The sequence below is a fragment of the Sphingomonas sp. P2_B6 genome (genome assembly GCF_056404755.1).
This window is the reverse complement of sequence record NZ_JBFUDK010000002.1, coordinates 168,635-399,320: the sequence shown is the minus strand read 5'-3', so window position 1 is coordinate 399,320 and position 230,686 is coordinate 168,635. Positions and strand designations below refer to the sequence as shown.

198 protein-coding genes and 3 tRNA genes (2 of these 201 cut by a window edge) are annotated in these 230,686 nt (G+C 65.9%); 102 read left to right on the top strand and 99 right to left on the bottom strand.

What is annotated here, in order from left to right; genetic code table 11:
• The 5 genes in view from AC1DX5_RS04355 to AC1DX5_RS04335 are tightly spaced (at most 1 nt apart) and all read left to right on the top strand, a layout consistent with a single transcriptional unit that may run on beyond the window.
• Positions 1 to 618: the 3' end of an aromatic ring-hydroxylating oxygenase subunit alpha gene (locus AC1DX5_RS04355; RefSeq protein ID WP_478014326.1), read on the top strand. The gene continues 630 nt to the left of window position 1, outside the view; the window shows 618 of its 1,248 coding nt (coding positions 631-1,248); the start codon falls outside the window, past its left edge; its stop codon occupies positions 616 to 618.
• Positions 615 to 1,868 (top strand): sarcosine oxidase subunit beta family protein, encoded by a 1,254-nt coding sequence (locus tag AC1DX5_RS04350; RefSeq protein WP_465176785.1) that lies wholly within the window; start codon positions 615 to 617, stop codon positions 1,866 to 1,868. The genes AC1DX5_RS04355 and AC1DX5_RS04350 overlap by 4 nt, the downstream gene beginning before the upstream one ends.
• 1 nt (position 1,869) lies before the next feature.
• Positions 1,870 to 2,184 (top strand): sarcosine oxidase subunit delta, encoded by a 315-nt coding sequence (locus AC1DX5_RS04345; protein WP_478014325.1) that lies wholly within the window; start codon positions 1,870 to 1,872, stop codon positions 2,182 to 2,184.
• Positions 2,181 to 5,042 (top strand): 2Fe-2S iron-sulfur cluster-binding protein, encoded by a 2,862-nt coding sequence (locus AC1DX5_RS04340; RefSeq protein ID WP_478014324.1) that lies wholly within the window; start codon positions 2,181 to 2,183, stop codon positions 5,040 to 5,042. Before AC1DX5_RS04345 ends, AC1DX5_RS04340 begins: the two co-directional genes overlap by 4 nt.
• Positions 5,035 to 5,538, top strand: coding sequence for a sarcosine oxidase subunit gamma (locus AC1DX5_RS04335; protein WP_465173458.1), 504 nt, complete (start codon positions 5,035 to 5,037; stop codon positions 5,536 to 5,538). Before AC1DX5_RS04340 ends, AC1DX5_RS04335 begins: the two co-directional genes overlap by 8 nt.
• Before the next feature lie 184 nt (positions 5,539 to 5,722).
• Here AC1DX5_RS04335 and eutC read toward each other — a convergent pair whose 3' ends face one another.
• The 3 genes from eutC to AC1DX5_RS04320 are packed head-to-tail and all read right to left on the bottom strand — an operon-like array spanning position 5,723 to position 10,296.
• On the bottom strand, positions 5,723 to 6,469 hold the full coding sequence (eutC, locus tag AC1DX5_RS04330) for an ethanolamine ammonia-lyase subunit EutC (protein WP_478014323.1): 747 nt from the start codon (positions 6,467 to 6,469) through the stop codon (positions 5,723 to 5,725).
• Positions 6,462 to 7,862 (bottom strand): ethanolamine ammonia-lyase subunit EutB, encoded by a 1,401-nt coding sequence (locus tag AC1DX5_RS04325; RefSeq protein ID WP_478014322.1) that lies wholly within the window; start codon positions 7,860 to 7,862, stop codon positions 6,462 to 6,464. The genes eutC and AC1DX5_RS04325 overlap by 8 nt, the downstream gene beginning before the upstream one ends.
• A gap of 58 nt (positions 7,863 to 7,920) precedes the next feature.
• Positions 7,921 to 10,296: a TonB-dependent receptor gene (locus AC1DX5_RS04320; protein ID WP_478014321.1), complete on the bottom strand. Its 2,376-nt coding sequence runs from the start codon at positions 10,294 to 10,296 to the stop codon at positions 7,921 to 7,923.
• 306 nt (positions 10,297 to 10,602) lie between these two features.
• Here AC1DX5_RS04320 and AC1DX5_RS04315 point away from each other — a divergent pair, with 306 nt between their 5' ends.
• Genes AC1DX5_RS04315 through AC1DX5_RS04305 form a run of 3 tightly spaced genes read left to right on the top strand, consistent with a single transcriptional unit; the run spans position 10,603 to position 14,203 of the window.
• Complete coding sequence (locus tag AC1DX5_RS04315) at positions 10,603 to 12,663, top strand: phosphocholine-specific phospholipase C (RefSeq protein ID WP_478014320.1); 2,061 nt, start codon at positions 10,603 to 10,605, stop codon at positions 12,661 to 12,663.
• On the top strand, positions 12,660 to 13,712 hold the full coding sequence (locus tag AC1DX5_RS04310; protein WP_478014319.1) for an HAD family hydrolase: 1,053 nt from the start codon (positions 12,660 to 12,662) through the stop codon (positions 13,710 to 13,712). The genes AC1DX5_RS04315 and AC1DX5_RS04310 overlap by 4 nt, the downstream gene beginning before the upstream one ends.
• Positions 13,709 to 14,203 carry a prolyl-tRNA synthetase associated domain-containing protein gene (locus AC1DX5_RS04305; protein WP_465176780.1) on the top strand — a complete coding sequence of 165 codons (495 nt, stop codon included), beginning with the start codon at positions 13,709 to 13,711 and terminating at the stop codon, positions 14,201 to 14,203. The genes AC1DX5_RS04310 and AC1DX5_RS04305 overlap by 4 nt, the downstream gene beginning before the upstream one ends.
• Positions 14,204 to 14,209: 6 nt before the next feature.
• On the opposite strand, the gene betA is transcribed toward AC1DX5_RS04305, so the two are convergent.
• A complete protein-coding gene (betA, locus tag AC1DX5_RS04300) occupies positions 14,210 to 15,862 on the bottom strand; it encodes a choline dehydrogenase (protein ID WP_478014318.1) in 1,653 nt (550 codons plus the stop codon).
• 18 nt (positions 15,863 to 15,880) lie between these two features.
• Positions 15,881 to 17,917 carry a betaine-aldehyde dehydrogenase gene (gene betB, locus AC1DX5_RS04295; protein WP_478014317.1) on the bottom strand — a complete coding sequence of 679 codons (2,037 nt, stop codon included), beginning with the start codon at positions 17,915 to 17,917 and terminating at the stop codon, positions 15,881 to 15,883.
• 189 nt (positions 17,918 to 18,106) lie between these two features.
• Here betB and choW point away from each other — a divergent pair, with 189 nt between their 5' ends.
• Together choW and choV are read left to right on the top strand one after the other, a co-directional pair.
• Positions 18,107 to 19,867, top strand: coding sequence for a choline ABC transporter permease subunit (choW, locus tag AC1DX5_RS04290; protein ID WP_478014316.1), 1,761 nt, complete (start codon positions 18,107 to 18,109; stop codon positions 19,865 to 19,867).
• Positions 19,864 to 21,066, top strand: a complete 1,203-nt coding sequence (gene choV, locus AC1DX5_RS04285; RefSeq protein WP_478014315.1) for a choline ABC transporter ATP-binding protein — start codon at positions 19,864 to 19,866, stop codon at positions 21,064 to 21,066. The genes choW and choV overlap by 4 nt, the downstream gene beginning before the upstream one ends.
• A 118-nt stretch (positions 21,067 to 21,184) precedes the next feature.
• Here the strand turns inward: choV and betC are convergent, their stop codons facing one another.
• Complete coding sequence (betC, locus tag AC1DX5_RS04280; RefSeq protein WP_478014314.1) at positions 21,185 to 22,705, bottom strand: choline-sulfatase; 1,521 nt, start codon at positions 22,703 to 22,705, stop codon at positions 21,185 to 21,187.
• A 216-nt stretch (positions 22,706 to 22,921) separates the two neighbouring features.
• Between betC and eat the strand changes: the two genes are divergently transcribed.
• Both eat and AC1DX5_RS04270 read left to right on the top strand, forming a co-directional pair.
• On the top strand, positions 22,922 to 24,289 hold the full coding sequence (gene eat, locus AC1DX5_RS04275) for an ethanolamine permease (RefSeq protein WP_478014313.1): 1,368 nt from the start codon (positions 22,922 to 22,924) through the stop codon (positions 24,287 to 24,289).
• A gap of 94 nt (positions 24,290 to 24,383) precedes the next feature.
• Positions 24,384 to 26,711 (top strand): TonB-dependent receptor, encoded by a 2,328-nt coding sequence (locus AC1DX5_RS04270; RefSeq protein WP_478014312.1) that lies wholly within the window; start codon positions 24,384 to 24,386, stop codon positions 26,709 to 26,711.
• 49 nt (positions 26,712 to 26,760) lie between these two features.
• Here AC1DX5_RS04270 and AC1DX5_RS04265 read toward each other — a convergent pair.
• The 3 genes from AC1DX5_RS04265 to moaA form a co-directional block, all read right to left on the bottom strand.
• Positions 26,761 to 26,835, bottom strand: a tRNA-Asn gene (locus tag AC1DX5_RS04265).
• A 52-nt stretch (positions 26,836 to 26,887) separates the two neighbouring features.
• Positions 26,888 to 27,661, bottom strand: coding sequence for an NAD kinase (locus AC1DX5_RS04260; RefSeq protein WP_465173444.1), 774 nt, complete (start codon positions 27,659 to 27,661; stop codon positions 26,888 to 26,890).
• A 10-nt stretch (positions 27,662 to 27,671) separates the two neighbouring features.
• Positions 27,672 to 28,667: a GTP 3',8-cyclase MoaA gene (gene moaA, locus AC1DX5_RS04255; protein ID WP_478014311.1), complete on the bottom strand. Its 996-nt coding sequence runs from the start codon at positions 28,665 to 28,667 to the stop codon at positions 27,672 to 27,674.
• Between the two features lie 204 nt (positions 28,668 to 28,871).
• Between moaA and AC1DX5_RS04250 the strand changes: the two genes are divergently transcribed.
• Genes AC1DX5_RS04250 through AC1DX5_RS04240 form a run of 3 tightly spaced genes read left to right on the top strand, consistent with a single transcriptional unit; the run spans position 28,872 to position 31,138 of the window.
• Positions 28,872 to 30,521: an EAL domain-containing protein gene (locus tag AC1DX5_RS04250; protein ID WP_478014310.1), complete on the top strand. Its 1,650-nt coding sequence runs from the start codon at positions 28,872 to 28,874 to the stop codon at positions 30,519 to 30,521.
• Positions 30,518 to 30,952: a YybH family protein gene (locus AC1DX5_RS04245; protein WP_465176770.1), complete on the top strand. Its 435-nt coding sequence runs from the start codon at positions 30,518 to 30,520 to the stop codon at positions 30,950 to 30,952. Before AC1DX5_RS04250 ends, AC1DX5_RS04245 begins: the two co-directional genes overlap by 4 nt.
• 21 nt (positions 30,953 to 30,973) lie before the next feature.
• Positions 30,974 to 31,138, top strand: a complete 165-nt coding sequence (locus tag AC1DX5_RS04240) for a hypothetical protein (protein ID WP_465176769.1) — start codon at positions 30,974 to 30,976, stop codon at positions 31,136 to 31,138.
• Between the two features lie 302 nt (positions 31,139 to 31,440).
• Here the strand turns inward: AC1DX5_RS04240 and AC1DX5_RS04235 are convergent, their stop codons facing one another.
• A complete protein-coding gene (locus tag AC1DX5_RS04235) occupies positions 31,441 to 31,869 on the bottom strand; it encodes an acyl-CoA thioesterase (RefSeq protein ID WP_465173439.1) in 429 nt (142 codons plus the stop codon).
• Positions 31,870 to 31,883: 14 nt separating this feature from the next.
• Entirely contained in the window at positions 31,884 to 33,575 is a 1,692-nt protein-coding gene (locus tag AC1DX5_RS04230) for an AMP-binding protein (RefSeq protein ID WP_478014309.1), read from the bottom strand.
• A 151-nt stretch (positions 33,576 to 33,726) separates the two neighbouring features.
• On the opposite strand from AC1DX5_RS04230, the gene AC1DX5_RS04225 reads away from it, so the two are divergent.
• Positions 33,727 to 34,290, top strand: coding sequence for a TetR/AcrR family transcriptional regulator (locus AC1DX5_RS04225; protein ID WP_478014308.1), 564 nt, complete (start codon positions 33,727 to 33,729; stop codon positions 34,288 to 34,290).
• A 30-nt stretch (positions 34,291 to 34,320) separates the two neighbouring features.
• Here the strand turns inward: AC1DX5_RS04225 and mfd are convergent, their stop codons facing one another.
• Together mfd and AC1DX5_RS04215 are read right to left on the bottom strand one after the other, a co-directional pair.
• On the bottom strand, positions 34,321 to 37,776 hold the full coding sequence (mfd, locus tag AC1DX5_RS04220) for a transcription-repair coupling factor (protein WP_478014307.1): 3,456 nt from the start codon (positions 37,774 to 37,776) through the stop codon (positions 34,321 to 34,323).
• 158 nt (positions 37,777 to 37,934) lie between these two features.
• Entirely contained in the window at positions 37,935 to 38,201 is a 267-nt protein-coding gene (locus AC1DX5_RS04215) for an FAD assembly factor SdhE (RefSeq protein ID WP_465173435.1), read from the bottom strand.
• Between the two features lie 73 nt (positions 38,202 to 38,274).
• On the opposite strand from AC1DX5_RS04215, the gene recG reads away from it, so the two are divergent.
• Positions 38,275 to 40,335 (top strand): ATP-dependent DNA helicase RecG, encoded by a 2,061-nt coding sequence (recG, locus tag AC1DX5_RS04210; protein ID WP_478014306.1) that lies wholly within the window; start codon positions 38,275 to 38,277, stop codon positions 40,333 to 40,335.
• A 4-nt stretch (positions 40,336 to 40,339) separates the two neighbouring features.
• On the opposite strand, the gene AC1DX5_RS04205 is transcribed toward recG, so the two are convergent.
• The 5 genes from AC1DX5_RS04205 to serS all read right to left on the bottom strand — a co-directional run bounded on the left by AC1DX5_RS04205 (position 40,340) and on the right by serS (position 45,236).
• Positions 40,340 to 40,660, bottom strand: coding sequence for a PilZ domain-containing protein (locus AC1DX5_RS04205; protein WP_478014305.1), 321 nt, complete (start codon positions 40,658 to 40,660; stop codon positions 40,340 to 40,342).
• A 127-nt stretch (positions 40,661 to 40,787) separates the two neighbouring features.
• Complete coding sequence (gene tyrS / locus AC1DX5_RS04200; RefSeq protein ID WP_478014304.1) at positions 40,788 to 42,023, bottom strand: tyrosine--tRNA ligase; 1,236 nt, start codon at positions 42,021 to 42,023, stop codon at positions 40,788 to 40,790.
• A gap of 36 nt (positions 42,024 to 42,059) precedes the next feature.
• Positions 42,060 to 43,187, bottom strand: coding sequence for a peptidoglycan DD-metalloendopeptidase family protein (locus AC1DX5_RS04195; RefSeq protein ID WP_478014303.1), 1,128 nt, complete (start codon positions 43,185 to 43,187; stop codon positions 42,060 to 42,062).
• Positions 43,188 to 43,194: 7 nt separating this feature from the next.
• Positions 43,195 to 43,959 (bottom strand): 5'/3'-nucleotidase SurE, encoded by a 765-nt coding sequence (gene surE / locus AC1DX5_RS04190; protein ID WP_465173430.1) that lies wholly within the window; start codon positions 43,957 to 43,959, stop codon positions 43,195 to 43,197.
• Positions 43,959 to 45,236, bottom strand: a complete 1,278-nt coding sequence (gene serS / locus AC1DX5_RS04185; RefSeq protein ID WP_478014302.1) for a serine--tRNA ligase — start codon at positions 45,234 to 45,236, stop codon at positions 43,959 to 43,961. Before serS ends, surE begins: the two co-directional genes overlap by 1 nt.
• A 90-nt stretch (positions 45,237 to 45,326) precedes the next feature.
• Between serS and AC1DX5_RS04180 the strand changes: the two genes are divergently transcribed.
• Positions 45,327 to 45,767 (top strand): host attachment family protein, encoded by a 441-nt coding sequence (locus tag AC1DX5_RS04180; RefSeq protein ID WP_478014301.1) that lies wholly within the window; start codon positions 45,327 to 45,329, stop codon positions 45,765 to 45,767.
• On the opposite strand, the gene AC1DX5_RS04175 is transcribed toward AC1DX5_RS04180, so the two are convergent.
• A complete protein-coding gene (locus tag AC1DX5_RS04175) occupies positions 45,754 to 45,897 on the bottom strand; it encodes a hypothetical protein (RefSeq protein ID WP_478014299.1) in 144 nt (47 codons plus the stop codon). The genes AC1DX5_RS04180 and AC1DX5_RS04175 overlap by 14 nt on opposite strands.
• A 74-nt stretch (positions 45,898 to 45,971) precedes the next feature.
• On the opposite strand from AC1DX5_RS04175, the gene dksA reads away from it, so the two are divergent.
• Complete coding sequence (gene dksA / locus AC1DX5_RS04170; protein ID WP_465173426.1) at positions 45,972 to 46,436, top strand: RNA polymerase-binding protein DksA; 465 nt, start codon at positions 45,972 to 45,974, stop codon at positions 46,434 to 46,436.
• A gap of 96 nt (positions 46,437 to 46,532) precedes the next feature.
• On the opposite strand, the gene AC1DX5_RS04165 is transcribed toward dksA, so the two are convergent.
• Positions 46,533 to 46,688 carry a YdcH family protein gene (locus tag AC1DX5_RS04165; RefSeq protein ID WP_465173425.1) on the bottom strand — a complete coding sequence of 52 codons (156 nt, stop codon included), beginning with the start codon at positions 46,686 to 46,688 and terminating at the stop codon, positions 46,533 to 46,535.
• A gap of 176 nt (positions 46,689 to 46,864) precedes the next feature.
• Between AC1DX5_RS04165 and AC1DX5_RS04160 the strand changes: the two genes are divergently transcribed.
• Together AC1DX5_RS04160 and AC1DX5_RS04155 are read left to right on the top strand one after the other, a co-directional pair.
• Entirely contained in the window at positions 46,865 to 47,062 is a 198-nt protein-coding gene (locus AC1DX5_RS04160; protein ID WP_465173935.1) for a YdcH family protein, read from the top strand.
• 87 nt (positions 47,063 to 47,149) lie between these two features.
• A complete protein-coding gene (locus tag AC1DX5_RS04155; RefSeq protein ID WP_465173424.1) occupies positions 47,150 to 47,599 on the top strand; it encodes a DUF1465 family protein in 450 nt (149 codons plus the stop codon).
• Between the two features lie 10 nt (positions 47,600 to 47,609).
• Here the strand turns inward: AC1DX5_RS04155 and AC1DX5_RS04150 are convergent, their stop codons facing one another.
• Positions 47,610 to 48,128: a DUF2141 domain-containing protein gene (locus AC1DX5_RS04150; protein ID WP_478014297.1), complete on the bottom strand. Its 519-nt coding sequence runs from the start codon at positions 48,126 to 48,128 to the stop codon at positions 47,610 to 47,612.
• A gap of 79 nt (positions 48,129 to 48,207) precedes the next feature.
• Entirely contained in the window at positions 48,208 to 49,710 is a 1,503-nt protein-coding gene (locus AC1DX5_RS04145) for a hypothetical protein (RefSeq protein ID WP_478014296.1), read from the bottom strand.
• Positions 49,711 to 50,007: 297 nt separating this feature from the next.
• Here AC1DX5_RS04145 and AC1DX5_RS04140 point away from each other — a divergent pair, with 297 nt between their 5' ends.
• From AC1DX5_RS04140 to AC1DX5_RS04120, 5 genes are read left to right on the top strand one after another with little or no spacing between them, the layout of a single operon-like run.
• The gene (locus AC1DX5_RS04140; protein WP_465176760.1) at positions 50,008 to 50,880 is read left to right on the top strand and encodes a glycosyltransferase family 2 protein; all 873 of its coding nucleotides are present in this window, start codon (positions 50,008 to 50,010) and stop codon (positions 50,878 to 50,880) included.
• Complete coding sequence (locus AC1DX5_RS04135; protein WP_478014294.1) at positions 50,855 to 51,658, top strand: ChbG/HpnK family deacetylase; 804 nt, start codon at positions 50,855 to 50,857, stop codon at positions 51,656 to 51,658. The genes AC1DX5_RS04140 and AC1DX5_RS04135 overlap by 26 nt, the downstream gene beginning before the upstream one ends.
• 18 nt (positions 51,659 to 51,676) lie before the next feature.
• On the top strand, positions 51,677 to 52,234 hold the full coding sequence (locus tag AC1DX5_RS04130) for an RNA polymerase sigma factor (RefSeq protein WP_465173419.1): 558 nt from the start codon (positions 51,677 to 51,679) through the stop codon (positions 52,232 to 52,234).
• A complete protein-coding gene (locus AC1DX5_RS04125; RefSeq protein ID WP_465176758.1) occupies positions 52,224 to 53,162 on the top strand; it encodes a FecR family protein in 939 nt (312 codons plus the stop codon). The genes AC1DX5_RS04130 and AC1DX5_RS04125 overlap by 11 nt, the downstream gene beginning before the upstream one ends.
• Before the next feature lie 13 nt (positions 53,163 to 53,175).
• Positions 53,176 to 55,491: a TonB-dependent receptor gene (locus AC1DX5_RS04120; RefSeq protein ID WP_478014293.1), complete on the top strand. Its 2,316-nt coding sequence runs from the start codon at positions 53,176 to 53,178 to the stop codon at positions 55,489 to 55,491.
• Positions 55,492 to 55,530: 39 nt separating this feature from the next.
• On the opposite strand, the gene AC1DX5_RS04115 is transcribed toward AC1DX5_RS04120, so the two are convergent.
• Positions 55,531 to 56,493 (bottom strand): NAD(P)H-dependent flavin oxidoreductase, encoded by a 963-nt coding sequence (locus tag AC1DX5_RS04115; protein WP_465173416.1) that lies wholly within the window; start codon positions 56,491 to 56,493, stop codon positions 55,531 to 55,533.
• Positions 56,494 to 56,614: 121 nt separating this feature from the next.
• On the opposite strand from AC1DX5_RS04115, the gene AC1DX5_RS04110 reads away from it, so the two are divergent.
• The 3 genes from AC1DX5_RS04110 to AC1DX5_RS04100 all read left to right on the top strand — a co-directional run bounded on the left by AC1DX5_RS04110 (position 56,615) and on the right by AC1DX5_RS04100 (position 60,992).
• Positions 56,615 to 59,203, top strand: coding sequence for a M1 family metallopeptidase (locus AC1DX5_RS04110; RefSeq protein WP_478014291.1), 2,589 nt, complete (start codon positions 56,615 to 56,617; stop codon positions 59,201 to 59,203).
• A 71-nt stretch (positions 59,204 to 59,274) separates the two neighbouring features.
• Positions 59,275 to 60,450: an RsmB/NOP family class I SAM-dependent RNA methyltransferase gene (locus tag AC1DX5_RS04105; protein ID WP_478014290.1), complete on the top strand. Its 1,176-nt coding sequence runs from the start codon at positions 59,275 to 59,277 to the stop codon at positions 60,448 to 60,450.
• Positions 60,451 to 60,482: 32 nt separating this feature from the next.
• A complete protein-coding gene (locus AC1DX5_RS04100) occupies positions 60,483 to 60,992 on the top strand; it encodes a tetratricopeptide repeat protein (RefSeq protein WP_465173413.1) in 510 nt (169 codons plus the stop codon).
• Positions 60,993 to 61,031: 39 nt separating this feature from the next.
• On the opposite strand, the gene rsmA is transcribed toward AC1DX5_RS04100, so the two are convergent.
• The 4 genes from rsmA to AC1DX5_RS04080 all read right to left on the bottom strand — a co-directional run bounded on the left by rsmA (position 61,032) and on the right by AC1DX5_RS04080 (position 66,598).
• The gene (gene rsmA / locus AC1DX5_RS04095; protein WP_465176754.1) at positions 61,032 to 61,859 is read right to left on the bottom strand and encodes a 16S rRNA (adenine(1518)-N(6)/adenine(1519)-N(6))-dimethyltransferase RsmA; all 828 of its coding nucleotides are present in this window, start codon (positions 61,857 to 61,859) and stop codon (positions 61,032 to 61,034) included.
• Positions 61,856 to 62,851 (bottom strand): 4-hydroxythreonine-4-phosphate dehydrogenase PdxA, encoded by a 996-nt coding sequence (pdxA, locus tag AC1DX5_RS04090; protein ID WP_465176753.1) that lies wholly within the window; start codon positions 62,849 to 62,851, stop codon positions 61,856 to 61,858. The genes rsmA and pdxA overlap by 4 nt, the downstream gene beginning before the upstream one ends.
• Positions 62,852 to 62,863: 12 nt before the next feature.
• A complete protein-coding gene (locus tag AC1DX5_RS04085) occupies positions 62,864 to 64,228 on the bottom strand; it encodes a peptidylprolyl isomerase (protein ID WP_465173410.1) in 1,365 nt (454 codons plus the stop codon).
• Positions 64,229 to 64,360: 132 nt separating this feature from the next.
• Complete coding sequence (locus tag AC1DX5_RS04080; protein WP_465173409.1) at positions 64,361 to 66,598, bottom strand: LPS-assembly protein LptD; 2,238 nt, start codon at positions 66,596 to 66,598, stop codon at positions 64,361 to 64,363.
• Between the two features lie 160 nt (positions 66,599 to 66,758).
• Between AC1DX5_RS04080 and AC1DX5_RS04075 the strand changes: the two genes are divergently transcribed.
• From AC1DX5_RS04075 to AC1DX5_RS04060, 4 genes are all read left to right on the top strand, one after another.
• Positions 66,759 to 68,225 (top strand): leucyl aminopeptidase, encoded by a 1,467-nt coding sequence (locus tag AC1DX5_RS04075; protein WP_478014289.1) that lies wholly within the window; start codon positions 66,759 to 66,761, stop codon positions 68,223 to 68,225.
• Between the two features lie 41 nt (positions 68,226 to 68,266).
• The gene (locus AC1DX5_RS04070; RefSeq protein WP_478014288.1) at positions 68,267 to 68,707 is read left to right on the top strand and encodes a DNA polymerase III subunit chi; all 441 of its coding nucleotides are present in this window, start codon (positions 68,267 to 68,269) and stop codon (positions 68,705 to 68,707) included.
• Positions 68,708 to 68,797: 90 nt separating this feature from the next.
• On the top strand, positions 68,798 to 69,220 hold the full coding sequence (gene ndk, locus AC1DX5_RS04065; protein ID WP_478014287.1) for a nucleoside-diphosphate kinase: 423 nt from the start codon (positions 68,798 to 68,800) through the stop codon (positions 69,218 to 69,220).
• A gap of 1 nt (position 69,221) precedes the next feature.
• Positions 69,222 to 69,740, top strand: coding sequence for a GNAT family N-acetyltransferase (locus tag AC1DX5_RS04060; protein ID WP_478014286.1), 519 nt, complete (start codon positions 69,222 to 69,224; stop codon positions 69,738 to 69,740).
• An 83-nt stretch (positions 69,741 to 69,823) separates the two neighbouring features.
• On the opposite strand, the gene AC1DX5_RS04055 is transcribed toward AC1DX5_RS04060, so the two are convergent.
• The 4 genes from AC1DX5_RS04055 to purM are packed head-to-tail and all read right to left on the bottom strand — an operon-like array spanning position 69,824 to position 72,578.
• On the bottom strand, positions 69,824 to 70,510 hold the full coding sequence (locus AC1DX5_RS04055) for a hypothetical protein (protein ID WP_465176749.1): 687 nt from the start codon (positions 70,508 to 70,510) through the stop codon (positions 69,824 to 69,826).
• Positions 70,507 to 70,884 (bottom strand): MmcQ/YjbR family DNA-binding protein, encoded by a 378-nt coding sequence (locus AC1DX5_RS04050; protein ID WP_478014285.1) that lies wholly within the window; start codon positions 70,882 to 70,884, stop codon positions 70,507 to 70,509. The genes AC1DX5_RS04055 and AC1DX5_RS04050 overlap by 4 nt, the downstream gene beginning before the upstream one ends.
• Positions 70,881 to 71,456, bottom strand: coding sequence for a phosphoribosylglycinamide formyltransferase (gene purN / locus AC1DX5_RS04045; RefSeq protein WP_465176747.1), 576 nt, complete (start codon positions 71,454 to 71,456; stop codon positions 70,881 to 70,883). The genes AC1DX5_RS04050 and purN overlap by 4 nt, the downstream gene beginning before the upstream one ends.
• Positions 71,457 to 71,483: 27 nt before the next feature.
• The gene (gene purM / locus AC1DX5_RS04040; RefSeq protein WP_465173402.1) at positions 71,484 to 72,578 is read right to left on the bottom strand and encodes a phosphoribosylformylglycinamidine cyclo-ligase; all 1,095 of its coding nucleotides are present in this window, start codon (positions 72,576 to 72,578) and stop codon (positions 71,484 to 71,486) included.
• Positions 72,579 to 72,911: 333 nt separating this feature from the next.
• Here purM and AC1DX5_RS04035 point away from each other — a divergent pair, with 333 nt between their 5' ends.
• The 4 genes from AC1DX5_RS04035 to AC1DX5_RS04020 are packed head-to-tail and all read left to right on the top strand — an operon-like array spanning position 72,912 to position 78,479.
• The gene (locus AC1DX5_RS04035) at positions 72,912 to 74,171 is read left to right on the top strand and encodes a heavy-metal-associated domain-containing protein (protein ID WP_465173401.1); all 1,260 of its coding nucleotides are present in this window, start codon (positions 72,912 to 72,914) and stop codon (positions 74,169 to 74,171) included.
• A complete protein-coding gene (locus AC1DX5_RS04030; RefSeq protein WP_465173400.1) occupies positions 74,168 to 74,803 on the top strand; it encodes an HdaA/DnaA family protein in 636 nt (211 codons plus the stop codon). The genes AC1DX5_RS04035 and AC1DX5_RS04030 overlap by 4 nt, the downstream gene beginning before the upstream one ends.
• Entirely contained in the window at positions 74,800 to 76,977 is a 2,178-nt protein-coding gene (locus tag AC1DX5_RS04025; RefSeq protein ID WP_465173399.1) for an RNA degradosome polyphosphate kinase, read from the top strand. Before AC1DX5_RS04030 ends, AC1DX5_RS04025 begins: the two co-directional genes overlap by 4 nt.
• A 5-nt stretch (positions 76,978 to 76,982) precedes the next feature.
• Entirely contained in the window at positions 76,983 to 78,479 is a 1,497-nt protein-coding gene (locus AC1DX5_RS04020; protein WP_478014284.1) for a Ppx/GppA phosphatase family protein, read from the top strand.
• 17 nt (positions 78,480 to 78,496) lie between these two features.
• On the opposite strand, the gene AC1DX5_RS04015 is transcribed toward AC1DX5_RS04020, so the two are convergent.
• Positions 78,497 to 78,784 (bottom strand): I78 family peptidase inhibitor, encoded by a 288-nt coding sequence (locus tag AC1DX5_RS04015; protein WP_478014283.1) that lies wholly within the window; start codon positions 78,782 to 78,784, stop codon positions 78,497 to 78,499.
• A complete protein-coding gene (rnd, locus tag AC1DX5_RS04010; RefSeq protein WP_465173934.1) occupies positions 78,781 to 79,959 on the bottom strand; it encodes a ribonuclease D in 1,179 nt (392 codons plus the stop codon). Before rnd ends, AC1DX5_RS04015 begins: the two co-directional genes overlap by 4 nt.
• A gap of 103 nt (positions 79,960 to 80,062) precedes the next feature.
• Here rnd and aspS point away from each other — a divergent pair, with 103 nt between their 5' ends.
• Both aspS and AC1DX5_RS04000 read left to right on the top strand, forming a co-directional pair.
• Positions 80,063 to 81,883 carry an aspartate--tRNA ligase gene (gene aspS / locus AC1DX5_RS04005; RefSeq protein WP_478014282.1) on the top strand — a complete coding sequence of 607 codons (1,821 nt, stop codon included), beginning with the start codon at positions 80,063 to 80,065 and terminating at the stop codon, positions 81,881 to 81,883.
• An 87-nt stretch (positions 81,884 to 81,970) separates the two neighbouring features.
• Complete coding sequence (locus tag AC1DX5_RS04000; RefSeq protein WP_478014280.1) at positions 81,971 to 82,747, top strand: polyphosphate kinase 2 family protein; 777 nt, start codon at positions 81,971 to 81,973, stop codon at positions 82,745 to 82,747.
• A 13-nt stretch (positions 82,748 to 82,760) separates the two neighbouring features.
• On the opposite strand, the gene AC1DX5_RS03995 is transcribed toward AC1DX5_RS04000, so the two are convergent.
• Complete coding sequence (locus tag AC1DX5_RS03995) at positions 82,761 to 83,390, bottom strand: carbonic anhydrase (protein WP_465176741.1); 630 nt, start codon at positions 83,388 to 83,390, stop codon at positions 82,761 to 82,763.
• 65 nt (positions 83,391 to 83,455) lie between these two features.
• On the opposite strand from AC1DX5_RS03995, the gene lipA reads away from it, so the two are divergent.
• On the top strand, positions 83,456 to 84,391 hold the full coding sequence (gene lipA, locus AC1DX5_RS03990; RefSeq protein WP_465173393.1) for a lipoyl synthase: 936 nt from the start codon (positions 83,456 to 83,458) through the stop codon (positions 84,389 to 84,391).
• Positions 84,391 to 84,864, top strand: a complete 474-nt coding sequence (locus tag AC1DX5_RS03985; protein WP_478014279.1) for a type II toxin-antitoxin system RatA family toxin — start codon at positions 84,391 to 84,393, stop codon at positions 84,862 to 84,864. The genes lipA and AC1DX5_RS03985 overlap by 1 nt, the downstream gene beginning before the upstream one ends.
• Here AC1DX5_RS03985 and AC1DX5_RS03980 read toward each other — a convergent pair.
• Positions 84,810 to 85,325, bottom strand: coding sequence for a CinA family protein (locus AC1DX5_RS03980; protein ID WP_465177137.1), 516 nt, complete (start codon positions 85,323 to 85,325; stop codon positions 84,810 to 84,812). The two genes, AC1DX5_RS03985 and AC1DX5_RS03980, sit on opposite strands and share 55 nt — an antisense overlap.
• A 2-nt stretch (positions 85,326 to 85,327) precedes the next feature.
• A complete protein-coding gene (locus AC1DX5_RS03975) occupies positions 85,328 to 86,482 on the bottom strand; it encodes a bifunctional 2-C-methyl-D-erythritol 4-phosphate cytidylyltransferase/2-C-methyl-D-erythritol 2,4-cyclodiphosphate synthase (RefSeq protein ID WP_478014278.1) in 1,155 nt (384 codons plus the stop codon).
• A gap of 86 nt (positions 86,483 to 86,568) precedes the next feature.
• On the opposite strand from AC1DX5_RS03975, the gene dusB reads away from it, so the two are divergent.
• The 7 genes from dusB to hflX all read left to right on the top strand — a co-directional run bounded on the left by dusB (position 86,569) and on the right by hflX (position 95,649).
• Entirely contained in the window at positions 86,569 to 87,570 is a 1,002-nt protein-coding gene (gene dusB / locus AC1DX5_RS03970; RefSeq protein ID WP_478014276.1) for a tRNA dihydrouridine synthase DusB, read from the top strand.
• A 4-nt stretch (positions 87,571 to 87,574) separates the two neighbouring features.
• Entirely contained in the window at positions 87,575 to 88,639 is a 1,065-nt protein-coding gene (locus tag AC1DX5_RS03965; protein ID WP_465173387.1) for a two-component system sensor histidine kinase NtrB, read from the top strand.
• A gap of 10 nt (positions 88,640 to 88,649) precedes the next feature.
• Positions 88,650 to 90,104, top strand: a complete 1,455-nt coding sequence (gene ntrC / locus AC1DX5_RS03960; RefSeq protein ID WP_465176736.1) for a nitrogen regulation protein NR(I) — start codon at positions 88,650 to 88,652, stop codon at positions 90,102 to 90,104.
• 52 nt (positions 90,105 to 90,156) lie between these two features.
• Positions 90,157 to 92,373 (top strand): sensor histidine kinase, encoded by a 2,217-nt coding sequence (locus AC1DX5_RS03955; RefSeq protein ID WP_465177136.1) that lies wholly within the window; start codon positions 90,157 to 90,159, stop codon positions 92,371 to 92,373.
• A 3-nt stretch (positions 92,374 to 92,376) separates the two neighbouring features.
• Positions 92,377 to 93,750, top strand: a complete 1,374-nt coding sequence (gene ntrX, locus AC1DX5_RS03950) for a nitrogen assimilation response regulator NtrX (RefSeq protein WP_465173384.1) — start codon at positions 92,377 to 92,379, stop codon at positions 93,748 to 93,750.
• Between the two features lie 118 nt (positions 93,751 to 93,868).
• Positions 93,869 to 94,360: an RNA chaperone Hfq gene (hfq, locus tag AC1DX5_RS03945; RefSeq protein WP_443025211.1), complete on the top strand. Its 492-nt coding sequence runs from the start codon at positions 93,869 to 93,871 to the stop codon at positions 94,358 to 94,360.
• Positions 94,357 to 95,649, top strand: coding sequence for a GTPase HflX (gene hflX / locus AC1DX5_RS03940; protein ID WP_478014275.1), 1,293 nt, complete (start codon positions 94,357 to 94,359; stop codon positions 95,647 to 95,649). Before hfq ends, hflX begins: the two co-directional genes overlap by 4 nt.
• Before the next feature lie 3 nt (positions 95,650 to 95,652).
• On the opposite strand, the gene mazG is transcribed toward hflX, so the two are convergent.
• The 5 genes from mazG to metG all read right to left on the bottom strand — a co-directional run bounded on the left by mazG (position 95,653) and on the right by metG (position 99,795).
• Positions 95,653 to 96,411: a nucleoside triphosphate pyrophosphohydrolase gene (gene mazG, locus AC1DX5_RS03935; RefSeq protein WP_478014274.1), complete on the bottom strand. Its 759-nt coding sequence runs from the start codon at positions 96,409 to 96,411 to the stop codon at positions 95,653 to 95,655.
• Between the two features lie 97 nt (positions 96,412 to 96,508).
• Positions 96,509 to 96,715: a hypothetical protein gene (locus AC1DX5_RS03930; protein ID WP_465173380.1), complete on the bottom strand. Its 207-nt coding sequence runs from the start codon at positions 96,713 to 96,715 to the stop codon at positions 96,509 to 96,511.
• Positions 96,712 to 97,476 (bottom strand): MBL fold metallo-hydrolase, encoded by a 765-nt coding sequence (locus AC1DX5_RS03925; RefSeq protein ID WP_465173379.1) that lies wholly within the window; start codon positions 97,474 to 97,476, stop codon positions 96,712 to 96,714. Before AC1DX5_RS03925 ends, AC1DX5_RS03930 begins: the two co-directional genes overlap by 4 nt.
• A 10-nt stretch (positions 97,477 to 97,486) precedes the next feature.
• A complete protein-coding gene (locus AC1DX5_RS03920) occupies positions 97,487 to 98,263 on the bottom strand; it encodes a TatD family hydrolase (RefSeq protein ID WP_465173378.1) in 777 nt (258 codons plus the stop codon).
• Positions 98,263 to 99,795, bottom strand: a complete 1,533-nt coding sequence (metG, locus tag AC1DX5_RS03915; protein WP_465176733.1) for a methionine--tRNA ligase — start codon at positions 99,793 to 99,795, stop codon at positions 98,263 to 98,265. Before metG ends, AC1DX5_RS03920 begins: the two co-directional genes overlap by 1 nt.
• Before the next feature lie 348 nt (positions 99,796 to 100,143).
• On the opposite strand from metG, the gene AC1DX5_RS03910 reads away from it, so the two are divergent.
• Positions 100,144 to 102,597, top strand: a complete 2,454-nt coding sequence (locus tag AC1DX5_RS03910) for a TonB-dependent receptor (RefSeq protein WP_465176732.1) — start codon at positions 100,144 to 100,146, stop codon at positions 102,595 to 102,597.
• Positions 102,598 to 102,743: 146 nt separating this feature from the next.
• Here AC1DX5_RS03910 and AC1DX5_RS03905 read toward each other — a convergent pair whose 3' ends face one another.
• The 4 genes from AC1DX5_RS03905 to AC1DX5_RS03890 all read right to left on the bottom strand — a co-directional run bounded on the left by AC1DX5_RS03905 (position 102,744) and on the right by AC1DX5_RS03890 (position 105,685).
• Complete coding sequence (locus AC1DX5_RS03905; protein ID WP_478014272.1) at positions 102,744 to 104,075, bottom strand: HAMP domain-containing sensor histidine kinase; 1,332 nt, start codon at positions 104,073 to 104,075, stop codon at positions 102,744 to 102,746.
• Positions 104,075 to 104,752: a response regulator transcription factor gene (locus tag AC1DX5_RS03900; protein ID WP_478014271.1), complete on the bottom strand. Its 678-nt coding sequence runs from the start codon at positions 104,750 to 104,752 to the stop codon at positions 104,075 to 104,077. The genes AC1DX5_RS03905 and AC1DX5_RS03900 overlap by 1 nt, the downstream gene beginning before the upstream one ends.
• Positions 104,753 to 104,975: 223 nt before the next feature.
• The gene (locus tag AC1DX5_RS03895) at positions 104,976 to 105,359 is read right to left on the bottom strand and encodes an antibiotic biosynthesis monooxygenase family protein (RefSeq protein ID WP_478014270.1); all 384 of its coding nucleotides are present in this window, start codon (positions 105,357 to 105,359) and stop codon (positions 104,976 to 104,978) included.
• Positions 105,356 to 105,685 (bottom strand): NIPSNAP family protein, encoded by a 330-nt coding sequence (locus AC1DX5_RS03890; RefSeq protein WP_465173372.1) that lies wholly within the window; start codon positions 105,683 to 105,685, stop codon positions 105,356 to 105,358. The genes AC1DX5_RS03895 and AC1DX5_RS03890 overlap by 4 nt, the downstream gene beginning before the upstream one ends.
• A gap of 137 nt (positions 105,686 to 105,822) precedes the next feature.
• Here AC1DX5_RS03890 and AC1DX5_RS03885 point away from each other — a divergent pair, with 137 nt between their 5' ends.
• Entirely contained in the window at positions 105,823 to 106,542 is a 720-nt protein-coding gene (locus tag AC1DX5_RS03885) for an ArsR/SmtB family transcription factor (RefSeq protein WP_478014269.1), read from the top strand.
• Positions 106,543 to 106,651: 109 nt separating this feature from the next.
• Here AC1DX5_RS03885 and AC1DX5_RS03880 read toward each other — a convergent pair whose 3' ends face one another.
• The 4 genes from AC1DX5_RS03880 to AC1DX5_RS03865 form a co-directional block, all read right to left on the bottom strand.
• Positions 106,652 to 107,632: an AAA family ATPase gene (locus AC1DX5_RS03880; RefSeq protein ID WP_478014268.1), complete on the bottom strand. Its 981-nt coding sequence runs from the start codon at positions 107,630 to 107,632 to the stop codon at positions 106,652 to 106,654.
• The gene (tmk, locus tag AC1DX5_RS03875) at positions 107,629 to 108,252 is read right to left on the bottom strand and encodes a dTMP kinase (RefSeq protein WP_478014267.1); all 624 of its coding nucleotides are present in this window, start codon (positions 108,250 to 108,252) and stop codon (positions 107,629 to 107,631) included. Before tmk ends, AC1DX5_RS03880 begins: the two co-directional genes overlap by 4 nt.
• Positions 108,253 to 108,254: 2 nt before the next feature.
• Positions 108,255 to 109,424 carry a D-alanyl-D-alanine carboxypeptidase family protein gene (locus tag AC1DX5_RS03870; RefSeq protein WP_465176724.1) on the bottom strand — a complete coding sequence of 390 codons (1,170 nt, stop codon included), beginning with the start codon at positions 109,422 to 109,424 and terminating at the stop codon, positions 108,255 to 108,257.
• Positions 109,425 to 109,551: 127 nt separating this feature from the next.
• Positions 109,552 to 110,598, bottom strand: coding sequence for a lytic murein transglycosylase (locus AC1DX5_RS03865; RefSeq protein WP_478014265.1), 1,047 nt, complete (start codon positions 110,596 to 110,598; stop codon positions 109,552 to 109,554).
• A gap of 93 nt (positions 110,599 to 110,691) precedes the next feature.
• Here AC1DX5_RS03865 and AC1DX5_RS03860 point away from each other — a divergent pair.
• Positions 110,692 to 110,781: transfer RNA gene (locus AC1DX5_RS03860), tRNA-Ser, on the top strand.
• Positions 110,782 to 110,920: 139 nt separating this feature from the next.
• Here the strand turns inward: AC1DX5_RS03860 and rpmE are convergent.
• The 14 genes from rpmE to AC1DX5_RS03790 form a co-directional block, all read right to left on the bottom strand.
• A complete protein-coding gene (gene rpmE, locus AC1DX5_RS03855) occupies positions 110,921 to 111,151 on the bottom strand; it encodes a 50S ribosomal protein L31 (protein ID WP_465173366.1) in 231 nt (76 codons plus the stop codon).
• 92 nt (positions 111,152 to 111,243) lie between these two features.
• Positions 111,244 to 111,720 carry a 3-hydroxyacyl-ACP dehydratase FabZ gene (gene fabZ / locus AC1DX5_RS03850; RefSeq protein WP_465173365.1) on the bottom strand — a complete coding sequence of 159 codons (477 nt, stop codon included), beginning with the start codon at positions 111,718 to 111,720 and terminating at the stop codon, positions 111,244 to 111,246.
• Positions 111,717 to 112,421 (bottom strand): OmpH/Skp family outer membrane protein, encoded by a 705-nt coding sequence (locus tag AC1DX5_RS03845; protein WP_478014264.1) that lies wholly within the window; start codon positions 112,419 to 112,421, stop codon positions 111,717 to 111,719. Before AC1DX5_RS03845 ends, fabZ begins: the two co-directional genes overlap by 4 nt.
• A complete protein-coding gene (gene bamA / locus AC1DX5_RS03840; protein ID WP_465176721.1) occupies positions 112,421 to 115,171 on the bottom strand; it encodes an outer membrane protein assembly factor BamA in 2,751 nt (916 codons plus the stop codon). The genes AC1DX5_RS03845 and bamA overlap by 1 nt, the downstream gene beginning before the upstream one ends.
• Before the next feature lie 64 nt (positions 115,172 to 115,235).
• Positions 115,236 to 116,369, bottom strand: coding sequence for an RIP metalloprotease RseP (gene rseP, locus AC1DX5_RS03835; RefSeq protein WP_478014263.1), 1,134 nt, complete (start codon positions 116,367 to 116,369; stop codon positions 115,236 to 115,238).
• Positions 116,366 to 117,523, bottom strand: a complete 1,158-nt coding sequence (locus AC1DX5_RS03830; RefSeq protein WP_478014261.1) for a 1-deoxy-D-xylulose-5-phosphate reductoisomerase — start codon at positions 117,521 to 117,523, stop codon at positions 116,366 to 116,368. Before AC1DX5_RS03830 ends, rseP begins: the two co-directional genes overlap by 4 nt.
• On the bottom strand, positions 117,520 to 118,314 hold the full coding sequence (locus AC1DX5_RS03825; RefSeq protein ID WP_465176718.1) for a phosphatidate cytidylyltransferase: 795 nt from the start codon (positions 118,312 to 118,314) through the stop codon (positions 117,520 to 117,522). The genes AC1DX5_RS03830 and AC1DX5_RS03825 overlap by 4 nt, the downstream gene beginning before the upstream one ends.
• Positions 118,311 to 119,036 (bottom strand): isoprenyl transferase, encoded by a 726-nt coding sequence (locus tag AC1DX5_RS03820; RefSeq protein ID WP_465177135.1) that lies wholly within the window; start codon positions 119,034 to 119,036, stop codon positions 118,311 to 118,313. The genes AC1DX5_RS03825 and AC1DX5_RS03820 overlap by 4 nt, the downstream gene beginning before the upstream one ends.
• A gap of 14 nt (positions 119,037 to 119,050) precedes the next feature.
• On the bottom strand, positions 119,051 to 119,608 hold the full coding sequence (gene frr / locus AC1DX5_RS03815) for a ribosome recycling factor (protein WP_372854200.1): 558 nt from the start codon (positions 119,606 to 119,608) through the stop codon (positions 119,051 to 119,053).
• A complete protein-coding gene (pyrH, locus tag AC1DX5_RS03810; RefSeq protein WP_465176717.1) occupies positions 119,595 to 120,338 on the bottom strand; it encodes a UMP kinase in 744 nt (247 codons plus the stop codon). Before pyrH ends, frr begins: the two co-directional genes overlap by 14 nt.
• Positions 120,339 to 120,544: 206 nt before the next feature.
• A complete protein-coding gene (tsf, locus tag AC1DX5_RS03805) occupies positions 120,545 to 121,465 on the bottom strand; it encodes a translation elongation factor Ts (protein WP_478014259.1) in 921 nt (306 codons plus the stop codon).
• A gap of 86 nt (positions 121,466 to 121,551) precedes the next feature.
• Positions 121,552 to 122,433 carry a 30S ribosomal protein S2 gene (gene rpsB / locus AC1DX5_RS03800; RefSeq protein ID WP_478014257.1) on the bottom strand — a complete coding sequence of 294 codons (882 nt, stop codon included), beginning with the start codon at positions 122,431 to 122,433 and terminating at the stop codon, positions 121,552 to 121,554.
• Positions 122,434 to 122,833: 400 nt separating this feature from the next.
• Positions 122,834 to 123,688 carry a CDP-alcohol phosphatidyltransferase family protein gene (locus AC1DX5_RS03795; protein WP_478014256.1) on the bottom strand — a complete coding sequence of 285 codons (855 nt, stop codon included), beginning with the start codon at positions 123,686 to 123,688 and terminating at the stop codon, positions 122,834 to 122,836.
• Between the two features lie 10 nt (positions 123,689 to 123,698).
• Positions 123,699 to 124,430 (bottom strand): phosphatidylserine decarboxylase, encoded by a 732-nt coding sequence (locus tag AC1DX5_RS03790; RefSeq protein WP_478014254.1) that lies wholly within the window; start codon positions 124,428 to 124,430, stop codon positions 123,699 to 123,701.
• A 157-nt stretch (positions 124,431 to 124,587) separates the two neighbouring features.
• Between AC1DX5_RS03790 and AC1DX5_RS03785 the strand changes: the two genes are divergently transcribed.
• Positions 124,588 to 125,808 carry an NADP-dependent isocitrate dehydrogenase gene (locus AC1DX5_RS03785; protein WP_465173354.1) on the top strand — a complete coding sequence of 407 codons (1,221 nt, stop codon included), beginning with the start codon at positions 124,588 to 124,590 and terminating at the stop codon, positions 125,806 to 125,808.
• Between the two features lie 145 nt (positions 125,809 to 125,953).
• On the top strand, positions 125,954 to 127,729 hold the full coding sequence (locus AC1DX5_RS03780) for a cation:proton antiporter domain-containing protein (protein WP_465173353.1): 1,776 nt from the start codon (positions 125,954 to 125,956) through the stop codon (positions 127,727 to 127,729).
• On the opposite strand, the gene AC1DX5_RS03775 is transcribed toward AC1DX5_RS03780, so the two are convergent.
• Positions 127,730 to 129,469, bottom strand: a complete 1,740-nt coding sequence (locus AC1DX5_RS03775; RefSeq protein ID WP_478014253.1) for an alpha/beta hydrolase family protein — start codon at positions 129,467 to 129,469, stop codon at positions 127,730 to 127,732.
• Between the two features lie 122 nt (positions 129,470 to 129,591).
• Between AC1DX5_RS03775 and AC1DX5_RS03770 the strand changes: the two genes are divergently transcribed.
• A complete protein-coding gene (locus AC1DX5_RS03770; protein WP_478014348.1) occupies positions 129,592 to 130,353 on the top strand; it encodes an NRDE family protein in 762 nt (253 codons plus the stop codon).
• 9 nt (positions 130,354 to 130,362) lie between these two features.
• Here the strand turns inward: AC1DX5_RS03770 and alaS are convergent, their stop codons facing one another.
• Positions 130,363 to 133,098, bottom strand: coding sequence for an alanine--tRNA ligase (gene alaS, locus AC1DX5_RS03765; protein WP_478014252.1), 2,736 nt, complete (start codon positions 133,096 to 133,098; stop codon positions 130,363 to 130,365).
• 258 nt (positions 133,099 to 133,356) lie between these two features.
• A complete protein-coding gene (locus tag AC1DX5_RS03760) occupies positions 133,357 to 134,577 on the bottom strand; it encodes a M24 family metallopeptidase (RefSeq protein WP_478014347.1) in 1,221 nt (406 codons plus the stop codon).
• 133 nt (positions 134,578 to 134,710) lie between these two features.
• Between AC1DX5_RS03760 and AC1DX5_RS03755 the strand changes: the two genes are divergently transcribed.
• Positions 134,711 to 136,003, top strand: coding sequence for a dicarboxylate/amino acid:cation symporter (locus AC1DX5_RS03755; protein WP_478014251.1), 1,293 nt, complete (start codon positions 134,711 to 134,713; stop codon positions 136,001 to 136,003).
• Positions 136,004 to 136,064: 61 nt separating this feature from the next.
• On the opposite strand, the gene AC1DX5_RS03750 is transcribed toward AC1DX5_RS03755, so the two are convergent.
• From AC1DX5_RS03750 to recA, 3 genes are all read right to left on the bottom strand, one after another.
• Positions 136,065 to 136,697 carry a glutathione S-transferase family protein gene (locus AC1DX5_RS03750; RefSeq protein WP_465176711.1) on the bottom strand — a complete coding sequence of 211 codons (633 nt, stop codon included), beginning with the start codon at positions 136,695 to 136,697 and terminating at the stop codon, positions 136,065 to 136,067.
• A gap of 13 nt (positions 136,698 to 136,710) precedes the next feature.
• Positions 136,711 to 137,544 carry a class I SAM-dependent methyltransferase gene (locus tag AC1DX5_RS03745; protein ID WP_478014249.1) on the bottom strand — a complete coding sequence of 278 codons (834 nt, stop codon included), beginning with the start codon at positions 137,542 to 137,544 and terminating at the stop codon, positions 136,711 to 136,713.
• 215 nt (positions 137,545 to 137,759) lie between these two features.
• The gene (gene recA, locus AC1DX5_RS03740; RefSeq protein WP_465176709.1) at positions 137,760 to 138,854 is read right to left on the bottom strand and encodes a recombinase RecA; all 1,095 of its coding nucleotides are present in this window, start codon (positions 138,852 to 138,854) and stop codon (positions 137,760 to 137,762) included.
• A gap of 173 nt (positions 138,855 to 139,027) precedes the next feature.
• Here recA and AC1DX5_RS03735 point away from each other — a divergent pair, with 173 nt between their 5' ends.
• Both AC1DX5_RS03735 and AC1DX5_RS03730 read left to right on the top strand, forming a co-directional pair.
• Positions 139,028 to 140,038: an adenosine deaminase gene (locus tag AC1DX5_RS03735; protein WP_478014247.1), complete on the top strand. Its 1,011-nt coding sequence runs from the start codon at positions 139,028 to 139,030 to the stop codon at positions 140,036 to 140,038.
• The gene (locus tag AC1DX5_RS03730) at positions 140,035 to 140,550 is read left to right on the top strand and encodes a phosphoribosyltransferase (protein ID WP_478014246.1); all 516 of its coding nucleotides are present in this window, start codon (positions 140,035 to 140,037) and stop codon (positions 140,548 to 140,550) included. Before AC1DX5_RS03735 ends, AC1DX5_RS03730 begins: the two co-directional genes overlap by 4 nt.
• Positions 140,551 to 140,678: 128 nt before the next feature.
• Here the strand turns inward: AC1DX5_RS03730 and AC1DX5_RS03725 are convergent, their stop codons facing one another.
• From AC1DX5_RS03725 to mutL, 6 genes are all read right to left on the bottom strand, one after another.
• Entirely contained in the window at positions 140,679 to 141,032 is a 354-nt protein-coding gene (locus AC1DX5_RS03725) for a response regulator (protein ID WP_478014245.1), read from the bottom strand.
• 37 nt (positions 141,033 to 141,069) lie between these two features.
• Positions 141,070 to 143,466 carry a hybrid sensor histidine kinase/response regulator gene (locus AC1DX5_RS03720; RefSeq protein WP_478014243.1) on the bottom strand — a complete coding sequence of 799 codons (2,397 nt, stop codon included), beginning with the start codon at positions 143,464 to 143,466 and terminating at the stop codon, positions 141,070 to 141,072.
• A gap of 41 nt (positions 143,467 to 143,507) precedes the next feature.
• Positions 143,508 to 145,559: a M13 family metallopeptidase gene (locus tag AC1DX5_RS03715; protein WP_478014242.1), complete on the bottom strand. Its 2,052-nt coding sequence runs from the start codon at positions 145,557 to 145,559 to the stop codon at positions 143,508 to 143,510.
• An 84-nt stretch (positions 145,560 to 145,643) separates the two neighbouring features.
• Positions 145,644 to 146,153, bottom strand: coding sequence for a DUF2062 domain-containing protein (locus AC1DX5_RS03710; RefSeq protein WP_465173930.1), 510 nt, complete (start codon positions 146,151 to 146,153; stop codon positions 145,644 to 145,646).
• Between the two features lie 46 nt (positions 146,154 to 146,199).
• A complete protein-coding gene (smpB, locus tag AC1DX5_RS03705; RefSeq protein ID WP_372854156.1) occupies positions 146,200 to 146,682 on the bottom strand; it encodes an SsrA-binding protein SmpB in 483 nt (160 codons plus the stop codon).
• Positions 146,683 to 147,289: 607 nt separating this feature from the next.
• Positions 147,290 to 149,062 (bottom strand): DNA mismatch repair endonuclease MutL, encoded by a 1,773-nt coding sequence (gene mutL / locus AC1DX5_RS03700; protein WP_478014241.1) that lies wholly within the window; start codon positions 149,060 to 149,062, stop codon positions 147,290 to 147,292.
• A gap of 158 nt (positions 149,063 to 149,220) precedes the next feature.
• Between mutL and AC1DX5_RS03695 the strand changes: the two genes are divergently transcribed.
• The 6 genes from AC1DX5_RS03695 (at position 149,221) to AC1DX5_RS03670 (ending at position 155,074) form a co-directional block, all read left to right on the top strand.
• Positions 149,221 to 150,267: a rod shape-determining protein gene (locus tag AC1DX5_RS03695; RefSeq protein ID WP_465173339.1), complete on the top strand. Its 1,047-nt coding sequence runs from the start codon at positions 149,221 to 149,223 to the stop codon at positions 150,265 to 150,267.
• 56 nt (positions 150,268 to 150,323) lie between these two features.
• Positions 150,324 to 151,193: a rod shape-determining protein MreC gene (mreC, locus tag AC1DX5_RS03690; RefSeq protein ID WP_478014239.1), complete on the top strand. Its 870-nt coding sequence runs from the start codon at positions 150,324 to 150,326 to the stop codon at positions 151,191 to 151,193.
• Entirely contained in the window at positions 151,190 to 151,702 is a 513-nt protein-coding gene (gene mreD, locus AC1DX5_RS03685) for a rod shape-determining protein MreD (protein ID WP_465173337.1), read from the top strand. The genes mreC and mreD overlap by 4 nt, the downstream gene beginning before the upstream one ends.
• Positions 151,699 to 153,786 (top strand): penicillin-binding protein 2, encoded by a 2,088-nt coding sequence (mrdA, locus tag AC1DX5_RS03680; RefSeq protein WP_478014238.1) that lies wholly within the window; start codon positions 151,699 to 151,701, stop codon positions 153,784 to 153,786. The genes mreD and mrdA overlap by 4 nt, the downstream gene beginning before the upstream one ends.
• Positions 153,783 to 154,895 (top strand): rod shape-determining protein RodA, encoded by a 1,113-nt coding sequence (gene rodA / locus AC1DX5_RS03675; protein WP_465173335.1) that lies wholly within the window; start codon positions 153,783 to 153,785, stop codon positions 154,893 to 154,895. The genes mrdA and rodA overlap by 4 nt, the downstream gene beginning before the upstream one ends.
• Positions 154,896 to 154,998: 103 nt before the next feature.
• Positions 154,999 to 155,074 (top strand) — tRNA-Lys (locus AC1DX5_RS03670).
• A 213-nt stretch (positions 155,075 to 155,287) separates the two neighbouring features.
• Here AC1DX5_RS03670 and AC1DX5_RS03665 read toward each other — a convergent pair.
• The 6 genes from AC1DX5_RS03665 to AC1DX5_RS03640 form a co-directional block, all read right to left on the bottom strand.
• On the bottom strand, positions 155,288 to 155,554 hold the full coding sequence (locus tag AC1DX5_RS03665; RefSeq protein WP_478014237.1) for a hypothetical protein: 267 nt from the start codon (positions 155,552 to 155,554) through the stop codon (positions 155,288 to 155,290).
• 302 nt (positions 155,555 to 155,856) lie between these two features.
• Entirely contained in the window at positions 155,857 to 156,399 is a 543-nt protein-coding gene (locus tag AC1DX5_RS03660; protein ID WP_478014236.1) for a type II toxin-antitoxin system VapC family toxin, read from the bottom strand.
• Entirely contained in the window at positions 156,392 to 157,219 is an 828-nt protein-coding gene (locus AC1DX5_RS03655; protein ID WP_478014234.1) for a hypothetical protein, read from the bottom strand. The genes AC1DX5_RS03660 and AC1DX5_RS03655 overlap by 8 nt, the downstream gene beginning before the upstream one ends.
• A gap of 332 nt (positions 157,220 to 157,551) precedes the next feature.
• The gene (locus AC1DX5_RS03650) at positions 157,552 to 157,962 is read right to left on the bottom strand and encodes a hypothetical protein (RefSeq protein ID WP_478014233.1); all 411 of its coding nucleotides are present in this window, start codon (positions 157,960 to 157,962) and stop codon (positions 157,552 to 157,554) included.
• 295 nt (positions 157,963 to 158,257) lie between these two features.
• A complete protein-coding gene (locus AC1DX5_RS03645; protein ID WP_478014231.1) occupies positions 158,258 to 158,665 on the bottom strand; it encodes a hypothetical protein in 408 nt (135 codons plus the stop codon).
• A 38-nt stretch (positions 158,666 to 158,703) separates the two neighbouring features.
• A complete protein-coding gene (locus AC1DX5_RS03640; protein WP_478014229.1) occupies positions 158,704 to 158,883 on the bottom strand; it encodes a helix-turn-helix domain-containing protein in 180 nt (59 codons plus the stop codon).
• Between the two features lie 735 nt (positions 158,884 to 159,618).
• Between AC1DX5_RS03640 and AC1DX5_RS03635 the strand changes: the two genes are divergently transcribed.
• Positions 159,619 to 159,987, top strand: coding sequence for a hypothetical protein (locus tag AC1DX5_RS03635; protein WP_478014228.1), 369 nt, complete (start codon positions 159,619 to 159,621; stop codon positions 159,985 to 159,987).
• A gap of 46 nt (positions 159,988 to 160,033) precedes the next feature.
• Here the strand turns inward: AC1DX5_RS03635 and AC1DX5_RS03630 are convergent, their stop codons facing one another.
• Together AC1DX5_RS03630 and AC1DX5_RS03625 are read right to left on the bottom strand one after the other, a co-directional pair.
• The gene (locus AC1DX5_RS03630; protein WP_478014226.1) at positions 160,034 to 161,203 is read right to left on the bottom strand and encodes a tyrosine-type recombinase/integrase; all 1,170 of its coding nucleotides are present in this window, start codon (positions 161,201 to 161,203) and stop codon (positions 160,034 to 160,036) included.
• A gap of 243 nt (positions 161,204 to 161,446) precedes the next feature.
• Complete coding sequence (locus AC1DX5_RS03625) at positions 161,447 to 161,899, bottom strand: Lrp/AsnC family transcriptional regulator (protein WP_478014346.1); 453 nt, start codon at positions 161,897 to 161,899, stop codon at positions 161,447 to 161,449.
• Between the two features lie 112 nt (positions 161,900 to 162,011).
• Here AC1DX5_RS03625 and phhA point away from each other — a divergent pair, with 112 nt between their 5' ends.
• The 5 genes from phhA to AC1DX5_RS03600 all read left to right on the top strand — a co-directional run bounded on the left by phhA (position 162,012) and on the right by AC1DX5_RS03600 (position 166,088).
• On the top strand, positions 162,012 to 162,878 hold the full coding sequence (phhA, locus tag AC1DX5_RS03620; protein ID WP_465173334.1) for a phenylalanine 4-monooxygenase: 867 nt from the start codon (positions 162,012 to 162,014) through the stop codon (positions 162,876 to 162,878).
• Positions 162,875 to 164,092 (top strand): amino acid aminotransferase, encoded by a 1,218-nt coding sequence (locus AC1DX5_RS03615; protein ID WP_465173333.1) that lies wholly within the window; start codon positions 162,875 to 162,877, stop codon positions 164,090 to 164,092. The genes phhA and AC1DX5_RS03615 overlap by 4 nt, the downstream gene beginning before the upstream one ends.
• 7 nt (positions 164,093 to 164,099) lie before the next feature.
• Positions 164,100 to 165,416 (top strand): fumarylacetoacetase, encoded by a 1,317-nt coding sequence (gene fahA / locus AC1DX5_RS03610; RefSeq protein WP_478014225.1) that lies wholly within the window; start codon positions 164,100 to 164,102, stop codon positions 165,414 to 165,416.
• 86 nt (positions 165,417 to 165,502) lie between these two features.
• Positions 165,503 to 165,817, top strand: coding sequence for a Rieske (2Fe-2S) protein (locus AC1DX5_RS03605; protein ID WP_465181472.1), 315 nt, complete (start codon positions 165,503 to 165,505; stop codon positions 165,815 to 165,817).
• Complete coding sequence (locus AC1DX5_RS03600; RefSeq protein WP_465176698.1) at positions 165,795 to 166,088, top strand: 4a-hydroxytetrahydrobiopterin dehydratase; 294 nt, start codon at positions 165,795 to 165,797, stop codon at positions 166,086 to 166,088. The genes AC1DX5_RS03605 and AC1DX5_RS03600 overlap by 23 nt, the downstream gene beginning before the upstream one ends.
• 5 nt (positions 166,089 to 166,093) lie before the next feature.
• Here the strand turns inward: AC1DX5_RS03600 and AC1DX5_RS03595 are convergent, their stop codons facing one another.
• From AC1DX5_RS03595 to AC1DX5_RS03545, 11 genes are all read right to left on the bottom strand, one after another.
• On the bottom strand, positions 166,094 to 166,549 hold the full coding sequence (locus AC1DX5_RS03595; RefSeq protein WP_478014223.1) for an acyl-CoA thioesterase: 456 nt from the start codon (positions 166,547 to 166,549) through the stop codon (positions 166,094 to 166,096).
• Positions 166,542 to 167,126: a carboxymuconolactone decarboxylase family protein gene (locus tag AC1DX5_RS03590; protein ID WP_478014221.1), complete on the bottom strand. Its 585-nt coding sequence runs from the start codon at positions 167,124 to 167,126 to the stop codon at positions 166,542 to 166,544. The genes AC1DX5_RS03595 and AC1DX5_RS03590 overlap by 8 nt, the downstream gene beginning before the upstream one ends.
• A 1-nt stretch (position 167,127) precedes the next feature.
• Positions 167,128 to 167,880: an SDR family oxidoreductase gene (locus AC1DX5_RS03585; RefSeq protein WP_465173327.1), complete on the bottom strand. Its 753-nt coding sequence runs from the start codon at positions 167,878 to 167,880 to the stop codon at positions 167,128 to 167,130.
• Positions 167,877 to 169,655, bottom strand: a complete 1,779-nt coding sequence (locus tag AC1DX5_RS03580; protein WP_478014219.1) for a hydantoinase B/oxoprolinase family protein — start codon at positions 169,653 to 169,655, stop codon at positions 167,877 to 167,879. Before AC1DX5_RS03580 ends, AC1DX5_RS03585 begins: the two co-directional genes overlap by 4 nt.
• A 3-nt stretch (positions 169,656 to 169,658) precedes the next feature.
• The gene (locus tag AC1DX5_RS03575) at positions 169,659 to 171,713 is read right to left on the bottom strand and encodes a hydantoinase/oxoprolinase family protein (protein ID WP_478014217.1); all 2,055 of its coding nucleotides are present in this window, start codon (positions 171,711 to 171,713) and stop codon (positions 169,659 to 169,661) included.
• Between the two features lies 1 nt (position 171,714).
• Positions 171,715 to 172,647 (bottom strand): 3,5-dioxohexanoate:acetyl-CoA acetone transferase, encoded by a 933-nt coding sequence (gene kce / locus AC1DX5_RS03570; RefSeq protein WP_465173324.1) that lies wholly within the window; start codon positions 172,645 to 172,647, stop codon positions 171,715 to 171,717.
• 19 nt (positions 172,648 to 172,666) lie between these two features.
• Complete coding sequence (locus tag AC1DX5_RS03565; RefSeq protein WP_478014215.1) at positions 172,667 to 173,992, bottom strand: MFS transporter; 1,326 nt, start codon at positions 173,990 to 173,992, stop codon at positions 172,667 to 172,669.
• Positions 173,992 to 174,759 (bottom strand): SDR family NAD(P)-dependent oxidoreductase, encoded by a 768-nt coding sequence (locus AC1DX5_RS03560; RefSeq protein ID WP_478014214.1) that lies wholly within the window; start codon positions 174,757 to 174,759, stop codon positions 173,992 to 173,994. The genes AC1DX5_RS03565 and AC1DX5_RS03560 overlap by 1 nt, the downstream gene beginning before the upstream one ends.
• Positions 174,756 to 175,874: a serine hydrolase domain-containing protein gene (locus AC1DX5_RS03555; protein WP_478014213.1), complete on the bottom strand. Its 1,119-nt coding sequence runs from the start codon at positions 175,872 to 175,874 to the stop codon at positions 174,756 to 174,758. Before AC1DX5_RS03555 ends, AC1DX5_RS03560 begins: the two co-directional genes overlap by 4 nt.
• 23 nt (positions 175,875 to 175,897) lie before the next feature.
• Positions 175,898 to 178,036 carry a TonB-dependent receptor gene (locus tag AC1DX5_RS03550; protein ID WP_478014211.1) on the bottom strand — a complete coding sequence of 713 codons (2,139 nt, stop codon included), beginning with the start codon at positions 178,034 to 178,036 and terminating at the stop codon, positions 175,898 to 175,900.
• Between the two features lie 163 nt (positions 178,037 to 178,199).
• Positions 178,200 to 178,949, bottom strand: coding sequence for a GntR family transcriptional regulator (locus tag AC1DX5_RS03545; protein WP_478014209.1), 750 nt, complete (start codon positions 178,947 to 178,949; stop codon positions 178,200 to 178,202).
• A gap of 88 nt (positions 178,950 to 179,037) precedes the next feature.
• Here AC1DX5_RS03545 and AC1DX5_RS03540 point away from each other — a divergent pair, with 88 nt between their 5' ends.
• Both AC1DX5_RS03540 and AC1DX5_RS03535 read left to right on the top strand, forming a co-directional pair.
• Positions 179,038 to 180,525: an AMP-binding protein gene (locus AC1DX5_RS03540; RefSeq protein ID WP_478014208.1), complete on the top strand. Its 1,488-nt coding sequence runs from the start codon at positions 179,038 to 179,040 to the stop codon at positions 180,523 to 180,525.
• A 3-nt stretch (positions 180,526 to 180,528) separates the two neighbouring features.
• The gene (locus AC1DX5_RS03535) at positions 180,529 to 181,740 is read left to right on the top strand and encodes a malonyl-CoA decarboxylase (RefSeq protein WP_478014206.1); all 1,212 of its coding nucleotides are present in this window, start codon (positions 180,529 to 180,531) and stop codon (positions 181,738 to 181,740) included.
• 67 nt (positions 181,741 to 181,807) lie between these two features.
• On the opposite strand, the gene AC1DX5_RS03530 is transcribed toward AC1DX5_RS03535, so the two are convergent.
• Positions 181,808 to 182,506: a response regulator transcription factor gene (locus AC1DX5_RS03530; protein ID WP_478014204.1), complete on the bottom strand. Its 699-nt coding sequence runs from the start codon at positions 182,504 to 182,506 to the stop codon at positions 181,808 to 181,810.
• Between the two features lie 482 nt (positions 182,507 to 182,988).
• Between AC1DX5_RS03530 and AC1DX5_RS03525 the strand changes: the two genes are divergently transcribed.
• From AC1DX5_RS03525 to AC1DX5_RS03415, 23 genes are read left to right on the top strand one after another with little or no spacing between them, the layout of a single operon-like run.
• Positions 182,989 to 183,333, top strand: a complete 345-nt coding sequence (locus AC1DX5_RS03525; RefSeq protein ID WP_478014203.1) for a hypothetical protein — start codon at positions 182,989 to 182,991, stop codon at positions 183,331 to 183,333.
• Entirely contained in the window at positions 183,333 to 183,926 is a 594-nt protein-coding gene (locus AC1DX5_RS03520) for a Pvc16 family protein (RefSeq protein ID WP_465173314.1), read from the top strand. Before AC1DX5_RS03525 ends, AC1DX5_RS03520 begins: the two co-directional genes overlap by 1 nt.
• Positions 183,923 to 184,816 (top strand): hypothetical protein, encoded by an 894-nt coding sequence (locus tag AC1DX5_RS03515; protein ID WP_465176690.1) that lies wholly within the window; start codon positions 183,923 to 183,925, stop codon positions 184,814 to 184,816. The genes AC1DX5_RS03520 and AC1DX5_RS03515 overlap by 4 nt, the downstream gene beginning before the upstream one ends.
• Positions 184,817 to 184,831: 15 nt before the next feature.
• Positions 184,832 to 187,117, top strand: coding sequence for a phage tail sheath family protein (locus tag AC1DX5_RS03510; RefSeq protein ID WP_478014201.1), 2,286 nt, complete (start codon positions 184,832 to 184,834; stop codon positions 187,115 to 187,117).
• Between the two features lie 12 nt (positions 187,118 to 187,129).
• A complete protein-coding gene (locus AC1DX5_RS03505) occupies positions 187,130 to 187,585 on the top strand; it encodes a phage tail protein (protein WP_465173311.1) in 456 nt (151 codons plus the stop codon).
• A 3-nt stretch (positions 187,586 to 187,588) separates the two neighbouring features.
• Complete coding sequence (locus tag AC1DX5_RS03500) at positions 187,589 to 190,420, top strand: phage tail sheath C-terminal domain-containing protein (RefSeq protein WP_478014199.1); 2,832 nt, start codon at positions 187,589 to 187,591, stop codon at positions 190,418 to 190,420.
• The gene (locus AC1DX5_RS03495) at positions 190,420 to 190,896 is read left to right on the top strand and encodes a phage tail protein (RefSeq protein WP_465173309.1); all 477 of its coding nucleotides are present in this window, start codon (positions 190,420 to 190,422) and stop codon (positions 190,894 to 190,896) included. The genes AC1DX5_RS03500 and AC1DX5_RS03495 overlap by 1 nt, the downstream gene beginning before the upstream one ends.
• Positions 190,893 to 191,720: a CIS tube protein gene (locus AC1DX5_RS03490; RefSeq protein WP_478014198.1), complete on the top strand. Its 828-nt coding sequence runs from the start codon at positions 190,893 to 190,895 to the stop codon at positions 191,718 to 191,720. The genes AC1DX5_RS03495 and AC1DX5_RS03490 overlap by 4 nt, the downstream gene beginning before the upstream one ends.
• Positions 191,721 to 191,730: 10 nt before the next feature.
• Positions 191,731 to 191,883, top strand: coding sequence for a hypothetical protein (locus tag AC1DX5_RS03485; protein ID WP_465173307.1), 153 nt, complete (start codon positions 191,731 to 191,733; stop codon positions 191,881 to 191,883).
• Positions 191,884 to 191,886: 3 nt separating this feature from the next.
• Positions 191,887 to 192,954, top strand: coding sequence for a phage late control D family protein (locus tag AC1DX5_RS03480; RefSeq protein ID WP_478014197.1), 1,068 nt, complete (start codon positions 191,887 to 191,889; stop codon positions 192,952 to 192,954).
• Positions 192,951 to 193,676: a phage baseplate assembly protein V gene (locus tag AC1DX5_RS03475; RefSeq protein WP_478014196.1), complete on the top strand. Its 726-nt coding sequence runs from the start codon at positions 192,951 to 192,953 to the stop codon at positions 193,674 to 193,676. Before AC1DX5_RS03480 ends, AC1DX5_RS03475 begins: the two co-directional genes overlap by 4 nt.
• Entirely contained in the window at positions 193,673 to 195,757 is a 2,085-nt protein-coding gene (locus AC1DX5_RS03470) for a hypothetical protein (RefSeq protein ID WP_478014194.1), read from the top strand. The genes AC1DX5_RS03475 and AC1DX5_RS03470 overlap by 4 nt, the downstream gene beginning before the upstream one ends.
• Positions 195,754 to 196,143, top strand: a complete 390-nt coding sequence (locus AC1DX5_RS03465) for a GPW/gp25 family protein (protein ID WP_478014193.1) — start codon at positions 195,754 to 195,756, stop codon at positions 196,141 to 196,143. The genes AC1DX5_RS03470 and AC1DX5_RS03465 overlap by 4 nt, the downstream gene beginning before the upstream one ends.
• Before the next feature lie 10 nt (positions 196,144 to 196,153).
• The gene (locus AC1DX5_RS03460) at positions 196,154 to 198,421 is read left to right on the top strand and encodes a baseplate J/gp47 family protein (protein WP_478014191.1); all 2,268 of its coding nucleotides are present in this window, start codon (positions 196,154 to 196,156) and stop codon (positions 198,419 to 198,421) included.
• Positions 198,421 to 201,183: a phage tail protein gene (locus tag AC1DX5_RS03455; RefSeq protein ID WP_478014189.1), complete on the top strand. Its 2,763-nt coding sequence runs from the start codon at positions 198,421 to 198,423 to the stop codon at positions 201,181 to 201,183. Before AC1DX5_RS03460 ends, AC1DX5_RS03455 begins: the two co-directional genes overlap by 1 nt.
• Positions 201,184 to 201,243: 60 nt before the next feature.
• Complete coding sequence (locus AC1DX5_RS03450) at positions 201,244 to 202,509, top strand: hypothetical protein (protein ID WP_478014188.1); 1,266 nt, start codon at positions 201,244 to 201,246, stop codon at positions 202,507 to 202,509.
• On the top strand, positions 202,506 to 203,780 hold the full coding sequence (locus AC1DX5_RS03445; protein WP_478014187.1) for a hypothetical protein: 1,275 nt from the start codon (positions 202,506 to 202,508) through the stop codon (positions 203,778 to 203,780). Before AC1DX5_RS03450 ends, AC1DX5_RS03445 begins: the two co-directional genes overlap by 4 nt.
• A gap of 18 nt (positions 203,781 to 203,798) precedes the next feature.
• The gene (locus AC1DX5_RS03440) at positions 203,799 to 205,085 is read left to right on the top strand and encodes a hypothetical protein (RefSeq protein WP_465173298.1); all 1,287 of its coding nucleotides are present in this window, start codon (positions 203,799 to 203,801) and stop codon (positions 205,083 to 205,085) included.
• 46 nt (positions 205,086 to 205,131) lie between these two features.
• On the top strand, positions 205,132 to 207,276 hold the full coding sequence (locus tag AC1DX5_RS03435) for a hypothetical protein (protein WP_478014185.1): 2,145 nt from the start codon (positions 205,132 to 205,134) through the stop codon (positions 207,274 to 207,276).
• Positions 207,277 to 207,284: 8 nt separating this feature from the next.
• Entirely contained in the window at positions 207,285 to 209,066 is a 1,782-nt protein-coding gene (locus AC1DX5_RS03430; RefSeq protein WP_478014183.1) for a hypothetical protein, read from the top strand.
• Positions 209,063 to 211,015 carry an ATP-binding protein gene (locus AC1DX5_RS03425; protein ID WP_478014181.1) on the top strand — a complete coding sequence of 651 codons (1,953 nt, stop codon included), beginning with the start codon at positions 209,063 to 209,065 and terminating at the stop codon, positions 211,013 to 211,015. The genes AC1DX5_RS03430 and AC1DX5_RS03425 overlap by 4 nt, the downstream gene beginning before the upstream one ends.
• A 1-nt stretch (position 211,016) precedes the next feature.
• Complete coding sequence (locus AC1DX5_RS03420) at positions 211,017 to 214,400, top strand: eCIS core domain-containing protein (protein ID WP_478014179.1); 3,384 nt, start codon at positions 211,017 to 211,019, stop codon at positions 214,398 to 214,400.
• Positions 214,316 to 214,990 carry a GAD-like domain-containing protein gene (locus AC1DX5_RS03415; RefSeq protein WP_465173293.1) on the top strand — a complete coding sequence of 225 codons (675 nt, stop codon included), beginning with the start codon at positions 214,316 to 214,318 and terminating at the stop codon, positions 214,988 to 214,990. The genes AC1DX5_RS03420 and AC1DX5_RS03415 overlap by 85 nt, the downstream gene beginning before the upstream one ends.
• 18 nt (positions 214,991 to 215,008) lie before the next feature.
• On the opposite strand, the gene AC1DX5_RS03410 is transcribed toward AC1DX5_RS03415, so the two are convergent.
• Positions 215,009 to 216,106, bottom strand: a complete 1,098-nt coding sequence (locus tag AC1DX5_RS03410) for a ComEC/Rec2 family competence protein (RefSeq protein ID WP_478014177.1) — start codon at positions 216,104 to 216,106, stop codon at positions 215,009 to 215,011.
• Between the two features lie 306 nt (positions 216,107 to 216,412).
• Between AC1DX5_RS03410 and AC1DX5_RS03405 the strand changes: the two genes are divergently transcribed.
• Entirely contained in the window at positions 216,413 to 216,766 is a 354-nt protein-coding gene (locus AC1DX5_RS03405) for a c-type cytochrome (RefSeq protein WP_478014345.1), read from the top strand.
• 50 nt (positions 216,767 to 216,816) lie between these two features.
• Here the strand turns inward: AC1DX5_RS03405 and AC1DX5_RS03400 are convergent, their stop codons facing one another.
• Entirely contained in the window at positions 216,817 to 218,547 is a 1,731-nt protein-coding gene (locus AC1DX5_RS03400) for an outer membrane protein assembly factor BamB family protein (RefSeq protein WP_478014175.1), read from the bottom strand.
• A 435-nt stretch (positions 218,548 to 218,982) separates the two neighbouring features.
• On the opposite strand from AC1DX5_RS03400, the gene AC1DX5_RS03395 reads away from it, so the two are divergent.
• From AC1DX5_RS03395 to AC1DX5_RS03380, 4 genes are all read left to right on the top strand, one after another.
• On the top strand, positions 218,983 to 221,904 hold the full coding sequence (locus tag AC1DX5_RS03395; RefSeq protein ID WP_478014173.1) for a TonB-dependent receptor domain-containing protein: 2,922 nt from the start codon (positions 218,983 to 218,985) through the stop codon (positions 221,902 to 221,904).
• Positions 221,905 to 222,065: 161 nt separating this feature from the next.
• Entirely contained in the window at positions 222,066 to 223,991 is a 1,926-nt protein-coding gene (locus tag AC1DX5_RS03390; protein WP_478014172.1) for a pyrroloquinoline quinone-dependent dehydrogenase, read from the top strand.
• Positions 223,992 to 224,453: 462 nt separating this feature from the next.
• Positions 224,454 to 224,819, top strand: a complete 366-nt coding sequence (locus tag AC1DX5_RS03385; RefSeq protein ID WP_465173287.1) for a hypothetical protein — start codon at positions 224,454 to 224,456, stop codon at positions 224,817 to 224,819.
• 69 nt (positions 224,820 to 224,888) lie between these two features.
• The gene (locus AC1DX5_RS03380; RefSeq protein WP_465176671.1) at positions 224,889 to 225,623 is read left to right on the top strand and encodes a GDSL-type esterase/lipase family protein; all 735 of its coding nucleotides are present in this window, start codon (positions 224,889 to 224,891) and stop codon (positions 225,621 to 225,623) included.
• Between the two features lie 110 nt (positions 225,624 to 225,733).
• On the opposite strand, the gene AC1DX5_RS03375 is transcribed toward AC1DX5_RS03380, so the two are convergent.
• Positions 225,734 to 227,275 (bottom strand): glucuronyl esterase domain-containing protein, encoded by a 1,542-nt coding sequence (locus AC1DX5_RS03375; RefSeq protein ID WP_478014171.1) that lies wholly within the window; start codon positions 227,273 to 227,275, stop codon positions 225,734 to 225,736.
• A gap of 163 nt (positions 227,276 to 227,438) precedes the next feature.
• Between AC1DX5_RS03375 and AC1DX5_RS03370 the strand changes: the two genes are divergently transcribed.
• The gene (locus tag AC1DX5_RS03370; protein ID WP_465176669.1) at positions 227,439 to 227,963 is read left to right on the top strand and encodes a gamma carbonic anhydrase family protein; all 525 of its coding nucleotides are present in this window, start codon (positions 227,439 to 227,441) and stop codon (positions 227,961 to 227,963) included.
• Positions 227,964 to 227,972: 9 nt separating this feature from the next.
• Here AC1DX5_RS03370 and guaB read toward each other — a convergent pair whose 3' ends face one another.
• Entirely contained in the window at positions 227,973 to 229,430 is a 1,458-nt protein-coding gene (guaB, locus tag AC1DX5_RS03365; protein WP_478014169.1) for an IMP dehydrogenase, read from the bottom strand.
• 172 nt (positions 229,431 to 229,602) lie between these two features.
• On the opposite strand from guaB, the gene AC1DX5_RS03360 reads away from it, so the two are divergent.
• Complete coding sequence (locus AC1DX5_RS03360) at positions 229,603 to 230,577, top strand: SPFH domain-containing protein (RefSeq protein ID WP_478014167.1); 975 nt, start codon at positions 229,603 to 229,605, stop codon at positions 230,575 to 230,577.
• Positions 230,574 to 230,686, top strand: partial view of an NfeD family protein gene (locus AC1DX5_RS03355; protein WP_465173281.1) — the beginning only. Its footprint extends 337 nt past the window's final position; the window shows 113 of its 450 coding nt (coding positions 1-113); it begins with the start codon at positions 230,574 to 230,576; the stop codon falls past the right edge of the window. The genes AC1DX5_RS03360 and AC1DX5_RS03355 overlap by 4 nt, the downstream gene beginning before the upstream one ends.

Here is a 230,686-nt window from a genome sequence, read left to right as displayed (position 1 = left end):
CTGACCTCGTGCCTTGGATCGAGCGGTTTCGGAAAGGGCCTGCCGGAAGACGCGGTTCTGGACGCCGACGACCTTGCCTCGCAGGCGCGGATCGCGGCCGAGCGCGAGGAGTGGCGGCAACTCGGCATCTATCACGACCTGATCGAGTTTCCCGGCGACTGGTGGCACCGCGTCGCCCGGTTGCCGCTCGCCAATGGGGCAGTGAGCCAGACGGTCGACGGGAAGATCGCCAGCACGAAGCTGCTCGGCCCGTTCACGGAGCCGAATACCTCGAGCCTTTCGGTCTGGACTCAGCCCAATAGCTGGCACCATTTCTGCTGCGATCATGTCGTCACCTTCTCGTTGACGCCGCTTGCGCCCGACAAGACGCTGCTGCGGACCAGCTGGCTGGTGCGGGAGGATGCGGAGGAAGGCGTGGATTACGACCCGGCCAATCTGACCGCGGTCTGGCGCGCGACCAATCGCCAGGACAGCCATCTCTGTGCGATCAACCATCTCGGGATCATGACCGATGGCTATCGCCAGGGCCCTTATTCGCGCGAAGAGAAGCTGGTGGGCAATTTCAAGAGCTTTTATCTCGATCGCGCGCGCGCCGCGCTGGAGGCAAGGGGCGCGTGATCCGGTATAATGTCGCGACGCTGGTCGCCAAGGCGATCGGCCATCACAAGAGCTGGCCGGTGCAGTTTCCGGACGCCGCGCCGAAACCCGCTTATGATGCCGTGATCGTAGGCGCCGGCGGGCATGGCCTGGGCGCTGCCTATTATCTGGCGAAGAAGCACGGCATCACCAATGTCGCGGTGATCGAGAAGGGCTGGCTGGGTGGCGGCAATACCGGCCGGAACACCACGATCATCCGCTCCAATTACCTCTATGACGAGAGCGCGCATCTCTACGACCATGCGGTCAAGCTGTGGGACGGGCTGTCCGCCGAGCTCAATTACAACGTCATGTATTCGAAGCGTGGCGTGATGATGCTCGCCCACAACGTCCATGACGTGCAGAGTTTCAAGCGGCACATTCATTCGAACCGGCTGAACGGCGTCGACAATGAATGGCTCACGCCGGAACAGGCGCAAGCCTATTGCCCGCCGCTGTCGATCGATCCGGGCGCGCGGCACCCGGTGCTCGGCGCGGCCCTGCAGCGGCGCGGCGGCACCGCCCGGCACGATTCCGTTGCCTGGGGCTATGCCCGGGCGGCCTCGGCGCTCGGGGTCGATATCATCCAGAATTGCGCCGTCACCGGCATCCGGCGCGGCGCCGACGGGGCGGTCGAGGGCGTGGAGACCGAGCGCGGTTTCATTGCCACGAAAAAGATCGGCGTGTCGGCCGCCGGCAACAGCTCGGTGGTGATGGAGATGGCGGGGTTGCGCTTCCCGCTCGAGAGCTTCCCGCTCCAGGCGCTGGTATCCGAACCGGTTAAGCCCTTTTTCCCCTGCGTCGTCATGTCCAACACGGTGCACGCCTATATGAGCCAGTCGGACAAGGGCGAGCTGGTGATCGGTGCCGGCACGGATGCCTATGTCAGCTATTCGCAGCGCGGCGCGATGCACATCGTCGAGCACACGCTGGCGGCGATCTGCGAGATATTCCCGGTCGTCCGGCGCATGCAGATGCTGCGCAACTGGGGCGGGATCGTCGATGTGACGCCCGATCGATCGCCGATCCTAGGCAAGACTCCGGTGAAGGGTCTGTACGTCAATTGCGGCTGGGGCACGGGCGGCTTCAAGGCGACTCCGGGCGCGGCGGACCTGCTCGCCTGGACGATCGCGAAGGATGAACCGCACCCGATCAATGCGCCTTTCAACCTCGAGCGCTTCCGGTCCGGGCAGCTGATCGACGAAGCGGCCGCCGCCGCGGTGGCGCACTGAGATGCTGCTGATCCACTGCCCCTATTGCGACGAACGCCGGCCCGAGATCGAGTTCGGCTATGCCGGAGAGGCGCATATTGCCCGGCCGGCCCAGCCCGACACGCTGAACGATGCCGAATGGGAGGGTTACCTGTTCCAGCGCACCAACGCGCGCGGCCGGCATTTCGAGCGCTGGCGCCATATCCATGGCTGCGGCCGCTTCTTCAACGCGGTGCGCGACACGGTGAACGACCATTTCGAGCAGACCTATAAGGCCGGCCTGCCGCGCCTTGGCGAGGCCGATGCCTGGACCGGCGAGACCGGGGGAATCACGTGAGCGGGTTCCGCGTCGAGGATCGCGGCCGGATCGACCCCGCCCGGACGCTGACCTTCCAGTTCGACGGCAAGCCGATGACCGGGCTGGCGGGCGACACGCTCGCCTCCGCGCTGSTCGCCAATGGCGTGCATCTSGTCGGCCGSTCGTTCAAATATCATCGCCCCCGCGGCATTCTCGGGGCGGGGGTCGAGGAGCCGAACGCCCTGGTCGGGATCGATCGCGGGGCGGGGCGCTACACGCCCAATCTGCGCGCGACGACGGTCGAGCTGCATGACGGCCTGGTCGCGGAAAGCCAGAATCGCTGGCCGTCGCTGGGCTTCGATCTGGGCGCGATCAACAATGTCTTCTCGCCGCTGTTCCCGGCCGGCTTCTACAACAAGACCTTCATGTGGCCGCGCTCCTTCTGGGAGAAGCTCTACGAGCCGGCGATCCGGCGCATGGCGGGGCTGGGCGCGGCGCCGACCACAGTCGATGCGGATCGTTATGCCGCCACCAATGATTTCGTCGACCTGCTGATCGTCGGCGCTGGGCGGGCCGGGCTGGAAGCCGCGCTCGATGCGATCGGCAATGGTGAGCGCGTGATGATCCTGGACGAGCAGGCCGAGTTGGGCGGCAAGCTGCTGGCCGAACCGGGTCGCGCGGCCTGGCTCGCCGACGCACTTGCCCGTCTCGGCGCGGCGCCCAACCTGACCTGCCTGTCGCGCACCACCGCGATCGGCCTCTATCATGACGGTTTCGTCGGCGCGGTCGAGCGGCTGGCCGACCATCTGCCGGCGGGCGCGGCGAAGGGCCCACGCGAGCGGTTGCACCGCATCCGCGCCGGGCGGATCCTGTTAGCGACCGGCGCGATCGAGCGGCCGCTCGTCTTTGCCGACAATGATCGCCCCGGCATCATGCTGGCGAGCGCGGCGCGGACCTATCTCAACCGCTATGGCGTCGCGGTCGGGCGGCGGGTCGCGCTGATGGCGACGCATGACAGCGGCTACCAGGCGGCGTTCGATCTGGCAGAGGCCGGGGTGGGCATTGCCGCGATCGTCGATATTCGCCCCGAGATCGATCCGGCGCTCAAGGAGCGCGCAATCGACCTCGGTATCAAGATGATCCCGGGCTGTGCCGTGATCGGCACGCAAGGGGCGAAGCGGATCACCGGCGTGACGATTGCGCCGGTGGGCGGCCGGCAGACGCGAACAATCGCCTGTGACGCACTGCTGATGGCAGGCGGCTGGACGCCGACGGTGCATCTCTGGTCGCATGGCAAGGGCGCGCTGGCCTGGCGCGAGGAACTCGGCGCCTTCGTGCCCGACGGCGCGGTGGACCTGGTGACCTGTATCGGCAGCTGCTCGGGCGCGATCTCCGGCAGCGGCGTGAGCGTCGAGGCCTTGCCCGGTCCGCACGATCCGACCCACTTCAAGGCGTTCGTCGATTTCCAGAACGACGTCACAGCGCGCGATATCCGGCTAGCCGTGCGCGAGGGGTTCCGGTCGGTCGAGCATATCAAGCGCTACACCACCAACGGCATGGCGACCGACCAGGGCAAGACCAGCAACCTCAACGGGCTGCAGGTCGCGGCAGGCGCGCTCGACCGTACCGCGCCGCAGGTCGGCCTGACCACCTTTCGTCCGCCTTACACGCCGACCACCTTCGGGGCGCTGGCCGGCATGGCCAAGGACGCGCTGTTCCAGCCGGTCCGCAAGACCGCGATCGATGGCTGGGCGGAAGGGCAGGGCGCGGTGTTCGAGAATGTCGCCCAGTGGCGCCGCGCACGCTACTTTCCGCAGGCCGGCGAGGACATGCGCGCCGCGGTCGCGCGCGAGTGCCGCGCGGTGCGGGCGGGGGTGGGCATGTTCGATGCCTCCACGCTCGGCAAGATCGAGGTGGTCGGCCCCGATGCCGCCGAGTTCCTCAACCGCCTGTACACCAATCCGTGGAAGTCGCTGGCGCCGGGGCGCTGCCGCTACGGGCTGCTGCTGCGGGAAGACGGCTTCATCATGGACGATGGCGTTGCCGCGCGCCTGGCCGATGACCGCTTCCACGTCACCACCACCACGGGCGGTGCCGCCCGCGTGCTCAACATGATGGAGGATTATCTCCAGACTGAATGGCCCGACCTCGATGTCTGGCTCACCTCGACCACCGAGCACTATGCCGTGATCGCCCTGCAAGGGCCCCGTGCCCGCGACGTGATCGCGCCGTTCGTCGGCGGGATCGACCTGTCGCCCGAAGCGCTGCCGCATATGAGTGTTGCGGAGGGCACGATCTGCGGCGTGCTGACGCGCCTGTTCCGGGTGAGCTTCACGGGCGAACTCGGCTTCGAGGTGAATGTGCCTGCCGGCTTTGGCCGCGCCGTGTGGGACGCGTTGTACGAGGAAGGACAGAAGCACGGGATCGTGCCTTACGGCACCGAGACGATGCACGTGCTGCGCGCCGAAAAGGGCTATATCATCGTCGGCCAGGACACCGACGGCACGCTGACCCCGGACGATGCCGGGCTCGGCTGGGCCGTGGGCAGGAAAAAGCCCGATTTCGTCGGCCGCCGCTCGCTCGCGCGGCCCGATATCGTGGCGCCGGGGCGCAAGCAGTTCGTCGGCCTGCTGACGGAGGATCCGGCGCTGGTGCTGGAGGAAGGCGCGCAGATCGTGCCCGATCCCGCCGCGCCGATGCCGGTGCCGATGATCGGCCATGTCACCTCCTCCTACTGGAGCGAGGCGCTCGGCCGGTCGATCGCCTTGGCGGTAGTGGCCGACGGGCGCGCCCGGATCGGCGAGACCCTGTTCGTGCCGATGCCGGAGGGCGTGCACCGGGTGACGGTCGCGGACAGCGTCTTCTACGACCGCGAGGGAGTACGGCTGCGTGATTGAGGGGCTGGAACTCGCTTATCCCGTGCCGGTGGAGCCGGCGCGCCACCTGGGCGTGACGCTGTCGCTCGCGGCGCCGCTGGCGCGGTACAGTGTGCGGACGCGCGCGCCGGCCGGGCTGCCGGGCAAGGTAACGGCAAGTTCCGCGTTCGGCGGCGGGACTGCCCTGTGCCTTGGTCCGGACGAATGGCTGCTGCTCCTGCCCATGGGCGCGGCCGCGCCTGCGATCGAGGGCGTGCACGCGCTGACCGATATCGGCCATCGCAACCTCGGCCTCACCGTCGAAGGACCCATGGCGGAGGTGCTGCTCCTCACCGGCTGCGCGCTCGATCTTCAGCGGGCCTTTCCGACCGGCAAGGCCACCCGTACCTTGTTCGACGGCGTGGAAATCATTCTCTGGCGGACCGGCGAACAGTCCTTCCATCTCGAGGTGTGGCGCTCCTTCGCCGCCTATCTCTGGGAGGCGCTGGATCTCGCGGCGAGCGATTTCGCGCTTTAGCCCGACAGCGTTACGCCAGGGCTATCGGACACGCTCACTTCCCCGGCGAAGGCCGGGGTCCAGTTGGAAAGGTCATTATAAAGGAAACTCAACGCCTTATCACGATCGTCTCCCAACTGGACCCCGGCCTTCGCCGGGGAAGATCGCCCCCTCACGAACGCTCCGTGAGATTAATGCGCGTGGCTTAACCGGCGGGCGGCAGCGCGGTCGGCGCGCCGGTCTTCAGCAACACGCCGGTCAGTCCCGCGGCGCGGGCGGCGTGCAGGATCGCAGCGATCTGGTCGGCCGCATCGTCGTAAGCGAGGCCGTACGGCGGGCGGATGTTCGAGATGCAGTTGCGCGCGCTGTCGCGCAGCCCCGGTTGCGGCGCCCAGGTGATATAGGCGCCGACGCTGTCCGCCGCGCTCAGCCCGGGCCGCTCGCCGATCAATATCACCAGCATTTTCGCGCCGAGCGCGGCGCCGATCTCGTCGCCGAGCGCAACCCGGCCATGATGAGCGATCACGATTGGTGCGATGCGCCAGCCCGGCAGGCGCTCGATCAGCGTCTCCACGAGCGGGGCGGCATGTGTGAGCACGGCCGTGGCCGACAGGCCGTCCGCAATCACCACGGCAAGATCATGCTCGCCCGCGAGAAGCGCGTCGCGGTCTTCCGCATGGAGGCGGCGGCCGAGATCCGGTCGCCGCAGATAATCCGCGCGCGTCCCGGCCTGGCTGCGGACTTCAATCACCGGCCGTCCGGCGATGCTTTCGCCGAAGCTGCCCGGCGCCAGTTCCGCCTGCACCGCGTCGCGGGCACGGGCATGGGCGAGCTGGAAATCGAGCGATGCGCGCGTCGGCAGCGCCGTGCCGATCCGTCCGAGCCCGACACGCGCGGTGGTCGCGGCGCGCAGTCGCGACGGGAGATCGGCGGGGACGGGCGGCTCAGCCACGCAATCCCGCCAGGGCCGCGACGGATCGGCCGGGCAATAACGGCCGGCCGGTCTCGATCAGGCGGCCACGGTCGTCGGCCAGGCCGACCCGGCTCAGCCAGGTTTCGAATTCGGGCGCCGGCCTCAGGCCGAGTACATCGCGCGCATAGAGCACATCGTGGAAGCTGGTCGATTGATAGCCGAGCATGATGTCGTCCGCCCCCGGCACGCCCATCACGAAATTCACCCCCGCGACGCCGAGCATCGTCAGGATGGTATCCATGTCGTCCTGATCGGCCTCCGCATGGTTGGTGTAGCAGATGTCCAGTCCCATCGGCAGGCCCATGAGCTTGCCGCAGAAATGATCCTCCAGCGCGGCGCGCAGGATCTGCTTGCCGTCATAGAGATATTCCGGGCCGATAAAGCCGACGACCGAATTGACCAGCAGCGGCCGGAACGCGCGGGCGACGGCATAGGCGCGGCATTCCAGCGTCTGCTGGTCGACGCCGTGATGCGCATCGGACGACAGGCAGGAGCCCTGGCCGGTCTCGAAATACATCACGTCGCTGCCGATCGTGCCGCGCCCCAGGCCCAGGGTCGCGTCCTGCGCCTCGCGCAGCAGGGCCAGATCGATCCCGAAACCGCGATTGGCTTCCGCGGTCCCGGCAATCGACTGGAAGCAGAGATCGACCGGCGCCCCTCGGCGGACGAGCTCGATCGTGTTGGTCACATGAGTCAGCACGCAGCTTTGCGTCGGGATATCGAAACCCTCGCGGATTTCGTCGATCATCGCGAGCAACGTGCCCACCCGCTCGACATCGTCCCCGGCGGGGTTGATGCCGATCACGGCATCCCCCGCGCCGAGCAGTAGCCCGTCGAGGATCGAGGCGGCGATGCCGGTCGGGTCATCGGTCGGATGATTGGGCTGCAGGCGAACCGAAAGGCGACCGGGCAGGCCGATCGTATCGCGAAAGGCGGTGATGACCCGGATCCGGCGCGCCGCCGCGACCAGATCCTGGTTGCGCATCAGCTTCGAGACGGCGGCGGCCATTTCCGGCGTGACGCCGCGCGACACGGTCGAGATCGCCGCGTCGTCGGTGCCTTCGGCCAGCAGCCATTCGCGAAAGCCGCCGACCGTCAGATGCGCGATCGGCGCGAACGCCGTGCGATCGTGCGAGTCGATGATGAGGCGCGAGACCTCGTCGTCCTCATAGGGGATCGGCAGGTCGTCGAGAAAGACAGCGAGCGGCAGGTCCGCGAGCAGCCAGCGCGCGGCGACCCGTTGTTCCGCGCTTTCCGCGGCGATCCCGGCGAGCTGGTCGCCCGAGCGTGGCGGCGTCGCCGCGGCAAGGACCTGGGCGAGGCTCTGGAAATGGTAGCGGGTGCCGGCCAGATCGACTTCATAGGCTGGCATTAGAGGCCTCCGGACGATCGACGGTGGGATGACCGCGGGTCATCCCACCGCAACCGTATCAGAAGCCCTTCTTCACCGTAACGAAGAACTGGCGCGGTGCGCCGGCCAGCAGCGTCTGGTTGTCGCCGAGCGCGGTGAAGCCGTTCGACCCGATCGTCGCGATATATTTCTTGTCGGTCAGGTTGGTCACGTTGCCGGTGATCGAAACGCCGTGCAGCGCGCCATCGCCGCCGAAGCGATAGCCGATGCTGGCGTCCATCGTCAGCCGCGCCGGGACGAACTGGTCGTTGAGATAGGTGAAGTAGCGCTTGCTCATATAATCGGCGCCGACGCGGGCGGTGAAGCCATATTGATCATAGACGATCTCGCCCTTGAGCATGTGCTTCGGGCTGTCGACGACCGTCTTGCCGGCCGTCGCGGAGAGGACGACACCCTTCGAGTCCTTCACATCATCCTGATATTTTGAATCATTGTAGGAATAGCTGGCGAACAGGGACAGCGCCTGCATGAAGCGGTAATTCGCGGAAATTTCGCCGCCATAGGTATGGACGCTGCCGGCATTGTTCAGCGTGGGCGGATTACCGACGATGCCCGAACCGATGGAGAACGCCAGCAGGCGATCACTGAAGTTGACATAATAGCCGACGGCCGAAGCCTGCAGGCCGCCGGAGCGGAAGCGGATGCCTCCTTCGATCGTCTTGGAGGTTTCCGGCTTTAGCGTGTTCTTGATCGCGTCGAAGGTGACCTGCGTGCCGGAATAAGGCGCCGCGCCGCCCGAGGCGACGAAGGCGCGCATATTCTCGGTATAGCTGACGAAGAGCTCGGTGCTGGGCGTGGCATGATACAGGATGCTGGCCTGTGGCTGGAACCAGTCCTTCGCCTCGAGACGACCCGAGGCGAGCGTGCCGACGCGCAGGACGCCTTTGTTGACGACACGAACGCCCTTCCAGCCGCCATTCAGGACGAGGTCGTCCTCGAGTAGCTTGATCGTGTCCTCGACATGATATTGCACCGTCTCGGTGTCGTATTTGCCGTCCCATTGAATGAAGAAGGGGTTGCTCTGGTAATCGATCGCCGGGCGATTGGAGGTGGTGCCTGCGGTCATGCCGTAGAACCGGCGTGATGCGTTGAAGGTATTGCTCTCGTACCAGCCGCCAATTTCTAAGGTGTTGATGCCACTCTCATAGCTGACCGAGGTGAGCGCCCCGCCACGATGCATGCCGTATTCCGTGGTGCGGAACGAGATTGCGGCGGGGTTGGTGATCGGCGTGCCGTCCACATTTGGGGCGCCCAGAGGAGTCGCCGTATAAGGCGTGATCCAGGAGCCTTGGCCCTTGTTGACATGATAATAGCCGGTGGTCTTCATGGTTAGACCAGGGGCGAGATTCGCGTTGACCGTGACCCCGCCGAGATAGTCGCGGCGTAGGCCAGCTGCGTCATAATAAGCGTCGTCGACGGTGCCGAAACCGGCGGGAAAGGTGAAGCCGATGCCCGCATAGGGCGCCGTAAAGCCCACGGAAGAACCGTTATGGGCTGCCTGATAGGCGGCGAGCGCAGCTTGATTCTGATAGACCTGAGCCAGTTTCAGCGCAGTGCCATAATCATCGCTGATATTGTCGTCGTTGAGGCCGCGCCGCTTGATGATGTCCAGGCTGAGATCCTGATAGTCGTTTTCATGCCGGTCGGAAAAAGCGAAATAGGCCGAGATGTCGCCCAACGGCCCGAGATCGGCCATTAGCTTGGCGTTTACCTGCTGCTGGCGCTGTTCGCCGAACCCTTTCCACTTGTCGGTCTTGTAATAGGCATAGCTGACATAACCCTTGAACCGCTCGCCGATCAGCCCGGAATCGAGCCGGGCATAACCACGCCAGGTGTCGTCCGACCCATAGGTGCCCGAACCGGTTACGTTGGGTGTGTCCCTTGGGTTGTCGCTGTAGAACTGGATGGTGCCGCCGAGATTGCTGGTCGACGCGGTGCCCAGCGCGCCCGCGCCCTGAGCCACTTCGGTTCGGCTGATATTCTCCGAGATGATGGCGCGGCTGATGTGCAGCCCGTTGACGTTGCCATAGCTCATGTCGCCGAGCGGGATGTTGTCGAGCGTGAAGCCGAGCTGGTTCTGGTTGAAGCCGCGCAGCGAGATGCGCACCGCCCATTCGTAATTGCCGAAGGCGTCGGCCGACTGGAAGTTCACGCCGGGCAGCTTCTCGATGGCCTTGAGCGGGCTGGCGCCGGGCACGATCCGCTCGATATCGATGGCGCTGACGCTCTGCACCTGACGGCTCTGGCCGAAGCCGAGCACGACGATGTCGGGAGTGTCCTCGCTGGGCGCGGCCTGTGCCGCCGGCTCGGTCGCCTCCTGGGCGAAAGCTGCCTGGGGCAGGATGATCGCGCTCAGCATGGAGCCTGTAAGCAGCACAGTCTTCGAAAGGCGCATGTCACTTATCCCCTTATGGCCCGGATTGAAGTGCGAGGTCCGGCGATGGCGCGAAGTCTGTTGCTGCGTCGCAACAGAATCAAGCGAATTCGCCGCGCGCCGTCGCTTGATTGAAGCTGGTTTCAAGCTGTGGCGCGAAAGCAACAGATTTGGCCTATTACTAGGAGAATTATGCCATTTTGATGACAGCCCCGGGTCGTTCGATGCGCCGCCGCCGCAGCGCAACATCGAATCGCTTGCCAACATTGATAGGTGGTTCAATGTGTCCGGGACGGTTCGTCACGATCGAGGATCAAGGGAGTCGCCATGCCGCTGCGTGACCGCCGACAGATATTGAAGACCATAGCGGGATTGAGCGCGGCGGGCGCCGTGCCCGCCTCGATCGGCCGGGCGCTGGCCTTGCCCGCCAACCGCCGGACCGGGTCGATCGCCGATGTCGAGAATGTGGTGATCCTGATGCAGGAGAACCGCTCGTTCGATCATTATTTCGGCACGTTGAACGGCGTGCGCGGCTATGGCGATCCACGCCCGGTGAGATTGCCCTCGGGCGACAGCGTCTTCCGCCAGCCCAGGCCTGACGGCGCGGGCCATGTCCTGCCGTTCCTGATGGACAGCCGGACGACGAGCGGCCCGTTGATCAAGAGCCTGGACCATAGCTGGAAGGGCGATTGGGCGGAATGGGCGCGCTACGATTGCTGGATCAAGCACAAGACTCCGCTGACGATGGGCTATTTCCGGCGCGCGGACATCCCCTTCTACCACGCGCTCGCCGATGCCTTCACCGTGGGCGACGGCTATTATGCCTCGATCCACGGACCGACCAATCCCAACCGCATGTACCTGTTCACCGGGACCAGCGGATTGACGGTCGGGGACGCGGGCCGGCAGGCGGTCGACAATGCCGATGACGGCAACTGGACCGGCGATGCCGCACGCGACAGACCGGGCTTCAAGGCGGCCGGCTGGACGACCTATGCGGAGCGGCTGCAACAGGCCGGCATCAGCTGGCGCGTCTATCAGGAATTCGACAATTTCGGTGACAATTCGCTCGCTTATTTCAAGGCCTTTCGCGGCCTGAAGACCGACGACGATCTCTATGTGCGGGGCAGGGCGATCGTCCCGGGATCGACCGCGGCGAACGCGAAGGAGAGCGAAGCGCAGCATCTGGTATCGGCCTTCGCGGCCGATGTCGCGGCGAACCGGCTGCCCCAGGTCTCCTGGATCGTCGCCTCAGCCAAATATTCCGAACATCCCGAAGCGCCGCCCGCCTGCGGGGAATCGCTGACCGACCGCCTGCTCGCCGCGCTCACCGCCAATCCCGAAGTGTGGGCCAAGACCGCATTCATCATCAACTATGACGAGAATGACGGATTCTTCGATCATATGCCGGCGCCGCTGCCGGCGACCGACCGCAGCATGGGGCTGAGCACGGTCGACACGGCCGGGGAGAGCTACAAGGGGCAGGCCGTGGGGCTTGGCGTGCGCGTTCCGCTGCTGATCGTCTCGCCCTGGACGCGTGGCGGCTGGGTCAATTCGCAGATCTTCGATCACAGCTCGGTGATCCGTTTCCTCGAGCGGCGCTTCGGGGTGATGGAGCCCAATATCTCGCCATGGCGGCGCGCGATCACCGGCGACCTGACCTCGATGTTCGACTTCGCCGATCCCGATGCCTCGGCGATGCGCGGCTTCCCCGGCACCGCCGATTATATCGCGCGCGTGACCTTCTCTTCCAAACTTCCCGCACCGGTCGTTCCCGCGACTCAGGCCTTGCCCAAACAGGAGACCGGCCAGCGCCCGGCGCGCGCCTTGCCCTATGCGTTGGACGTGCATGCGGTCGCTGACGGCAAGCCCGGCCTGACGCTCGCCTTCGTCAACAGGGGCGCGGCGGCCGCGGTCTTCAACGTCTATGCCGCGGGCGGCGCGGCCGGTCCCTGGTTCTACACCGTCGGCGCGGGCGAAACGATCGCCGATCAGCTGCCGGGCCTGCCATCCCCGGCGACAGCGTTCGCGGTGCATGGCCCGAACGGCTTCCTGCGGGAGTTTTCCGGCGAGGGCGCCGGCGCCGAGGCGATGGTCGAGCCGAGCGCCGATGGCGGCACGCTGCTCGTCAAGCTGGCCAATCATGGCCCAGCGGCCTGCCGGCTCACGCTTCGCCCTCTGGCCTATGGCACGGCGCCGGTCCGGCCGGTCGATCTCGCCGCCGGCGCGTCGCGCGTCATCCGCTATCCGATCGCGCGCAACGATCATTGGTACGACCTGCTCGTCGAAACGCCGGGATCGACCTGGCGGCGGCGCTTCGCGGGCCATGTCGAGACCGGCAAGCCGAGCAAATCGGATCCCGCCATCGGCGCGCAGGTGCCGGCGTGACCGCGCGGGGTGTCGCCGGCCTTCTCGGCATGGCCGCAGGGCTTCTCTTCTCCGGCACGGCCCTGGCCGCGGACCTCGATCTCTGGCCGGCGGCGGCCCGCGCGCAGATCGAAGGCGTTGTCGCCAAGGCGCCGCCGGGCTCGTACGCGACCTTCGATGCCGACAACACCTTGTGGAAGAATGATGTCGAGGAAGGCCTGCTGCCGTTTCTCGAAAACAAGGGCGTGCTGTCGGTCGCGACGCTCGATCCCTCGCTAAAGCCGATCCCGCTACTGCCGGGCGAGAGCCTGTACGGCTATTATGAGCGGATGTGCGATATCGACGAGAAGCTCTGCTATCCCTGGATCGCGCAGGTCTTTGCCGGCCGGCCGCTCGCTGCCCTGAAGCGCGATGTCGACGCGATGATGGTGTCGAAGGCGCCGATCCTGGTGCGCCATGCCAGGGACGGCAAGCAGGTCGACGGCACGGTGTTCGCGCCCGCGATCTTCCCGGCGCAGCGCCAGTTGATGGCCTATCTGCGCGCGCACGGCATCAAGGTCTATGTCGTCAGCGCTTCGCTGGAGGAACTGGTCCGGGCGATCGTGTCCGATCCGGCCTATGGCTTCGATGTCGCGCCGGAAAATGTGATCGGCGTCACCCAGTTGCTGCGCAATCCCGACGATAACAGCGTGACCACCGCGCGCCAGCAGATCGCCAACGGCCATTATCTCGACGCGCAGTATCCGGCGGCGTTGAATGCCCGAATGATCCTCACCTCGACACTCTGGTCGCCGCTGACCTGGCACGAAGGCAAGGTCGCCGGCATCCAGGCCTATATCGATCCGGTCCGCCGCCCCCTCCTCGCGGCCGGGGACAGCCGGAGCGACTGGCCGATGCTCTATTATGCCGGCGGCGTGCGGATCTGGGTCGACCGCAAGGGCAGCGCGACGCCCGAGCTGGCGCAGAAGCGGGTTGCGCGCGCCGCGATGGAGCGCGATGCCGGCCTCACCCCGCCGATCGCCGCCGATACGGGCTGGGTGACGGTAACACAAAGCGAGCTTGGCCAATGACGCCCGACGAAACCCGCCTGATGGCCGATCTCGATGCCGCCGGCATCGCGTGCACCGTCCACGAACACGAGGCCGTCTTCACCGTGGACGAAAGCGCCGGCCTGCATGATCGCATCGCCGGGGCCCACACCAAGAATCTGTTCCTGAAGAACGGCAAGGACCGTTTCTGGCTCGTCACCATGCCGCATGACCGGCGCGCCGACCTGAAGTTCATCGGCCAGCAGACTGGCGCGGGCAAGCTCTCCTTCGCCCGGCCCGAGCATCTGTTGCGGCTGCTCGGCGTCGAGCCCGGTTCGGTCACGCCGCTGGCGGCGATCAACGATACAGGTGGCGACGTATCGGTCGTGCTTGATGCGGCGTTCGATCCCGCGGGCACGATCAACGTGCACCCGCTGCGCAACACCGCGACCCTGTCGATGGCGTTCGCTGACCTGGTCGCGATGCTCGATCGCTGGAATCATCCGCCGCAGGTGGTGGTGCTGCAGCCGTAACGCCGGTCAGCGCTGCGCCGTTTTCCACTCAGGCGCGGTATAGAAGGGCGCGTTGGAGGCCGGGGCGAGCGGCCGCCCGAGGATGTGATCCGCGCCCTTTTCGCCGATCATGATCGTCGGCGCGTTGAGATTGCCGGTCGTCACCGACGGCATCACCGACGAATCCACCACGCGCAATCCCTCGACGCCGCGCACGCGCAATTCGGCATCGACCACCGCCATGGGATCGTCGTCGCTGCCGATCTTGCAGGTGCAGGACGGGTGATAGGCGCTTTCCACATGATCGCGGACAAAGGCATCGATCGCTTCGTCGCTGGTCACGTCCTCGCCCGGCTGGATCTCGCGCCCCGAATAGGGCGCGAGCGCGTCCTGCGCGAAAATCTCGCGCGTCAGCCGGACACAGGCGCGCATCTCCGCCCAGTCGTCGGGATGGCTCATATAGTTGAAGCGGATGACCGGCTTGTCGCCCGCCTCCGACGACGCCAGCGTGACATTGCCGCGGCTCTTTGATCGCATCGGCCCGACATGCGCCTGGAAGCCATGGCCTTTCGCCAGCGAGCGCCCGTCATAGGTCACCGCGAGCGGCAGGAAATGGAACTGGATGTCGGGATAGGGGATGCCCGCCCGGCTGCGGATGAAGCCGCAGCTCTCGAAATGGTTGGTGGCGCCGAGCCCATCCTTGCGCAGCAGCCAGCGCGCCCCGATCGCCAGCTTGGCCAGCGAGTTCATCGACGAATAGAGCGTGATCGGCTGCAGGCATTCCTTCTGGAAATAGAATTCCAGATGGTCCTGCAAATTCTCCCCCACGCCGGGCAGGTCATGGAGCACGGCGATGCCGTGCGCTTTCAGCTCCGCCGCCGGGCCGATGCCCGAGAGCTTGAGCAATTGCGGCGAATTGATCGGGCCGCCCGAAAGAATGACCTCGCGCCGCGCCTGTGCCTGATGCTCGGCGCCATGCTGGCGATAGGCGATGCCCACCGCGCGGCGGCCCTCGAACAGGATGCGCGTGGCGAGCGCATGAGTCTCTACCGTCAGATTGGGACGGCCCATCGCCGGCTTCAGATAGGCGTTGGCGGCGCTTGCGCGGCGGCCGCGATGGACGGTCATGTCCATTCGGCCGAAGCCTTCCTGCTGCTCGCCGTTGATGTCGTCGGTCAGTGGATAGCCGGCCTGTTCGGCGGCATTGAGGAAGGCCTGATAGAGCGGGTTGGTCATCGGCCCGTAGCGGGTGTGCAACTGGCCTTCGTCACCGCGATAGAGGTTACCGCCTTCCTCGCGCGTCTCGGCGCGCCGGAAATAGGGGAGGACATGGCGATAGCCCCAGCCGGCTGCGCCTTCTTCCTCCCAGCGTTCGAAGTCCATCGGGTTGCCGCGGACATAGACCAGCCCGTTGATCGACGAGGAGCCGCCAAGCACCTTGCCGCGTGGCGTATGCATGCGCCGCCCGCCGAGATGCGGCTCGGGCTCGGACTCATATTGCCAGTTATACTTGGCCTTGTTCATCGGGATCGACAGCGCGCTCGGCATCTGGATGAATACCGACCGGTCCGATCCGCCAAATTCGAGCACGAGCACGCGGTTGGCCCCATCGGCGCTCAGCCGGTCGGCCAGGACGCAACCGGCCGATCCGGCGCCGACGATGATGTAATCGTATTCCACCTGGATTCCCGAATGGCGTCAGTAAGGGCAGTCGATATCGGCCATGGCGACATAGACGCTCTTCAGCTGCGTATAATGTTCGATCGCGGCCAGGCCATTCTCGCGGCCCAGCCCCGACGCCTTCATGCCACCGAACGGCATTTCGACCGGGGTTATGTTGTATTGATTGATCCAGCACGTCCCGGCCTGGAGACGCGCGATGACGCGGTGCGCCCGGGTCAGGTCCGCCGTGAACACCGCCGCGGCCAGCCCGAATTCGGTGGCGTTGGCGCGGGCGATCACTTCCTCCTCGTCGTCGAAGGCGAGGATGGTCATGACCGGGCCGAACACCTCGTCGCGCACGATCGCCGGGCGATCGTCGGCCGCCTCGAAGATGGTCGGTTCGACATAATAGCCGCTAGCCATCGCGCCCTCGACTCGCCGTTCGCCGCCATGGACCAGGCGCACGCCGGCGTGCCGCGCGCGCGCGATATGGGCGAGCACCGATTCCATCTGCGCCTCGCTGACCAGCGGGCCGATCTGCGTATCGGGGTCGAGCGGATCGCCGATCCGCAGTGCGCTGGTGCGCGCGACCAGCCGGTCGAGAAAGGTTTTCAGGATCGACCGCTGCACGAAAACGCGGGTGCCGTTCGAGCAGACCTGGCCGCTCGAATAGAAATTGGCGAGCATCGCACCCGACACCGCATTGTCGATGCCGGCATCGTCGAACACGATCATCGGCGATTTTCCGCCCAGCTCCAGCGTCACGGCCTTCAGGCTGCGCGCCGCGTCCGCCATCACCAGCTTGCCCGTCTCGACCGAGCCGGTCAGCGAGATCTTGGCGATGTCGCGGTGGCCGGTCAGCGCGCGGCCCGTTTCGCCGAAGCCCTGCACCACCTGGAAGACCCCGTCGGGCAACCCGGCTTCGCGGAACACGTCCTCCAGTTCGATCRCGGTCAGCGGCGTCTGCTCGGCCGGCTTGAAGATCATCGCGTTCCCGCAGGCGAGCGCCGGTGCCGCCTTCCAGCAGGCGATCTGCAACGGATAGTTCCACGCGCCGATGCCCGCGACGACGCCGAGCGGCTCGCGCCGCGTATATCCGAAGGCGCCGGCGCCCAGATCGAGATGCTGGCCCGCGATGGTCGCCGCGACGCCGGCATAATATTCCAGGCAATCCGCCCCGGACAGGACGTCCACGGCCAGCGTTTCCTGGATCGGCTTTCCGGTATTGAGCGTCTCGATCCGTGCGAGCCGGTCGTTGCGGGCGCGCAGGATATCGGCGGCGCGGCGCAGGATCCGGCCGCGCTCGACCGGCGGCATCGCCGCCCAGCCGATCTGTGCTGCCTTTGCCCGGGCAACCGCCGCGTCCACCGCCGCCAATGGCGTGACGGCGATCCTGGCGAGGATCTCGCCGGTAGCCGGATTGATCGGCGTGATCACCGTGCGCGACACTGGCCTCGCGGCGGCAAGAGGCGGCAGGTCGCTGAGATAATTGTCCACGAACGAGGTGAGCATGGAGCGCGCCGTCTCGCTGTCGGTCTCGACCCAGCCGGAAAGGGCGCCTCGCAACCAGACGCCATCGATCATCGCGGCGATCATCGCGGCGAGCTTGGTGGCGTCCGCCGGCGGCACGAGCTGGCGCAACGCGTAGCGCAGGTTCGACAGCATGCGCTTCTGATAGACGCGCTGGATGCGGCCCAGATGCGGCGCGTGAAGCACCTGGCCCCAAAAGGCGAGCCACACCGTGCTGGTGCGCGGATCGAACTCCTCCGGCGCCAGGTTGGCGTCGATCACTGCCTGCAACCGGGCGCGGGGGCCCTCGGCACTGGCCAGCCGGACGAGCAGATTTTCGCCCAGGCGACCGGCCAGGAAACGGAATGCCGCCTCGAGCAGGCCGTTCTTGTCACCGAAATAATGGGCTACCAGACCAGGCGACACCCCGGCACGCCCGCCGATCTCCGCCAGCGTGGTGCCGACGAACCCCATCTCGGCCAGGCTGTCGATCGTCATCTCGATCAATTGGCGCGCGCGCCGATCGTCGCTCGATACCGCCGTTGAAGCAGCCGAAACCAACACTTTCCGCGTCTCCTGAATCACCGTTCAATCGATAATATGCACGCCAATATCAGGCGTTGCAAAGATAATGCGCTCGAACAGACATAGCGCTTGCACATCCGTTGAACATTTAGTCAACTATGCCAGCTTGGGCTTTCGGGGAAAACGCCAATGGCAAGGGGCTGGTTTAGCAGGTCGGTAGTCCTTGCCGTGTTTCTTCTACTCGGCTTTCCCGCCGCAGTCGAGGCGGCGGGCGATCCGCCACTGTGCCGGCAGGTCAGACTGGCGGATGTCGGCTGGGCCGACGTGACCGCCACTACCGCTCTTGCGTCCCAGCTTCTCGGTGGCCTGGGTTATGAGGGACGGATTACCGTGCTGTCGGTGCCGGTCACCTTCAACGGCATGCGCAACCGCGACATCGACATCTTCCTCGGCAACTGGATGCCGACTCAGTCGGCCGATCAGAAGCCCTTTCTCGACGATCATTCGATCGATGTGGTTCGCGCGAACCTGGTCGATGCCCGCTACACCCTGGCGGTCCCGTCCTATCTCTACGATGCCGGGCTCAAGAACTTCGACTCGATCCAGCGCTTTGCCGGCCCGCTCGGCGCGAAAATCTACGGGATCGAGCCGGGCAATGACGGCAATCGGCTGGTGCTCGGCATGATCAGCAAGAACCAGTTCGGGCTCGGCCAGTTCAAGCTGATCGAAAGCAGCGAGCAGGGCATGCTTGCCGAGGTGGAGCGCGCGGTGCGCAATCATCGCTCCATCGTCTTTCTCGGCTGGCAGCCGCACCCGATGAACAGCCGCTTCAAGATGCGCTACCTGTCGGGTGGTGATGCCGTGTTCGGGCCGAATTTCGGCGGCGCCAAGGTCTATACCAATGTGCGCTCGGGCTATCTCGAACAATGCCCCAATGTCGGGCGCCTGCTCAGGAACCTGGTCTTCGAGGTCGGCGACGAGAATGCCTTGATGGAGGCAGGTGTCGAGAAGGGCAGTCCGACGATCGCCGCGCGCGACTGGCTGCGGGATCACCCCGACAAGGTGCGAACCTGGCTGAAGGGCGTGACGACGTTCGACGGCAAGCCGGGCGACGCGGCTGTGATGGCGGCGCTCGCCCCGGCGGCGCGGGGCAGCTTCATCACCGAGCACAAGATCCCGGTCGGGGTCTGGATGAACGATCTGGTAGAGGGCATTAAAACCCATGCCGCGATCTTCGCGCTGATCACGACGGTCGTCGGGTCGTCGGTCAATGCGCTGACCGCGGTGCTGATGTTCATCCCGCCGTTGCTCTTCGTGGCGCTGATGGCGGGGCTTGCCTATTATCTGCGGCGCTCCGTCGCGCTTGCGATCTTCGTGCCGCTCGCGCTGCTGTTCATCATCAACCAGGGCTATTGGGCAGCGACGATGGAGACGCTGTCGCTGGTGATGTTCGCCGCCGCGGTCTCGACCGTGATCGGGGTGCCGATCGGCATCTGGGCGGGGCATCGGCCGCGGGCGTTCGACATGCTCCGGCCCGTGCTGGACCTGATGCAGACGCTGCYGACCTTCGTCTATCTGATCCCGACGCTGGTACTGTTCGGGCTCGGCGTCGTGCCCGGGCTGATCTCGACGATCATCTTCGCCTTGCCCGCGCCGATCCGCCTGACTCAGCTCGGCATCATGTCAGTGCCGACGCCCTTGCTGGAAGCGGGCAAGTCCTTCGGCGCGACCAATTGGCAGCTGCTCACCAAGGTGGAATTGCCCGCGGCCCGGCAATCGATCGTCGCCGGCATCACCCAGTGCATCATGCTCAGCCTGTCGATGGTGGTGATCGCCGCGCTGGTCGGGGCCGGCGGGCTGGGCGTGCCGGTGGTGCGGGCGCTCAACACGGTCCAGGTCGGCATGGGCTTCGAGGCCGGCTTCGCCATCGTGCTGCTTGCCATCATCCTCGATCGCATCACGCGCAACGACGCGAAGGGAACGCCATGACCGTCGCGCTCGAATTCCGCAATGTCGATATCCTGTTCTGCAAGGGGCAGGGCAAGCGGCATGACGACAGCCTGGCGACGGCGCTGAAGCTGCTCGACCAGGGTGCCGACCGCGCCGAGATCGCGCGGCAGACCAATGTCGTGCTCGGTGTCACCAACGCCAGCCTGGTGGTCGAACAGGGCAAGATATCCGTGCTGATGGGGCTGTCCGGCTCGGGCAAATCGACTCTGTTGCGGGCGGCCAACGGGCTCAACAAGGTGACGCGCGGGCATGTGCTGGTGCGCGATGGTCTTGGATCGAAGGATATCGCCGATTGCGACGAGGCGACGCTGCGCCATATCCGCCGCAACCGGGTGGCGATGGTGTTCCAGCAATTCGCGTTGCTGCCTTGGCGCACCGTGCGCGAGAATGTCGCCTTCGGCCTCGAGCTGCGGGGCACGCCCAAGGCGGAGATCGCCGAGATCGTGGACGAACGCCTCGCCCTGGTCGGTCTCGACAAATGGGCCGATCGTTATGCCGGCGAGCTTTCCGGCGGCATGCAGCAGCGCGTCGGCCTGGCTCGTGCCTTTGCGACGGACGCCGATATCCTGTTGATGGACGAGCCTTTTTCCGCGCTCGACCCCCTGATCCGCGCCAAGTTGCAAGACGAGCTGCTGAGCCTGCAGGAGCAGGTCCAGAAGACCATATTGTTCGTCAGCCACGATCTCGACGAGGCATTGAAGCTAGGCGACCAGGTGACGATCCTCGAAGGCGGGCATATCATCCAGAGCGGCTCGGGAGAGGATATCGTGCTGCGTCCGGCGACCGACTATGTCGCCGAGTTCGTGCGCCACATGAACCCGCTCAACGTCATGAACGGCGCATCGGTGATGCGCCCGGCGGCTGGACTGGTCGCGCGGGACGGCGAAATCCATCTCGACGAGCATGGCCTGTACCGGCTGGTGGAAGGTGAGGGACTGGGTAGCCTGACCATCGCCGGCGAGGCGCATGCCATTACCACGATCGATGATCCCGATGCGCACCACGCCTTTCCCGACGCCGTCGTCGCATGCCCGGCCGGCATCTCGGTGCGCACGCTGATCCGCATCTGCGCCGAATCCGCCCATCCGGTGCTGCTGGTCGAAGGCGGCCGGCTCGTCGGTGTCTGCTCGGGCACCGACATCCTGCGCGCGCTGCGGCAGAGCCCCGCCGGGGCCTGACGGACGCGCCCGCCTCACCCTTCTCCTTCCCCGGCGAAGGCCGAAACCTGGTGCCCTGAACCTTAAGTTCGTTCCATGACAAACCTGCCGTCATGCTGAACTTGCTTCAGCTGGATCGTTATTCGCTGCGAACCCGCGGGAATCGGGCCGAGGCTTCGAGCTCTTCGAGGTCCATATGTCCCCGCACATATTCCTGCGAAGCATCACGGCGGGGCTGATAATCCCAGGACGTCCTTTTGCCCTCGGCCATCGCGGCGGCGACCAGGCGGCGGCGCTGCTGGCTCGCCAGCACCTCAGCCTCGATCCGGCCAAGATCCCAGCGCGCCGTGACCTCGCGCCGGAAGTCGGCCACCAGTGCCGCATGGTCGGGCGACGGCGCGAGGTTGACCAGTTCGTCCGGGTCGGCGGCAAGATCGAATAGCTGGTCGGGATCGACCGGCGAGTGGATGAACTTGAACGGTCCGCGGCGGATCATCACGATCGGCGCGATTGCGCCCTCGCCGAGATATTCGCCCAGCACCAGGTCATGGCCGGGCTGGCCGGCCAGATGCGGCATCAGGCTGGTGCCGTCGTGCGGGGTGCCGGCGTCGTCTTCGCCACCCGCGAGATCGATCAGCGTCGGCAACAGGTCGACCAGCGACACGCTCTCCGCCACGCGCCCTGGGGCGAATCTGTCCGGCGCATTGACGATCATCGGAATGCGCGCGCCTCCCTCGAAGAAGTTCATCTTGTACCAGAGGCCACGCTCGCCGAGCATTTCGCCATGATCGCCGATCAGCAGCACGATCGTGTCGTCGGCCATGCCCGTCTCGGCGAGCGTTTCGAGGGCAGCGCCGATCTGCTCGTCGACGAAGCTGATCGCGCCATAATAGGCATGCCGCGCGGCGCGGACCTGCTCATCGGTGACCTCGTCCAGGTCGAGCCCGCAGACGTGCCGCAGCCGAAGCGAATGCGGGTCCTGCCGCTCGATCGGGATGCTGACGCGGGGAAGGCCGATCCCGGCATGGTCGTACAGATCCCAGTAACGCTGCGGGATCGCGAAGGGATCATGCGGGTGGGTGAGCGACATCACCATGAAGAAGGGCCGGTCGTCGCTGTCGCGCGCGATCTCGAACAGCCTGCGGCGCGTGACGAAGCTCACTTCCTCGTCATAGTCGAGCTGGTTGGTCCGGATGCACGGGCCTGCGCTCAGCACCGAATCCATCGAATGATACCAGCTTGGCCGCTCGTCGAACCGGGTCCAGTCGGGCGTCCAGSCGAAATCGGCCGGRTAGATGTCGGTGGTCAGCCGCTCCTCGAACCCGTGCAGCTGGTCCGGGCCGACAAAGTGCATCTTGCCGGCAAGGATCGTGCGATACCCGCGACGCCGCAGGTGATGCGCGACGGTCGGGCGATCGGCCGGGAATTCGCAGGCATTGTCATAGCCGCCGATGCGCGACGGCAGCAGGCCCGCAAGCAACGAAAAGCGCGACGGCGCGCAGAGCGGGCTGTTGCAATAGGCTGAATCGAACACCACGCCGGTCTTGGCCAGCCGGTCGATGTTCGGGCTTTTGACGATCATGTTGCCATAGGCGGGCAGGGCGCCCGGCGCCATCTGGTCCACCATCAGGATCAGGATATTGGGTTTGGCGCCAGCCATGCACTGATCCCGATGCGAGCGAAAAGCCGATGCTTGGCGCTTGCCCTTGATGCTGTGAAGTCGGCTTTCGTTATACCCCGCATAAGAAGCGCTTTTACTTCGCTGCGCCGCACAACAGGGTCTTTCCAGCAGCGGCGGACGCGATGATACTCCGTCTATGGGGTGTCCCCGGTGGTGCCAGGCAAATGGCCGCTCCCGGGCGCCCGGGGGACATCGATGCACGACCGTCAGGACGTCACGCTCGCCAAGAATCTCAATGCCTTCCATCTCTGGGGCATCGCCGTCGGGCTTGTCATCTCGGGCGAATATTTCGGCTGGAGCTATGGCTGGGCGACGGCTGGGACGCTCGGTTTCCTGGTCACGACGATCGTCGTCGCGACGATGTATGTCGCCTTCATCTTCAGCTTTACCGAACTGACCACCGCGATTCCGCATGCGGGCGGGCCGTTCGCCTATAGTCACCGCGCTTTCGGGCCGGTCGGCGGTGCCATCGCGGGCTTCGCCACGCTGATCGAATTCCTGTTCGCGCCGCCGGCGATCGCGCTGGCGATCGGCGCCTATCTCAACGTGCAGTTTCCCGGGCTCGACCCGAAGCATGCCGCGCTCGGCGCCTATGTGGTCTTTGTCCTGCTCAATATCGTCGGGGTACGCATCGCCGCCACCTTCGAGCTGTTCGTGACGCTCCTGGCGGTCGGCGAGCTGCTGGTGTTCATGGGGGTCGTGGCGCCGGCATTCAGCTGGACCAGCTTCGCCGCCGATGGCTGGGGCGGTGCCGCCCATTTCACGATCAGCTCGATCGGCGGCATCTTCGCCGCGATCCCGTTCGCGATCTGGTTCTTCCTGGCGATCGAGGGGGTCGCGATGGCCGCCGAGGAAGCACGCGAGCCGCGGCGCACCATCCCGATCGCCTATATCGCGGGCATCTTGACGCTTACGGCCCTGGCGTTCGGGGTGATGATCTTCGCAGGCGGGTCGGGCAACTGGAAGGCGCTGTCGAACCTCAACGATCCGCTGCCCCAGGCGATGAAAACGGTGGTCGGCTCGTCGAGCGGCTGGCTGCACATGCTGGTCTGGCTCGGCCTGTTCGGCCTGATCGCCTCGTTCCACGGGATCATCATGGGCTATGCCCGGCAGATCTTCGCGCTGTCGCGCGCGGGCTATCTGCCCTTGATCTTCGCGCGGCTGCACCCGCGCTTCCGTACGCCGCATATCGCGACGGTCGCCGGCGGCGTGGTCGGCGTCGCGGCGATCTACAGCGACAGCCTGATCGGCATCGCCGGCCAGTCGCTGACCGCGAGCATCGTCACCATGTCGGTGTTCGGCGCGCTGGTGATGTACATGATGAGCATGGCCAGCCTGTTCCGCCTGCGGAAGACCGAGCCGGCGCTCGATCGACCCTATCGCGCGCCGCTCTATCCCCTCGCGCCCGGGTTCGCGCTGGCGATGTCGGTCGTCGCGCTGGCGGCGATGATTTATTACAACGGGGCGATATTCCTCGTGTTCCTCGCATTGATGCTCGTGGCGGTCGCCACGGCACTTCTCGTCAAGAGGCCGGCGCCCTCGGCATCCGCGATGTCCGGATGAGGTGCGCCGTCGACCAGAGCTGCGCGGTGAAGCGGCAGGCTTCGATCAAAAGCGGAGTGGGGTAATCCGACGATAAAGGGGCATGGAAATGGCGATGAAAATGACCGATCTGCGCGGCCCATGGCTGGCGAGCGCATCGATTGCCGGGCTGCTGGCGATGGTTCCGAACGGCGCGGTGGCGCAGACCGCGCCAGCCAGCCCGGCTTCCGAAAATCCCGCCGACATCGTCGTCACCGCCCAGCGCCGCGAACAGAAACTGCAGGACGTCGGTATCGCGATCACCGCACTGTCGGGCGATACGCTGCAGAAGTTCAACATCAACAATGCGACTGACCTGACCCGTGCGGTCCCTACGCTCAAGATGAACGCCTATTCGTCGGCGCAGGTGGTGTTCAACATCCGCGGCGTGTCGCAGAACGACTATGGCGACCAGCAGGAACCGCCGGTCGCGGTCTACCAGGACGACAGCTATTCGAGCTCGATCAACCTGGCGAGCTTCCCGACCTTCGACCTTGCCCGGGTCGAGGTGCTGCGGGGGCCGCAGGGCACGTTGTTCGGACGCAACGCCACGGGTGGCGCGGTGCAGTTCATCTCGAACCAGCCGACGAGCAGCTTTAGCGGCTATGCCACGGTCACCGTCGGCAGCTACGGCCAGATCGTCACCGAGGGCGCGGTCTCCGGGCCGATCACCGATACGCTGCAGATCCGTCTCGCCGGCATCCGCGATCGCGACAAAGGCTATATCGAGAACATCAATCCCGGCATGCCGGCGCGTGGCGCCAACAATCACTGGGCGCTGCGCGGCATCGTCACATGGCAGCCGACAGAGAGCATTTCGACACGCCTGACACTTCGGTACATGCGCGCGCCGCGCGAGCGCCAGGCGGGCCTGTATTCGCTGGTCGCAAGCTGCCCCAATGCGCAGTTCCAGGGCGAGGTACTCGGCGCGAACGAGAGCTGCGGCTATTGGGGATCGGGCCCGGGAGAGACGGGCGCCGGCTATCGCAACGATGCGATCAACCCGACGCGTGGCGGCGATCCGTACAAGACCGCGGCAACCGATCCGAGCTATGTCGATCGCAAGGTGTTCGGCGCGACGCTGCGGGTCGAAGCGAGTCTCGCCGATGGCCTCGATCTCATCTCGATCACCGATTACCAGCACGGCACCAAATTCTATGTCGAGGACGGGGATTCGTCGCCAGCCGACGGCGTGTTCTTCTACCAGGGGTCGAAGCTCGACCAGGGCTCGCAGGAAGTGCGGCTGCAGGCGCACCTCGGCGCCAATGAACTCACCGTTGGTGGCTACGGACTGATCGTCAACGGCCATTATACCGGCAAATATGCCGATCTGTTCTACGGCTATGACCCCCTGGTCGCCTTTTCTCAGCGGACGGAATCCTTCGCCTTCTTCGCGCAGGACGAATGGGCGGTCACCAACAAGGTCAAGCTGATCGGGGGGCTGCGCTACTGGCATGATTCGCGCCGCGGCAGCTATTTCGGGTCGGAGCCGAGCACTGGCGTCTCGATCACCTTCAACCCGCGCGAGGTATCCTACGGGTCGTTCGGCGTCACTCAGCCCGCGACCGGGGTCGTCACGACGCCGGCCAATGCGACGCCGACGTTCAACGGCCTCACCGCGCGCGCGGAGATCGACTACAAGCCGGTCGATCGATTGCTGCTCTATGCGAGCTACAACCGGGGGTCGAAGAGCGGGGGCTTCACCTTTTCGACCGGCACGCCCTTTCCGGGCGCCGAAGTCGCGACGCTCAACGGCATTCCCTATCGCCCCGAAAAGCTCGATGCCTATGAGCTTGGGGCGAAGGCGACGCTCGCGCCCGGCACGACGCTGAACATCGCCGCCTTCCACTATGAATATCACGACTATCAGGCCTTTGCCCAATATGGCGCGGTGCAGACGGTGGTGAACCTCCCCGCGAAATCGGAAGGCATCGAGGTTGAATTCGCGACGCGACCGCTTCGCGGCCTCACGCTTCAGGCAAGCGGTTCGGTGCTGCACAGCGAGGTCCGCAACGTCGCGCTGCCGGATCTCGCGACGATCGAAACGCATGACCTGCCCCAGGCACCGGGCTTTTCCGGCAATGCGCTCGCGCGGTACGAATTCGCCTTTATCGGGGGCATGGCGTCGGTGCAGGGCGATTTCCAGCATAGCGGCAGCTTCTGCTTCACCGTGCTCTGCGCACCCGTCGAGCGGGAAGGGGCCTATGACGTCGCCAATGCGCGGATCGGCTATGTGTCGCCGGGCGGTCTCTGGGAGGCGGCGTTCTTCGTGAACAACATCTTCGAGGAGCGCTACCGCGTCTATGGCTATGACAACACGCTGTTCGACGGCACCGTCGCGGGCGTCTACGCCAAGCCGCGGACCTGGGGTCTCACGGGCACGGTGCATTTCGGCGCGCGTTGACCGCAGGTATGTGGCGCTATCGCTTCATCCGTTCCTGCTGGTGGAACGGTGGCTCCCTGAGTTGGATTCGAACCAACGGCCGCTCGATTAACAGTCGAGAGCTCTACCGCTGAGCTATCAGGGAATACCGTGCGGAGGCGGGCTGTATAGCCTGCGATTCAGACGATGCAACCCCATCAGGCGATGAATTGTTCCATCGTGATGCGGTCGTCCAGAGCATGTTCCGGATCGAACAAAAGCGTGAGCTCGCGGGCGCGGTCGATCGCGATATCCACCTTCGCGACTTCGCGAATCTCGCGCTGATCGGCGACCGCGCTGACCGGGCGCTTGGCCGGTTCGAGCACGCGCAGCGAGATGCGCGCCTTGTCCGGGAGGATCGCGCCGCGCCAGCGCCGGGGACGGAACGGACTGATCGGGGTCAGCGCCAGCATGGCCGAGCCGAGCGGCAGGATCGGGCCGTGAGCGGAGAGGTTATAGGCGGTCGACCCCGCGGGCGTCGCGACCAGGATGCCGTCGCAGGCGAGTTCGTCGATCACCACCCGCTCGTTCACCGTCACCTCGAGCTTGGCGGTCTGGCGGGTCTCGCGCAGCAGCGAGACCTCGTTGATCGCGGGTAGCTTGAAGACCTCGCCATTGGCCGTCTCCGCCGTCATGCTGAGCGGGATGACCTTGAATTCCTTGGTGCGCGACAGGCGCTCGTCCAGCCCGTGGCGGCGCCATTCGTTCATCAGGAAGCCGACCGTGCCGAGGTTCATGCCGAACACCGGCACCACGGGCTTGCGCCGCTCGAGCATGGCGTGGAGCGTCTGCAGCATGAAGCCGTCGCCGCCGAGCGCGACGATCATCTCAGCATCCTCGACCGGCACCCAGTCATAGGCATCGGCAAGCTCCGCCGCCGCTGCCTGGGCGGGGGGCGTCGGGGAGGCGACGAGCGCCCGGCGAATGCTCATTGGGGCAGTCTCATCCGCCGGTGACGCTCATATGGCGCGACACCGCCGGCGCCGCGGCGGCGATGTCGAAATCATGGCGGGCGGGCTTGGTCGCCATGGCCCGGTCGAGCGCGGCGTCGAGCCCGGCCAGGCCACCATCGCGCAGCGCCCGCTTCAGATCGACCTGATCGTCATGACCGAGACAGGTGTAGAGCACGCCTTCGGTGGTCAGGCGCACCCGGTTGCAGGTGTCGCAGAAATTGGCGGTGAGCGGCGAGATCAAGCCGAGGCGCGTGTCGGTGCCCGAGACCTGCCAATAGCGTGCCGGGCCGCCGCTGCGATATGTGTCGCGGACGAGCGGGAAGCGCGCGGCGAGATCGTCGAACACCGCGGTCAGCGGCAGGAAGCGGTCGGTGCGGTCCTCGTCGATCGCGCCGAGCGGCATCGTCTCGATCAGCGACAGGTCGAACCCCTGCGCCACGCACCACTCGAGCATCGGGGCGATCTCGGCCTCGTTCAGGCCCTTGAGCGCGACCATGTTGATCTTGACCGACAGGCCGGCGTCGCGCGCGGCGAAGATGCCGCCGATCACGCGCGCCACGTCGCCATGGCGGGTGATGTAGCGGAATGTCTCGGGATCGCGGCTGTCGAGGCTGACATTGATGCGACGGATGCCGGCGGCGGCCATGTCGGCGGCATGATCGGCGAGATGGTTGCCGTTGGTCGTCATGGTCAGCTCGTCGAGCCCCACGCCGACATGACGTCCCAGGCGCCGCACCAGATCGCCGACATCGCGACGGACGAGCGGCTCGCCGCCGGTGAGCCGGATCTTCGTGATGCCGCGCGCGATGAAGCGCTCGGCGATCAGCGCGATCTCCTCCAGGCTGAGCAGCGCCGCGCGCGGCAGGAAGGTCATCTGCTCGGCCATGCAATAGCGGCAGCGCAGGTCGCAGCGATCCGTCACCGAGATCCGCAAATAGCTGATCGTGCGGCCATGGCGGTCGATCAGGGCGGGGGCGCTGGCCATGTGCAGGAGCTAAGCCTTTGCGGAGGCGCTAACAACCCCGTTCGGGATTTTTGGCACGGTCTCCGCTCCGGTCCGGGAGCGTGCAAGCCTTGTTCTTCACCGCCAAAGCCTGGATGAAGGATCGGTCCCGCGACAGGCGCGGGACGAACGCAACGGGAGGCCCTGATCGACGCCGAGACCAGCCATGGCACCGCGCCCCTCTTCATGCTGTCGTTCCGGCAGGATGACGAACTCGGTGGGCTTGCGGCGGGCGCCGGCTGGCGGGTCGTGTCGGCGCGCGAGGCGGCCGGTGCCGGGCAACGGCTCGCGACAAGCGGGGCGGCGGTCGCGGTGATCGACGCCCGCGATGCACCGCGCGAAGCACGGGCGGCGGCGTCGACGCTGGGCAGCGCGATCGCCGCCAGTGGCGGAGCGCTGCTCGCGCTCGTCCCGCAGGACGACCTCACGGCGATCGGCGATTTCTACGATGCGGGGGCGACGCATTTCCTGACCGCCCCGTTCAGCGATGACGACTTCCTCCAGGCGCTGCGCTACGCCGCGCGCCACGTCGAACGCCTGGCCGGGAACCGGCGCGCGACTGCGCCGGCCGAACCGCTGGGAGACGCCGACGCACTGACCGGCATCCGCGACACCGCGGGCGCGCGGGACTGGCTCGAACGGCGGCTGGCGCATGCCGATGCGCGGCCACTGACCGCGATGCTGGTCGCGCTCAACCGGTTCGAGATGGTCAATGCCGCCTATGGCCGGACCGCGGGCGACGCGCTGCTCCGCGCTGCGTTCAGGCGGGTCGAGGAGGTCGCGGCGGGTGCCTTGATCGCCCGGCTCGACGGACCGGAATTTCTCGTCGCGATCGAGGATGACGGCGCCCGTATCGACCTTGCCGCGCAAAGGATCGCGAGCGAACTGGCGCGACCATTCCTGACCGGCGACACCATCGCGGTGCTTGGCTGCCGGATCGGCATTGCCGGGCGCGAGCCGGACGACACCGCCGTGAGCCTGATCCGCCGGGCGAGCGAGGCGCTGGCCAACGCGCGCGCCTCGGACAGCGCCACGGTGCGAATCGCGGAGGCGGGCGGCGCCGAGGAATCGATCGACGCGCTCGCGGTCGAGCTGCGCCATGCGATGGGCCGGGGCGAGATCGACATCCTGTTCCAGCCCCAGGTATCGGTCGCGACCGGGGCGATCGTCGGCGTGGAAGCGCTGGCGCGCTGGGACCACAAGACATTGGGGACGATCGGCGCGAAGATATTGTTCGCGGCGGCGGCGCGCGCCGATCTCGAAGTCGGCCTGTCCGACCATATCCAGCGGATCACGCTGGAGCGGGCCGCAGCATGGCCCGCGCCGCTGGATAGCCTGCGCCTGTCGCTCAATTTGACGGCGGGCGATATCGCGCGGCCGGGCTTTGCCGATCTGTTCCTCGATCGCGTCCACGCCAGCGGCTTTCCGGCAGTGCGCCTGACGGTGGAGATCGTCGAGAGCGGACTGATCGAGGATCTGGGCGCCGCCGCGACGGCGCTCGCGGCCTTGCGCGGCGCGGGCGTGCGCGTCGCGATCGACGATTTCGGGACCGGCTATTCAAGCCTCATTTACCTCAAGTCGCTGCCGCTCGATTATCTCAAGATCGACAAGCAGCTGGCGCAGGACATCACCGGCGCCCCGCGCGACCGGGTGGTGGTGCGCGGCGTGATCGACATGGCGCGGGCGCTGGGCCTGGTCGTCATCGTCGAAGGGGTGGAGACGCAGGAGCAGCTCGATCTGCTCGCCAGGGAAGGGTGCCAGATCTATCAGGGCTTCCTGCGCTCCGAAGCGATCTCGACCGAGGCGCTGGTGGCGCTGATGGAGAATCCGGCATGAGGATGATCGCCGCCTTTGCTGCCGCCGCGCTGGTGGTGCCCGCTACGGCCGCGCCGCGGCAGGATGCGCATGCGGCGATCATGGCGGCGATGGCCGACAGCGCGGCGGGATGGACGGCCGGCGATCTCGGCCGCTTCATGGCCGTCTATGCGGACGACGCGACCTTCGTGGTCGGTGACGGCATGATCCGGGGCAAGGCCGCGATCGCCGCGCGCTATGCTCCCCGCTTCTCGGGTGACCGCGCGGCGAAGCGCGGTGCGCTGACTTTCGCGGAGATCGATTTCCGCCTGATCGATGCTTCCCACGCCTTGCTCGTCGCCCGCTATCGATTGAAGATCGATGGCGCGGCTGACCAGACCGGCCCGACCTCGCTGCTGTTCGAGAAGAAGCGCGGGGCCGGCTGGAAGATCGTCGCCGATCACAGCAGCTAAAGGGAAGGCGCCGAGGCTGGTTTGCCGACGGAACGGGTCGGACAAGACGATGGTGCCCCGGATGAGCATCCTTATCATCCCGGCTATTACGCTGCTTTCTTCCTCGATCCGGACGGCAACAATATCGAAGCGGTATTTCACGGCGAGGCGGCGCGTAGCGCATCCTCGGTGACGATCCGTTTCTGACGCGCGGCGGCATTCGGCGAGCGATCGGTTGGTGGGAATTCGCTGTTCCGGCCGATTAGCAGGGAATTTAACAGGGAATTGAATTTTTCGCGCGCGTTTCGGGCCAATTTACTATCAATAAATCTTTGAAATAATTGTCTTTAATTGGGCATTCCCTGTTATCACGGAACAGGGAATTTCCGCTCGGTAACAGGGAAATCACGCCGTCACTGAGAAAGAGCGGGACGAGCCGGCAACGACTCGTCCAATCCCTGTTGCGCCAGTCACCCGGAATGTTGAATCGATCGCGCCCAGGTGACGCGTCATGCCGCCACCGCGACGGGGGCGATCGCATCGAAGCGAGCGCGCAACGTCTCCGGAAACGGGCAGGAACGCCGTATCCGTCGATCCATATGGATGCCCGTGATGGCGCAGGTCGCACAGACTTCTCCGGTCTCCGCATTGTACATGGTGTGGGCGAACCGGATGATCTTTTCGCGAAGCTCGATCACCTCGCTGCGGATCTCGACGATGTCGCCGGCAAGCAGTTCGCGCTTGAACGTCGTGGCCTGTTCCAGCGCCGCCATGCCGCAATGGCTCTCGCGCAGATAGGAGGGCGTGATGCCGAGCTGGCCGAGCAGGTTCCAGCTCGCCTCGTCGAACTTGCCTGCGTACCACATGTTGTTCATGTGCCCGACATGGTCGCAATGCCACGGGTAGACGGCACCGCGATAGGTCAACATTCTTTCCATAAAAGACATCCGATTCAAGCCGTTGCCAGCGCGTGCGCGCCGAGTTCCTCCGCGATGCGGGCACGTAGTTCGGTCTTCCGCACCTTGCCCGAGACCGTCATCGGAAACGCGTCGACGAAGCGGACATGTTTCGGAATCTTGAAATGGGCGATCTTCCCCCGGCAGAAATCCCGGAGCTGCGCCTCCGACGCCTCATGGCCCGCGCGCAGCATGACGAAGGCGCAGAGCTCCTCTCCGTAACGCTCGTCCGGAACGCCGACGACATGCACGTCCTGGATCGCGGGGTGGCGGTGGAGATATTCCTCGATCTCACGGGGATAGATGTTTTCACCGCCCCGGATCACCATGTCCTTGGCGCGTCCTACGATGTTGCAATACCCCTCCGCATCGATCGTCGCGAGATCGCCGCTGTGCATCCAGCCGTCCGCATCGATCGCCTCGGCGGTGCGCGCCGGATCGCCCCAATAACCGCGCATCACGGAATAGCCGCGCGTGAGCAGTTCGCCCTTCACGCCGCGCGGAACGGTCGCGCCCGCGGCATCGACGATCCTGACCTCGACATGAGGATGCACGCGGCCGACCGTGGACACGCGGCGTTCCAGCGGGTCATCGACCGCGCTCTGGAAACTGATCGGCGCGGTTTCGGTCATGCCATAGGCGATGGTGATCTGGGCCATGTGCATGCGATCGATGACCTTGCGCATCAGCTCGATCGGGCAGGGTGCGCCGGCCATGACGCCGGTGCGCAGGCTCGACAGGTCATGCCGGGCGAAGCCGGGCGCCTCGATCATCGCGACGAACATCGTCGGGACGCCGTGCAGCACGGTACACCGTTCCCGATGCACCGTGGCGAGCGTCGCTTCGGCGTCGAAGGCCTGACCGGGAAAGACCAGGGTGGCGCCGTGCGTCAGGCCGGCAAGATTGCCGATCACCATGCCGAAACAGTGATGGAGCGGCACGGGAATGCACAGCCGATCCTCGGCGGACAGGCGCATCGCATGGCCGATCAACATGCCGTTGTTCAGGATGTTGCGATGCGTGAGCGTCGCGCCCTTCGGATTGCCGGTGGTGCCCGAGGTGAACTGGATGTTGATCGGGTCGTCGGGCGACAGGGACGGCAGGATCGCATCTGGGCAGGCGACGCCCTCATTCGGTGGGAAATCGATCAGATCCTCATAAGCCAGCATGCCGGGGATCAGGTCATCTCCCAGGGCGATCACGTGGCGCAGCGCCGGCAAGCGCGCCGAACGGAGCTCGCCCGGATGAGCGGTCGCGAGTTCAGGCGCGATCTCGCGCAACAGCGCGTCATAGTCAGTGCCGCGATAGCGCGGGACCAGGACCAGCGCGCGGCATTCGACTTTGGTCAGCGCATATTCGAGCTCGTGGGTGCGATAGGCCGGATTGATCGTGACCAGGATGATTCCGACCTTCGCGGTCGCGAGCTGGACCACCACCCATTCCGCGCAATTGGGGGCAAGAATGCCGAGCCGGTCGCCGCGCTCAAGGCCTAGCCGCGCGAGCGTGGCGGCAAGGCGATCGACGCGCCGCTTCAGCTCGGCATAGGACCAGCGGACCTGTTGATGCGGCACTACCAGGGCTTCGCGCGCGGCGTGAGCGGTGGCGATCCTGTCGAAACAGGCGCCGATCGTTTCCTCGACCAGCGGGGGCGAGGATTCCCCCCGAACATGACTGAGCAATAGCTCCACGATCTTCTCCATGCTTCAATTTCGGAAAGATGCCGTCATGCGACCCGCGGCATCGGCGCGATCGTTTACTTTGTCGCGCTGCGTGATACGGTGCCGTATCGAGTCGCGCGGCATAAGTCAATACGGTGCCGTATCAGAAAAGGAATGGTGAATGGACGACGGGTCTCAGGCGTGGGTCGACGCAGCGCTGGAAGAGATGGCGCATGGGCTCGATCAGGTAAGGGTCGAGGTGATCGCGCAGCGCCTGGGGGTGACGAAAGGTGGTTTCTATCGCCGGTTCAAGGACCGGCGCGCGCTGCTCGACGCGATGCTGGAGAAATGGACGTCCGGCCGAATCGCGGCGATCGAGCAGCAGACCCGGCTGGTCGACGATGGCCCGGCGGACCGGCTACGGTCCCTGCTCGACCTGTTCGCGGCGCGGCTGAACACTCAGGGTCTGGCGATCGAACTTGCCGTGCGGGAATGGGCGCGGAGCGACGAAGCGGCAGCGGCGGCGGTGCTGCGCGTCGACGAGGCCAGGCTGGCGCATGTCGCAGAACTGTTCGAGCAACTGGGCCTGTCGCCCGAGGCCGCGCGAACGCGGGGCGTGCTGTTCTACGGCTTCGTGTTCGGGCAGAGCTCGCTGGTGCTCGCGCCGACCGTGGCGGCACGGACCGCGCTGATCCGGTCGTGCGGGGACCTGCTGATCGTGCCGCCGCTCGGCGTGGCTGCCTAGCGCCATCCAACCAGGCGCGGGCGCGACGCGTTACCCGGCTGCCTTGGCCAGTCCCTTCGACAGTTGCAGCGCGCCGTTGAGCCGTGCCTTGGGGTCACCCCAGCTACGGTTGATCACCAGCTTCGAGTCAGGCCGCAGCTTCGCGACCCCGTCGAGGCGCGCGATCCAGGCGAGCAGCCCGTCGATATTGGGCGGCTTGTCGTCGTGGAAGCTGACCAGGGCCCCGCGCGGACCGACATCGATTTTCGCCACACAGGCCTTCTTGGCGTTGAGCTTGATCTCCATGAGGCGGATCAGATTCTCGGTCGGATCGGGCAGGGGGCCGAACCGGTCGATCAGTTCCGCCGCGAACGCCTCGACCGCCTGGGATTCGTCGAGATCGTTGAGGCGGCGATACAGACCCATGCGCAGGTCGAGGTCGGGGACATATTCCTCCGGGATGAGGATCGGCGCGTCGACCGTGATCTGCGGCGAAAAGTCGCGCGGGCGCTGCGCCATGCCACCGGCTTTGGCGTCCATGATCGCCTCTTCCAGCATCGACTGGTAGAGTTCGTAGCCGACTTCCTTGATATGCCCCGACTGCTCGTCGCCAAGCAAATTGCCTGCGCCGCGAATGTCGAGATCGTGGCTGGCGAGCTGGAAACCAGCCCCGAGGCTGTCGAGATCGCTCAGCACCTTCAACCGCTTCTCCGCCGTCTCGGTGACGATGCGGTCGGGCGGGGTGGTGAGATAGGCATAAGCACGCGTCTTCGCCCGGCCGACCCGGCCGCGCAGCTGATAGAGCTGGGCGAGGCCGAAACGATCGGCGCGGTGGATGATCATCGTGTTGGCGCTCGGGATATCCAGCCCGCTCTCGACGATGGTGGTGGAGATCAGCACCTCGAACTTCTTGTCGTAAAAGGCCGACATGCGCTCCTCGACCTCGGTCGGCGACATCTGGCCGTGCGCGGTGACGGCCCGCACCTCCGGCACCTGCTCGCGCATGAACTGTTCGATATCGGGAACGTCGGCGACGCGCGGGGTGACGAAAAAGCTCTGCCCGCCGCGATAATGCTCGCGCAGCAGCGCCTCGCGCAGCACGACCGGATCCCAGGGCATGATATAGGTGCGCACCGCGAGGCGGTCGACCGGCGGGGTCTGGATCACCGACAATTCGCGCAGACCCGACATCGCCATCTGCAACGTGCGCGGAATCGGCGTCGCGGTGAGCGTGAGCACATGGACGTCGGTCTTCAGCGCCTTCAGCCGCTCCTTGTGGGTGACGCCGAAACGCTGCTCCTCGTCCACGATGACAAGACCGAGCCGCTTGAATTCGACCGATTTGGCGAGGATCGCATGCGTTCCGACGATCACGTCGATCGTGCCGTCGGCCAGGCCTTCGCGAGTCGCCTTGGCTTCGTTCGCCGTGACGAGGCGCGACAGGCGGCCGACCTTCAGCGGAAAGCCCTCGAAGCGCGCCGTGAAATTCTGGAAATGCTGGCGCGCGAGCAAGGTGGTCGGGCAGACCACGGCCACCTGAAGTCCCGACATCGCCGCGGCGAAGGCGGCGCGGAGCGCGACCTCGGTCTTGCCGAAACCGACATCGCCGACGACGAGCCGGTCCATCGGCGTGCCCGCGGCGAGATCGCCGAGCACGTCGTTGATCGCGCGGTCCTGATCGTCGGTTTCCTCATAGGGGAAACGATCGACGAAGCTGGCATAGCCTCCCTGGTCGGGCTCGATCACATCGGCGGGGCGCAGCGCGCGTTCGGCGGCGGTCGCGATCAGCTCGCCGGCGATCTCGCGGATCCGCTCCTTCATGCGGCTCTTGCGGCGCTGCCACGCCTCGCCGCCCAGCCTGTCGAGGCTCGCGCCCTCGCTGTCCGATCCGTAGCGCGACAGGACTTCGAGATTTTCGACCGGCACGAACAATTTGTCGCCGCCGGCATAGGTCAGCGCGACGCAATCATGCGGGCTCTGGCCGACCGGGATTGAGGTCAGGCCTTCATAGCGACCAATGCCATGATCGACATGGACCACGAGGTCGCCCGGCGTGAGCATCGCCAGTTCGGCGAGGAAGGCGTCGGCGGATTTCTTGCGCTTCTGGCGGCGGACGAGCCGGTCGCCGAGCATGTCCTGCTCGGTGAGCAGCGCGACGTCGGGCGTGGTGAAGCCGTGATCGAGCGGGAGGACGATGAGGGCGACACCCTTGTCCGCGACGCCGAGCGCTTCCTGCCAGGTGTCGGCCTTCCCCGCGCCCTTAAGGCCGTGGTCGGTGAGCAGGGTCGACAGGCGCTCGCGCGCGCCGCCCGAATAGCTGGCGAGGATCGGCTTGCGACCCTGCCGGCGCAGCTTGGCGACATGTTCCGCGACCGCCTCATAGACATTCGCGCCGCTCGACCGTTCCGCGCCGAAATCGCGCGGGCCATCGACGTTGAAGTCGAGAACGGTCGCACTTTCCGGCTCGTGGAATTGCGTGGTGAGATGGGCAGGTGTTTCTTCCAGCCGCTCGGCAAAGTCCTTCGCGGTCAGATACAGCGCATCGGGCGGGAGCGGCCGGTAGCTGCCGGGATCGCTCGACTGCGCCTTGACGCGGTTCGCGTGATAATCGGTGATCGCCTCGAAACGCTGCTCCGCCGCGCCGAGCACGCCGGCGTCGCGCACCACCACGGCATCGCCGCCGAGATGGTCGAACAGGGTCGCCAGCTTCTCCTCGAACAGCGGCAGCCAATGCTCCATGCCGGCAAGGCGGCGGCCGTCGCTGATCGCCTGATAGAGCGGATCGCCTGTCGCAGTGGCGCCGAAACGCTCGCGGTAACGGCTGCGGAAGCGCTTGATGCTCTCCTCGTCGATCAGCGTCTCTGAGGCCGGGAGCAGGGTGAAGCCGTCGATCCGGCCGGTGGTGCGTTGGTCGGCGGGATCGAAGGTGCGGACGCTCTCGATCTCGTCGCCGAAGAAATCGAGGCGGAGCGCCTGTTCGGCGCCCGAGGGGAACAGATCGACCAGACCGCCGCGCACGGCGAACTCGCCGGAATCGGCGACGGTCTCCACCCGGACATAGCCGTTCGCCTGGAGCTGTTCGGCCAGGCGGTCGCGGCCGATCCGTTCCTTGGGGGCCAGCGTGGCGACGAGCTGGCGGATGCGGAACGGGGTTAGGGTCCGCTGCGCGGCGGCGTTGGCGGTGGTGACGAGAAGCTGCGGGCCCTTGGTGGGTTGCTGCAGGCGGTGCAGCGTCGCCATGCGCTCGGCCATGACGTGCAGCGTCGGCGAGGCGCGGTCATAGGGAAGGCAGTCCCAGGCGGGAAAGGCCAGGACTTCCAGCTCGGGCGCGAACATCGCCGCCGTCGCGGCGATGGCGCGCATCGCCGCTTCGTCCGGCGCGATGAACACCGCGCGGCTCTTCGCGGCACGGGCAAGGTCGGCGAGCAGCCACGGCTCGAACCCCGTCGGCACGCCGGCGAGGGTGAGGGGCGTCTTGGCCGAGAGGATCGTCTTCAGGTCGGGCATTCTATCTCCCCCCTCCCTGGAAGGGAGGGGCTTTGGGGCTTCGACAATTTTCGTCATGCCGGACTTGTTCCGGCATCCATGCCTCCTCGTGCACCACGGCGGTTGCGTTTGCGGATCGATGGACCCCGGAACAAGTCCGGGGTGACGGAGAATTCAGGTCATTTCTGGATCGGTACGTAGCTGAGCACGCGCATCGCTTCCATGATCGGGCCTTCGTAACGCGCCGGGCAGATATCGGTGCCGATCGCCCAGGCCATGATGTCGACATCCTGTTCCTCGAGCAGTTCCTCGAACAGATCGATCTCGGCGTCGCTCCAGCCTGAAGCAGCGGCGTCGCAGAAGCCGCCGATCAGCAAATCGGCTTCCCGGGTGCCACGGTGCCAGGCACGGAAGTGCAGGCGTTTCAGGCGGGTCTCTCGATCCATATATTTCCAACGGCGATTGGCCGGCGGCGCTTGGAGCAACCGTCGGCTGGGACTAGGTAAGGGTCAGATAGTCATGCGGCCCGATATCCTCAATCCATTGTTCGCCGAGATCACGGCGTTGAAAGGCGTCGGCCCCGCGCTGGCCAAGCCGCTGGACAAGCTTGGCCTGCACCGCGTGATCGACATGGCGTTCCATCTGCCGACCGGCTGGATCGACCGGGTGCCGCGCGACGAGCTCGACATGGCGGATGCCGGGCGGACGATCGCGATCACCCTGACCGCGGTCGAGCATCGGTCGGGCAATGGCCGCGGGCCAGCGCGGGTGCGCGCGGTGGACGCCAAGGGGAACTATGTCAGCCTGATCTATTTCGGCGGGCATCCGGGCTGGTCGAAGAAGCTGCTGCCGACCGGCGAGCCGCGGCGCGTCTCCGGCCGGCTCGAGATGTACGGGCAGGAATTGCAGATGGTCCATCCGGACTATGTGCTGCCGCTCGACGAAGCGCCGGAGGTGGGCGAGCGCGAGGCGATCTACCCGCTGTCGGAAGGGATCACATCGCGGCGCATGGGGCAGCTGACCGCGCAGGCGGTGGAACGCGCACCCGACCTGCCCGAATGGATCGAGCCGGGCCTGCTGGCGAAACATGGCTGGCCGTCGTGGCGCGAGGCACTGGCACGCGTACATGCCGACCCGTCCGATGCGAAGGCGAAGGAGCGGCTGTCCTATGACGAGCTGTTCGCCAATCAGCTCGCGCTGATGCTGGTGCGGCAATCGTCCAGGGCGCGGCGGGGCAGGGCACTTGCCGGCGACGGGCGGCTGCGCGACGCGCTGGAGCTGCCTTATACCCTGACCGGCGCGCAGGCGCGGACGGTGCGCGAGATCGAGGGCGACCTGCAACAGTCCCAGCCGATGTTACGGCTGCTCCAGGGCGATGTGGGATCCGGCAAGACGCTGGTCGCGGCGATGGCGCTGCTGATGGCGGTCGAGGCCGGCGCGCAGGGCGCGTTGCTGGCGCCGACCGAGATTCTGGCGCGGCAGCATTACGACACCTTGCGGCGCCAGCTTGGCGGCCTGCCGGTCGAGATCGCGGTGCTGACCGGGCGCGACAAGGGGCGCGTGCGCGAGGCGACGCTGATGGGGCTTGCCTCGGGCGCGATCCATATCCTGATTGGCACGCATGCGATCTTCCAGGAGGCAGTGACCTACAAGGATCTCGCGCTGGTGGTGGTGGACGAACAGCACCGCTTCGGCGTGGCGCAGCGCATGATGCTGCAAGCCAAGGCCGACAAGCCGCCGCACCTGCTGGCGATGACCGCGACGCCGATTCCGCGCACCCTGACGCTCGCCAATTATGGCGAGATGGACGTCAGCCAGCTCGACGAAATGCCGCCGGGCCGCCAGCCGATCGAGACGCGGGTGATTTCGGAGGAGCGCCTGCCCGAGGTGGTCGATGCGCTGGCGCGGCATCTCTCGGATGGCGGTCAGGCCTATTGGGTCTGCCCATTGGTTGAGGAGAGCGAGAAGAGCGATCTCGCCGCCGCCGAGGACCGGGCGGAAACGCTGCGCGCAAGGTTCGGCGCCCGGGTCGGGCTGGTGCATGGGCGGATGAAGGGGCCGGAAAAGGACGCGGTGATGGCGGATTTCGCCGGCGGGCGGACCGGCGTGCTGGTCGCCACGACGGTGATCGAAGTCGGCGTCGATGTGCCCAATGCGACCCTGATCGTGATCGAGCATGCCGACCGCTTCGGTCTGGCCCAGCTCCATCAGTTGCGCGGGCGGGTCGGCCGGGGAAGCGGCCGGTCGATCTGCCTGCTGATCCGTGGCAACCAGCTCGGCGAAACCTCAAGGGCGCGGCTCGCGCTGATGCGCGAGACCAATGACGGGTTCCGCATCGCCGAGGAGGATCTGCGCCTGCGCGGCGCGGGCGAATTGCTCGGCACGAAACAGTCGGGCGAGGCTGGGTTCAAACTCGCGACGGCGGAAACGCTCGAGGCGCTGCTGCCGGCCGCGGCCGCGGATGCACGGCTGCTGATCGATCGCGACGGCGGGCTGGAGGGGCCACGTGGGCAGGCGGCGCGGACGGCGCTGTATCTGTTCGAGCGCGACGCCGGTGTGGCGCTGCTGCGCTCGGGCTGAGATATCACCGGCCGCGTAGCACGACCGCGAGCATATCATAATAGTCGGCCAGTTCGATCGCCGTATCGAGCTCGCAGCCGATCCGTCCGCCAAGGAACCAGCGTATCTCCGCCGAGACCACGCCCACCACCGGCAGCGTGATCGTCAGCCGGTCGCCGACCTTGTAGGGCATGTCGCACCGCGCCATCAGGCCGAGCGCCGAAATGCTGACGACCAGCAGGTTCAGCGGGCGCGCATCGGGACCGAAGGCACGAGCCCGGAAGTGCACCTCGTCGCGCGGCGCCTCGAGATCTTCCGCTGCTCTCGCATTGCCGGATGCTGCCATCGCCCCCTCCCTCGAAGCCGCGAGGCTAGAATAAAAGAGTGAATCGGGTCGCAACGAAATTGTTTAACGCTGGCTTGCGCCGGCACGAAGCATTTCCGGATCAAGGGCTTGATCCAGGATTCCACGCTTAACCCTGATCGGCGACCAACAGACCGTGATGCTTCTTGCCCGCGGCGATCCTCACTGGTTCGGCACCGACCTTGATGATCAGCGCCTCGTCGACGACCTTGTCGGCCCCGACACGCGCGCCGCCGCCCTTGATCAGCCGGCGGGCCTCGCCCTTCGAGGCGCAGAGACCGAGCGCGACCAAGGCGTCGACGATGCCGATCTCGCCGCCGGCAACCATATAGGTCGGCAGGGAATCCCCGGCCGCGCCCTCTTCGAAGGTACGGCGCGCGGTTTCGGCTGCTTCGGCGGCAGCGGTGGGGCCGCGGCACATCGCGGTCGCCGCGTCGGCGAGGATCTTCTTCGCCTCGTTGATCTCCGCGCCCTCGAGCGATTCCAGCCGGGCGATCTCGTCGAGCGGAAGATCCGTGAACAGCCGCAGGAAACGGCCGACATCGCGGTCGTCGGTGTTCCGCCAGAACTGCCAGTAATCATAATGGGGCAGCTGGTCCTCGTGCAGCCAGACCGCGCCGGACATGGTCTTGCCCATCTTGCCGCCATCGGCAGTGGTGATGAGCGGGGTGGTGATGCCGTACACCTCGGTCGAATCGACGCGGCGCGACAGCTCGATGCCGTTCACGATATTGCCCCATTGATCCGACCCGCCCATCTGCAGCCTGCACCCGGCGCGGCGCGACAGTTCCAGGAAATCATAGGCCTGGAGGATCATGTAGTTGAATTCGAGGAAGCTCAGCGACTGCTCGCGATCCAGCCGCAGCTTCACGGAATCGAAGCTCAGCATGCGATTGACCGAGAAATGCTGGCCGATGTCGCGCAGGAAGGGGATATATTCCAGCGCATCCAGCCACTCGGCGTTATCAAGCATGATCGCGTCGGAGGGTCCATCGCCAAAGGTCAGGAATCGCTCGAAAATCCGGCGAATGGACGCGACGTTGCCGGCGATGCCGTCCTCGCTCAGCAGCTTGCGGGCCTCATCCTTGAAGCTCGGATCGCCGATCTTGCCGGTGCCGCCGCCCATCAGCACGATCGGCTTGTGGCCGGTCTGCTGGAGCCGGCGCAGCAGCATGATCTGGACGAGGCTGCCGACATGCAGCGACGGCGCCGTCGGATCGAACCCGATATAGCCGGGCACGACCTGCCTGTTCGCGAGCGCATCGAGGCCGGCGGCGTCGGTGAGCTGGTGAATATAGCCGCGCGTCGACAGCAGGCGGAGCAGATCGGAAGTGAAGTCGGTCATGATGCGGCGGCGCTTAGCATCGCTCCGCGCGTGTCGCTAGCGGGACGGCAATTGCCCCAGCGGATCGACCGGGGTCCGGCCCTTGCGCATCTCGAAGTGTAGCTCTGGCCGGTCGACCGAGCCCGTATCGCCCGATGAGGCGATGGTCTGCCCTTTTTTTATGGACTGGCCGCGCTGGACCAGCAGCCGGCTGGCATGGCCATAGACGGTCGTCCATCCATCGCCATGCTTCAGGATCACCAGCCCGCCGAGATTGGCCACCTCGTTGCCGGCATAGGCCACGACGCCGTCCGCTGCGGCCAGGACCGGCGTGCCGATCGGCGCGGCGATCTCGATGCCATTGTATCGCTCGCCGCTCGCGCCCGGGCCGAACCGCGCGACGATATCGCCCCGCATCGGCCAGGCGAAGGCGCCGCGCAGCCGCACCGGTTCAGCCAGCGCGGCCGAGGAGGGCAGGACGCGCGCGGGCGAACTGCTCGGCCTCGCCGGACGCTGGTTGGAGGCGAGCGCCGGCTCGCCGCCGGTGACGATGTCGTCGACGTCGAGGGTGAAGGCCGCGGCGCGCTCCGCCAGGGTCCGCGGGCCGCCGGGGATCAGCACGCGCATGCCGACTCGCAGCGTATAGGGCTCGCTCAGATCGTTCGCCGCGATGATCTGGGACCAGTCGACTCCATAGGCCCGCGCAATCGCGATGCCGGTCTCGCCCGCGCGGACCAGATGATAGCGGCCGGCCGGGATGGCGAGCCGCTGGCCTGCCCGGATCACGAACGGCGGGGTGAGGCCGTTGGCGCGGGCGATCGCTTCCGATCCGGCACCGGTCCGATCAGCGACGCCGCGTAGCGTGTCGCCGGGCTGGACGACATAATTGCTTGCCGCGACCGTCTGTGCCGTGGCGGAGACCGGACGCGCCTGCCAGGCGGGGGGCGCCGTGATGGGGGTGCGCACCGTGCGATCGATGCTCGCGCGCTCAGGCTCGACCGGGCGTTCGACCCTGGGGCGCGCGCGCGGAACCGGTCGATCGATGGTTTCGCGCTCATATCGGACGGGCGGCGGTGGCGGAGGGGAGGACTCAGGCGGCTGACCCGGCGGGATACAGCCGGTAAGCAGGGCGAGCAGAAGCACGGGCATGATGTGGCGCGCGACGCTTTCGTAAGGCCCTGCCATGCGCACCTCAGCGATAGGCGGTGTTGAGCATCGCCAGGGATTCCGCATGCGTCAGGTCGAGATGCAGCGGGGTTACCGCGACATAGCCGTCGGCGATCGCTTCCAGATCGGTGGAATGCGCCGGAGTCTCGACCGTCGGCCCCAGGGCGAACCAGTGATATTCATACCCCCGCGGATCGCGGTTGGTGACGATCTGCAGCCGTCCATAATCGCGCAGGCCCTGATTGGCGACGCGGATGCCCTTGACCGCATCGGCCGGCCCGGCGGGGAAATTCACATTGACCAGCGTGCGCGGCGCCAACGGCGCGTCGACCAGCGGACGCAGCACGCGCTCGCCCCAGGCAGCGGCGGCCTCGAACGGCACGGTGTCGCCCATACCCTCGCGCGAATAGACCTGGCTGAGCGCGATCGAGCGCACGCCGGCCAGCGCGCCCTCCATCGCCGCCGAGACGGTGCCCGAATAGGTCACGTCCTCGGCAAGGTTCGCGCCGCGATTGACGCCGGACAGGATCAGGTCCGGCGGCGAGTCCTTCATGATCCGCGCCAGCGCCATCATCACGGCGTCGGTCGGGGTGCCCGCCACGGCAAAGCGCCGGTCGGAGAAGCGCCGTACACGGATCGGCCGGGTCAGGGTCAGCGAGTGGCCGGCGCCGGACTGTTCTTCGGCCGGGGCGACGATCCAGATGTCGTCGGAAAAGGCCGATGCGATCTCCTCCAGCACCTTGAGACCGGGGGCGTGATAGCCATCGTCATTGGTGAGGAGGATGCGCATCAGGCGGGCTCCAGCCGGTTGAGGCCGCGCAGATAGGGTTGCAGCGCTTCGGGGATGGCGACCGATCCGTCCTCCTGCTGGTAATTCTCCAGCACGGCGACCAGCGTGCGGCCGACCGCGAGGCCCGACCCGTTGAGCGTATGGACGAAGCGCGTCGCCTTCTCACCCTCCGGCCGATAGCGCGCATTCATGCGCCGCGCCTGGAAATCGGTGCAGGTCGAGCAGCTCGATATCTCGCGGTAACGCCCCTGGCCGGGCAGCCACACTTCGAGGTCGTAGGTGCGCGCGGCGGTGAAGCCCATATCGCCGGTGCACAGCTTCATCCGGCGAAAGGGCAGGCCGAGCGCAGTCAGGATGCCTTCGGCGCAGGCGGTCATTCGCTCATGCTCCGCTTCGGACGTATCGGGCGTGACGATCGAGACCATCTCGACCTTCTCGAACTGATGCTGGCGGATGAAGCCGCGCGTGTCGCGGCCCGCCGCGCCCGCTTCGGAGCGGAAACAGGCGGTGAGCGCGGCGAAGCGCAGCGGCAATTCGCCCTCGGTCAGGATCTTCTCGCGCACGATATTGGTCAGCGAGACTTCGGCGGTCGGGATCAACCAGCGGCCGTCCGTGGTACGGAACATGTCCTCGGCCGCCTTGGGCAGCTGCCCGGTGCCGAACACGATCTCGTCCTTCACCAGCAGGGGCGGCACGACCTGCTCATATCCGTGATCGCCGCAGAGCTGGTCGAGCATGAACTGGCCGAGCGCGCGGTGAAGTCGCGCCGCGGCACCGCGCACCAAGGTGAAGCGAGCCCCGGCAAGCTCGACCCCGGTTTCGAAATCCAGGCCTAGCGCCGGGCCGATCGCATCATGCTCCTTCGGCGCAAAAGCGAAGGTCCCGGGCGTGCCATGCTCGGCGACCAGGGCATTGTCGTCCTCGTCGGCCCCTTCGGGTACGTCGGCGAGCGGCAGGTTGGGCAGGATGGCGAGCTTGCCGTGCAATTCCTCGCCGAGCGCCTTCTCCTCCGCCTCGATCGTGGGGAGACGTTCCTTGAGCGCCGCGACCTCGGCCATCAGCGTGGCGGCGGTGGCCTCGTCCTTCGAGGCCTTGGCCGCACCGATTGCCTTCGAGGCTTCGTTGCGGCGGGCCTGGCCGGCCTGGGCCTCAGTGATCAGCGCGCGGCGGCGCTCATCCAGGACGACCAGGGAATCGGCTACCGGCGCAAGCCCGCGGCGTGCCAGGGCGGCGTCGAAGGCGGCAGGGTTTTCGCGGATCAGGCGGATATCGTGCATGGCGGCAGGCTATGGCGGCGGCTCGGCGCGCGCGCAACCCGTGGCGCCGTCCGGGCGTTATCCTTTGCCTTACAGCCGAAAGGACGCTCGATGCAGATCCCCCACAACGCCGCCGTGCTCGTCGCCGATGGGCGCAAGATGCTGTTCCTGCGCAACGAGGGCGACGAGGCCTATCCGAACCTGGTGGTCGAGCATGCCGAGGCCCAGTCCAATCCCAAGGACGGCGACCAGAAGAGCGACGCACCGGGCCTGTCCTATTCGAGCGCCGGCAGCGGGCGGAGCACGATGGACGAGACGGATTTCCATCAGCTGGGGGAAGATCGTTTCGCGTCGGATGCCGCCGAACTGCTCAAACGCCGCGCGCTGGCGCATGAGTTCGAATCGCTGATCATCGTCGCACCGCCGCGGACGCTCGGTGAACTGCGCAAACATTATCACAGCGAGGTGAGTTCGCGGATTACCGGGGAACTCGACAAGGACCTGACCAACCATCCGATCCCGGAAATCGAATCGGCGATCAAGGCTGCGTGACCGAGGCAATGTCCGCATGACGGAAAACGTTGGACAATTCACGAAAATGCAATGTGCTGACGGCTATGGCGCTCTCCGCAAGCCAGGCTTCAATTTCGACAAGGCCTTGCTTGTGATGGTCGAGCGGCATGGTTATAGGCCCGCTCCGGATGGGACGGCGGTGAAGGTGCTCAGAAGGCATCGTATCGCCGGCGGGAGAGTGGGATGGCGACGGTCTTGAATCGATTGGACGAATCCGAAAAGTTTCAGCCGCCCGCGGGCGAGGGTGGAGATGGCTATCGGCCAAGTGCCGAGGAGCCCTTCATGAATCCGCGCCAGCAGGCCTATTTTCGCGACAAGCTGCAGGCGTGGAAGGAAGCGATCCTGCGCGAGGCAGCGGGCACTCTGTCTCAGCTGCAGGTCGATTCGCTGCGTGAGGCCGATCTCACCGATCGCGCGTCGAGCGAGACCGACTGGTCGATCGAGCTGCGGACCCGCGATCGTCAGCGCAAGCTGATCTCCAAGATCGACGCGGCGTTGCGGCGAATCGAGGAAGGCGAATATGGCTATTGCGAAGTGACCGGCGAGCCGATCTCGCTCGCACGCCTAGAAGCCCGCCCGATCGCGACGATGACGGTCGAGGCACAGGAGCGCCACGAGCGGCACGAAAAGGTCTCTCGCGAAGATTGATGCCGGTCGCGACGATTCGGGCGACCGGATCAGCTCTGGCATCGATGCAAGGCGCGGACGCCTCACACGGGCAACCCCGCGCGAGGCACCAGGCACCTAGAGTTCGGACATTTCCTCTTTCAGGCGCAGTTTCTGCTTCTTGAGCGCCGCGAGGGTCACGAAGTCCGGCAATGGGCGCTGCGACTCGGCACAGATCTTTCGATCGAGCACGGCATGCTTGGCCTCAAGGGCCGAAAAATGCGCGGTCTGCATGGAAGCGTTCCTCCTACATTGCTGGGCGGGGTTGGGAGTAGAACACGCTCGCCCCCGATTGTCTTCCATATTTTTGGACATAATCGACATGCCGAAGGTATTTGCGCGACAGCTTGTTTTTGCGGCTCGCGGGTCCCGTGCAATTTGCTAAGGGCAGTGGTGTGAACGGGGAAACCATGGACGACACGCAAATCGCCAAGCGTCTGGAAATCCTGCGTATCGAGCATCGCGATCTCGATTCAGCGATCGCGGCCTTGCTGATGACGGGCTCGACCGATCAGTTGCAGGTCGCGCGCCTCAAGAAACGAAAGCTGCGCCTGCGCGATGAAATCGCCATGCTCGAGGACCAGATGATTCCCGATATCATCGCCTGAGTCGCCGCGACTCGGGCGCTGACGTCACCAGCCCGGAGTCGTTGACGTCGCCATTATGACGGCTAGTGTGAGCGTGACCGGAGGAACATGAGCGAACCCCGCATTCATCGTCGGCTGATCGACACGCTGTACATCGACGCGATGGTGCTGGCCGACGAGGCGCGCGGTTATTTCGACGAGGGCGGCAAGGCGGAACGCGACCAGCTCGATCCGATGGCGCGCGTTTCCTTTTCCTGCGAGTCGCTCAAGGTCACCACGCGGCTGATGCACGTCATCGCCTGGCTGCTGACTCAACGGGCGGTCGATGCGGGCGAGATGGCGCCCCGCGATGCACTCGATCCGTCGCGGCGCCTCGGCACCGCGCCGATCAGCGAACGCGACGCGGTCGAAGCGATGCCGCCCTTTGCGCAGGGGTTGATCGAGGCAAGCAACGATCTCTATCGCCGCGTCGAGCGGCTCGATCAGGCCCAGGCGGCCAATGATGCCGCGGAGAGCCCGGCCCGGTCTATGCTGGAGCGCCTGGCGGCGGCATTCTGACCCGCATCGCCTAATTCAGTGGCGAAAACCCCAGGCCGCGCAAATACTGGACCTTGATACTGACCACGGTGACGCCGGGACCGACGTTGACCGCTGCCTGCTCGAACGTCGGCCTCGCGCGCCCCAGCGACCGGTTGGCGGCGACGCCCGCGCCATCGCTCCAGATCGAGAATTTGTCCCTGCCGACGCGGTTGTGCCGCAGCATCAACGAATAGCGACCGGGATGGGGGACACGCACGCAGATCGCGACCTCGCCCGACGCGGGCGTTCGGGATCGGGTGCGACGGAATACCCTGCCTTCGGCGACGAGCGATTCGTCGGGGCGCAGGAAATCGGCCTGGGTGGCCGGATAGAGTTCCAGCCAGATCTCCCCGACGCGGTCCTTCAGGCCCAGCACATTCACCTGGATCGCGGGGCCATGGCCGGCAGTGCAGAAGGGCGCATCCTCACCGACCATTTCGGCGCCCAGCGCCGAAGGAATTGCCACGGCCAGGGCAAATACGACACTGGCAAAGGGAGTTGGCGTCATGAAAGACGTGTCCGACCGTTGAGGAAATGCCTGCATAGACGTCGCACCGCGCCATGATCCGCACCCCGCGATCGCGCATTCACCGTGTCAGACGGCGGTAGACGAGCAAATGACCGGTCCCGCGCGGCGCCGCGAGGGCAAGGCGGTAATCGCGCGCCAGCGCGGTCGCGACGATGCGTTCGCTTTCGGCATTCCAGGGCGCGAGCGGCTGATCCATGGTGACGACCACCGGCGGGCGGCCAGCCATGATCCGCCGGACTTCCGCTGCCTCGTCGATGCCGGTCGAACCCTGTTCGGCCTGATAGGCAAGCGTCGACGGGAAGGCGTACGCCGTCGGGATGCAGGCGTGCGACAGGTGGTAGAGGATCGAATCGCCCGCGAACACATAGGGGCATTCGCCGGTGCCCTGCGCCGTCATGATGCGTGCCACCGCGCGCACCGATGCTTCGTCGGTCGGTTGCAGCGCGACGCGGCACGTGAACAGGACGAGCCCCGCTCCGAGCGTGCCCGCGAGCGCAAGGCGGTGTCGCCCCAGCACGGGCGCGGCGATGATCGCCAGCGGCGCCATCAGCGGGAGGGCATAATGATCGAAGAACGCGCCGATCATCGCGAAGGCGATCAGTGCGGCCGCCAGCCATCCGAACGCCAGCAGCTTGACCGCATCCCGCGGCCGAGTCCGCCAGGAGAGCACGGCACAGACGATGAACGGCGAGAGTTGCGCGGTCGTCCCGGCCAGCCGGGCGACGATCTTCACGGCGGGATAGGATTGGCGCAGTGCCACCGAATAAAAGTTGGAAAACAGGAACGCCTGAAACACGGCAGGCCCGCGCAGGGCGAAATCGACCATGACCAGGGCGGTCGGCAGGATGCCGAGAGATGCCCAGAGCAATCCGGCAGCGCCGAGCGCGGGCCAGCTTCCGCCGGCGCGGCGAAGATACCAGAGGTGGGCGGCCCCGAAATAGGCGCCCTCCACGACTGGCGTATATTTGGTCTGGATCGCAAGGCCGGCGAGCAGACAGGCGGCCATGCCGTTCAGGATGATGGCGCGCCGCGCGCAACGGGCGGCGAGATCCGGCAGTCCGAGCGTCAGCACGGCCGCGCCGGCGACGAACAGATTGTAGAACACCGGCGATTGCCCGCCGCGCCCGCTGAGCAGCGACAGCCAGATGAGATAGCCGATCGCCGCGGCGAACGAACCACCTGGCGTCGCGCCCAGCCGCCTGCCTCCCACTACCACCAGCCACGCGGTGGCCGTGGCGAACAGGGTGGCGACGATCTGATAGGCCAGGATGCCGTCGCCGGGTAACAGCCTGATCGCCGCGAAGATCAGGAACAGGCCGACCGGCTTGCGATCCCACAGATCGACATAGGGAATCGCCCCACCCAGCATCCGGTCGCCGACGAGGAGATAATATTGCTCGTCGACATGAATGGCCGGATTGCCGAAATCGCGGCCGCGCAGCGCGATCGCAACCGCCAGCAGCAGCGCGACGAGCAGGAACGGATTCAACCGAGGAAACCACGTGCCGGCACCGGGCGTGTCGCGATCGATCGCCGCGGATCCGAAATATTCCGTCGTCACGGAAAGTCCAATTAGGCGGAAGTTCGCGTCGCGTCATTCGGCATATTTTTTCCGTGATGGTGCGGAAATATCATCGCGCATCGTCTCCGAAACAGCCCCGGCGGGCTGGCGGCACCGGCATTCTCGCCGATTTTTCTGCACGTGCCTGGTGAGGGTGGCGCGTGATCATGTCGTCTTGTGATCGGGGGGACCGGTTGGTGCCAGGGCGAGGTTCGCGAGCATCCGGGGGAGGGTGGTCGCACAGTGCCTCGGCTGGCGTCGATCGATCGAACCTTCCCGGTTTCGATGGATGCACGCATGTATTTCAATCTCGTCTCGGCTCGCACCGCCCAGGCAGCACCAGTCGCCGGGCGATCCGCGCTGTCATGGACCGTCCTGATTCCCTTTTTCAACGAACGCGATTTCCTGGCCGATACCATTGCCAGCCTGGCGGAACAGACCCGTCCCTTCAGGCTGGTTCTTGTCGACAACGGATCGACGGACGGCGGCGCCGAGATCGCGCGCGCGGCGTGCGACCGGCTGGCACTCGACTATATGCTGCTTACCGAACGCGAACCGGGCAAGGTCGCCGCGCTTCGCACCGGTCTCGGCTGGGTGCGGTCCCGGTTCGTCGCCACCTGTGACGCCGACACCCTCTATCCGCCGCATTATCTCGCCGAGGCGGAACGCTTGCTGGGCGAGGAAGGGTGCGTTGTCGCGGGTGCCTTCTTCGTGACGCGCGATGCGATGCCGAGCGACATCGCGGCGATGGGGCGCAAGATCAACGGCGCGGCCAGGCTGTTGCCGCGCCAATGCCATACCGGCGGCGCCGGTCAGGTGTTTCGCACCACCGTGTTGCGCGCGGCCGGGGGCTTCGACCCGGAACGCTGGAATTATGTGCTCGAGGATCATGAGATCATTCACCGCGTGATGAAGTTCGGATCGATGCGCTATTCGCACGATCTGTGGTGTGTGCCGTCGCTACGGGAACGGGACCGCGCTTCGATCCGCTGGACTCTGGTCGAGCGGCTCACTTATGCGGCAACCGCTCCCTGGGCTGGAGACTGGTTCTTCTATCGTTTTCTGGGACGCCGCTTGCGGCACCGCCATCTGCTCAGCCACCATATTCGCGAACGGCGCTATCAGGACATGGAAGGGGCGATTTTTGCCACGACTAATCCTGTGTTCTGACGACTTCGCGTTTTCGCGCGAGGTAAGCCTGACGATTGCCGAACTGGCCCAGACGGGCAAGCTCAACGCCATCAGCTGCATGGCGGTCATGCCCGGTTGGGCGACGGACGCCGAACTGTTGCGCGACGTGCCCGATCATGTCGAAATCGGCCTGCACCTCACGCTGACGGGCGAAAAGCCGCTTACGGCGATGCCGGTGCTAGCGCCTCGAGGTCACCTGCCGTCGCTTGGGGATCTCGCGCGGCGTGCGCGGTCGGGCACGGCGCCGCTCGACGAGATAACGCAGGAGATCCGCGCGCAATTCGACGCGTTCGTTCAGGCGATGGGTCGCTCACCGGCCTTTGTCGATGGCCATCAGCATGTTCATGCGTTGCCGGGTATCCGCGATATCGTTCTCGAGGAAACCGCGCTGCGCGCACCGGACGCCTGGATTCGCTGCTGCACGGACAGCCTTGTGGCGATGATGGCCCGTCCGTTCCTCGGCAAGGCGCTCGGCAGCGCGTGGCACTCGCTCGGTCTGAGGCGAGACGCCGCGAGGCACGGTCTGCGCTGCAATGACAGCTTCGCCGGACATTATGATTTTTCAAAGAATTATGATGACTTCTTTCCGCAATTTCTGAGAAGGCCTGGGCCAGTGCATCTGGTCATGTGTCACCCCGGGCGGGGCGCTCGCGCCGAAGATGACATAGCCTCCGCACGCGTGCGTGAGGCTGCGGCCTTGCGCGCATGGTCGATCGCGGACATGGCTGCTGCCGGCGGGCTGGCGTTTCCGGCCTGATCAAGGGTCGGATCGACAGTGGCTGACGGCGGTCTCAGGGCCATTTTCCTCGAACAGCGGCCGATGCTGCTGCGGCTGCTGGTCGCGCGCCTGGGCAATGGCGATGATGCCGAAGACGCGCTGCAGGATATGTGGCTGCGCATCGACCAACTCGCCGACCGTCCCGTCGCCCAGCCCAAGGCTTTCCTCTATCGGATCGCCGCGAACCTGGCCACCGATCGCCGCATCGCGGCGGGCCGGCGCGGCGCGCGGGATGCCGCCTGGCTTGGCAGCCAGCCCGGCGCGGATGACCTGCCCGACGCGGAGCGGGCGTTGATCGCCAGCGATCAGTTGAAGACGGTCGCGGCAGCGATCGACGCCATGCCCGAGAGGATGCGGATCGCGCTCCACCGATTCCGGATCGAGGGCCGGTCGCAACGCGCCATCGCCGACGAACTGGGTATCACCGTCAGCGGCGTGGAGAAGCTGCTGCAGCGCGCCTATCGCCAAATTCACGATCGGCTCGAGCCGCTTGGTGTGGATATCGTGCTGCCATATCGTCTATCCGGGGAAAGGGGCACGAACCGTGCAGGGTGACGAGTCCATTATCATCGACCAGGCGATCGCATGGCATCTCCGCCAGACGGAGATGTCGGACCGCGACTGGGAGGCGTTCGTGACGTGGCTGGAAACGAGCCCGGCGCACGCCATGGCCTATGATCGAGTCGCGGCGGAGCAGCGCCTGGTCGACCGGATCGATTTCCCGGCCGAGGCAGCGAACGACCGATCGCCGGCACGCCGCTGGCCCTGGACCGTCGGCGGCATCGCTGCCGCCGCCGCTGCCCTGGCCGTGCTCACACCTCTCGTCATGCCCGCCGCACCCTCCACCTATACCGTCGCGACCAGCGCCGGCGAGCGTCGCACGCTGCAGCTGACGGATGGTACGCGGATCGAAATGAGCGGTGGCACGCGCCTGCGACTCGACCGCAGCCGGCCGCGCTTCGTCGACCTCGAAAGAGGCGAGGCGACGTGGCACGTCCGGCATGACCCCGCCAATCCGTTCACGGTGACGTCGGGCGACCTGACCGTCCGCGACCTGGGCACCGTCTTCAACCTCGCGCGCGATGGCGACCGGCTCTCGGTCGAAGTGTCTTCGGGGTCGGTATTGTTCCAGCCCGGTCGCGAATCGGTCGAACTTGCACCGGGGGACGCCCTGGTCGTCCGCGAGAAGAGGGGCACGATGACCAGGGCAAAGATATCGCCCGGGTCGGTCGGGGGCTGGCGCAGCGGTGCACTGAGTTTCGACGGCGAACCGCTCGGCAATGTTTTTGCGACCATCCATCGTCTCTACGCGACCCAGGTCGTCCTGGAGGGCAGCTTGTCGCAACGGCCGTTTACCGGCATGGTCCGGCTTACGGGAGCCGCCGATCGGGACATACCCCATCTGGCCGGCCTGATCGGGGCAAATTGGCGGCGTGACGGACAGCGGTGGATATTGGCGGGCGACGCGACGCCTTCGCGCTAGGCTGAGTACAGTATTGCTGCTCGCAGCGACGGGCATGCCGATACCGGCGGCGGCGCGTGACCTGTCCATTTCGGTGCCGGCGACCTCGCTCGACAAGGCGCTGACCGCGCTGGCGCATGAGACGAATGCCGAGATCATCAGTACCGAGGCCGGGTTGCGGGCGATCCGGACGCCTGCCTTGCACGGAACGATGTCGGTGCGGACCGCGCTGAGGCGCCTGCTCGCGGACACAGGCTATCGCGCGGTGCGGGTCAGTGGCGGCGGCTATCGGATCGTGCGTGCGCCGCCGCCGATGGCCCGGCGCATCCGGCCGGTGCCGATCGTGCCGCCGGCGGATCCTGCCGATATCGTCGTCACGGCAAGCAAGCAGCGCGTGCCGCTGCTGCGCTACCCGGGCAGCCTGACCTCCATCACGGGCACGTCCACCTTGTCGGCGAACGAGGTGGGGGACATGGCCGATGTGGCGGTCATCACCCCCGTCCTGCAAAGCACCCAACTGGGTGCGGGCCGGAACAAGATCTTCATCCGCGGGATCGCCGACAGCAGCTTCAACGGTGCCAGCCAGTCCACCGCGAGCATCTATCTCGACGATGTCCAGCTCAACTATTCCGGGCCCGACCCCGGGCTTCGGTTGTACGACATCCGCAGCGTGGACGTGATGGAAGGTCCGCAGGGCACGCTTTACGGTGCCGGTGCGATCGGAGGGGTAATCCGCCTGACGTCGAATCCGGTCGATCTGGCCGCTGTTCACGCGTCGATGGCGGGCGGCGTCACGGCGACTGATGGGGGAGAGGCCGGGTTCGACGTCGCCGGCATGGTGAATATGCCGCTCAAGACGGACCTGATCGGGGTGCGCGCGGTGGGATACCGCATCCGCGACGGCGGCTATATCGACGATCGCGGCCGGGGCCTGTCGAATATCAACCGCACCGATACATTGGGCGGACGTCTGGCGCTCCGCGTCGATGTCGGCGACGGATGGCGGGTCGATCTGAGCGGCGCCGGCCAGCAGATCGATTCGCGGGACGGCCAATATGCCGAGCGGTCAGCGGGCCCGTTCGCGCGACGCTCCCTGCTCGCCCAGCCATTTCACAGCCGCCTGTTGTTCGGCCGGCTGGTCCTGACGAAGGACTGGGACACCGGATTGCGGCTGGTGTCGGCCTCCGGAATCGCGACGCTCGACACGTCCGAGATGTTCGACGCGAGCGTCGGCGTGCCGCCTTATTCCATCCCCGCAAGCTATGACCTCGACAATTCGAAGCTGTTGCTGACTCAGGAAACGCGGCTGTCCCGTTCGCTGAGCAATGGCGGATCCTGGGTGGCCGGATTCGCGCTGCTGAGCAATCGCGACATCTTGTCGCGCACGCTCGGGTCGCCTGGCAACGAGGCGACGATCATCGGCGTCACCAACGTGACTCGCGCCGCGTCGGCCTTCGCGGAGGCGACGATTCCACTTCGCCCGAATCTCTCGGTGACGCTCGGCGCACGCGCGACCGAGGCGCGGATCGACGGCGAACCGTCCAGCAGGCCCAGGTCGAATGCCTTTGTGAAAGGGCGCTCGACTCAGCGGATCGACCCCACCATCGCGATGTCTTGGCTGATACTGCCGCAGGTCGCGGCCTTCGCGCGCTTCCAGACCGGGTATCGAACCGGCGGCCTAGCGGTTGCGCGCGGTGTCGGGCGCGTCGCGGACTATGGCGCGGACTCGATCATGGTCGGGGAGATCGGCGTCCGCCGGCTGCGTGCGGGCGAGACGGGCGTGACCTTTTCCGGCAGTATCTCGGCTGCGCGCTGGAGCGACGCCCAGGCCGATCTGATCAATCGCCGCGGGCAGCCCTATACGGTCAATCTAGGCGACGCCCAGATCTATACGGCGGAAGGCATGGTCGACTGGACTCCATTGCCCGGCCTGAACGCTACCGGTACCTTCCTCTATACCCGCAACACCGTCGACGATGTGACCGGTGCCCAGCCAACCGCGATCAACAGATTGCCCGAGACGCCTCCCGTCGCGGCGCGGGCGGGCCTGTCCTATGAATGGCCCGTCCGCGACCTGACCTTCCGCTCGGAGGGGACGCTCGGCTATGTCGGCTGGTCGACGCTCGGCATGGGCGATCTGCTTGACGTCCGACAGGGCAATTACGTCACCCTTGACCTGTCGGGCAGCGTGAAGTGGCGCAATATCGAGGTCTCGCTGGCGATCGCCAATGCGACGAACCGGTCGGCCAATCGCTTCGCGTTCGGCAACCCCTTCACGCTCTGGACAGGGGACCAGACGACGCCGCTGCGCCCGTTGAATGCCCGGCTGGGGATTGCGGTCAACTGGTAGGAGGGGGCCTTTGGGGAAGGGCGATCCTTCCCGGCCTGGTCAGGCGAGTGCCAGCCGCGTTCGCGCCGCCCGGTATTCCCGCTCGAGCCGGTCCACCCGCACCGCGACCGATTCGACGCGGTCGACCACGCCGATGCCCTGGCCCGATCCCCAGATGTCCTTCCACGCCTTGGCCTTGCTGCCATTGCCGCCCCCGAAGTTCATCGTCGACAGGTCGCCCTCGGGCAAATTGTCCGGATCCATGCCGGCCGCGACGATTGATCCGCGGAGATAATTGCCGTGCACCCCGGTGAAGAGGTTCGAATAGACGATATCGGCTGCCTTGCCCTCGACGATGCCCTGCTTGTAGCCGGCTTCCGCATTGGCCTCGTCCGTCGCGATGAAGGGCGATCCGATATAAGCGAGATCCGCGCCCATCGCCTGTGCCGCCAGCACCGCGTCGCCCGTCGCGATCGATCCCGACAGCGCGAGAGGCCCGGCGAACCATTGGCGGATTTCCTGGACGATCGCGAAGGGCGACAGCCGCCCGGCATGCCCGCCCGCGCCGGCTGCGACGGCAATCAGGCCGTCCGCGCCTTTTTCGATGGCTTTGCGCGCGAATCGGTCATCGATGATGTCATGCAGCGTAATCCCGCCCCAGCCATGCACTGCCTGGTTGAGATCCTCGCGCGCGCCGAGCGAGGTGATCACGATCGGGACCTGCCATTTGGCGCAGGTCGCCAGATCCGCCTCGAGCCGCTCGTTTGAGCGGTGGACGATCTGGTTGACCGCAAAGGGGGCAGCCGGCCGGTCTGGATTGTCGCGATTATGCTGCGCCAGTTCTTCGGTGATGCGATGAAGCCATTCGTCGAGCACGCCCTGCGGCCGGGCGTTGAGCGCCGGGAAGGATCCGACGATTCCCGCCTTGCACTGGGCGATCACCAGTTCGGGGCCGGAGATGATGAACAGCGGGGACCCGATCACGGGAAGCCGCAGACGATCGAACAGGGGCGGAAGGCTCATCTGCGTTTCATAGCGCAACTGAAATGACTGTCCAGCAAGGCGCGATTTGCCTTCACCAGCCAATGCCTTATGAGGCCAACACACCGGGATACATTATATCTGCTTTCGGAGTCCCTTTTTCATGAAATTCGTTATCGCGTCGCTGCTGCTCGGCGTTTCCACGCCCGCTCTCGCCGTCGGCCAGCTCCCCGCTGCCGTCGCTCCCATCGCCTATGACATCACGGTCAAGCCCGACGCCAAAGCGATGACCTTCAGCGGCACCGAGACGGTGACGATCCAGGTCAAGCAGGCGACGACCACCATCATTCTCAACGCGGCCGAACTGAAGCTCGGCAAGGTGACCTTCGACGGGAAGAATGTGCCCTTCACCATCGACGACACGAAGCAGCAACTCACCGTCACATTGCCCGCGCCGGCCAAGGCCGGCACGCACAGCATGAGCTTTGCCTGGGACGGCAAGATCAACACCACGTCCGCCGGGTTCTTCGCGATCGACTATACCAACCCGGATGGGTCGGCCGCCCGCATGCTGGCGACGCAGTTCGAGGCACCCGATGCGCGCCGCTTCGCGCCGATGTGGGACGAGCCCGCGTTCAAGGCGAAGTTCACGCTCAGCGCGATTGCGCCGGGCAACCAGACCGCCTTTTCCAACATGCCCGCCGCGACGGTGACCAACCTCACTGACGGTACGAAGAAATATACCTTCCAGCAGTCGCCGATCATGTCGAGCTACCTGCTGTTCCTCGGCATGGGCGATGTCGAGCGCAAGACGGTGATGTCGGGCAAGACCGAGATCGGCGTCATCACCCGTCGTGGCGTGGTCGACCAGGGCGACTATGCGCTGGCCGAGGCGAAACGCCTGCTGGCCTATTACAATGATTATTTCGGCCAACCCTATCCGCTGCCCAAGCTCGATATGATCGCTGGCCCCGGCTCCAGCCAGTTCTTCGGCGCGATGGAGAATTGGGGCGCGATCTTCTATTTCGAGCCCGAATTGCTGTTCGATGCCAAGCGCGCGACCCAGAGCCGGCGCGAACGCATCTTCACCGTCGTCGCGCATGAAATGGCGCACCAATGGTTCGGCGATCTCGTCACCATGTCCTGGTGGGACGATCTCTGGCTCAACGAGGGCTTCGCCTCGTGGATGGAGAACAAGAGCAGCCGCGACCTGAACCCGACCTGGGACGCACAGGCGAGCGCGGTGGCGTTCGATCGCGAAGGGGCGATCGGCCTCGACGCTACCTCGGCGACTCATCCGATCATCCGCCATGTCGAGACGGTCGATGAGCTGGGCGAGGCGTTCGACACCATCACCTATCAGAAGGGCCAGGCCGTCATCGGCATGATGGAGTCGACGCTTGGCGGCGACGTGTTCCGCAAGGGCATCCGCAGCTACATGGCGAAGTACAAATATGGGAACACGGTGACGAACCAGCTCTGGACGGAGCTGGGCGCGGCGGCGGGCAAACCGGTGGTCGATATCGCGCATGATTTCACCCTGCAGGGCGGCGTACCGCTGGTGAAGCTGACCGGCGCGACCTGCGCGGGCGGCGTCACCCAGGCGACCATGACCCAGGGGCGGTTCGGTTATGACGAGGTATCGAAGAAGCCGCAGACCTGGCGCGTACCGCTGACGCTCGGCCCGATCGGCAGCACTGTGACGAGCGCGATCGTCCAGGGCGCAGCGCCGACCACCGTCGCGGTGCAGGGCTGCGGCACGCTCGTGCTCAATCGCGACAAGGGCAGTTATGTACGCGTCCAGTATGACGATGCCGGCCATGCCGCGATCGTTCGGGATTTCAGCAAGATGGCGCTGACCGATCAGGTTGGCACGCTCGGCGATGATTATGCGCTCGGGCTGAGTGGCGATCAGCCGCTCGACCGCTATTTCGCGCTCCAGGCGGCCGTGCCGGTCGATGCGAGCCCGCTCGACTGGTCGGTGGTTGCCGGCAATCTCGGCGCGCTCACCACCCTGTTCCAGGGCACGCCGCTCGAAGCGCCACTCCGTGCGCGCACCATCCAGGTGCTGTCGCCGGTGATGAAGCGCGTGGGCTTCGACGCGCAGGCAGGCGAATCTCCGCTAACCACCAACCTGCGCGAGACCTTGGTCGCGCGGCTCGGCCATAGCGGTGATCCGGATGTCGCGGCCAGGGCGCGTACTTATGTGGCGGCGCTGGCAACCGATCCCAATGCCATTCCGGCGTCGATCCGCATGCCGATCCTCGGTGTCTATTCAGCGAACGCCACACCCGCGGAATGGGAGGCGCTGTTCGCCCTCGCCAAGGCAGAGAAGAACCCGGTGGAGAAGAACACCTATGTCAGGCTGCTCGGCAATGCGCGCGACGACGCCCTGGCGCAGCGTGCGCTCGGCCTGCTCAGGACCGATGACTTCACCGCCCCGCAAAAGGCCGCGCTGATCCGGGCCGTCGCAACGCGTCACCCGGAAATGGCGTTCGATTTCGCCGCGGCCAATATCGATCTGGTCAACGGCCTGCTGGAAACCAGCACCCGCGCCGGCTTCATCGTCGGCCTGGGCACGGCTTCGAACGACTCTGCCATGCCCGGCAAGATCACGGCCTTTGCCGAGAAGAACCTGCCCGAGGCATCGCGTGGCGGCGCGGCCAAGGCGCTTTCCGCCATCGCGGTGCGCAAGCAGGGTGCCGATCGGGTGCGCGCGGATGTCGCGAAATGGGTGGGCGCGGGGAACTGACCTGCCCCGGCTGGTGTGGAATAAGGCGCGCGATCGTCTCTTCCTGTATAGAGGCGTGAAGGAGTGACCCGATGACCCCAGCAGCCCGCGTCCAGGCGGCGATCGATCTGCTTGATTCGATCGTCGCCGCGGCCCGCGATTCCGGCGCGGCGGCGGATACGCTGATCGCCCGCTATTTCGCCGAGCGTCGTTATGCCGGCAGCAAGGACCGGCGCGCCGTGCGCGAACTGGTCTATGCCGCGATCCGTCGGCTGGGCGAGCGCCCGGCGAGCGGCCGCGCGGCCATGCTGGCGCTCGCGGAAACCGACCCGGAGATCGCGGCCCTGTTCGACGGCGTCGGCCATGGCCCGGCACCGATCGGCGCGAGCGAGCAGGCGGCAATCGCCGGCATCGCGCCCGACTGGATCCTGACGAAACTGCGCGAGTCGGGAGTCGATGGCGACGAGCTTCCCGTCCTGATCGACCGCGCGCCGCTCGATGTCCGGATCAACTGGCTCAAGGACGCGCCCGGGCCGATTGAGGGCGCCGAACCGATCCCGGGCCTGCCCGATGCCCTGCGTCTGCCATCGGGCACCAATATCGAGACGCTCGACGCCTATCGGGACGGCGCGATCGAGGTGCAGGACGCCGGCAGCCAGATCGTCACCCTCGCGGCAAGCGCCATCCCGGGCATGCGCATCGTCGATCTCTGCGCCGGTGCCGGCGGCAAGACGCTCGCGCTCGCCGCCCTGATGGGCAATGAAGGCGTGCTGCTCGCGACCGATACCGATCGCGCGCGTCTCTCCCGCCTGACTCCGCGCGCGGCGCGCGCAGGCGCAACGATCGTGGAGACCCGGCTGCTCAACCCGGGCCATGAGGCGGAGATGCTGTCCGACTGGGCGGGGAGTGCCGATTGCGTGCTGATCGACGCGCCCTGTTCGGGCACCGGCACCTGGCGCCGCAATCCCGAGGCGCGCTGGCGCCTGACGCCGGAGCGGATCGAGCGGCTCACCCGCACCCAGCGTCATGTCCTGGAAATTGGCGCCACTTTGGTCAAGCCAGGCGGCGCGCTGGTCTATATCGTCTGCTCGCTGCTCGATGAGGAAGGCGCTGGGCAGGTCTCGGTCTTTCTCGCCGACCATCCCGAATGGACGGCGGACGTGCTCACGCTTCCGGCCGGCCGCACGCACGGTGCGGGCGTTCGGCTCACCCCGGCGCATGATGCGACGGACGGGTTTTTTGTCGCAAGACTGCAACGTGCATGCTAGCCACAGCTATCGTGCCGAGACTGGAGTTGATCATGCGTTATTCGTCCGTCGCCGCCGCTGCTGCGCTGACGCTTCTTGCGATCTCCACTTCCCTGCACGGCCAGCGCCCCGACGATCAGATCGACCCGCGCTCGATGGCGCTGCTCGCCAAGGGCAAGGCGGCGCAGGCTGCCGGCAATCTCGATGCGGCGACTGACTCGCTCGAATCCGCGCTGGCGGTCGATCCGCGCAACCGCGTCGCCTTCGTCACCCTGGGCCAGGTCGCCGAGGCGCGCGGGCTGCCGGGCAAGGCGATCCGCCTCTATCGCGAGGCGCTGCTGCTCGAGCCCAATGACGTCTCGGCGCTGAAGGGGCAGGGCGAGGCCCTCGTCGCCAAGGGCGCCGTCGCCCGGGCGAAGGACAATCTCGCGAAGATCCGCACCATCTGCGGCAAGGCCGGCTGCGCCGACGCTACTGTTCTCGCCGCGACGATCGCCAAGGGCCCGCCAATCGCGACCGCTTCGGTCGAGGTGCCCTCGGCCAAGCCGGCGGCGAAGGAATAGAGCCTCTCGTCACCGTTCGTTTCGAGCGGAAAATCCGGGCTAACTCAGTACCCTCGCCAATGCGACGAACGACGCCACGCTGACGGTCTCGGCGCGGCGGGTCGGCTCGATCCCGACAGTCTCCAGCGCCTCCAGCGCCCCGGGGATTGATTTCAGGCTCTGCCGCAGCATCTTGCGGCGCTGGCCGAACGCCGCTGCGGTCAACCGCTCCAGCACGGCGAAGGTCACGCCGTCGGGCGCCTCGTCGGGCGTGATGTGCACCACAGCCGACATCACCTTGGGGGCCGGCGTGAAGGCCGAGCGGTGCACCGGCATCGCCAGCCTTGCGCTGCTGCGCCACTGGGCGAGCACGGCGAGGCGGCCATAATGGTCGTCGTCGGTCTTCGCGACGATACGCTCGGCGACTTCCTTCTGGAACATCAGGGTCAGGCTCTGCCACCAGGGCGCCCAGTCGGCCGACAGCCAGCGCACCAGCAACGCCGTGCCGATATTATAGGGCAGGTTGGAGGCGATATGCGGCTTGTTCCCGAACAGCGGCGCTGCGTCGATCTCCAGCGCATCGCCCTCGATCACGCGCAGCTTGCCGGGATAGTGATCGCCAAGCTCGGCCAGCGCCGGGATACAGCGCCGGTCCCGCTCGATCGCCGTTACCCTGGCGCCCGCCGCGAGCAATGCCCGGGTCAGGCCGCCCGGTCCGGGGCCGATTTCGAGCACGTCGGCATCGCTCAGGTCGCCCGGGATGCGCGCGATCCGGGCCAGCAGCTGCGCGTCGAGCAGGAAATTCTGCCCCAGCGCCTTGCTCGCGTTGAGCCCGTAACGCGCGATGACGTCGCGTAACGGCGGTAACGGGGACGGGGGAGGGGTCACGCCCCCGCTGCGGCGCGGCGCTCCGCGGCGCTCGCGGCAAGGCTGATCGCAGCGATCATCGCGCCCGGCTCCGCCACATCCTTGCCGGCGATGCCGAAGGCAGTGCCATGGTCGGGCGAGGTGCGCACGATCGGCAGACCCAGCGTGATGTTCACGCCCTCGTCGAAATGCAGCGTCTTCAACGGCACCAGCGCCTGGTCGTGATAGCAGCACAGGGCCGCGTCATAGGTGGCACGGGCGCGCCCATGGAACATGGTGTCGGCGGCGAACGGCCCGGTCGCGTCGATGCCCTCGTCGCGCAGCAGGTCGATCGCCGGGATGATGAAATCGATCTCTTCCCGTCCGATCGCGCCGCTCTCGCCGGCATGCGGGTTGAAGCCGGCAAAGGCGAGCCGTGGCCTGAGAATCCCGAAATTGCGGAACAGCCCACGCGCGGTCGCACGGCCCTTGGCCACGATCAGGTCGACCGAAAGCAAGCCGGAAACGCTCGCCAGCGGCACATGCGTGGTGATCGGCACGACGCGCAAGGACGGACCCGCCAGCATCATCACGGCATTCTCGCCGGCAATGCCGCAGCGTTCGGCGACGAATTCGGTCTGGCCGGGATGGGTGAAGCCGATCTGGTAGAGCTGGGCCTTGGAAACCGGTCCCGTCACCAGCGCGCGGGCGGTGCCCGACCGGGCGAGCCCGGCGGCGATCTCCAGCGCATGCAGCGCACAGCGCGCGCCGTCGACATCCGGCGTGCCGGGTGTGATCTCGCCGCCATCCTCGACATTCAGCACCGGCAGCGCGGTCGCGAACACGTCATTCGCTTCGGCCGGATCGAAGATGCGCTTGACCGGTCCTTGCCACACCGCGCTGATCGCACGCGCATCGCCCACCGCGAAGAAGGGCGCGAGCTGTTCCTTTTCGCGCGCGGCCCAGGCCTTGGCGATCACTTCGGGGCCGATCCCGGCAGGGTCGCCCATGGAGACCGCCAGTGGCGCGATCATCGCAAGCGCCCCTTAGCGATATTCGATCACCGCATCGCGGCGAAGATCGCGCAGCACGCCCTGCGCGCGCAGGTTGACGCGTGCCTGCTCCATCTGTGTCTGGACCTGCTCGGCCTGAGGCGCGGCGGCGACCTGCGGGTCATCGCGACCGCACAGCACCAGCGTACGGACGCCTTCCGTGGGCGATCCGAACCACGGCGTCGCCTCGCCGACCTGCATCTTCAGGATCATCTCCTGCAGACGGACGGGCAAGTCGCGCGCCTTGACCGAGGCGTTATCGACCACTTCGGCATTCAGCTCGGCCGCGACCTTCGCCACGTTGCCGCACCCGCGCATCGCCCGCGTCGCGGTTTCCAGTGCCGACACGCGGCTGGTAGCCGATGCCTGAGTCGTGCCCTCGGGGAATTTCACCGTGAGCTGCTTGAGGGTCAGCTGTGCGTCACGCGGATCGGCCATCAACACCTGCCGCTTGTCGACGAGATACAGGATGGAAAAACCGCCCGGGACCTCGATCGGCCCGGCGACTTCGCCGACGCCCATCTTCTGCGCTGCTTCCGACAGGCTCGCCGGCAGATAGGTCAGCTGGCCGGTGCCTACCCAGCCGAGATCGCCCTGCGTGCTGCGGGTCGAAGCTTCCGAGAATTGGGTATAATATTCAAAGGGTTTTCCGCCCTTTTCGATATCCTGGATCATCTGGCGCATATTGTCGAAGACCTGCTGCGCCCGGTCCGGACCGGCGGAGAGATAAATCTCCTTCAAATGATATTCGTTGGTACCCTTCGCTGCGTTGATGCGATCGATGGTGCCTTGCACCTCTTCCGCGCCCACGTTGACGAAGGGCTCGACCCGCCGGCGCAAATACCGGTTCCAGGCCAGATCGGCCTCGATCTGGCGCCGCAGCGACCGATCCGACGACCCGACGCTGCGCAGATAGGCCCGCATGTCGGGCACCGATTTGCCGAACTGCTGCGACACGCGCGCGAAGCTCTGGTCGATCTCGTCCTTGGTGACCTCGATCTCGTTGGTCTTGGCCTGCTGAATCTGCAGCGTCTCGTCGATCAGGCTGCGCAGCACCTGGAGACGAAGGCGGCCCTGATCCTCCGGGCTCAGCTTCAGCTGGTTGGCCGCGACGATCAGGCTGACGCGCTGGTCGACATCGGTGCCGGTGATCACCGTCTCGTTGACGATCGCGGTCGCCTTGCGGACGTTCGGATCGACCTTGCCGAAAATCTCCATGTTCTCGGGGATGTTGAGCCCCGACGCCGGCACGCTGCCGTCAGTCGTTTGCGCCGGCAGCCCGCTGGTCGCGGCGACGATCGCCAGTAATCCCGCACCGGCCAGGCCGATCCTGCGCCCGATACCGGTCGCCTTGTTCATCGAAATCATCACGTTTTTCAAAATCCCATCCCGCGCCGTCACGACCTGGCTATCGTTCACCATTGCTGAACCCGCGCTTAGCGGTCCAGATCGCCGTCGATCTTACAGAAGCTCAGTTTCCTGGAGTATCGTCTAGCGCCCCAGATTCTTGAACGCCAGTGACAACAGGAAGCTGTTGCCGCTCCGGGCGTCGCCGGTATCTTCGTAATTGCGCCGCCAGGTCAGCCCGATCCTGAGGCAATCATCCTCATATTGCACGCCGAGCCGATGCCGGATCGGATCGAAGCCATCGGACAGCGACAGTGGATCCTCGTTGCGATCGGTCAGGTCGATCACCGTCGATCCGAAGACCGACCAGAAGCGCGCGAACTGGAGCCGGCCCGCAAGCCGGGCTTCCTCGCGGTCCTGCAGATCCTCCGCCGTGGTCCCGATATTGCGGTTGAGCCGGAGATAGCCCAGCAGCACATAGGTGCTGCGTGATCCGATGGTCGCGTCCACCTCGTTGCGGCGGATCGCGAGATTATCCTTGTCGAGCCGGTAGCGGTGCGTGATCGAGACGAAATCGCGAAAGCGCAGCTCGGTGCGGCCGACGATGTCGGATGTACGGTCGCTGAGGCCAGTGCCCTGCGGGAAGATCGCGGGGCGGCTGTCCAGCCGATAGCTCTGGCCGACCGACGCATCGAGCGAGAAGCCCGGCAGGTCGACTGCCCAGTCGACGCCATAGGTGAAGCGCGTCGAATCCTCGAACCGGTCATATCCGGCGAAGCGGTTGAGCGCGAACAGGTTGGAGTCTTCCAGATCCACCGCCCGTGCGTCCTCATTGGGGATGCCGAGATTCTCGGTCTTGGGCGCGGCCACGATCTGGAATCGCGGCGTCAGTCGCTGGGTACCGCCCAGGAACGAGCCGATCAGCGGATATTTGACGTCCACCGCCAGCGCGCCGATCGCCCGGGCCTGGAAACCCTCGTCGCCGCGATAGCTGGTGACCGCCGTCGTCAGCGTGTCATTGGCATTGTAGACATCGCCGCGGGCATAGGCGGTAAAGGTCACTTCCTGGCCCCAGGGGGTCAGTTTGCGCAGGTCCCAGCGCGCGCTGGCAAAGGCGCGCTGCGTATCCTGGCCGGCGCTGCGGGTGATCGCCAGGCTGTTGAGCTGCAGCTCGATCTTGCCGCCAAGCACGCCCTCGTTGATTCGCCGGCGATAGTCGATCTCGGGCAGGGCGATCGGCTGCATGCCCTGCCGGTCGTTGACGCGCAGCGTCTGCACGTACCAGCCGGTCACCGCGAAATAGCTGTCAGGGTCGATCCGTTCGATCTTCGCCGTGGTGCGCAGGCGATCGTCGTTGGAGATGTCGTAGCGGCGCAGGAAGGTACGGTCGGTGGTCAGCCTGAGCGATCCGCTGACGCTCCAGTTCGGGTCGAGCTGATACCGCGCGACGCCGTCGAGATAGCCGCGGAACGCCTGTTCGGTGCTGGTCGGCTGAGTCGTCAGCAGATCGTCGCTGCGACGGCTGATCGTGCCATAGGCGCTGACCTTGAACGCACCCTTCTGGTCCAGCGCGCTGTAATCCGCCTGGAGCATCGGCAGGACGTTGGTGAACAGGCGCGGCGTGACGGTAAGCTGCCGATTCGGGCCGAGCGCGAAGAAATAGGGCAGGGCGAATTCGAAGCCGTTGACGGCATTGTAGCGGAAGGTGGGGCTGAGCAGCCCGGTATCGCTCTCTCCCCCCGCGGGATGCGAGAAATTGGGCAGCGGCACGGTCGGCAGGCCAAACAGATTGATCCGCGCGCCCTGATAATAGATCCGGTTCTTCTCCGGCCGGTAGGTCACCCGCACCGCGGTGATCTTCCAGGAAGGCTCCTTGGGGCAGCCGGTCGAGGTGGTGACGGTGCACGGCGTATAGGCCGCATCCTCCAGCGTCACCGTCTCGTCCAGCGCGCGCGTGCCGCGCCGCGCCGCGAGCCTGCCGCCACGTTCGAGCACGACCAGCATGTTGTCGACCACGCCGTCCTTCAGCGAATCGGTCAGCTCGATCGAATCGCCATAAGCGGTGTCGCCGCCCGGATTGACCACGACGATATTGCCGGTCGCCACGACCTTGCCGGTCTTGCGGTTCCACGTGACCTTGTCGGCGCGCAGCCGGTCTCCGCCGCGATACATGCGGACGTCGCCGGTCGCGATGACCGTCTCGTCGTCGATGACATATTCCAGCTCGCCGGCGCTGAACTGTACCTGGTCCTCCGCTGCCTGACTCTCGGCGGGCGGCGGCAACGGGACGGCGGGGATCTGCAGGTCCTGCCCATGCGCGGCCGAGCCGATGCAGAGCGCGAAGGGAAGGGCGCAGGTCGCGAGAAGATCGGAACGCTTCACGTTGGAAAAAACACCTCCAAGCGCGCCGGATGCGGTCGCGATGATGCCGCCCTATCGCACCCGATGCCCCGCGCTGCAATCGGGGGCGTGTTTTGCCAGCGCCGTTCCGCTGGCCTAGAGCATCCCGACTCAATCTCCGACGTCGAAAACCGAGGTTTCCATGCAGATCAGTTTCTCCGCCGCTCCTTCCAACGCCGCGCTGGCGCTTCCCGTGGACAAGGACGGCCTCGATCGGCTGACGAGCGCCGTGCTCGATGCCGATGCGCTCGCGGTGGTGAAGGGTGCTGCCCGCGCGAGCCGATTCGAGGGAGAAGCCGGCAGCGTGGTCGAGGCATTCGTGTCGCAGCCCGACGGCGTTCGCAGGGTCCTGCTGCTCGGCACCGGCGCCGGCGGCGAAAGCGACTATGAGCGCGCCGGCGGGGCGCTCACCGCGCGGCTGCTGACCTCCGGCGTGGAAGCCGCCGCGGTCGATTTCGGGTCGGCTGCGGCGTCGCCCCAGGCAGTGGCGCGTTTTGCCGGCGGCGCGGCACAGCGTTCCTGGCGGCTCGACCTCTACCGCACCCGGCTGCCCGAAAAGTCGAAACCGACTCTCGCCTCGATCGCCCTGCTCAACACGCCCGAGGGCAGCGAGGCGGCCTGGGCGCCGCAAAAGGCGCTGACCGAGGGGCTCGAACTGACCCGTACGCTCGTCGCCGAGCCGCCCAATGTCATCTATCCAGAAAGCTTCGTCGCCCGCGTGCTCGCTGATACCGAGGGCCTTGGCCTCGAAGTAACGGTGCTCGGCGAAGCCGAGATGAAGGAACTGGGCATGGGCGCGCTGCTCGGCGTCAGCCAGGGTTCGGCGCGCGACGCGCGTCTGCTCGCGCTGAAATGGAGCGGGGCCGGGGCCGGCGATCCGGCGCTGGCACTGGTCGGCAAGGGCGTGACCTTCGATACCGGCGGCATCTCGCTCAAGCCCGGCGCGGGCATGGAAGACATGAAGTGGGACATGGGCGGCGCCGGTGCGGTGGTCGGCACGATGAAGGCGCTCGCGCTGCGCAAGGCGAAGGCCAATGTCATCGGCGTGTGCGGGCTGGTCGAGAACATGCCCGACGGCAACGCCATCCGCCCGGGTGATGTGCTGACATCGATGTCGGGCCAGACGATCGAAGTGCTCAACACCGATGCGGAAGGGCGGCTGGTGCTGTGCGACGCGATCACCTGGGTGCAGCGCACGCATCACCCGAAGACGATCGTCGATCTGGCGACCCTGACCGGCGCGATGATCATCGCGCTCGGCAACGAGCATGGCGGTTGCTTCGCCAATGACGATTCGCTTGCCGACCAGTTGCTCGCCGCGGGCAAGGCCTCGGGCGACCTGCTGTGGCGCTTCCCGCTGTCGGATGCCTATAACAAGCTGATCGATTCGCCGATCGCCGACATGAAGAATGTCGGCCCGCGCGGTGCCGGCTCGATCACCGCGGCGCAGTTCATTCAGCGCTATGTCGAAACCGGGGTGCGCTGGGCGCATCTCGACATCGCCGGCATGGTCTGGGCCGACAAGCCCGGCGCCACCTGGGACAAGGGCGCCACCGGCTATGGCGTGCGTCTGCTCGACCGGTTCGTCGCCGACAATTTCGAGGGCTGACCCCCGCCCGGACTCGGTCGTTGCCCCGGACGGAAAGTGACATGCAGGTCGACTTCTATCATCTGACCGCCCAGCCGCTCGACCGCGTGCTGCCCCGCATCGCGGAGCGCGTGGTCGACAGCGGGGGCCGTCTGCTGATCGTGGCCGACAGCGAGGTGCAGCGGCTTGCGATCGACAAATTGCTCTGGACCTATGCGCCCGAAAGCTTCCTCGCCCATGGTCTGGCGGGTGGGGCGGGCGACGCGATCCAGCCGATCCTGATCGCGGCGACCCCGGTGGCCGCCAACGAGTCGCGCAATATCGCGCTGGCGGACGGCGTCTGGCGCGAGGAAGCGCTCGGCTTCGACCGCGTCTTCCACTTTTTCGACGGCGATCGAATCGTCGAGGCGCGACAGGCGTGGAAAGCACTTGCCGACCGCGACGGAATCGAACGCCGCTACTGGAAGCAGAACGACTCGGGCAAATGGGAACAGGCTGCCTGAACCAGCCCGGGATGCTTGCATCCGGGCCCGCTCCCGCCTAGGGGAGCCGCGACTTTTCCGCCCCATCACATACAGGAGCCCGTGACCGTCATGGCCGCGAACCGTACCTTTTCGATCATCAAGCCCGATGCCACCCGCCGCAACATCACCGGCGCCGTCACCAAGATGCTGGAAGAGGCCGGCCTGCGCGTCGTCGCCTCCAAGCGCATCCAGATGACCAAGGACCAGGCCGAAGGCTTTTACGGCGTTCACCGTGAGCGCCCCTTCTTCAACGATCTGGTGTCGTTCATGATCTCGGGCCCGGTCGTCGTGCAGGTGCTCGAGGGCGAGAATGCCGTTCAGCGTAACCGCGACATCATGGGCGCGACCAACCCGGCCAATGCCGATGCCGGCACGATCCGCAAGGAACTGGCCGAATCGATCGAGGCGAACTCGGTCCATGGGTCGGACTCGGACGAGAATGCGGCGATCGAGATCGCCTATTTCTTCAAGCCGGAAGAGATTGTCGGCTGAGATGAGCTGGCGGGTGCGACAGGCCGGGGCAGCGGACGCCGCCGCCCTGTCGCTGGTCGCTTCCGCCACCTTTCTCGAAACCTATGCCGGCCTGATCGATGGCCGGGATATCGTCACCTATTGCGCGACGAACAACCTGTCCGACAGGTTCGCTGCCTGGATCGATGACCCCCTCGGCGCGGTGACCATCGCTGAAGCTGCAATGGGCGGTGCGCCGGTCGGCTATGCCGTGCTGACCGAGCCCGACCTGCCGGTCGAGCCAGGCGTGGCGGACATCGAACTCAAGCGAATCTACACGCTCTCGCTGATGCACGGTTCGGGCCTCGGCCCGGCCCTGATGGACGCCGCGGTGGAAGACGCCGCGAGGCTTGGCCGCAAGCGCATCCTGCTTGGCGTGTACGGCAAGAACCCGCGTGCCCAGAGCTTCTACAAGCGCCAGGGCTTCGAGGTCATCGGCGAGCGGCAATTCCTGGTGGGCAGTACGCTCCACGACGACCTGGTTCTGGCACGCGACATCTGATCCTGAAGCGGGACGCGTAAACGCTCCGGCTTTCTCCTCCGCGCGCTTTATCTCCGGTCGACGCGAACGCTGGGAGGCCTACTTCAGGGCTTCGGCTTCTCCCGGGCCCAAAGCGCTTCCAGCCGCGCCGGCTGCGACGTTCGCTCCCGTAGGACGATCCCCTTCAGGCTGAAAGCTCGGCTCCGCGCGATTCGGCCGTGGGTCTCCCAGATCACGTCATAAATGGCACTGTCGCTGCGTTGTTTGTCGGCATCCCAATAGCTGCTGGTGATCAGCACGGGCAGTCGGCCTTCGCGCGCGTCGGGCCCGCCGTCGGTCGCCGCCAGGATCGCTCCGGAGAACCAGTCGGCCTGGATGTGCGGCTCGAGCACGCTTGATTGATTGCTTACGCCGAGCGCGGTGGGGAAGCGCACATCGATACTCTGGATCGGATGCGCCTCATCCTTGAGCGCGAGCCGCGAACCGCCATGTTCAGGCGTCGCGGTCAGCAGCACCAGGGTGCGCGCCTTGCTCTCGCTCGCCTTCTCGGCCTGCTTCTCCTGCTCGTCGGCGCGCCTGTCGGACCAGCTCATCCACAGGCTGAGCGCGGCGATGATCAGGCCGGCCACGCCGACCAGCTCCGCCAAGGTCACCCAGCGCCGCCGCGTCGCCGCCGCCTCCGCCCGCTCGACCGCCTGTTGCGCGGCGTTCTGGAGTGCCGGGTCCGGCGGAGGAGGCGCGGGAGGCGGAACGGGCTCGGGGACCGGCGGAACAGGGGTCTCGTCGCTCATCGTCCACCAGCCTCCAGTAATTTACGCGGCGCCACCAGCTCCCAGCTGATCGCGATCCGGTCGCCGACATGGTCCCAGTCGGTCTCGCCGGTGTCGAGCCGCATCCCGATCCAGCCCGCATGGCCGATATAGGCCGGCACATAATAGAGGTCCGGATCCATCTCGACGAGCATCGCCTGCTCCTCGAGCCCGCTCGTCTTGACCTGTACCGCCGTGCGATCGTCGCCATGATGGTTGTGCGAGAAATAGGCGAAGACCTTGCCCTTCTCGATGAAGAAGGTCGGTGCACCGTGCGAAATCTTTTCGGCGGCGCAAGGCAGCGCCATGCAGATGGTGCGGATTTTCGCGAGAACGGGCTCCGGGTCTGGACTCATCGCGCCGCGAAGTCTGCCAGAACCCTCGGGTAAAGGCGATGCTCTTCGGCGAGCACGCGCGCGGAAAGGGTGTCGGCGGTGTCGCCGGGCAGGATAACTATCTCTGCCTGGCCGAGCACCTCGCCGCCGTCGAGTTCCTCGGTGACGATATGCACCGAGCAGCCGGCGACGGCATCGGCGGCATCGATCGCGCGCTGGTGGGTGTCCAGACCCTTGTACTTCGGCAGCAGCGAGGGATGGATGTTGACGATCCGCCCGCGCCAGCGCGCGACGAAATCATCCGAGAGCAGGCGCATATATCCGGCAAGCGCGATGATTTCGACGCCGGCGGCGCGAAGCGCGGTGTCGATCGCGGCTTCATACTCGGCCTTGGGCATGCCCTTGGGCGATTGAGCAAAGGTGTGGAGGCCAGCGTCGCGCGCCCAGGCGAGGCCGGGCGCGTCGGGCTTGTCGGAGGCGACGATGGCGATTTCGTAGGGAGAGGCGGGATCGCGCGCTGCTTCAGCCAGCGACATCATGTTCGAACCGCGGCCCGAGATCAGAATGCCGACGCGCCGCTTCACTTCTCCCATCCCGCTCGCGGGAGGAGGCGGGTCCCATCAAGCCTCATGCGTTGCCGACCAGGCAGCCCGTGCACTCCACGCCTCATCGCTCCCGAACACCGTGCACCCACGCGTGCCAGCTTCGATCTTCCCGATCGCAAATACCGTCTCGCCAGCGGCCTCCAGCGCTGCCTTCACCCCGTCAGCCTGATCGGCAGCCACCACCGCCACCATCCCGATCCCGCAATTGAAGGTCCGCGCCATTTCCTCAGGTTCGATCGCACCCTGGCCCTGGAGGAAACCCATCAGCCGCGGCTGCGGCCACGCATCCGCATCGATCCGCGCATGCACGCCCTCGGGCAGCACCCGCGGCACATTCTCCAGCAGCCCGCCGCCGGTGATATGCGCCAGCCCTTTGACCCTTTTCCCGGCGAGTAGCGGCAGCAGCGACTTCACATAGATTCGCGTCGGCGCCATCAGCGCGTCGATCAGCATCACGTCCTGATCGAACAGGGCAGGACGGTCGAGCTTCCAGCCACGGTCCGCCGCGAGCCTGCGCACCAGCGAAAAGCCGTTCGAATGCACGCCCGACGAAGCGAGGCCGAGCAATATGTCGCCCGGCGCGATCGCGGCACCCGTCAGAACCCGGTCGCGCTCGACCGCGCCGACGCAGAAGCCCGCCAGGTCGTAATCGCCCTCGGCATACATGCCCGGCATTTCGGCGGTTTCTCCACCGATCAGCGCGCAGCCCGCCTGCTTGCAGCCCTCCGCGATCGAGGCGACGACGCGCTCGGCCACCGCTGCGTCCAGCTTCGCGGTCGCATAATAATCGAGGAAGAACAGCGGCTCGGCGCCCTGCACGATCAGGTCGTTGACGCACATCGCGACCAGGTCGATCCCGACCCCGTCATGGCTATCATGGTCGATCGCGAGCTTCAGCTTGGTGCCGACCCCGTCATTGGCCGCGACCAGCAGCGGATCCTTGAAGCCGGCCGCCTTCAGGTCGAAGAACCCGCCAAAGCCGCCCAGATCGGCATCCGCGCCGGGTCGCCGAGTTGATTTCGCCAAGGGCGCGATCGCGCGCACCAGGGCATTGCCGGCTGCGATGGAGACGCCCGCCTGGGCATAAGTATAGGGTTCAGTGTCGCTCATTGTCGCCGCCCTAGGGTCCGCATTCAGTATTCGCAACAGTCGCGATCGCCCGGAGAGGGGCGCTGGCAAGGAGCGTGGCGCAGGGCGGGCCGGGCAGCCCGTCCAAGCCGCGCGACGCAGTCCGGCGCGCCTCTCCGGGCGACCCCTTCGGGGCGGGCGGCTTTTGGCGTGACGCGGCGTCGCGCGTCGGTCACGATGGAAATCCATCGCTCCCTCCTTGCTCCTAGCCTCACGCCAAAATCCGCTCCGTCGCGGCTGTTGCGAATATTGAATGCGGACCCTTTGCCATATCCTGCTTGGATTTCCACGCCTGCTTCGCCAAAAGGGCCCGCAATGACTGCCCGTCGCCTTGTCCGCCTGCTCCCGGTCGCCCTGCTGATCGCCGTCACTGGCGGAATCGTCGCGGCACAGGGTGATGAAGATGGCAGCCCCGCCGTATCGGCGGGCGATGGATCGGGCAGCTATGAGGTTGGCGGCGTCACCGTCGACGTGACCGCCAAGACCGCGGAAGCGGCGCGCACCGGCGGATGGCGCCTCGCCCAGCGCAAGGGGTGGCAGATGCTCTCGCAGCGTCTCGGCGGGGATGGCAGCCTCGTCTCCGACAGCACGCTCGACGCGATGGTGTCGGGCATCGTGGTCGAGAATGAGCAGATCGGCCCCAATCGCTACGTCGCGCGGCTGGGCGTGCTGTTCAGCCGCGCGCGCGCTGGCGCGCTGCTCGGCGTCGCCGGGCAAACGGCACGCTCGGCGCCGATGCTCACCATTCCGATCGAGTGGTCGGGTGGGGCGGGGCAGGCCTTCGAGCAGAAGACGCAGTGGCAGGAAGCGTGGAGCCGCTACCGCACCGGCAACAGCGCGATCGACTATGTCCGCCCCGCCGGTTCCGGCCCCGATTCGCTTCTGCTCAACGCAGGGCAGACCGGGCGGCCGAGCCGCATCTGGTGGCGTACGATCCTCGATCAATATGGCGCATCCGACATCCTGGTGCCCGTGGTCCGGCTCTCCCGCCAATGGCCTGGCGGCCCGATCATCGGCGTGTTCGAAGCGCGGCACGGCCCTGACAATCACATCATCGCGCGTTTCACCCTGCGCGTCGGCAATGGCGACGCGCTCCCGGTGCTGCTCGACGCCGGCGTGAAACGGCTCGACGAGGCCTATCAGGCGGCGCTGCGGAGTGGTGTGCTCCGCACTGACTCCGGGCTTTCCAGCCGCCCGCCCGAGCCCGAGGCAGTCGTCGAGGACGAAGCCCCCGGAGAGGCGCCGGTGGAGGCGACCGACGCGCTGCAAGTCACCACTGGCGCCGCGATCAGCGTTCAGGTCGACACACCCGGGGCCGCGTCCGTCTCGGCGACCGAGGCCGCGCTTCGCGGCATTCCGGGCGTGCGGTCAGCGCTCACCACCAGCCTCGCGCTCGGTGGCGTGTCGGTGATTCGGGTCAGCTTCGATGGCGATCCGGCGGCGCTGCGGCCGTTGCTCGAAGCCCGGGGGTGGACCGTACAGGGCAGCGGCACGACATTGCGGATTCGCCGTGCCGGCACCCCGTCTCAAGGTGGCGCCGCCGCACCGCCACCGGAAAACGCGACCGAGGGATGAGCCAGATCGCGCTGCCATTTGATTGGCCGCCGGACCCGCGCGACGACGAATTCCTCGTCAGCGACTCGAATGCCCGTGCCGTGCAGCAGCTCGAACACTGGAGCACCTGGCCGGTGATGGCGGTGGTGCTCAGTGGGCCCCGCAAATCGGGGCGAAGCCTGCTTGCGCGAATCTTCGCCGCGAAGAGCGGCGGCGAGATCATCGACGATGCCGAGCGGCAGAGCGAGGCGGCGATTTTCCACGCCTGGAACCGCGCGCAGGAGACCCGGCATCCGCTGGTCATCGTCGCCGACGCGCCGCCGCCGGAATGGACGATCAAGCTGCCGGATCTTCGCTCGCGCCTCACCGCGAGCCCGAGCGCGCGAATCGGTCCGCCCGACGAAGCGTTGATGCAGGCCCTGTTCGAGCGACAGTTCCTCCGGCGCGGCCTGGATGCGCGTCCCGACCTGATCCAATGGCTGATTCATCGGGTCGAGCGCAGCCATGTCGCCCTCCTGCGCACCGTCGATATCCTCGATCAGGCGGTCCTCGCGCGCCACAAACGCTTGTCGATTCCGCTCGCGCGGGCCACATTGAGTGAAGCGGGGCTGATCGCCGGTCGCGCACCCGAATTACCGATCGAGAACCTATGACACGGCCCGCCCATATCGTGCGTCTGGACGATGACGACGACCCCTTCGTCAGCGGCGAGGGCAGCGAACGCTATTTCAATCGCGAGCTTTCCTGGCTGGCCTTCAACCGGCGCGTGCTGGAAGAAGCGTGCAATCCGGCGCATCCGCTGCTGGAGCGCGTGCGCTTCCTGTCCATCTCGGGCTCGAACCTCGACGAGTTCTTCATGGTCCGTGTCGCCGGCCTGAAGGGGCAGCAACTTCAGGACGTCGACCGGCTTTCGGTCGATGGCATGTCTTCGCGCCAGCAGCTCGCCGCGATCGTGGCCGAGGCCGATGAGCTGGTGGAGAGCCAGCGCTCGGTCTGGCGCGATCTGCGGCACGAACTGGCCGCGACCGGCATCGTCGTGCTCGGCTCCAAGACCATCGATGCGGCGGTCACGCCCGAGGAACTGACCTGGCTGGAAACCCATTTCCGCGAGCAGATCTTCCCCATCCTGACGCCCCAGGCGCTCGATCCCGCGCATCCTTTCCCGTTCATGCCCAACAAGGGTCTGGCGGTGATGTTCGATCTGGTCCGCCTGTCGGACAATGAGCCGATTCGGGAACTGGTCATGCTGCCGGCGCCGATGGCGCGGTTCATCCGGCTGCCGGGCGAAACGGCACGGTACGTCGCGGTCGAATCGTTGGTGAAGCGATTCTCGTCGCTGGTCTTCCCGGGTTACCGGGTCGAGGGCGGAGCCGAATTCCGCGTGCTGCGCGACAGCGATATCGAGATCGAGGAAGAGGCGGAGGATCTCGTCCGCTACTTCGCCAACGCGATCAAGCGCCGCCGCCGCGGCCGAGTGATCCGGCTCGAGCTGGAAAGCGGCATGCCCGAAGGCTTGTCCAAGGCCCTGCGCGACGAGCTGGGCGGCGCGGATGCGTTCGTCACCGAGAGCGGCGCGTTCCTCGGTGTCGGCGACCTGGAATCGATCGTCGACGAGGATCGCCCCGACCTGAAATTCCCGCCCTACAGCCCGCGTTTCCCGGAGCGGATCCGCGAGTTCAACGGCGATTGCTTCGCGGCGATCCGCGCCAAGGACATCGTCGTCCATCACCCGTACGAGACCTTCGACGTGGTGCTGGCGTTCCTGCGCCAGGCAGCGGCCGACCCGGACGTGGTGGCGATCAAGCAGACGCTCTACCGCGCCGGCAAGCAGCCCGCGGTGATCAACGCGCTGATCGCGGCGGCCGAGGCCGGCAAGTCGGTCACCGCAGTTGTCGAGCTCAAGGCCCGTTTCGACGAGGAGCAGAACCTTCTCTGGGCCTCGGCGCTCGAACGTGCGGGCGTGCAGGTCGTCTATGGTTTCATGGAGTGGAAGACTCACGCCAAGGTCTCGATGGTTGTCCGGCGCGAATCGGGGCAGTTTCGCACCTATTGCCACTTCGGCACCGGCAATTATCATCCGGTTACGGCGAAAATTTATACCGATCTCAGCTTCTTCACGGCCGATCCTCGTATCGGGCGCGATGCCGCGCAGATGTTCAATTACGTCACCGGTTATGTCGAGCCGCACGACATGGCGCTGGTCAGCCTCTCGCCGCGCGACATGCGGCCGCGGCTGATGGGGTTGATCGACACCGAGATCGACTTCGCCAGGGCCGGCAAGCCCGGCGCGATCTGGGCCAAGATGAACTCGGTGGTCGATCCTGCCGTGATCGAGAAACTCTATGAGGCCAGCGCCGCAGGCGTGCGGATCGACCTGATCATTCGCGGCATCTGCTGTCTGAGGCCGGGCGTGCCGGGCCTGTCCGAGAATATCCGGGTGAAATCGGTGATCGGGCGCTTTCTCGAGCACAGCCGCATCTGGGCATTCGGCAACGGCAAGGCGTTGCCCAATGACGGCGCGAAGATCTTCATCTCCTCGGCCGACTGGATGCCGCGCAATTTCGACCGCCGCGTCGAATATATGCTGCCGATCGAGAATCCGACGGTGCACGACCAGATCCTCGACCAGGTCATGGTCGCCAACCTGATCGACAACGAGCAGAGCTGGGAGCTCCAGGCGGACGGCAGCTATGTGCGGGCGGAGCCGGGCGACCGGCCATTCAACCTGCATCGCTATTTCATGACCAATCCGTCGCTGTCCGGGCGCGGTGCCGCGCTGTCGGCCAGCGACGCTGTCCCGAAACTTTCGTTGAGCCGCAGGCGTTAGGGGGCGTGGCCACCCTTCTTTTCCGCAAGCCCCGGGCCGAAACGGCCGGGGAGCCGCGCACCGGCATCATCGACATCGGGTCGAACTCGATTCGTCTCGTCGTGTATCAGGGGCCCGAGCGGCTGCCCGCGATCCTGTTCAACGAAAAGGTGATGGCCGGCCTCGGTCGCGGCCTGGCCGAGACGGGTGCGATCGCCGAACCCGCGCTCGAGGTGGCAAGCGAGGCGCTGGCCCGTTTCGCTGCCGTCGCGCGCGAAATGGAGGTGACCCGGCTCCGCACCGTCGCGACGGCCGCTGTCCGCGATGCGTCCAACGGCCAGGAACTGCTCGATACGGCGCGTGAACTGGGGTTGCAGGTCGAATTGCTCTCGGGCGAGCAGGAAGCGACCGCCGCCGGGCACGGCGTGCTGTCCGCCATTCCCGATGCCGACGGCATCGTCGGCGATCTCGGCGGGGGGTCGCTGGAACTGGTCCGCGTGTCAGGCGGCAGGGTGCGCGACCGCGTGTCCTTCCCCTTCGGTGTTCTGCGCATCGGTGCGATGCGGGCGAAGGGGCAGGGGGCGCTCGAACGGCAGCTGTTCAAGTCGCTGAAGGCCGCCGGCTGGCTTGGGCGGGGCAGGGGGCTGCCGCTCTATCTCGTCGGTGGATCATGGCGCGCGCTGGCGCGGCTCGACATGCACCTCAACAATTATCCGCTGCCGGTGATCCACCAATATTCGATGACATTGCCCGCGGTCGCGCGCATGGGCCGCACGATCAGCCATGTCCCGAAAAGCTGGCTGCGCGCTATTCCCGGCCTCTCCTCGGGCCGCGCGGCGACGCTGGGCGATGCCGCCGCGCTGCTCGCGGTGTTGCTCAAGCATCTCCAGGCCGAAACCACGATCGTCTCCGCCTTCGGCCTGCGTGAAGGCTTGCTCTACGGCGCGCTGGATGCCCCGATCCGCGCGCAGGACCCGCTGATCGTCGCCGCACGCGACGAGGGGCAGCGCCACGGCCGTTTCGCTGAGCATGGCGATCTGCTCGACCACTGGATTGCTCCTCTCTTCGCCCGCGACACGCTGGCGCAGGCCAGGTTGCGGCTCACCGCTTGCCTGCTTGCCGATGTCGGCTGGCGTGCCAATCCTGAATTCCGCGCCGAACGCGGCGTCGAGATCGCGTTGCACGGTAATTGGGTGGCGATCGACGCGCGCGGTCGCGCCATCGTCGCCCAGGCGCTGTTCACCAGCCTTGGCGGCGGCACCGACATTCCGGTGCCGCTGGAGTCGCTCGCGCCGGCCGACGACCTGAAACGCGCGATCAGCTGGGGTCTCGCGATGCGGCTGGGCCAGCGACTCAGCGGGGGCCTTGCTGGTCCACTGCGCCGCTCGCGTCTCACCGACGATGGCGAGATCGTGACGCTTCACGTCACCCCGGACGACCTCGCGCTGTATGGCGAGGCGGTGGAACGACGCCACGCGGCGCTCTGCACCGCGCTCGGCAGGAAACCGATCGTTACCGCCTGAGGTCTCAGCCGCCCCAATCAGCCACAATGAACGCGGGTGACGACATCCTTCTCGTCGAGATCGACGTTCAACCGGTCGACCCGGAAATCCATCGTCACCGCAGTGCCCGGCCGGATCACGCGCACCGTCCTCGATCCCGATGCGATTCGTGCCTGTTCGACGGCGTCGGCGGTATAGGGCTTGCCGACCAGGCCGTTCGCGGCCCCGGCGGCACAATTGGCTGGCGCGGGCGTCTCGGCGGGCGTCTCCGCAGGCGGCACCGGTGCGCAGGCGGTCAGCGCGCCGAGCAGAATGAGGACTCTCATGCCTCGACATCCTCCGTTCGAGTCATCTTCAGCTTGCCGTTGACCACGGCAAAGGCAAGCCGCCCTTCGACGAGATCGAGCGCATCCCGGCCGAACTGATCGAAGCGCCAGCCTTCGAGGATCGAAATCCCCTCGCGCTGGCCCGCCGCGAGCGCCTCAAGATCCTCGCTCCGCGCCAGCAGCCGCGCCGCGACGTCGATTTCCTTGGAACGGATCTTGAGCAGCAGCTTGAGCAGGTCGGCGACCAGCGCGCCGTCCTTGCCGAGCCCCGGCTTGCGATCGTCGCGCGCGGGCATCTCCTCCGCGCTCATCGGCGTCGCCGCCTCCAGCGCCGCCATCAGCCGCGCGCCGATATCGTTGCCGGCCCAGGTCGCCGAGAGGCCGCGCACCTTGGCCAGATCGGCTTGCTTGCGCGGCGCATGGCCGGCCAAGTCGGCGAGCGTCTCGTCCTTGACGATTCGGCCGCGCGGCAGATCCTTGCTGCGCGCTTCCAGCTCGCGCCACCGCGCCAGCGCCTTCAGCCGGCCGAGCACATCGGGCTTGCGCCCCGCGATGCGCACGCGCTTCCACGCCTCGTCCGGGTCGTTGGCATAGTTTTTCGGATCGCCGAGCCGCTCCATCTCCTGGTCGAGCCAGGCCCCGCGCCCGGTCCGGCGCAGCCGCTCGAGCATCTTGGGGAAGATTTTCGCAAGATGGGTAACGTCGCCGATCGCATATTCGATCTGCCGTGCATCGAGCGGCCGCCGGCTCCAGTCCGTGAAGCGCGCGCCCTTGTCGACCTGGATGCCGAGATAGGCATCGACCAGGTTGGAATAACCCACCTGCTCGCCTTGCCCCAGCGCCATCGCCGCGACCTGCGTGTCGAACAACGGGTGCGGCGTCTTGCCGGTCAGATTGTAGATGATCTCGAGATCCTGCCCGCCGGCATGGAAGACCTTCAGCACGTCCTCGTTATTGACCATCAGCTCGAGCAGCGGCGTCATGTCGAGTCCCGGCGCCATCGGGTCGATCGCCGCCGCCTCGTTCACATCGGCGATCTGGATGAGGCAGAGCTCCGGCCAGAAGGTGTTCTCGCGCATGAACTCGGTATCGACGCAGACGAAGTCGGCCTGGCCGAGTCGGGTGCAGAGATTGGCGAGCGTCGCGCTGTCGGTGATTAGCGGATGGATATGCATCGTGACGCCATAGACATGTGTCGCCGCCTTGACAAAGCGGCGTATGACGGGGAAGCGCGCGGTTTCACGCCCATCGGCATCCACTCGTTCGAAAAGACAGATCATGCACGCCTATCGCACCCATCATTGCGCCGAGCTGCGCCCCGAACAGGTCGGGCAGGAAGTCCGCGTTTCCGGCTGGGTCCACAAGAAGCGCGACCATGGCGATCTGGTATTCGTCGATCTGCGCGATCATTACGGCATCACCCAGATCGTCACTGACGTGAGCGGCCCGGTCTTCGACGTGATCGAGTCGCTCAAGAATGAGTCGGTCGTCACCATCACCGGCATCGTCGTCGCACGCGCTGCCGAAGCAGTGAACCCCAACCTCGCCACCGGCGCGATCGAGGTCCGCGCGTCCRCGGCGGTGGTCCAGTCGGTAGCCCATGACCTGCCGATGCCGGTCGCGAGCGAGAATGAATATCCCGAGGAGATTCGCCTCCGCTATCGCTTCCTGGATCTGCGTCGCGAGCGGCTTCACGCCAACATCATGCTGCGCAGCCAGGTCATCACTTCGCTGCGCCAGCGCATGATCGGCCAGGGCTTCACTGAATTCCAGACCCCGATCCTGACCGCGTCCAGCCCCGAGGGCGCGCGCGATTATCTCGTCCCATCGCGCGTCCATCCGGGCAAATTCTACGCGCTTCCCCAGGCGCCGCAGATGTTCAAGCAGCTGCTGATGGTCGCCGGCTTCGACCGCTATTTCCAGATCGCGCCCTGCTTCCGCGACGAGGATGCCCGCGCTGACCGCTCGCCTGGCGAATTCTACCAGCTCGATTTCGAGATGAGCTACGTCACCCAGGACGATGTGTTCGCCGCGATCGAGCCGGTGCTGCACGGCGTGTTCGAGGAATTCGCCGACTGGCAGGGCAAGGGCCGCACCGTCTCGGCGCTGCCGTTCAGGCGCATCCCCTACCGCGAATCGATGCTGAAATATGGCAGCGACAAGCCGGATCTGCGCAACCCGATCCTCATTTCGGACGTGTCTGATCACTTCAAGGGCTCAGGCTTCGGCCGCTTCGCTGGGATCGTCGAGGCGGGCGATGTCGTCCGCGCCATCCCGGCACCCGGCACCGCCGACAAGAGCCGCAAATTCTTCGACGACATGAACAGCTGGGCACAGAGCGAGGGCTTTGCCGGCCTGGGCTATGCCACGCGCAAGGCCGGCGTGTTCGGCGGCCCGATCGCCAACAATCACGGCGAAGAAGGCATGGCGAGGATCGCCGAGGCGCTCGGCCTCGGCCCCGATGATGGCGTGTTCTTCGCCGCGGGCAAGGAAGGCCAGGCCGCCAAGCTCGCCGGGCTCGCGCGCACCCGCGTCGCAGACCAGCTCGGCCTGATCGACCAGAATCGCTTCGAATTCTGCTGGATCGTCGACTTCCCGATGTTCGAATATGACGAGGACGCGAAGAAGGTCGATTTCAGCCACAACCCCTTCTCGATGCCACAGGGCGAGATGGAGGCACTGGAGACGAAGGATCCGCTCGATATCCTCGCCTACCAGTACGACATCGTCTGCAACGGCGTGGAGCTGTCGTCCGGCGCGATCCGGAACCACAAGCCGGAGATCATGTACAAGGCGTTCGAGATCGCCGGCTATACCCGCGCTGATGTCGACACCAATTTCGCCGGCATGATCAACGCCTTCAAGTGCGGCGCCCCGCCGCATGGCGGCTCGGCGCCGGGCGTCGACCGCATCGTGATGCTGCTCGCCGACGAACCGAACATCCGTGAAGTCATCGTTTTCCCGATGACGCAAAAGGCCGAGGACCTGATGATGGGCGCACCCAACTTCGCCACGGAAAAGCAGCTGCGCGAACTCAACATCCGCACGATCGAGGTCGCGACGGCCAAGCCGGCGGTCGAGGCGGTACGCCCCGAATAATCGGGAACCACCATCCCGTCCGTTCGCTTCGAGCGAGGTCGAAAAGCCTCTCTCGCTTCGCGCGACACGAACGGATAGGGATGCCGGATGACGATCAACCTCTCGGATTACGAAGCCGGCGCCAAATACAAGGGCGCCTATGACGACGATCTGGCGAAGCTGCAGGAGCGGTTAGCCCATATCCAGGTCGCGCATATCGTCCACAAGCGCCGCGCGCTGATCCTGCTCGAAGGCTGGGATGCGGCGGGGAAGGGGGGCATCATTCAGCGCCTCACCGCGGAATGGGATCCGCGCAACTTCCAGGTCTGGCCGATCAAGGCGCCGTCGCCCGACGAACTCGCCCATCACTTCCTCTGGCGCTTCTGGAAGAAGCTGCCCGGCAACGGCAATATCGCCGTGTTCGATCGCAGCTGGTACGGCCGCGTCCTCGTCGAGCGGGTCGAGGGCTTCGCCAAGGAAGCGGAATGGCGCCGCGGCTATGACGAGATTAACGAATTCGAGGCGCAGCAGGGCGATTCGGGCACGACGATCGTCAAGCTGTTCATCCACGTCACGCAGGCGGAACAGGACGAGCGGCTCAAGGGCCGGCTCGAACATCCCTGGAAGCGCTGGAAGACCGGGCTGGAGGATTATCGCAACCGCGACAAGCGCGGCGACTATCTCGACGCGATGGCCGAGATGTTCCGCCGCACCGATACGCGCTGGGGGCCTTGGCATGCGATCGACGGCAACAACAAGAAAGCCGCTCGCATCGCCGCTTTGACCGTCATCGCTGACCGGCTGGAGGCGAATGTGCCGATGGACGCCCCGCCGCTCGATCCGGAGGTGGAGAAGCTGGCGCGCAAGGCCCTTGGGCTAAAGTAACGCTGCCCTCCGTCTAGGCCGGTGCGAAATTACCGTCCTGGTCCATCAGGTGCAGCACGCCGTCCGCGATCGCGAAATAGGCGCCGCGCAGGGTGAGGGTCCCTGCCGATTCGCGTTCCGGGATGCAGGGAAAGGTACGCAGATTGGCGATGCTGACCCGCACCGTTTCCAGCTCCATCGCCCGCGTCGCTTCCGGTCCGACGCCATATTCAGCGATGATCCGGTCACGGGCATCGTCGAGCATGTCGACCCAGTGCGCGATGAATCCGCCGTCACCCGCCGGCTTGCCGACGAAGCGCTGCGACAGCGCCGCTTCGACGCCTCCGCACGATCCGTGGCCGAGCACCACGACCTCGGACACTTCCAGCTGAGTCACCGCGAATTCGAGCGCTGCCGACACGCCGTGCCGTCCGCCGCCCAGTTCGAACGGCGGCACGAGGTTGGCGATGTTGCGCACGACGAAAATCTCGCCCGGCGAGGTATCGAAGATCTGCGCCGGGTCGACTCGGCTGTCGGAGCAGGCGATCACCATGACGCTCGGGTTCTGGCCCTGGCCCAGCTCGGCCCATCGGCCGCGCTGATGCGCCCACCCGGTGCCACGAAATCGCTGATAGCCGTCGAGCAGGTCGGAAAAGCCGGTCATGGCGCCTCCATTTGCACTCCCAACAAGGGGTGGCAAGGGGGCCCCGCAATCGCTATCTGGCGCTCATGAACGAGATGACACCGCTCGCCGCGCCGGCACCGCGCCAGCGCAAGCCCGACTGGATCAGGGTCAAGGCTCCGACCAGCACCGGTTTTGCCGAGACCAAGGCGATGATGCGCCGTCTCAACCTGAACACGGTGTGCGAGGAAGCGGCCTGCCCGAATATCGGCGAGTGCTGGACCAAGAAGCACGCGACCGTGATGATCCTCGGCGACACCTGCACCCGGGCCTGTGCCTTCTGCAACGTGAAGACCGGCATGCCGCGCGCGGTCGACGCGCTCGAACCGCAGCATACCGCCGATGCCGCCGCCGAGCTCGGCCTCGAACATATCGTCATCACCTCGGTCGACCGCGACGACCTGCCCGATGGCGGCGCGTCGCAGTTCGTGAAAGTGATTCAGGCGCTCCGCCGCACCACGCCCAAGACCACGATCGAAATCCTGACCCCCGATTTCCGCAACAAGGCGCAGGCCGCGGTCGAGTCGATCGTCGAGGCCGGCCCCGACGTCTACAATCACAATCTCGAAACCGTCCCCCGGCTTTATCCGACGATCCGCCCGGGCGCGCGCTATTATGCCTCGCTGCGTCTGCTCGAATCGGTCAAGCGCCACGACCCCTCGATTTTCACCAAGTCGGGTGTGATGGTGGGCCTCGGCGAGGAGCGGCTCGAAGTCCATCAGGTGATGGACGATATGCGCTCCGCTGACATCGATTTTCTCACCATGGGCCAGTATCTCCAGCCGACCCCGCGCCACGCCAAGGTGCTTGATTTCGTCACGCCCCAGGCGTTCGACGCCTATGCCGCGATCGCCCGCGCCAAGGGCTTCCTGCTGGTCGCCGCCTCGCCGCTGACCCGGTCGAGCTATCATGCCGGCGACGATTTCGCGAAGATGCGTGCCGCGCGCGAGGCTCAGCTTTCGAAGGGGCTCTCGAAGGGCTGATGCCGCGTCACTCGGAAACCCGCCGACTTCCCTATTCGCGCGAGCAGATGTTCGATCTCGTCGCCGATGTCGGCAGCTATGCGCAGTTCCTGCCCTGGGTCACCGCCGTCCGCATCCGATCGAACGGCGATACGGAAATGGTCGCTGACCTGATCGTCGGCTTCAAGGGCCTGCGCGAGACCTTCACCTCCAAGGTCGCCAAGACGCGTCCGGATCGGATTCATGTCGATTACCTCGATGGCCCGCTCAAATATCTGCGCAACGACTGGGTGTTTCGCCCGCATGCTGATGGCTGCGAGATCGATTTCAGCGTTGATTTCGCGTTCAAGAACCGCGTGTTCGAGATGCTGGCCGGGCAGGTGTTCGGTGCCGCGCTGCGCAAGATGATCGGCGCGTTCGAGGAACGCGCGACAAAGCTCTACGGCGCTTCGGACGCCGGGAGCAGCAGTTCGAGCGCGCACAGGGCCGCCTGAAGCCGGATACCGCCGCGCCCGAGATCGCCGAAATCCTTGCGATCCGCGACGACATGCCCCGGATCGCCGCCTTTTTCCGCCCGCGCGAACACCACGGTACCGACCGGCTTCTTCTCCGTGCCGCCGCCCGGACCCGCCACGCCGGTGATCGCCACCGCGACATCGGCGCCGCTCTTTTCGAGCGCACCCTGCGCCATGCTCCACGCGGTCGCGATCGACACCGCGCCGAAGGTTTCGATCACGTCGGAACTCACCTTCAGCATGCTGATCTTGGCATCGTTCGAATAGGTGACGAAGCCGCTTTCGAAGATCTCGGACGATCCGGGGATCTCGGTCAGCGCGGCCGAGACCAGCCCGCCGGTGCAGCTTTCCGCGACCGAGATATGGCGCCCGATCGCCTTGTTGGCGTCCACCACGCGTTGCGCGGCGGCGACCAGTTCGGCGGGGAGGATGGTATCCATGCTCATGCCCAATCCCCTGCTATCCGAATGGTGGCGATCGCCTGCGCGGCGATGCCCTCGCCGCGACCGGCAAAGCCGAGCCGCTCGGTCGTCGTCGCCTTCACGCTGACCTGATTCGGCTTGAGCCGCAACAGTGCCGCGATTCGGGCGCGCATCGCCTCGCGGTGCGGCCCGATCTTGGGCGCCTCGCAGATCAGGGTCAGGTCGATAAAGTCGATGATGCCACCCTGCGCCACGACCAATGATGCGGCATGTTCGAGGAACCGTGCCGAATCCGCCCCGCGCCATTTCGGATCGCTCGGCGGGAAATGCATGCCGATATCTCCATCGGCGATGGTGCCGAGCAGGGCGTCGGTGATGGCATGGAGCGCGACATCGGCGTCGCTGTGCCCGGAAAGGCCCTTGTCGTGCGGGATCAGCACGCCCCCCAGCCACAGCTCCTCGCCTTCGACCAGCCGGTGCACGTCGAAGCCGGTCGCGCTGCGCACCCGCATGCCGGCGGCATGGCGCGCCTCGGCGGCGGCGAAGTCGGCCGGATAGGTGATCTTCTCCAGCATCATGTCCCCCTCGACGATCGCGACCGTGCCGCCCGAGGCGCGCAGCATCTGGGCATCGTCGGTCGGTTCCTCGCCCCGCCACGCCTTGTGCGCGGCAAATATTGCATCGAAACGAAAGGCCTGGGGTGTCTGCACGCGGTACATGCCTTCGCGCGGCACGATCTCGCCCAGGGTCTCCCCACCGCGCGCCAGCGTATCGGCAACGGGCAGGGCAGGGATCGCGCCCTCCTGCGAGTCGAGCGCGGCAAGCAGCCGGTCGATCAACGCGCCGCTCAGGAACGGGCGGGCCGCATCATGAACCAGCACGCGATCGGGCTTGCCGTGGGCCAGGGCCTCCAGCCCGGCACGAACCGATGCGCGTCGAGTCGCGCCGCCCGGTACATGGTCGACATCGCCCAGTGCCGCCGCCAGCGCTTCTTCCTGCCCCGGCCCGATCGCCACGATCACCCGCGAGATATCGGGATGGGCGGCCAACGCCCCATAGCTATGCGCGATCATCGGCTTGCCGGCGAGCGTGGCGAACTGCTTGGGCACATTGCCCCCGCTCCGCACACCCTGCCCGGCGGCGACGATCAGCGCTACGGTGCCCCCTTGCGTCATCGCGCTCGCCTAGCCCAAGCGGCCGGCGACCGCCAGCCTTGCCGCCGCCGCCATCCTCCCCTATAGGCTGCCCGTTTTTCAGGCACATGACTCAGACCCTCGCCCCCATCCAGATCGGACCCGTCCGGATCGAGCGCCCCGTGATTCTCGCGCCGATGACGGGCGTCACCGACATGCCGTTCCGCACGGTCGTGCGGCGCTTCGGCTCGGGCCTCAACGTGACCGAGATGGTCGCGAGCCAGGCCGCGATCCGCGAGACCCGCCAGTCGCTGCAAAAGGCGGCCTGGGACCCGGTCGAGGAACCCGTGTCGATGCAGCTCGTCGGCTGCACGCCGCACGAGATGGGGGAGGCGGCCAAGCTCAGCGAGGATCGCGGCGCCGCGATCATCGACATCAACATGGGCTGCCCGGTGCGCAAGGTAACCAGCGGCGATGCGGGCTCGGCGCTGATGCGCGATCTCGACAATGCCGGCGCGATCATCCGCGCGACGGTCGACGCCGTCAGTGTACCGGTGACGGTCAAGATGCGCATGGGTTGGGATCATTCGAGCCTCAACGCGCCGGACCTGGCGAAGATCGCTCAGGACCTCGGCGCGAAGATGGTCACGGTGCACGGCCGTACGCGCAACCAGATGTACCGCGACACCGCCGACTGGGCGTTTATCCGCCGGGTGAAGGATGTCGTGTCGATCCCGGTCATCGCCAATGGCGATATCTGCTCGATCGAGGATGCGGAGACGGCGCTCGAACAATCCGGCGCTGACGGCGTGATGATCGGCCGCGGTGCTTATGGTCGCCCCTGGCTGCTTGCGCAGGTGATGGAATGGTTCGCCACCGGCCGGCGCATCGCCGATCCGACGATCGAGCAGCAATATGACCTGATTACTGAGCATTATGATGCGATGCTCTCGCATTATGGCAATGAAGTCGGCGTCAACATGGCGCGCAAGCATATCGGCTGGTACACCAAAGGCCTGCACGGCTCGGCCGAATTCCGCAACCGCGTGAACCAGATTCCCGATCCCACGACCGTCCAGGCGATGCTCGCTGAATTCTACGCGCCGTGGCGCAGCCGCGCGGCGGCGTGACGTCATGACCGAAAAGGCGGGGCCGAGCTTCGCCGCTCTCTTCGCCGCCCTACCGGTCGCCGTCATGGTGATTGATCCGGAGGGGCGGGTCGCCTTCGCCAATGCTGAATGCGAGGCCCTGCTCAACCTGTCCGAGCGCGCGATGCGCGGCCAGCCGCTCGACAGCGTGCTGACGCCGCCGGGTGAGCCGAGCCGGCGCGACAATCAGGGCTTTTCCGCTTTCGATGCCGAAATCGAGGTCGCGCGGAGCGGCCGGATCATGGTCGACTATATCGAGGCACGGGTGCCCGATCATGCCGGCTGGCGGTCCATCACGCTGCATCATGGCGCCACCTCGCGGCGAATGGGTCAGTCGGTCGACCGCGCGTCGGCGGCGCGCGCAGCGATCGGCGCAGCGGCGATGCTCGCGCACGAGATCAAGAACCCGCTCTCCGGCATTCGCGGCGCGGCGCAGCTCATCGCCGGCGATGGCGACGGCACCGAGGAACTGACCACCCTGATCACGACTGAGGTCGACCGGATCGCTGCGCTGATCGACCGGATGCAGGACTTCACGGATACCCGCCCGCTGAGCCTCAACCCCGAGAATATCTACCCGCTGCTCGATCACGCCCGCCGCGTCGCGCTGGCCGGGTTCGCCCGGCATGTGACGATCGACGAACGCTTCGATCCGTCGCTGCCCCCGGTGATGACGGACCGCGACGCGATTCTCCAGGTCGTGCTCAACCTCATCAAGAACGCGACCGAGGCGATGGCCGAACAGGCCGACGCGCGCATCACGCTTGCGACGGCCTATCGTCACGGCATGGCGGTCAGCCCGGCACCGGGCCGGCCGCGCCAGCCGCTGCCGATCGAGATCTGCGTGATCGACAATGGCCCCGGCGCGCCCGAGGACATTGCCGACCATCTGTTCGACCCGTTCGTTTCGGGAAAGCCCGAGGGGCAGGGGCTTGGCCTTGCGCTGGTCGACAAGCTGGTGCGCGACATGGGCGGGATCGTGCAATATGCCCGGGAAGGATCGCCGCCCCAGTCGGTGTTCCGCATCCTGCTGCCCCGAGGATCAACGTGAAGAGCACCGCATGAAGAACCAGGGCACCATCCTGGTCGTCGACGACGATTCGGCGATCCGTACCGTCGTTGCACAGGCGCTGCGCCGTGACGGCCACCGCGTCACCACCGCGGCGAGCCTGGCCGAACTGGACGTACAGCTCGCGGCGGGGCTGCCCGACGTGCTGATCACTGACGTCGTTCTGCCTGACGGCAATGGCCTCGACCGCGTCGAGCGGCTGACGGCCGACTATCCCGGCCTGCCGGTTATTGTCTTTTCCGCCCGCAATACCCTGACCACCGCCGTGCGCGCGACGGAGGTCGGGGCTTACGACTATCTCCCCAAGCCGTTCGATCTCGATGTGCTCGCCCGGGCAGTCCAGGGGGCTCTCGCCCGAGGCCCCGGCGCGCCGGAGGAAGGCCAGGACGAGGTCGATTCGGCGCTCCCGCTGATCGGCCGCTCCCCGGCGATGCAGGATGTCTACCGGATCATCGCGCGCGTCGTCTCGAACGACCTGACCGTGCTGATCTCGGGCGAATCGGGCACCGGCAAGGAACTCGTGGCCCGCGCTATCCACGATCTTGGCCCGCGCCGACGCTCGCCTTTCGTCGCGCTAAACATGGCGGCGATCCCGCGCGAGCTGATCGAGGCCGAGCTGTTCGGCCACGAACGCGGCGCCTTTACCGGGGCCCAGGCGCGCTCCGCCGGCCGATTCGAGCAGGCGGAAGGGGGCACACTCTTCCTCGACGAAATCGGCGACATGCCGATGGAAGCCCAGACCCGGCTGCTCCGCGTGCTTCAGTCGGGCGAGTTCACCACCGTCGGCGGCGCACGCACGATCCGCGCCGATGTGCGCATCGTCGCCGCGACCAATCGCGATCTTGCCCAGCTCGTCGCGACCGGCCTGTTCCGCGAGGATCTGTTCTAYCGCCTSAACGTCGTGCCGGTCAGTCTCCCGGCGCTCCGCGCCCGGCGTCAGGACATCGCGTTGCTCGCGCGCCATTTCCTCGATCGCGCTGCGGAGGGCGGCCTGCCGCGCAAGCAGCTCGATGCGGCGGCCATCACGTCGCTCGAAAGCTATGACTGGCCCGGCAATGTCCGAGAGCTGGAGAATATCATGCGTCGCATCGCCGTGCTGAGCCGCGACGAACGGATCGGCGCGGACGAGGTGCGGGCGATGATCGGCGCGTCATCCTCTTCGCAGCCGGCCATGCCCGGCGATCCGGGCATCGAAGCGGCGATCCACGCCCGACTCGAACGGCTCGCGCGAGAGGAACCGGCGGCGCTCGACGACGGCAGCCTCTACGATCGCATCATCGGCGAGGTCGAACGCCCGCTGATCGAGGCGCTGCTCGCTCGCCACGGCCAGAACCAGTTGCGGGCTGCCCGCGCGCTCGGAATCAACCGGAATACCTTGCGCAAACGCCTCGATACCTTGGGCATCGATCCCGATGCTGGGCGATCGGGCGGTAGCGATACGGGTTGACCCGTGCGGTTTGTGTGTTTTCCTTGCAACAAAATGTTGTATTGAAGACACGATGACGGCCGACGCGGCTCCCGCGAAAATCAAGAAACCGCTGGGTTTGCGCTTCAGCGTGACGCCGTTCGTCGAATTGCTGGTGCTGGCCGGCGCGGCCGTGATCGCCACCATCAGTTATTTCGTCATCAGCGGCGGGGCGAATTCCCCGACCTTGCTCACGCCGTCGCTCGTTGCCTTGCTGCTGGTGTCGAACCTGCTGCCGGGTGTTGCCCTGCTCGTCCTGCTCGGACGGCGCATCGCGATGCGCCGCGCCGCCCGGTCGCCGATCGGCGGCAAGGGGCGGCTGCACGTCAGGCTCGTTGCGCTGTTTTCGGTGATCGCCGCGGTGCCGACGCTGCTGGTGGTCGTGTTCGCGTCGCTGCTGTTCCAATATGGCGTCGAATTCTGGTTCTCTGACCGGGCTCGCGGCATGCTCGAAAACGCGTCGACCCTGGCGCAGGAAAACTATCGCGCGGAACTCAACCGGGTCAGCAACGAAACGACGACGATGAGCGGCGACCTGGCCGATTATCTGGGCGCCAACCCGCTGGATGAGAAGCGTTTCTCCCAATATTACGGCTATCAGGTCTATCGCCGCAACTTGTCCGAGGCAGTGATCGCGAGAGTCGGCTCGGATGGCCAGACGCGTGTGCTCGCGATGGTCAACCTGTACGATCGGCCGCTCGACAAGGTCATCACGCCGCAGATCGTGGCCAGGATCAACGCCGGCGCGCCGAGCGTGATCCTGCAGAGCAAGGACCGTGCAGCAGCGGTGGTGAAGCTCGCTTATGGCGACGATACGTACCTGTACGCGGCGCGCATCTTCGATCCCCAGCTCAGCAATCAGCTCAAACGCGGCCAGACGATCCTGACCGATTATCGGACGCTTCAGACTCGGTCGCGGTCGCTGCAGCTCAGGTTCAACGCAGCCCTGCTGTTGATCTCCCTGCTGATCGTCGGTGTGGCGGTGTGGATCGCGCTGGAAGTCGCCGATCGTCTGGTCCGCCCGGTCGGCGAGCTTGTCGCCGCGGCGCACCGCGTCGCGACCGGCGATCTGACGGCACGCGTCCCGATGCCCAAGACCGATGACGAGGTCGGCACGCTCGGCACTGCCTTCAACCAGATGACGGGACGCCTCGAGGAACAGACCGGCGCGCTCGAAAGCCGGCGCGCGCTGATCGAGGCAGTGATGTCGGGCGTCACCGCCGGCGTCATTTCGATCGCCGGCGACGGCACGATCCGCCTGATCAACCGCTCGGCCGCGATGCTGCTCCATACCGGCGATGAGGATCTCGTGGGCCGCCCGCTCGCTGCGATCTCGCCCGAGCTCGACGCGCTCATTCGCGGCGAGTCACGCGAATCGATCGTCGAAGTGGATGTCGAGGGCGAGGCTCGCACGCTCGCGGTGAAGATCGCGCGCGCGGATGAAGGGCCGATCCTGACCTTCGACGACATCACTGGCCAGTTGCTCGACCAGCGCCGCGCCGCCTGGGCGGATGTCGCCCGCCGCATCGCGCACGAGATCAAGAACCCCTTGACGCCGATCCAGCTCGCCGCAGAGCGGCTCCAGCGCCGCTACAACAAGCAGCTGCCGAACGACGACGGCACCTTCACCCGCCTGACCGAGACGATCGTCCGCCAGGTCGGCGATCTCCGGCGGATGGTCGACGAATTCTCGTCCTTCGCGCGTATGCCCAAGCCGACCTTCCACGACGAATCGCTGCTCGATATCGCGCGGCAGACCTTGTTCCTGCACGAGGTCGCGCATCCTTCGATTCGCTTCGACCTGGTGCACGAGGATACCGGGCCAATGCTGGTGTGCGATCGCCGCCAGATCGGCCAGGCCTTCACCAACATCGTCAAGAACGCCGTCGAGGCGATCGACGCGCGCGGGGAGGGGGAAGAAGGCGCCATCACCATGACGCTCGCCCAGAAGGACAATGCGGTGATCGTGTCGGTCGCCGATGACGGTGTCGGCCTGCCTGCGGCGCGCGAGCGCCTGGTCGAACCCTATGTGACGACCCGCGCCCGCGGCACCGGCCTCGGCCTCGCGATCGTCAAGAAGATCGTCGAGGAACATTGCGGCACGATCGGCTTCACCGACCGCGAGGGGGGCGGCACGGTGGTCATGATGATCTTCGACACGGCATTGCTGGCGGCAATGGATACGGGGGGCCGTGACACGGCCGAGGAGGAAGACCGCCGCACTCCTGAACTCACGCGAAATCGGACCTGAATCATGGCACTCGACATCCTCATCGTCGACGACGAGCACGACATCCGCGAACTGGTGGCGGGGGTCCTGGAAGACGAGGGCTATGAAACCCGCGGCGCGGCGGACAGCGATGCCGCGCTCGAAGCAATCTCCGCCCGGCGCCCCTCGCTGGTGCTGCTCGACGTCTGGCTTCAGGGCTCGCGCCTCGACGGGCTCGAACTGCTCGACGAGTTGAAGCGCCGCGATCCGTCGATTCCGGTGCTGGTCATTTCCGGCCATGGCAATCTCGACACCGCCGTCGCGGCGATCCGGCGCGGTGCCGCCGATTTCATTGAAAAGCCGTTCGAGGCCGAGCGCCTGTTGCTGATGGTCGCCCGAGCGACCGAGACCGAGCGGTTGCGGCGCGAAGTGGCGTCGCTACGCGCCTCGGTCGGCGCCAATAACGATCTCACCGGCAGCTCGGCCGCGATCAACGGCGTGCGCGCCACGCTGAAACGCGTCGCCTCGACCGGCAGCCGCGTGCTGGTGATGGGCGCGGCCGGCGTGGGCAAGGAAGTTGCGGCGCGCCTGCTCCATGGCTGGAGCCAGCGCGCCGGCGCGCCCTTCGTCATCGTCAGCGCGGCGCGCATGACGCCGGAGCGAGTCGAGGAAGAGTTGTTCGGGGTAGAGGAGGGGGGGCAACTCGTCCGTTCCGGCCTGCTCGAACAGGCGCATGGCGGCACCCTGTTCCTCGACGAGATCGCCGACATGCCGATCGCGACTCAGGCGCGCATCCTGCGCGTGCTGACCGACCAGAGCTTCACCCGCGTCGGCGGCCAGCGAGTCGTGAAGGTCGATGTCCGCGTCGTCTCGGCGACGGCGCGCGACCTCACGCATGAAATTGCCGAGGGCCGGTTCCGCGAGGATCTCTATTACCGGCTCAACGTCGTGCCGGTGCTGATCCCGGGCCTTGCCGAGCGGCGCGAGGATATTCCCGCGCTGGTCGCGCATTTCATCGCGCACTACGCCTCGGAACGCCGCGTGCCGACGCCGGAGATCGCGCCTGACGCCATGGTCGCACTGCAGAGCTATGAGTGGCCCGGTAATGTCCGCCAGCTCCGCAACGTGGTCGAGCGGACCGTCATCATGGCGCCCGGCGACCGGATCGGCCGGATCGATCTCGACCTGTTGCCCGCCGAAGTGCTCGGCGATCCCGGCGAGATGGGCGGCAGCACCAATGCGATCATGGGCTCCCCGCTGCGCGAGGCGCGCGAGACGTTCGAACGCGAATATCTCCGCATCCAGATCCGCCGTTTCTCCGGCAACATCTCCCGCACCGCGAGCTTCATCGGGATGGAGCGTTCCGCCCTCCACCGCAAATTGAAGCTGCTCGGGATCACGGAAACGCGCGACGAGTAGTGGACGAAAGCGGCCTTCGTCCCTAGATTGGTCCTACCGCGCTCAGGGAGCGCGCATCCGACGCCGGGAACCCGGCGCATCGCGGGAAAACCACCCGCCAAGAACAAAGGATCGACCGATGGCCGACAAGCAGACTTCGCTGCAAGACCTGTTCCTCAACGCCCTGCGGCGTTCGAAAACCCCGGTGACGATGTTCCTCGTCAAGGGCGTGAAACTCCAGGGCATCGTGACCTGGTTCGACAATTTCTCGGTGCTGCTCCGCCGCGACGGCCAGTCGCAGCTGATCTACAAGCACGCCATCTCGACGATCATGCCCTCGGCCACGGTCGATGTGGCGGCGATCGTCAATGCGGTGGGCGAAGCGCAGAAAAAGGCGCCGCTGCTTCAGGAGATCTTCCTGAACGCAGTCCGCAAGTCCGACGACAATGTCACCATGTTCCTGGTCAATGGCGTCATGCTGCAGGGCCAGATCGCCGCGTTCGATCTGTTCTGCATGCTGCTCCAGCGCGATGGCATGTCGCAGCTCGTCTACAAGCATGCGGTGTCGACCATCCAGCCGGCGCATCCGTTGAATTTGGCTGATGAAACAGCAGGTTCGGAAGACGATTGACCACAGGTTTCGAACGTGATCGCGACGAGTTCGCGCGGGGTGCGCGGGCCGTCGTGGTCTATCCCGAGCATGGCGTATCCTCGCGCGACGCCGCCGCGCGCCTTGAGGAGACTGCCGGTCTCGCCGAGGCGATCGGTGTGGTCGTGGCGGAAAAGGTCGCTTTCCGCGTCCGCCAGGCCAAACCCGCGACCCTGATCGGGTCGGGCCAGGTCGAACAGCTCGCCGCGACGATCCGCATGGAAGAGGCGGGGCTCGTCGTGTTCGACGCGCCACTCACGCCGATCCAGCAGCGCAATCTGGAAAAGGCGCTCGGAGCCAAGGTCATCGACCGCACCGGCCTGATCCTCGAGATCTTCGGCGAACGCGCCGCGACCGCCGAGGGGAGGCTGCAGGTCGAACTCGCGCATCTCGACTACCAGGCCGGCCGCCTCGTGCGCAGCTGGACTCACCTCGAACGCCAGCGCGGCGGCTTCGGCTTTCTCGGCGGCCCGGGCGAAACCCAGATCGAGGCGGATCGCCGCCTGATCCGCGACCGCATGGCGCGGCTGCGCAAGGAACTCGACCAGGTCACGCGCACGCGCGGCCTGCACCGCGACCGGCGCCAGCGCGCGCCCTGGCCGGTGATCGCGCTGGTCGGCTATACCAATGCCGGGAAATCGACGCTTTTCAATCGGCTGACGGGCGCTGACGTCATGGCGGAAGACCTGCTTTTCGCCACGCTCGACCCGACCCTGCGCCAGATCTCGCTGCCCGGGATCGACAAGGCGATCCTGTCGGACACGGTGGGCTTCGTCTCCGAACTGCCGACTCAGCTCGTCGCCGCGTTCAAGGCGACGCTCGAGGAAGTGATCTCGGCCGACCTGCTGATCCATGTCCGCGACATCGCGCATCCCGACAGCGCCGCCCAAAAGGCCGATGTCGAAGCGGTGCTGACCGAAATCGGCGTGGCCATCACCACGCCGCGGATCGAAGCGTGGAACAAGCTCGACCTGCTCGACGAAGACGAGCGCACCGAACGGGTGGGGGAGGCGGAGCACCGCGCCGACGTCGTGGCGCTCTCGGCCATGACCGGGGAAGGGGTCGACACCCTGATCGACAAGGTCGCCGCGCTGCTGACTCAGGCCCATCGCCGCTACCGCATCGAGCTGGCGGCATCCGACGGGGCGGGGGCTGCCTGGCTGCACCAGCATGGCGAGGTGATCTCGCAGGAAATCGAAGACGACAGCGCGATCTACGAAGTCCGCATGGCCGAACGCGATTTCGAACGGTTCAACCAACGGAACGACTGAACCTCAGGCTTTGGTGGAGGTTTTCGCCTTCACCCAAAGCTCTTCCTTGGCCTCCAGATCCAGCCCCACAAACGCGTCGCCGGCCTCGACCTCCATCGCCCTGAACCGCCGCTCGAATTTCGCGTTCGCCGCGCGCAGCGCCGCCTCCGGATCGACGCCGAGGTGCCGCGACCAGTTTACCACCGCGAACAGCAGGTCGCCAATCTCTTCCTCGCGCTCGGCGGGAGAGGCTGCCTCGATCTCGGCGATCTCCTCGTCGATCTTGGCCCGGGCGCCCGACGGATCGGGCCAGTCGAACCCGGTGCGCGCCGCGCGCTTCTGCAGCTTCTCGGCGCGGAGCAAGGCGGGCAGGCCGACCGCGACGCCGTCCAGCGCGCCGGCATCGCCCTTGGCTGCGCGTTCGACTGCCTTCAGCCGCTCCCAATGCTGCTCATGGCCGCCGCCGCTGTCGCCGAAGACGTGCGGGTGCCGGCGTTCCATCTTGTCGCTGATCGACGCCACGACGTCAGGCAAAGCGAACAGCCCGGCTTCCTCGGCCATGCGGCTGTGGAATATGACCTGGAACAGCAGGTCGCCAAGCTCGTCCTTCAGATCGGCCATGTCGCCGCGGGCAATCGCATCGGCGACCTCATAGGCTTCCTCGATCGTGTACGGCGCGATCGTCGCGAAATCCTGCGCGACATCCCAGTCGCAGCCACGCTCAGGATCGCGTAGCCGCTCCATGATCGCGACAAGGCGCTCGATATCGGAAGGGCTGCTCATGAACGGGGGAGTCTCGCCCCAGCTATATCGGCCAGTTCGATAATACACATTATGTTAAATTCAGACAGGATCAAAATAGCCCCCTCACGGTGCCTCATCAGCCGAACAGACCGCCAATCGCGGCCCCGGTGCCCATCGCTTGCTGCCACAGCACCACCAGAAGGAACGCGACGCCGAAGATCGCGACCCAGGCCAGCGCCATCTTGAACACGTCGCCGATCGGCAGCCGACGCGCCATCAGCGCGGACAGCGGCAGCAGCAGGATCAGCAGATAATAGATCACATCGGCGGACTGGTCGGTCACGGCATCACCTCCATGCCGTCATACCCCGGTTCAACCCCGGCCGGAAGCGCGGCGCGCAAGGTCGCATAGTCCATCGACTGATCCATATGGATGAACGCGGCCCGGCGCGGCTGCAGTTCCTCGATCCACCCAAGCACGGTCGGCACATCGGGATGAGTCGGGTGCGGCCGATAGCGCAGCGCATCCACGATCCACACGTCCAGGCCCTCATAGAGTGTCCGCATATCGTCGGTCATGATATTGAAATCGGTGGCGTATCCGATCGATCCCGCGGCCGTGTCGAAACGCAGACCCGCCGACAGGATCGTCCCGTGCGGCTGGTCGGTCACCCGCACGGTGATGTCGCCGATGGTGATCGCATCGGGCAGCGCCTCCATCGCGACGGTCGGCGGATACTCGTCATGCCCGAGGAACGCATAAGCGAAGCGCTGGACCAGCGCGTCCCAGGTCGCGGGCCGCGCCAGCCCGCGCACCGGATGGCCCATCGCGTGATAGACTTGCCGCAGATCATCGACGCCGTGGCAATGATCGGCATGGTCGTGAGTCCAGATGACCGCATCGACCGTCGAGACATTGGCCGCGAGCAGCTGCTCGCGCATGTCCGGGCTCGTATCGATCAGGATCCGGGTGGTGTCGGTTTCGACCAGGATCGAGGCCCGCGACCGCCGGTTGCGCGGCTCAGCCGGATCGCAGGCGCCCCAGTCATTGCCGATTCGCGGCACCCCAGACGAGGTGCCGGATCCGAGGATCCGGACCTTCACGCCCCTGCTCTCACGCGCGGGTCTTGGCGAACAATGTGTGGAAGTTCGCGGCCGTTCGCTCGGCCAGCACTGACAATTCCTCGCCGCGCAGCTTCGCTAGGAAAGCCGCCGTATCCGCCACGAATGCCGGCTCGCCCGTCTTCCCGCGATTCGGCACGGGTGCGAGGAAAGGCGCGTCGGTCTCGATCAGCAGCCGCTCGATCGGCAGCCGCGCCGCGGTCTCCTGCAGATCCTTCGCGTTCTTGAACGTCACGATGCCGGAAATCGAGATATAAAGGCCCAGGTCCAGCGCGATATCGGCAAAACCGCCGCTCGCCGTGAAACAATGGATCACGCCGGGATAGGCGCCCTTCCCCATCTCCTCGCGCAAGATCTCGGCCGTATCCTCCTCGGCATCGCGCGTGTGCACGACGATCGGCAATCCGATCTCGCGCGCGGCGGCGATATGCGCGCGGAAGCTCGCGCGCTGCCGGTCGCGGTCGCTGTGATCATAATAATAATCGAGCCCGCTCTCGCCGATCCCGACGACGCGCGGATGCGCCGCGCGCTCGATCAGCTTCGCCGTGCCGACATCGGGATGCTGGTCCGCCTCATGCGGATGGATGCCGACCGTCGCCCAGACGTCGGGCTCGCGCTCGGCCGTGCCGATCACCGCGTCCCATTCGCTCTCGCGCGTCGCGATGTTGAGCATCGCCGAGACGCCCCGGGCCCGCGCGCGCGCCAGGATTTCGGGCTGCTGCTCGGCCAGCCCCTTATAGTTGAGGTGACAATGGCTGTCGGCGAACATCAGGCCTCCGTCAGCTCCAGCCGCGGGAACACGCCGCTCGGCGCCGGCAAGGGCGTGCCCGCCACCACCGCCATGCCCAGCGCGTCGAAGTCGCGCGCCGCGGCGTCCTGGCCCAGCAGGTCGAGCAGCCGGTCGGCACCGTCCGGGATCGCCCAGCGCGCCATCACCGCGATCCGCCGGATCGCCTCGATCGTCAGGTGCAGAATGGCATCGGCGCGTTCCGGATCGGTCTTGCGCACGCTCCACGGCGCCGCATCGGCAAAATACTGGTTGGCGTCCCGCGCCGCGGACCACACTGCCTCGAGCGCATTGTGGATAGCCAGATCCTTCATCGCCTCGTGCAGCGCCGCCTCGGCTGCGGTAACGCTGGCAAGCAGCGCTTCGTCGGCTTCGGTGCGCGCACCGGCGGGCGGCACCTTGCCATCGCAATTCTTCGCGACGATCGACAGGCATCGCTGCGCCAGATTGCCGAGATTGTTCGCCAGGTCCGCATTGCACCGCGTCACGATCGCTTCTTCCGAATAGCTCCCGTCCTGGCCGAAGCTCACTTCGCGCAGCAGGAAGTAACGCAAGGCATCGACCCCGAAACGCTCGACCAGCTCCATCGGGTCGGTGACGTTCCCGACGGATTTCGACATCTTCTCGCCCCGGTTGAGCAGGAAGCCATGCCCGAACACCTGTTTCGGCAGCGCCAGCTTCGCCGACATCAGGAAAGCCGGCCAATAAACGGCATGGAATCGCACGATATCCTTGCCGATCACGTGCAGATCGGCCGGCCAGTAGCGCGCCATGTCGGCATCATTATCGGGATAACCCGCCCCGGTCAGATAATTGGTCAGCGCGTCGACCCAGACATACATCACATGCCCCGGGCTGCCCGGCACCTTCACGCCCCAGTCGAAGCTGGTGCGCGACACCGACAAATCGGAAAGTCCGCCCTCGACGAAGCGCATCACTTCGTTGCGCCGCGCCTCGGGCCGGATGAAATCGGGCTGGGATTCGTACAGGTCGAGCAGCGGCTGCTGATATTTCGACAAGCGGAAGAACCAGGTTTCCTCGACCGTCCATTCGACCGGCGTGCCCTGGGGAGAGACTTTGCCCCCTTCCCCCTCCACGAGTTCCTTCTCGTCGTAGAACGCCTCGTCGCGGACCGAGTACCAGCCCTCATATTTGTCCCTATACAGGTCGCCGGCCGCTTCCATCGCCCGCCAGATCGCTGCGCTGGCGGCGTGATGGCCCGGCTCGACGGTGCGGATGAAGCGATCGTACGAGATGTTCAGACGATCATCCATTTCCTTGAAATAGGACGACATTTCATCGGCGAGCGCGCGCGTCTCCACATCGCGGTCGCGTGCCGTCTGGACCATCTTCAGGCCATGCTCGTCGGTCCCGGTCTGGAACCGCACGTCGCGCCCCGCCTGGCGGTGATAGCGCGCGATCGCGTCGGTCGCGATCGCCTCATAGGCATGGCCGATATGCGGCCGCCCGTTCGGATAGCTGATCGCGGTGGTGATGTAATAAGGCTGACCCATGCCCGGCCTCCTAGCGCGGTTGCCGGGCGATTAGAACACCCAACGGGTTTTGGTGGTTAAGGGAATCGGATCAAGTCGGCGGCATGTTGAGGCCGATCTATCCGGCGAACAGATATTAAATCCACTATCGGATGCGAATGTTATTCGAGACAATACCGTGAAATCATCCGGCATATCGTCAGCCTTATCCACAGTTTCATGAAGATGTCCGACTTTATTAAATAAAAATGATGCGAAAATGACAAGGTTGTATTGATTGTGTTACAGTCACTGTAACATTTCTGACCATCATCATCTGTAGCGGCCTCGGAACCGGGACGGGATGTCCCGCTTAAAGGGATTCTACACATGCATGATCGCAAAGCCTTCCGGGTTCAGCTGCTGTTGGGCGGCGCCCTGCTGGCAACCCTGGCAGTACCGGCTTTCGCCGAGACCGCGCCTGCGCCCGCCGCGGCGGCCGCCGCGGACGAGACCAAGCCCGCCGACGCGCCCGAAGCGGATAGCGGCCAGATCGCCGATATCGTCGTGACCGCACTCAAGCGCGAAACCAATCTCCAGCAGACGCCGATCGCCATCTCGGTGATCAGCCCCACGGTGATCGCCGATCGCCATGTGCAGAGCCTGATCGACCTGGCCGACGGCGCCATCCCGTCGCTGCGCATCGCCACCTTCGAGGCGCGCCAGTCGGCGCTGACCGTCGGCATCCGCGGCATCGTGCCGTTCGACGCGAACCAGACGGCGCGCGACCAGGGCGTCGGTGTCTATATCGACGGCGTCTATCTCGGCCGCCAGCAGGGCCTTAACGCCGCGCTGTTCGATGTCGAGCGCGTGGAAGTGCTGCGCGGCCCGCAGGGCACGCTGTTCGGCCGCAATACTGAAGGCGGCGCGCTCAGCATCGTCACCAAGGCGCCGACCGGCGAATTCGACGGCCGCGTCTCCGCCGGCATCGGCAATTTCGGGCAATATGACGGGCAGGTCCATCTCGACCTCCCCGCCTTCCACAATTTCGCGGTCAAGCTCGACGGCGTGATCCAGCATCAGGATCCCATGGTGAAGGATCCGCTCGCGGGCCAGATCGGCTGGAACGCCTATAATCGCGTTGGCGGCCGCATCTCCGCGCGCTGGCAGCCGTTCGACGGCTTCACCGCCGACTTCTCGTTCGACAAGGCCAAGGACGAGAACACGCCCTTTTACAGCCAGCTGATCAACTACAACCCGCTGGGCCGTACCGTCGGCGTGTACACCGGCACCACGCTCGGGCCGCCCCCCGGCGGCACCTGCACCCCCGCCTGCATCGCGCCGCTGCCGCCGCTGGTCGGCGTCCATCCGGATCGCCAGGACGTCGCCGATGTCGGCGTCCCGCAGCAATACAGCGTGGACCGGACCAGCGGGGAAAGCGCCAAGCTTTCCTACAAGATCTCGCCCGCGCTCGAGCTTCGCTCGATCACCGCGTGGCGCAAGGTTTCCGCCAACCAGTGGGACAATTCGGGCGGCCCGGAGCGCGTGCCGTTCGTGCCTAACGGCAAGTTCAGCCGCTACAGCCTCTCGGACCTGTATCAGAGCCAGTTCAGCCAGGAATTCCAGGCCGTCGGCAGCATCCCCCAGTTGGATTACGTCGCGGGCCTCTATTATTTCAACGAACAGGCCCGGGAATCGGCGGCGACGCCGTCGTCCAACCAGTGGAACGCGACCGGCACTTCCTACACCATCCTGCCGTCCCAGGTGTTCGGCGCGATCAATTCGGGCAATCAGGGCTGGGACTATAATTCGCGCTTCCTGCAGCGCGCCAGCTTCGCCCGCACCCGCAGCTATGCCGCTTTCGGCCAGGCGACCTACACGCCTGACTTCGCCGATGTGCTGCACCTGACGGTCGGCGGCCGCTACACCAAGGACAAGCGCGACGGCGTGCTCTACCTCGTGTCGGGCGTGCCGACCAATTACCAGCTCCATTATGATCGCGGCCGGTTCGATCCGATGGTCACCCTGGCGTTCGACGCGACGCCGGACGTCAACCTCTACGCCAAATATTCGACCGGTTTCCGCGCCGGCGGCGCGAACGACCGTTCGTCGAACTTCTCGGCTTTCGGGCCGGAATCGGTGAAGGCCTATGAGATCGGCGCCAAGATGGACCTGCTCGATCGCAAGGTCCGCATCAACCTTGCCGGGTACATCATGGATCGGTCGGGGACTCAGATCGACTTCGACAATGTCGATACCAACCAGTTCCTGCCCGGCACCACGACGCCCAACCCGAACTTCAACCTGCACACCGAGAATACGGCGAATGCGCCTGGCATGTCGAAGATCCGGGGCTTCGAGGCGGACGTTACCGTGCGCCCGATCGAGCACCTGACGCTCGGGGCATCCTATGCCTATACCTACACCAAGGTGCCGCTGACGCCCAACCCGAACCCCGGGCCGACCTTCGGCGTGCCGACTCAGGTGTTCGTGGTCTATACCCCGCCAAACGCCGCGTCGGGCTATGTCGACTATGAGGTGCCGGTCGGCGGCGACGACATGAAGGTCCGCCTGCACCTGGACGCCAATTACGCTGACGCGGACTACAGCTTCCAGGCGGAAAATGTGAAGACCGACTCCAGCTTCATCGTGAACGGCCGCCTCGCTTTGGCCGACGTCCGCATCAGCGAGGCGAACAAGGCGACCTTCTCGGTCTGGGCGCGCAACCTGCTCGATGAGCAGCACATCTATCGCCGCTCGGGCGCCAACGACGCCGTGCTCGGCAGCTATGCGAACTTCAACCCGCCGCGCACTTTCGGCGGCGAAGTGAGCGTCAACTTCTGATCGATCTTCCGGGCACCCGCGCGGTGCCCGGATCGCCCGGGAAACAGTCGACCCGGACCGACCATCGCGTCGGTCCGGGTCGATCTGTCTCTCCTATTCAGCTTACGCCTTTCTACTCTTCCCCGGCGAAGGCCTTATGATGCCCCTCACCGATGCAGCGGCAACACCACCACCGCGCGCAACCCAGGCCCCGCATCCTCCAGCACCAGCCTGCCGTCATGCAGGCGCGCGATCGCGTCGACCAGGGTGAGCCCCAGCCCCTGCCCCGCCGGCTTGCCCTCGGCCTCGAGCCGCCCGAACCGCCGGATCACGGTATCGTGCGCGGCCGCCGGAATGCCCGGCCCATCATCGGCCACGCTGACCGCGACCGAATGCCCGCGCCGCTCCACGCCCACCATGATGCGCGTGCCCGCCGGCGTATGCCGGATGGCGTTCTCGACCAGGTTGACCAGCATCTGGCGCAGCAGATTCGGGTCGCCGCGCACGCTCAGCCCGTCCAGGATATCGAGCTGCAGCGGATGCGTGTCGTCCTCGGCGACGTGCAGCAACGCCTCCCCGACATCGCGCACCAGGTCGCTCATCGCCACATCGGCAAAGCGCTCGCGGCGATGACCGCCCTCGATCTCCCATAGCCGCAACAGGCTGCCGAACAGCTCGATGATCTGGTCGGTCTGCTCCAGCACATCGGCGATATCGGCGCCGATCGGGTCCTCTTCCGATCGCCGGGCGATGGCGGCGACGCGCGCGCGCAAACGGGCCAGCGGGCTTTTCAGCTCATGTGTCACGTCCTTGGCGGCATGCTTGATGTTCGCCATCAGCTCGTCGATCCGGTCGAGCATGCGGTTGAACGCCGCCGCCTGCCGGTCGAACTCGCTGCGCGATCCGTCGAGCGGCACCCGGCTCTTCAGATCGCCCTCCATCACCGCATCGACCGTGCGCTGCATCGCGCGCATCCGCCCGCCGATCACCATCATGATGCCGATCGCGCCGCCGATCACGATCAGCGCGGTGATGCCCAGCCCGATCAGCTGGACGCGGAACAGCATCCGGTCGAAATCGTCGACGACGTCATTGTCGGACACGACGACCAGCGTGTCGCCGCCCCCCACCCTGCGCGCCAGCGCCCGGCCATGCGCGACGCCTTCGACCGCGGCATCGTCGCCGAAATCGGAATAGCCGATCGGCGGCAGTCGCTTCAGCCGCAATTCCCCGGCGATCCGCCGGCCGCTCCCGTCGACGAGCATGTAGAACAGGTCGGCGGTGTCATGGTCGTCCTGCGCGGCCTCGATCCGCTCGATCATCGCTTTGCGGGAGATGCCGCCGCTGATCGCGCTGGCTTCGCTCGCCAGGCGGCGATCGACCTCGCGCCGCAACGCGTCGCTGTCGATCCGATAGCTGACGATGCGGATCGCCACCAGCGCGACCAGGAAGACGACCACATAGACCGTCATGATCGCGCGGAGGGACCGGGGCCGCATCAGCTCTGGTCGGTGATCATGTATCCGACGCCGCGAATCGTGACGATCGGGTCGGTCTCGCCCGGCTTGTTGAGATGCAGCCTCAGGTGGCGGATATAGGATTCGATGATGTTGGTGGTCGGTTCGAAATCATATTTCCAGACATTCTGGTAGAACATCTGCCGGGTGACGATGCTGTTCGCGTTGCGCACCAGCTCGCACAGCACCTGGAATTCGAGCTTGGGCAGCACGAGCTGGCGGCCGGCGCGGGTGGCGCGGTACTTGATCTCGTTCACTTCGATGTCGCCGACCCGCATGATGCCGGAATCGCCCGATCGCGCGGCGCGGCGGACGATCGCGCGCAGGCGCGCATCGATCTCGGCCGGCGCCGCCGGCTTGATCAGATAATCGTCGGCGCCCGCGTCGAGCCCGGTCAGCCGCTGGTCGAGATCGGCCAGCGCGGTCAGCATGATGATCGGCACCTCGATGTCGCGCTCGCGCAGCAGCCTCGCGACGCCGACCCCATCGACATAGGGTAGCATCACGTCGAGCAGCACGGCCTCGAACTTGCCCTCGGTAACCGCGACGATGGCGGCCCGACCATCCACCGCGATCATCGTCTCATGACCCAGCTCCTCCAGGTCGGCGACCAGCTGTTTCGCCGCGCGCGGATCATCCTCCACGACCAGAAGTCGCATGTTTTCGGCCCTCAATGGGAAGTCGGTGACGCTCCTCCCTTATCCTTTACGCAGCCGATCTCAACCGGTCAGTGCGGGCGTGACGCCAACAGGCTTTCGGCGCAGTCGAGGATCGTCTCCCGGGCCGGGCGCGGCGCGAATCCGAGCATTTCCCATGACGTCAAAAGGGTGAAGCGTGTTCGGGAAAAAAGCGATTCGCTGGCTGTTTCTCGTCGCATCGTGTTCAAGCAGAGAAAGAGCAGGACCGCGCCCGACGCCCCATGCTCGCATGGGCAGCAAGGCTGTCTGTCGGAGCCTCTGCGCGATCCTCCATGCCGTAATCGCGGATGACGCTCGCGACGCGAAGCCTGTAGGTCGCGAAAACACCCGCACGTCCCCTGGCTTGTGCGGCGCGATGGGCGGTCGTGTTTCGCCATTGTTGGACAGCCTGTTCGTCCCGGAAGAACGACAGGGAGACCATGCGGTTTGGAACGGACATGCTCTGAAAACGCTCGACCGACAGGAATCCGTCGACTGCCGCCAGTTCATCGCGCAACGCCGCGGCGAGCGCGAGATATTGGTCCATCCGCCCATCGGCCAGATCGACCTCGAAAATCACGGCGATCACCGCTGCACCCGCAGCGCATGGGGTGCAGATACACGGCGAAGGAATGTCCGCTCCTCACGCCTTATGAAGCGCTCGCGCCTGGCGAACTCGTAATTTTCCCGGCCCAGGGGATCGTCCCTGAGGCGGGCACGATAGGCCTCATAGGCAGCAAGATCATCCACGTTGTAGAGTCCATAGGCGGTCGTGGCCGACCCTTCGTGCGGGGCGAAATAGCCGATCAGATCCGCCCCGCAACGCGGTATCGCCTGCCCCCAGTTGCGAGCATATTCTTCGAAGGCATCGATACGAAACGGATCGATCTCGTAGCGGATGAAGCATGTAATCATGAACGGCCTCCCGGCTGTTGTTGCCGGGGTCTTCGTAGATCGCGCATATGCGGCTATGCTTCGGCCGCTGTCGAAGCATGAGCGGCGCCTTTCGTGCGAAGCCATCTGTAATATCACCTGTTCCGTCTGGACGATCGATGCTGACCACAAGCGGGATTGCCGAAATTGCCGCGCTGGTAGGCGATCCCGCCCGTACCGCCATGCTGGTTGCCCTCATGGCCGGTCGTGCGCTGACCGCGACTGAGTTGGCGAACGTCGCAGGGATCATGCCGCAAACGGCAAGCAGCCATCTTGGTCGCCTGACCGATGCCGGGCTGCTGACGGTCGAGCGGGAAGGGCGGCATCGGTATCACCGGCTCGCCTCGCCGACCGTCGCCACCATGATCGAGGGAATCATGGCGGTAGCGGCAGAGCCGGGAAACCGCCCAAATCGCACGGTGCGGACAGGGCCTCGCGACGCAGCGATGCGGCGGGCACGCTCCTGTTATGACCATCTTGCCGGCGAAATCGCCGTCGCGATGGCCGATCGCATGGGCGAGCATGGTCATATCCGACATTTGGCGGACGGCGGCGAGCTGACTGTCGGGGGTGTCGCCTTCCTTCGATCGATCGGGGTCGATGTGGATACCGCGCTGGCGCGGGTTACCCGGCGTCGGCTTTTCTGCCGCCCCTGTCTCGACTGGAGCGAACGCCGTCCGCATATCGCTGGCACGATCGGTGCCGCCTTGTTGACTGCCTGTTTCGAACAGGGGTGGATGCGGCCGATCGACGGTTCCCGGGCGGTCACGATAACGCGCTCGGGTACCCGCGCGCTCGACGCCAATTTCGGCATCGACCATGACGGCAGCGCGGATTGATGACCAGGAGCGGTGATACGCTGAGCCATAGGGCGAGCGCGTTCAATCCCGTGGCTGACTATCAGTGGCGGCGCCGCACGTTGAACACCGAGCTGCCAGGACCGAAGATCTAGGCTTCGCCCAGTTTCGCCACCAGCCCGGCCATTTCGTACACCGTCGCCTGCGAATCGAGCGACAGGCCCCGCGCGCTCGCCGCCAGGGCTCGCGCCGCGTCATAGCTGTCGAGCGCGGTTTGCAGCCGCCGCCCCTGCCGCGACGGCGCGACCGAGGCGATGAAGGCTGGCGCCCGGTCGAGAAACGCCTCGTAGCGCGGTTGGGCCGCCTTGAGCGCGAGCAGCTTGGCCAGCTTGGTCCGCCGCGCATTGCCCGGATCGCCATCGCGCGCGATCTCGGCCAGGGCATCGTCCAGCTTGGCCAGTTCCAGCCCGGCAAAGCCCAGCGCCCGGCCCGGCGCACCCTGCCCGGCCTTTACCAGCGCGGCGATCTCGGCATCGTCGCACTGCGGCAGTTCCGCCCGCAGCACGCCGGTCATCACCTTGTCGTCGAGCGGATCGAAGCGCAGCAGCCGGCAGCGCGACCGGATCGTCGGCAGCAGCCGGCCCGGCGCATGGCTGATCAGCAGGAAGATCGTGCCGGCGGGCGGCTCCTCGAGGTTCTTGAGTAGCGCGTTCGCCCCGCCCCGCTCGAGATCGTCGATCGCGTCGATCAGCACGACCCGCCGTGACGACATGGACGGCGTCGTCGCGAACATCGGCTGGAGCGCGCGGACCTGAGCGATAGTGATGCTCCGCGCGAGATCCTGTCCCGGCTTGTCGGCATCCTTGGGCTGGCGCGCCAGCTCGCGATAATCGGGGTGCGACCCGGCCGCGATCAGCGATCGGGTGCGATCGCCCTCGGGGACGTCGAACCCCGGCGGGAGGGTGCCGGGCGAGGCGCCTTCCGCCAGCAGGCGCAGGGCCGCCGCTTTCGCAAAGCTGGCCTTGCCCACGCCTTCGGGCCCGGCGAACAGCCAGGCATGGTGCAGCGCGCCGCTCTCCATCGCCGCCGCGAAGGCCGCATGCGCCGCGTCGTTGCCGGCCGGCAAGGTCACGGCAGCAGGTCTTCCAGATTGGCGAGCAGGGCCTCGGTCACCGTGTCGGGCGTGCCCGATGCGTCGATCAGCCGTACCCGCTCGGGCTCGTGCTCGGCGAAACGCCGGAACGCTGCCGCGACATCGGCATGGAAGGCATCGCCCCGCGCCGCGAAGCGATCGGCTCCTGCCCCATCGCGGATCTCGGCCCGGGCGCGCCCCTGTTCGGGCGGGACTTCGAGTATGAAGGTCCGGTCGGGCAGCAGCCCGCGCGAGCCGAAAGCGTGCAGCGCGAGCACGGCGGCATCGTCGATCCCGCCCGCCACGCCCTGATAGGCACGCGAACTGTCGATGAACCGGTCGCATATCACCCAGGTCCCGGCGCCGACCGCCGGGCGGATCATCTTCTCGACATGGTCGGCGCGGGCGGCGGCGAACAGCAAAGCTTCGCTATGCGGGCTCCAGCGTGTGACCTCGCCCTGCATCAACAGGCCGCGGATCGCCTCGGCGCCCTCGCTGCCGCCGGGCTCGCGGGTCACCAGCGTCTCGATGCCGCGCGCGCCCAGCGCCTCGGCCAGCCGCTTCGCCTGAGTCGATTTGCCGGCCCCCTCCCCGCCCTCGAGCGAGATGAAGCGACCCATGGTCACCCGCCGAACAGGCCCTTGAGCCCGGCCCAGGCGCGACCGAAAAAGCCCGCCTCGGCGACGTCGTTCTCGGCGACCAGCGGCAGCTTCTGGGGCTGCATGTCGGGGGTCGTGACGATCAGGTCGGCGATATGCTGACCGGCCTTGATCGGCGCCTTGATCGGGCCGTCATAGACGACGCGGAGCTGGAGCTCGGGTGCGACGCCCGACGGGAGCGTGACGGTCAGATTGTCGGGCGCGACCAGGCCGACCGTATTGGCGCTGCCCAGCTGGACCTCGGCCGTCTCGACCTTGCGGCCCTTCGCCACGATCGGCTTGGCCTGCCAGGCGCGGAAGCCCCAGTTCATGAACTTGACCGATTCCTCGATCCGCTGGTTCGCGCTGGTCAGGCCGGCCATCACCATGACGAGGCGGCGGCCATTCTGCTGGGCCGATCCGGTGAAGCCATAACCCGCTTCCTCGGTATGGCCGGTCTTCAGCCCGTCGGCACCCGCGACGCGGCCAAGCAGCGGATCGCGGTTCGCCTGAGTGATGTCGGCGCCCGCGCCAAGGGTCTTGCCCCAGGTGAAGTTCGGCAGGGAGTAGAACTTCTTGTAGAGCTGCGGGTGATCCTGGATCGTCGCCGCCGCCAGCTTGGCCAGATCACGCGCGGTGACATAGGTCACGCCCTCGTCAGGCCAGCCGTTCGAATTGCCGAAATGGCTGTTGGTCAGGCCCAGCTTCGCCGCCCGCTGGTTCATCAGATTGGCAAAGGCTTCCTCGGTCCCGGAAATGCCCTCGGCCAGCACGACGCAGGCGTCATTGCCCGACAGGGTGACGATACCCTTGAGCAGATTCTCGACGCTCACCTTCTCACCGGGAGAGAGGAACATGGTCGAACCCGCTGCGGGGCCATGCCATTTCTTCCAGGTGTCGGGGCTGACGTCGAATTGCTGGTCGAGCTTCAGCTCGCCGCGCTTGATCAGGTCGAAGGCGACATAGACGGTCATCATCTTCGCCATCGATGCGGGCGGCATGCGGCGATCGGCGTCCTTGGAAAAAAGGATCGCCCCCGTGGACAGGTCCGTCAGAAAGGCGACGGGCGCCGGCGTCGGGAAATCCGGCGCGGCGGCGACACTTGGGCAGGCCATCACGATCGCAAGGGCGGAGGCGGCGAGCAGTTTCTTCATGACAATAGTCCGTGACGCTAGGGGTTACTCGATAGTGCAGGATACGGGCATAGCCGCGCCGAAGCGCCTCGTCACGCCCGCGCTGGGCCAGCGTGTCGTGGCCGGAGGGACGATCGCGACCATGCCGCTATTGTTCGACGGCATCGGCGAGCAGCCCCACGGAAAGCGCGTAGAAATTGGAGCAATTATAGTCGAGGATCACCCGGTAATTGCCCGTCAGCAGATAGGCGGTCTTGCCTGGCCCGTCAGGCTCGATCAGCGTCGCCTGAACGCTGTCGCCCGGCCAGCCGCGCGCCTGCGGCACCAGGCCCATCGCGCGCCACTCCGCCATGGTCTTCCAGCCGCTGTGCCGCGCGAACACCCGCGGACAGCGCGGCGAGATCGTCCGGTTGGCGACGAGGTTGCGGTCGAAGCTCGCCGGCACGCTCACCGCCAGCCCCCAGGGCTGGCCTGGCCGCCAGCCGGCATTGGCGAAATAATTGCCGATCGAGGCCAGCGTGTCCGCCTCGCTCGTCCAGATATCGGCGCGCCCGTCCCCATCCCCGTCGCGCGCGAGGCGCAGATAGATGGACGGCAGGAATTGCGGTCCGCCGGTGGCACCCGCCCAGCTACCCTTGAGTTGAGAGATCGGCACGCCCCGGTCGACCATCAGCAGCGCGGCGATGAACTCGTCGGCGAACAGGTCGCGCCGCCGGCCTTCATAGGCAAGCGTGGCGAGCGCGCGCGGCAGGTCGAACCCGCCCATCACCTTGCCGTAATTGGTTTCATGCCCCCAGATCGCGACCATGATCGATTCGGGCACGCCGGTCTCGCGTTCGATCCGCGCCAGCCGCCCGCGCTGGGCAAGGAAGGCCTGTCGCCCGCGCGTGATCCGCGCCGTATCGACATGCTGTGCCTTGTAGGGCGCGAAGTTGGGGACGGCCGAGGGATTACTGGCGCTCCCCGGCTGGGCCCGGTCGAGTTCGATCACGCGGGTGTTGAGCGTCATCCCGGGCATCACGGCGTCGAGCGTGGCCCGGCTGACGCCCCGCGCCTCCGCCTGGCTGCGCAGCGTACCGAGGTAGGACTGGAAGCCGGCCTCGTCCTGCGCGGTCGCCGGATTGCTGGCGGAAAGACACAGGATCGCGGCAAGGGCCGCGCCCGTCTTGCTGAAATATGTGGATAATCCCGGCATGGCCGGACTCTGCCACAGCCCCCGCGCGACATGAACCCCTATCGTCGCAGGCCTTGCACAAAAGAGCCTGCGCGCATTAAGCGCATTGCGAGCGGAGAGGTGGCCGAGTGGTTTAAGGCAGCGGTCTTGAAAACCGCCGTGGGTGCAAGCTCACCGTGGGTTCGAATCCCACCCTCTCCGCCAACCGCTCACCGACGCTCCAGCGGCCCGACAAGGGTGTTCCACAACTGCAGCGGACACAGCTTTTCCCCCGCCGCGGTATCGCGACGAGGGAAAGCCTGGTTCATCGATGGTCATCGCGCCGATAGCGGCGCGCGACCTCTTACTTCTTGTTGAGGGTAAGCCCGCCAAAGCGCTTGTTGAAGCGCGCGACCTGGCCGCCCGAATCGAGCATCGTGCCGCGGCCGCCGGTCCATGCCGGATGCGCGAGCGGATCGATGTCGAGCGTCATCAAATCGCCTTCCTTGCCCCAGGTCGAGCGGGTCTCGAACTGGGTACCGTCGGTCATCTGCACCTTGATGGTGTGATAATCGGGATGGGTATCTTTCTTCACGTGCAAATCTCCGGGAATGCCGCTGGTTTCCGACCAGCAGCGAAGGCGCGGCCCCTAACAGAGCCAGGCAGTGAGTGCAACCTGCGGGATTGTCAGGCCTTGGGCGGATCCGTGATCATCGCCATGAACTTCGCTTCGGCGGCGAGCTTGCCGTCGACCGTCGCGCGTCCCGCGAATTTGGTGGCGCGGGCGCTCTTCTGCACGATCTCGACCTCGAGACGCAGCAAGACGCCTGGTTCAACCGGCTTGCGGAATTTCACCTCGTCGATCGACATGAAATAGACGAGCTTGCCCGAGCCCGCGAGGCCGAGCGATTCCACCGCGAGAATCCCCGCAGCCTGCGCCATCGCCTCGACGATCAGCACGCCGGGCATGATCGGCCGGCCGGGGAAATGCCCCTGGAAGAAACCCTCGTTGATCGTCACCGCCTTGATCGCCGCGATCGACCGGTCGAGGATGAGCTCCTCGACGCGGTCGACCAGCAGCATCGGGTAACGATGGGGAAGCGCCGCCATGACCCGCCCGATATCGAGCGGGCCCAGCGTTCCCGTCGTCACCGCGTCGGTCACCGGCCCTGCGGCCTCGGGGTCGTCGGCGCGGGGCGGCCGGCGGGTGCCGCGGGCGCCGGAGCGCCGGCGGCGGGAGCTGCTGCCTGACCCTGCTGGCCCTGAGCCTTGGGCTGCCAGGCGACCGGTGGCGGCACGGCGACGCTGGTCAGGGTGCGATCGATCTCGGCGCTGACCGCGGGCGTGATGTCGGCGGTGGCATCACCCAGCATGAGCACCGCTTCCGGTTTCACGATCAGGCCGACCTTGCGCGTCTTGACGACGCTGGTCACTGCATCGGGAACCTTGGAGCCGACCTGCTCCTGCAGATACAGGCGCGCGCGCGTGACGGGCTGCAGCATGCGGCCGAGCTCGGCCTGGCCTGCGGCCTGCTTCTGCTCGATCTGGGTTAGTTCCGGGCGCTTGCTGTCGCGCGCGCGCTGGATCTCGTCCTGCGAGAGCTGACCGTCATTGTTGGCGTCGAGCGCCTTCAGCAGCGGCTGGATCTCGGCGTTGATCACGTCGTTGCGCGCCTTTGCCTGGTCGATCTGCGCCTTGTAGGTGGTGTCGATCGTCGTCCAGGTGCTGGTCCAGACCTTCGAATTCTGCATGGCAGCATCCGGATCCAGCATCGCGACGGTCTGGGCCTGGGCGCCTGCCGCGGCAACCAGCAGGCCGGGCGCGACGAGCGCCGTGGCAAGCAGAACCTTCTTGTACGTCTTCATTAGAACTGTGTCCCTACGTTGAATGTGACGAGTTTCGTATCGTCGCTCGGGTTCTTGAGCAGGGCGTAGGCAACGTCGATGCGAAGCGGCCCGAACGGCGAATTCCAGTTGACGCCAGCACCCACCGAGAGGCGGGGCTTGGCCGAGTCACCACCGAAGCGTTCGAAGAACGGCGACGTGGGGCTCGTATAAACGGAGTTGATCGAACTGCCGGCGCAATCGGTGCCGCCGAGCGTCGCCGAATAGCCGACCGTACAGGTGGTGGCGAGGCCGGCATGATCCGCGTCGGTCGAGGGCACCACATACAATGGGCGCCCGCTGCTGTCGAACTGCGGGGTCTGGAGCGGCAGGACGGTCACCCGGCCGGTGACCGGGTCAGTGACCGTCGGGAAGGTCGCGGTCGGCGGCGGACGGGTGATGCCGAACAATGCGCCGGCCTGAAGATAGATGGACGGCCGCAGCCCCATTTCGCGCGCGCCCGCGCCGAGCGGAATCTCGAGCTCGATCCGGCCGAGATAATAAGCCCGGCCGCCGAGCGCGTCGTCGATGAACTGCGTGCGGTCGGTCTGCAGAATCTGATTACCGGCGCTGTCGGTGGTATAGCCGATGCGCTGAATGCGCGGGCCTACGCCGCGGATGTCGAAACCACGGAAATCCGGTTCACCCAGATAGAAGCGGTCGGTGATGCGGACCTTGTCGATCCCGTCGCCACGGCTCTTTTCGAGCGAGCGGATATAGCCGCCCTCCCCATTTGCCGACAGGATGAAGCCGCTGCCGACATTCCAGTATTTGGCGCCTTCGAACCGGGTGCGGACATATTTCACATCGCCGCCGAGCCCGGCGACGTCCGTGCTGAACACCAGGCGCTTGCCGGCGCTCGGGCGCAAACGGCTGTTCAGGCTGTCGTTGATCAGCGAGAAGCCGACCGACGACGTCACGCGGTTGCCGATCGCGTCGCACAGATAGCGTCCCGCAACCAGGTTGTTGCAGGTGCCCGCCGCCGTGAAATAGCTCGAGTCGAGCCCGACCTGATCATAGGAAAGGCCGTAGCGACCCGATAGCGACCAATATTCGGTAAGCGGCAGGCCGGCGCGGATCTGGAAGCCGGTCGAAACCTGCGTGTAGGTCGTCTGGCGCTCGTTGTTGATGCCGTAGTTGAACGCATTATAGTCGCGCCGGAAGATGTCGCCGCCAACGGCGATGTTCTTGTCGAACAGATAAGGCTCGGTGAAGCCCACTTCGACTGACTTCGAATAGCTCGAATAGTTGACGCTCGCGCGCAGCTCCTGGCCCTTGCCGCGGAAGTTGCGCTGACGGACCGACGCCTGGATGATGAAGCGCTCGAGGCTCGAATAGCCCGCGGAAAGCGACAGCTCGCCGGTCGACTTTTCCTCGAGATCGGCGGTGAGCACGACGCGGTCGGGCGCCGACCCCTGCGCCTTCTTGATCTCGAACTTCTCCTGGAAGAAGCCGAGCGAATTGATGCGGTCCTGCGAACGCTTGAGCTGGAAGCTGTTGAAGGCATCGCCCTCGGACAAGCGGATCTCGCGGCGGATCACCTTGTCCTGGGTCTGGGTGTTGCCGTTGATATCGATGCGCTCGACATAGGAGCGCTGCGCCGCCGCGATGTGGAAGTTGATCCCCATCGTCAGCGTGTCTTTGTCGCGGTTGTACTCGGGATTCACTTCCGTGAAGGCATAGCCGAACAGGCCGGTCGATTCGCTCAGGGAGTCGATCGCATCCTCGACCTGCTTGGCGTTGTACCATTCGCCCTTGTGCATCGGCAGCGTCGCGGCCAGCCGCTTGTTGTCGAAGTCGCGGATGTCGCTGTCGACGGTCACGTCGCCGAATTTGTAGCGCGGGCCCTCCTCCACCACATAAGTGATGATGAAGTCCTTCTTGTCCGGCGTCAGCTCGGCGACGGCCGAGGTCACGCGGAAATCGGCATAGCCTTCTGTCAGGTAGAACTGACGCATCTTCTGCTGGTCATAGGCCATACGATCCTGGTCGTAGCTCGTGTTCGAACTCAGGAGCGTGGTCAGGCGGGCCTGCTTGGTTGCCATCTCGCCGCGCAGCTTGCCGTCGGAGAACACCTCGTTGCCGAGGATGTTGATCTGGCGGACCTTCGACTTGGGGCCCTCGGTGATCTCGAACACCACATCGACGCGATTCTGGTCGAGCGCGACCATCTTCGGTTCCACGACCGCCGCGAAACGGCCCTGGCGCCGATACAGTTCGATGATGCGGCCGACGTCCTGCCGGACGGCGGTGCGGGTGAAGATCTGCCGCGGCGCGAGCTTGATCTCCTTCTTGATCTTGTCTTCCTTCAGCCGCTTGTTGCCCTCGAGCAGCACGCGGTTGATCACCGGGTTTTCACGGATGCGCAGCACGATGTCGCCCGATTCCGCGCCGCTGATCGACACATCGGCGAACAGGTCGCTGGCGTAGAGATCCTTGATCGCCTGATCGAGCGTCTCGTTGGTGAAGGCGGTGCCTACCCGGAGCTTGGTGTAGGACAGCACGGTGTCGGATTCGATGCGCTGCGATCCCTCGACGCGCAACGTCTTGATCGTCCGCGTCACCGGGGGGGCGACCTGCACCTCCGGCAAGGCTGGCGTCGTGGCGGCGGGTGTCGCGGGTGCCGGAGTCGTCTGGGCGCTCACGGCCATCGGCACGCCAGACAGCATCGTCCCCGCGAGAAGCAGGACGGTGGCGCGGGCGCCGAAACTTGAAACCTTGATCGCTGTCACTATCCCACCCCAGTCGGAGAAATTACGCGGGCCGCTCTTGAAAGCCTGCCCTGCCTCAACCACGTCAGCCGATCAACCCGGCCAATTTGTTCCACAACCCGAACGATCCGAGATCGTTGAACGTCACGAGGACCATCAGCGCCAGCAACGCCGCAAGGCCGCCGCGGAACGCCCATTCCTGCACCTCGGGCCCGACCGGCTTACGACGGGCCGCCTCGATCGCGTAGAAGAACAAATGACCGCCATCCAGCATAGGAACTGGCAACAGGTTGATGAATCCCAGATTAATCGACACCAGCGCGATCAGCCAGACAAAGGCCGGAAGACCGAGGGAAAGCTGCTCGCCGGACACTTTTGCGATGCTCAGTGGACCGCCCAGCTCCTTCACGGAGCGGCGGCCGGTGATGATCTGGCCGATCGTCTCGACCATCATGCTGACGATTTCGCCGGTCTGGCGCACCGCCACCTGAGGCGCCTCGGTCAGGCTCACCTGCACGAGTACCGGTTGCGAATTCTCGATCCCCAACCGGCCGATACGATACTCGTTTCCGAACCGGTCACGCTGGAGTTCCGTCGCGATGATCGCATTACGCTTTATCGGTGTCGTGCCCCGCACGAAATCAATGGTCACCGGTTCACCGGCCCTGATCTGTATGTAACGAACCATGTCGCTGAATGTTTCGACCGGGCGGCCGCTCAGCGCGACGATCCGATCGCCTGGTTGCAGGCCCGCTTTCGCGGCGGCACCGTTTGCGACGATTCTGCCGACAATGGTCGGCGTGCGGCTGTCGCCATAAGCAAGCGCGAATCCGGCCAGGATCAGGATGGCGATGACGAAATTGGTAACCGGCCCCGCCGCGACGATGATCGCCCGCTGCCATACCGGCTTCGAGGGGAAGGTCCGTGCGCGTTCCTCGGGCGGCAGCAACAGCCAGTCCGCGTCGGGCACGCTTGCCGGGTTCATGTCGCCGGCGAAGCGCACATAGCCGCCGAGCGGAAGCCAGCCGAACTTCCAGCGCGTACCGCGCTTGTCGGTAACGCCGAAGACCTCACGCCCGAAGCCGATCGAGAAGGCCTCCACCTTCACCCCGAACAGCCGCCCGGCAAGGTAATGGCCCATCTCGTGAAGGAACACGAGCGGCCCGATGACGAGCGCAAAGGCAAGGATAGTCAGCAACAGGCCGGGGCTGTGGATCAAGCGACGCAGTCCTTTACACGCTCGCCCGCAAGCCTTCGTGCTTCAGCGTCCACGGTCAGGACGTCATCAAGCGTTGCGGGGGCGGGCGGATCGTAGCGATCGAGGGTATCGGAGACGATTGCGGCAATTTCGAGGAAGCCGATGCGCCGCGCCAGGAAGGCGGCCACCGCGATCTCGTTGGCCGCGTTCAGGATCGCCGGCCGGGCGCCACCGGCGTCGAGGGCTCGGCGCGCCAGCGCCAGCGCCGGAAAGCGTTCGGGGTCCGGCGCCTCGAAATCCAGGCGCCCGATCGCGACCAGATCGAGCGGGGCCATCGGCGTTGCCATCCGGTCGGGCCAGGCAAGACAATGCGCGATCGGCGTACGCATATCGGGCGGCCCGAGCTGCGCGAGGGTCGACCCGTCGACATATTCGACCATCGAGTGAATCACTGACTGCCGGTGGAGGATGATCTCGATCCGGTCGGACGGCACCGGAAACAGGCGCGCGGCCTCGATCAGTTCCAGGCCCTTGTTCATCATCGTCGCCGAATCGACCGATATCTTGGCCCCCATCGACCAATTGGGGTGCGCGACCGCCTGCTCCAGCGTCACCGCGCGCATCTTCTCCGTCGGCCAGTCGCGGAACGGGCCGCCGCTGGCCGTCAGGATGATGCGCCGGACTCGTTCGGGCCGGCTGAAATCGAAGCACTGGAAAATCGCATTATGCTCGGAATCGGCCGGCAGCAGCGTCGCGCCGTGATGCGCCGCGGCGGCGAGCACGACATCGCCCGCCGACACCAGTGGTTCCTTGTTGGCGAGGATCACGGTGCCGCCCTGCCCGATTGCCGCCATGATGGGTTCGAGGCCGGCGCAACCGACGATCGCGCCCATGGTGATGTCGGCACCCATCGCGGCCGCCTCGGACAAGCCCGCCCGCCCGCCCGCCGTTGCGATGCCGGAGCCGACAAGTGCCGCCCGCAAATCGGGCAGGCAGCTTTCGTCCGCAACCACCGCGATCCGCGCATTGGTGCGGATCGCTGCCCTGGCGAGCTTTTCGGCGTCGCAATTGGCGGTCAGCGCCAGAACGCCGAACCGTTCGGGCTCGCGCTCGATCAGATCCAGTGTGGACGTACCGACCGATCCGGTTGCGCCGAGAATGGTGACGGTCTTCACCGATATAACTCCGGCAAAATGACGAGCAACGCGGCGAGCGGTGCGACCGGCACCATCCCGTCAAGGCGATCGAGGATGCCGCCATGGCCGGGCAACAGGTTGCCGCTGTCCTTCACCCCGGCACGGCGTTTCAGCCAGCTCTCGAACAGGTCGCCGGCCTGTGCGACGATCGCGAGCAGCGGCGTCGCCAGTGTCAGCCGCCATGGCAGGCCGTGCAGGAAATGCAGTGATACCGCGAACATCGTCGCGAGCAGGACGCCCCCCGCCAGGCCGGCCCAGGTCTTGTTGGGGCTGATCATGGGGGCAAGCTTCGCGCCGCCGATCGCGCGGCCACTGAAATAGGCGCCGATATCGCACACCCATACAAGGGCGAGCGCCCAGAAAGTGAAGACGATCCCGTCGTCCTGCTTGCGGATCAGGAGGAGCGCGAGGATCGGCAATCCAACATAGACCGCTCCCAGCGCGAGGGTCGGGCGCCGCTGGACGATGACGATGAAGAAGGCGGCGGCCGCGATCAGTCCCAGCGCGAAGAAATCGGGGCCGGCCGCTATCGGCGCCATGATCGCCAAGGGCACGGACAAGGCGAACTGAGCCAGCCTTTTCTGCGATGCCGAGGCGCCGTCGAGATCGGCCCATTCGGCCATCATGAACAGCCCGAGCACCGAACATAATATCCAGAAGACGATGCCGCCGAGCCACAATGCCACAAGCGCGACCGCGACCAGGGCCAGGCCGACAACGGTGCGAAGCGCCAGGTCGGACGGTCGCTTGGTCGGTGAATCGGTGTTCACAGGCCTCCGAAGCGGCGCTGGCGGCTGCCGAACGCCGCCACTGCGTCCGCCAGGGTCGCGGCGTCGAAATCGGGCCAGAGCGTATCGACGAACAGCAATTCGGCATAAGCCGCCTGCCACAGCAGGAAGTTCGACAGCCTTACCTCCCCTGAGGTCCGGATCAGCAGGTCGAGCGGCGGAAGGTCGCTGGTGTCGAGTTCGGCCTCGATCGCGTTCGCGTCGATCTGCGATGGGTCGAGCGTCCCGTCACGCACCTTTTCAGCCAGGCGCCGCGCGGCAGTCGCGATTTCCGCCTGTGCGCCATAGTTGAGCGCGATCACCAGGATCGGGCCGGTATTGGTGGAGGTTCGCGCAATCGCGTCGTCGACCAGCGTCACCAGATCGGGCGAAAAGCGCCGATAATCGCCGATCACCCGCAGCCGGACATTCTCCTGCGCCATCTCGTTGAGATCGGTGCGGATGAACAGCCGCAACAGGCCCATCAGGTCGCTGACCTCGTCCTCGGGACGGCGCCAGTTCTCCGACGAGAAGGCGTAGAGCGTCAGCGCCTCGATCCCCATCGCGCGGGCAGCACGGGAGACGCGACGGACCGCCTCGACGCCCTGACGATGCCCGGCGATGCGCGGCAAATGCCGCTTCTTCGCCCAGCGGCCATTGCCGTCCATGATGATCGCGACATGGCGCGGCAATATGGTCGCGCCTCCGGCCGGGATCGGTGCCATGGCGGGCGACGAGCTCACTTGCCCAGGATTTCCTTTTCCTTGGCGGAAGCCGCGGCATCGATATCGGCAATCGTGCTGTCGGTCAGCTTCTGGACCTCGGTTTCGTGGCGCTTGCGCTCGTCTTCGGAGAACACGCCCTTCTTCTCGTCGGTCTTCAGATTGTCATTGCCATCGCGGCGCACGTTGCGCGCGGCGATACGCGCCTTTTCGGCATATTGGCCGGCGAGTTTCGCCAGTTCCTTGCGGCGCTCCTCGGTCAGGTCCGGGATCGGCAGGCGCAGCGTAGTGCCGTCGACGATCGGGTTGAGGCCGAGGCCTGCCGAACGGATCGCCTTGTCGGCCGGGCCGACATTGGACTTGTCCCATACCTGCACCGAGAGCATGCGCGGCTCCGGCGCCGAGACGGTCGCGATGGTGTTGAGCGGCATGTGCGAACCATAGACCTCGACGGTCACCGGATCGAGCAGTGAAGTCGAGGCACGGCCGGTGCGAAGACCGCCCAGATCGTGCTTCAGTGCCTCGACCGCGCCCGCCATGCGGCGTTCGAGATCGGCCTTGTCATAGGCGGCCATTGGCTTCCTCCTCTTCGTTGCGGACGATCGTCGATGTGCCCTCGCCCCGCAGGACGGCGGCGAGATTGCCCTCGCCGCGGATGTTGAACACGACGATCGGAATATTGTTCTCGCGGCACAGCGCCACGGCGGCTGCGTCCATTACCTTGAGATTGTCGGCAAGTACCCGGCCGAAGCTCAGGCTCTCATAGCGCGTGGCGCTCGGCACGATCTTGGGATCGGCATTGTACACGCCGTCGACGCTGGTGCCCTTGAACAGCGCGTTGCAGTTCATCTCGGCGGCGCGGAGCGCGGCGGCAGTGTCGGTGGTGAAGAACGGATTGCCGGTGCCGGCCGCGAAGATCACGATCCGGCCCTTCTCGATATGTCGTTCGGCGCGCCGGCGGATATAGGGCTCGCACACGCTGGCCATCGGGATTGCCGACTGGACCCGGGTCTGCACCCCGATCTTCTCCAGCGCGTTCTGCACGGCGAGCGCGTTCATCACCGTCGCCAGCATGCCCATATAATCGGCGCTGGTCCGGTCGAAGCCCTTGGCCGCCGCCGCGAGGCCGCGAAAGATATTGCCGCCGCCAACGACCAGGCACAGCTCATGCCCGGCCTCCTTGGCGGCCTTGATCTCGCCCGCGACGCGGTCGACGGTTGCCGGGTCGATACCGAACTGGTTCGGGCCCATCAGGACCTCGCCAGACAATTTCAGCAGGATGCGTTTGAAGCGAGGTGTCGTCACAAGTTCCAACATGCTGAGGGTCTGGGCGGCGCGGACCTTAGTATCGCGTCATCGCGATGCCAAGCGATGATACCGCTCGGGAACGGTGCAAATCCGATGCATGATTTGCCCGGAATCGTTATATCACAGATACTTAAGCTGCAACATATGAGAAGGGCGAGGTCGGCACTGCCGAACCCCGCCCCTCTGATGCGATGTCGAAGCGATCAGACGCCGGCTGCGGCCGCGACTTCAGCCGCGAAATCGCTGACTTCCTTCTCGATGCCTTCGCCGAGCTGAAAGCGGACATAGTCTTTCAGTACGATCGGCTTGCCGGCTGCCTTGGCGGCGTTGGCGACGACGTCGGAGATCTTGGTCTTGCCGTCCATCACCAGCAGCTGGCTGACCAGCGCGTTCTCCTTGCGGTACTTGGCGATCGCGCCTTCCACCATCTTGGCGATGATATCCGCCGGCTTGCCCGATTCGGCGGCCTTTTCGGTCGCGATCGCGCGCTCGCGCGCGACGATCTCGGGGTCGAGGCCATCCTCGTCCAGCGCCAGCGGAAAGGCAGCTGCGATGTGCATCGCGATCTGCTTGCCGAGCGGCTCGAGCACATCGGCGCCGGCCTCGCTCTCGAGCGCGACGAGCACGCCGATCTTGCCGAGACCCGGAGCGGCCGCGTTATGGACATAGGGAACGATCGCGCCCGCGGTCACTTCGAGGCGCTTCGCACGGCGAATCGTCTGATTCTCGCCGATCGTCGCGATATTGTTGGTCAGGATCTCTTCGACGGTCTTGTCCCCAAGCTGCGCCGACTTGATCGTGTCGAGCGAATCGCCCAGTTCGAGCGCGACTGAGGTCACGTCGCGCACGAACGTCTGGAACTGCGCGTTCTTCGCGACGAAATCGGTCTCGGAATTGACCTCGACCGCGGCGCCCCTGGTGCCGGAAACCTCGACGCCCACCAGGCCCTCGGCCGCGGTGCGGCTGGACTTCTTGGCGGCAGCGGCCAGGCCCTTGGTGCGCAGCCAATCGATCGCGGCGGTCATGTCGCCGCCGGTTTCGGTCAACGCCTTCTTGCAGTCCATCATGCCGGCGCCGCTCTGCTCGCGCAGATCCTTCACCGCTGCTGCCGTGATCTCGGCCATGTCTCTTGTCCTCTTGTGCTTCGGATATGGTTGCGGACGGGGAAAGGCCTGCGCCCTACCCCGCCCGTATTTCAGTTCAGCGACGCTCAGGCGTCGAGCTGACGCTCTTCCTCGGCGGCAGCTTCGGACGCCACGGCTTCGTCAGCTGCCGGAGCAGCTTCAGGGGCCGGCGTGAAGTCGATCGCCTCGACTGGCTCGGCGGCTGGCGCCGGCTCGATCGTCAGGGCTTCCTCGACCGGCGGCGCGTCCATCGCGCCGACATCGACGCCGCGGCGAGCGACCTGCTCGTTGCCGCCACGGGTCGCGGCGATCGCGATCGCCTCGCAATACAGGCGGATGGCGCGGCTTGCGTCGTCATTGGCGGGAACCGGGAAGGCGATGCCGTCCGGCGACACGTTCGAATCGAGGATCGCGACCACCGGGATGCCCAGGGTGTTGGCTTCCTTGATCGCCAGCTCTTCCTTGTTGGCGTCGATCACGAACATCACGTCCGGAATGCCGCCCATGTCGCGGATGCCGCCGAGCGACAGCTCGAGCTTGTCCTTCTCGCGGGTGAGCTGAAGCACTTCCTTCTTGGTCAGGCCGTGCGTGTCGCCCGAAAGCTGCTCCTCGAGCGTCTTGAGGCGCTTGATCGAGTTGGAGATGGTCTTCCAGTTGGTGAGCATGCCGCCCAGCCAGCGATGGTTGACGAAATGCTGGCCCGAACGGCGGGCCGCGTCGGCGACGGGCTCCTGCGCCTGGCGCTTGGTACCGACGAACAGCACCTTGCCGCCGGCCGCGACCGAGGCATTCACGAATTCGAGCGCGCGCGCGAACAGCGGCACGGTCTGCGAAAGATCGAGGATATGGACGCCGTTGCGGTCGCCAAAGATGTAAGGCTTCATCTTCGGGTTCCAGCGGTGGGTCTGGTGGCCGAAATGCGCGCCCGTTTCGAGCAATTGCTGCATGGTGACGACTGGTGCCGCCATAAGATAGTTCCTTTCCGGTTGTGCCTCTGGGAAGCGAGTAATCCGGATTGCTCCGGACACCGGCGATGTGTGCTTCCCATGCGGTGTGAAGGCGCGCCACTTAGCGAAGCCCTTCGTGTAAATCAAGCATTGACAATGAGAACACTAAGAGAACATATAGTGCTCACAGCGGGCACATGGAACGGAACACCGGCTCGCCCGGTTTTTTGAATCCGGTTTCTGCCCACGCAATCAGGGAGTTGGGCGATGATGACGGTTCTCGGTATCCTGGTTTTCGCCGGCGCCCTTGCGGCTGCCGTTTCGGTGTTCGCGTTCACGCTGGTTCCGGCGCTGCCGCGAGTCATTGCCCTGCTCCGCGGCGAAGCCGATCCGGCTTATGCTCCCGCACCGATGCTGATCCTCAGCGATCGTCGCCTTCGCGCCCGCCTTCGCTCGGTACCGGCAGGAGCAATTGCGGGTCGGCGGCAGGCGCTCCGCGCAGCCGCCTGACCCGCCGATAGGCATTGATGCTGAACGGCATGGTCGCGAGATAGGCAATGCAGACCAGCGACAGCGTATGCCATGGCGCCGAGATCAGCGCCGCGCCCAGGATCACGACGATCACGATCGCCTCGAACCGGATATTGTTGCGCAGCTTGAGCGACGACCAGCTGTACGTCGCAAAGCTCGACACCATCAGGGTCGCGACGAACCCGACCCAGGGCGCCACCAGCAGGGGCGAGCGCAGCCAGGGCAGGTCATTCCAGAAAGACAGATAGAGCGGCAGCATCGCCAGCMCSGCGCCCGCCGGYGCCGGAATGCCGGTCAGGAAACCCGCCGATTTGTGCGGCTGCTCGGTCACGTCGATATTGGCGTTGAACCGGGCAAGACGCAGCGCGCAGAACACGGCGAAGACCAGCGCGACCAGCCAGCCGACGCGCGGCAACTCCTTCAGCGACCAGAGATAGAGGATCAGCGCCGGCGACACGCCGAAGGAGATCGCATCCGACAGCGAATCGAGCTCGGCACCGAACCGGCTCTCTCCCCGCACCAGCCGCGCGACGCTGCCGTCGAGCCCGTCGAGCACGCCGGCGATCATGATCATCGTCACCGCCAGTTCCCAATGGCCTTCAGTCAGAGGCAGGCCGCTGCTCGCCGAGATGGCGAAGCGGATACCGGTCAGGCCGAAGCACAGGGCAAGCGCGGTGACCGCGTTGGGGGCGACCGCGCGTAGCGGGAGGCCGCGCGGCGTTCGCCTGGCGAGCGGGCGCCTCATCGGATGCCCGTCATTGCGCGATGCCGGTCGCGGCGCTCATGCCTGGCCGGCCGAGGATGGTCTCGCCCGCGACACTGCGCTGGCCGAGCGCGACCTGGGGTGCGATATCGTCGGGTAGATAGACGTCGACCCGGCTGCCGAAGCGGATCAGGCCGACGCGCTGGCCGGTCGCGACCATGTCGCCGGGCTTCACGAAGCCGACGATGCGCCGCGCGACCAGCCCGGCGATCTGGGTGAAGCCGATGCGGCGGCCATCGCGTCCCTCCACCACGATATGCTGACGCTCATTCTCTTCGCTCGCCTTGTCGAGATCGGCGTTGAGGAACTTGCCCGAGATATAGACGACCTGGCGGATCGTGCCTGCGATCGGGGTGCGGTTGATATGCACGTCGAACACCGACATGAAGATCGAGACGCGCACCAGCGGCGCATCGCCCAGGCCGTTCTCGCCGGCCAGCTCGCGCGGTACCGGCACACGCTCGATCATGGTGATCAGCCCGTCGGCAGGCGCGATGATCAGGCCCTCCCCTTGCGGCGTGACGCGTACCGGATCGCGGAAGAACGCCGCGACCCACACGGTCAGCCCGACCAGCGGCCAGGCCATGAACCAGCCGAACCACCACAGCGCCAGCAACGTGACCGCGCCGGACAGGAGAACATATTTGCGCCCCTCGGGATGCATGTCGGGAAAGCGCCATTTGATCGCGGGCGTGTCCGACGGCGGCGTGTCTAGTGAAGCCATCGACGCGGTCTATCTCGTGCGCCCCCTCAAGACAATGATGCCCGTGGCCGACGGCCGAAGACGACCGGTGAGAAAAGGTCGCCACGACGATGTTGATCCGCGCGTGCCTTCCTCCTAGACGCACCTCGAAACCTCCCCCTCTTGAAAGCGAGTATCGATGGCGAAGATCAAGGTGAAGACGCCTGTCGTGGAGATCGACGGCGACGAGATGACGCGGATCATCTGGCAATGGATTCGCGAGCGCCTGATCCTCCCCTATCTCGACATCGATCTCGATTATTACGATCTGGGCATCCAGAAGCGTGACGAGACCGACGACAAGATCACCGTCGACAGCGCCAAGGCGATCCAGAAATACGGCGTCGGCGTGAAGTGCGCGACGATCACCCCGGACGAGGCGCGCGTCGAGGAATTCGGTCTCAAGAAGATGTGGAAGTCGCCCAACGGCACGATCCGCAACATCCTGGGCGGTGTCGTGTTCCGCGAGCCGATCGTGATGAAGAACGTGCCTCGCCTGATCCCGGGCTGGACTCACCCGATCGTCGTCGGTCGCCACGCCTTTGGCGACCAGTATCGCGCGACCGATTACCGCGTCCCCGGCCCCGGCAAGCTGCGCCTGGTGTTCGAAGGCGACGACGGCACCGTGATCGACGAGGAAGTGTTCCAGTTCCCGTCCTCGGGCGTCGCCATGGCGATGTACAATCTCGACGATTCGATTCGCGATTTCGCCCGCGCCTCGATGCATTACGGCCTCAATCTCGGCTGGCCGGTCTATCTCTCGACCAAGAACACCATCCTCAAGGCCTATGACGGCCGCTTCAAGGATCTGTTCGCTGAGGTTTTCGAGAGCGAATTCAAGGACAAGTTCAAGGAAGCTGGCATCGTCTATGAGCATCGCCTGATCGACGACATGGTCGCATCGGCGCTCAAATGGCATGGCGAGTTCGTCTGGGCCTGCAAGAATTACGACGGCGACGTCCAGTCGGACCAGGTCGCGCAGGGCTTCGGCTCGCTCGGCCTGATGACCTCGGTGCTGCTCACGCCCGACGGCAAGACGGTCGAGGCCGAAGCGGCGCACGGCACCGTCACCCGCCACTTCCGCATGCACGAGCAGGGCAAGGCGACGTCGACCAACCCGATCGCGTCGATCTTCGCCTGGACCGGTGGTCTCAAATATCGCGGCAAGTTCGACGGCACCCCCGAAGTTACCGAGTTCGCCGAGCTGCTCGAGAAGGTCTGTGTCGACACGGTCGAGAGCGGCAAGATGACCAAGGATCTCGCGATCCTGATCGGCCCGGATCAGCCCTGGATGACCACGGAACAGTTCTTCGAGGAAGTGCGCATCAACCTCGAACAGGCCATGGGCGCCTCGAAATAACGGCACCTGCCGGAAGCGCTGACACCGCCCGCTACATCCAACGGGGTGTAGCGGGCGGTTTTTTATTGGAGCCGGGCGCGGACAATCGACACTTAAGCGTCCTTCACCGGCTGACAAACCGTCCCCGGGGTGGTTAAGTACCCCCATGGCAATGGGATTGGATAATAAGGGCTTCAGCGATGCCCTGGTAATTTTGGGGGCCGCGGGCCTGGTCATTCCGGCATTTGCGCGGTTGAAGATCAGCCCGGTCATCGGGTTCATCCTGGTCGGGCTGCTCGTCGGCCCGTCCTGTCTCGGGGCGCTCGTCGGCGACTATCCCTGGCTTTATTACCTCACCATCTCCGACCCGCATTCGATCGAGCCCTTCGCTGAATTCGGCATCATCCTGCTGCTCTTCTCGATCGGACTGGAGCTGTCGCTCAAGCGATTATGGTCGATGCGAACTCTCGTGTTCGGCACCGGCGCGGCCGAACTGATCGGCTCGGGCCTCATCATCGGCCTGGCGATCCATTTCACCGGCTTGGGCTGGGCCGGCTCGATCGGCCTCGGTTTCGCCCTCGCTCTCTCCTCCACCGCGCTGGTGCTGCCGATCGCCGGCACGAGCAGTCCCGTCGGGCGCTCCGCCTTCGCGATGCTGCTGTTCGAGGATCTGGCGCTTGTCCCGATCATCTTCGTGCTGGCGGCGCTCGGCCCCGGCGCGGGCGATGGCTGGGCGCCGGTCGTGCGGGTGATCGGCGGCGGTGTGCTGACCATCGCCGTCATGTTCATCGGCGGCCGCGTGGTGCTGCCCCGCCTCTTCGCTCAGGCCGCGCGGACCAAGAGCCCGGAACTGTTCCTTGCCGCCTCGCTGCTCGTGGTCATCGTCGCCAGCCTGGCGACGGCCGCGGTCGGCTTGTCGCCGATCGTCGGCGCCCTGCTCGCCGGCGTGCTGATCGCCGAGACCGACTATCACAGCGAAGTCGAAGTGATGACCGCGCCGTTCAAGGGCCTCGCGCTCGGCGTGTTCCTCATCACCGTGGGCATGAGCCTCGATCTCGGCTCGATCATGGAGAATTGGCCGGCGCTGGCCGCGGCGATCGTCGCGGTGGTGGCGGTGAAGGCGTTGGTCACCTTCGGCCTGCTCAAGCTTGCCGGCATCCGCAACGGCGTCGCCGCGGAGACCGGCCTGTTGATGGGCAGCCCCTCCGAGACCACGCTGATCGTGCTCGGCACCGCCGCGGCGGCCGGCCTGATCCTGCCCGCGACCGCGAGCTTCTGGCAGACGGTCACCGCGATCGGCCTGACCATCACGCCCCTGCTCGCCTGGCTCGGCCAGAAGGTGGCGCGCCGGATCGAACTGCGCGCCGGCGGCGACGCGCCCGAGGCGGAGATATCCGCGGAGGGGCCCGGTACGGTTGTCATCGGCTTCGGCCGCGTCGGGCGCATGGTGGCTGACATGCTCAAGGTGCACGGCCAGCCCTTCATCGCGGTCGAGGCCGATATCGACGCAGTGAAGGCAGCGCGCGCCGACGGTTATCCCGTCATCTTCGGCGACGTCGCGCGGTCGGAGCTGGTCGACCGCCTCAATCTCGGCCGTGCCAGGGCGCTGATCCTGACGATGGACGATCCGGTCCTGTCGGTGCAGCTGACGCGCCGGGTGCGCGGCTGGGTGCCCGACCTGACCATCGTCACCCGCGCCCGCGATACCGCGCACGCCGCCGAACTCTACCGCGCCGGCGCGACCGACGCGGTGCCCGAGACGCTGGAGAGCTCGCTGCAATTGTCCGAGGCGCTGCTGGTCGATCTCGGCATCGCCGTCGGCCCGGTCATCGCCTCGATCCACGAGAAGCGCGACGAACTGCGCAAGGAGATCAAGGAAGCGGCCGACATGGTACGCGAACCGCGCCTGCGCCGCGCGCGCAAGGCGACTGTCGAAACCTGATCAGCCCTGGGTCGCCGTCCCGGCCACGACATAGAGCGTGACCAGCATCCCCGCGAGCACCGCGCCGGGCCGATGGCTGCCGGTACGGCTCCAGGCAAAGGTCATGATCGAACCGACGGCGGCCAGCACCGGCACGAACTGGATCGCGATGACGGTGGTCAGCGGATCGAAGCCGGTCACCAGCGTGCCGGTCGCGAAGAAGGTGCCGTAGACGAGACCCAGCAGCACGAGGAACCCGCCGCACAGGATCAGCATGGCCGAGACATATCGGGCCAGGGCTCCGTCGCGCATGACCGTCAGCGAGCGCAGCACGCGCCCGGTCATCAGGAAAGCCAGCGTGATCGGCACGACATAGATCAGCGCGATCAGCCATTGCCGGGCGCTTGGCGGCTTCACCGCCACGACCCAGAAGCGGAGGTCCGTCAACAACAGTCCCTGCACTACCGCCAGGACCAGATAGGCGGCCAGCGTTACCAGGAGTGCGAGCAGGATCGTCCTGACCCAATCCGCCCCCGGCTCCTGCCCGGCAAGGCTCCGCCGCCCGAACAGCCAGGTGAGCCCTGCCCCAACCAGCGCCCACACCGTGACCTGAGTCGTCACCGTCTGCGGCAGGATCGCCGTCGCCGGCACCAGCAGGAAGATCGCGATGAAGGCCGGGAAGAAGGTCAGCATCGGCACAGCGGCGGCGACGATGGCCCTGCGCCACCATCGCGCATCCCGGCCGGGCCCTGCGGCAACGGCCTCGCCGCGCAGCGAGGCAAAGAAGCGAGACGCCAGCAACAGATCGAACAGCCCGAGCACCAGCGGCACGAATCCGAGCAGGCCGATACCCGTTCCGATCTCCTTCCAGAACCAGATCTGGTCGGCGACGGGGCGCGGATGGCCGCCGGTGAGGGTGCGCGCAAACCAGTCGGTCGCGTCCCCGATCGCCGTCGCCGAGATGTGATCGCCCGGGTGCGTGGTAGAGGGCTGCATCAGATAACGCGCCGTGCCCGCCGGGATCGATCCATAGAGCTTTCCGGGCTGCACCGTCTCCATCGTGCCGAACAGCTGCTTCAGCTTGCCGCTTTGCCCGACATCCATGGCACGCGGGGCGCCCCACATCAGCTGCGAGAATTCGTCGTACCGGCTATAGACCAGCCCGAGATTGCGCGGCCATGCGGGCGTGCCCTCCTTGGCATAGGGCGCGCCGGTGGACGATCCTTCAAGCACGATCGCGCGATAGGCGTCAGGCATCGCCGCCGCCGCGGCGAGCACGGTCCAGCCACCCATGCTGTGCCCCTCCAGCCCGATCTGGTCCTTGTCGACGAACGGCAGCGAGCGGAGATAGGCGAGCCCGTCCGGCCCGCCAAAGCCGTTCGAGAATGCCTTGCCGCCGCTATAGCCATGCCCGGTCTGGTCCATCGCCAGCACGACATAGCCGCGCCGCGCGAACTCGATCGCAAAGCCGTCCTGCATTTCGCGCGAATTGATATAGCCATGCACCGCGAGCACGCCCGGCGCCGGGCTGGCCGGGCCCGCGGTCGCCGGCACATAAAGCAGCGCGCTCATCTCCGTGCCGTCCGCGCCCCTGAAGCGGATATCGCTCACGCGCGTACCGCCGGAGGTCTGGATCGCGCTGGCGAGCAGGGCGCCGCCGAGGATCATCGCCAGCCCGATCGCCGCCAGTACCCAGCCCGGCCAACGCCGAACCGCCGAGGGCGAATCGAGATCGGCCGAAGCCTGCTGCTGGCTGTCCATTACATCCCTCCCCCATCGGGCCCGGTCGCACGGCGCCGGCGCTCTCCGACGACGTCATGCGCCACCGGACGAACCCTGTCGAGACGATGTCAAAATTGCCCAAGCCGCTCTATTGGACCTGCATGTGTGTCCTGGCCTTTGCGTGGCAAGCGCATCCCCGCTGGCGGCTTCTGCTCGCCGGCAACCGCGACGAATTCCATGCCCGACCGGCGCAGCCGCTCGAGCGTTGGACGGAGCCGCACCACCTTCTCGCCGGCCGCGATCTCCAATCGGGCGGCACCTGGCTGGGCGTATCCGAACAAGGCCGGTTCGCCGTCGTCACCAATCTGCGCGGCTTCGGCGCGCCGGTGGCAGGCCTCGCTTCGCGGGGCGCGCTGGTGACGGATTATCTGGCGGGAGCCGGTGCCTATGCCGATCCGCTCACCGCCGATCTGTCGGCCTTCAATCCGGTCAATCTGATCGTGGCGGCTCGGCAAGGCGCGCATTTCCTGTCGAACCGACCGGACGTCACGCGGAGCGCCCTCGCCTCGGGCCTGTACGGCCTGTCCAACGGCAGGCTCGACGAACCCTGGCCCAAGACGCTGCGGCTGAAATCATGCCTGCTCGACTGGATCACCGGCGATGCGCGCGACCCGGAGTGGCTGTTCGAAGGCCTGCACGAGCAGGTGCTGCCCGATATCGGCCTCGAACCGCGCACGCCTTCGGATGTGCCGCAGGAACCGCTTCAGTCGCCGATCTTCATCCGCAATCCGGTCTATGGAACGCGGTGCAGCACCGTCGTCGCGATCGACACACAGGGCCGCGGCGTCATCATGGAACGGCGCTTCACGGCGGATGCCAGCGAAACGGGCAGGACGAGCCTGACCTTTTCCTGGCCCGACTGACCCGACGGTTCAGGCCGTTGCGGGCTGCTCGGCCAGCGCTGCCCTGATCGCCTCGACCGCTTCCGCGCCCTTCGACCCATCCGGCCCGCCGCCCTGCGCCATGTCGGGCCGGCCGCCCCCGCCCTGCCCGCCCAGCACGGTGACGGCGCGGCGCAGCAGGTCGACCGCGCTATAGCTCGCGACCAGATCGTCGGTCACGCCGACCGCGATCGAGGCGCGGCCTTCATTGACCGCGACCATCACCGCCACGCCGGACCCGATCCGCTGCTTGGTCTCGTCGACCGCGCCGCGCAGGCCCTTGGCATCGAAATCCTGGACGACCTGGCCGACGAAATTGACGCCGCCGACCTGCTCCGGCCCCGCCGCGGCGGATGAGCCGCCGCCCAGCGCCAGCGCCTTCTTCGCCTCGGCCAGTTCGCGCTCCAGCCGGCGCCGGTCCTCGACCAGCGCCGCGACACGGGCCGGCACTTCGTCGGGTGAGGCTTTCAGCGCCGCCGCCGCCTCGCGCAGCTTCTCGTCGCGCGAGGTGAACCATTGGCGCGCCGCTTCGCCGGTCAGCGCCTCGATGCGCCGGATGCCGCTCGACACCGCACTCTCGCCAACGACCTTGAACAGGCCGATATCGCCGAGTTGCTTCACATGCGTGCCGCCGCATAGCTCAAGCGAATAAGTCTTGTCGCCTTCGCGGCCCATCGAGACCACGCGCACTTCGTCGCCATATTTCTCGCCGAACAGCGCCATCGCGCCTTCGTTGATCGCCTCTTCGGGCGTCATCAGCCGCGTCGAGACCTCGCCATTCTCGCGGATATGGCGGTTCACATCGGCCTCGACCTCGGCGATGCGCACCGGCTCGATCGCGGCCGGCTGCGAGAAATCGAAGCGCAGGCGGTCGGGCGCGACCAGGCTGCCCTTCTGCGCGACATGCAGGCCGAGCCGCTGGCGCAGCGCCTCGTGCAGCAGATGAGTCGCCGAGTGGTTGGCGCGGATCGCACCACGCCGGCCATGGTCCACCGTCAGGCGCACGGCATCGCCCACCGAGATATCGCCTGCCTCGACATAGAGGCGGTGCGCCCAGAGGCGGCCGAGATGCTTCTGCGTATCCTGGACGGTGCCGCGCAGACCCTTCTCGCTGGCGATGGAGCCGGCATCGCCGACCTGGCCGCCGCTCTCGCCGTAGAAAGGCGTCTGGTTGACGACGAGGTCGACCGTGTCGCCGGGCCCGGCGTGATCGACGCGCTGGCCGTCCTTGATCAGCGCGAGCACCTGGCCTTCGCCATCCTCGGCCGCATAGCCGAGAAATTCGGTGCTGCCGGTCTCTTCGGCGATGTCGAACCAGATGTCGTCCGACGCGCGGTCGCCCGATCCCTTCCAGGCCGCGCGCGCCTTGCGCTTCTGCTCGGCCATCGCCTCGTCGAAGCCTGCGCGATCGACCGTCAGATCTTGAGCGCGTAGCGCGTCCTCCGTTAGATCGTAGGGAAAGCCAAAGGTGTCATAGAGTTTAAAAGCGATCGCTCCGGGAAGCTCGAGCTTCGGCCTACCCATTGGGAAGCGGATCGCATCAGGATCTCCGTTCCCGTAGTTCTGGGTCTCATCATAATCTAAAGAGCGCTGCTTCAACTGCCTTACTTCCTCGTCGAGCAGGCGCAGGCCATTGGTCAGCGTGCGGCGGAACTGAGTCTCTTCCTGCAGCAGGCTCGCCTCGATCGACGCCTGGGCGCGCAGCAGCTCGGGATAGGCGGAGCCCATCTCGGTCACCAGCGCAGGCACCAGCCGATGCATCAACGGCTCCTTGGCGCCGAGCAGATGCGCATGCCGCATCGCGCGGCGCATGATCCGGCGCAGCACATAGCCGCGGCCTTCGTTCGCCGGCAGCACGCCGTCCGCGACGAGGAAGCCCGAGGCACGGAGATGATCGGCGATGACGCGGTGGCTCGCCTGGGTGTCGCCCGTGCTCGGCGTCCGGGTCAGCGCGCTCGATTCGGCGATCAGCGCCTTGAACGTGTCGGTATCGTAATTGTCGTGCACGCCCTGCAACACCGCCGCGACGCGCTCCAGCCCCATGCCGGTGTCGATCGACGGGCGCGGCAAATTGGTGCGCGTGCCGTCGGCCGACTGCTCGAACTGCATGAAGACGAGGTTCCAGATCTCGACGAACCGGTCGCCATCCTCGTCCGGGCTGCCGGGAGGGCCGCCGAAGATATGGTCGCCATGATCGTAGAAGATCTCGGAACAGGGGCCGCACGGCCCGGTGTCACCCATCGACCAGAAATTGTCGGAGGTCGCGATGCGGATGATCCGGCTCTCCGGCAGGCCCGCGATCTTGCGCCAAAGGTCGTACGCCTCGTCATCGGTATGATAGACGGTGACGGTCAACCGGTCGCCCGAAATGCCCCATTCCTTCGTGATCAAATTCCAGGCGAGCGAGATCGCGCGTTCCTTGAAATAATCGCCGAACGAGAAATTGCCGAGCATCTCGAAGAACGTGTGATGACGCGCGGTATAACCGACATTGTCCAGGTCGTTATGCTTGCCGCCGGCGCGCACGCACTTTTGCGAGGAGGTCGCGGTCACATAAGGCCGGGTTTCCAGGCCAGTGAACACGTTCTTGAACGGCACCATCCCGGCGTTGACGAACATCAGCGTCGGATCGTTCTGCGGCACCAGCGGCGCGGACTGAACGCGGGCATGCTCCTCGGCTTCGAAATAGTCGAGAAAGGATCGGCGGATGTCGTTGGTCGATGTCATGCTGGCGACTTAAGGCCCATCCATCGTTCCCGCAACGGTTCTGACGGTGGCCTGCCGTGCGGCGATCCGGTGCGCTGGCACGATCGAGCGAGGCTGGCACGGCGGCAAAGCGGATCCATTCGCTAAAACGTGCCGGAGCCACCTCCCCCGTTCGCTTCGAGCGAAGTCGAGAAACAAACCGCAAAAGCTGATTACGGTTTCTCGACTTCGCTCGAAACGAACGGAAGGATAGAAATCGCGCTCCGGCTGAACCTGAGCCTACCCGAACGGCCGCTCGATCGACGACGGCGGCGCGCTGAACCATTTCGGCCCGGCCTCGGTCATGTGAAAACAATCCTCCAGCCGCACCCCGAACTTGCCCGGCAGGTAAAGCCCCGGCTCGTCCGAGAAGCACATGCCCGCCGCGAGCGGCGTCGTCTCGCCATGGACCAGGTTGACCGGCTCGTGCCCGTCCAGCCCGATGCCGTGGCCGGTGCGGTGGGAGAGGCCGGGGAGCTTGTAGCGCGGGCCATAGCCCAGGCTCTCGTAGAGCCGGCGCACCGCGTCATCGACGCTGCCCGCCGGCGCGCCCAGCGTCGCCGCGGCAAAGGCGGTGGCCTGCCCCTGATGGACATGATCCCATACCTTGCGCTGCTCGGCATTGGCGGCGCCGAACACGAAGGTGCGCGAGACGTCGGACTGGTAACCCTGGACCGTGCAGCCGCAGTCCATCAGCACCACCTGGCCGTCGGCCACCACCTGCGGCGCGCGGCTGCCATGCGGATAGGCCGCCGCCTCGCCGATCAGGATCAGCGCGAATTCGGGGTCACCCCCCAGCTTTTCGGTCGCGGCGTTCATCAAGGCGCCGATATCGGCCGGTTTCATGCCCTTTTCGATCCGCGAATGAGTCCAGCGATAGGCGGCGATCGTCACGTCGGTCGCTGCCTGCATCAGCGCGATCTCGGGCGCGGTCTTGATCATGCGGCAGCCGCGCACGACCGGATTGGCGGAAACGAGCTTGGCGCCCGGCAGGACCTTCGCCAAGCCGTTGACCGCGAAATAGCGCAGGGTTTCCTCGATGCCGATCGGGCGCGTGGCCAGCTTGTGGTCCTTCAGGAAGCCGGCGACGACCGCCAGCGGATCCTCATCCTCCTGCCACACCCGCACCTCGGCCGGCACGCCGAGCGTCTGGCGCACCGAGGGTTCCTCGAAGAACGGCGTAACGATGCACGGATCGCCCTCGACCGGCAGTACGGCCGCGGTCAGCCGCTCGCTGCGGCCCCAGCGCACGCCGGTGAAATAGATCAGCGAAGATCCCGGCTCGATCAGCACCGCGCCGATGCCGTTCGCCTTCATCAGCCCCTGCGCCCGGGCGATCCGCGCACGGCGCTCGTCGGCGCCGATCGGGGCAGTCCCGCCGGTAATGGCGTTCAGTGCGGAAAGATCGGGTTCCGCCGCGCGCAGGATCGACGGCACCGCGAGCAACGAAAGACCCGTCATCGCGCCGCCGAGCAGTTCACGTTTCGTCACGCGCATGGGGCGCCCTTTCCGTTTGTTGCGCGCGGACATAAGGCGCTTGACCGCGCCGCCGCAATCCCCTTCCCTGCCGCGCAAATCTCCCGGGGACATCTTCATGGCCAAGCGCCTTACGCTCTACATCATCATCGGCCTGGTGCTTGGCCTGGTCGTCGGCTGGGGCCTGCATCTCGCGATCGACGACGGCACGCCCGCCTCCGCTGCGGCGCTCGAGAAGATCGCCGGCTATTTCTCGATCATCACCACCTTGTTCCTGCGCCTGATCAAGATGATCATCGCGCCCCTCGTCTTCTCCACCCTCGTCGTCGGCATCGCGCATATGGGCGATACCGGCGCGCTCGGCCGGGTCGGGCTGCGCTCGCTCGCCTGGTTCATCTGCGCCAGCCTRTTGTCGCTGACCCTCGGCATGATCCTCGTGAACCTGCTCCAGCCGGGCGTGGGCCTCGGCCTGCCAGTCCCCCCAGCCACGGCGGATGCCGGGATCGTGAAGACCGCCTTCAACCTGAAGGACTTCGTCACGCATGTCGTGCCGTCGTCGATGATCGAGGCGATGTCGACCAATGAGATCATCCAGATCGTGGTGTTCTCGGTGTTCGTCGGCGTCGCGATCACCGCGGTCGGCGACAAGGCCGCGCCGCTGGTCCGCGCGCTCGAGGGCCTGGTCGCGGTGATGCTGCAGATCACCAATTATGTGATGCGCTTCGCCCCCTTCGCGGTGTTCGCCGCCGTCGCCAGCACGCTCGCCGAACGCGGGCCGGGCGTGCTCGCCGATCTCGGCTATTTCATCCTGACCTTCTATGTCGGGCTGGTGCTGCTCTGGCTGCTGCTGATCGGGATCGGCTTCCTGTTCATCGGCAAGCGCACCGCGCTGCTCGTCCGCTATATCCGCGATCCGCTGATCCTCGCTTTCTCGACCGCGTCGTCCGAGGCCGCTTATCCGCGCACGCTGGAGGCGCTCGACCGGTTCGGCGTGCCGCCCAAGATCGGCAGCTTCGTCCTGCCTTTGGGCTATTCGTTCAACCTCGACGGCTCGATGATGTACATGACCTTCGCGTCGTTGTTCATCGCCCAGGCGTACGGCATCCATCTCTCGCTCGGCGAGCAGATCACCATGCTGCTGGTGCTGATGGTCACGTCCAAGGGCATTGCCGGCGTGCCGCGCGCGAGCCTGGTGGTGATCGCGGCGACGCTGTCGCTGTTCAAGATCCCCGAAGCAGGCCTGTTGCTGATCCTCGCGGTCGACCATTTCCTCGACATGGGCCGCTCCGCCACCAACGTCGTCGGCAATGCGATCGCGGCGAGCGTGGTGGCGAAATGGGAGGGCAGCCTCGATCCGATCGAGCCGCCGGATGTGGAACCGCCGCACGCGCCGTCAAAGGGCGTGCTTTAACAAGCTCACTTCGTCTCACCGTTCGCCTGAGACGCTCAGCGCGAACGGTGAGGTTTTCGCCTCAGGCGTAAGCGTAAGGCCCGCCCTTCGCGAGCGCCGCCTGATAGGCCGGCCGCGCATGGATTCGGTCGAGCCAGGCGATGGTATGCGGGCGCGAGGTGTCGAGCCCCGCGCGGTTGCGCGCGGCTTCTAGCGGGAAGCTCATCATGATGTCGGCGCCGCTGATCTCCTCGCCGGCGAACCATGGACGCTGGGCCAGTTCGGATTCGACATAGTCGAGATGCACGTCGATCATCGGCTGGATGCGCTTCGCGACCTTCTTGCCGAGGAACGGGATGCGATTGACGACGAGCTTCACCAGCAGGGGCGGCATCATCGATCCTTCCGCATAATGCAGGAACTGGCGGTAGCGGAGTACTGAATCGCGGTGCGGCTGCGGGCCGAGCTGACCGTCGGCCTTCTCGACCAGATAATCGATGATCGCGCCGGTTTCGGCAATGACCCGGCCGTCGTCGCTGTCTTCGATCACCGGCGACTTGCCGAGCGGGTGCACCTTTTTCAGCTCGGGCGGGGCAAGCATGGTCTGCTTGTTCCGCTCGTACCGCCTGACCTCATAAGGCATGCCGAGCTCCTCGAGCATCCACAGGATGCGCTGCGAGCGGGAATTTTCGAGGTGGTGCACGATGATCGTCATGGGCGATCCTCTCTTATCTGTTGTGTGCCGACCATAACCACGCCGCGGCCGGGAAATCCACGACATCGCCGGAACGGTGACGCGCGATGACGGCCTCGACCCGGCCCAGCATCGCCGCCCGCTCCCCGGCCGGCGCCTGGCGGAGCAGCGACGCAGCCGGCCCGATCCGCTGCAACAGGCTCAGCGCATCGGCGAGCGGATCGATCCCCTGTCCGGCGCGATAGGCGAAATCGACCGGTCTGGCCTCGATCCGCGACCATCCCGCCGCGTCCAGCATGGCACGGACGAAATCCGGATCGGCAAAGGCGAAGGGGCCGGGCACGTAACCCTCAGGCGCCGGCGGCATGTCGCCGATGGCGGCGGTGACGAGCTCGGTCGCCCAAGGGTTGAGCGCCGTTTCCCGGAAACAGGAAAAGATCAGGCCGGCGCCGGGCTCCGTCCCCTCGCGCAAGGTCGCAAAGGCCGTAACGGGATCGGGGAAGAACATCACGCCGTGGCGCGAGACGATGAGATCTACGGGTGCGAGACCGGCGAGATGATCCTCCGCCGGGCCGCACCGGAAGGAGAGATTGTCCAGGCTCCGCGCCCGTTCCGTGGCGATTGCGATCAGCGAGGGCGAGATGTCGATCCCGACCACCTGCCGCGCCGGCAGTGCCCCGGCTGCGGCCAGGCTGGTGGCGCCGGCGCCGCAGCCAATATCGACGATCGTCTTGCTGCCCGGCGCCGCCATGTCGAGGATCGCTGCATTGAGATGCACCGCCAGCCCGGCGAGGCAGCGGTCGGTCCGCTGCCATTCCTCCGCCCAGACATCGCCGACGGTACCCGACCAGTCGTTCGCGCTCGTCATGCTTTTCCGTCTCCACGCCGCGCGATCAAGGCCCGGTCGGGGCCGCTCTATCCCGCATCCGCCGGGCGAACCAGCATGGCGAAGGGAAATCGCAGCCCGCAATCCCAACCCGAAATCCCCGGCCAAACCCCTGTGCCCCACAATATGAAAGGCCCGCCGACGCGGGCGGGCCTTTCCGGGTTTTGCGACGGGGAAACGCCGCGTGAAGTCAGGTCTCAGAGATCGCCGTCATCGTCCTCGGGCTCGGGGCCGGCCATCATCTCTTCGGCGACCTTGTCGGTCCGGGCCCGGATCGCCTTTTCCAGGCGATCGGACATTTCGGGGTTTTCCTTGAGGAAGGTCTTCGAATTCTCCCGGCCCTGGCCGATGCGGACGCTGTCGTAGCTGAACCAGGCGCCCGATTTCTCGACCAGCCCGGCCTTCACGCCGAGATCGAGGATTTCGCCGATCTTGGAGATGCCCTGGCCGTACATGATGTCGAATTCGACCTGCTTGAACGGCGGCGCGACCTTGTTCTTGACGACCTTCACCCGGGTGGTGTTGCCGATGATTTCTTCGCGGTCCTTGATCTGGCCGGTGCGGCGGATGTCGAGGCGAACCGAGGCGTAGAATTTCAGCGCGTTGCCGCCCGTCGTGGTCTCCGGGTTGCCGTACATCACGCCGATCTTCATGCGCAGCTGGTTGATGAAGATCACCATGCAGCGCGAACGGCTGATCGAGCCGGTCAGCTTGCGCAGCGACTGCGACATCAGCCGGGCCTGAAGGCCGACATGGCTGTCGCCCATCTCGCCCTCGATTTCAGCGCGGGGCACCAGGGCCGCGACCGAATCGACCACCAGCACGTCGATCGCATTGGACCGCACCAGGGTGTCGACGATCTCGAGCGCCTGCTCGCCGGTGTCGGGCTGCGACACGATCAGCTCGTCGATATTGACCCCCAGCTTCTTGGCATAGACCGGGTCGAGCGCATGCTCGGCATCGACGAACGCCGCCGTGCCGCCGTTCCGCTGCGCCTCGGCGATGACGTGGAGCGCGAGCGTGGTCTTGCCCGAGCTTTCCGGCCCGTAGATCTCGATCACGCGGCCGCGCGGCAGGCCGCCCACGCCGAGCGCGATGTCGAGCCCAAGCGAACCGGTCGAGATCGCCTCGACCTGCATGGTTTCCTTGGAACCCAGCCGCATGGCCGAGCCCTTGCCGAACGCGCGGTCGATCTGAGCGAGCGCCGCGTCGAGTGCCTTGGCGCGCTCGGAGCTCGCCTTGTCGTTGGAGACTGCCATTTTGTTGTCGATGACCTTCAAAGATGCCGCCATTGGAGCCTCCGTCGCTAGACTGATCGTGCCACGCATTCAATGCGTGCTGGAAGCTTCGTACACAGTTTGTTCTACAAGAACAAGAGTGGAACGGTGTTTTTCCTCGACATGCTGATCCGCCTACCCGACGCTGACGGGCTTGCCGCCCTGCCCGCGCCGCGCGATGAAGCATCATGACCCAGGATTTCATCGCCGGCCTGCCCAAGGCGGAGCTCCACCTCCATATCGAGGGCAGCCTCGAGCCCGAGCTGATGTTCGCCCTCGCGACGCGCAACGGCATCGCCATCCCCTATGCCAGCGTCGAGGAGGTCCGCGCCGCGTACAGTTTCTCCCGGCTGCAGGATTTCCTCGACATCTATTATGCCGGCGCGGCGGTGCTGCAGACGCAGGAGGATTTCCGCGACCTCGCCACGGCTTATTTCGATCGCGCCGCGGCGGACGGCGTCGTCCATGCCGAAATCATGTTCGACCCCCAGACTCATACCGATCGCGGCATCGCCTTCGGCACGGTGATCGAGGGCCTGCTGGCGGGCATGGACGCGGCAAAGGCCCGGCATGGCATGACCACGAAGCTGATCCTGAGTTTCCTGCGCCATCTCGACGAGGACGCGGCGTTCGCCACGCTGGAAGCGGCCGAGCCCTGGCTCGACCGGATCGACGCGGTCGGGCTCGATTCGTCCGAGCTCGGCCATCCGCCGGAGAAATTCGCCCGGGTGTTCGCCGCCGCGCGTGCCAGGGGGCTGCGGCTCGTCGCCCATGCCGGCGAGGAAGGCCCGCCCGATTATGTCTATCAGGCGCTCGACCTGCTCGATGTCGACCGGCTCGACCATGGCAATCGCAGCCTGGAGGATCCGGTGCTCACCGCCCGGCTCGCGCGCACCGGCATGACCCTGACGGTCTGCCCGCTGTCCAACCTGAAGCTCTGCGTGGTCGACGACATGGCCAACCACCCGATCGACCGGATGCTCAGGGCGGGCTTGCGCGCCACGATCAATTCCGACGATCCGGCCTATTTCGGCGGCTATATCGCCGACAATTACCGCGCGGCGGCGGCGGCGCGCGGGCTCGACCGGGAGGATCTCGCGATGCTCGCGCGCAACTCCTTCCTCGGCTCCTTCCTGCCCGACGATGCGGTGGCGGCGCATCTCGCCAGCCTCGACGCCTATCTGGAGGCAAGCCGATGACCGTCTTTACCGACATCCCGCACGACGAGTTCGTCGCCGCGGTCCACGCGCTTGCCGCCCTGCTGGCCGATGACGACTGGAAGCCCGATTTCATCATCGGCATCGGCCGCGGCGGCCTCGCCCCGGCGGTGTATCTCAGCCACGCGACCGGCATGCCGATGCTCTCGGTCGATTATTCGAGCCAGGTGAAGGATTTCGCCGACGAACCGCTGGCGAAACTGGCGCGCCGCACCCAGACCGGCGAGCGGCTGCTGTTCCTCGACGACATCAATGATTCGGGCCGCACGATCGGCCATCTGCGCGACGTGCTGAGCGCGGCGGGCGCCGCGCCCGGCACCATCCGCTTCGCCACGCTGATCGACAATGTCAGCTCGGCGCAAAAGGTCGACTATCGCGCGCGGACGATCGACCGGACGGTGAACAAGGACTGGTTCGTCTTTCCCTGGGAGGCAGTGGCCCCCGCCCAGTCGCTGGTCGAGGATGCCGCGGCAGTGCCGGAACGAATCGCCTGAAGTCGTATCCCCGGGCGGTATCAAACCCGTTCGTTTCGAGCGACGTCGAGAAACCGGCCCCATCGCCAGCCAATGTGTCCCGACGTCGCTCGACACGAACGGAGCGAGAAATCGCGCCCCGGCGAGGTTTATCCGAGAGCGTCCAGTGCCTTGGACACCGCGTCCATGGTGAAGGGCTTGGGCAGGGTCGGCCGGTCGCGATAGGCGTCGGCCAGGCTGTCGGCCGATCCGCCGGTCGCGAAGACATAGGGAATGCCCCGCGCCGCCAGTGCATCGGCGATCGGCCAGCTCTTTTCGCCGGCGCGCAGGTTCACGTCGAGGATCGCCGCGTCCACGCCGCCCGCCTCGATCACCGCCAGCGCATCGGCCACCGTGTCGGCACTGCCGGCCATGGTCTTGCCGAGCACGTCGAGGAAATCCTCGAGCATCATCGCGATCAGGGGTTCGTCCTCGACGACAAGAATATTCTGCGGACCGCTCATCGCCGCTCCTTAATCGCCAGCACCCGTCCCCGCCAAGTCATTTCGCTGCCAGCGCGTCCCGCGTGGCCTCGGCAAGCTGTTGAACCGAGAAGGGTTTGGCCAGGAACGAGACATTGTCGAGATCGATCGACCTGCGCAGCTGCTCTTCGGCATAGCCCGACATGAACAGGATCGGCAGGTCGGGATAGCGCGCGCGGACCTGGCGGACCATGGTCGGCCCGTCCATCACCGGCATCACCACGTCGGAGATGAGCAGGTCGGGCCGGTCGTGCCGCTCCAGCAGGTCGAGCGCGACTTCGCCATTCTCCGCGGTCAGCACGGTATAGCCCTGCCGCGCCAGCGCCCGCTCGGCGACCGCACGCACCATGTCCTCGTCCTCGACCAGCAGGACGGTGCCGGTGCCCCACAGGTCGCTAGGCTTGTCCCGGTTTTTCATGGGCACGGTCGGCCTGGCCAGCTGAGACGCGGTATGGACGGGGAGGTAGATGGTGAAGATCGCCCCCTGGTCCTTGTTGTCGGCGAAGATATAGCCGCCCGACTGCTTGACGATGCCGTAGACGGTCGACAGGCCGAGCCCGGTGCCCTTGCCCACCTCCTTGGTGGTGAAGAAGGGCTCGAAGATCTTGGGGAGATATTCGACGGGAATGCCGCCGCCGGTATCGGCGACCTCGAGCGCGATATAGTCGGCGATCGGCAGGATGTCCGACCCCATGCGTCGCACATCGGTCGCGCTGACCGCCTTGGTCTGGATCGTGAGCGTGCCGCCGCCGCGCGGGTCCTTGGCCAGCATCGCGTCGCGCGCATTGACCGCGAGATTGACCACGACCTGCTCGAGCTGCCCCGGATCGGCGCGCACCGGGCCGAGGTTGCGGCCATGCTTCACCGTCAGGATCACCGTCTCGCCCAGCAGGCGCTTGAGCAGCTGCGATACCTCGGAGATCACGTCGGGCAGCTGCAGCACCTGCGGCACCAGGGTCTGCTGGCGCGAAAAGGCGAGCAGCTGGCGGGTCAGGCTCGCCGCGCGGTTCGAATTGGCGCGGATCTGCTGGATGTCGTCATAATCGCTGTCGCCCGGCGAATGGCGCATCAGCATCAGGTCGCAATGGCCCAGGATCGCGGTGAGGATATTGTTGAAATCATGCGCGACGCCGCCGGCGAGCTGGCCGACCGCCTGCATCTTCGTCGCCTGCGCCACCTCGCGCTTCAGCCGGGTCTCCTCGCTATTGTCCTTGAGGCTGAGCAGCACCGCGGCATCGCCCAGCCCGCGCGCGCCCGCGATCGAGAGGGCGACGGGCTCTTCCGGATGGTCCTTCAGCCGGACCGCGAGATCGGTCGAATGAGTGGCGCCGTGCGCGAATCGCCGGATCGCATCGGCGACGACACCCTTGTCCTCGCGCACCAGCAGGTCGCCGGGGTAGAGCGGCGGCGCGGCGGGGTCGACCGCGGCGGCGCGGGCAAAGGCATCGTTCATCTGCAGGAACCGGCCGTCGCGGTCGACCAGCGCCATGCCGAACGGCATCAGCGAGACGAGGCTGCGCACATGCGCGCTGGCGCTGGCGCCGATCGCCGGTGCGCTCGCCCCGCTTTCCTCGTCGAGCATGACCACCAGCATCGGCGCGTCGTCGCCGTCGAGGAACGGCACCTGGAGCACTCGCAGGGCGCTACCGGTCAGCCCCTCGCGCTCGAACCGGACCAGCCCATGACTGTCGGTGATGAGGAAGCGCGCAAAGTCGCGGCCGGTCACCACATTTTCCTCATGGCCCATGGCGCGGGCGCGCAGCACGCGATTGGCGGCGCGGATCCGGCCGTCCGGGCCGATCAGCGCGGCCATGACCCCGGCCGCCGCGAGCCGGTCGCCGGTCGGGCCGCCGATCAGGCTCTCGACGGTGGCCGCGAGGTCGAGCGCCTCGACCCCGCGGAACCGCCAGACGAGCAGATCGTCGTCCACCCCTGCCCGCTCGATCTCCGCGCGGAGCGGGGTGCCGCGCCCGAGCAGCCGGTCGATCGAGGCGCTGCCGTCGCGCCAGGCCGCGCGGCCGGCGGCGCCAAGGTCGCTGACTCCCGTTTCGTGCACGGGAACGGCCGGCGGCGTCGGGAACCCGCCGAACAGATCTTCATATCGGTCGTTCGCGCACACCAGCCGCCCGGCGCGATCGGTGATCGCGACCGCATCGGGGCTGCTCGCCGCCAGCACGCGCGCGACGCTCCAGTCGGGCTCGGCGGTATCGCCCCCGGCGGATGGAAAAAGGCGGCTGAACAGCAGCAGGGCGCCGACGATCACCAGGCAGGTCGCAAGGAAGGCGGCGGCCGCCACGAGGCTCCCGACCACGGCAAGAATCAGCAGCGCCGCGACCAGTCCGCAGGCACCCGCCAGCAGCGCGGCGACCAGCACGGGCGCGCGCGTCGCGGTGGAAGAGACAGGAAATCTGGCCATCCCGTTTCTCTTTGGCCGCCCTCAGGGACGCGTCAAGCCGCTTACCAGATACGAACGCGCTGTTCCGGCGCCAGATAGAGTTTCTGGTCGGGCCCAGGCTTGAACGCGTCATACCAGGGATCGAGATTGCGCACGATCCAGGCCCGCTGCCGCGAAGGAGCATGGGGGTCGGTCAGCAGCCGGTTGCGCATGTCCGCCTCGCGGTAGCTGCGCCGCCACACCTGCGCCCAGCCGAGATAGAATCGCTGGTCGCCGGTATAGCCGTTGATCACCGGCGCCGGCTTGCCGTTCAGCGAGGCATGATAGGCGTCATAGGCGGCGCTCAGCCCGGCGAGATCGGCGGTGTTCTCGCCCAGCGTCAGCCTGCCCTTCACCTTCATGCCCGGCAGCGGCTCATAGGCGTCATATTCCGCGACGAGCGCATCGGTGCGCTTGTTGAAATTCTCCACGTCCTGCGGCGTCCACCATTCGGTCAGTCGGCCGTGCAGGTCGAAGCTTGCGCCCTGATCGTCGAAATGATGGCTCATCTCATGGCCGATCACCGCGCCGATGCCGCCATAATTGACCGCCGGATCGGCCTTGGGGTCGAAGAAAGGCGGCTGCAGGAGCGCCGCCGGAAAAGTGATCGCGACCAGCGTCGGGTTGGCCTGGGCGTTCACCGTCATCGGGGTCATGCCCCATTCCCAGCGATAGATCGGCTTGCCGAGCTTCCTGACATTATAGGCATGCGCCCATTGGTTGGCGCGCCGGGCATTGCCGAAGGCGTCGCCGGGCACGATCTTCAGCGCCGCATAATCCCGCCACTGGCTCGGATAGCCGATCCTCGGCGTGAACGCGGCCAGCTTGGCATGCGCCTTTACCTTGGTCTCGGGCGTCATCCAGTCGAGCTTGTCGATCCGCGCGTTCATCGCCGCGATGATGTTCTTCACCAGCGCATCCGCCGCCGCCTTGGTCTCGGGCGGGAAATATTTCGCGACATAGAGCTTGCTGACATCGTCGGTCAGGATCGCGCTGACATGGTCGACCGCGCGCTTCCAGCGGTCCGGTTGTTCCGGCGTGCCCGAAATCACCGTGCCGAACATCGCGAAACGCTCGTCGTCGAACGCCTTGGGCAGCACCGCCGAATAACCATCGAGCGAACGCAGCAGCAGCTGGTCGCGCAGCACGCCGATCGGCGCCTCGCCGATCAGCTTCGCGATTCCGGCAACGGCGGTGGGCTGCGCCACGATCACCGTGTCGACCGGCGTGCTGACGCCCTTGAAATAGGCCGCGAAGTCGAAGCCGGGCGCGATCTTCTTCAGGTTCGCAACCGACATCTTGTTATAGGTCTTGTTGGCATCGCGATTGTCGATGTTGCTCCAGCTGACCTTGGCGATCGCCGTCTCGAACTCGACGATCGCCCTCGACCGCGCCTCGGCATCGGGTTCGCCGGCAAGCGTGAACATCCTGGCGATATGGGCCTGATAGGCTGTCTTGGCCTCGGCGAGCTTGCCGTCGGTCGCGAGATAATAGTCGCGGTCCAGCGCCAGCCCGCCCTGCCGCATCTGCAGCGCATAATGGTCGGGGTCCTTGGCGTCCTGGCCCACGCCCGCGACGAACGGCACGGGCACGCCGTTGACATCGGCCTCGGCGGCAAGCCTCGCATAGCCCGATCTGGCGTTCAGCGCCTTGATCCGGTCGAGCCAGGGCCTGATCGGCGCAAGCCCCTTCGCCTCGATCGCCGCGGTGTCGAGATAGGCGGCATAAGCGGCGCCGATCTTCGAGCCCCTCGCTTTCTCCGCCTCGAGGATGTCATGCGTGCGCTCGCGCGACATGTCCTGCAGCCCGTCGAACGCGCCGTAATTGGCCTTGTCCGCCGGGATCGGCGTGTTCTTTTCCCAGATGCCGTTCACATAGCCGTAAAAATCGTCACCCGGCGGGATGGTCCGGTCCATGCCAGCCTCGTCCACGCCGAAATCGCCAAAGGCCGGCCTAGCCGCGGGCGCCGCCGCGGCGTCGGCCGGGGCCGGCGTGCGCGGCGCGGGGCTGGCGGCGGACAGGCCCGCCAGCATCGTGGCGGAGAGCAGGAAAATCGTGAAGGCGGATCTGTGCATGGAGCATCCTGGACGGGAATAGGGATGCGCGCGTGTTCTAACCCGATAACACGCCTAGTCAATTTCGCGGTAGCGAACGGTGCGTTATTTCGGCCGAGCGTGCGCGCGGGCGCGCCATTTCCGGGCGACTCTCCAGCGCCAGCCAAGCGCCGCCACGGCATAGCCGAGAACAGAGAGAGTCAGGGTGATGATGAACAGCCCGACCACGGTCGCCGGTCCCGCCGTGGAGAGCAGCCAGTGCAGCCAGCTCGAATTGGCCGCGACCTGAGTCGCGATCGGTGCCCCCGGCACCTTTGCGTCGAGATGCAGCACCCATTTGCCGATCCAATAGGCGGCGACCCAGAGCGGTGGCGTGGTGAACGGGTTGGTGATGAAGGTCATCGCCGCCGCGACCGGGATATTGGCGCGGATCGGCAGCGCCAGCACCGCCGAAAAGGCGATCTGCGCGACCGGGAACAGGATGCCCGTGACCATGCCGAGCGCCACGCCGCGCGGCACGGAGCGACGGGTGAAGCGCCAGAGCGCGGGCGCGAGCACGCGGTGCGCCACCGGCCGCAACAGCCGGTTCTGTTCCATGCTCTCGCGCGTCGGCATGGTGCGCTGCCACCAGTCGGCGACGCGCTGCGAAAGGCCGGGCTTGTCAGCCACGATCACGCATGATCCTTCCCTGCTCGCGCTTCCAGTCGCGCTCCTTGATCGTCGCGCGCTTGTCGTGATCCTTCTTGCCCTTGGCCAGGGCCAGTTCCACCTTCGCGCGACCCTTTGAATTGAAATAGATCATCAGCGGCACCAGGGTCATGCCCTCGCGCGCCACCGCGCCGTGCATCTTGTTGATCTCGCGCTCGTGCAGCAGCAATTTGCGCGCACGCTTCGGTTCATGGTTGAAGCGGTTGCCATGGCTGAATTCCGGCACGTTGGAATTGATCAGCCAGACCTGCCCGTCCTTCACCTCGGCATAGCTTTCGGCGATCGACCCGGTGCCGCTGCGCAGCGACTTCACTTCGGTCCCGGTCAGCGCGATGCCTGCCTCGTACACGGTGTCGATGGCATAATCGAACCGCGCCCGCCGGTTCTCGGCGACGATCTTGGTTTTCTCGAAGACAGGGGGCTTGGGGCGGGACATGGGACGGGCGATGTAGGCGTTTGATCCAGAGAACGAAAGCCGGTTGGCACGGACCGAGTCGTATTTCCGTCACTTTGTTGCAGTGCGGGCAACAGAGCTGATGACCATGAGTCCCTGGCCCGCTCTCACCGGGGCGGATCGTTCGACCTCAATCGACGGATCCAGGTCGAGCCATTGCGAGCGAACGGGGTGGTCAGGTTCACCTCAGGCTTCGGAGACCATCCCTCCGGCGAGCGCCATACGAAGCTTTTATCCTCGATTCAACCTCTCCTCTCGTCGACTTAGCATACGCTCATGACCGTCCTCACGCCGCAAACCGCCACGACCAGGCAGCCCCATATTAGGTGGACCCTTTCGCTGTTATGCTCCCGCTCCTTCCCTGTTCCGCGCGACACCTTTCCCTGTTATCAACTATCAGGGAAAATCCAACTATCCTATTGATAGTACTGGCTAATATCTCCAACGAATCGCCTGAATCCAGGCCAGAAAAAAATCGCTTCCCTGTTCTTCGCTGTTCCGGGCCGATAACAGCGACGAGTCACGGCCGCCCGGACGGCGTCTCGACGGTGCCGCGCGGCGGATCATCCATCTGCCTGTCCGTGCGCCCTCACTTCCGCCCGAACAGCTTCTCGATATCGCCATGCGCCAGCTTCACCCAGGTCGGGCGGCCATGGTTGCACTGGCCCGAATGCGGCGTGATCTCCATCTCGCGCAGCAGCGCGTTCATCTCGGTGACCGAGAGGATGCGCCCTGCCCGCACCGATCCGTGGCAGGCCATGGTCGCCGCGACATGGTCGAGCCGCTCCTTCAGGCTGAGCGCTTCGTCGAACGCGGCCAGTTCGTCGGCGAGATCGGTGACCAGGCCGGTCACGTCGCTTTGCCCGAGCATCGCCGGAACGCTGCGCACCAGCATCGCGCGCGGGCCGAATCGCTCCAGATCGAGCCCGAATTCGGTCAGCTCGGCGGCGCGCGCTTCGAGGCGGTCGCAGGCCGGCTCGTCCAGCTCGATCACTTCGGGCAGCAGCAGCGCCTGGGCCACGACACCGCCATTGGCCATCGCCTTGCGCATCCGCTCGAGCACCAGCCGCTCATGCGCCGCATGCTGGTCGACCAGCACCAGCCCGTCCTCCGCCTCGGCGACGATATAGGTCTTGGCCACCTGCCCCCGCGCCACGCCGAGCGGGAAGGATATGGTCTCGGGTGGCGGCGCATAGGCCGGCTCGGCGCGTGCCATCGGCGGGGCGATGAAGCCCGGGCGGCGGTCGAATACGGCGTGCTGGCCGGAAGTTGGCCGACTGTCCCATTGCCGGTCTTCCCAGAGCTGCGGCGATGCGGGCGCCATCGGCTCTTGCTGCCACGCCGCCAGCGCCGTCTCGCTTGGCCGCTGCACGCTGCGATGCCCCGCTTCGTCGAGCGCGCGTTTCAGGCCGCTGACGATCATGCCGCGCACCATTGCCGGCTCGCGGAAACGCACCTCGGTCTTGGCCGGATGGACGTTCACATCGACCATGTCGGCCGGCACCTCGAGGAACAGGGCGACCACCGCATGCCGGTCGCGCGCGAGCAGCTCGGCATAGGCGCCGCGCACCGCGCCGACGAGCAGCCGGTCCTTCACCGGCCGGCCGTTGACGAACAGATATTGATGATCCGCCACGCCGCGGTTGAACGTCGGCAGCCCGGCGACCCCGCCCAGCTTCAACCCCTCGCGCTCGAGATCGATCGGCACGCCATTGTCGATCAGCGCCCGGTCAGTCAGCGCGGCGACCCGGTCGGGCAGGCTCTCGCCCGCCGGCACCGACAGCGAGCGGCGCCCGTCATGCTCCAGGCTGAAGGCGATATCCGGCCGCGCCATGGCGAGCCTGCGCACCACGTCCAGGTTCGCGGCATATTCGGAGCGCGCCGAGCGCAGGAACTTGCGCCGCGCCGGCACCCGCTCGAACAATGCCTCGACCCGCACGCGCGTGCCGGGAGGAATCGCGGCGGGCCCCTCCGATACCAGCACGCCATTGTCCACCGCGCGAGACCAGCCTTCGCTACCCCGCACCCTGCTCTCCAGCGTCAGGCGCGCGACGCTTGCGATCGAGGGCAACGCCTCGCCGCGAAATCCCAACGTCACGACGTTCTCGATGGCTTCGTCGGGCAGCTTGGAGGTCGCGTGCCGCTCCAGCGCGAGCGCCATGTCGGCGGGGCTCATGCCGCATCCGTCGTCCGTCACCTCGATCAGGTCGGTGCCGCCGCTGACGAGGCGAATCGCGATGCGGCGCGCGCCGGCATCGATGGCGTTTTCGATCAGCTCCTTCAACGCGCTGGCGGGGCGTTCCACCACTTCACCGGCGGCGATACGATTGACGAGATGTTCAGGCAGTCGGCGTATTGACATGGGTGTAGCTCTAGCCCAAGCGACGCCATCCCGCGACCCGCATCTACTCGGCAAACAGAGCGTGGAATTTCCCGCTCTGGCCGGGCCATAACAGGTGTTGGGAAGCGACAGTGCGAACTGCCGGACCGTATAGCGGCCGGCCTGGAACGGAACGATCAATGGGCTTCTTCTCGCGTTTCTTCAGACTCATGTCGCACGATATGGCGATCGACCTCGGAACGGCGAACACGGTGGTATATCTGCGCGGACGCGGCATCGTGCTGAACGAGCCGTCAGTCGTCGCGGTGGAGACGATCAACGGCGTCAAGCGCGTCAAGGCGGTCGGCGACGACGCCAAGCTGATGATGGGCAAGACCCCCGACAGCATTCAGGCGATCCGCCCGCTGCGCGACGGAGTCATCGCCGACATCGACGTCGCCGAGCAGATGATCAAGCATTTCATCCACAAGGTGCATGGCGGGCAGCGGCGCTTCATGCGCTGGCCGCAGATCGTGATCTGCGTGCCCTCGGGTTCCACCTCGGTCGAGCGCCGCGCGATCCGCGACGCCGCGTCGAACGCCGGCGCCTCGCAGGTGTGGCTGATCGAGGAGCCGATGGCAGCCGCGATCGGTGCCGACATGCCGGTCACCGAGCCGATCGGCTCGATGGTCGTCGATATCGGCGGCGGCACGACGGAAGTCGCGGTGCTCTCGCTGCGCGGCCTCGCCTACACCACTTCGGTCCGCGTCGGCGGCGACAAGATGGACGAGGCGATCGTCTCCTATGTCCGCCGCAACCACAACCTCCTGATCGGCGATTCGACCGCGGAGCGCATCAAGCAGGAAGTCGGCGTGGCAAAGCCGCCGCCCGACGGCATCGGCCTGACCATCCACGTCAAGGGCCGGGACCTGGTCAATGGCGTGCCCAAGGAAATCCAGATCAACCAGGGCCAGATCGCGGAAGCGCTCTCGGAACCGGTCGGTCAGATCGTCGAGGGCGTGCGCATCGCGCTGGAGAACACCGCGCCGGAGCTGGCGGCGGACATCGTCGACCAGGGCATCGTGCTCACCGGCGGCGGCGCGCTGCTCAAGGGCATCGACGAGGTGCTGCGCGACGAAACCGGCCTGCCCGTGACGATCGCGGACGATCCGTTGACCTGCGTTGCGCTCGGCACCGGCCGCGCGCTCGAGGACCCGATGTTCCGCGGTGTGCTGCACAGCGCCTGATCAGATGGTGAAGCGCCGGTGCCGATGGGCGCTCCGGACCTTCGATGAGGGGCAATATGGCGCCGTCTCGTAACCGGCCCGGTTTCTCGCGGCGGGCGCAGTACAGCCTGTTTCTGGGATATGTCCTGACCGCTGCGGGCGCGCTCGTCGCCGCGGCACTGCTGGCGTTCGCGACCTTCGATCCGGCCAGATTCGCGGCGTTTCGCGCGACCGTGGCGGAGGTGACGACTCCCGTCTCGTCGGGCACCGCGGCGATCGGGCGCGGCATTGCCTCGATACCGGCATCGGTGTCGGACTATATCGGCGTGCGCAAACAGAATGAGCAGCTCCGCAAGGAACTGGCCGATAACCGCGCCTTGCTGATGCGCGCGCGCACTTTGTCCTACGACAATCGCCGCCTGCAGGCGCTGCTTCGGCTGCGGGAGCGATCGGCCGATCCGGTGGTGGCGGCGCGTCTGGTTAGTTCCTCGGCCTCGAGCACACGCCGTTTCGCCGTGCTCAACGCCGGTTCCTGGCAGGGCGTTAAGGCCGGTCAGCCGGTACGCGGCCCGGAGGGCCTGATCGGTCGCATTCTCGAGACCGGGCCCAACACCGCGCGCATCCTGCTCCTGTCCGATCCGGAAAGCATCGTGCCGGTACGCCGGACGCGCGACGGCCTGCCCGCGCTCGCCGCCGGTCGCGGCGACGGATTGCTCGACATCCGCTCGGCGTCCGTCGCCAATGTCGGCTTCGAACCGGGCGACATCTTCGTGACCTCGGGCATCGGCGGGATCTACTCGCCCAATATCCCGGTCGCGCGCGTGCTGAAGCGTGCCCGGGATACGGCGCTGGCCCGGACCTTCGCGCATCCCGACACGCTCGATTTCGCGCTCGTCCAGCAGGCATTCCTGCCGGTCACTGTCCCAGCGGCCGCGCCGGCACCATGAGGCAGCCCAGCCGCGGCCCGTTCGACGCCGCGCCTCCGCCCGCGGCCGCACGGCTCCTGCCGCCGGTGTCAGTGCTGCTCGGCTCGCTGGCGACCACCTGGCCGTTCGTCGCGACCTTTCCGGTTCTGCCGCCGCTCGGCCTGATGATGCTGCTTGGCTGGCGGCTGAGCCGCCCGGATGTGTTCCGCATCTGGGCGCCCCTGCCGCTCGGCTTTTTCGACGATCTGGTCAGCGGCCAGCCGCTCGGCAACGCGATGCTGCTCTGGACCCTGTGCTTCTTCATGATCGACCTGATCGACCAGCGGCTGGTGTTCCGCGACTTCTGGCAGGACTGGCTGATCGCGACCGGGTCGATCGGTTTCTGCCTCATCGTGGGCCGGCTCGTCGCGTCTCCTATCGGCGCGCATGTCGATACCGTGCTATTACTCCAGATCGTGATCTCGACGATGCTCTTTCCTCTGGTTGCGCGATTCTGCGCCTGGCTTGATCGCAAGCGCGGGGCGGAATGAACCGGCCGACGCGCGTGATCACCGAGGCGACGCAGACCTACAGCTTCTCGCGCCGCGCGCTCGTGCTGGGCGCCGGCCAGGCAGCCGTGGGGCTGCTGCTCGCCGGCCGCATGAGCTGGCTCGCGGTTGCCGAGAACGAGCATTACAGCCTGTTGTCCGAGAGCAACCGGGTGAACATGACCCTGGTCCCGCCCCGGCGCGGCTGGATCGTCGACCGCAATGGCGTGCCGATCGCCAACAACCGCACCGATTTCCGCGTCGACATCATCCCGGACCGGCTCGAGGACAAGGAAAAGACGCTCGGGCTGCTCAGCCAGATCCTCAATCTTCCTCCCGAAGAGCTGGACCGGATCCGGACCGATCTGAAACATGCGGCGGGCTTCCAGCCGGTCCAGGTTTCCGAGAATCTCGATCTGGAAAAATTCTCGGCGATCAGCGTTCGTCTGCCGGAATTGCCCGGTGTCGCGCCGTCCCGAGGCTTTGCGCGCAGCTATCCTGCGGGGGCGGCGGTCGCGCACCTGACCGGCTATGTCGGCGCCGCCTCGGCGGAACAATATCAGAAGGTCAAGGACCCGCTGATGGTCACGCCCGGCTTCAAGCTGGGCAAGGACGGCCTGGAAAAGACGCTGGAGCAGGGCCTGCGCGGCAAGCCGGGCGCCAAGCGAGTCGAGGTAACGGCGCGCGGCAAGCTGGTGCGCGAACTGGCGACCAAGCCGGATGAACCCGGCACGACGGCGCGCCTGACGATCGATGCGGGCCTGCAGGAATATGCCGCGCGCCGCCTCGGCACCAATTCCGGCTCGGCGGTCGTGATTGATTGCCAGAATGGCGAGATTCTCGCGATGGTGTCGATGCCGGCCTATGACCCGAACAATTTTTCCGACGGGATCAGCCATCTGGAATGGAAGATGCTGTCCGAGGACGATCATGTTCCACTGATGAACAAGGTGCTGCAGGGGCTCTATCCGCCCGGCTCCACCGTCAAGCCGATGAACGCGCTGGCGCTGCTCGAGGCAGGTGTGCACCCCGACGACCGCGTGAGCTGTGGCGGCGCGTTGCGGGTGGGCAACGGCATTTTCCATTGCCACAAGCGCAGCGGCCATGGCGCGCTCGACATGAAACATGCCGTCATGCAGAGCTGCGACATCTATTTCTACGAGATGGCCCGCCGGCTCGGGTACGACAAGATCGCGCCGATCGCGCGGACCGTTGGCCTCGGACAGAAATTCGACCTGCCCTTTTCCACGCAGCGATATGGCACCATGCCCGATCCGGCGTGGAAGCTGCGCCGATACAAGCAGGCCTGGACGGTCGCGGATTCGCTCAATGCCTCGATCGGTCAGGGCTATGTCCTTGCCAATCCGCTGCAGCTGGCGGTGATGGCCTCGCGCATCGCCTCCGGCCGGGCGTTGATGCCGAGTATCCTCGCCAACCATGTTCATCACGGGGCCCAGCCCTTGCCCGTATCGCCCGACAATCTCGCACTCGTGCGAAACGCGATGTACGGCGTGGTCAACGAGGGCGGGACCGGCGGAGCATCCCGCATGCAGGTCCCCGGCGTTACCCTGGCCGCAAAAACCGGCACGGCCCAGGTTCGTCGCATCACGATGGCGGAGCGCAGTTCGGGCGTCCTGAAAAATGGCGCCCTGCCCTTCAAGCTGCGCGACCATGCATTGTTCGTGTGCTTCGCACCTGCGGACAACCCGCGCTACGCGGCTGCCGTGGTGCTTGAACATAATGGCCACATCATCCGCAACCTGGATACGCCACTGATCGGGCGGGACATCATGACCTATTTGTTCGACCGGGATCGCGCCCTGGCTGCTCTGACGGAGGTCGAACCGACCTGGGGCGGTGATATCAAGACCCGGATGGCAGCACAGGCGGCGGAGTATCGCGCCGCCGCCAACGCGCCGACCCCTATTGTCGCGGCACAAACGGAAATGAACGCTACCGCGCCGACGGATGCGCCCGCGGTGGAGGCCGCGACCAGTGCCGCCGATGCAAGCGCCGATGCCATCGCCAACGCGACCATGCGCGGTGACGGCATCGCTCAGACCGGCTCGACGGAGAGCGACCGGTGAGCGGCCTGAGCTTCGTTCCGGCGCCGCTCGCGCAGCTTCCGTGGAAGATCATCCTTTTGGTCCTGGCGATCGGCGTGTTCGGGTTGCTGGTGATGTATTCGGCCGCCGGGGGCAACCTGCGTCCCTGGGCGCTGATCCAGGGTATCCGTTTCTTCGTCTTTCTCGCCGGCGCCGTCGCATTGTCGCGCGTGCGCGAATCGGCCTGGCAGGCGCTGGCGATCCCGGCCTATGTGAGCCTGATCGTCATGCTCGTCCTTGTCGAGCTGATCGGCGCGGTGCGCGGCGGCGGGCAGCGCTGGCTGGACCTCGGCATCATCCGCCTGCAGCCGTCCGAGTTGATGAAAGTGTTCATCGTGCTCGCGACCGCGCGTTTCTATCACGCGCTGCCTCCCAACGAGACACGGCGCTTTTCAGCGATCTGGCCGGCGGCGGTATTGATCCTGATCCCGGCCGCTTTGGTCATGAAGCAACCAGATCTCGGCACCGCCCTCATGATCACCGTCGGCGGCGCGACGGTGATGTTCCTCGCCGGCGTGCCCCTGCGCCTGTTCATCGGCGGCGCGCTGGCGCTGGGCGCGGCGATCCCGCTCGCCGTGAACTTCGTTCTGCACGGCTATCAGCGCAACCGCATCCTCGTCTTCCTCGATCCGGAAAGCGATCCGCTGGGTATCGGCTATCATATCAGCCAGTCGAAGATCGCGATCGGATCCGGCGGCATCTTCGGCAAGGGTTTCCTCAATGGTACCCAGAGCCATCTCGATTATCTGCCTGAAGGTCATACCGATTTCGCGCTGGCGACAATGATGGAGGAATGGGGCCTGATCGGCGGGGTCCTGCTGATCGTCGCCTTCATGATCATCATTCAATGGGGCGTGTCGGTCGCCCTGCGCGCGCAGACTCGTTTCGGCCGGCTCTCCGCGGCGGGCATCGCCACCACGATCTTCTTCTATGTCGCCATCAACATGGCGATGGTGATGGGCCTGGCGCCGGTGGTGGGGGTTCCCCTGCCGCTGATCAGCTTCGGCGGATCGTCGCAGATGACCATCATGCTGTGCATCGGATTCCTGATGTCGATCGATCGCCAGAACCGCCAGACGGTGCGCTGGTAGCGAACCGGCAAAAAAAGGGTTTGCAACTCCGGCGACGGGTGCTAACGGGCGCCCTCCCCGATGCGGCGGCGCCTTCCAACGCGCCACTTTAGCTGCCCGGTATGGACGCATAGCTCAGTTGGTAGAGCAGCTGACTCTTAATCAGCGGGTCCTTGGTTCGAGCCCAAGTGCGTCCACCATTTTTTCAATGACTTAGCGGCATCTCGTCGCTGCGGCAAAACCGTCAGGTAGCAAATAGGTAGCTGAGCGATCCGGGCGAAGGGTAACACCCATAATTCTGCCTCAAGCGCTGCGCCATCCTAATCATGGTCTGTCCGTACGCGCCGTAATTTTCGCGGTTTTGGGTCTGCTCCGTTTGAGGCACATCGAGCTACGAGCAACTGCTATGTAGTTTACGAACCCTGCGGCTTTTCAGGCTTCACTCTGTCCATCAGGTCATCAAGCCAAGCGTTGTCCTGCTCTCGCTTCGGACTTACCGAATGCGCGATACCTGACAGGACGGAAAGGTGTCCGTCCTGCTTTGAGGCGATGCGATAGAGCTGCTCATACAGGGCTGCGCGTTGCCCGGCGGCTTTCTTAGCAATCCCTTCAATGACTACAGCAAGCGCCCATGTGCACACTACGATGGTCCCGCAGATCGCCAGTGTGTCAGGGCTCACTCCAGCTTCTCCACGGGCTGGCGACGCTCTTTGAGCGTGTACTCGGGCCAAGTGGTGCTATTCCAGCTGTCCATCTCGTGCCCACACACCTCGCAAATTGCCCTATCGGAATCTCTTATGGGGCTGTGCCCGTACGTGACTTCGTAAGTCGAGCCGCAACTATCACACGCCTTCATCTGGCTTCTCCGCAGGGCTATGCCTCGCCAAACTCCCTAGCCGCTCCTTGAAGGGCACTGGGACGTCGCCTGCCTCAAGGTCGCACGCAGCTTCCCTGACCTTGTCGGGTTGGCCTTTGGCGTCGGTCACCCTAGCAGCTCGCCTTGATCTGCTTCTGGTGACACAATTTTGAGATCGTATCGGCCGCATAGCTTATCCTCGCCTGCCCACTGATAAAGCGATAGCAGCGGAATTTTGGTTTTCTTGTCGTCGTTGTCCCGCGTATGAAACTCGGACACGTTGAGGATGGCGGCGGTTGCAAGGTGAATAGAATCCCCGAGATCCATGATCTTGCAGTAGCCTCCGCCCGCTGGGATTGGTCGAAAGTATCTATTCCTTATTTCGCGAGCTAATTTTAGTACGTTTGCGCTCAATTCCCAGTTGACCATGCGGACACCGTCGAATTGGCTGCGATAGGCATCTTCCTTGTCGGCATCTTCTAGCTTAAGCTTTTCAGGAATGACTTCTAAATCTGTTATAACCGACGTGACAATTACGTTCAGTTTGTTCTTATTATCATTCAATATATTTTGAACCATCTTTCTTTTTGTGGCCGACACTGGCTCCTGATTCAAATACTCATAGAACATGCAGGAGTCCCAATAGTATCTAGGTATCGAATCAGCCATTTATCCACGCAGAATATTCGGGTTCATTTTTCGGGTATCCCCTAAAGAGGCCTTCAAGGTCAACCATGTGAACTTTGGCGGCTTCTATCGGATCAATCGACTCCATCTTAACTTTGGATGGGAAGGGGCTGTCAGCGGTGTAGGTTAGTAATCCGGACACCCGGACCGCCTTGAATACGTGCTTACCCATTTCGTCGCGCATGTTCTCTGGGAACTGGCATTCAATTTGGCTCGGTCCAATCGCTGGAACTAAGACGAACGTCCTGTCTCCTTGAACGTCATCGATCGCTTGCAGATTGCCAGTCACTGACCCTTGAGACACGCCAACAAACCAATCCGGCTCCGCTTGCGTGGATCGCCTTTGTGCAGCCAACGTCATCGCGTTGAGCGCAAATGCATCATTGAATTCTACCGGATCCGCAAAGCCGTTGATCCAAAATCGCCTATAAGCCTCCTCTGCCGGGGCCTTCGCTAAACTCGCAATCATATCTGCGGTTTCGGCATCCACACGGGGATCCACCGGCCTACTGGCGGCTACATTCTCTAGTTGGTCCAAAGTCCATTGAAACGCCGGCAGCGGATCGTAAGAAACGACCGAGGGGACCGGCTTGAGGCTTATGATGGTCGGGTTGCGCTTTTGCGTGTCTGTCACTTCAAAAACGGTTTTGCGCTTCGCAACGTCGAGAAATTGGCGCTCCATTCTAGCAAGAACGGAAAGGAGCTTGCCTACCTTTTCGATCCATGCGTGCGCCAACACGTTGCCACGATGCCCTTCGTGGCCCTCCATGTAGATCGCAAAGTCCTTCAAAGGATCAGCCAACAGTCAGGTCTCCCTCATAGATTCTATGCCAACCACGAGGCGCCGCAAAGCCAATTCTTCCTTTAGGGTTTGATCCGCCAGCGTCCTCGGTTTTGCTTGTTGCCCCCGGATGCTGGACCCGCTCCGCTCACCAGCTGACGTTTAGGGGACGCGCTTCCCAACTATGCCTTGGGCCTTGGACGGCACGCCCCCCTTGCGAACCCAGCCAGGTAGCGTTGCACCTTCTTCTTCGCGCAATGCTAGAGCGTGCCTTCATCCCGCGCTTTTCACATGGGCAGCTGCGCGAGTTGTCATGTTGTCGCCCCTGCGAGCAGCGTCTGGCTAGCGACAGACTACCCGCGTCGGAGCGTAAGCGGTACCGGCTCGGGATATTCGCGATCGTTGTTCCAATAGCGCTTTCCACCAGCTTCCGTGTAACAACGCACGAAAATTCCGCCCTCATCGACTTCTGCGACAAAGCGCCCCCGACTGCCGACCGCATTGACCCGCTCAAGGCTCGCCAGAAGCGCCTTCTTCTCTTTCCATTCAAGGCTGAGAGCAACGAAATGCCTTTCGCCGATCTTTAGGTCGGCAAGGTATCCGAGCTTCGTATGTGAGCCGACCTTGACCCTAGTCGCCAAAATATCGTTGCTCCGACGCTCTAGCCGATATGCCTTGCCCTCCTTTAGATAGAGGAAGGAAACCTGCCTGACGCGATCTTCGAACAGGTCGAGATCGGTATTAGCTGGCGGACTTAATGCCAAGCTCTCTCCAAGTTGGAGTTCATATAGGCGCTGTAAATAGGCTGGTCGGCCCCTCGTCATTGTCGCAGCTCCTCACTGAGGCGGCAGTCCGCCTTACAGCTTCATAGTTTCCTGAAACACTATATATTTATTTTTTTTCTTACAGTTAGTGGGGCCAAATTCATGATTATATATAGTGTATCAGGAAACACCCATTCTCTAAGGCGGACAAGGATCGCCCCGATGGGGCGGCTGGATGTGTTACGCCTTATACTTCACGCACGTCCCGCAGCACCACAACCTGTGATCGGCAACTTTAGGCAACTCGCTTGATCCATAGCGTCCCGTCGGCACGGTGCTCGACATCGAAGCGGCCCAGCCCATTGGCTCTGAGGTAGGCGGCACTGTTCTCCGCACGAGAAACGTCCCGATCAGTCGGCTCCGGATGCCACAGGATCGAACAATTCGGTTCCAGTTGCTTCCATTGAGACAACTTGTAGGTCGGGCCTGCCGGGAGTCGGCGGTAGCAAATGAAGCGCCCCGCAACGTGACGGGCCATCCAAGCACCTCCAGAGCTCGGCTTGCCATGGGGATTTGGGAAGCGAGGCAGGTCATCTTCCAAATCGCGGATCGAAGGAAAGACGATCCAATGCGCCTGCCATTGTGAAGGCGGTTCTTCGCACGGCCAGAGCCGAAAGCCCGGTACGACGTCGAAAACGTTCATGCCATCCGACCACGGCGACAAGACAGGACGAGCCGCCATCACTCCGGTCCTCCGATATTTGCAAACCGATTGAGGTCGGAAAAAGTGTAGCGCACGGCGCCGCCAATCTTTTTGAAATCCGGACCGCGCTGCGCCCAGCGCCAACGGTCGAGCGTCCGAGGAGACAGCTTTAGGTAAGCAGCCGCTTCGACGTTCGTGAGGAGGGGTGATTCTGCCATTATTGCTTCCTATGCGAGAGTGGAAGCAGCGCATTAGGGCCACATTTTAGGTGTTGGCCACAAGAAAAATCACCACCACGTCCAACCACGCGCATTTAGGATGCGAATGTCTCTAGGATAGCGTTCGGACAACTCGCGCAATGCGATCTATACGGATACGGATCGGTGTCCGTTAAGATCGGGAGGCGTATTTGACCTTCCCTGTCTCACCGCATTTCGGGCAGGTCGGACAAAGAATGTCTAGGACACTACCTCCAACGTGGAATCCTTCAACGGTATGCGTCCCCCCACTAAAGCCCTCTAAGCTATATTCTTCATACATTCTGCTAAAAGGCTGATCGTTCTCTTTCAAAAGCTCGTTGCCTGTGTGTCCGCATTCACAGACAATCGGAGTTCGTGTCCGGCTAGTCATAACGCCTCCCTGTTTCGCGCGAGCATAGAGGAACGGGGCTGCGGATTCGATGGCGAATCGTCCAAGAGATAAGCACCTGTGTAGGCGCATCGTGCCGTTGTGCCCCGAGAACTATTGTGCGAGTCCATGCGTGCGTCGCGGTCAGTCCCGCACGTGGGGCTTCAGAACCCCGACGATCACGTAGCCGGTCGAGCTTCTCGGCCGGGTGGCCGTCGCGTATGTCCAAGGCTTGCCTAAAGGCGGCGGCGCTTGGTGCTACGTGCCGAGTTCTGAACGCCCGGCTCAGGCCGGGCGATGCCCCCAACAATGGGGAGCAACGATTGATGATCCAAAGTGTGAAAAGAATGGCACTTGTCGCAGCATCGTTCAGCTTTGCAGCTCCGGCTTTCGCCGCGACCACGTATCTAAAATGCCATTACACGAATGCTCAAGGCGAGCAGGTAGTTGCCGATCTTGCATTGAACGAAGAGAGGCGAGAGGCTGATATTTGGTTTCACAACACTAACGCCGGTTCGCAATGGCGAGCTGACTTTTCGCAAAAGACGGTAACCATTCGAATGGATATGCAGAACTTCATCTTCGTTGATCGGACTAGCTTGAAATTTACGAGGGTGTTTCTTCAAGCAGGTGCGGACAGGATTTACGAGCGAGGTTTTTGCAAGAAGACACTCGCACCGAAGAGGGCTTTTTAAGTTCCAGAACGAGGGTTGGGTTATACCTGATCGACCCGGGGCGCATTTAAGCCGAGCTTGTAAGGCGCATCAGCTCCGCGCCGATCGCATCGGCGGCGGTTCGCACGGGGTCCTGTGCAAGGTGCGCATAGCGGCTGGTCGTTGCCGCCTGCGTATGCCCGAGCAAGCGGCCGAGCATATGCAGCGACATACCCATTCCCGCGCCGATGCTGGCGAAGGTATGGCGAAGGTCGTGAATACGAACGTCATCCAACCCTGCCAGCGCCCGGAGCGCCCGCCACGGCTTTTGCAAGTTTACCAGCGGCGCACCCTTGCGCTGCCCCGCAATGACGTAGGTATCATCGCGGCCTATCGCTTTCAGCTCGGCTAGGACGGATACGGCCGCATCGCCAAGCGAAACCAGCAGCGCACCGTTCTTTGTGTCAGGCAGGCGCAACACCTTGGCGTCGAGGTCGACCCACGCCCATTTCAACCCCAGCACCTCGTTCAAGCGCCGCCCGGTCAGCATCAAAAGCTTCAAGGCAGCAATCGCGGCTGGCGACGCCTTGGCGGCGGCGGCATCGGAGTTCAGCACCTGCCATAGCCGGGCAACCTCAGCACTGGTCAGGTAGCGTTCCCGCTTTTCCTCCCGGTATCGATCAATGTTCTTCGCAGGATTGGAGCTATCCGGGCGTAAGCCCCAACGCTCGGCAAGGCTGAACATCTTGCTCGCCATAGCGAGCATCCGGTTGGCCTCATACGGCGTGGCGCGAAGGGCATGGTGAAGCCCCGCAATGTCGGCACGGGTGACGGATGCGACCTTCTTCGCGCCCAGTGCTGGCAGGACATGGGTATCGATCAAGCGCCGGTCGTTGCGGATGGAACTGTCCTTCTTCCGGGTTTCCGCGTGTTCTGCCATGTACCGGCCGCACAGGTCCCGCACGGTCGGCGCAGCGCGGTCCTGTGTCCTAGCCTGTGATGGGTCCCTGCCTTGCGCCACCTCTGCCAGCCAGCGGCGAGCAATGTCCCGCGCTGCCTCGGGCCGCATTGGTCCATGCACTCCGATCGCAGGGCGACGCTGCTGCCCCTCCTTAGTTCGGTAGTAGAGGAAGTAGGAACGCTTGCCCTTTGGCGTGACCTTGCAGCCGAACCCGGCGAGTTCACTGTCCCACACGATCACGTCAGTCGCACCGGGCTTTATCGCTTCCACGCTCCGAACCGTCAGCTTTGCCTTCATGCTACCCTACTCCGCTCAAGTAGCATGTAGGTAGCAGGTTGCAGCGAATCACGGCAATGCCTAGCGTAGACAACCACCATAGATTCCAGGCTATTACATGACGTTAGAGACGTTCAGCGTAGCGTAGCGCAATCCAGCAAACGGCTGGTTCCGAGACTCTTAATCAGCGGGTCCTTGGTTCGAGCCCAAGTGCGTCCACCATTTTTGTTCGGCAATTCGATCGCTTCGGTTCATCCGTTCGCGCTAAACGGGCACCACCGTCGTATATTTCGTCAGCGACAGCGCGAAATGCGACGATGCCCCGCCGACTGACGGATGATCGAGCAGCGTGCGCATGAGGAAATGCTCATAGTCGGCGACATCGGCCACGACGACGCGCAGCAGATAATCCCATTCTCCCGACATCGAGAAACACTCCATGATCTCGGGCCGGGAGCGGACGAAATCCTCGAACCGGACGATGCTGTCGCGCGCATGGCTCTTCATCCGCACGTCGCACAGCACGTTGACGCCGCGCCCGACCTTTTCGGCATCGACCAGACGCACCGTCGCGGTCAGTACTCCTGCCGCCTCGAGCGCCTTGATCCGGCGCCAGCAGGACGCGGTGGAACTGCCGACCCGCGCCGCAAGCTCGGCGCTGCTGAGCGATGCGTCGGCCTGCAGCTCGCAAACGATCCGTTTGTCGATCGCATCCATCATGACATTTTGTTTCAGAAATAACCCCAAGCTGATCGCGATCGATCAATAATCCGCTGAAACCACCCCATTTTGGAAAGCATGCCCGCGCTTCCCGTGCAAGATATCCATCATGGAAAATCTTCAGGCAAGACATCCCGACGGCGCCGCTCCCGACTGGACCATCCCGCAGGACTGGCACCGCTATACGCCGGCCGAGCATGCGATGTGGGACAGGCTGTTCGAACGCCAGGCCAGGCTCCTGCCCGGCCGCGTCGCCCCCGAGTTCATCGACGGGCTTGATGTACTGCGCATGTCGAAACCCGGCATTCCCGACTTCGCCGAATTGTCCGACCGGCTGATGCGGGCGACCGGCTGGCAGGTCGTCGCGGTGCCCGGCCTGATCCCCGACGACGTCTTCTTCGATCACCTGGCGAACCGCCGTTTCGTCTCTGGAAACTTCATCCGCACGCCCGAGCAATGCGACTATCTGCAGGAACCCGACATCTTCCATGACGTGTTCGGCCATGTGCCGCTGCTCGCCAATCCGGTCTTTGCCGACTACATGCAGGCTTACGGCCAGGGCGGCCAGCGCGCGGCCGGGCTCGGCGTCATCGCCAACCTGTCGCGGCTCTATTGGTACACGGTCGAGTTCGGCCTGATCCGCAACGGCGACGATCTCAACATCTACGGTGCCGGGATCGTCTCCTCTCATGGCGAGACCCGGTTCGCGCTCGACGATCCCTCGCCGAACCGGCTCGGCTTCGATCTGACGCGCGTGATGCGCACGAAATACCGGATCGACGACTATCAGCAGACCTATTTCGTCATCGACAGCTTCGAGGATCTGCTGCGGCAGACGCTCGATACCGATTTCGGCCCGGTTTATGCCGCCTTGGCCGGCCAGCCCGACATCGAGATCGAAACGATCCTGCCCGACGATCGCGTGATAACCCGCGGAACCCAGGCCTATGCGCGCGGCAAGCAGGTGGCGGCATGACCGCCCAGCCCGCCCTCGCGGTGATCGAAGGACAGGCCGCGCTGTTCGACCCGCTGCGGCCGCAGCCAGCCGATGCGCTGCTCGCCCTGATCGGCGTGCACCGCGCCGATCCACGCCCCGACAAGATCGATCTCGGCGTGGGTGTGTACCGCGACGCGGCCGGCGCCACGCCGGTCCTGCGCGCGGTCAAGGCGGCTGAAGCCGCGCTGGTGCGTGATCAGCCGACCAAGGCCTATATCGGCCCGGAAGGTGACGCCCGCTTCACCGAGTTGCTCGCCCCGATCGTCTTCGGCCCCGCCATGGCGGCGTCGGACCGGCTGACCGGCGTTCAGACTCCGGGCGGAACCGGTGCGCTGCGGCTCGGCGCCGATCTGCTCCACCGCGCGGGCATGACCGGCCGGGTCTGGATCGGTACGCCGACCTGGCCCAACCACGCCCCGATCTTCGAGGCGGCCGGCCTGACGGTCGCGGCGCACACCTATTACGACAGTGCCACCTCGACGCTCGATTTCGCGGCGATGATGGCCGATCTCAAGCTTGCGGTGCGCGGCGATGTGGTGCTGCTGCACGGTTGCTGCCACAACCCCACCGGCACCGGCTTCTCGATCGCCGAATGGCGCGCACTGGCCGAGGATTTCTCGGCACGCGGCATCCTCCCGTTCGTCGACCTGGCCTATCAGGGGCTGGGCGATGGCCTTGAGGAAGACGCCGCCGGCATGCGCATCCTGCTCGAGGCCGTGCCGGAAGCGTTGATCGCCTATAGCTGCGACAAGAATTTCGGCCTCTATCGCGAACGGGTGGGCGCGCTGTGGGCCCTTTCGGCAGGCGCCGCGTCAGTTCCCGCGGTTCGCGGCAACCTGCTCGTACTGGCCCGCAGCCTCTGGTCGATGCCGCCGGATCACGGCGCGGCCGTGGTGCGCCTCATCCTCGAAAATCCGGGGCTGACCGGGCTGTGGCGCACCGAGCTGGAGGAGATGCGCGTCCGTGTCGGCAGCTTGCGGACCGCGCTGGCCGAGGCCGAGCCGCGTCTTGCCGCGATCGCCGCGCAGCGTGGCCTGTTCGCCATCCTGCCGATCGACCCGGCCGCGGTTGCGGCGCTGCGCGCGGATCACGGCATCTACATGGCCGGTTCCGGCCGGATCAATGTGGCCGGGCTGCACCTGGACAGCATCGACCGGTTCGCCGCCGCTCTTGCCCCCTATCTGCCGGCGTAGGCCAGGAGTGTTCAGCGTGCTCGACGATACCCATGATCCCGGCCGGACAAGCTGGGTCGCCACCGCTGCCGGCCATGCGGACTTCCCGATCCAGAACCTGCCGCTGGGCATTTTCTCGCCGCCGGGCGAGGCGCCACGCGGGGGGATCGCGATCGGGGATTCGATCCTCGACCTGAACGGGCTCGCCGCCGGCGGCCTGCTGGAGGGCGATGCCCTTGGCGCAGCCCAGGCGGCAGCCGGTCCGGCGCTCAATCCGTTGCTGGCCATCGGTGCCGGACCGCGCCGGGCGCTCCGCGCGCGTGTGTCGATGCTGCTGTCCGATCCGGACCACGAGACTGCGATAGCGCCGCTGCTGTACGAGGCCGCAACCTGCACGATGCACCTGCCGGCAACGATCGGCGACTATACCGACTTCTATGTCGGCATTCACCATGCGACCAATATCGGGCGGCTGTTCCGGCCGGACAATCCGCTGCTGCCCAATTACAAGCACGTGCCGATCGGCTATCATGGCCGGGCGTCGTCGATCGGCGTATCGGGCGCAGCGGTGCGGCGGCCCAATGGCCAGCGCAAACTCCCCGATGCGGAAGCGCCGGTCTTCGGCCCCACCGCGCGGCTCGATTACGAGCTCGAAATGGGCGTCTGGATCGGGCCCGGGAATGTGCCGGGCGAGATGATCCCGATCGCGGACGCTCCCACGCACATTGCCGGATTGTCGCTGCTGAACGACTGGTCGGCTCGCGACCTGCAAGCCTGGGAATATCAGCCGCTCGGTCCGTTCCTGGCCAAGAGCTTCGCCACGACCATCTCGCCCTGGATCGTGACGGAAGAGGCGCTCGCGCCGTTCCGAATCCCTCAGCCGGCGCGGCCTGCCGGAGATCCCCGCCCCCTGCCCTATCTCGACGATGCGGCCGATCAGGCGCGCGGCGCTTATTCGATCACGCTGGAGGCGTGGATCGCAACGGCCCGGATGCGCGATGCCGGGCTCGCCCCGCACCGCCTGAGCCACGGCCCGGCAAGCAGCATGTACTGGACGGTCGCGCAGATGGTCACGCATCATGCCTCCAATGGCTGCAATCTCAACCCCGGCGACCTGCTCGGCACCGGCACCATCTCGGCCCCGACCGAAGACGGCTATGGCAGCCTGATCGAACTCAGCCGGGGCGGGCAGCAGGCGATCGCCTTGCCCGGCGGCGAGACCCGCCGGTTCCTGGAGGACGGCGACGCCCTCATCCTGACCGGCCGGATGGCGGCGGAGGGTTTCGTCCCGATCGGGTTCGGTCCCTGCATGGGCATCATCGGCCCAGCCGCGTCGCACCCGTGACGGGCGCACGCCTTTCCGCGACCCCCGCGGGGATAGGATTATGCGCCCTTGACGCGATTCCGTCGGGGACGGCGCGCAATTTCGTCGTGCAGCTGGAAGGGGGCCGGTTCCACGGCTTCGTCGTCCGGCGGGGACGGGAGGTCAGCGGCTATGTCGACCGCTGTCCTCATGCCGGCATGCCCCTCGCCCATGCGCTCGACCGTTATCTGACGCCCGACGGCACGCTGATCCAGTGCGACTGGCATGGCGCACTGTTCTCGATCGACAATGGCCGGTGCATCGCCGGCCCGTGCAAGGGCGCTCGGCTGACGGCATGGCCGGTCGCCGTCAAAGACGATCTGATCAGAACGGCCAGTGCGCCGGGAGAGGAGCCGCGCGATGGACGCACTGACCGAGCATGAGCGCGACGCCGCGCTGCGCGGCTTGCCGGAATGGAGCTATGACGAGCTGCGCGGCGCGCTCTACCGGCGCGTTGTGCTCGCCGATTTCTCGGCCGCCTTCGGATTGATGACCCGGATCGCGCTGGCCGCGGAGAAGAGCGACCATCATCCCGAATGGTTCAACGTCTATAACCGGCTCGAGATCTGGCTGACGACGCATGACGCCGGCGGCGTCTCGGTGCGCGACACCGCAATGGCGGCTATGATCGACCGGCTGCTCCAGGCCGGCTGACGGCGTCAGGCGGGGATATTGGCCGATCGCTGCTCGGGCAGCACACCGAACAGGTCGGCGGCGCGCTCGATCAGCGCCGGCGGCAATGGGCGCGACCGGCGCGCGGCGAGATCGAAACAGACGGTGCGCGCCACCAAGGTCGCGCACAGCCGATCTTCCGACCGGGCGAACAGGCGCAGCTCGGTCGTGATGGAGCTACGCCCCAGCGCCTGCACGCGACCGTCGATCCGGATCAGGGCGCCCGCAGGCAGCTCGGCACGATACTCGAGCTCATGCCGTACATCGGCCCAACCCTGTTGCGCGATCTTCCCGACCGCCGGATCGTAACCGAGCGCCGCGAAGAGCTGATAGGAAGCATCGTCGAAAAAGGCGAGGTAATGCCGGGTCGTCAAATGCCCCATGGCATCGCACAGCCACGGATGGACCACCCCGAATCCGCACTCGACATAGGTGTCAGCCATGATTGCCGACGTCCCACCCATGCGCGGTAATCGTTGCCTGGGCGAAGTTCAGCGGCGTGGCTTCGAGCGGGATCGCCAGGCTGTCGTTCCAGCGATTGAAGAAGCCGTACAGCGCCACGACCGACAGCAACTCGACAATCTCGATGTCGCTATAGTGCCGCTTCAGCTCGGCGACGTCCTCGTCCTGTACGCCCGAGGGCGCCTGGCCTGCCAGCTGCGCGAAGCGCAGTGCGGCGCGCTCGGCCTCGCTGAACAACGGGCTGCGCTCATAGTCCCAGACCGCGGCGACCTTCTCCGAACCAGCGCCGTGCGCCGCGTTGCTCGCGGTATGCGCCGAACAATAACGGCACCCGGCCGACATGCTCGCCAGATAACCGGCGAGATATTTGAGCTCGGCAGGGAGCGAGCCCGCCCCCATCACCGCCTGCCACAGGACAAGCGTGCCCTGCAGGATATCGGGGCGATGACCGAGCGTCGCGACGCTGCCGGGCAGCTCGGCGAAATCCTTCAGGAACGGCGATACGTCGACGCCGCGGTCCTGCAGCTGATCGATGCTCAGCATCGTGATCCGTGACATCCTATCCCTCCCATTCGGCATTGCCGTCGACGCCGACGATCTGGCCAGTGATGTGGTGCGCGGCATCCGAGGCGAAGAACCATGCCATTTCGCCGATCTCGCTCGGCTGGATCTTGGTGCGTAGCGAGATATAGCCGAGCGCCTCGGCCTCGACCTCGGGCACGGTGCGGCCGCTCCGTTCCGCCGCGCGCGCCATGATCCCGCGCATCCGCTCGGTATCCATGAATCCCGGCCGGATCGCGTTGACCCGGATGCCGGCCGGACCAAGCTCGCGCGCGAGCGTCCGCGTCAGCCCCTCGAGCGCCCATTTCGACGCGACATAGGCGGACCGCCCGGGGAGACCCGTCACGGTCGACGCGGTGGAGATGTTGATGATCGTGCCGCCCCCCGCCGCGCGCATCGCCGGGACGACCGCCCGGATCATGTGGAAGGCACCGTGGACATTCACCGCGAAGCAGCGCGCCCAGTCGTCGGGATCGTTGGTCTCGATGCCGCCCACCGGACCGGCCACGCCGGCATTGTTGATCAGGACCTCCACCGGACCCGCCTCAGCGACCAGCCCAGCAACTGCGGCAGGATCGGACACGTCGGCCCGGATCGCGACCAGTCCCTCCAGTTGCCCGGCCGCGCTGTCGAGCGCTGCCTGATCGACATCGCATACGATCACGCGATCGCCGCGGGCGACGAAGACCTCGGCAATGGCCAGACCGATACCGGAAGCGCCGGCGGTGACGAGCACCGAACGGGCGCTCATGCCATCGCTTCCCGGGCCTGAGCCGTCGCCGCCACGGCGACCGTGCCGTCGGGCGACAGCACGACGCCATAGATCGAATGCGCGCGATCCACGCTGATCAGCCCATCGGCGACATCCTCCGCGACCCGGTCGGCCGCGCGGCCCGCCGGCGGCCCATAGCCACCGCCCCCGCACGATATCGCAATGATGCGCTCGCCCTGCCTGATGCGGACCTGAGCGCACGCCTCGAGCGCACCCCTTATGCCGTCACGATCGATCAGATATTGATCGGCCCCGCCGCCCCTGCCCCCGCCGCGAACGCCGGTGGGGGGATTGCTGTGACCGTCGGACAGATAGCCGATATCGATATCGGCGCCGAGCGGACCGAACTCGACGATGGTCGAGGGCGCGCCGGTATTCGTCCCGGCACCCTCGGTATCGGGCATGAAGCCGCGGGCATGGACCACGATCGGCTGCGACAGCTCGGCCAGCTCGACGCCGTCGATGCAGCACAGGCCGGCGTTGCCGACATGTCCGATCGTCCACCACGCGTCGCTCGCCGGGCTGGCGGCGCCGCCGCTCATCGCCAGGAACATCTGGTTGACGAACGGCTGGCCCGAGCGGGGATCGATCCCCGAAACCACGCCGGCGGACGGCGCGATGACCGATCCGACCTCCGCCATGCCGATCCCCTCGCCCAGCGCGGCAAGCCCGGTCTGGACGCTGTTGGCGACGCGGTCGGCGATATTGGTAGTGGCGGCCGAACAGGAGAAGGGATGGATCGGGATGCCGGCGATGCACCCCTCGCGCAGGGCCACATCGATCCGGCGGAACGATCCCGCATTCTTCGGCACGCGATGATCGATGCTGTTGAACACCCCGATCATCGCCGCGGTGCGCGCGCAGGCCTCGGACAGGTTCATGCCGCACGGCAGGCAATCGGGATTGTCGGTGAGATCGACGGCGACGCGGCCGCCGACGGGATCGACGTCGATCCTGGCCTGGATTTTCAGGCCCTCGGCCGGCAGGCCGGGAAAGGGATCATGCGTGCTCGATCCGGTGACCGATCCGGCCGGGAGCTTGCCGATCGCTTCCGCCATCAGGGTTTCGGAATAATCGAACCACTGGCCGGAAAAAGCCTCGATTCGGTCCCAGCCGATTTCGCTGGCCAGCTGAGTCAGCGCTTTCTCGCCGATGCGCACCGCCCCGACGGTGGAGAGATAATCGCCGCGCCATTGATGCGGCACGCGGATGCGCATCTCGCACATGCGGATGATATCGTCGATGTCCTGCCAGCCGCGCTGCACCTGCACCGCCGGGAAGATCAGCGCGCCCTCATGATAGACGTCACGCGCCTCGGCCATGTAGGTGGTTGGCTGCGAGTTGCCGATATCGGCCTGATGCGCCTTGGCAAGGACGGTGAAGCGGTGGTTGCCGGCCTCGTCCATCACTGGCGCGATGACGGTCAGATCGGCCGGATGCGAGCAGCCATGATAAGGCGAATTGTGCAGAAAGGCGTCGCCCGCCCGCTGATCGGGATGGAACAGCGCGACCGATCGCGCCATCAGATCGGGCCCGGACAGGACATGGATCGGCAGGCTGTCCGCCGCGCTGAGCAGCTCGCCGTCCCGCGTCAGCAGGCAGCAGGAGAAATCGCGCGCGCGGTTGAGCACGCCCGACCGCCCGGTCCGCAGCAGCGTGTTGGACATCTTGCGCACGATCCCGTCCAGGCGGCTGCGCATCACGGCCATTTCCGCGCCGTTCATTACCGCGCCCGGGGCAACAGCTTGGTTCATCGTTCAGGCCTCGATCAAAAGCGCGCCGGCGACCGACCGGCGGAAACGCGCGGGCGGATCGACGACGACCGTGGTGAAGGGAGATTCGATCAGGGCCGGCCCGTCAAAGTCCCTATCGGCGGGGATCGCGTCCCAGCGCAGGATCGGCGTGTCGATCCAGCCCGCGCCGGCGAAATAGACGGGTCGGGTGCGCAACGACGATTCCGTTGCGGGTGCCGGCTTGAGCAGGAATGGAGCCTCGGACCGTGCAGCACAGCGGATGCGGGCGCGCAGCCCGATCAATTCCACGTCGGACGCTTCGTCGCGAATGGTGAAGATTTGCTCATGCATCGCGTCGAAGGCAGTGCGAAACGTCGCGACATCGTCAGCAGTCGCGAACTCGGTCGAGGCCAGCGGCACGTCGATGTCCCAGGCCTGGCCTTCATAGCGCGCCTCGGCGATGAATTCGGTCACGCCGGGCAAGCCGGTGCGGACCGCGAACGCGTCCGCCTCGCCCCGCAACCGGTCGATCGCGGCATTGGCTCGTCCGCTGTCGAACGCGGCCGTGGAGGTGTGCGCCGTCACCGCGAATTCGCTGGTGATATCGGAGATCATCGCGCCGGCCGCGCTCATCGCCGCGCCGGTTTCGGGGATGAGCAGCCTGCGGCAGCCGAGCCGTCGGGCGATGAACACCGAATTGAGCCCGGCCGCGCCGCCGCCGCCGATCAGCACTGCTTCGGCCGGGTCGATGCCCTGATTGACCGTCAGTTCCTGGATTGCCTGGACCATATTCTCGGTGGCGAGATCGAGGATGCTCCAGGCAGCTTCCTCCACGCTGGTGCCGAGGCGCCCGGCGACGTCGCGCGCGATGGCCTCCCGGGAGGCCGCCGCATCCAGCTTCATCGAGCCGCCGAGGAAATAGTCCGGATCGAGATAGCCGAGCACCATGCAGGCATCGGTCACCGTCGGCCGGGTGCCGCCACGGCCGTAACAGGCGGGGCCTGGCGTCGATCCGGCGCTGTCCGGCCCGACATGGAGCAGGCCCGCACCGTCGAGCGACGCGATGCTGCCGCCGCCGGCACCGACGCTCTTCACATCGACTGACGGATAACCGGCGAGATGGCCGCGATAGGGTTCCCCGATCCACAGGTCGCGGGTCATCGGGATACGCCCGTCGCTGACCAGGCTGATGTCGTAGGTCGTGCCGCCCGTGTCGGCGACGATGGCGGTACGCCACCCGCCTTCGCGCTCGGCATAATGGCGCCCGGCGACCGGGGCCATGGACGGCCCCGAATTGATGATCCGGATCGGCGCGGCCGCCACCTCGGACGCTTCGACCATGCCGCCCGCGCTCGTGAGCACCATCACCTCGCCGGCAAAGCCTTCCGCCGCCAGGCGAGCCGAAAGGCTGCCGAGATAGCGTGTCATCAACGGCTTGAGCGACGCGTCGATCGCCGCCGACGACGCGCGGCGGAATTCGCGCAGCGTGGCATTGACCGCGTGCGACAGGCTGTAGGGGATACCCGGCAGATGTGTTTCGATCAGTTCCCCGATGCGCAGCTCATGGGCGGGATGCACGGTCGACCAGAGGAGCGACACGGCGACCGCTTCGATCTCGAGGCTGCGCATCTGTTCGAGCACCGCGATCACCGCCGCTTCGTCGAGCGGGACCAGCACAGTCCCGTCCGCCAGCAGCCGCTCCGGCGCCTCGAAGGTGAGCGCGCGCGGGATATAGGGCTTGGGATAGGGAATCGTGTGGTTGAACGGCTCGGTCCTTCCGCCTTCGCGGAACAGCAGGATGTCGCGGTGGCCCGCTGTCACGATCAGTCCGGTGCGTGCCGCGCGTCCGGTGATGATCGCGTTGATCGCATGGGTGGTGCCGTGGATGAAGCTGTCCGCCCTGGCGAGCAGCGCGCGCAGGGTCAGCCCGCGCGCCTCGGCCGCGACGGCCAGCGCGTCGAGCACGCCCGCGACCGGATCGGAGGGAATGGTGGATGCTTTGTGCAGGGTGATCGAGCCGTCATCGTCCTCCACCACCAGGTCGGTGAAGGTGCCCCCCGTGTCGGTTGCGAACCGCATCTCAGAAAGTCACCGCGTCGGCGCCCTTGAGGCCAAGCATGACGCGGGCCTCGGCCGGAGTCGCGACGTCGATCTCCAGCGCGTCCAGGATCGACCGGAGCTTCAGCACCTGCTGGGCATTGCTCGTCGCCAGCTCGCCTTTGCTGATATAGAGGCTGTCCTCGAGCCCGACCCGGACGCTGCCGCCGACCAGCGCGCACTGGGCGAGGAACTTCATCTGCGGGCGGCCAACGGCGAAGCAGGACAGCATATAATCATCGCCGAACAGGCGATCCGCGGTCTGCTTGAACATCATGAAATTTTCGAGATCGGCACCGATCCCGCCAAGGATGCCGAAAATCCCCTGGATCAGGAAGGGCGGCTTGATCAGCCCCAGATCGGCAAAATGCTTGACGTTGTAGAGATGCCCGATGTCGTAGCATTCATATTCGAAACGCGTGCCATGCCCCTGCCCCAGCTCGACCATGATCCGCTCGATCAGCGCGAAATTATGGTTGGCCGGAAACCGCTTTGACCCGAGCATCAGCTCGCGTTCCCAGTCGTGCTTCCAGTCGAATTTGTCGGCGAGGCCGAAAAAGCCGAAATTCATCGATCCCATGTTGAGCGACGTCATCTCGGGGCTGGCGCGCAGCGGGCCCGCCAGCCGGTCTTCCTCGCTGAAGCCCGGTGCGCCGCCCGTCGTGATGTTGATGACGACGTCCGACGCCTGTTTGATCCGGGGCAGGAACTGCATGTAGAGCTCGGGGTCGGGGGACGGCCGGCCATCGGCCGGGTCGCGTGCGTGCAGATGCAGGATCGCCGCGCCCGCTTCGGCCGCCGCGATCGCCTGTTCCGCGATCTCGTCCGGCGTGACCGGCAGATAGGGCGACATTGAAGGGGTATGGATGGACCCGGTCACCGCGCAGGTGATGATGGCCTTGCCGGTCTTGCGCATGGAAATACTCCTGGTTGAATCAGCGCGCGGCCGCGGTGAGCGCGGCGGTGCGTTCGAAGGGGCGCTGACTGGCGAGCGCGAGGACGATGCCGATCCCGGCAACGCCGGAAATGACGATCATCAGGGCATTGCCGAGCTCGAGCGGCCCGCCGGCGAGATCGCTGCAAATGCCGATCAGGGCCGGGCCGATGCCGATCCCGACCAGCGTCGTGACGGCAAGGAACATCGAGGTGACGATGCCGCGCAGCCGATCGGGCGTCAGCATCTGTACGCCCGCCAGCGATGCGGGCGCGGCCAGCGTGGCGAAGAAGCTGAGCAGCCCATAAGCCGCCAGCGAGACCGGCAGGCTCGAACTCGTCACGAACAGCACCACGCTGGGGATCGCGCAGGCCAGGCCGATCACGATCACCGGGGCCGCCGGCGACGGCCAGCGCCGCGCCTGGAACCAGTCAGTCAGCATGCCGCCGGTCAGATGGCCGAGCGGCGCCGCTACCAGGATGACGGATCCGATCGCGAGGCCCGCCTGGGGCGCCGTCATATGGAAAAAGCGCACATAGAAGGATGGCGCCCAGGCACCCAGCGACTGGATGGTCAGCACGACCAGGGCCGATGCGCCGGTATGGCGGACAAAGGCCGCGCGGTGGGCGACGACGTAGCGCCAGGCCTCGGCGATGCCGGGCCGGGCGATCAGGCTCGCGGTCCGCGCCGGTTCCCGCACGCTGAACATCAGCAGCGCCAGCACGATGCCGGGGATCGCCATGATGACGAAGGTCCCCTGCCAGGGCGCCAGTCGGCCGAAACCGACCAGGTCGAGGCCGCCGGCCACCGTCAGTACGGCGAGGACCGCCCCGCCGCCGATCAGCGCCGCGCTCTTGCCGAGCGACGCGCCGGTGGTGAACAACGATACGGCGCGGCCCAGCTGCTGCCGTGGAAAATAGGCGGCAAGCAGCGACATAGCCGCCGGCACCAGCGCTGCCTCGCCGAAACCGACCCCGATGCGCGCGGCGAAAAGCCAGCCGAAGGACGAAGCAAGGCCGCACATGGCGGTCGCGAGACTCCAGACGAGAATGCCCGCGACGATCAGGTTGCGGCGATTGACCCGATCGGCGGTCAGCCCGAGCGGCACCGCGACCAGGGTATAGAGCACCACGAAGCCGGTTCCCTGCAGGAGCCCGAGCTGCGTGTCGCTGACGCCGAGATCCGCCTTGAGCGGCTCCATCATCAGGCTCATCAGATAGCGGTCGATGAACGACACCAGGTGCGCGGTGGCGAGCAGCAACGCGACATACCACGCATAGGCCGGCGCCGAAGGCGCTACTGGGAGACGGTCCGCCGCGCTCGCCATCACCCGATCGCCGCCGAAATGCCTTCGTCGGCAAGCCAGACCGCGCCGTGAACCGGCCGCGCGCGTTCCGACAGAAGGAACAGCACGATGCCGGCAATGTCGGCGACATCGCTGAAGGCGATGCCGCTGGGGGTCATCTGCCGCATGCCCTCGGCCATGGCCGGATCCGCCCGCACTCCGGCGTTCATCGGCGTCGCCGTGTTGCCCGGCGCCACGGCATTCACCGCGATATTGTCGGGCGCGAGTTCGGCGGCGAGCGCGCGGGTCATCATCGCGACCGCGGCCTTGCTCGCGCAATAGAGCGCAAAGCCCTTGATCCCGACAAAAGCAGCGACGGAAGCGAGGTTGACGATCCGCCCGCCACCACGCCGCTGCATCGCCGGCACCGTTGCCGAGATCGCATTCCACAGGCCCGAAACGTTGATGTCGATCATCCGCGCGCCAGCGGCCGGATCGCCACCGGCGACCGGCGTGGGATAGAAGACGCCCGCGGCGTTGACGAGGAGATCGACCCCGCCGAAGCGCTGCTCCACGGTCGCGACCAGCGCCGCGAACGCGGTCGCGTCCCGCACATCGGCGGCCACGCCGATCGCGCTGCCGCCATTGGCGACGATCGCGCCGGCGACCGCTTCGGCCTTGTCGAGGCTGCTGCTCGCGACCACCGCGACATGGGCGCCGGCGGCCGCCAGCGCCTCGGCCACGGCCTGGCCGATACCGGAACTGCCACCAGTGACGATCGCCACCTTGCCGGCGAATTCGCCGCTCATGCGTACGCCGCCGAGGTCAAAGCGAGGCAGCGCTCACCAAGACCGCCCCCGGCGCACATCAGCGATGGGCTATAGGAAAAGGCGATGCCGTTTTCGGGATCAGCGAAGCCGAGCGATCCACCAGCGCCGGGATGCCCGAAGGCGCGCGGATTGGTGCCCATCGGGGACATCAGCGGCTCGTTCAAGAAGAAGCCATAGGCATAACGGAAAATCCGATCAGTCATTTCACAGGGTCCAAACCAGCTTTCGGTGCGCATCCGGTCGATCGTCTCCGGCGAGACGAGGCGGACGCCATCGAGCGTGCCGCCCGACGCGAGCGCGGCGTAGATGCGGGCGACGGCGCGTGCATTGCCGTGCCCGTTGGTCGAGGGCAGCAGCCCCGAACGCATCCGCGCGTCATTGTAATGGTCGGGCGAATCCGGCCGCATCCGCCATGCCCGACCCATCTTGGTCGAGGGATCGCGCGACTGGACGAAGGTGTGGCTGTCCTGGTTCGGAATGATGTCCGCCACCCGCTCCGGATCGGCCCAGGCCGCGCCATAACCATAATCGGCGCCGAGCGGCGCGGTCACTTCCTCGCGCAGGAACTGGTCGAGCGGACGGCCGTCGACCTGGCGAATAAGCTCGCCGAACAGATATCCGGCAGTTGCCGAGTGATAGCCATGGGCGGTGCCCGGTTCCCAGGCCGGTTCCTGACGCTCGAGCGCGTCGATCATCACGTCCCAGTCATAGCCTGCACCAGCGGGAGCCTGATCGGCGTAGAGCAGGCCCGCCTTGCCCGCCAACAAGGTCCCGACCGTGATGGAGTCCTTGCCGGCTTGCGCGAAGCCCGGCCAGTATCTTGCCACGGGTGCGTCGAGATCGATCAACCCGCGATCGATCAGCATCCAGACGCCGAGAGCCGCCATGCCCTTGCCGACCGACATCATGCAAACGATCGTATCCTGCTGCCAGGGACGAGTCTGCGCGGCATCGGCCCAGCCGCCCCATAGATCGACCATCTTTTGCCCGTGCCGATAGACGGCGACCGCGGCCCCGATTTCTCCCCGGTCGCGAAAATTCGCGGCGAAGGTCTCGCCGACTTTCGCGAACGCCGGGTCGCAATATCCGCTCATGGGGCCGGGCGCCGTCGTCATGGTCAGAACTTCGCCACGGCGCGGATGCCATAAGTGCGCGGCTCGCCGACCCGGCCGACAATGCCGGAGGCGAAGCTTGCCGTGCTCGTCACATATTCGCGATCAGTGAGGTTGCGGGCGAACGCCAGCAGCTCGAAATGTTCGCCGGGAAAGGTGTAGCCGATGCTGGCGTTGAGCAGACCATAGCCGGCCTGCGTATCGAGCCCGGAGTTGGACGCGGTGAAAAATTGCCGCGTGCGATAATTATACTCGCCGCGGATGAACCCGGAGCCGGCGCCGATCGCCGTGTCGGCCTCGGCGAATACCGAATAGGACCATTTGGGTGCGAGGTTCAGCCGGTTGCCCGAGGCGTCATAAGGAATGTTCCCGGGCAGCAGGGCGGAGGTGTAATTCTTGTAGCGTGCGTCGAGATAGGCGAGGTTGCCGCCCAGCTTGAGCCATTTGGCCGGCCGCAGCTGTGCTTCGAATTCGGCGCCGTCGACCTTCGCATCGGAGGCGTTGGTGATGTCGACCACGCCCGGCGAGAGGAAGGACTGCACCTGCAGATCGTTATAGTCGTAATGGAAGACCGTCGCGTTCAGCCGCAGCAGCCGCTCCAGCAGATCGAGCTTGGCGCCGGCCTCGTAGCTCCATAGCGTCTCGGGACCGAAACCCTGGGCCGCATTGGCGCTGGAGAAGTTGAAACCGCCCGATTTGAAGCCCTTGGTCGCCGAAGCGTAGATCAGGACGCCGTCGACCGGGCGGAATTCGACGCTGAATTTCGGGGTCCAGGCCTTGTAGGTGTTGTCCGTGCTGTAGGCGCGAGGATAGGTCGCGTTCGGCAGGCCGGTGATCAGCGAGAAATTGGTCGCGATCTGGTCGAACTTCTTCTTCTCGCTCGTGTAGCGGATGCCCGCGGTCAGCGTGATCTGCTCCGTCAGCGCGAAGCTGCCCTGCGCGAAGCCGGCGATCGCATCGGTGTTGATCGTCGGGTTGAAATTGGCCCGGACGTTGGTGGCGTAGGTCGTCACGCTCGAATCGACCAGGATGTGCTCGTTGAAGTAATAGGCGCCCAGGATATAGGTCAGCGCGCCCGTCTTGCCGGTGAGGTTCACTTCCTGCGAAAACTGGTGCTGGTCCTCGAACTGATCGGTGCGCCGGCCGTTCAGCGCCGTGCCGTCGGTATCGCCGACCTGAGTCAGGCGGTTCGCCCGATAGGCAGTGAGCGATTTCAGCTGCAGGCCGTCGGCCACGTCATAATTGACTTCGGCGGCGGTGCCCCATTGCCGGCGGTTCGAGGCGGGGCGGATATTGACTGCGATCTTGCGATAATCACCCAGCGTGCTGTTTGCGAGAGGATCGGTGGTCGTCTGCAGCAGTTTCACATAGCCGGCGAGCGCGTCGTCCGAATGGACATAGTCAGCCCGTAAAATGATCTCGAGCGGCGCGCTGGGCGTGAAGCGAAGCTGCCCGCGGCCGCCGATCGTGCGCTCGTTATCGGCATCGCCGACGCCCGGCACGATATTCTTGAGATAGCCGTCGCGGCGCGAACCGATGAACGAGATCGACGCAGCGAGCTTGTCCTCGATGAGCGGACCGCTGACATAGCCCTCGGCGCGCGCGAAATTATAATTGCCATAGGTCGCCTGGATCCGGCCGACGAACTCGTTGCCAGGCTTGCGGCTGATCACGTTGATCGTGCCGCCGACTGAGTTGCGACCATAGAGCGTGCCCTGCGGGCCGCGCAGGACCTCGATCCGCTCGACGTCGAGGAAATTGGTGAGGTAGCTCGCCGGTCGGGCGAGATAGACGCCGTCGAGGTGAATCGTCGACGATGGGTCCGATCCGCCAAAGACGTTGTTGGAGCCGATGCCGCGGATATAAATCTGCGAAAAGGACGCGTTCTGCGTAACCAAAAGATTGGGCGTGACCGCTGCGAGATCGCGCACATCCTTGACGCCGGTCCGCTCGAGCATCTCGGCGTTGAACGCCGTCACCGCGAAAGGGGTATCCTGCAACAGGGTGGCGCCGGTCTTGCTCGCGGTGACCACGATGTCGCCGGTTTCCGCACTGTCCTGATCGGGCGCCGTCTGGGCATGCGCCGCCGCGCTAGTGAGAAGCAAAGCTGCACCAAAGCGCAACGTGAATCCAGTCGCCGCCATGTCTGTTCCCTTTCGTGACCGGACCTGCCGTTCCTGGCCTCGCCCGATAATGGGAAGAGATCATGATTTCAGGTGGCACGCAAGCGATTGTCGACGATTCTTTTAAAAAGCATGGCAAAAACTGCCTGACTCGCGCGAAATCATCCTTTATCGTCGACAATTATTACCCGTCAGCCGCTTTTGGGTCGAGCAGGGAGACGCACCAGTCAGCATGATACAGCATGATCGCCTCAGCCGACCTCGCGTCTCCGGCGAGCAGCGCGTCGGTGATGCGTTGATAATTCGCGACATATTTGCCCGCGTACCGATCCAGGTCGATCGCCCCGGCCAGCAGCCTGTTCCAATATTCGATATTGACCGCGCGCAGGACGAGATCGACGTGCGGCTTCTCCGCGATGGCGTTCACGAGATAGTGGAATTCGTTGAGCACCAGGAAAAAGCCGAAATTCGACGGCGTGTCGTCGCCGGCGGCCCGGATCGCGGCCATTGCCGCGCGGACCCGCTCGGCATTGTCGTCCAGATCGATCCGCCGCGCAGCCTCGCGCAGGCCGATCGCGGCAACCGGCGCGCTCACTTCGTAGATCGCCGCCAGGTCGCGCACGCTCATCGGACGCAGCATGGCGCCGCGATCCGGCAGCAGTTCCACCAGTCCCTGCCCCGCCAGCACCGCCAGCGCCTCGCGCACCGGTGCCCGGCTCAGGCCCAGCCGCGTGGCGAGTTCGGAAGCAATGATCCGGCTGCCTGGGGTCAGTTCTCCCGCATCGAGCGCTGCCATGATCGTTTCATAGACCAGCTGGACCAGCGAGGTCTTCAGGCCGCCATCCGAATCCTGCTTGGGCGATCCAAACGGCAGCCCGCTCGGCCCCGCAAATTCGCGGTCGGAATCCTGCGGCGTTCTCTTGGGACGAGTCATGGTTCGTTCGCAGCCTTTTGTCCGGATGTTCGACAATCCTCTTACCGGCCCATGCAACGCAGGGCCACCACCTCCCGGAGACGACCGCATGGCTGATGAAACCTCGTCCCTTTACGGTGCCATCGTCGCGGCGCTGGCCGCGACGGGCGATCGCATCGCGATAGTCGGCAACGACCGCGCCTTGAGCGGCGCGGCGCTGCTCGACGGAGTCGAACGATGGGCGGCCGGGCTCGCCGCGCTGGGCGTAGGCGCGGGTGACCGCGTCGCGGTGCAGGCGGACAAGTCGCTCGATCTGGTGCAGCTATATCTGGCGACGCTGCGCCTCGGCGCCGTCTACCTGCCGCTCAACAGCGGGTATCAGGTCGCCGAGATCGGCTATTTCCTCGCCGACGCGAACCCGGTGCTGTTCGTATGCGATCCGGCGCGGGCAGCCCTGTTTGGCGACAATGGCATCCCGATCGCGACGCTCGATGCCAATGGCGCGGGCAGTCTCGCCGAAGCGGTCGCGGCCGCGCATCCGCCCGCGCCGCCGCACGAAGCGCATGGCGGGGATCTCGCGGCGATCATCTATACTTCCGGTACCACCGGTCGCTCCAAGGGCGCGATGATCACCCATAGCAATCTCCTGTCCAATGCTCGGGCGCTGATCGCCGCCTGGGGCATCGGGCCGGACGACGTTCTGCTCCACGCGCTGCCGCTGTTTCACATTCACGGGCTGTTCGTGGGGCTCAACCCGCTCCTCCTCGCCGGTAGCGAGATCAGGCTCATGCCTGGCTTCGACAGCGCAAGTGCGATCGATCGCTTCCCCGGGGTCAGCCTGCTCATGGGGGTGCCGACCTATTACACGCGGCTGCTGGCCGATCCGCGGCTCGACCGGAGCAGCACCGCCCAGATCCGCCTGTTCATCTGCGGCTCGGCGCCGCTCACCGCGGCAACCTTCGATGCGTTCGCGGCGCGCACCGGCCACCATATCCTCGAACGCTATGGCATGTCCGAATGCGGCATCATCTGTTCCAACCCGCTCGCCGGACCGCGCCTGGCCGGCGCGGTCGGTCGGCCGCTCGACCGTGTCACCGTCCGCATCGCCGACAACAAGGAGATCGGCGTCCTCGAGGTGAGCGGTCCTAACGTCTTTGCCGGCTATTGGCAGCAGCCCGAAAAGACCCGGGCGGAATTCCGCGACGATGGATTCTTCATCACTGGCGACATTGCCAGCATCGACAGCAACGGCGTCGTGCGCATCGTCGGGCGCGACAAGGACATGATCATCGCGGGCGGACTGAACGTCTATCCCAGCGAGATCGAGAGCCTGATCGACCAGTTGCCCGGCGTGGACGAATCGGCAGTGATCGGGTTGCCTCACCCCGATTTCGGCGAAGTGGTCGCGGCGGTCATCCGGCCTGTGCCCGGCCATGTCGTCGACCCGGCGACGATCGTCGCCGCGCTCCGCCCGCAACTCGCCGGGTTCAAGCTGCCCAAGGCGGTGTTCGCCGTCGACGATCTGCCGCGCAACACGATGGGCAAGGTGCAGAAGGCCCTGCTCCGCGCCGAATATTCAACCTGGTTCGGGGGCTGACCCATGCATCTGCGGCTCATCCGGCGGACGCCGGTCTCCTCGCTCACCCATGCCCGCCACCTGTCCGAAAAGCTGATCGGGCGTGCCGGCGAGGCCGAAGGCACCAGCCTTGCCGCCAGCCTGGCCGACCGGTGCCGGTCGTTCGACGACGGAGAAAGGCTGACCTATTTCCACTGGCTGGTCGACGCGCTGCCGCCGCCGCAGCCGGCATTGCTCGAAGCCGCCCGGGCGTTCACCGCGGATCCCTCGGTGGCCAATGCCGCGATGCTCACACGGCATGCCGAACCCCGGCGGCAGAATCTGCTGCGCCGGCTGAACGCCGCGCCAGGCGGCACCGCGCTGATCGTCGCCCTGCGCGCGCAGCTCCAGCGCCTGCTGCCCGATCATCCCGAGCTGCAACCGCTCGAAGACGATATGCGCCACCTCCTGGTCTCATGGTTCAACCGCGGGTTTCTCGATCTTCGCCGGATCGACTGGAACAGTCCTGCCGCGATCCTGGAGAAGCTGATCGAATATGAGGCCGTCCACGCCATCAGCGGCTGGGACGATCTGCGCGGCCGGCTCAGCGGCAGCCGACGCTGCTACGGTTTCTTCCACCCTGCCCTGCCGGGCGAACCGCTGATCTTCGTCGAGGTGGCGCTGACCGACGGCATCAGTGACTCGATCGGGCCGCTGATCGATCCAGCCGCGCCGGCCGGAAGTTCCAAGCCGACAACCGCGATCTTCTATTCGATCAGCAATTGCCAGCACGGCCTGCGTGGCATCAGCTTCGGCAACCTGCTGATCAAGCAGATCACGACTCAGCTCAAGGCCGAGCATCCATCGTTGCGAACCTTCGCGACACTCTCCCCCGTGCCCGGATTCCGGCGCTGGCTGGATGCCAGGGACGGCAACCGGACGCCCAAGGACGATGAACTGCGCCAGCTATGCGCCATGTATCTGTGCGGCGACGATGCGGCTGGGCGGCAGACCAGCGATCCCGTCGCCAAATTCCATCTCTCCAACGGCGCGCGGCTCGAACGGATCAACCTCGCCGCCGACCCTTCGGACAAGGGGCTCGCCCAGAGCCACGGCGTCATGGTCAATTATCGTTACCTGCCCGAGCAGATCAACGCGAACGTCCAGCGCTTCCTCGCCGAAGGACAGGTCGCTGTGTCCCCGCCGGTCGCCAGGTTGCTCGGTCGCCCCGCGGCGCTTCACGAAGGGCGATTGTAGCGTACCGCCGCAACAAGGGCCCCCGGTGTCGGGTTGTTCGCCCGAGAGGGCAATGCGCCGCCGCAAACTACGCGGCAGTCGAATCATACATTGCCCGCGCCACCCGCGCGACACGGCTCGTGCTGCCGAGCATCAGCATCCGCCGCTGCGGCAGATTGAGCTTGTCCAGGATCATGTGGACATGGTTCTTGACCGTGGCCGGGCTGATGCTGAGCGCACAGGCAATCTCCTTGTTCGACATTCCCTCTTCCACCAGAGAAGCGATTTCGCGCTCGCGCCGCGTCAGTTGCGCGTCTCCCACGGGTCGACCGCGCGTCGCGAGTTGCGCGACACGCTGCAACAACCGCGTGGTGAGTTGGGGCGGGCACACCGGAACGCCGCTTAGCGCGCGCTTGGCTGCCTGATTCAGGTCAGTGATCGTGCCGTCATGGTCGACGAACGCCGTCACCCCGGCTTCCGCGCCCGCCAGCCCTTCGTCCTCGCTGGTCATGCCGAAACCGATCACCAGCACCGGCGGCGAGAGCGCGCGTGCAGCCCGTGCCGCTTCCCGGGAACGCTCGTGCGAAATATCGACAAATACGATCTCCACCGTGCTCGCGGCGAGCGCGCCGGAAAGTTCCTCCGCCGAAATGGCGCCCACCACCTCGAGGTCGCCGATCCGCGCCAATCCCGCCGCGATTCCTTCTCGATAGATCAGGACGTCGCTCACCACGAGCGCGGGTGGTCGCTTCCTGTTGCCTGCGTCGCCGTCGCGATGGCGCTCCATCCCTGAACTCCTTCTGATTACGCCGCTCCGGCCGACTTCAATAAAGCCGATCGGCCAATGGCGGGGCCGGACCAATACTCGCCGGGGGAAATAATCCTGCCCCCAACATTTTGATTAACGCCGTGTTATTCACGGAGCGCGCGACCTACCGAGCCAAGAAAAGTCCTTGGCTGTCGCTAAAGAGCAAAGGAAACCCCAAGCAACCAGGTGGCGATGATCATAGTCCCGATCCGGCCAATCGAAAACTGGATTTAAGATCAATACGGTGTTTTCGACGATTCTCTGTCGCAGAGCGGTCGACTTCCCGTCGGCCAATTGTACGGATGCGACATTATAGGCCAAATGGTCCGGACCATGGTTCGGACACAGGTCCAGCTGATGACCCCAGGCCGTTGACCCGGGCCTTCCTCCCCACCCTTCAGTTCATGCACGCACCGCCGACATGAGCCTAGCTTGCCTCCCTGACCTCAAAGGGATGCGCAATGACGATCCGCGTATTGCTCGGCGCTTCCACGGCGATGGTCAGGTCCGCGCTGCACGGCGCGCTCGCAGAATGTGAGGATATCGAACTGGTCCACGCCGCCACTCCCGAAGCCGATATCGTGACTGGTGATGTCGACGTCGTCATCCTTCACCAGGCGGCGATGCGCGACTTCCCGGACGCGCTCCGGGTGATCTTCGACGCGCCGCATATCGGCGTGGTGGCGATCGGCGAAGACGGACAGGCGGGCGATCTCTACCGCGTGGATCGTCAGGGGTGGCGTTTCGGCACCGGGGACCAGCATGGACTCGCCGATGCGATCCGCGCCGTGGCACGGGCCGGCTGATGGCCCAGCATCAGGCCATCGCCGCGGTCACCGCCGCGATCCGCGGTCTGATCCGCGAACGCTATCCGCGCGACGCGTTCAATTCGCTCACCGTCGAGATGTACCAGGCCAAGGACGTCGAGAAGGGCCTGACCGGTGATGGCTTCGCGATCCTGCCCTGGCGCGTGACGATCAACACGCAACGCCGCGCCCGCGGGCCGCGCGTCGACATCTTCGGGCGCCGTTTCAGGCCCTCGCTGCCGATCGACGTCAGCTTCCTGATCATCCCGATCGCGTCCTCGGCGGAGAAGCAATTGCGCATGCTCGGCTGGGTCATGCGGGCGCTGGAGGATGCCGGGACGATCACCGCCGCCCAGCTCAACGACTATCTCACCGAGGACGACATCTTCACCATCGAGGAAGATGTCGACCTGGTCTGCGATCCGCTTGCTCTCGCCGACCAACTCAACATGTGGGATCGCATCCGCAAGCACCCGCTGTTCGTCAATTATCTCGTCCGCATGGTGCTGATCGACAGCAACCAGGCGCTCGACGACAGCGGCGAAGTGCTTGAGCGCGGCTTCGGCGTCGGGGTGGCCGAGGAAGCGATATGACGCTGGTCCTCGTCTCGCCCGACCGCTTCACGCGCCACGTTCCGCTCGGCTTCGCCTTCCGCGACGCGTCGGATCTCGGCCTTGTCGGCGATGGGCTCGACATACGCATCGTCGATGCCGGGCGCCCGTTTCGCCAGGCCGTGCTCGGCCCGACGCCCAGCGGTACCTGGATGACTCCGCGCCTGCCCGGGCTCAGTTTCGAGCTTGCCCAGAAGCCGGCCGACTGGCCCGCCAAGGCGCGCAACTTCAAGGTATCGGTCGACGATCCCTTCCAGCGCTTCCTGCCGCTGCGGTTCGAGGCGGCCTTGCCGGTGCGTGGCCGGTTCATCTGGCCGGCCTGGGCCGGGCTCGACCAGGCGAAGATCGCTCCGTTGCTGCCCGCCGGTGCCCCCGCCGGATACAAGCCGAACTATCTCCCCCTCTTCCCGTCGATCGCCTGCCCCGCATCGGGGCCGCGCTCTACCGTCCGGGCTCAGCTCGCCGAGCGCCAGGCGGACGGCACCGACAAGCCCGCGGCCTGGGCCGTGATGACGGTGACGGTCGACGGCAAGATCATCGCGCTCGGCATCGCCGGGGCGAACGGCTCGATCGCGGCGATCGGGGGCTATCCGGCGCTTCCATCCCAGACGCCGGAGGAAGCGACCGCCGGCCGGGACGCAGTCACCTGGAGTGCGGAGATCGCCGTCTATTGGGACGAGCTCACCGACGAGTTGCCCAAACTCGACGCGATCCTGGGCCAGCTTTCGAGTCCAGCGCGCATCGCCCTCAAACAACTCAACAAGGACGATCCCCTGCCTGGCCAGCCGCTCACGCTCGGTCGCCCGCTCACGCTCGTCTCGCTGAAGTCGGCGAACGTGCGTCTCTCAACGCTCTACCTCAAGCCGAATTGATCGAGGAGACTGCCCATGCCTGAATATCTCGCCCCCGGCGTCTTCGTGGAGGAAGTCTCCTACCGGGCCAAGTCGATCGAAGGTGTCAGCACCACCACCACCGGGTTCGTCGGCGCGACGCGCTTCGGCCCGATCGACATCGAGCCCGACGTCATCACCTCGCTCGTCGAATTCGAGCGGATCTATGGCGGCCGCCAGCAGCTCGAATTCGTCGGCACCACGCTCGACAATTACATGTGGCACGCGGTCCGCGCCTTTTTCGAGGAAGGCGGCAAGCGGCTCTATGTCGCCCGCGCTTTCCAGGGGAATATCGACACTGCCTGCGCGAAGGTCGCCGGCGCGTTGGTCCCTCCGGCCAATGTCGCGATCCGCGCCCGCTTTCCGGGCAAGGCGGGCGAGGCCCGGGTGCGGCTGCAATTCTGGGTGAGCCAGAACCGGCTGGTACTGGAGCCGATCCCCAACAGCGGCGGCAAGCACAAGGCGATCCTGCGCTCGTCGTTCGATCGCGACACCGTCTATGTCGGCAACGATGCCAGGAAGGGCATCTATTTCATCTCCTACGACATTCAGAAGGGCCTGTGGAATTTCGAGAACCAGGACGGCACGGCCAAGTTCGAGCTGCAGGAACTTGCCGAAACCAACGCCACGATCCGCACCATCACCGCAAGCGTCTATGTCGAGCCCAGCGAGCCTGGCCTCCCCTTCTTCGCCGTTGCCAATCTGGCGCTCGACCGCGGGCACAGGATAGGCGGCGCGCCTGATTCGATCTTCGACTATTTCGCCGCCGAGCCGGCCAATCTGTCGGCGTCGCGCTCGATCCCGATCGTCGTCGCCGCGCTGACGGCGGAAGACGCGCAGATCGAGAAGACGGCCGCCGACAAGGTCAAGGCCGATGCGGACAAGGCCGACAAGGACGCCAAGAAGGTGGTCGACGCCGCCAACAAGGCGGTCAAGGACGCGCAGGACGAAAAGGATATCGCCGACGGCAAGCTCGACACCGCGCTCGACCATCAGGCCAATCCCCAGCCGGGCGACGTCCAGGCTACCCTGGATGCGGCGGTCGTGGCCGCCCAGGCGGAGGTCGACGCGGCCCAGGCCAAGATCGACCTGGCGCTGCCAAAGGTCCAGCCAGCGATCGACGCCAAGGCAGTGACGGCGGCCGCGCTCGTCGAAGCGACCGAGCGCGCCAAGGTCGCCGCCGACATCTTCGCGACCGCCGGGGACGACAATCCGCCGCGCAACGGCGCCAGGATCGCCACCGACTATCTTGCCGGCAACAAGGCGGACAATCGCTTCGTCATCACCGATCTCGAAGGCACAGGCAGCGACGCGGCCAAGGCGCGCAGCGAAGGCAAGGCGCCTTTCCTCGATGCGGTGTTTTTCCTGGCCGGGGGCAAGGACGGCGAAGTGCCCGGCCCGGACCGCTATGTCGGTGAGGAAAATCCGACGACCAATCGCAAGTCGGGGCTGAAGGCATTCGAGGATATCGAGGATATCTCGATCGTCGCCGCGCCCGGGTCGACTTATGGCCTCGCAGCCAGGATCAACGCTCAGGCGACCGCCAACGCGCTGATCAGCCATGCCGAGCGCATGCAATATCGCATCGCGGTGATCGACAGCATCAAGGGCCAGTCGATCGCCGATGTCCGGGCCTATCGCGCCATGTTCGATAGCAGCCACGCGGCGTTCTACTACCCCTGGGTCCGGACGATCGATCCGAACACTGGCCTGGAGAATTATTTCCCGCCATCGGGTTTCGTCGCCGGCATCTATGCCCGCAACGACATCGAGCGCGCGGTCTTCAAGGCACCTGCCAACGAGGTGGTGACCCTGGCCCTCGGCTTCGAGAAGCTGATCAACAAGGCCCAGCAGGAAGTGCTCAATCCCGAGGGGGTCAACTGCTTCCGCTTCTTCGAGGGGCGCGGCATGCGGCTCTGGGGCGCACGCACCATGAGTTCCGATCCGGAATGGAAATATGTCAACCTTCGCAGATACTTCGCCTATCTGGAGCGCTCGATAGACAAGGGCACGCAATGGGCCGTGTTCGAACCGAACGGCGAACGGCTATGGGCGAACGTGCGGCGCACGATCGAGGATTTCCTGCTCAACGAGTGGCAATCCGGCGCGCTGCTCGGTGAAAAGCCAGACCGCTCCTTCTTCGTGAAGTGCGACCGCTCCACCATGACCCAGAATGATCTGGATAATGGCCGGCTGATCTGCCTGATCGGGGTAGCCCCGTTGCGCCCCGCCGAATTCGTCATCTTCCGCATCGGCCAGTGGACGGCCGACCGCAAGTCATAAGGGGTCATTGTCATGGCAGTGCTGAGAGCGAAACGGCCATATGTCCAGTTCAACTTCCTGGTTGATCTGGGCGACGGCAATCCGGAGAGCCCGGAGGCGGGCTTCCAGGAAATTAGCGGCATCGGAATGGAGGTGACCGTCTCCGAATACCGTGCGGGCAACAGCATGGAACCTTCGGTGATGAAGATCACCGGCATGAACAAGTCGACCGACGTCACCTTGAAACGCGGCGTGATCGGCTCGCTCAACCTGTACAAATGGCTCGATCAGATCCGCAATGGCGACCAGGACGCGCTACGCACCGTCACCATCACGCTCAAGAGTGAAGACCATAGCCAGGACGTCCAGGTCTGGAAGCTGCTCCGTGCGCGCATCATCAAGCACACCAGCGGCCCGCTGAACGCCAAGGGCACCGACGTGGCGATGGAGGAACTGGTCCTCGCCTATGAGCGGCTGGAGATGGAATAACCCATGTTCGCCGGCGACGCCCTTCCCGGCATTCGCGTCGACATCGCCCCGGCGCCCGTTGCCGAGGCGCTGCCGCGCATGGACGTCGCCGTGTTCGCGGGGTTCGCGCAGCGCGGCCCCTGCCATGTGGCGATCGCCATATCCAGCGTCGCCGCCTATGAGGCCGTGTTCGGCGGCGACTGCCCGCTGGCCTATGACGAGGACGGCGGGCGGCGACTGAGCGGCAACCTCGCGCCAGCGGTGCGTGCTTTCTTCTCCAACGGCGGCACACGTTGCTGGGCGATCCGCCTGGCCGAGACGACCGAGCTTGCCGACATCCGCGCCACTGAACTGGGCGCGCCGGATCCAGGGTCGAGCCCCGCCTCCGCAGGTAGCTTCCTGATGCCCGGCCTGCTGTGCCGGCTCCCTGCGATCGACGACAATGCGAGCATGATCCTGCCGGCCAGCCTGAACGCCGCCAGCCTCGGTTCATGGTCGGACGCGATGCAACTCGCGGCGCGTGTCTCTCGCCGGCCGGTGACGATCGCTGGGCAGAGCAAGCTGCGCTACGGGCTGCGCTTCGCCGATCCGGGCGTGCTGACGCCGGGCGATCTGATCGAGCTGACCGGCGGTAGCGGCGTGGTCAGGCGCTACGCCAAGGTGGTGCGCCTGGCGGACGGCGATGTACTGGCGCTGTGGATCGCGTCCTTCGCCCGTATCGTCGAGACCGGGAGCGGCCCGCCGGTGGTCAAGCAGGGCCATGCCATGATCGCGGGCGAGACGGGCAGCTTCGAGGCCAGTCTTACCGAAGGCACGGTCTGCACGCTTGTCTTCACTGACAAGAATGTGCCGCTCGTGCGTGGCCGCTGGGTGCGTTTCCAGCATCAGGGCGAAGCTGATTGGCTGCGCATCGACGCGCTGCGGGTCGATGCCGTGCAGGACAACAAGGCGTTCGGTCCGGCTTGGCAGCAGGTGGCATCGCGCATGCCGGCCGGCCCGCTCGCCGCGTCGAAGGTCACCATCGATATCGCCGAGCACCGCCCGGGTGCGGATCGGGTCCATACCGGGCTTGCACTGACGCCCGAAAGCGCCGGGGCGATCCAGGGGCTTGTCGATGCCGACCTGTATCACCGCGACCGCACCAACCGTACCGCGGCGATCCGCCCCGGATTCGCCGTCACGGGCGAGGAAACCGATCGCATCACGCTCGCTTATGGCCAGGCCGATTTCACCGAGATCGCTGCCCGGTTCGGCACCCAGGCCTTCACCTCGGCGGATCGCCTGGCGCTCCGCTCCGCCTGGCTGCCGGTCGGGCTCGATGCCGACTTTGCCGAATCGTGCGGACCTGTGCCCCGCCCCGAAGATCCGCTGGTGCGCGACGGGCTGTCGCGCTTCGACGAGCGGCTGTTTCTCGACCCGCGTCTTGCCGGCTTGCGCGGTCCGACGCTGGTCGAACGAGTCCAGGCGATCCGCGACCTGGGCGAGCAGCCCGTTTTCGGAGTCCATGCCGCGTTCGACATCGACGGCGACCTGTTCCCCGAACCAAGCCTGCTCGCCGTTCCAGACGCGATTCAGCCGGGCTGGGAAATCGACGGTACGACCGACAATTTCCCACCCCCCAAGCCGGGCGCCCCGGTCCTCGCCAATTGGCGCAACCATTCGGGCGGATGCGCGCCCACTACCATGCCCGAGCTGACAGAGCCGGATTTCAGCGGCTTCCTGGATTGCTCGACCCGTTTGCTTGCTGCGCCCGAACTCGACTCGCTGCAGAATCCGATCGCTACGGACGACTTCACTTTGTCCTGGTCTCCCGGCCCGTCGGGCAGCGTCGCCGTGCTGGAAGAGGCCGCGCAGCCGGATTTCATGGACGCGGTCGAGCTGCTCCGTGAGAAGAACGTCTCTACCTACGCCATCCCCGGACGCGCCCAGGGCGTGCATTATTACCGCCTGCACTTCGAGCTGGACGGAAATGTCTCGGCCTATGCTGCCGTCAAGGCAGTGCTGCGCAAGGCACGCTTTGCCGCGACCCGGACAGAGGTCAAATCACCGCGCCTCGCCGAGCTCCACACGGCGATTCTGCGCATCGCTGCCGCCAATGGCGACTTCTTTGCAATCCTCTCGCTTCCCGCGCATTTTCGCACCGCGGATGCGACGGGCCACGCCCGTGCCCTCGCCACGCTCGCTCCTGGAGCAGGGTCGTCGGGCCAGCTCGGCGCGGACGAAGCGCGGCTTCTCTCGCACGGGGCGGTCTATCATCCCTGGCTCGTCGCCCGGACCGGCAACGGCCTGCTCTCCGCACCGCCCGACGGCGCCGTGGCTGGCCTGATGGCGACGCGCGCGCGTATCCGCGGCGCCTGGATCGCACCCGCCAATGATCCGCTGCTCGACGTGGTCGGGCTCGACCCGTCGCTTCCCGAACCCGATTTGCTGTCGCTCGATCGTGCGCGCGTCAACATGATCCGCCCGTTGCCGGCCGGTTTCATGCTGCATGACGCCGACACGCTCTCGCCCGAGCGTGAATGGCGTCCGATCAACGTCCGCCGGTTGATGATGCTGCTCCGCCGCACCCTGCTTCGCCGCGGCATGACCTATGTGTTCGAACCCAATGGCCCGGTGCTGCGCCGGGCAGTCGAGCGCAGCCTCACCGAAACGCTCGACGACCTTCAGTTGCGGGGCGCCTTTGCCGGCGCGAGCTCGGAGAAATCCTTCCGCGTCGCCGTGCAGCAGAGCGAAGCCGATATCGACGCTGGCCGGCTGATCGTCGAGGTTGGCGTCGCCCCGTCGCAGCCGATCCGCTTCCTCACTCTCCGTCTCGTCCAGCAGGGCGCGCGGCTTTCGATCATCGAGGAGGCGTGATGGTCGACGTTCCGCGCCCCTTCATCGCCTTTAACTTCGCGGTCGAAATTTATCCCGACGGCAAGAGCGATCCGCTCGCCAAGGCGAGCTTCGCCGAGTGCGACGGGCTGGAGATCACGCACGAGTTCAAGACGATCCGCTCAGGCGGCGCCAATGATCACGCGTACCGCGTGCCCGGCATGATCAGCTACGCGAACCTCACCCTGAAGCGTGGCCTCACTGACAATTTCGATCTCTGGAAATGGGTCGCCGACTCGGTCGCCGACCCTTTCCTGCGCGCCAATGCAGAGGTGGTGATGTTCGCCGCGGACGGCAGCACCGAACGCGCGCGCTTCCAGCTCAGCCGCTGCATTCCAGCCAAGATCAAGGCGCCCGCGCTCAACGCCAAGGACGGCACCATCGCGATCGAGGAATTCGCGATGGCTTATGAAAAACTCCAGCTCGCCATGCCGGCCCCGGCGGGAGGTAAAAAATGAGCGAGCAGGTTCTCGTCATGGCGCAGATGATCGAGCTCAAGCAGGACCTCTCGATCGAGAAGCCCGGCGGCAAGAAGGTCTTCGTCCAGTTCAATCCGGAATCGATGAAGGTCACCTTCGCCAATCAGGTCGCCGAGCCCAAGGGCGGCGACCAGAAGGCAGGCACCGCTGGCCGCCAGTTCGTCGGCGCGGGCACGACCAAGCTGGCCCTGACATTGTGGTTCGACGTGACCGCGATGGCCAAGAACCCGGTCGACGATGTCCGGCGCCTCACCACCGAGATCCTCTATTTCATGACGCCGCAGGAAGCGGAGAGCGACAAGAAGAAGCTTGCCCCTCCCGGCACGCGCTTCTCCTGGGGCTCGTTCATCTTCGACGGCATGGTCGAGGCGTTCGAGGAGAGTCTCGAATTCTTCTCCACCGCCGGCAAGCCGCTCCGCGCGAGCGTCACCCTGACGCTCGCGCAGCAGAAGATTCTGGTCACTGACTATTCCAAGACGACCGGCCTGGTGCCGTCGCGCCCCGGTCAGCGGCCTTTCACCCCGGCGCCGCAGCATGCCAGCCTCCAGAACATGGCGGGCGCGGCGGGCAAGGACGACTGGCAGGGCGTCGCTGCCGCCAACAATGTCGAAGATCCCCTGCGCATGTCGCCGGGCGCGCTGATCGATCTCGACGCAAGCGTCGGTGTCGGCGCCAGTGCGAGCTTTGGTGGCGGTGCGAGTTTCGGTGTCGGGGTCGGTTTCGGCGCGAGCGCATCGATGGCGCCGCCGAGCGTCGATGCGGGCGCCGCGATCTCGCTGTCCCCGAAACTGTCGATCAATTGAGGAGCGGGCAATGGCTGTCGTCATCGACGAATTCGAAGCGACCGGGGAACCGGCCAATGACGCCAAGGGCGATGCCGGTCCGCCGCAGGAACCGCGCCCACATGAAACCCGGCGCCGCGTCCGCGCCGTCGCCATCCGTGCCGCCCGTGTGTGGCCGCGTTGATCGATGAGCGCTGAAGTCGCCCGTTTGCCGATGCGCCCGGCGCGGCCCTCGATCTTCATCGAGGGCAAGCGCAATGCGCAGCTCGAGGCCGGCCTGCTCCGCTACGAGCTGAGCGACAGCATAGAAGGCATGGCGCGTGCCGAGATTTCGTTCGGCAACTGGGGCGGCGAGGACAAGCCCGGCTTCCAGTATTTCGATCGCAAGGTCCTGGATTTCGGCAAGAAGCTGAAGGTCGGCATCGGTGATGCCGATGTCCTGTTCGAAGGCCGCATCACTGGCATCGCCGCCGATTTCCCCGAGGGCGAGGCTGCACGCATCACCATCTTCGCCGAGGACCGGCTGCAGGATCTGCGCATGACCCGGCGCACCCGCTGCTTCACGCAATCGTCGCTCGGCGATGTCGTCCGCAAGATCGCGCGGGAGCATGGGCTCGACGCGCAGGTCGATACCCAGGCGCCGGCCGTGCCGCTGCTCGCCCAGCTCAATCAGACCGACCTCGCTTTCCTGTTCGATATCGCGCGGCGTTTCGATGCCGACATCTTCATCCAGGGCACCGCGCTCCATGCGGCGCCGGCGCGCACCCAGGAAGGCGTGAAACTTGCCTGGGCAGGTACGCTGCGCTCCTTCACCGTGCTCGCCGATCTCGCGCACCAGCGCAGCAGTGTGGTGGCGTCCGGCTGGGACGTGAGCGAGAAGAAGGGCGTCAGCCACAAGGGCGCCAAATCGGCGATCGAGTCCGAACTCAACGGCGATATCGCCGGCGGCGACATCCTGGTCAAGGCGCTCGGCGAACGAGTCGATACGCTCGCCCACGGTGTCCCGCGCTCGGCCGATGAAGCGAAGCAGCTGGCCGAGGCAAGCTATCGCCACATGGCCCGCGGTTTCGTCACCGGAGAAGGCGCCTGCGAAACCGACCCGAAGCTGCGCGCTGGGGTGAAGCTCGATCTGACTGGCCTCGGCCCGCTGTTCGACGGCAGCTACCGCGCGATCTCGGTCACCCATCTCTACGACCCGGAGCATGGCGCGCGCACTGAGTTCCGCTGCAATCGTCCGGGGATCAAGCCGCAATGAACGCGCTGACCCTTCTCGAAGGCGATCGCCGCCAGGCTCAGCTCGACGAGCGCATGCCGTTCGGCCTGGGCGGCATCTGGTACGGCGTCGCGCCCGCCACGGTGATCGACATCTCCGATCCCGACGGTACCGGCCGGGTGCAGGTCACCCTGCCGTGGTGTCCCGATTCAGCCGGTGGCCGATACGAGGCATGGGCGCGCATGGCGACGCTCTTCGCCGGCAAGGATCGCGGCAGCTGGTTCATGCCCGATGTCGGCGACGAAGTGCTCGTCGCGTTCGAGCATGGCGACCCTTCGCGTCCCTATGTGCTGGGCGGTCTGTGGAACGGCACCGACTCCCCGCCGGAGAGCGCGAGCAAGCAGAACAACCACAAGGTGATCAAGTCGCGCAACGGCGTCACCGTCACGCTCGACGATACCAATGGCCAGGAGAAGCTGATCCTCGAAACCCCGGGCGGCCAGAAATTCACCTTGAAGGACGGCCCCGGCGCGGTCGATATCGAGGACTCCAACGGCAATTCGATCAAGCTCGAAACGGCGGGCATCACCGTCACCGCGGCGGCCAAGGTCACCGTCAACGCCTTGCAGGTCGCGATCTCGGCCGGCATGGTCCAGGTCGATGCCGGCATGTCCAAATTCTCGGGCGTGGTGCAGGCCGACACGATCATCACCAACAGCATCGTCTCGGCCAGCTACACGCCGGGCGCGGGGAATATCTGGTGACGGTGCTCGCGCATCCGCTCACCTGGGCCGCGCCACGGCCGATGTGGCGCGGCGCCGCCTCGCCCGGCCGCGCGCCGACCATCCTGCGCTTCGCCAATGACGAGTTCATGGAGCAATTGCTCGGCCTGCTCGAAACCGATCCCGGCGCGCTCGCCGATCATGTCGCCCGCCACGAGACCTGGCGCTCGCCCCAGTTCGACCACCGCACCGAGGATCTGGTCGAACGCGTGCCGCTCCCCGCGCCGCTCAAGCTGGCCCGGCTCAAGACCCGCCTCGGCCGCGCGCCGAAACCGGTCGCCGCGGTGCCGGCCAATACCCCGCGCCTGAAACTCTACCAGCCCGCGCATCAGCGTTTCTATGTCGCGACCGCCACGCTCGCCTGCGCGATCCCCGGCCTGCCCGACCGCAAGCTCGCCGGCAGCCACGAGCAGGTCGGCTTCGTGCTGCGCCGCCTGATGCCCGCGACCAAGGACGCCCAGCCCGGCAGCCCGCTCCATGAATATGGTTTCGTGAAGGACGCGACCGGCGCCCGCTGGCAGCGCGTCGCCGAGGGCGATGAAGGCGTGCTCGTGCCAGGTGAAGAACGCCTGCCCGCCTTCCCGCTCGCGCATCAGGACGGCCATGGCCTGAAACGGACGATGTGGGGGGGCCTCATCCCGGTCGGCCGGCGCGAACAATATCTGAGCGCGACCATCACCCGTACCGCACGCCGCCTCGTCGAAGGCCAGGCCGAGGCCCTCACCGGTGCCGCGCCCGTCTCACCGCGCAACTCCAAGCTGGCGCGGACCACCGAATTCAAGATCGACTTCGCCGAACCGTGGAAGGCGCTGATCCAGGCGGCGATGAAGGCCGCGAGCGATATCAACCTCGACAATGGCGACAAGGCGACGCCGGCCAACAAGCAGCTCAGCATCCGCAAGCGCAACTGGGGCTATCAGTCGCAGAGCTGGCTGTTGCTGCTCGATTTGATGGCCTTTCTCGACCGCCATCTCCCCACTGTCGCCCAGGCGGTTCGTCAGTCCTCGGCCGGCACCCTCTCCGGTGACAAGCTCGCGCTCTTCACCTGGCTATCGGGCCAGATGTCGACCGGCGACCGCGACAAGCTCAACAATGGCTTCAAGCCCGACGATGGCGACAATACAGGCCGCCCCGAGCATGTCCGCAGCCTCGCCGAGGCGCTGCGCCAGGTCGCCAAGCCCGGCGTCGCCGCGCTGCTCGAAGGCGTCGAGACCCAGTATCGCGATCACAAGGACGATCGCGCCAAATGGCCGGCCTTCCACTATCTCCTCGCCGGCATCGCGACCAGCGACGGCGCGGGCAACGGCATTGGCTCGGCGGGCGCCTTTCGCAGCCTGCCGCCGGCCAATCCCGGTGCCGCGCCCGATGCGGAAATCGACGCGCTCACGGTCTCGCTCGACGCCCCGCCCATGCCGGGCCTCTTCGACATCAACCAGGTCGACAAGCTGACGGTCCTCGTCGCCCGCGCGCTCGACACCAGCGACGAGGCGACCGCCCGCGCCCTGCCCTTCGCTCAGCAGCTTGCCCAGACCATGGCGGACAGCATCGGCGATACCGGCCAGTTCCGCCTCCGCTTCGTCCATCTCAACGCCGATTGCGGCCCGGTCCATCCGCCCACGCTGTCGCAGCCGAGCGTGCCCTTCGAGCTGGCCAGCTTCTTCGATCCAGACGCGCCCGCACGCCCGGTGCGGATCAGCCTGCCGATGGACACCAGCCCCGCCGGCCTGCGCAAGCATGCGCGCGGCACGGCCTTCGTCCTGTCCGACATGCTCTGCGGCCAGGTTCAGCGCGCCAAGGGTATGGGCTTCATCGATCTCGTCCTCCAGGTCCTGCCCTGGCCGCTCCACAAGGAGATCGACACCGGCGACGGCGGCGGCTGCAAGAACGGCAATCAGATCGATATCGGCATGATCTGCTCGCTCTCGATCCCGATCGTCACGCTTTGCGCGCTGATCCTGCTGATCATCATCGTCAGCCTGCTCGACTTCATCTTCCGCTGGATGCCGTTCCTCGCCTTCTGTTTTCCGGTACCCAGGTTCAAGGGGAAGGGGAGCGGCGGATGAGCAGTCCCTTCGGCAAAGGCTTGGCCTTCCCACCGCGCGTCGACGCCTCCGGCCGGATGCTCTGGTCGCAAGGCGAGCGCAACATCCAGGAATCGATCGCGGTCATCCTCCGCACCGACCTGAACGAGCGCGTCCAGCTGCCCGGTTTCGGCACCAGCCTGAACGCCTTCCTGTTCGAGCCGAACAATGCCGCCACGCATGCCCGCATCGCCCACGCCATCGATGCCGCGCTGAAGAAATGGGAGCCGCGCATTACGGTTGAGGCCGTCGATGTCGCCGCCGATGCGAAGGCGACCGAAACCGCGATCGCCACCATCACCTATCGCCTCGTCGCAACCGGCGCTGCCCAGCGCGTCGCGATCGATGTCCCGCTGGCCACGAGCTGAGGAGGATCGGATGCCGCTCCCCGTCCCCCCCATCGACAACCGGCGCTACCAGGCCCTGGTCGACGAGCTGATCGCGCGCATTCCGTCGCACACGCCGGAATGGACCAACTTCACCCAGTCCGATCCCGGCGTCACGCTGATTCAGCTCTTCGCCCACGTCACCGAGAGCCTGCTCTACCGCACCAACCAGATCCCCGAGCGCAACCGCGCCAAGTTCCTCCAGCTGCTCGGCGTGCCGCTCGCTCCGGCGCGGGAAGCGCGCGGCCTCGCCGCCTTCGTCAATGAACGCGCGCCGGCCGAAACGCTGATGATCCCGCGCGGCAGCGAACTGTTCGCCGGCACCATCCCTTTCCGCACGGCGACGTCGCTCGACGTCCTGCCGGTCGAGGCGCGCTATTATGTGCGCCGCCCGATCACCACGCCGACCCAAGAGCAGCAGGATTATTATGCCCTGCTCTACGCCTCCTACGACAAGCCCGTTCCGCAGACCCTGACGCTCTACGAGACGGTCGAGGTGACGAACGGCGCAGGTGTCGATCTTGCCCAGACGGTCGATCACAGCCTGTGGATCGCGTTGCTCGGCCGCAAGGACGACCAGAAGATCACGCCGGCCGATCCCGGTGGCTGGGACGATCTGCGCGGCACGCTCGCGGGCCGCACGCTCTCGCTCGGCCTCATGCCCGATCAGGGCGCCGAACAGATCGTGGCGCGCCCCGGCACCCCGCCGCCCGCCGCCGACGGCCTGCTCCGCTTCGAGGTGCCGAGCCCCGGCCCCGTGGCGCTCGACGCCACCGGCCGCCCTTCTCCCACCTATGTGCGCCTCACCGCGCGCGCCGATTTCGATCCGCTGACTCAGCCCGGCATCGTCGAACTTGCCCTGCCCGGCACCGGCGCGGGCATTGACTATTGGGACAATCTCGATCCGCTCGAGGCAGGCGTGGGCGATCTGCCGCCCGCAGTCGACGCACCCGATGTGTCCGGCCGGCTGGTCACCTGGCTGCGCGTCCGCTCGGGCAGCAGCACGGACGTCAAGCTCCGCTGGATCGGGCTCAACGCGGCACAGATCCGCCAGCAATTGCTGATCAGCGCCGAACAGCTCGTCCCCGGCGACGGCGCGCCCGACCAGGCCCGCCAGCTTCGCCAGTCGCCGGTCCTCGCCGGATCGGTGACGGTGACCAGCATCGAGAACAACAATCGCCACGACTGGAAGGAGATCGACGATCTCCGCGCCGCCGGGCCCGAGCTGCCGATCACCGGCGCACCCGACATGGGCGACCCGGTCGAGGTCTTTTCCTGCGACGCCGAAGCGGGCCTGATCCGCTTCGGCGACGGCCTTACCGGCCGCCGGCCGCGGCTCGATGAGGCGCTTTATGCCAGCTATGCCTGCACGGAAGGCGCCGAGGGCAATGTCGCTGCCTTCATGCTCAAGGCTGGGCCGATGCTGCCCGCGGGCGTCAGCGCGACCAATCCGGTTCCGACCTGGGGCGGCGCCGAAGCCGAGAGCGTCGCGGCGGCAGAAAAGCAGATCCCGCGCTTCATCACGCACCGCGATCGGCTGGTCACCGCCGACGATTTCCGCGCCATCGCCTGGCGCACGCCCGGCGTGGCGATCGGCCGGGTCGAGGTCTTGCCCGCCGCCCATCCCGATATCGCACCGCTGACGATCGGCTCCGCTCCCGGCGCGGTGACCCTGATGGCGATCCCGACTCGCGACCCGAACCATCCCGAGGCGCCTCGCGCCGACCGGCCCTTCCTCAATGCCCTGTGCACCTATCTCGATCCGCGCCGGCTGGTCACGACCGAGCTGGTGCTGCGCGGGCCCGATTATGTCGGCATCTGGATCTCGATCGGGATCGACGTCGCGGGCGGCTATGCCGTGGCCGAAGTGGTCGAGTCAGTGAAGGCGCGCATCAAGGCCTATCTCAGCCCGCTCCCTGCACCGGCCACGCCGATGCCCCAGCTGCCGATGCTCTATGGCCCGGATATCGACCCGGCTCTGCGCGGCTGGCCGCTCGCCCGCCCGGTCCATTCCCGCGCGCTGCTCGCCGAAGCGGCACGCGCGGCCGGTGTGGTCGAGGTCGCCGATGTGCTGCTCGCCCAGGGCAGCAAGCCCGGTACTGATTCCATTGATCTGTCCGGCCTCCAGCTGCCCGAGATCCTCGGCATCTCCGTGGTCGCCGGACCGCCGCTCCCGCTCGACGTGCTGCGCGGCGCCACTGCCACGCCGTCGATCGGCGTCAGCCGCCTGCCGGTCCCGATCCTGGCGGAGACCTGCTGATGAACGTCAACGGCTCCCGCTTCCACATGCTGCTCGGCAAGGACGATTGGGGCGCGTGCACCAGCGCCACGCCGGCCGCCGTGTCGTTGAAGGACCAATGGAAAGAGCTCACCGCGAGCCCGCTCTTCCCCGCCTTCGACAAGGCGAGCGGCCAGTTGACCCTGTTGCCGATGGTCCAGCCGATCGCCGACACCCCCGGCGAGCAGCGCTTCACCGCCGCCGACCATCGTGACGCCGCAGCCGACCGCAACGGCAATCTCTATGTCATCGCCGACGATCGCCGCGGCCTGCTGGTGCGCTCGGCGGGAGACGGCCGCGTCACGCCCTTCTGGCCGGCGACGCCGCGCCCCCGCCGCATCACCCGCGCCTTCACCGACGCAACCCCGGATACGCCGGCGGACGAGGTCTTTGCCGGCCTGGCAGTTACCACCGGCGATTTCCTGGTCGTCGGCACGATCGGCGACGCAGGCGGCCTGCTTCGCTTCGATCTGGTCGGCGGCGGCACGCCAGAGCGCATGACGCTCCCATCCGGCATCTTCCCCGCCTCCCTCGCGCCGACCTGCGACCGCGGGTTGTGGCTGCTCGATGCCGCAAGCCCGCGCCTGTTCCGGCTCGATCCCGACCTTCGCCTGGCCTCGCAACCGGTCAAGGATGTTGCCCCAGCGTTCGCGCCCGAAGATGCCGACCCCAAGGCCGATCATTTCCGCGCTGAGCTCGTCACGATCGACGTCAGCGCCGCAACAGCTCCCGTCGCGATCGCCACCTTGAGCGACGGCAGCGTCATCCTGCTCGACGCGCCTGCGGCTGCCCCGGCGTCGCTCCACATCGTCGATCCGGGCAAGACCGCGCTTCGCCTGCTCCGCACGCTGAAATTCAGCGCGAGCTGCTTCACTGCGACCATACTCGACAAGGCGCCCGTCCTGCTCCTCGCCGAAACGGGCGGCAATCAGGCGCGCCGGGTCCGTCTGGTCGAGCAAGCCGGGCAATGGGAAGCCGAAGAGCTGCCCGACACGCTCCCGCTGCGCCGCTTCGGCGGTCGCGCGCTTGTCACGATCAAGGACAAGGCCTGTTACGACAGCGGCGGGACCGATCCGATCTGGGTCCCCGTCGTCGAGGTTGTCCATCGCCGTTTCGCGAAGAGCGTCAGCTTTATCACCACCATCTATGACGGCGCCGTGCCGCAATGTGTGTGGGATCGCATTCGTCTCGACGCCTGCATCCCGCCCGGCGCATCGGTCACCATCGAAGCGCGCGCCGCTGACGAACGCTCGGCGCTTGCCACCCCCGCCACCGCCTGGGTGACTCAGCCCGCTTTGGTCCTCTCGCCAAGCGGCTCCGAATTGCCGGGCAAGCGCGCCATCGCCGCAATCGCCACCGACGCCGCGGCCGGCAGGGGCAGCTGGGATCTGCTGCTCCAGAATATCACCGGCCGTTATGCACAACTCCGCATCACCCTGAGCGGCGACGAACGAGTCACGCCCCGGCTCCGCGCATTGCGCCTCTGGTATCCGCGCTTCTCCTGGGTCCAGCGCTTCCTGCCCGGCGTCTATCGCGAGGAACCCGCCTCGGCATCGTTCCTCGAACGGTTCCTGGCCAATTTCGAGGGCATCGAGACCGGCATCGAGGATCGCATCGCCGGCGCCGAGGCGCTGCTCGACCCGCGCACCATTCCCGCCGAGATGCTCGAATGGCTGTCGAGCTGGTACGAGGTCGCGCTCGATCCCTCCTGGGACGAGCGCCGCCGACGGCTGTTCATCGCCAATGCCGCGCGTTTCTTCGGCTGGCGCGGCACGAACCGCGGCCTGCTCCTCGCGCTGAAGCTCGCGCTCGACACCAAGGTCACCGCGCAGGATTTCGATCTGGAGCGTCCCGCCTGCCCCTCGGCCAAGGCAATCCGCATCGTCGAAACCTATGTCAGCCGAACGCGCGGCCGCGTCTTTCCGCCCGCCGATCCGATCACCACCCCCGGCATCCGCAGCCTCGACGGCGATTGGATCCCGGAGGAAGGTGCCGCCGGTCTCTGGGCACGCTGGCCCGAACAGCCGGCCCCAACCGGCCGCTTCCCGCTCTTCCCGCCTGTCGGCAAGGAAGCCATCTGGACCACGCTGGTCCAGGCACAATTCGGCTTCGTGCCGATGGTCGGCCAAGGCGAGCGCGCGCGCTGGCAGGCATTCCAGGGCGCGATCGGCATCGCCTCGCCGGCACCCGATCTTCCCATCGCATCGAGCGAGCCATGGCTGCGCTATGTCGGGCTGCCCTCTTATGATCGCCGCAGCTGGCAGGACTTCCTCGCCAGCCGTTATCGGACGCTCGACCGGCTCAATGCTGCGCACAATAGCGGCTGGGACGACTTCGCCTCGGTGCCCCTCCCCGATTATTTGCCCGGCACGGCAGCCGCTGCCCGCGACTGGCTTGCCTTCGAAGGGCAGGAGCTGCCGATCAGCCGCGCCGCCCACCGCTTCGCCGTGCTGCTTCCACGCACCAGTGTCGATGCCGATCCGGCGAAGGAAGCGGCCGACCTCGCGCTCGCGCGTCGCATCGTCACCCTGGAAAAGCCGGCGCACACCATTTTCGACGTCCGCTTCTTCTGGGCGATGAACCGCGTCGGCGAAGCCCGGCTCGGGCTCGACAGCGCCATCGGCCAGGGCAGCCGCGCACCAGAGCTGGTGCCGGGCGCCGTGCTCGGCCGCGCCTATGTCGGTGCCTCGTTCGTCGGCGGACCCGATACCCCGCGGCAAGGCAGGGAGCGGATCGCATGCTGAGACAACACACCACCCAACAGGGGGAGCCATTTCATGGGATGCTGTAGCCCATTCACGGCCGTGGCAACGGCCTCAGCGGCGGACCCCGGCCGCCACGTCAACTTCGTGCCCGGCATGGTCCTGGGCGCTGACGATTACCGTCAGGAGTTCGCCTATCATTCGGCGCGCGACAAATGGATCGTCCGCGACTTCCTCGGCTACGGCACGCTGTCGGGCCTCGCCGTCTCGGTCGAGGACGACGGTGCGAACGGCCCCCGCGTCCGCGTCACCGCCGGTGCTGCCGCGGCCCCGAGTGGCCAGCTGATCTGCGTCGGCCGCGAGCAATGCGGCAGCCTGAACTCCTGGCTGGCGCGCGACGAGATCAAGGAGAAAATCCGCCTGATGCTGGCGGATCCCACGGTGGACCATACCAGCCTCAACCTCTTCCTCACCCTATGCTATGTCGACTGCGCCGTCGCCGAGGTGCCGATCCCCGGCGAGCCGTGCCGCAGCGACGAGAACCTGATGGCCCCGTCGCGCATCGCCGACGATTACAGCATCAACTTCGCTTTCGAGGCGCCGCCGATGACCGAAGTCGAAGCGATCCCGGCGCTCGACACGTTCCTCGCGCAGCTCGGCACGGACAACGGCAAGACCAATGACGCCGCCGGGCTGGCCGAGGCACTGCGGATCGCCGAAATCCAGCTCCAGCTCGCGGTCGGCATTTATCCGCCCGACGCGGCTGAGCCGGCCGCCGGCGATATCGCGCCGCTGCTGATCAATCCCGACATGGGCATTCGCTTCCGCACTGCGCTCAAGACCCTGTGGGTGACGAAGATCCGCCCCAGGGTCGCGGCGCAGCGCTGCAACGCGGCGTCAGTGCCGGCCAACGACTGCGTCCTCCTCACCCAACTCTGGTTCCCGATCGTCAAGACCGCCGAAACCTGGTCGGTCGACGGAGACTTCACGGTGGTGGCCATCGACGACAGCAGCCGCCCGGTGTTGCTCTCGGCCGGCGTCGCGCAGTCCACCTTTGGCGGCGTGGTCGTCGCCGATTCCACTGGCCAGGGCTTCGAGGTGCTCACGGCGAAAGGCCCGATCTCCGGCAAGACGCGAACCGCCATCGTCCGTTCCGACGTGCCGATCACGGTCACGGTGCCGGCGGCGTCCAAGAATTTCGGGGCGGAGCTCAGCATCAAGGCTGGCGGCAAGGCGGAGATCACCGTCGGCACACCCAACAAGACAAGCATCGACGGCAAACCCGACCTCAAGCTCGCGGTACGCGGTGCGGTCAGCCTGGTGTCGGACGGCGCTGGCACCTGGCACATCACGGGCCTGGTCAAATGAGCGGCGGCGATTTCCTCGCGCTCGAGCAGCCGGTCAGCGACGGCGGCATCGAAAGCGTCAACTTCTTCAACGGTCGTCTGCTCACCGGCGGCGACATGCAGCGCGAGCAGCGTGCCCGCCGCGGCAGCGAGGCGCGGCTGGGCGAAGCGCTGGGGGACGGCATCGCCTTCGGCCTCGACGTCTCGGCGCTGCCGCCCGACGCGGACGACACGCTTGCGTCGATCAAGGTCCAGCCCGGCCTCGCGATCACCGCCACCGGCCAGTTGCTGCGCCTGACTCAGCCGGAGCGCATTCGCCTGTCGCGCACGGACTCCACCAGCTACGCCACCGGCGGCTGCGCCTTCGACGATTGCGTGCCGCTCGCCGGCGGCACCTATGTCGCGGGCGAGGGGCTGTACCTGCTCACCATCGCGCCCGCGGAAACTGCTGCCGGCCGCGCGCCCTCCAACGGGCTCGGCGCGACGGGGGCTCCGTGCGACGTCGACCGGCGCATCGACGGCGTTCGTTTCCGCCTGCTGGAGGTCCCCTCGGCGCTCTATGCCAGCCTGAATGTCACCGCCCCCGATTTCCGCAACGCACTTGCCTATAAATGCTTCGGCCCCGGCGTGCTGGTGGACTGGGCGACGGCGCTCGTCGCGGGTGGTGCGCGGACTGATCCGCTGCTCGACGCGATGGCGGCGCATGGCTTGTCCCAGCAGGAAGTCGCGCTCGCGCTGATCGGCTTCAAGGGAGCGGCCGAACTGACCCTGCTCGACAATTGGGCAGTCCGGCGGCCCCTGTCGCTGGCGGACTCACCCGGTGCCTTTTTCGGCACCACTGCGCCGCGACGCATCGCGACCGGGCGCGCGATGCTGGCTCAGTTCCAGGCGCATTTTGCCGATCTGCGCGCCGCCAACACGCCCGCGCTCAAGGCCCGGACTCATTTCCCGCATTTGCCGCCGGTCGGGGTCCTGCCGCGCATGAACCCTGACCAGGCCAAGGACTTCCTCGGCGGGATGACGGTGCGTGGGCCGATCCACATCAACAGCGCCACGGTCGAACAACTGATCCGCGAAAGCCTCGCTTTCCCCGCGATCCGCTCGGCCAGCACTGAGGTGGTCTGGCTGTATTCGGTGGCCGAAAATCTGATCGCCGGCGTGAAGGCCGCAGCAGCCTCCGACAAGCCGGACCCGTTCGTCCTCTTCTCTTCTGCGAACATCGCCTTCCGGGGTGACGCTCGCTTCAATCTCCACCGCTGGAATTACGCCAACTACGCGCTCGGCAGCGGCTGACGCTGGAAAGGATCGATCATGGTTCAAACCACTGCAGATGCCGGTGCCATCTCGGTCCCGATGTCGAGCATCCTCGATGCGCTCGAAGGCGTGCTGACCGAGGCCGAACGCACGGCCCTGTTCCAGCAGCTGATCGGTCTTCGTCCCTCGGGCGTCGCCCCCGGCGACCTGATCACGGCCGAGCTGTTCAACCAGGTGCTGAGCGACGTCAACGATCTGGCCAAGCGCGTCGCCGTGCTCGAGGGCGCCGGCGACCCCATTCCGCACAAGCCGGTGATCACCCAGATCGTGCCAGGGCTCGTCAAGACCGGGCAGGAATTCACGGTCTTCGGCGAGAACCTCAATGCCAATCTGCTGAGCCGGATCGACGTCGACGACACCAATATCCCGCTCGACCGGATCAAGGACGGCAGCAGCCCGACGCGCCTCGTGCTCGATGCGCCTGCCATTATCGGCCTGCCCCAGGGCGGCGGCACCGTCGTGCTCTCGGTCTCCAACCCGGCCGGCAGCGACCAGGGCAGCTATGTCCAGCTTCCCGGCGTGGCCGCCAATATCCAAGCGACCTTCTCCTTCGTGCTGAAATCGGTGACGCCGAACGAAGCGATCAAGGCCAACAAGGCCTATGATTATACCTTCGAGCTTCAGGTCCAGAGCTCGCACGACGAGAAGTTCGTGGTGTCTCCGCAGGTCAGCGGTCAGGGCTGGAGTGCGGTCAACAAGACGGCAGGGACGATCGACGTCACGCCGGCCTCCGCGCTCAATGCCGTCACCGTTACCCGCGTCGTCACCGTCACCACCGGCCCGAGTGGTACGGGGACGTTGCTGATCAACGTCAATGGCACCAACTTCCCCGACTTCAACGCAAGCTCGCTGCCGACCCAGATCGCGATCGCCGCGCAGCAGGACATCCCGACCGACAAGATCAAGGTCAACACCATCACCGCGATCGGCCCGAATGCGAAATTCGCGAACAATACCCTGTCCATAAAACGGACTCCGCAGGGCGTGCCAGGGACGATCACCCTCTCCGTCCAATATGAATTCCAGCTTGCCGGCACCTTCCAGATCGGCACCCCCGCGGCCAGCCCCAACGCGGATTGGACGGTCGTGCGCAACAGCGCCGCCGCGCTCAATATCGGCGCGCCCGGCGGGACAGGAATGGTCGCGCTCAAGATAACGCCCAAGAGCAACGGCACGCAATTCACTGCCGCCGACGGCCAGTTCGATTTCGTCGTTCAATCAAGCAACGGCGTGGAAAAGCTCCCCTTCTCTGCGCAGCTGCGCATCGTCGACGTGCTTCCCTGAACCCGAAATGTCGGAGTTTCCCGCATCACATCAAGAGGATAAGGCAATGACCGCAACCATTCTCCGCAAGTCCCGCCTGCTCGGCCAGGTCTTTGGACTGGGCGCCCTCTCGCTCCTGCTCGGCGGCTGCCCGGGCGGCGGCGCGGTCGGGGCCAACTACAATGCGAACGAGAAACTCGCTTTCCCGGTCACCAACAGCGCGGTCGCGATCGATGGCATCGCCGGTGCGGCGGAATGGAACAAGAGCTTCAAATTCTACCTTGAAGACGGCGCGTCGACGGCCGCCGCGTTCATGCGCGGCATGTCGGATGCCGAGAATCTGTATCTCTATTTCGAAACCGAGGACACCGGTGGTTTCGACGCCAACGATGCCGTCGTGCTGGCCTTCAATCCCACCAACGCATCGAACGACTATAAGCGGCTGCTGATCTATCCCTGCCAGGATCATCCCTGCATATCCTCGAACTCCGGGGCGGATCCGCATGTGAGCTATGGTTCGGGAAGCGAGTCCGGCGGAGTCGTCACCTGGGGCGCCATCACCGAGGGGCTGCCGCCGGGAGTCACCGTCAAGGCCAATGCCGGGCCAAATGGGATGAACGGCCGCTGGACGGTCGAGATCAAGATCGCCAAGGCGAACTATCCGTTCCTCGCCAACAACTTCTTCGGGATGTTCGCGGATGTGATCGCGACCGACCAGAATCTGGGCGAGGGTTACCAATATACTTGGCCCGCCGGCGGCTATATCGGCGACGACCTCTTTTCTCCGCTTGTCGACGCGAAACTGCCGCTTCCGCGCTGGGGCAACGTCACGCTGGACACCAGCCTGTTCCCGGCCGGCCTGCAGATCACCGGTTTCGGTAATGTCGGTACCGACCCGAGCAAGATTTCGCTGACCGGCAATAACGAGTTCTTCGCGACCGTGGCCAACTCCCCCGCCGGAACCGGCGCGGAACCGGATTCCACCGGAGTCACCGCCACCTTCAAGATCAACAATATCGGGCTGAGCCCGAACTGGGCCTGGACCGACATTCCCTCGACCAGCAATCCCACCAGCCCGCCCGAAACGGTCAAGTCGCGCGAATATATGGCGCTCTCGTCCGGCGACTGGCCGTTGCTGACGACGGGCAATTATCAGGGCTCGGGCATGTCGCAACACGACTTCTTCGCCGCCAATCCGCATCAGTGCGTGCGTGTCGACGTCGCCCATTCGGGTGGCGGATCGCCGATCACGCGCCAGTACAACATGAACTTCGTGACGGTGAACTCGCCGTTCGACGTCGCACCGCAGATCTCGACCGGCGCATGGCGGAAATTCTTTCCGCGCGCGCAGAGCGTTACGTTGCAGGAGCAGTTCCTCAACGGCGGGCGCGGCTTCGAGTGGGAGAGCAGGTTCGAAGGAGCCGAGCCGGCCGGGCCGCATCGCTGGGTGATCAACTCGCTAAAGGACGAAACCCGGATGCTTCGCACCTCGATCCTGGCCGGGCCCTCGCTGAAACTCCCCAGCCAGCAATTCAAGCTGGATCCGGCGGCGATGTCGGCCGGCAAGACCGTGGATATCCCGGTACGTGGCGGCTCGGTAGTGACGCTGCTAACCGACGGCGAAGCCACTATCGGCAAGGCGCGTTACGGTGCGGCCGGCATGACCGAGGAGGCCGCCAAACGCGCCGAAATCAAGGCCGAGGCCGTTCGCGACAGCCTCCGCCCCGGCCTGACGGCGCGGGTCGGCGCCCTGCTCGGTTCGTTCGACGATTTCCGCACGAGTTTCCAGATCGGCACGGGTTCGACGATCTTCGTCCCCTTCAACGCGCAACAATTGCGGCTGCGCTTCGCGAAAGGCGTGCCTTTCTCCGGCGGCGGTTTCGATCTGCAAGTCGTCATGACCGAGGCCAACCCCGTCGCGCTGGACGGCGCTTCGCTCGCGGACATGCGCGCGGCGAAGGGGCCGGTCCTGCTGCCGCTGGGCATGAATCTCCCGATGCATATCGTTCGCGGGACGCTCAACACCGGCATGGGCGTTTCGATCGGGGGCAAGAAGTTTACTGTCGGCGTGCCGATGGGCAGTTACGGCTCGCTGGTGCGCAGCGTACGCGGCTCGGGTCCGGACCGCCCCGATGGCCCGCAGATCAGGCGGCCGCTCGACACGCTGACCGTCCGCCCCGCCCCTGCGGCAACTGCCGTCGCGCCGCGATAAGGCAGGCGGTGCTGCCTCGGCTCTCCCTCGGCGCCGATCTCGCCGTTCACCGCGCGCGCGTCACCGGGTGGCGCGCGTCGCGGGGAGAGGCCGAGCGCTGGCTGGAGGGGGTACGGATCGCGTCGCTCGGGCTCGATCCGGACGAGATTCTCTACGTCCCGCGGCTGCGCGTCCGCGCCCCTGCTTCCGGTATAGGCGCGGCGCGGATGTCCGACCGCATCCTTGCTGAACTGCGCACGGTTCTCGGAGAAGCGGAGACCGGGTGGGGTCGGGGCTTCGTACCCGACCGCCCCTATCGCTTCACCAGCCGCGGCAAATATTCGGCTTGGCTGATCCGCTTGTGGATTGGCGAGAGTTCGACTGCCGCAAGGGAGGCGTTCCGCAGGGCGACTGCACAGGAGAGCCTCGTCGAATGGCAGCGCGCAACGCTGCTCCGGCACGGCCCAGCACTGGTGGCGACGATCGCCCGCCTGGCCGAGATCGGCATGGCCGCCCGCTGGGTCGCCAGCTTCGAACCGGCCGACATCGCCTTGGCGTACCGCGCGATCGAGGCGAGCTTCGCGCTGCGTCTCGCCGTCCCGACCAGAACGGCCCGCGACGCCCAGCCGCTCGATAGCGTCGGACCGCGAACCATCCCCGTCACGGCCCCAGTTGCAGTGCTTCCCGAAGCCGCCACCTGGCTGGTCGAGCATCGCAACGAGTGGCGGGTCCTGCCCGAGCCCGCACGCGCCCTGCTCCTCGCCACGGCGGCGCTCGCACGCAAACCCGCCATCGCATCCCGAGATCCCCAGGCCGTCGCGACGGCGATCCTGGCCGTCGCCGCCGAGCCGGCGCTTCTCACCCCGGAACGCAGGGTTGATGCGGCGACACCACCGCCCGCTGGCGCCCGAGCGCAACCGCGCCGCAATGTCGCGCCCACGCTGCGGCCGAAGCCAGGGCAGGTTCCATCCATGGATTTGCGGCATGCGGCCAGCCCGCGCCCCGACATGGGCGTCAGTCCGCTTCCGGGTGCCTCGAAACACATTGCGGCCTCCCCAAGCGACGCGGTCGTGCAGCACTTCCTCCCGCAGACGGAGATCGCCGCTGAGGCCCGCCATCACATCCGGCAGCCTGCCCTCCCCGCCACGCTCCTCGCGCCCGACGTCCGATTCTCGACGGAGTTCGGTGGCCTGTTGTTCCTGGTGAACGCCTTTGTCGCGCTTGGTCTCTACCCCGATTTCACCCAGCCAAAGGGCAAGCGTCTCGAGCCATCGCCCCTCTGGCTGGCGGACCGTATCGGCCGCTACTGGTTCGGCACGCGCTATCGACGCGATCCGCTTGCCAACTGGATCGCCGCTCACGCCGAAAACGGTCGGCTCCCACGGAACTGGCGCATCGAGCGCGACTGGCTCGCCGGTTTCGAAACATCCGCGCCTCGCCGCCTGACACGTCGCCGCCGCCACACCACCTTGTGGCATCCGGCGGGCTTCCCGCTCGCCGACGGCCGCGAACGCGATCTGCAACCACGAGAGCGTCGCGCCCGCCCCGCTTCGGGCGCACCGGCACGCCTCCCACTGATCGAGCGCTGGCCCGCCTGCCTCGCGCTCTATCTGAACGCCCGCCTCGAGCATCTCACCGGTACCGGCCTGGCGCTCCTCGCCCAGCCTGCCCGCATCGAGACCCGCGACCTCGACCTGCAGGCAGTCTTCGGCCTCGATCGTCACCCGATCGAGCTCCGCCTCGCCGGACTCGACCGCAATCCAGGCTGGCAGCCGGCTGAGGGGCGCTCGATCGCCTTCGCCTTCGAATGACCAAACGATTCGCCTCACTCGCCCCGGGCATCGCGAGCCATTTCCGGCTCACTTTGTTCGGCACGGTTCTGCGCCTCGCCGAGCTGGTTGGACCGAACGATCGGCCGGCCTTCCTCGCCGACTATCTCGACGAATGTGCCGAACTCTGGGGCGGGCCACGCGCGCCCACCGCCGCCGAATGGGCTGATGCCATGGACAGCTGGGCAAGCGCCTCGCCCGGCCTCCCGTTCGCGCGCCTGACGTCCGGCCGCCCGGCGCTGCACCGTCATCTGATCGCGACCATCGCGCTGATCGAGGAAGATCCCGGCTTCGCCCTGCTGGCCGAAGCCGCACCCGGCTTCGCCACCCTGGGCGGCCTTACCGCACTATGGCGCGAGGCCGTTCCCGGCCGCGAGGGCGGCGCGGTGCGCGATCTGCTGCTCGAGATGATCGCCGGCGGTCTCGTCACCGTCACCGATCCCCAGGCGGCGCGTCCCGACTGGCAGTTGCGCCTCGCCAACCCGCTGCTCGACCTGATGTCGGGCGCGCTACCCCGCCTCGACGGCGCGCTGTTCGAACCGTGCGATACCCTCTCCGATCCGCAAGGCTGGGTCGGCGATCCCGATCCCGCCAGCCTCGCTCAAATGCTTGCGGGAAACCGCAGCACCCTGTTGCTGATCCGCGGCCCACGCAGCAACGGCCGGCGCACGTTGCTCCGTACCGCCGCTCGCCGTGCCGGACTGAATGTGCTGACGGTCGCGCCCGCTCTGCTCACCGATCCGGCCTTGTGGCGCACCGCCGGCGCGCTCGCTCACGCCGGCAACGCCCTGATCCTCGCCGAACTCCGGCCTGCGCCGGGCGAGACGATAGAATTGCCCTCGCACCCGCTGTTCGCCGGTCCGGTGGGTGTAGTCACCGGCATGATCGGCGGCGTCCGCGCCGCCGGCACCGCCCCGACCATCATGATCCCGCGCCCCATGCCCGATGCCGCCGTTCGAGCGGCGCAGTGGCGCGCCGTCGGCCTCGCGCCCCTCGCCGCGACGCTCTCCGAGCTCTCGCTCACCTCGGGCAATATTCGCCGCGCGGCCGAAGGCGCAGCCAGCCGCGCGACCCTCGCCGGCCATACCGCCATCGCCCGAGAGGATGTAATCACCGCCCTGCGCGACCTGCGTGACGCCGGCCTCGACGCGCTCGCCACACCGATCGAGAACGGCGCGCCCGAACCGCTCCAGCTCGAAACCCAGGACGCCGCCGAGTTCGACGCGCTGCTCCTGCGCTGTCGCCACCGCGAGGCATTGGGCGAACCCGGCGGCGGACGCGGCGTCCGTGCGCTGTTCGCCGGCCCGAGCGGTACCGGCAAGACGCTCGCCGCGCGCCACATCGCCGCATCGCTCGGCAAGGACCTGTACCGCATCGATCTTGCCGCGACGGTCAGCAAATATATCGGCGAGACCGAAAAGAGCCTCGAACGCGCGCTGTCCGCGGCTGAATCGCTCAATATCGTGCTGCTGCTCGACGAGGGCGACGCCCTGATGGCGCGCCGCACCGACGTCTCCTCGTCCAACGACCGCTACGCCAATCTCGAGACCAACTTCCTGCTCCAGCGGATCGAATCCTTCGACGGCATCCTGGTCGTCACCAGCAACGACGCCGACCGGATCGACCCGGCTTTCTCGCGCCGCATGGACGCTGTGCTCGCCTTTCGCCCGCCCGACGAGATCCGCCGCCACGACATCCTGCGCCAGTTGCTCGGCGAGCACCGCGTGTCGCCGGGGCTGCTCCACGACATCGCCTGCCGCTGCGCGCTGAGCGGCGGCCAGTTGCGCAACGTGGCGATGCACGCCCGGCTACTTGCCTTCGACGCCGGCCTGCCGATCGGCGACGGTGATCTTCGCCACGCAGTGGTGCGCGAATATCGCAAGACCGGCGATTATTGCCCCCTGAAGCTGCCGCTCGCGGCCGTCGGCTGACATGGCCGAAAGCGCGCGCCAGGCGAAGGCCGAAGAGACGCGCAGCACCGTGCGCGCCACCCAGCCGGCCCGTGCGACCGTCGCCCGCTCGGCACTCGACAACAGCCGCTCTACCCTGCTCAGCAAGCGCACCATCCAGCCCTCGATGCGCGTATCGCAGCCCAGCGACGCGGCGGAGGTGGAGGCTGACCGGGTCGCCCGGGCCGTCGTCTCGATGCCGGCGCCCGCGCCAGATGCGACTCATCGCAGTGGGCCGATGCTCCACCGCGCCGCCGCGCCAGTCGCGAAAAAGACCCCGAGAGCCGGCGCCGACCCGGATGTCGAGAAGGAAGTCCGCAAGGCCGCAACCGGCGGCGCCGCGCTGCCCGCCAAGGTCCGCAAGACGCTGGAACCCCGCTTCCGTGCCAGTTTCGCCGGGGTGCGCATCCACACCGACGGCAATGCCGCCAAGCTCTCCGCCAAGCTCGGCGCGCGCGCCTTCACCTTCGGCAACCACATCTTCTTCGGCGGCGGGGCGTATGACCCGAACAGCAAGGGCGGCATGGAGTTGCTCGCGCACGAGCTGACTCACACCATTCAGCAGGGCGAGACGATTCAGCGCAAGGCGGATCCGGCCGCCGAGACCCGTGTGGAGCAGCGCACTGAACGCCAGGCCAGCCGCCTGGGCCTCAGCGACGCGCTCAACTTCTTCGCCGACGCCGCCAATGCCATTCCCGGCTTCCGCATGTTCACCATCCTGATCGGCGTGAACCCGATCAACATGAGCGCGGTCGAAGCGAGCGCCGCCAACATTCTGCGCGCGATCGTCGAGTTCCTGCCCGGCGGCAACGTCATCACCCGCGTGCTCGACAGCTATGGTATCTTCGACAAGGTCGGCGGCTGGATCGAGGGCCAGCTCAAGTCGCTCGGCATCAGCGGCGCCTCGATCAAGGCGGCGATCGACAAGTTCCTCGAATCGCTCAGCTGGAAAGACATCTTCAATCTCAGCGGCGTGTGGGAACGCGCCAAATCGATCTTCACCGATCCGATCAGCAAGATCATCTCCTTTGCCAAGTCGCTGTTCAGCGAGATCCTGCGGATGGTCCGCGAGGCGGTGCTGCGACCGCTCGCCGCCCTCGCCGAAGGGTCGGCCGGCTATCCCCTGCTCAAGGTGGTGATCGGCTTCGATCCGGTGACCGGCGAAGCGGTCCAGCCCACCGCGGAGGCAGTGATCGGCGGCCTGCTCACCCTGGTCGGTCAGGAGGAGCTGTGGGCGAACATCCAGCGCGCCAAGGCGATCCCGCGCGCCTGGGCCTGGTTCAAGGGCGCGATGGGCGGCATCAAGGCGTTGGTCTCCAGCATCCCGAGGCGCTTCATCGCCGCGCTCAAGGGCCTCGAGATCATGGATTTCGTGGTGCTGCCCAGCGCCTTCATCAAGCTCGCCAAGGTGTTCGGCAACTTCATGGTCGATTTCGGCTCATGGGCGCTCGGCACCGTCATCGATCTGCTCAAGATCATCGTCGAGGTCGTGGCACCGGGCGCAATGCCCTACATCGCCAAGGCAGGCGCTGCCTTCAACAAGATCCTCAAGAATCCGGTCGGCTTCGTCCAGACGCTGGTCCGTGCCGGCAAGCTCGGCCTCAACCAGTTCGCCGGCAATTTCCTTACCCATCTCAAGGCGTCGCTGATCGGCTGGCTCACCGGCGCGATGGGCGGTGCCGGGGTCTATATCCCGCAAGGTTTCTCGGCCGGCGAACTCCTGAAATTCGCGCTGTCGGTGCTCGGTCTCACCTGGGGGCATCTCCGGCCGAGACTGGTTGCGCTGAGCAGCGAGACCATCGTCAAGGGGCTCGAAGAAGGCTTCGCGCTGGTCAAGACTCTGGTGAAGGAGGGTCCGGCCGCGGCGTGGCAGCAGCTCGTCGAGACGCTCACCAACCTGAAGGACATGGTCATCGACCAGGTCATGGCGTTCGTGAAAGGCAAGATCGTCGAGGTGGCGATCACCAAGCTGGCGATGATGCTGAGCCCGGCGGGCGCGCTGATCCAGGCGATCATCTCGATCTACAACACCGTCATGTTCTTCATCGAACGGCTGCAGCAGATCGGTCAGGTCGCCGCGAGCTTCATCGATTCGATTGCGACCATCGCCGCGGGCAATATCGGTCCCGCCGCCAACCGCGTCGAGAAGACCATGGCGGGGCTGCTGACGCTGGTCGTCAGTTTCCTCGCCCGGTTCGCCGGGTTCGGCAAGGTCGCCACGGTGGTCAACAATCTGATCGAGAAGGTGCGCGCGCCGATCTTCAAGGCGTTCGACCGTGTCGCGGGCTGGATCATCGCGCAGGCGAAGAAGCTCGGCAAGCTTATCGCCGGCGGCGCAAAGAAGGCCGTCGCTGCCTTTACCAAGCCGGCCGACGGCGAGGTCGGATCACGCGAAAGCTTCAGCGGCGGGGACGAAAGCCACAGCATGTGGGTCGATGTTTCGGGTGGTTCGCCCCGCCTGATGATGGCCAGCGTCACCAAGCCGCTGTCCCAGCATCTGATCGATTTCGGCAAGCGTGCGAAAAACATCAAGGCGAAGAAGAAAAAAAGCGACACGCTGAAATGGATTGCTGACATCACGCCCGATGTCGGTGTCATCGAGCAAAAGGCCGCCAAGGCCGCGCCCTCTTCGACTTTGCCCGTCGCCAAGAAGACCGACCTCGATGCCGAGATCACCAAGCTGGAGAAGAAGATCGCCGACAAGCTCGGCAAGATTCTCGCCAACATGAAGGAGACAGTCCCCGAAAAGGTCGATCCTCCGATCTCGGTGAAGTTCAAGATGGGCGACAAGCTCAACCCGACCGACCACAAGAAGGAATATGACCGGCAATTGCTCATGCAGGAGAGTGCCATCAAGGGCATGACGATCCGGCAATGGATGTCGAACCGGGCGCGCTTCGCGAAGCGTGGTCGCGATCCGCGGTCGGCCGGTGCGCAGCGGAAGGAGCGCGAGGTCATCCAGGTCGCGATCGAAGCGCGCCTCACCAAGCCCGCCAAGAGCCCGACCACCAATCCGAAGCTCGGCGATCACGAGAAGAATGGCATCAAGGCGATCTTTGCGGCCGGAACCGACGACCAGCGCAATAACGGGTTCGGCGCTGTTGCCGCGGCCAATCGTGCCGCCACCTGGATGAGGGGACAGCGAGCGCTCCATTCGCCAGACCAGGTCGGCGGCGGCGAACATGACGACCTGACCGGCATGGGCCTCACCGCAGTCAATTCCAGCATCGGCTCCAACTGGGGCCAGGGCTTGGCCGACAAGCTGGAGGCAGACACCAAGGCATGGCTCGGCGGCACCGGTCCGGGCCGGCCGGTCGACGAAGAATGGTATCATTTCGTCAAGATGGGCGTTTCGCTAAAGCTCTGAGGAGAATTGCCGTGCCCGCACCGTTCGACCCCATCGCAAAATTCGACAAGCAGTTCGGCAAGCCGACCAGCGTGACTGGTTTTGCCGCGGCTGACGAGAAACGGCTCGGAAGGCGCCTTCCGGAAACGCTGTTGAAGCTTTTGCGGCGCGATGGGTTCGCGTCCTATTCGACGCAACTGCTGTGGACATGCGATCCGGACGAGTGGAACGGGCCGGTCGGGCCGTGGCGGCCATCGAAAAAGGCCGAAGTCTTCATGCGATCGTCCTTTGGTCATTTTTTTCTGTGGGACGGGCAATATTGCTGGTTCGCGGACGCGCCAGAGGCGGAGACGACCTTCGCCACGGACGATATCGACTGGTTTCTCGGCAGGTTTCTCAACAAGCCGTTCCTGGATGATCTGGGGCTCGTCCCCGATACCGCCCGGGCTCACAAGGAAGCCGGCGACCTTGCCGAGGACGAGATCTACATGTGGACGCCAGCACTTGCCCTTGGCGGTTCGAAAGCAGAGTCGACGATCGAGAAGTCGCAGGCGAAGCCCGGGCTTGCGCTCCTCGCCGATCTGACCTCGATCTCAATCGAGAAAATCTGACGTTACCGGGCAGGTCGATCACCGCGGTGCTGGGTAATTCTCGCCTTCCCCGGTTCGCTGATTGATCACCCGCATGCGACGATCGGGCCAGATCGACACGTCGAGCGAATAGCCGCCGTCCTCCGCCCCCTCAGGGTTCGCGATGAAGTCGGCCGGCCGGTTCACTTCGGGGCTCTTGGTCGCATAGTGAAGCTGCCACACCACCGGGTGTGACGGCGCCGCCGCGATCGTCTGGAACACGCGCGCATCGCCGCCCTTGGTCGCGCCATTGGCCATCAGCGCGACACGCGGCTGAAGCGCCGCCAACAGTGGCGGCGTGGTGCTCAACTGCGATCCGTGATGCGACACGACCAGCAGGTCGGCGCGGCCTAGCCGGTTGACCGGGCAGACCAGCCCGATCTCCACATCGGCGGTAAGGTCGGCCAGGCTCACGATCCGCGCCTTGCCATAGCTGGCGACGACGCCGATCGAGCGGGGATTCTCCTCGCCGCCATTGCCCATGTCGGGCAGCCTCGGTGCATCGCAACCCGGCGTCGGCCCGCCCGCTCCCTTCAGCGCGCCCGGCACCAGACCGCGATCCGCCGAGACGATATCGAGCGTGAGCGGCCCGACCGTGATCCTGTCGCCCGCCTTCACGCTGCGGTGCTTGCGCCCACCCAGCAGCGCCTCGTAGCGCGCGTAGAGCGATGCCGTCGCGGTCGGCCCCGGCACCGTGCCGGCCGGCGCCAGTTCACGGTTGGGGCCATGGTCGATGATCTCGCCGACCGGCATCGCCGCGAGCAGATCCTGCACGCCCCCGACATGGTCGAGATGGTAGTGGGTGATGATCAGATAATCGATCCGGCTGATCCCCAGCATCTTCGCCGCCGCGGCGATCCGGGTCGCGCTCGATTGATCCACCGGCGTGCCGCGATTCCCGGCCGGCCAACCCGTATCGAGCAGAACCGACTGACCCTGCGGGGTAACGAACAGCGTGCCGCCCCCGCCCTCCATGTCGATCGATACGACACGGAGCGGCTTGGCCGGCGCGGCAACCGCCGGCACTGGCGCTATCGCGGCAAGCAGCAGGGCGATCGCAAGCGCGCGTGCCATCCTGCGATGTCGGGTAATCGTCACAGGGTCATTCCTCTCGGGCCTCCGGTCGCATGGCCGGCATGGCCGGCATGGTTGTTCATCCTACTGCCGCACCATGCACATCACAATCCTTGTATACAACAATGACGCCGTGTTCATGATTGCTGAAACGCGACGACATTCTCTCCAATGTCCCGTACGACCTTGCAAAAAATGCCAATCGTCGTTCCATCCTTTTGCGATACACCTCTTGTCCGTTCAGCGTTGTGCAACCTTGCATACATGAATAGGAGGCAAGGCGCGGCGACAAGCCCCGGGAAGCTGTCCCTCACTGGAGTTCATGTGACAATGCGGATCAAGCGTGGTTTTGCAGCAGGTGCTGCCCTTCTGACCCTTGGGCTCCTGGCGGGCCACAGCCTGTCGGCCCAGCCGCCGGTCGCGATGCCGGATGCCCAGGTTCCCCCGCCTGGCCCGGGCCTGGACCTCATCAACAAGAATTGCAGCGGATGCCACACCACCGCGACGATCTTCTCGCAGCGCAAGAGCGCTGACGACTGGGCCGCCACGGTCCAGCTGATGGTCGATCGCGGCGCCGAGCTGAAGCCCGAAGAGCAGGACGCCGTCATCGACTATCTCACGAAGAACTTCGCCGACTCTCCCGCTGCCCCCAAGGCTGCGGCACCGGCGACCCCCGTTACCTGAAATCAAAAGGGGCGGGTCCGCTCGCGCGGCCCCGCCCCCATCCGTTTCCGCTATTTGCGAACGCCAAGCGCGTAGACCCGCGCATCGTGCGACACGAGATACACCTTGCCTAGTGCCACGACCGGCTGGCTGAAATGGGTCCAGTCCTTGATCGCGTCCTTGCTCGAATAGAGCTGCTTTCCGCTCTCGGCATCGAATGCATAAAGGATCATGTTGCCGACCGGCGTCGATCGGTATTTCGCTGACGCCGCCGTCGCGCTGTTCAGGCGTGATCCGTCCGGCAGGGTCGGGTTCTGCATCGCCTGGCCACCGGTCTGGGTGGCGTAGACCACGCCGTTCGCCACGACGGGCGGATCGGGCATGATCATGTTGCCGGAGATCCATTCCGGGCTCAGCGAGATCTTGTCGCCGTCGTTCACCACCTGGAACGCCATGATGCTGCCATTGGGCGATTCCCCGGCATCGCTCCTGAACGCCGGCGCGAACTTGGAACGCGGGCCCCACATCGGCAGATAGAGGAAGCGCTTGCCCTCGGGATTCTCATAGGTCGTGACCGCACCCCAGACGCCCTGGCTGGGGTCGGTGCCGGCCGCCGCGTCGTTGCCGAGCTGCGGCGACTTGTAGACGAACTGCTGGTGGTTCTTCGCCTGCCCGCCGCCCATGTCGTTGGCGTCGAGCAGATAGAGAATGCCTTCCTTCTGCGCGGTCGCGACCAGGGTCTTGCCGCCGAACGGAAACACCACCGGGCTGGCCGAACCCGCCAGATCGTGCGCGAAGATATATTTGAAATTCTCCGGCGTGAACGAATCCGCCACGCGCGTCGCCTTGGGCGTCAGCTTCATGATCGTGTCGCCCCAGCTTCCCGCCGGCGGATCGTACAGCCCGTCCGAGGTCTGGAAGATCACCGTGTTGCCCGGCCCGCGCGCGAGCCCGCCACGGCCCCAGGGACCAGCCGGCCGACCGCCGCTGGTGTAAAAGCGGGTGAGCTCCGGCCTAGCCAGGTCGCGCACATCGACCGCGGTGACGGCGGACGGATCGGTCATGACCGGAGGCCCGGCCGGAGCCGCCGCCGCCGCCGCGTTCCGCCGCACGATCGGCGCGACCGCCGATGCCATGGCTGACCGCGGATCCTGCACTTCGCCACAGGCGCGGCCGCTGGTGGTGTAGACGATGTCGTCGATCAGGTTCAGGCTCCAGGCGCGCGTGAAAGGCGCCACCATCTCGATCGGCGCCATCTTCTCGGCGCCGTCGCCCAGGCTCAGCGCGCGCAGCTTGCCGTCGCTCGAAATGAAGAAGATCAGGCCACGCGCCTTGTCGACCACCGGGGTCGCGTTCGCCGTGTTCGGGCAGAGCCAGGTGGCGTTCTTCTTCGCCGTGATCGGGTTCGGGAAACTCTTCTGCCACAGTGCCGCGCCGCTATCGGCATCGAGCGCGAACAGCGTGTCGTCGGCGCCGAGCAGGTAGATGACGTTCTTGGCGCCCTGCGGCGTCTCGACGCTGGCGGCGATGATCGGCGACGTCAGCGTCGACAACACCACGTCGGTAACCGGTGTCGAAAGCTTGGTGCTCCATTGCAGCTTCAGCTTCGCCACATTCTTCTTGTCGAGGGTCTTTTCGCCCCGGTTCCACGCGCTCCGCTCCTGGTCATACCCCCAGGTCGTCCAGTCGTTCGCCGCCTCCGCTGCGGCTGCAACGGGCGCCGCCTGTTGCGCCTGCGCTCCGGCGGGAACGGCAAGCGCGGCGATCATGACCGGAACGAGCGGAAGATATTTTCTGGACATCGCTGCCTCTTGTGACGGGTGAAACACGCCGTGAGAAGGAGTCCCTCAGGGCGACGCGAAACGCTCACCGGCGGCCTCTCCATCCGGTATACATGTTTTGATGAGGCACCCGGTTTTTGATGTCAATGTTGTTGTCCGAAGACCCGTTTCGTGGATTCCGGAACCTGATTTTTCGTACCGCACCTGAAAATGAGAGCGGTAACGGTTAGCGCTCGCAGCTAGCCCGGGTGGCATGATATGTTTTTGATAAACAATAGGATATAGCACCACAAATGGCGACAAATCCGGGGATTTGACCGCACCTTGTGGCCCTAAAACCACACTATTTCATCCCGTTCCGAAAGCTCGAACACGTGTGTTGACGCCTCACTTTCGGGATGTATACAAGATTCGCGAACAGGCCGAATCCGGTCAAATCCAGGTAGGGGATGCACGTTGTCGAAGGTATTGATGAATCTCGCCCGTGGTGGATCGAAGATGGCGCTGGGCACTGCCCTGTGCATCGCCGCCATGCCGGCCTGGGCGCAGATGGCGCCGGGCGCGGAGGCGACCCAGGTGACGCCGGCGGCACCGCTCCCCGCCGCCGATGACGAGAGCGCCGCAGAACCCCAGCAGGACATCGTCGTCACGGGTACCAGCATCCGCGGCGTCGCGCCGATCGGGTCGAACCTCGTCGCGGTCGGCGCGGAAGCGCTGCATGACACCGGTGCACAGACCGTCACCGGCGCGCTCGCCTCGGTCCCGTCGCTCAGCGGCATCACCGGCCAGGGCAACACCTCGGCTTTCTATCAGCCCAGCATCCACCAGCTCGGCGCCAGCGCCAGCAACTCCACCCTGGTGCTGATCGACGGCCATCGCGGCCCGACGGGCGGCACCAACCATACGTTCCTCGATCCCAACATCGTGCCCAACATCATGCTGGAGCGCGTCGAGGTCCTCGCCGAGGGCGCGTCTTCGGTCTATGGGTCGGACGCTGTCGCCGGCGTCATCAACTTCATCACCCGCAAGCGCTTCGACGGCGTTCAGGCCGAAGGTTCGGTCACCCTGCGCAATGGCACGACCGGCTATCAGGCGGGCCTGCTCGCCGGCCAGACCTGGGATCGCGGCTGGGCCGTGATCGGCGCGCAGTACAGCTATCAGGACAATCTGCGGAACGCCGACCGCGACTTCACCAATCCGAACCATATCCCGCAGGGTGGCACCAGTTTCCTGACCCGCAGTTGCTCGCCGGCCGGCGTCCAGCCCAACGGCGCGGGCGGCATCTATTACGGGCCCTATACGGGCACGGCGCAGCCAAATGCCGCGGCTAGCTACCCCTGCACGAGCTGGGGCGTGACTGACCTTGTCGGCAAGGAAGAGCGCCAGAGCGTGATGGGCAAGGTCAGCTTCGATGTTACCGACAAGCTGACGATCGGCCTCGACCTGCTCTATGCCCGCCGCCGCAACGATACGCTGCAGGGCGCCGGCACTGTCCAGGCCACCGTCTTCCGCACTGGCGCGCAGGCGAACCCCTTCTATGTCAACCCGACCGGCGTTACCGGCGCCGCGGCCGACAAGCAGACCGTCACCTGGGATGCGACCGATCTGGTCGGCCCGGCCCATGGCCGCTCCGATTCCGACTCGATGTATGCCAACTTCACGGCGGCCTACGAGATCACTGACGACTGGCATGCGGACTTCCTCGCCAGTGTCGGCCGCGACGAGAGCACGACCTACACCACTGGCGCGATCAACAGCAGCGTCGCCAACCTGGCGCTGAACGGCACCACCAATGGCGCTGGCTCGCTAACCCAGATCTCGATCCCCGGCACCACCACCATCGTCACGCAATTGCCCCTGACGGCGGACAATGCGCTCGACGTCTGGAACCCGGCCGGCCCGACCAACCGCACGTCGGCGGCGACGATCGCGCGGCTGCTCGACAACGCCAACCGTCTCCGCGCGACCAGCGGCTATCAGCAGATCCGCGCCAGCGCGAGCGGCTCGCTGTTCGATCTGCCAGGCGGTCCCGTCAAGATTGCGTTCGGCGCCGAGCTGCTCAAGACTCAGCTCAGCCAGCTGGTGACGCGCGCCAACAACAGCGGCCCGGCCTCGCTCGGCTCGCAGCAGCTGTTCTTCCCGTTCGATCGCACCGTCTATTCGGGTTTCGTCGAGTTGAACGTGCCGATCGTTTCGCCGGAGATGGATACGTTCATCCGCCGCTTCGATATCTCGCTCGCCGGCCGCTACGATCATTATGACGATTTCGGCGAAACGACGAACCCGAAGATCGGCTTCAACCTCGAGCCGATCCAGGGCCTGCGCTTCCGCGGCAACTGGTCGACCTCGTTCGTGGCACCGCCGCTGACGATCATCGGCGACAAGTTCGGCGCCTTCGGCACTGCCGGCTGGAACACCCAGACCAACAACATCTCGGTGCCGACCGCCGCCTATCCCGACGTCGTCAAGATCCTGCCGGGCTGCGCCGGCCAGGCATTGTGCAACATCAGCACGCTGCAGGGCATCCAGAACACCACCGGCGACCCCAATGCCGGTCCGCAGGAAGGCAGCGGCTGGTCGCTCGGCTTCGATGTCGAGCCCTCGCTCGTCCCCGGTCTCCATGCCGCCTTCACCTATTGGAACACCGAGTTCACCGGTGGCGTGACCGGTCCGCAGCTCGCCAACGTGATCAACACGGCGTCGGCGCAGTATCTGCTGACCTTCTACCCGAGCTGCGCCACCCCGGCGCAGATCGCGGCGGTGACGCAGGGCATTCCGCAGACCAACGTGACCGCGGCGTGCACCAGCTACATCTTCCACACGCTCAACACGAACTGGCTGAACCTGGACATCTCGGGCATCGATTACCAGATCGACTATGACTACCGCACCGACAGCGCCGGCACGTTCAGCATCGGTCTTTCGGGCACGGAGTTCACCAAGTTCGATCAGTCCTTCGGCTCCGGCCCGAAGTACAGCGTGCTCAACACCGCAGGCAACAACGGCACCTTCCCGTCGCTGAAGCGCAAGGCGCGTGCGTATCTCGGCTGGGCTGGCGGTGCCTTCTCGGCGCGCCTGTTCGCCAACTATACCGGCGGCTTCCGCAACTGGTCGTCGAGCACGGTAGCGCCGCTGACGCGCGACGCCAATGGCAACCCCAACGGCGGCGGCGACAAGGTGAAGGCACAGACCACGTTCGATCTGAACATGGCCTATGAGTTCAAGGGCGGCTTCCTGGACGGCTCGCGCCTCTCGGTCTCCGGCCTCAACATCTTCGATCAGGACCCGCCCTTCTACAATACCGGGGCCGGCTATTACAGCCTGATCCACAACCCGTTCGGCCGTACCGTCACGGTCGCGCTGAAAGTGAAGTTCTAAGCGACCGCCCTCATGGCCCGCCTTCCCGATCCGGGGAGGCGGGCTTTTTTTGCTCTCCGGCTCTCGCGGAGTGAGGGAAGGTCCACGGAACCACGCTGTAGGGGCTTCGGCTCCATGCTATTGAAGGCCCCCGCGCCGGCACGGTGCAACAAGGTGGATAGATGCTGAAAATCGGGTTCCTGGGCCTTGCCCTGCTTTCCACCACGGCCCTGGCGCAGGACGGCACCGACTGGCCCACCTATGGGCACGACAAGGGCGCGATGCGCCACTCGCCGCTCGCCCAGATCACGCCCGCCAATGTGAACGACCTGCAGATCGCCTGGGTCTATCGGATGAAGCCGGCCAATACCGAGGCGGCAACCGATATGGGCGAAGCTGCCCGCCGCGCCGCCGAAGGGGCCGGCGCCCAGCGCGCCTCGCAATTCGCCGGTTCGGAGATGACCCCGCTGGTCGTCGGCAACCGCATGTATATCTCCACCCCCTATTCCCGCGTCGCCGCGCTCGACGCGACCACGGGCAAGGAAATCTGGGTCCGCGAGATTCCCGGCCCCGGCCAGCCCTCGCTGCGCGGCGTCGAATATTGGGCCGGCGACGGCAGGACTGGCCCGCGCATCTTCTTCGGCACGCGCGACGGCCGGCTGATCGGCCTCGACGCCGCCACCGGCGCCTATGCGCCCGGCTTCGGCGAGAAGGGCGTCGTCAATCTGAAGACCGACGAGATCATGAACGGGTCGCCCGCCGCGCAATATGGCATGACGACCCCGCCGATCGTCTTCAGGAACCTGATCATCACCGGCTCCTCGGTGCAGGAGAACCCGGCGCTCGGCGCGCGCGGCGACGTCCGCGCCTGGGATGCGCGCACCGGCAAGCTCGTCTGGACCTTCCACACCGTGCCCCGCAAGGGCGAGCTCGGTTACGACAGCTGGGCGCCGGGCAGTACGGAGAAGCGCTCGGGCGTCAATGTCTGGGGCTTCATGAGCCTCGATGCGAAGCGTGGCATCGTCTACCTGCCGATCGGCGCACCCACGCATGATCGGTATGGCGGTGACCGCCACGGCGACAATCTGTTTGGCACGTCGCTGGTCGCGGCCGATGCGGCCACCGGCAAATATCTCTGGCACTTCCAGGTCGTGCACCATGACATCTGGGACATCGATCTCGAATCCGCGCCCCTGCTGTTCGACGCGAAGGTCGGCGGCAAGACCGTGCCCGCCGTCGCGGTCGTGGCGAAGAACGCGCTGCTGTTCATGCTGAACCGGGTCACCGGCAAGCCGATCCACCCGGTCGAGGAGCGCCCCGTCCCGGCCAGCACTGTGCCGGGCGAGCGCGCCGCCCCTACCCAGCCCTTCCCGGTCACCCCGCCGCTGGCGCGCACCACTTTCTCGATCGAGAAGGACATCGCCGATGTCACGCCCGAGCTGAAGAACTGGTGCGAGACCTGGATCAGGACCAACAACATGGCAGAGGGCGTGCAGTATCAGCCCATGCTGCCCGATCGCCCGCTGATCGTCTTCCCGGGCACCGAAGGCGGCTCCAACTGGGGCGGCGCGACCTTCGATCCAAAGACGGGCTATATCCTAGTCAACACCAATAATTTCGGCCAGGTCACCACCATGGTGAAGACCGACGGCCCGGTCGCCTGGATGCCCGGCGGCGTCGGCGGTCGTTTCCAGCAGCCCGGCACCGGCCTGATGTGCCAGCGCCCGCCCTGGGGCCAGCTCAGCGCGGTCGACAGCAGGACCGGCAGGATCGTCTGGCAGAGCACGCTGGGCGTCACCGACAGCCTGCCCGAGGGCAAGCGCGACACTGGGCGCCACGGCACCGGCGGCGCGATCACCACGGCTGGCGGCCTGCTGTTCATCGGTTCCACCGACGATTCCCGCTTCCGTGCCTTCGAGATCGGGACCGGCAAGGAAGTCTGGACTCACAAGCTCGAGGCGTCGGCCCATGCCACGCCGATCTCCTATCGCGGCACTGACGGCCGGCAATATGTCGCGGTGGTCTCGACCGGCGGCAGCTATCACAACAGCCCGCGCACCAGCGACGCGCTGACGGCGTTCGCGCTGCCGAAGGCGCTTGCCCGCTGACGGCTGAGGCGCGGCGATTCAACGGCGCGAGATTTTGGTGCAGCCTTCCGGACATCCGGGGTGACTCGCACCCTGGCTGCTTTTTCTCATGCTCGACAGGTTGGAAATTTTTCGTTCGCCGCAGCGGAAAAACAGCCCCTGTTTCGGCCCCGATCGATGCTTTTTCGCAGCCTGTTTTCCGCTGTCATGCCGTAACAGGGAAAATCGACCCTAACTCCTTGTAAATTCAACGCTTATTTGTCTTGAAAATCCAACGTTACAGCGGAAGGAAAAATGTCGGCCGCGTGGCGACCGAAAATGGGCGAAATGCCTCCGAAACCGGTTGGAAAGCCGCGCTGCTGTCTTGCCGGTGTAACCGGATCGGCGTACCGCCTGCGAACAAGTCGCAAAAAGCGGCAACGCGTAAAGGGGTCTCAGGAAGGATGTACGATGAGTCCCGTTATAGCTGTGCCTGCCCCATCCATGACAGCGGCGATTCTTGAGGCAGTGCGAAGCTGGCGCGTCGCGCGCGACACGGGTAATTCGATCCAGCCTGCCCTGTACGCGCCGCTCGAAACGCGGGGTTACGGCCTGCTCGCCCCGGTGCTTGATGGCCTGCTGACGCTGTTCGAGGCAGCGTCCCGCCGTCGCTTCGATGCCGGCGCACCGTCGGACAGCGCGATCACGCACGACGAGCACCGGCTGCTCGATTTGCTCGAGGGCGATGACGTGGCACCGCCGACCGATCAGCTTCGCCCCGATCTCGTCGCGGCGCTGCGGGTTGCGGTGCGCTCCTGCCGGATCATGCTGCGCTCGATGATCCGCCCGGAGACCGCCGCGCTCGCCTGACGTCGCTTCGCGCGTGCATCCGCCCGCCGATCCCGATAGGTTTCGGCGACCAACAAACGGGAGAGATGCATGCGGGCCCTCGTCACTGTCAGCCTGATCGGCGCGGTCGCGCTGTCCTGCGTCCAACTCTCGGCGCAAACCACGCCGGCGCCCGCCGCGAAGCCGCCGGTCGGCCAGGGCGAGAATGGCGACTGGGCGTTCATCAACCGCTATCGCGAGGCGAACCAGCCGCTGCTTGCCGCCGCCGATCCGAAACGCGTCGTGTTCATGGGCGATTCGATCACCCAGGGCTGGGCCGAGCAGCCCTTCATCAAGGGCAATGCCCATTTCGTGGGCCGCGGCATCTCCGGCCAGACCACGCCGCAGATGCTTGTCCGCTTCCGCAGCGACGTGGTCGCGCTCAAGCCGGCGGTCGTCCACATCATGGCCGGCACCAATGACGTCGCGCAGAATACCGGCCCGACCACGCCCGAGGAGACCGAAGGCTATGTCGCCGGCATGGTCGAGATCGCGCGTGCCAATGGTATCAAGGTCGTGCTCGCCTCGATCCCGCCCGCGATCGAATTTCCCTGGCGCCCGGGCCTCGAGCCCGCGCCGAAAATCAGGGCGCTGAATGCCTGGCTAAAGGACTATGCCGCGCGAAAGCACGTGGTCTATGTCGACTACTGGCCCGCTATCGCCACGCCGGAGGGCGGGATGAAACCGGGTTACGCGCATGACGGCGTCCATCCCAATGCCGAGGCCTTTGCCGCGATGGCCCCACTCGCCCAGGCCGCGATCGACAAGGCAATGCGAACACGATGACCCAACCACACCGTTCGTCCTGAGCTTGTCGAAGGACTGTTCTTTCTTTCGTCCGGCAAGAGAAAGAGCAGGGCTTCGACAAGCTCAGCCCGAACGGAATTGGGTGGCTGCTACGGCGCCTTCCATCCGATCTGCCGGTCGGCCCAGGCGATGAAATATTTCATGTTCGGCGCATCGGTGTGCCCGCCGTCATGCTGGCGCCAGGCGAGTTGCCCATCGAGCATGTCGGTCAGCACCGGCGGCTTTTGCGCGGTACGATAATCGTTACCGAGTCCAAGGTCCTTCGCGCCGAGCAAGGTCCATGCCTGCCCTGCCGCAACGGTCGCCATATAGCTCCCCGCCTGGTCGAGCCAGTTGGCGTCGCCCTTCTCCGGCACGCCATAGCTGATGAAGGTCGGCCGCGGTGCGCACAGCGCGATCAGCTGATGCGCATCGACCGGGATGTCGCCTGGCGTCTTCGCCCCGAACGTCGCCTTGGACGCGCCATATTTCAGGAAGTTGCCGGCCATCCAGTGATAGCCGCCAGTGCCCGTGAGGTTCTCGACCGCCTCGCCGAAATTGCGGCGGTGCGGCTTGGCCCCGCCCTCGCCCGACGATCCGACCAATACCATCGCGAACCGCTGGTCGAACGCCATGGTGATCAGCGCAGCCTTGCCGTAACGCGACACGCCTTCGATCCCGACTCGCTTCGCGTCCACCGCCGGCACCGTCTCGAGATAATCGAGCGCCCGGCTCGCACCCCAGCCCCAGGCCCGGAGCGCACCCCAATCCTCAGGCTTGCGCGGATGGCCCTTGTTGGTCAGCCCGATGATCCCGCTGCGCAGCCCGGCGCCATTGTCGCCCTGGATGCTCCCCGTATCGACCAGCGCGACGCCCCAGCCGGCGGCGATCAGGTCGGAGATGCGACCGTCGCTCGGCGGCGCCGGAAAGAAGCTAGGCGGACTGACGAAGACGAACCCGGGATGCGCCTGGAACGCCGCGGCCAGTGAGGGGTCGCGCGCGACGAGATCGGCCTTCATCGCCGCATCGATCCTGGCCGCCTCGTCGGCGGTCGGCTGGCTCGGCGCCGGATAGCGCGCCGCGCCGAACATGATCAGCACCGGCACCGGTTTGGTGGTCTCGGCCGGCAGCACCAGGGTCATCCGGATGCCGACCTCGATCGCCGGATAGGCGCTGTTGTCGACCCGGCCGATCAGTTGCTTCGCGACGATACGCTTGCCGCTGATATACTCATTGTCGGTGCTCGCGACCGACCAGCTGACCTTGGGCACATTGGCCGGAATGCGCCCGACCACCTCGCGCTCGAACGCCTCGACGATCTCGGGCCGGCGCTGCTTCCACCAGCCATCCGCGGTGGTGACCTTCCTGCCATTGTTCAGCGTGAGGATCTCGGGCCAGTCGGGAAAAGGGTTCGCCTTGGCGGGATCGTAATTGGCCGGGTTAGGCCCATCGGGCTGGCCGCTATGGCCGGGGCGCAGGGTCTTGATGCCGAGCTGGTCCATCATGTTCTGATGGTCCTGCTCCGCGGTCCACGGCGTCACCGCTCCCTGTTGCGGCACGCCTTGCTGCGAGAGGGCCGGCGTCGATCCGCACATCGCCACGCCGGACAGCATGGCGAGAGCGCAACACGAGCGCAGCAACGCGATTTTCATGGCAATCCCCTCCTGGGTGGACGCCTGCGCGCCTCACATCCTATAGGATATACGGCGAGGACATGATTGCAATCGCGATTGTCGGCAGGTCGACGGGGTGGGCCATATTCTCTCCCCCTCGCCCTCGCCGCACGCTATGCGACGCGAAACGAGGAGGATGCCAATGCCGCTTTACGCCATCGACGGAAAACAGCCCGTGGTCGGAACCGACGTATGGGTCGCGCCCAGCGCGGATGTGATCGGCGACACGCATCTGGCCGATGAATCGAGCGTCTGGTTCGGCGCTGTCATCCGCGCGGACAACACCCCTATCGTCATCGGCACGCGCAGCAACATCCAGGAAAGCGCGATGTGCCATTCCGACCCAGGCGCGCCGCTGACGGTCGGTGCCGACTGCACCATCGGCCACCATGCCATCCTCCATGGCTGCACCATCGGCAACAATGTGCTGATCGGCATGGGCGCGATCATTCTCAACAACGCCGTGATCGGCGATGGCTGTATCGTCGGCGCGAACGCCCTGGTGACGGAGGGTAAGGTGTTCGAGCCGAACAGCCTGATCGTTGGCAGCCCGGCCAAGGCGATCCGCACCCTGGACGAGGATGCCGCGGCGATGCTCAAGGCGTCCGCCCAGCATTATGTCGACAAGGGCAAGGCGTATAGCGCGGGGCTGACCAGGGTCGGGTGATCCGCGCGATTACCGCGTCGGGTAATTCGGCGCCTCGCGCGTGATCGTCACGTCATGGACATGGCTCTCGCGCAGGCCCGCGCCGGTGATCTGTACGAACCGCGCGCGCCGCTGCAGGTCCTCGATCGTCGCCGATCCCGTATAGCCCATGGCGGCGCGGATGCCGCCAACCAGTTGATGGATCACGTCGCGTGCGGGGCCTTTGAACGCCACCTGGCCCTCGATCCCCTCGGGCACCAGCTTGAGCTGGTCCTTGATGTCGCCCTGGAAGTAACGATCCGCCGAACCGCGACCCATCGCGCCAACCGAGCCCATGCCGCGGTAGGATTTATAGGCGCGTCCCTGGTACAGGAAGCTTTCGCCAGGGGCTTCTTCCGTGCCGGCCAGCAGCGAGCCGATCATGCAGGCCGATGCGCCCGCCGCGAGCGCCTTGGCGAGATCGCCCGAGGTACGCAGGCCGCCATCGGCGATCACCGGCACGCCGGCCTTTAGCCCGATCTCGGCGCAATCCATCACTGCGGTGAGCTGCGGCACGCCGACGCCGGCGACGACGCGCGTGGTGCAGATCGAGCCYGGGCCGATGCCGACCTTGATGSCGTCGGCRCCSGCATCGATCAGSGCGCGWGTKSCYTCGGCGGTGGCGACGTTGCCGGCGATGACCTGCACTGAATTGCTCAGCCGCTTCACCCGCTCGACCGCGCGCGCTACGTCGCGATTATGGCCATGCGCGGTGTCGATGACGACGAGATCCAGCTCCGCGTCGACCAGCGCTTCGGTCCGCTCGAACCCCTTGTCCCCGACCGTCGTCGCCGCCGCCACGCGCAGCCGCCCGGTCGCGTCCTTGGTCGCGTTGGGATAGGTCACCGCCTTCTCGATATCCTTCACCGTGATCAGGCCAATGCACCGATAGGCCTCATCGACGACGAGAAGCTTCTCGATGCGGCGCTGATGCAGCAGGCGGCGTGCTTCCTCCTGGCTCACGCCCGGTGCGACGGTTGCGAGATTCTCGTGAGTCATCAGCTCGGCGACCGGCTGGCGCGGATTGCCGGCAAAGCGCACGTCGCGGTTGGTCAGGATGCCGACGAGCTTGCCGCTTGCCTCGACCACGGGGATGCCGCTGATCTTGTTGCGCGTCATCAGTGCCTGCGCTTCCGCCAGTGTCGCCTCGGGCGCGATGGTGATCGGGTTCACCACCATGCCGGATTCGAAGCGCTTCACCGCCCGCACCGCCGCGACCTGTTCGGCGACTTCGAGATTACGGTGAAGCACACCGATACCGCCGAGCTGCGCCATGACGATCGCCATGTCGGCCTCGGTCACCGTATCCATGGCCGAGGAAAGGATCGGGATGTCGAGCGCGATCTCGCGCGTCACCCGTGTCGCCGTGTTGGTCTGGCTCGGGACGATGTCGGACTCAGCCGGCACGAGCAATACGTCGTCGAAGGTGAGGCCGAGGCGAATGTCCATGGGGTGCCAGTTTCCTGCGGGGAGCGAGTCGTGGCGGTCCATGTAAACAAGGGGCCGCTGCTGCGCTAGGGGCCCCGCCCTTCGTGTCGCATTTCGCTATAACGGCCCCGCCAATCTGCTAATCTGAAGATGGCGGCCGTGCCTCTCGCGGCTCATTGTCGGGGTTCGCACCATGACTCTCACGCTTGCCGGCCTGGTTCTGGTCGCCGTCATTTTCTACTTCATGACCAGCATCAAGGTCGTCCGCCAGGGCTATCAATACACTATCGAACATTTCGGCCGCTTCACCACCGTCGCGCGGCCCGGCCTCAACTTCTATCCGGCCTTTTTCTACCGGGTCGGCCGGCGCGTGAACATGATGGAGCAGGTGCTCGACATTCCGGGCCAGGAGATCATCACCAAGGACAATGCGATGGTCGCGGTCGACGGCGTCGTGTTCTTCCAGGTGCTCGACGCAGCCAAGGCGGCGTATGAGGTCAGCGATCTCTATCTCGCGATCATGCAGCTCTCGACCACCAATCTGCGCACGGTGATGGGTTCGATGGACCTGGACGAAACGCTGTCGAAGCGCGACGAGATCAACACGAGGCTGCTCCAGGTGGTCGATCAGGCGACCGAGGCATGGGGCGTGAAGATCACGCGCGTCGAGCTGAAGGACATCCGGCCGCCCGCCGATATCGTCAACGCCATGACTCGCCAGATGAAGGCCGAGCGCGAGAAGCGTGCGACCATCCTCGAATCCGAAGCGGCACGGCAGAACGAGATCAACCGCGCCGAAGGCCTGAAACAGGCGCAGATCCTCGAGGCCGAGGGACGCAAGGAAGCCGCCTTCCGCGACGCCGAGGCGCGCGAACGCTCGGCCGAGGCCGAAGCGACCGCGACCAAGATGGTGTCCGACGCGATCGAGGCCGGCAGCAGCCAGTCGCTCAACTATTTCATCGCGCAGAAATATGTCGAGGCGGTGGGCAAGTTCGCTACCTCGCCCAATGCCAAGACGATCCTGTTCCCGGTCGAGGCGACTCAGCTGATCGGCACGCTCGGCGGCATCGGCGAGCTCGCGCGGGATGCCTTTGCCGACCGCGCGTCACCGCCCGCACGGCGTCCGCCGGCACGCCCGCGCGGTCCGTTCGAAGGAGGCCCGCAATGATCTTTCTCGGCTTCGTCTGGAGTCATGGTGCGCTCTGGCTCGCCGCCGCGCTGGCGCTGGCCATCGCGGAGTTGATCGCGCCGGGTTTCTTCATGATCTTTCTCGCGGC

Coding starts and splice junctions, on each gene's coding strand:
- dusB (WP_478014276.1), top strand. CDS start 86,569: ATGACTCAGACCCTCGCCCCCATCCAGATCGGACCCGTCCGGATCGAG.
- tsf (WP_478014259.1), bottom strand. CDS start 121,465: ATGGCCGAGATCACGGCAGCAGCGGTGAAGGATCTGCGCGAGCAGAGC.
- AC1DX5_RS04205 (WP_478014305.1), bottom strand. CDS start 40,660: ATGGCAGCATCCGGCAATGCGAGAGCAGCGGAAGATCTCGAGGCGCCG.
- frr (WP_372854200.1), bottom strand. CDS start 119,608: ATGGCCGCCTATGACAAGGCCGATCTCGAACGCCGCATGGCGGGCGCG.
- ndk (WP_478014287.1), top strand. CDS start 68,798: ATGGCCGCGAACCGTACCTTTTCGATCATCAAGCCCGATGCCACCCGC.
- AC1DX5_RS03515 (WP_465176690.1), top strand. CDS start 183,923: ATGACGCTGGTCCTCGTCTCGCCCGACCGCTTCACGCGCCACGTTCCG.
- AC1DX5_RS03975 (WP_478014278.1), bottom strand. CDS start 86,482: ATGACGCAAGGGGGCACCGTAGCGCTGATCGTCGCCGCCGGGCAGGGT.
- AC1DX5_RS04175 (WP_478014299.1), bottom strand. CDS start 45,897: ATGCCGCTCGACCATCACAAGCAAGGCCTTGTCGAAATTGAAGCCTGG.
- AC1DX5_RS04180 (WP_478014301.1), top strand. CDS start 45,327: ATGCAGATCCCCCACAACGCCGCCGTGCTCGTCGCCGATGGGCGCAAG.
- AC1DX5_RS03725 (WP_478014245.1), bottom strand. CDS start 141,032: ATGAGCGGTCCGCAGAATATTCTTGTCGTCGAGGACGAACCCCTGATC.
- mazG (WP_478014274.1), bottom strand. CDS start 96,411: ATGAGCAGCCCTTCCGATATCGAGCGCCTTGTCGCGATCATGGAGCGG.
- AC1DX5_RS03495 (WP_465173309.1), top strand. CDS start 190,420: ATGGTCGACGTTCCGCGCCCCTTCATCGCCTTTAACTTCGCGGTCGAA.
- AC1DX5_RS04055 (WP_465176749.1), bottom strand. CDS start 70,510: ATGAGCGACGAGACCCCTGTTCCGCCGGTCCCCGAGCCCGTTCCGCCT.
- AC1DX5_RS03405 (WP_478014345.1), top strand. CDS start 216,413: ATGCGGATCAAGCGTGGTTTTGCAGCAGGTGCTGCCCTTCTGACCCTT.
- AC1DX5_RS04165 (WP_465173425.1), bottom strand. CDS start 46,688: ATGCAGACCGCGCATTTTTCGGCCCTTGAGGCCAAGCATGCCGTGCTC.
- AC1DX5_RS03600 (WP_465176698.1), top strand. CDS start 165,795: ATGGACGCACTGACCGAGCATGAGCGCGACGCCGCGCTGCGCGGCTTG.
- AC1DX5_RS03870 (WP_465176724.1), bottom strand. CDS start 109,424: ATGAAGAAACTGCTCGCCGCCTCCGCCCTTGCGATCGTGATGGCCTGC.
- rpsB (WP_478014257.1), bottom strand. CDS start 122,433: ATGGCGGCACCAGTCGTCACCATGCAGCAATTGCTCGAAACGGGCGCG.
- mutL (WP_478014241.1), bottom strand. CDS start 149,062: ATGTCAATACGCCGACTGCCTGAACATCTCGTCAATCGTATCGCCGCC.
- AC1DX5_RS04315 (WP_478014320.1), top strand. CDS start 10,603: ATGCCGCTGCGTGACCGCCGACAGATATTGAAGACCATAGCGGGATTG.
- AC1DX5_RS03425 (WP_478014181.1), top strand. CDS start 209,063: ATGACCAAACGATTCGCCTCACTCGCCCCGGGCATCGCGAGCCATTTC.
- AC1DX5_RS03455 (WP_478014189.1), top strand. CDS start 198,421: ATGAACGTCAACGGCTCCCGCTTCCACATGCTGCTCGGCAAGGACGAT.
- AC1DX5_RS03390 (WP_478014172.1), top strand. CDS start 222,066: ATGCTGAAAATCGGGTTCCTGGGCCTTGCCCTGCTTTCCACCACGGCC.
- AC1DX5_RS03435 (WP_478014185.1), top strand. CDS start 205,132: ATGACCGCAACCATTCTCCGCAAGTCCCGCCTGCTCGGCCAGGTCTTT.
- AC1DX5_RS03900 (WP_478014271.1), bottom strand. CDS start 104,752: ATGCGACTTCTGGTCGTGGAGGATGATCCGCGCGCGGCGAAACAGCTG.
- AC1DX5_RS04225 (WP_478014308.1), top strand. CDS start 33,727: ATGGACGACGGGTCTCAGGCGTGGGTCGACGCAGCGCTGGAAGAGATG.
- mreC (WP_478014239.1), top strand. CDS start 150,324: ATGGCGCCGTCTCGTAACCGGCCCGGTTTCTCGCGGCGGGCGCAGTAC.
- purN (WP_465176747.1), bottom strand. CDS start 71,456: ATGGGAGAAGTGAAGCGGCGCGTCGGCATTCTGATCTCGGGCCGCGGT.
- tmk (WP_478014267.1), bottom strand. CDS start 108,252: ATGGGTCGCTTCATCTCGCTCGAGGGCGGGGAGGGGGCCGGCAAATCG.
- AC1DX5_RS04015 (WP_478014283.1), bottom strand. CDS start 78,784: ATGAGAGTCCTCATTCTGCTCGGCGCGCTGACCGCCTGCGCACCGGTG.
- AC1DX5_RS03865 (WP_478014265.1), bottom strand. CDS start 110,598: ATGCCGGGATTATCCACATATTTCAGCAAGACGGGCGCGGCCCTTGCC.
- dksA (WP_465173426.1), top strand. CDS start 45,972: ATGGCGACGGTCTTGAATCGATTGGACGAATCCGAAAAGTTTCAGCCG.
- AC1DX5_RS03785 (WP_465173354.1), top strand. CDS start 124,588: ATGGCGAAGATCAAGGTGAAGACGCCTGTCGTGGAGATCGACGGCGAC.
- AC1DX5_RS03790 (WP_478014254.1), bottom strand. CDS start 124,430: ATGGCTTCACTAGACACGCCGCCGTCGGACACGCCCGCGATCAAATGG.
- AC1DX5_RS03445 (WP_478014187.1), top strand. CDS start 202,506: ATGAGCGGCGGCGATTTCCTCGCGCTCGAGCAGCCGGTCAGCGACGGC.
- ntrX (WP_465173384.1), top strand. CDS start 92,377: ATGGCACTCGACATCCTCATCGTCGACGACGAGCACGACATCCGCGAA.
- AC1DX5_RS04060 (WP_478014286.1), top strand. CDS start 69,222: ATGAGCTGGCGGGTGCGACAGGCCGGGGCAGCGGACGCCGCCGCCCTG.
- AC1DX5_RS03965 (WP_465173387.1), top strand. CDS start 87,575: ATGACCGAAAAGGCGGGGCCGAGCTTCGCCGCTCTCTTCGCCGCCCTA.
- AC1DX5_RS03420 (WP_478014179.1), top strand. CDS start 211,017: ATGGCCGAAAGCGCGCGCCAGGCGAAGGCCGAAGAGACGCGCAGCACC.
- AC1DX5_RS03590 (WP_478014221.1), bottom strand. CDS start 167,126: ATGTCACGGATCACGATGCTGAGCATCGATCAGCTGCAGGACCGCGGC.
- AC1DX5_RS04075 (WP_478014289.1), top strand. CDS start 66,759: ATGCAGATCAGTTTCTCCGCCGCTCCTTCCAACGCCGCGCTGGCGCTT.
- AC1DX5_RS04085 (WP_465173410.1), bottom strand. CDS start 64,228: ATGAACAAGGCGACCGGTATCGGGCGCAGGATCGGCCTGGCCGGTGCG.
- recG (WP_478014306.1), top strand. CDS start 38,275: ATGCGGCCCGATATCCTCAATCCATTGTTCGCCGAGATCACGGCGTTG.
- AC1DX5_RS04025 (WP_465173399.1), top strand. CDS start 74,800: ATGACACGGCCCGCCCATATCGTGCGTCTGGACGATGACGACGACCCC.
- AC1DX5_RS04235 (WP_465173439.1), bottom strand. CDS start 31,869: ATGGAAAGAATGTTGACCTATCGCGGTGCCGTCTACCCGTGGCATTGC.
- AC1DX5_RS03525 (WP_478014203.1), top strand. CDS start 182,989: ATGACGATCCGCGTATTGCTCGGCGCTTCCACGGCGATGGTCAGGTCC.
- AC1DX5_RS03510 (WP_478014201.1), top strand. CDS start 184,832: ATGCCTGAATATCTCGCCCCCGGCGTCTTCGTGGAGGAAGTCTCCTAC.
- AC1DX5_RS03555 (WP_478014213.1), bottom strand. CDS start 175,874: ATGAGCGGATATTGCGACCCGGCGTTCGCGAAAGTCGGCGAGACCTTC.
- AC1DX5_RS03775 (WP_478014253.1), bottom strand. CDS start 129,469: ATGGACAGCCAGCAGCAGGCTTCGGCCGATCTCGATTCGCCCTCGGCG.
- purM (WP_465173402.1), bottom strand. CDS start 72,578: ATGAGCGACACTGAACCCTATACTTATGCCCAGGCGGGCGTCTCCATC.
- AC1DX5_RS03370 (WP_465176669.1), top strand. CDS start 227,439: ATGCCGCTTTACGCCATCGACGGAAAACAGCCCGTGGTCGGAACCGAC.
- recA (WP_465176709.1), bottom strand. CDS start 138,854: ATGGCGGCATCTTTGAAGGTCATCGACAACAAAATGGCAGTCTCCAAC.
- AC1DX5_RS03400 (WP_478014175.1), bottom strand. CDS start 218,547: ATGTCCAGAAAATATCTTCCGCTCGTTCCGGTCATGATCGCCGCGCTT.
- alaS (WP_478014252.1), bottom strand. CDS start 133,098: ATGACATCGACCAACGACATCCGCCGATCCTTTCTCGACTATTTCGAA.
- AC1DX5_RS03550 (WP_478014211.1), bottom strand. CDS start 178,036: ATGGCGGCGACTGGATTCACGTTGCGCTTTGGTGCAGCTTTGCTTCTC.
- tyrS (WP_478014304.1), bottom strand. CDS start 42,023: ATGACCGACTTCACTTCCGATCTGCTCCGCCTGCTGTCGACGCGCGGC.
- AC1DX5_RS04155 (WP_465173424.1), top strand. CDS start 47,150: ATGAGCGAACCCCGCATTCATCGTCGGCTGATCGACACGCTGTACATC.
- AC1DX5_RS03540 (WP_478014208.1), top strand. CDS start 179,038: ATGGCTGATGAAACCTCGTCCCTTTACGGTGCCATCGTCGCGGCGCTG.
- AC1DX5_RS03820 (WP_465177135.1), bottom strand. CDS start 119,036: ATGGCACCGATCCCGGCCGGAGGCGCGACCATATTGCCGCGCCATGTC.
- hfq (WP_443025211.1), top strand. CDS start 93,869: ATGGCCGACAAGCAGACTTCGCTGCAAGACCTGTTCCTCAACGCCCTG.
- AC1DX5_RS03645 (WP_478014231.1), bottom strand. CDS start 158,665: ATGAACGTTTTCGACGTCGTACCGGGCTTTCGGCTCTGGCCGTGCGAA.
- AC1DX5_RS03560 (WP_478014214.1), bottom strand. CDS start 174,759: ATGAGCGGCGAATTCGCCGGCAAGGTGGCGATCGTCACTGGTGGCAGT.
- AC1DX5_RS03615 (WP_465173333.1), top strand. CDS start 162,875: ATGACCGCCCAGCCCGCCCTCGCGGTGATCGAAGGACAGGCCGCGCTG.
- AC1DX5_RS04050 (WP_478014285.1), bottom strand. CDS start 70,884: ATGAGTCCAGACCCGGAGCCCGTTCTCGCGAAAATCCGCACCATCTGC.
- AC1DX5_RS04000 (WP_478014280.1), top strand. CDS start 81,971: ATGACGATCAACCTCTCGGATTACGAAGCCGGCGCCAAATACAAGGGC.
- phhA (WP_465173334.1), top strand. CDS start 162,012: ATGGAAAATCTTCAGGCAAGACATCCCGACGGCGCCGCTCCCGACTGG.
- AC1DX5_RS03630 (WP_478014226.1), bottom strand. CDS start 161,203: ATGAAGGCAAAGCTGACGGTTCGGAGCGTGGAAGCGATAAAGCCCGGT.
- AC1DX5_RS03595 (WP_478014223.1), bottom strand. CDS start 166,549: ATGGCTGACACCTATGTCGAGTGCGGATTCGGGGTGGTCCATCCGTGG.
- AC1DX5_RS03625 (WP_478014346.1), bottom strand. CDS start 161,899: ATGGATGCGATCGACAAACGGATCGTTTGCGAGCTGCAGGCCGACGCA.
- AC1DX5_RS03360 (WP_478014167.1), top strand. CDS start 229,603: ATGACTCTCACGCTTGCCGGCCTGGTTCTGGTCGCCGTCATTTTCTAC.
- AC1DX5_RS04030 (WP_465173400.1), top strand. CDS start 74,168: ATGAGCCAGATCGCGCTGCCATTTGATTGGCCGCCGGACCCGCGCGAC.
- serS (WP_478014302.1), bottom strand. CDS start 45,236: ATGCACGATATCCGCCTGATCCGCGAAAACCCTGCCGCCTTCGACGCC.
- AC1DX5_RS03955 (WP_465177136.1), top strand. CDS start 90,157: ATGACGGCCGACGCGGCTCCCGCGAAAATCAAGAAACCGCTGGGTTTG.
- AC1DX5_RS03985 (WP_478014279.1), top strand. CDS start 84,391: ATGCCGCGTCACTCGGAAACCCGCCGACTTCCCTATTCGCGCGAGCAG.
- AC1DX5_RS03730 (WP_478014246.1), top strand. CDS start 140,035: ATGACCGTCTTTACCGACATCCCGCACGACGAGTTCGTCGCCGCGGTC.
- AC1DX5_RS03760 (WP_478014347.1), bottom strand. CDS start 134,577: ATGACGGGTCTTTCGTTGCTCGCGGTGCCGTCGATCCTGCGCGCGGCG.
- AC1DX5_RS03520 (WP_465173314.1), top strand. CDS start 183,333: ATGGCCCAGCATCAGGCCATCGCCGCGGTCACCGCCGCGATCCGCGGT.
- AC1DX5_RS03710 (WP_465173930.1), bottom strand. CDS start 146,153: ATGCCGACGCGCGAGAGCATGGAACAGAACCGGCTGTTGCGGCCGGTG.
- AC1DX5_RS04035 (WP_465173401.1), top strand. CDS start 72,912: ATGACTGCCCGTCGCCTTGTCCGCCTGCTCCCGGTCGCCCTGCTGATC.
- AC1DX5_RS03500 (WP_478014199.1), top strand. CDS start 187,589: ATGTTCGCCGGCGACGCCCTTCCCGGCATTCGCGTCGACATCGCCCCG.
- AC1DX5_RS03980 (WP_465177137.1), bottom strand. CDS start 85,325: ATGGATACCATCCTCCCCGCCGAACTGGTCGCCGCCGCGCAACGCGTG.
- kce (WP_465173324.1), bottom strand. CDS start 172,647: ATGCGCAAGACCGGCAAGGCCATCATCACCTGCGCGGTGACCGGGTCC.
- AC1DX5_RS04250 (WP_478014310.1), top strand. CDS start 28,872: ATGCTGTCGTTCCGGCAGGATGACGAACTCGGTGGGCTTGCGGCGGGC.
- AC1DX5_RS03635 (WP_478014228.1), top strand. CDS start 159,619: ATGATCCAAAGTGTGAAAAGAATGGCACTTGTCGCAGCATCGTTCAGC.
- AC1DX5_RS03545 (WP_478014209.1), bottom strand. CDS start 178,949: ATGACTCGTCCCAAGAGAACGCCGCAGGATTCCGACCGCGAATTTGCG.
- AC1DX5_RS03750 (WP_465176711.1), bottom strand. CDS start 136,697: ATGACGATCATCGTGCACCACCTCGAAAATTCCCGCTCGCAGCGCATC.
- AC1DX5_RS04140 (WP_465176760.1), top strand. CDS start 50,008: ATGTATTTCAATCTCGTCTCGGCTCGCACCGCCCAGGCAGCACCAGTC.
- AC1DX5_RS03580 (WP_478014219.1), bottom strand. CDS start 169,655: ATGAACCAAGCTGTTGCCCCGGGCGCGGTAATGAACGGCGCGGAAATG.
- AC1DX5_RS03885 (WP_478014269.1), top strand. CDS start 105,823: ATGCTGACCACAAGCGGGATTGCCGAAATTGCCGCGCTGGTAGGCGAT.
- AC1DX5_RS04270 (WP_478014312.1), top strand. CDS start 24,384: ATGAAAATGACCGATCTGCGCGGCCCATGGCTGGCGAGCGCATCGATT.
- AC1DX5_RS03715 (WP_478014242.1), bottom strand. CDS start 145,559: ATGCACAGATCCGCCTTCACGATTTTCCTGCTCTCCGCCACGATGCTG.
- AC1DX5_RS03660 (WP_478014236.1), bottom strand. CDS start 156,399: ATGGCTGATTCGATACCTAGATACTATTGGGACTCCTGCATGTTCTAT.
- AC1DX5_RS03720 (WP_478014243.1), bottom strand. CDS start 143,466: ATGGCCAGATTTCCTGTCTCTTCCACCGCGACGCGCGCGCCCGTGCTG.
- AC1DX5_RS03465 (WP_478014193.1), top strand. CDS start 195,754: ATGAGCAGTCCCTTCGGCAAAGGCTTGGCCTTCCCACCGCGCGTCGAC.
- AC1DX5_RS03375 (WP_478014171.1), bottom strand. CDS start 227,275: ATGAAAATCGCGTTGCTGCGCTCGTGTTGCGCTCTCGCCATGCTGTCC.
- AC1DX5_RS04325 (WP_478014322.1), bottom strand. CDS start 7,862: ATGCCAGCCTATGAAGTCGATCTGGCCGGCACCCGCTACCATTTCCAG.
- AC1DX5_RS03380 (WP_465176671.1), top strand. CDS start 224,889: ATGCGGGCCCTCGTCACTGTCAGCCTGATCGGCGCGGTCGCGCTGTCC.
- eat (WP_478014313.1), top strand. CDS start 22,922: ATGCACGACCGTCAGGACGTCACGCTCGCCAAGAATCTCAATGCCTTC.
- AC1DX5_RS03770 (WP_478014348.1), top strand. CDS start 129,592: ATGTGTGTCCTGGCCTTTGCGTGGCAAGCGCATCCCCGCTGGCGGCTT.
- AC1DX5_RS04260 (WP_465173444.1), bottom strand. CDS start 27,661: ATGAGCATTCGCCGGGCGCTCGTCGCCTCCCCGACGCCCCCCGCCCAG.
- AC1DX5_RS03505 (WP_465173311.1), top strand. CDS start 187,130: ATGGCAGTGCTGAGAGCGAAACGGCCATATGTCCAGTTCAACTTCCTG.
- AC1DX5_RS03530 (WP_478014204.1), bottom strand. CDS start 182,506: ATGGAGCGCCATCGCGACGGCGACGCAGGCAACAGGAAGCGACCACCC.
- AC1DX5_RS03780 (WP_465173353.1), top strand. CDS start 125,954: ATGGCAATGGGATTGGATAATAAGGGCTTCAGCGATGCCCTGGTAATT.
- AC1DX5_RS03480 (WP_478014197.1), top strand. CDS start 191,887: ATGAGCGCTGAAGTCGCCCGTTTGCCGATGCGCCCGGCGCGGCCCTCG.
- AC1DX5_RS04320 (WP_478014321.1), bottom strand. CDS start 10,296: ATGCGCCTTTCGAAGACTGTGCTGCTTACAGGCTCCATGCTGAGCGCG.
- AC1DX5_RS04110 (WP_478014291.1), top strand. CDS start 56,615: ATGAAATTCGTTATCGCGTCGCTGCTGCTCGGCGTTTCCACGCCCGCT.
- mfd (WP_478014307.1), bottom strand. CDS start 37,776: ATGCCCGACCTGAAGACGATCCTCTCGGCCAAGACGCCCCTCACCCTC.
- mrdA (WP_478014238.1), top strand. CDS start 151,699: ATGAACCGGCCGACGCGCGTGATCACCGAGGCGACGCAGACCTACAGC.
- lipA (WP_465173393.1), top strand. CDS start 83,456: ATGAACGAGATGACACCGCTCGCCGCGCCGGCACCGCGCCAGCGCAAG.
- AC1DX5_RS04070 (WP_478014288.1), top strand. CDS start 68,267: ATGCAGGTCGACTTCTATCATCTGACCGCCCAGCCGCTCGACCGCGTG.
- AC1DX5_RS03575 (WP_478014217.1), bottom strand. CDS start 171,713: ATGCGGTTCGCAACCGACACGGGGGGCACCTTCACCGACCTGGTGGTG.
- AC1DX5_RS03745 (WP_478014249.1), bottom strand. CDS start 137,544: ATGACGAGCGCGAACGACTGGTCGGGTACCGTCGGCGATGTCTGGGCG.
- AC1DX5_RS03460 (WP_478014191.1), top strand. CDS start 196,154: ATGCCGCTCCCCGTCCCCCCCATCGACAACCGGCGCTACCAGGCCCTG.
- AC1DX5_RS03845 (WP_478014264.1), bottom strand. CDS start 112,421: ATGAAGACGTACAAGAAGGTTCTGCTTGCCACGGCGCTCGTCGCGCCC.
- AC1DX5_RS03485 (WP_465173307.1), top strand. CDS start 191,731: ATGGCTGTCGTCATCGACGAATTCGAAGCGACCGGGGAACCGGCCAAT.
- AC1DX5_RS03920 (WP_465173378.1), bottom strand. CDS start 98,263: ATGTTCGCCGACAGCCATTGTCACCTCAACTATAAGGGGCTGGCCGAG.
- AC1DX5_RS04305 (WP_465176780.1), top strand. CDS start 13,709: ATGACGCCCGACGAAACCCGCCTGATGGCCGATCTCGATGCCGCCGGC.
- AC1DX5_RS03905 (WP_478014272.1), bottom strand. CDS start 104,075: ATGCGGCCCCGGTCCCTCCGCGCGATCATGACGGTCTATGTGGTCGTC.
- AC1DX5_RS03695 (WP_465173339.1), top strand. CDS start 149,221: ATGGGCTTCTTCTCGCGTTTCTTCAGACTCATGTCGCACGATATGGCG.
- AC1DX5_RS04100 (WP_465173413.1), top strand. CDS start 60,483: ATGCGTTATTCGTCCGTCGCCGCCGCTGCTGCGCTGACGCTTCTTGCG.
- moaA (WP_478014311.1), bottom strand. CDS start 28,667: ATGGCCAGCGCCCCCGCCCTGATCGACCGCCATGGCCGCACGATCAGC.
- rnd (WP_465173934.1), bottom strand. CDS start 79,959: ATGCATATCCATCCGCTAATCACCGACAGCGCGACGCTCGCCAATCTC.
- AC1DX5_RS04150 (WP_478014297.1), bottom strand. CDS start 48,128: ATGACGCCAACTCCCTTTGCCAGTGTCGTATTTGCCCTGGCCGTGGCA.
- AC1DX5_RS03565 (WP_478014215.1), bottom strand. CDS start 173,992: ATGGCGAGCGCGGCGGACCGTCTCCCAGTAGCGCCTTCGGCGCCGGCC.
- AC1DX5_RS03385 (WP_465173287.1), top strand. CDS start 224,454: ATGACAGCGGCGATTCTTGAGGCAGTGCGAAGCTGGCGCGTCGCGCGC.
- AC1DX5_RS03910 (WP_465176732.1), top strand. CDS start 100,144: ATGCATGATCGCAAAGCCTTCCGGGTTCAGCTGCTGTTGGGCGGCGCC.
- AC1DX5_RS03890 (WP_465173372.1), bottom strand. CDS start 105,685: ATGATTACATGCTTCATCCGCTACGAGATCGATCCGTTTCGTATCGAT.
- mreD (WP_465173337.1), top strand. CDS start 151,190: ATGAGGCAGCCCAGCCGCGGCCCGTTCGACGCCGCGCCTCCGCCCGCG.
- AC1DX5_RS03585 (WP_465173327.1), bottom strand. CDS start 167,880: ATGAGCGCCCGTTCGGTGCTCGTCACCGCCGGCGCTTCCGGTATCGGT.
- AC1DX5_RS03735 (WP_478014247.1), top strand. CDS start 139,028: ATGACCCAGGATTTCATCGCCGGCCTGCCCAAGGCGGAGCTCCACCTC.
- choV (WP_478014315.1), top strand. CDS start 19,864: ATGACCGTCGCGCTCGAATTCCGCAATGTCGATATCCTGTTCTGCAAG.
- AC1DX5_RS03440 (WP_465173298.1), top strand. CDS start 203,799: ATGGTTCAAACCACTGCAGATGCCGGTGCCATCTCGGTCCCGATGTCG.
- AC1DX5_RS04160 (WP_465173935.1), top strand. CDS start 46,865: ATGGACGACACGCAAATCGCCAAGCGTCTGGAAATCCTGCGTATCGAG.
- AC1DX5_RS03535 (WP_478014206.1), top strand. CDS start 180,529: ATGCATCTGCGGCTCATCCGGCGGACGCCGGTCTCCTCGCTCACCCAT.
- AC1DX5_RS03415 (WP_465173293.1), top strand. CDS start 214,316: ATGGCTCGGCGGCACCGGTCCGGGCCGGCCGGTCGACGAAGAATGGTA.
- AC1DX5_RS03490 (WP_478014198.1), top strand. CDS start 190,893: ATGAGCGAGCAGGTTCTCGTCATGGCGCAGATGATCGAGCTCAAGCAG.
- AC1DX5_RS04215 (WP_465173435.1), bottom strand. CDS start 38,201: ATGGATCGAGAGACCCGCCTGAAACGCCTGCACTTCCGTGCCTGGCAC.
- AC1DX5_RS03475 (WP_478014196.1), top strand. CDS start 192,951: ATGAACGCGCTGACCCTTCTCGAAGGCGATCGCCGCCAGGCTCAGCTC.
- AC1DX5_RS04115 (WP_465173416.1), bottom strand. CDS start 56,493: ATGAGCCTTCCGCCCCTGTTCGATCGTCTGCGGCTTCCCGTGATCGGG.
- pdxA (WP_465176753.1), bottom strand. CDS start 62,851: ATGATCGCGCCACTGGCGGTCTCCATGGGCGACCCTGCCGGGATCGGC.
- smpB (WP_372854156.1), bottom strand. CDS start 146,682: ATGTCCCGCCCCAAGCCCCCTGTCTTCGAGAAAACCAAGATCGTCGCC.
- AC1DX5_RS04105 (WP_478014290.1), top strand. CDS start 59,275: ATGACCCCAGCAGCCCGCGTCCAGGCGGCGATCGATCTGCTTGATTCG.
- AC1DX5_RS04195 (WP_478014303.1), bottom strand. CDS start 43,187: ATGGCAGGGCCTTACGAAAGCGTCGCGCGCCACATCATGCCCGTGCTT.
- metG (WP_465176733.1), bottom strand. CDS start 99,795: ATGGGTCAGCCTTATTACATCACCACCGCGATCAGCTATCCGAACGGG.
- AC1DX5_RS04345 (WP_478014325.1), top strand. CDS start 1,870: ATGCTGCTGATCCACTGCCCCTATTGCGACGAACGCCGGCCCGAGATC.
- surE (WP_465173430.1), bottom strand. CDS start 43,959: ATGCGCATCCTCCTCACCAATGACGATGGCTATCACGCCCCCGGTCTC.
- AC1DX5_RS04245 (WP_465176770.1), top strand. CDS start 30,518: ATGAGGATGATCGCCGCCTTTGCTGCCGCCGCGCTGGTGGTGCCCGCT.
- AC1DX5_RS03640 (WP_478014229.1), bottom strand. CDS start 158,883: ATGGCAGAATCACCCCTCCTCACGAACGTCGAAGCGGCTGCTTACCTA.
- AC1DX5_RS03995 (WP_465176741.1), bottom strand. CDS start 83,390: ATGACCGGCTTTTCCGACCTGCTCGACGGCTATCAGCGATTTCGTGGC.